This window comes from Actinoplanes aureus, assembly GCF_015704865.1.
In the GTDB taxonomy this organism is placed as follows: domain Bacteria; phylum Actinomycetota; class Actinomycetes; order Mycobacteriales; family Micromonosporaceae; genus Actinoplanes; species Actinoplanes aureus.
The window spans coordinates 111,994-338,798 of record NZ_JADQTO010000002.1 but is presented as its reverse complement, the minus strand read 5'-3'; the positions used below and the strand labels follow the sequence as shown (position 1 = coordinate 338,798).

223 protein-coding genes, 3 tRNA genes and 3 pseudogenes (2 of these 229 only partly in view) are annotated in these 226,805 nt (G+C 69.2%); 124 read left to right on the top strand and 105 right to left on the bottom strand.

Features of this window, described 5'->3' with window-relative positions; genetic code table 11:
• Nucleotides 1-689, top strand: the end of a protein-coding gene (locus tag I4J89_RS04560) for a pentapeptide repeat-containing protein (RefSeq protein WP_196412540.1). Its footprint begins 811 nt before the window's first position; 689 of the gene's 1,500 nt are visible here — the last part of the coding sequence; the start codon falls outside the window, past its left edge; the stop codon is at nt 687-689.
• Between the two features lie 123 nt (nt 690-812).
• Here the strand turns inward: I4J89_RS04560 and I4J89_RS04555 are convergent, their stop codons facing one another.
• The 18 genes from I4J89_RS04555 to I4J89_RS04470 are packed head-to-tail and all read right to left on the bottom strand — an operon-like array spanning nt 813 to nt 13,664.
• Entirely contained in the window at nt 813-1,049 is a 237-nt protein-coding gene (locus tag I4J89_RS04555) for a hypothetical protein (RefSeq protein WP_196412539.1), read from the bottom strand.
• Nucleotides 1,046-1,342 (bottom strand): hypothetical protein, encoded by a 297-nt coding sequence (locus I4J89_RS04550; RefSeq protein WP_196412538.1) that lies wholly within the window; start codon nt 1,340-1,342, stop codon nt 1,046-1,048. Before I4J89_RS04550 ends, I4J89_RS04555 begins: the two co-directional genes overlap by 4 nt.
• A 46-nt stretch (nt 1,343-1,388) precedes the next feature.
• Nucleotides 1,389-2,246, bottom strand: a complete 858-nt coding sequence (locus I4J89_RS04545; RefSeq protein ID WP_196412537.1) for a peptidoglycan recognition protein family protein — start codon at nt 2,244-2,246, stop codon at nt 1,389-1,391.
• A gap of 50 nt (nt 2,247-2,296) precedes the next feature.
• Nucleotides 2,297-3,079: a glycine-rich domain-containing protein gene (locus tag I4J89_RS04540; protein ID WP_196412536.1), complete on the bottom strand. Its 783-nt coding sequence runs from the start codon at nt 3,077-3,079 to the stop codon at nt 2,297-2,299.
• 9 nt (nt 3,080-3,088) lie between these two features.
• The gene (locus I4J89_RS04535; RefSeq protein WP_196412535.1) at nt 3,089-3,817 is read right to left on the bottom strand and encodes a hypothetical protein; all 729 of its coding nucleotides are present in this window, start codon (nt 3,815-3,817) and stop codon (nt 3,089-3,091) included.
• The gene (locus I4J89_RS04530) at nt 3,818-5,596 is read right to left on the bottom strand and encodes a DUF5047 domain-containing protein (protein WP_196412534.1); all 1,779 of its coding nucleotides are present in this window, start codon (nt 5,594-5,596) and stop codon (nt 3,818-3,820) included.
• Complete coding sequence (locus I4J89_RS04525) at nt 5,593-6,390, bottom strand: hypothetical protein (RefSeq protein WP_196412533.1); 798 nt, start codon at nt 6,388-6,390, stop codon at nt 5,593-5,595. Before I4J89_RS04525 ends, I4J89_RS04530 begins: the two co-directional genes overlap by 4 nt.
• Nucleotides 6,387-8,261, bottom strand: a complete 1,875-nt coding sequence (locus tag I4J89_RS04520) for a phage tail family protein (RefSeq protein WP_196412532.1) — start codon at nt 8,259-8,261, stop codon at nt 6,387-6,389. The genes I4J89_RS04525 and I4J89_RS04520 overlap by 4 nt, the downstream gene beginning before the upstream one ends.
• Nucleotides 8,242-8,457 (bottom strand): hypothetical protein, encoded by a 216-nt coding sequence (locus I4J89_RS04515; RefSeq protein WP_196412786.1) that lies wholly within the window; start codon nt 8,455-8,457, stop codon nt 8,242-8,244. Before I4J89_RS04515 ends, I4J89_RS04520 begins: the two co-directional genes overlap by 20 nt.
• The gene (locus I4J89_RS04510; RefSeq protein ID WP_196412531.1) at nt 8,445-8,984 is read right to left on the bottom strand and encodes a DUF7426 family protein; all 540 of its coding nucleotides are present in this window, start codon (nt 8,982-8,984) and stop codon (nt 8,445-8,447) included. Before I4J89_RS04510 ends, I4J89_RS04515 begins: the two co-directional genes overlap by 13 nt.
• Nucleotides 8,984-9,736, bottom strand: a complete 753-nt coding sequence (locus tag I4J89_RS04505; protein ID WP_196412530.1) for a phage tail tube protein — start codon at nt 9,734-9,736, stop codon at nt 8,984-8,986. Before I4J89_RS04505 ends, I4J89_RS04510 begins: the two co-directional genes overlap by 1 nt.
• A gap of 10 nt (nt 9,737-9,746) precedes the next feature.
• Complete coding sequence (locus I4J89_RS04500; protein ID WP_196412529.1) at nt 9,747-10,193, bottom strand: minor capsid protein; 447 nt, start codon at nt 10,191-10,193, stop codon at nt 9,747-9,749.
• Nucleotide 10,194: 1 nt separating this feature from the next.
• Complete coding sequence (locus I4J89_RS04495; protein WP_196412528.1) at nt 10,195-10,554, bottom strand: hypothetical protein; 360 nt, start codon at nt 10,552-10,554, stop codon at nt 10,195-10,197.
• Between the two features lie 2 nt (nt 10,555-10,556).
• Nucleotides 10,557-10,901 carry a hypothetical protein gene (locus I4J89_RS04490; protein ID WP_196412527.1) on the bottom strand — a complete coding sequence of 115 codons (345 nt, stop codon included), beginning with the start codon at nt 10,899-10,901 and terminating at the stop codon, nt 10,557-10,559.
• The gene (locus I4J89_RS04485) at nt 10,898-11,275 is read right to left on the bottom strand and encodes a hypothetical protein (protein ID WP_196412526.1); all 378 of its coding nucleotides are present in this window, start codon (nt 11,273-11,275) and stop codon (nt 10,898-10,900) included. Before I4J89_RS04485 ends, I4J89_RS04490 begins: the two co-directional genes overlap by 4 nt.
• A 47-nt stretch (nt 11,276-11,322) precedes the next feature.
• Nucleotides 11,323-11,922 carry a hypothetical protein gene (locus tag I4J89_RS04480; protein WP_196412525.1) on the bottom strand — a complete coding sequence of 200 codons (600 nt, stop codon included), beginning with the start codon at nt 11,920-11,922 and terminating at the stop codon, nt 11,323-11,325.
• A gap of 2 nt (nt 11,923-11,924) precedes the next feature.
• Nucleotides 11,925-12,935, bottom strand: coding sequence for a major capsid protein (locus I4J89_RS04475; RefSeq protein ID WP_196412524.1), 1,011 nt, complete (start codon nt 12,933-12,935; stop codon nt 11,925-11,927).
• A gap of 21 nt (nt 12,936-12,956) precedes the next feature.
• Nucleotides 12,957-13,664, bottom strand: a complete 708-nt coding sequence (locus I4J89_RS04470; protein ID WP_196412523.1) for a hypothetical protein — start codon at nt 13,662-13,664, stop codon at nt 12,957-12,959.
• 137 nt (nt 13,665-13,801) lie between these two features.
• On the opposite strand from I4J89_RS04470, the gene I4J89_RS04465 reads away from it, so the two are divergent.
• Complete coding sequence (locus I4J89_RS04465) at nt 13,802-14,227, top strand: hypothetical protein (protein ID WP_309238181.1); 426 nt, start codon at nt 13,802-13,804, stop codon at nt 14,225-14,227.
• Here I4J89_RS04465 and I4J89_RS50760 read toward each other — a convergent pair.
• From I4J89_RS50760 to I4J89_RS04455, 3 genes are read right to left on the bottom strand one after another with little or no spacing between them, the layout of a single operon-like run.
• Nucleotides 14,224-14,355: a hypothetical protein gene (locus I4J89_RS50760; RefSeq protein WP_255521551.1), complete on the bottom strand. Its 132-nt coding sequence runs from the start codon at nt 14,353-14,355 to the stop codon at nt 14,224-14,226. The genes I4J89_RS04465 and I4J89_RS50760 overlap by 4 nt on opposite strands.
• A gap of 53 nt (nt 14,356-14,408) precedes the next feature.
• Complete coding sequence (locus I4J89_RS51405) at nt 14,409-16,976, bottom strand: phage minor capsid protein (RefSeq protein WP_196412521.1); 2,568 nt, start codon at nt 16,974-16,976, stop codon at nt 14,409-14,411.
• A 3-nt stretch (nt 16,977-16,979) separates the two neighbouring features.
• On the bottom strand, nt 16,980-18,575 hold the full coding sequence (locus tag I4J89_RS04455; protein WP_196412520.1) for a phage portal protein: 1,596 nt from the start codon (nt 18,573-18,575) through the stop codon (nt 16,980-16,982).
• 53 nt (nt 18,576-18,628) lie between these two features.
• Here I4J89_RS04455 and I4J89_RS04450 point away from each other — a divergent pair, with 53 nt between their 5' ends.
• On the top strand, nt 18,629-19,267 hold the full coding sequence (locus I4J89_RS04450) for a hypothetical protein (protein WP_196412519.1): 639 nt from the start codon (nt 18,629-18,631) through the stop codon (nt 19,265-19,267).
• On the opposite strand, the gene I4J89_RS04445 is transcribed toward I4J89_RS04450, so the two are convergent.
• Nucleotides 19,264-20,535: a PBSX family phage terminase large subunit gene (locus I4J89_RS04445; RefSeq protein ID WP_196412518.1), complete on the bottom strand. Its 1,272-nt coding sequence runs from the start codon at nt 20,533-20,535 to the stop codon at nt 19,264-19,266. The genes I4J89_RS04450 and I4J89_RS04445 overlap by 4 nt on opposite strands.
• A 41-nt stretch (nt 20,536-20,576) precedes the next feature.
• Here I4J89_RS04445 and I4J89_RS04440 point away from each other — a divergent pair, with 41 nt between their 5' ends.
• The gene (locus I4J89_RS04440) at nt 20,577-21,026 is read left to right on the top strand and encodes a hypothetical protein (RefSeq protein ID WP_196412517.1); all 450 of its coding nucleotides are present in this window, start codon (nt 20,577-20,579) and stop codon (nt 21,024-21,026) included.
• Here the strand turns inward: I4J89_RS04440 and I4J89_RS04435 are convergent.
• Complete coding sequence (locus tag I4J89_RS04435; RefSeq protein ID WP_196412516.1) at nt 20,998-21,507, bottom strand: helix-turn-helix domain-containing protein; 510 nt, start codon at nt 21,505-21,507, stop codon at nt 20,998-21,000. The two genes, I4J89_RS04440 and I4J89_RS04435, sit on opposite strands and share 29 nt — an antisense overlap.
• Before the next feature lie 1,019 nt (nt 21,508-22,526).
• Here I4J89_RS04435 and I4J89_RS04430 point away from each other — a divergent pair.
• Together I4J89_RS04430 and I4J89_RS04425 are read left to right on the top strand one after the other, a co-directional pair.
• Nucleotides 22,527-22,763, top strand: coding sequence for a hypothetical protein (locus I4J89_RS04430; protein ID WP_196412515.1), 237 nt, complete (start codon nt 22,527-22,529; stop codon nt 22,761-22,763).
• An 865-nt stretch (nt 22,764-23,628) separates the two neighbouring features.
• The gene (locus I4J89_RS04425; RefSeq protein WP_196412514.1) at nt 23,629-23,865 is read left to right on the top strand and encodes a hypothetical protein; all 237 of its coding nucleotides are present in this window, start codon (nt 23,629-23,631) and stop codon (nt 23,863-23,865) included.
• A 177-nt stretch (nt 23,866-24,042) separates the two neighbouring features.
• Here I4J89_RS04425 and I4J89_RS04420 read toward each other — a convergent pair whose 3' ends face one another.
• The gene (locus tag I4J89_RS04420) at nt 24,043-24,273 is read right to left on the bottom strand and encodes a hypothetical protein (protein WP_196412513.1); all 231 of its coding nucleotides are present in this window, start codon (nt 24,271-24,273) and stop codon (nt 24,043-24,045) included.
• A 56-nt stretch (nt 24,274-24,329) separates the two neighbouring features.
• Between I4J89_RS04420 and I4J89_RS04415 the strand changes: the two are divergent.
• Together I4J89_RS04415 and I4J89_RS04410 are read left to right on the top strand one after the other, a co-directional pair.
• Nucleotides 24,330-24,625: pseudogene (locus I4J89_RS04415) on the top strand (type II toxin-antitoxin system VapB family antitoxin).
• Nucleotides 24,626-24,831: 206 nt separating this feature from the next.
• Nucleotides 24,832-25,068 carry a hypothetical protein gene (locus tag I4J89_RS04410; protein WP_196412512.1) on the top strand — a complete coding sequence of 79 codons (237 nt, stop codon included), beginning with the start codon at nt 24,832-24,834 and terminating at the stop codon, nt 25,066-25,068.
• 205 nt (nt 25,069-25,273) lie between these two features.
• Here I4J89_RS04410 and I4J89_RS04405 read toward each other — a convergent pair whose 3' ends face one another.
• From I4J89_RS04405 to I4J89_RS04340, 14 genes are all read right to left on the bottom strand, one after another.
• Complete coding sequence (locus I4J89_RS04405; protein WP_309238180.1) at nt 25,274-26,251, bottom strand: pentapeptide repeat-containing protein; 978 nt, start codon at nt 26,249-26,251, stop codon at nt 25,274-25,276.
• A 266-nt stretch (nt 26,252-26,517) separates the two neighbouring features.
• On the bottom strand, nt 26,518-26,769 hold the full coding sequence (locus I4J89_RS04400; protein ID WP_196412510.1) for a hypothetical protein: 252 nt from the start codon (nt 26,767-26,769) through the stop codon (nt 26,518-26,520).
• Nucleotides 26,766-27,416 carry a hypothetical protein gene (locus I4J89_RS04395; protein ID WP_196412509.1) on the bottom strand — a complete coding sequence of 217 codons (651 nt, stop codon included), beginning with the start codon at nt 27,414-27,416 and terminating at the stop codon, nt 26,766-26,768. Before I4J89_RS04395 ends, I4J89_RS04400 begins: the two co-directional genes overlap by 4 nt.
• A 139-nt stretch (nt 27,417-27,555) precedes the next feature.
• Complete coding sequence (locus tag I4J89_RS04390; protein WP_196412508.1) at nt 27,556-28,269, bottom strand: hypothetical protein; 714 nt, start codon at nt 28,267-28,269, stop codon at nt 27,556-27,558.
• Between the two features lie 181 nt (nt 28,270-28,450).
• On the bottom strand, nt 28,451-29,317 hold the full coding sequence (locus I4J89_RS04385; protein ID WP_196412507.1) for a hypothetical protein: 867 nt from the start codon (nt 29,315-29,317) through the stop codon (nt 28,451-28,453).
• Between the two features lie 69 nt (nt 29,318-29,386).
• Nucleotides 29,387-29,614: a hypothetical protein gene (locus tag I4J89_RS04380; protein ID WP_196412506.1), complete on the bottom strand. Its 228-nt coding sequence runs from the start codon at nt 29,612-29,614 to the stop codon at nt 29,387-29,389.
• Entirely contained in the window at nt 29,611-29,802 is a 192-nt protein-coding gene (locus I4J89_RS04375; RefSeq protein ID WP_196412505.1) for a hypothetical protein, read from the bottom strand. The genes I4J89_RS04380 and I4J89_RS04375 overlap by 4 nt, the downstream gene beginning before the upstream one ends.
• 5 nt (nt 29,803-29,807) lie before the next feature.
• On the bottom strand, nt 29,808-30,044 hold the full coding sequence (locus tag I4J89_RS04370) for a hypothetical protein (RefSeq protein ID WP_196412504.1): 237 nt from the start codon (nt 30,042-30,044) through the stop codon (nt 29,808-29,810).
• On the bottom strand, nt 30,041-31,054 hold the full coding sequence (locus I4J89_RS04365) for a Rad52/Rad22 family DNA repair protein (protein WP_196412503.1): 1,014 nt from the start codon (nt 31,052-31,054) through the stop codon (nt 30,041-30,043). The genes I4J89_RS04370 and I4J89_RS04365 overlap by 4 nt, the downstream gene beginning before the upstream one ends.
• Nucleotides 31,051-31,305 (bottom strand): hypothetical protein, encoded by a 255-nt coding sequence (locus I4J89_RS04360; protein ID WP_196412502.1) that lies wholly within the window; start codon nt 31,303-31,305, stop codon nt 31,051-31,053. Before I4J89_RS04360 ends, I4J89_RS04365 begins: the two co-directional genes overlap by 4 nt.
• Nucleotides 31,298-31,540 (bottom strand): hypothetical protein, encoded by a 243-nt coding sequence (locus I4J89_RS04355; RefSeq protein WP_196412501.1) that lies wholly within the window; start codon nt 31,538-31,540, stop codon nt 31,298-31,300. The genes I4J89_RS04360 and I4J89_RS04355 overlap by 8 nt, the downstream gene beginning before the upstream one ends.
• Complete coding sequence (locus I4J89_RS04350; protein WP_196412500.1) at nt 31,537-31,782, bottom strand: hypothetical protein; 246 nt, start codon at nt 31,780-31,782, stop codon at nt 31,537-31,539. The genes I4J89_RS04355 and I4J89_RS04350 overlap by 4 nt, the downstream gene beginning before the upstream one ends.
• A gap of 137 nt (nt 31,783-31,919) precedes the next feature.
• A complete protein-coding gene (locus I4J89_RS04345; RefSeq protein WP_196412499.1) occupies nt 31,920-32,111 on the bottom strand; it encodes an excisionase family DNA-binding protein in 192 nt (63 codons plus the stop codon).
• Complete coding sequence (locus I4J89_RS04340) at nt 32,111-32,347, bottom strand: helix-turn-helix domain-containing protein (RefSeq protein ID WP_196412498.1); 237 nt, start codon at nt 32,345-32,347, stop codon at nt 32,111-32,113. The genes I4J89_RS04345 and I4J89_RS04340 overlap by 1 nt, the downstream gene beginning before the upstream one ends.
• 217 nt (nt 32,348-32,564) lie before the next feature.
• Between I4J89_RS04340 and I4J89_RS04335 the strand changes: the two genes are divergently transcribed.
• Together I4J89_RS04335 and I4J89_RS04330 are read left to right on the top strand one after the other, a co-directional pair.
• Nucleotides 32,565-32,987: a helix-turn-helix domain-containing protein gene (locus I4J89_RS04335; RefSeq protein WP_196412497.1), complete on the top strand. Its 423-nt coding sequence runs from the start codon at nt 32,565-32,567 to the stop codon at nt 32,985-32,987.
• A 68-nt stretch (nt 32,988-33,055) separates the two neighbouring features.
• Nucleotides 33,056-34,225 (top strand): tyrosine-type recombinase/integrase, encoded by a 1,170-nt coding sequence (locus I4J89_RS04330; RefSeq protein WP_196412496.1) that lies wholly within the window; start codon nt 33,056-33,058, stop codon nt 34,223-34,225.
• A 1,345-nt stretch (nt 34,226-35,570) separates the two neighbouring features.
• Here the strand turns inward: I4J89_RS04330 and soxR are convergent.
• On the bottom strand, nt 35,571-36,014 hold the full coding sequence (gene soxR, locus I4J89_RS04325) for a redox-sensitive transcriptional activator SoxR (RefSeq protein WP_196412495.1): 444 nt from the start codon (nt 36,012-36,014) through the stop codon (nt 35,571-35,573).
• A 46-nt stretch (nt 36,015-36,060) separates the two neighbouring features.
• On the opposite strand from soxR, the gene I4J89_RS04320 reads away from it, so the two are divergent.
• Nucleotides 36,061-36,816: a thiamine pyrophosphate-binding protein gene (locus I4J89_RS04320; RefSeq protein WP_196412494.1), complete on the top strand. Its 756-nt coding sequence runs from the start codon at nt 36,061-36,063 to the stop codon at nt 36,814-36,816.
• An 8-nt stretch (nt 36,817-36,824) separates the two neighbouring features.
• Complete coding sequence (locus tag I4J89_RS04315) at nt 36,825-37,703, top strand: transketolase family protein (RefSeq protein WP_196412493.1); 879 nt, start codon at nt 36,825-36,827, stop codon at nt 37,701-37,703.
• Nucleotides 37,704-37,847: 144 nt separating this feature from the next.
• Here I4J89_RS04315 and I4J89_RS04310 read toward each other — a convergent pair whose 3' ends face one another.
• Nucleotides 37,848-38,336, bottom strand: a complete 489-nt coding sequence (locus I4J89_RS04310; RefSeq protein WP_196412492.1) for a hypothetical protein — start codon at nt 38,334-38,336, stop codon at nt 37,848-37,850.
• A gap of 87 nt (nt 38,337-38,423) precedes the next feature.
• Between I4J89_RS04310 and I4J89_RS04305 the strand changes: the two genes are divergently transcribed.
• Nucleotides 38,424-38,837 (top strand): PH domain-containing protein, encoded by a 414-nt coding sequence (locus I4J89_RS04305; protein WP_196412491.1) that lies wholly within the window; start codon nt 38,424-38,426, stop codon nt 38,835-38,837.
• Nucleotides 38,838-38,944: 107 nt separating this feature from the next.
• Here the strand turns inward: I4J89_RS04305 and I4J89_RS04300 are convergent, their stop codons facing one another.
• The gene (locus I4J89_RS04300; protein ID WP_196412490.1) at nt 38,945-39,850 is read right to left on the bottom strand and encodes a rhomboid family intramembrane serine protease; all 906 of its coding nucleotides are present in this window, start codon (nt 39,848-39,850) and stop codon (nt 38,945-38,947) included.
• A gap of 23 nt (nt 39,851-39,873) precedes the next feature.
• On the bottom strand, nt 39,874-40,398 hold the full coding sequence (locus I4J89_RS04295; RefSeq protein WP_196412489.1) for a peptidylprolyl isomerase: 525 nt from the start codon (nt 40,396-40,398) through the stop codon (nt 39,874-39,876).
• 170 nt (nt 40,399-40,568) lie between these two features.
• On the opposite strand from I4J89_RS04295, the gene I4J89_RS04290 reads away from it, so the two are divergent.
• Nucleotides 40,569-41,120, top strand: a complete 552-nt coding sequence (locus tag I4J89_RS04290) for a hypothetical protein (RefSeq protein ID WP_196412488.1) — start codon at nt 40,569-40,571, stop codon at nt 41,118-41,120.
• 13 nt (nt 41,121-41,133) lie between these two features.
• Here the strand turns inward: I4J89_RS04290 and eccB are convergent, their stop codons facing one another.
• From eccB to I4J89_RS04275, 3 genes are all read right to left on the bottom strand, one after another.
• A complete protein-coding gene (gene eccB, locus I4J89_RS04285; protein ID WP_196412487.1) occupies nt 41,134-42,441 on the bottom strand; it encodes a type VII secretion protein EccB in 1,308 nt (435 codons plus the stop codon).
• A gap of 9 nt (nt 42,442-42,450) precedes the next feature.
• The gene (locus I4J89_RS04280; RefSeq protein ID WP_196412486.1) at nt 42,451-43,557 is read right to left on the bottom strand and encodes a magnesium and cobalt transport protein CorA; all 1,107 of its coding nucleotides are present in this window, start codon (nt 43,555-43,557) and stop codon (nt 42,451-42,453) included.
• A gap of 88 nt (nt 43,558-43,645) precedes the next feature.
• Nucleotides 43,646-44,740: an aminotransferase-like domain-containing protein gene (locus tag I4J89_RS04275; RefSeq protein ID WP_196412485.1), complete on the bottom strand. Its 1,095-nt coding sequence runs from the start codon at nt 44,738-44,740 to the stop codon at nt 43,646-43,648.
• Between the two features lie 97 nt (nt 44,741-44,837).
• Between I4J89_RS04275 and I4J89_RS04270 the strand changes: the two genes are divergently transcribed.
• Genes I4J89_RS04270 through I4J89_RS04260 form a run of 3 tightly spaced genes read left to right on the top strand, consistent with a single transcriptional unit; the run spans nt 44,838 to nt 47,318 of the window.
• Complete coding sequence (locus tag I4J89_RS04270) at nt 44,838-45,569, top strand: phosphocholine cytidylyltransferase family protein (protein WP_196412484.1); 732 nt, start codon at nt 44,838-44,840, stop codon at nt 45,567-45,569.
• Nucleotides 45,557-46,618: an iron-containing alcohol dehydrogenase family protein gene (locus I4J89_RS04265; protein WP_196412483.1), complete on the top strand. Its 1,062-nt coding sequence runs from the start codon at nt 45,557-45,559 to the stop codon at nt 46,616-46,618. Before I4J89_RS04270 ends, I4J89_RS04265 begins: the two co-directional genes overlap by 13 nt.
• Nucleotides 46,599-47,318: a CDP-alcohol phosphatidyltransferase family protein gene (locus I4J89_RS04260; RefSeq protein WP_196412482.1), complete on the top strand. Its 720-nt coding sequence runs from the start codon at nt 46,599-46,601 to the stop codon at nt 47,316-47,318. Before I4J89_RS04265 ends, I4J89_RS04260 begins: the two co-directional genes overlap by 20 nt.
• Here the strand turns inward: I4J89_RS04260 and I4J89_RS04255 are convergent.
• Both I4J89_RS04255 and I4J89_RS04250 read right to left on the bottom strand, forming a co-directional pair.
• Nucleotides 47,308-48,837 (bottom strand): arylsulfotransferase family protein, encoded by a 1,530-nt coding sequence (locus tag I4J89_RS04255; protein WP_309238179.1) that lies wholly within the window; start codon nt 48,835-48,837, stop codon nt 47,308-47,310. The two genes, I4J89_RS04260 and I4J89_RS04255, sit on opposite strands and share 11 nt — an antisense overlap.
• A 30-nt stretch (nt 48,838-48,867) precedes the next feature.
• On the bottom strand, nt 48,868-50,052 hold the full coding sequence (locus tag I4J89_RS04250; RefSeq protein WP_196412481.1) for a glycosyltransferase family 4 protein: 1,185 nt from the start codon (nt 50,050-50,052) through the stop codon (nt 48,868-48,870).
• A 24-nt stretch (nt 50,053-50,076) separates the two neighbouring features.
• Here I4J89_RS04250 and I4J89_RS04245 point away from each other — a divergent pair, with 24 nt between their 5' ends.
• The 12 genes from I4J89_RS04245 to I4J89_RS04190 all read left to right on the top strand — a co-directional run bounded on the left by I4J89_RS04245 (nt 50,077) and on the right by I4J89_RS04190 (nt 63,337).
• Nucleotides 50,077-50,937, top strand: coding sequence for an Fpg/Nei family DNA glycosylase (locus I4J89_RS04245; RefSeq protein ID WP_196412480.1), 861 nt, complete (start codon nt 50,077-50,079; stop codon nt 50,935-50,937).
• 177 nt (nt 50,938-51,114) lie between these two features.
• Nucleotides 51,115-52,701, top strand: a complete 1,587-nt coding sequence (locus I4J89_RS04240) for a sugar transferase (protein WP_196412479.1) — start codon at nt 51,115-51,117, stop codon at nt 52,699-52,701.
• 24 nt (nt 52,702-52,725) lie between these two features.
• Entirely contained in the window at nt 52,726-53,907 is a 1,182-nt protein-coding gene (locus I4J89_RS04235) for a sensor histidine kinase (protein WP_196412784.1), read from the top strand.
• A complete protein-coding gene (locus I4J89_RS04230; RefSeq protein WP_196412478.1) occupies nt 53,904-54,641 on the top strand; it encodes a LytR/AlgR family response regulator transcription factor in 738 nt (245 codons plus the stop codon). Before I4J89_RS04235 ends, I4J89_RS04230 begins: the two co-directional genes overlap by 4 nt.
• A 136-nt stretch (nt 54,642-54,777) precedes the next feature.
• The gene (locus I4J89_RS04225; RefSeq protein WP_196412477.1) at nt 54,778-55,476 is read left to right on the top strand and encodes a response regulator; all 699 of its coding nucleotides are present in this window, start codon (nt 54,778-54,780) and stop codon (nt 55,474-55,476) included.
• Complete coding sequence (locus tag I4J89_RS04220) at nt 55,473-56,519, top strand: HAMP domain-containing sensor histidine kinase (RefSeq protein WP_196412476.1); 1,047 nt, start codon at nt 55,473-55,475, stop codon at nt 56,517-56,519. The genes I4J89_RS04225 and I4J89_RS04220 overlap by 4 nt, the downstream gene beginning before the upstream one ends.
• 14 nt (nt 56,520-56,533) lie before the next feature.
• A complete protein-coding gene (locus I4J89_RS04215; protein WP_196412475.1) occupies nt 56,534-58,123 on the top strand; it encodes a DUF4153 domain-containing protein in 1,590 nt (529 codons plus the stop codon).
• A gap of 31 nt (nt 58,124-58,154) precedes the next feature.
• Nucleotides 58,155-58,538 carry a DUF485 domain-containing protein gene (locus tag I4J89_RS04210; protein WP_196412474.1) on the top strand — a complete coding sequence of 128 codons (384 nt, stop codon included), beginning with the start codon at nt 58,155-58,157 and terminating at the stop codon, nt 58,536-58,538.
• Nucleotides 58,535-60,160, top strand: a complete 1,626-nt coding sequence (locus I4J89_RS04205) for a sodium/solute symporter (protein ID WP_196412473.1) — start codon at nt 58,535-58,537, stop codon at nt 60,158-60,160. Before I4J89_RS04210 ends, I4J89_RS04205 begins: the two co-directional genes overlap by 4 nt.
• Before the next feature lie 60 nt (nt 60,161-60,220).
• Nucleotides 60,221-60,865, top strand: coding sequence for an SCO2207 family protein (locus tag I4J89_RS04200; RefSeq protein ID WP_196412472.1), 645 nt, complete (start codon nt 60,221-60,223; stop codon nt 60,863-60,865).
• 82 nt (nt 60,866-60,947) lie between these two features.
• Complete coding sequence (locus I4J89_RS04195) at nt 60,948-61,733, top strand: ABC transporter ATP-binding protein (RefSeq protein WP_196412471.1); 786 nt, start codon at nt 60,948-60,950, stop codon at nt 61,731-61,733.
• Entirely contained in the window at nt 61,724-63,337 is a 1,614-nt protein-coding gene (locus tag I4J89_RS04190) for an ABC transporter permease (RefSeq protein WP_309238178.1), read from the top strand. Before I4J89_RS04195 ends, I4J89_RS04190 begins: the two co-directional genes overlap by 10 nt.
• Here I4J89_RS04190 and I4J89_RS04185 read toward each other — a convergent pair.
• Together I4J89_RS04185 and I4J89_RS04180 are read right to left on the bottom strand one after the other, a co-directional pair.
• Nucleotides 63,334-63,564 (bottom strand): hypothetical protein, encoded by a 231-nt coding sequence (locus I4J89_RS04185; RefSeq protein ID WP_196412470.1) that lies wholly within the window; start codon nt 63,562-63,564, stop codon nt 63,334-63,336. The two genes, I4J89_RS04190 and I4J89_RS04185, sit on opposite strands and share 4 nt — an antisense overlap.
• Nucleotides 63,565-63,641: 77 nt before the next feature.
• On the bottom strand, nt 63,642-63,878 hold the full coding sequence (locus tag I4J89_RS04180; RefSeq protein ID WP_196412469.1) for a hypothetical protein: 237 nt from the start codon (nt 63,876-63,878) through the stop codon (nt 63,642-63,644).
• A gap of 100 nt (nt 63,879-63,978) precedes the next feature.
• Between I4J89_RS04180 and I4J89_RS04175 the strand changes: the two genes are divergently transcribed.
• The 10 genes from I4J89_RS04175 (at nt 63,979) to I4J89_RS04130 (ending at nt 73,377) form a co-directional block, all read left to right on the top strand.
• Nucleotides 63,979-64,503 carry a flavin reductase family protein gene (locus I4J89_RS04175; RefSeq protein WP_196412468.1) on the top strand — a complete coding sequence of 175 codons (525 nt, stop codon included), beginning with the start codon at nt 63,979-63,981 and terminating at the stop codon, nt 64,501-64,503.
• Between the two features lie 115 nt (nt 64,504-64,618).
• Nucleotides 64,619-64,972, top strand: a complete 354-nt coding sequence (locus tag I4J89_RS04170; protein ID WP_196412467.1) for a DUF485 domain-containing protein — start codon at nt 64,619-64,621, stop codon at nt 64,970-64,972.
• Nucleotides 64,972-66,648, top strand: coding sequence for a monocarboxylic acid transporter (locus I4J89_RS04165; RefSeq protein ID WP_196412466.1), 1,677 nt, complete (start codon nt 64,972-64,974; stop codon nt 66,646-66,648). The genes I4J89_RS04170 and I4J89_RS04165 overlap by 1 nt, the downstream gene beginning before the upstream one ends.
• Nucleotides 66,649-66,773: 125 nt before the next feature.
• Nucleotides 66,774-67,952 carry an LCP family protein gene (locus I4J89_RS04160; RefSeq protein WP_196412465.1) on the top strand — a complete coding sequence of 393 codons (1,179 nt, stop codon included), beginning with the start codon at nt 66,774-66,776 and terminating at the stop codon, nt 67,950-67,952.
• Between the two features lie 113 nt (nt 67,953-68,065).
• Nucleotides 68,066-69,229 (top strand): LCP family protein, encoded by a 1,164-nt coding sequence (locus I4J89_RS04155; protein WP_196412464.1) that lies wholly within the window; start codon nt 68,066-68,068, stop codon nt 69,227-69,229.
• Nucleotides 69,230-69,249: 20 nt separating this feature from the next.
• Nucleotides 69,250-69,585, top strand: a complete 336-nt coding sequence (locus I4J89_RS04150; RefSeq protein WP_196412463.1) for a rhodanese-like domain-containing protein — start codon at nt 69,250-69,252, stop codon at nt 69,583-69,585.
• 28 nt (nt 69,586-69,613) lie between these two features.
• Nucleotides 69,614-70,408 carry a glycerophosphodiester phosphodiesterase gene (locus I4J89_RS04145; RefSeq protein ID WP_196412462.1) on the top strand — a complete coding sequence of 265 codons (795 nt, stop codon included), beginning with the start codon at nt 69,614-69,616 and terminating at the stop codon, nt 70,406-70,408.
• An 84-nt stretch (nt 70,409-70,492) separates the two neighbouring features.
• The gene (locus I4J89_RS04140; protein ID WP_196412461.1) at nt 70,493-71,695 is read left to right on the top strand and encodes a sensor histidine kinase; all 1,203 of its coding nucleotides are present in this window, start codon (nt 70,493-70,495) and stop codon (nt 71,693-71,695) included.
• Between the two features lie 69 nt (nt 71,696-71,764).
• Nucleotides 71,765-72,640, top strand: a complete 876-nt coding sequence (locus I4J89_RS04135; protein ID WP_196412460.1) for a DUF5926 family protein — start codon at nt 71,765-71,767, stop codon at nt 72,638-72,640.
• Nucleotides 72,637-73,377, top strand: a complete 741-nt coding sequence (locus tag I4J89_RS04130; protein ID WP_196412459.1) for a glycoside hydrolase family 16 protein — start codon at nt 72,637-72,639, stop codon at nt 73,375-73,377. Before I4J89_RS04135 ends, I4J89_RS04130 begins: the two co-directional genes overlap by 4 nt.
• Here the strand turns inward: I4J89_RS04130 and I4J89_RS04125 are convergent.
• Nucleotides 73,364-74,560 carry an arginine deiminase gene (locus I4J89_RS04125; RefSeq protein WP_196412458.1) on the bottom strand — a complete coding sequence of 399 codons (1,197 nt, stop codon included), beginning with the start codon at nt 74,558-74,560 and terminating at the stop codon, nt 73,364-73,366. The two genes, I4J89_RS04130 and I4J89_RS04125, sit on opposite strands and share 14 nt — an antisense overlap.
• Nucleotides 74,561-74,844: 284 nt before the next feature.
• Between I4J89_RS04125 and I4J89_RS04120 the strand changes: the two genes are divergently transcribed.
• The 5 genes from I4J89_RS04120 (at nt 74,845) to pheA (ending at nt 78,275) form a co-directional block, all read left to right on the top strand.
• On the top strand, nt 74,845-75,582 hold the full coding sequence (locus I4J89_RS04120; protein WP_196412457.1) for a hypothetical protein: 738 nt from the start codon (nt 74,845-74,847) through the stop codon (nt 75,580-75,582).
• A gap of 106 nt (nt 75,583-75,688) precedes the next feature.
• Nucleotides 75,689-76,150, top strand: coding sequence for a PAS domain-containing protein (locus I4J89_RS04115; protein ID WP_196412456.1), 462 nt, complete (start codon nt 75,689-75,691; stop codon nt 76,148-76,150).
• Between the two features lie 83 nt (nt 76,151-76,233).
• Nucleotides 76,234-76,620 carry an ACT domain-containing protein gene (locus tag I4J89_RS04110; RefSeq protein WP_196412455.1) on the top strand — a complete coding sequence of 129 codons (387 nt, stop codon included), beginning with the start codon at nt 76,234-76,236 and terminating at the stop codon, nt 76,618-76,620.
• Between the two features lie 23 nt (nt 76,621-76,643).
• Complete coding sequence (locus I4J89_RS04105; RefSeq protein WP_196412454.1) at nt 76,644-77,273, top strand: hypothetical protein; 630 nt, start codon at nt 76,644-76,646, stop codon at nt 77,271-77,273.
• Between the two features lie 54 nt (nt 77,274-77,327).
• The gene (gene pheA, locus I4J89_RS04100; protein WP_196412453.1) at nt 77,328-78,275 is read left to right on the top strand and encodes a prephenate dehydratase; all 948 of its coding nucleotides are present in this window, start codon (nt 77,328-77,330) and stop codon (nt 78,273-78,275) included.
• Between the two features lie 4 nt (nt 78,276-78,279).
• On the opposite strand, the gene I4J89_RS04095 is transcribed toward pheA, so the two are convergent.
• The 3 genes from I4J89_RS04095 to I4J89_RS04085 form a co-directional block, all read right to left on the bottom strand.
• Nucleotides 78,280-79,017, bottom strand: coding sequence for an AIM24 family protein (locus I4J89_RS04095; protein WP_196412452.1), 738 nt, complete (start codon nt 79,015-79,017; stop codon nt 78,280-78,282).
• Nucleotides 79,018-79,047: 30 nt separating this feature from the next.
• On the bottom strand, nt 79,048-79,410 hold the full coding sequence (locus I4J89_RS04090; protein ID WP_196412451.1) for a metallopeptidase family protein: 363 nt from the start codon (nt 79,408-79,410) through the stop codon (nt 79,048-79,050).
• A 66-nt stretch (nt 79,411-79,476) separates the two neighbouring features.
• Complete coding sequence (locus I4J89_RS04085) at nt 79,477-79,905, bottom strand: OsmC family protein (protein WP_196412450.1); 429 nt, start codon at nt 79,903-79,905, stop codon at nt 79,477-79,479.
• A 67-nt stretch (nt 79,906-79,972) separates the two neighbouring features.
• On the opposite strand from I4J89_RS04085, the gene I4J89_RS04080 reads away from it, so the two are divergent.
• The 4 genes from I4J89_RS04080 (at nt 79,973) to I4J89_RS04065 (ending at nt 83,758) form a co-directional block, all read left to right on the top strand.
• The gene (locus tag I4J89_RS04080; RefSeq protein ID WP_196412449.1) at nt 79,973-80,701 is read left to right on the top strand and encodes a hypothetical protein; all 729 of its coding nucleotides are present in this window, start codon (nt 79,973-79,975) and stop codon (nt 80,699-80,701) included.
• 54 nt (nt 80,702-80,755) lie between these two features.
• Nucleotides 80,756-82,018 (top strand): serine--tRNA ligase, encoded by a 1,263-nt coding sequence (gene serS, locus I4J89_RS04075; RefSeq protein WP_196412448.1) that lies wholly within the window; start codon nt 80,756-80,758, stop codon nt 82,016-82,018.
• Between the two features lie 103 nt (nt 82,019-82,121).
• Entirely contained in the window at nt 82,122-82,934 is an 813-nt protein-coding gene (locus I4J89_RS04070) for an HAD family hydrolase (protein ID WP_196412447.1), read from the top strand.
• Nucleotides 82,934-83,758, top strand: a complete 825-nt coding sequence (locus tag I4J89_RS04065; RefSeq protein WP_196412446.1) for an HAD family hydrolase — start codon at nt 82,934-82,936, stop codon at nt 83,756-83,758. Before I4J89_RS04070 ends, I4J89_RS04065 begins: the two co-directional genes overlap by 1 nt.
• 348 nt (nt 83,759-84,106) lie before the next feature.
• Here I4J89_RS04065 and I4J89_RS04060 read toward each other — a convergent pair whose 3' ends face one another.
• Nucleotides 84,107-84,670 carry a bacterial proteasome activator family protein gene (locus I4J89_RS04060; protein WP_196412445.1) on the bottom strand — a complete coding sequence of 188 codons (564 nt, stop codon included), beginning with the start codon at nt 84,668-84,670 and terminating at the stop codon, nt 84,107-84,109.
• Nucleotides 84,671-84,695: 25 nt separating this feature from the next.
• The gene (gene ddaH, locus I4J89_RS04055; protein WP_196412444.1) at nt 84,696-85,526 is read right to left on the bottom strand and encodes a dimethylargininase; all 831 of its coding nucleotides are present in this window, start codon (nt 85,524-85,526) and stop codon (nt 84,696-84,698) included.
• Nucleotides 85,527-85,594: 68 nt separating this feature from the next.
• Between ddaH and I4J89_RS04050 the strand changes: the two genes are divergently transcribed.
• A complete protein-coding gene (locus tag I4J89_RS04050; protein WP_196412443.1) occupies nt 85,595-86,047 on the top strand; it encodes an Lrp/AsnC family transcriptional regulator in 453 nt (150 codons plus the stop codon).
• On the opposite strand, the gene I4J89_RS04045 is transcribed toward I4J89_RS04050, so the two are convergent.
• The 3 genes from I4J89_RS04045 to mobA form a co-directional block, all read right to left on the bottom strand.
• Entirely contained in the window at nt 86,044-87,126 is a 1,083-nt protein-coding gene (locus I4J89_RS04045; RefSeq protein WP_196412442.1) for a T3SS (YopN, CesT) and YbjN peptide-binding chaperone 1, read from the bottom strand. The genes I4J89_RS04050 and I4J89_RS04045 overlap by 4 nt on opposite strands.
• Before the next feature lie 117 nt (nt 87,127-87,243).
• On the bottom strand, nt 87,244-87,504 hold the full coding sequence (locus I4J89_RS04040; protein ID WP_196412441.1) for a DUF6457 domain-containing protein: 261 nt from the start codon (nt 87,502-87,504) through the stop codon (nt 87,244-87,246).
• Nucleotides 87,501-88,052 carry a molybdenum cofactor guanylyltransferase gene (gene mobA / locus I4J89_RS04035; protein WP_230858400.1) on the bottom strand — a complete coding sequence of 184 codons (552 nt, stop codon included), beginning with the start codon at nt 88,050-88,052 and terminating at the stop codon, nt 87,501-87,503. Before mobA ends, I4J89_RS04040 begins: the two co-directional genes overlap by 4 nt.
• A gap of 120 nt (nt 88,053-88,172) precedes the next feature.
• Here mobA and fdhD point away from each other — a divergent pair, with 120 nt between their 5' ends.
• The gene (gene fdhD / locus I4J89_RS04030) at nt 88,173-89,000 is read left to right on the top strand and encodes a formate dehydrogenase accessory sulfurtransferase FdhD (RefSeq protein WP_196412440.1); all 828 of its coding nucleotides are present in this window, start codon (nt 88,173-88,175) and stop codon (nt 88,998-89,000) included.
• A gap of 71 nt (nt 89,001-89,071) precedes the next feature.
• Nucleotides 89,072-90,718 carry an alkaline phosphatase D family protein gene (locus I4J89_RS04025; protein ID WP_196412439.1) on the top strand — a complete coding sequence of 549 codons (1,647 nt, stop codon included), beginning with the start codon at nt 89,072-89,074 and terminating at the stop codon, nt 90,716-90,718.
• A gap of 16 nt (nt 90,719-90,734) precedes the next feature.
• Here the strand turns inward: I4J89_RS04025 and I4J89_RS04020 are convergent, their stop codons facing one another.
• Together I4J89_RS04020 and I4J89_RS04015 are read right to left on the bottom strand one after the other, a co-directional pair.
• Nucleotides 90,735-91,754, bottom strand: a complete 1,020-nt coding sequence (locus I4J89_RS04020) for a DUF4192 domain-containing protein (RefSeq protein WP_196412438.1) — start codon at nt 91,752-91,754, stop codon at nt 90,735-90,737.
• A 101-nt stretch (nt 91,755-91,855) separates the two neighbouring features.
• Nucleotides 91,856-92,359, bottom strand: coding sequence for a GNAT family N-acetyltransferase (locus I4J89_RS04015; RefSeq protein WP_196412437.1), 504 nt, complete (start codon nt 92,357-92,359; stop codon nt 91,856-91,858).
• Between the two features lie 56 nt (nt 92,360-92,415).
• Between I4J89_RS04015 and I4J89_RS04010 the strand changes: the two genes are divergently transcribed.
• The 4 genes from I4J89_RS04010 to I4J89_RS03995 all read left to right on the top strand — a co-directional run bounded on the left by I4J89_RS04010 (nt 92,416) and on the right by I4J89_RS03995 (nt 95,248).
• Complete coding sequence (locus I4J89_RS04010) at nt 92,416-93,294, top strand: fructosamine kinase family protein (protein ID WP_196412436.1); 879 nt, start codon at nt 92,416-92,418, stop codon at nt 93,292-93,294.
• 93 nt (nt 93,295-93,387) lie between these two features.
• Nucleotides 93,388-94,404: a GTP 3',8-cyclase MoaA gene (gene moaA, locus I4J89_RS04005; RefSeq protein ID WP_196412435.1), complete on the top strand. Its 1,017-nt coding sequence runs from the start codon at nt 93,388-93,390 to the stop codon at nt 94,402-94,404.
• Between the two features lie 4 nt (nt 94,405-94,408).
• Complete coding sequence (locus tag I4J89_RS04000) at nt 94,409-94,651, top strand: MoaD/ThiS family protein (protein ID WP_196412434.1); 243 nt, start codon at nt 94,409-94,411, stop codon at nt 94,649-94,651.
• A gap of 48 nt (nt 94,652-94,699) precedes the next feature.
• A complete protein-coding gene (locus I4J89_RS03995) occupies nt 94,700-95,248 on the top strand; it encodes a DUF6939 family protein (protein WP_196412433.1) in 549 nt (182 codons plus the stop codon).
• A 44-nt stretch (nt 95,249-95,292) separates the two neighbouring features.
• Here the strand turns inward: I4J89_RS03995 and I4J89_RS03990 are convergent, their stop codons facing one another.
• Nucleotides 95,293-95,961, bottom strand: coding sequence for a VOC family protein (locus tag I4J89_RS03990; RefSeq protein ID WP_196412432.1), 669 nt, complete (start codon nt 95,959-95,961; stop codon nt 95,293-95,295).
• Between the two features lie 1,272 nt (nt 95,962-97,233).
• Here I4J89_RS03990 and I4J89_RS03985 point away from each other — a divergent pair.
• Nucleotides 97,234-98,055, top strand: a pseudogene (locus I4J89_RS03985) (metallophosphoesterase); the annotation flags it as partial.
• 65 nt (nt 98,056-98,120) lie between these two features.
• The gene (locus tag I4J89_RS03980) at nt 98,121-101,240 is read left to right on the top strand and encodes a UvrD-helicase domain-containing protein (RefSeq protein WP_196412781.1); all 3,120 of its coding nucleotides are present in this window, start codon (nt 98,121-98,123) and stop codon (nt 101,238-101,240) included.
• An 89-nt stretch (nt 101,241-101,329) separates the two neighbouring features.
• Here I4J89_RS03980 and I4J89_RS03975 read toward each other — a convergent pair whose 3' ends face one another.
• Entirely contained in the window at nt 101,330-102,019 is a 690-nt protein-coding gene (locus I4J89_RS03975; protein WP_309238177.1) for a prepilin peptidase, read from the bottom strand.
• A gap of 147 nt (nt 102,020-102,166) precedes the next feature.
• On the opposite strand from I4J89_RS03975, the gene I4J89_RS03970 reads away from it, so the two are divergent.
• The 4 genes from I4J89_RS03970 (at nt 102,167) to I4J89_RS03955 (ending at nt 106,210) form a co-directional block, all read left to right on the top strand.
• Entirely contained in the window at nt 102,167-102,760 is a 594-nt protein-coding gene (locus tag I4J89_RS03970) for an LppU/SCO3897 family protein (RefSeq protein ID WP_196412431.1), read from the top strand.
• 91 nt (nt 102,761-102,851) lie between these two features.
• A complete protein-coding gene (locus I4J89_RS03965; protein ID WP_196412430.1) occupies nt 102,852-104,057 on the top strand; it encodes an ATP-binding protein in 1,206 nt (401 codons plus the stop codon).
• Nucleotides 104,058-104,085: 28 nt separating this feature from the next.
• The gene (locus I4J89_RS03960; protein WP_196412429.1) at nt 104,086-104,631 is read left to right on the top strand and encodes a DoxX family membrane protein; all 546 of its coding nucleotides are present in this window, start codon (nt 104,086-104,088) and stop codon (nt 104,629-104,631) included.
• Nucleotides 104,632-104,929: 298 nt separating this feature from the next.
• Nucleotides 104,930-106,210, top strand: a complete 1,281-nt coding sequence (locus I4J89_RS03955) for a glycosyltransferase 87 family protein (RefSeq protein ID WP_230858315.1) — start codon at nt 104,930-104,932, stop codon at nt 106,208-106,210.
• On the opposite strand, the gene I4J89_RS03950 is transcribed toward I4J89_RS03955, so the two are convergent.
• The 4 genes from I4J89_RS03950 to moaC are packed head-to-tail and all read right to left on the bottom strand — an operon-like array spanning nt 106,207 to nt 108,824.
• A complete protein-coding gene (locus I4J89_RS03950; RefSeq protein WP_309238176.1) occupies nt 106,207-106,638 on the bottom strand; it encodes a molybdenum cofactor biosynthesis protein MoaE in 432 nt (143 codons plus the stop codon). The two genes, I4J89_RS03955 and I4J89_RS03950, sit on opposite strands and share 4 nt — an antisense overlap.
• A complete protein-coding gene (locus I4J89_RS03945; RefSeq protein ID WP_373688101.1) occupies nt 106,635-107,867 on the bottom strand; it encodes a molybdopterin molybdotransferase MoeA in 1,233 nt (410 codons plus the stop codon). Before I4J89_RS03945 ends, I4J89_RS03950 begins: the two co-directional genes overlap by 4 nt.
• Before the next feature lies 1 nt (nt 107,868).
• The gene (locus I4J89_RS03940) at nt 107,869-108,336 is read right to left on the bottom strand and encodes a MogA/MoaB family molybdenum cofactor biosynthesis protein (protein ID WP_196412427.1); all 468 of its coding nucleotides are present in this window, start codon (nt 108,334-108,336) and stop codon (nt 107,869-107,871) included.
• Nucleotides 108,333-108,824, bottom strand: a complete 492-nt coding sequence (gene moaC, locus I4J89_RS03935) for a cyclic pyranopterin monophosphate synthase MoaC (protein ID WP_196412426.1) — start codon at nt 108,822-108,824, stop codon at nt 108,333-108,335. Before moaC ends, I4J89_RS03940 begins: the two co-directional genes overlap by 4 nt.
• A 451-nt stretch (nt 108,825-109,275) precedes the next feature.
• Between moaC and I4J89_RS03930 the strand changes: the two genes are divergently transcribed.
• From I4J89_RS03930 to I4J89_RS03915, 4 genes are all read left to right on the top strand, one after another.
• A complete protein-coding gene (locus tag I4J89_RS03930; RefSeq protein ID WP_196412425.1) occupies nt 109,276-111,798 on the top strand; it encodes a putative bifunctional diguanylate cyclase/phosphodiesterase in 2,523 nt (840 codons plus the stop codon).
• Entirely contained in the window at nt 111,795-113,036 is a 1,242-nt protein-coding gene (locus tag I4J89_RS03925; protein WP_196412424.1) for a glycosyltransferase 87 family protein, read from the top strand. Before I4J89_RS03930 ends, I4J89_RS03925 begins: the two co-directional genes overlap by 4 nt.
• Nucleotide 113,037: 1 nt before the next feature.
• Nucleotides 113,038-113,430: a TFIIB-type zinc ribbon-containing protein gene (locus tag I4J89_RS03920; RefSeq protein ID WP_196412423.1), complete on the top strand. Its 393-nt coding sequence runs from the start codon at nt 113,038-113,040 to the stop codon at nt 113,428-113,430.
• An 828-nt stretch (nt 113,431-114,258) separates the two neighbouring features.
• Nucleotides 114,259-114,600 carry a YbaB/EbfC family nucleoid-associated protein gene (locus I4J89_RS03915; protein WP_196412422.1) on the top strand — a complete coding sequence of 114 codons (342 nt, stop codon included), beginning with the start codon at nt 114,259-114,261 and terminating at the stop codon, nt 114,598-114,600.
• Nucleotides 114,601-115,008: 408 nt separating this feature from the next.
• On the opposite strand, the gene dnaB is transcribed toward I4J89_RS03915, so the two are convergent.
• A complete protein-coding gene (dnaB, locus tag I4J89_RS03910; RefSeq protein WP_196412421.1) occupies nt 115,009-116,433 on the bottom strand; it encodes a replicative DNA helicase in 1,425 nt (474 codons plus the stop codon).
• Nucleotides 116,434-116,820: 387 nt separating this feature from the next.
• Here dnaB and I4J89_RS03905 point away from each other — a divergent pair, with 387 nt between their 5' ends.
• Nucleotides 116,821-120,825 (top strand): hypothetical protein, encoded by a 4,005-nt coding sequence (locus I4J89_RS03905; protein ID WP_196412420.1) that lies wholly within the window; start codon nt 116,821-116,823, stop codon nt 120,823-120,825.
• A 98-nt stretch (nt 120,826-120,923) separates the two neighbouring features.
• On the opposite strand, the gene rplI is transcribed toward I4J89_RS03905, so the two are convergent.
• The 5 genes from rplI to I4J89_RS03880 form a co-directional block, all read right to left on the bottom strand.
• The gene (rplI, locus tag I4J89_RS03900; protein WP_196412419.1) at nt 120,924-121,373 is read right to left on the bottom strand and encodes a 50S ribosomal protein L9; all 450 of its coding nucleotides are present in this window, start codon (nt 121,371-121,373) and stop codon (nt 120,924-120,926) included.
• A gap of 14 nt (nt 121,374-121,387) precedes the next feature.
• Complete coding sequence (gene rpsR / locus I4J89_RS03895) at nt 121,388-121,627, bottom strand: 30S ribosomal protein S18 (RefSeq protein ID WP_007073789.1); 240 nt, start codon at nt 121,625-121,627, stop codon at nt 121,388-121,390.
• Nucleotides 121,628-121,663: 36 nt separating this feature from the next.
• On the bottom strand, nt 121,664-122,236 hold the full coding sequence (locus tag I4J89_RS03890) for a single-stranded DNA-binding protein (RefSeq protein ID WP_196412418.1): 573 nt from the start codon (nt 122,234-122,236) through the stop codon (nt 121,664-121,666).
• Nucleotides 122,237-122,300: 64 nt separating this feature from the next.
• Nucleotides 122,301-122,591: a 30S ribosomal protein S6 gene (rpsF, locus tag I4J89_RS03885; RefSeq protein WP_014448192.1), complete on the bottom strand. Its 291-nt coding sequence runs from the start codon at nt 122,589-122,591 to the stop codon at nt 122,301-122,303.
• Nucleotides 122,592-122,887: 296 nt separating this feature from the next.
• A complete protein-coding gene (locus I4J89_RS03880; RefSeq protein ID WP_196412417.1) occupies nt 122,888-123,910 on the bottom strand; it encodes a hypothetical protein in 1,023 nt (340 codons plus the stop codon).
• A gap of 127 nt (nt 123,911-124,037) precedes the next feature.
• On the opposite strand from I4J89_RS03880, the gene I4J89_RS03875 reads away from it, so the two are divergent.
• Both I4J89_RS03875 and I4J89_RS03870 read left to right on the top strand, forming a co-directional pair.
• On the top strand, nt 124,038-124,814 hold the full coding sequence (locus I4J89_RS03875) for a deoxyribonuclease IV (RefSeq protein ID WP_196412416.1): 777 nt from the start codon (nt 124,038-124,040) through the stop codon (nt 124,812-124,814).
• 22 nt (nt 124,815-124,836) lie between these two features.
• A complete protein-coding gene (locus tag I4J89_RS03870) occupies nt 124,837-127,443 on the top strand; it encodes a hypothetical protein (RefSeq protein ID WP_373688095.1) in 2,607 nt (868 codons plus the stop codon).
• Here the strand turns inward: I4J89_RS03870 and I4J89_RS03865 are convergent.
• The 3 genes from I4J89_RS03865 to I4J89_RS03855 form a co-directional block, all read right to left on the bottom strand.
• Nucleotides 127,433-128,950: a glycosyltransferase family 87 protein gene (locus I4J89_RS03865; protein WP_196412414.1), complete on the bottom strand. Its 1,518-nt coding sequence runs from the start codon at nt 128,948-128,950 to the stop codon at nt 127,433-127,435. The genes I4J89_RS03870 and I4J89_RS03865 overlap by 11 nt on opposite strands.
• Nucleotides 128,951-129,084: 134 nt before the next feature.
• Nucleotides 129,085-131,466 (bottom strand): transglycosylase domain-containing protein, encoded by a 2,382-nt coding sequence (locus I4J89_RS03860; protein WP_309238174.1) that lies wholly within the window; start codon nt 131,464-131,466, stop codon nt 129,085-129,087.
• Nucleotides 131,467-131,941: 475 nt separating this feature from the next.
• The gene (locus tag I4J89_RS03855) at nt 131,942-132,376 is read right to left on the bottom strand and encodes a DUF5318 domain-containing protein (RefSeq protein WP_196412412.1); all 435 of its coding nucleotides are present in this window, start codon (nt 132,374-132,376) and stop codon (nt 131,942-131,944) included.
• Nucleotides 132,377-132,537: 161 nt separating this feature from the next.
• On the opposite strand from I4J89_RS03855, the gene I4J89_RS03850 reads away from it, so the two are divergent.
• From I4J89_RS03850 to I4J89_RS03840, 3 genes are all read left to right on the top strand, one after another.
• Entirely contained in the window at nt 132,538-133,143 is a 606-nt protein-coding gene (locus I4J89_RS03850; protein WP_196412411.1) for a PadR family transcriptional regulator, read from the top strand.
• A 23-nt stretch (nt 133,144-133,166) separates the two neighbouring features.
• Complete coding sequence (locus I4J89_RS03845) at nt 133,167-134,246, top strand: inositol-3-phosphate synthase (protein ID WP_196412410.1); 1,080 nt, start codon at nt 133,167-133,169, stop codon at nt 134,244-134,246.
• A 117-nt stretch (nt 134,247-134,363) separates the two neighbouring features.
• On the top strand, nt 134,364-134,933 hold the full coding sequence (locus I4J89_RS03840) for a peptidoglycan-binding domain-containing protein (protein ID WP_196412409.1): 570 nt from the start codon (nt 134,364-134,366) through the stop codon (nt 134,931-134,933).
• Nucleotides 134,934-135,025: 92 nt separating this feature from the next.
• Here I4J89_RS03840 and I4J89_RS03835 read toward each other — a convergent pair whose 3' ends face one another.
• Entirely contained in the window at nt 135,026-135,481 is a 456-nt protein-coding gene (locus I4J89_RS03835; protein WP_196412408.1) for a methylated-DNA--[protein]-cysteine S-methyltransferase, read from the bottom strand.
• Between the two features lie 92 nt (nt 135,482-135,573).
• Here I4J89_RS03835 and I4J89_RS03830 point away from each other — a divergent pair, with 92 nt between their 5' ends.
• Complete coding sequence (locus I4J89_RS03830; RefSeq protein WP_196412407.1) at nt 135,574-136,092, top strand: SigE family RNA polymerase sigma factor; 519 nt, start codon at nt 135,574-135,576, stop codon at nt 136,090-136,092.
• Nucleotides 136,089-137,195: a hypothetical protein gene (locus tag I4J89_RS03825; protein ID WP_196412406.1), complete on the top strand. Its 1,107-nt coding sequence runs from the start codon at nt 136,089-136,091 to the stop codon at nt 137,193-137,195. Before I4J89_RS03830 ends, I4J89_RS03825 begins: the two co-directional genes overlap by 4 nt.
• On the opposite strand, the gene I4J89_RS03820 is transcribed toward I4J89_RS03825, so the two are convergent.
• On the bottom strand, nt 137,192-138,622 hold the full coding sequence (locus tag I4J89_RS03820; RefSeq protein WP_196412405.1) for a CCA tRNA nucleotidyltransferase: 1,431 nt from the start codon (nt 138,620-138,622) through the stop codon (nt 137,192-137,194). The two genes, I4J89_RS03825 and I4J89_RS03820, sit on opposite strands and share 4 nt — an antisense overlap.
• A gap of 57 nt (nt 138,623-138,679) precedes the next feature.
• On the opposite strand from I4J89_RS03820, the gene I4J89_RS03815 reads away from it, so the two are divergent.
• The 8 genes from I4J89_RS03815 (at nt 138,680) to I4J89_RS03780 (ending at nt 147,383) form a co-directional block, all read left to right on the top strand.
• A complete protein-coding gene (locus tag I4J89_RS03815; protein ID WP_196412404.1) occupies nt 138,680-139,558 on the top strand; it encodes a hypothetical protein in 879 nt (292 codons plus the stop codon).
• A 50-nt stretch (nt 139,559-139,608) separates the two neighbouring features.
• On the top strand, nt 139,609-141,363 hold the full coding sequence (gene murJ, locus I4J89_RS03810; protein WP_196412403.1) for a murein biosynthesis integral membrane protein MurJ: 1,755 nt from the start codon (nt 139,609-139,611) through the stop codon (nt 141,361-141,363).
• Between the two features lie 215 nt (nt 141,364-141,578).
• The gene (locus tag I4J89_RS03805) at nt 141,579-143,126 is read left to right on the top strand and encodes a protein kinase family protein (protein ID WP_196412402.1); all 1,548 of its coding nucleotides are present in this window, start codon (nt 141,579-141,581) and stop codon (nt 143,124-143,126) included.
• 51 nt (nt 143,127-143,177) lie between these two features.
• The gene (sigM, locus tag I4J89_RS03800; protein ID WP_309238173.1) at nt 143,178-143,876 is read left to right on the top strand and encodes an RNA polymerase sigma factor SigM; all 699 of its coding nucleotides are present in this window, start codon (nt 143,178-143,180) and stop codon (nt 143,874-143,876) included.
• Nucleotides 143,873-144,730 (top strand): RsmA family anti-sigma factor, encoded by an 858-nt coding sequence (locus I4J89_RS03795; RefSeq protein WP_196412401.1) that lies wholly within the window; start codon nt 143,873-143,875, stop codon nt 144,728-144,730. Before sigM ends, I4J89_RS03795 begins: the two co-directional genes overlap by 4 nt.
• Before the next feature lie 122 nt (nt 144,731-144,852).
• The gene (trxB, locus tag I4J89_RS03790; protein WP_196412400.1) at nt 144,853-145,812 is read left to right on the top strand and encodes a thioredoxin-disulfide reductase; all 960 of its coding nucleotides are present in this window, start codon (nt 144,853-144,855) and stop codon (nt 145,810-145,812) included.
• Between the two features lie 16 nt (nt 145,813-145,828).
• Nucleotides 145,829-146,146 carry a thioredoxin gene (gene trxA / locus I4J89_RS03785; RefSeq protein ID WP_196412399.1) on the top strand — a complete coding sequence of 106 codons (318 nt, stop codon included), beginning with the start codon at nt 145,829-145,831 and terminating at the stop codon, nt 146,144-146,146.
• A gap of 85 nt (nt 146,147-146,231) precedes the next feature.
• Nucleotides 146,232-147,383, top strand: coding sequence for an N-acetylmuramoyl-L-alanine amidase (locus tag I4J89_RS03780; protein WP_196412398.1), 1,152 nt, complete (start codon nt 146,232-146,234; stop codon nt 147,381-147,383).
• On the opposite strand, the gene I4J89_RS03775 is transcribed toward I4J89_RS03780, so the two are convergent.
• Nucleotides 147,380-148,054, bottom strand: coding sequence for a GNAT family N-acetyltransferase (locus I4J89_RS03775; RefSeq protein WP_196412397.1), 675 nt, complete (start codon nt 148,052-148,054; stop codon nt 147,380-147,382). The two genes, I4J89_RS03780 and I4J89_RS03775, sit on opposite strands and share 4 nt — an antisense overlap.
• Nucleotides 148,055-148,266: 212 nt before the next feature.
• On the opposite strand from I4J89_RS03775, the gene I4J89_RS03770 reads away from it, so the two are divergent.
• Both I4J89_RS03770 and I4J89_RS03765 read left to right on the top strand, forming a co-directional pair.
• Complete coding sequence (locus I4J89_RS03770; RefSeq protein WP_196412396.1) at nt 148,267-149,577, top strand: aminotransferase-like domain-containing protein; 1,311 nt, start codon at nt 148,267-148,269, stop codon at nt 149,575-149,577.
• Nucleotides 149,578-149,585: 8 nt separating this feature from the next.
• The gene (locus tag I4J89_RS03765; RefSeq protein WP_373688094.1) at nt 149,586-150,551 is read left to right on the top strand and encodes a D-alanine--D-alanine ligase family protein; all 966 of its coding nucleotides are present in this window, start codon (nt 149,586-149,588) and stop codon (nt 150,549-150,551) included.
• Between the two features lie 710 nt (nt 150,552-151,261).
• Here I4J89_RS03765 and I4J89_RS49285 read toward each other — a convergent pair.
• From I4J89_RS49285 to rpmH, 10 genes are all read right to left on the bottom strand, one after another.
• The gene (locus I4J89_RS49285; protein ID WP_373688100.1) at nt 151,262-152,227 is read right to left on the bottom strand and encodes a RodZ family helix-turn-helix domain-containing protein; all 966 of its coding nucleotides are present in this window, start codon (nt 152,225-152,227) and stop codon (nt 151,262-151,264) included.
• 1,517 nt (nt 152,228-153,744) lie between these two features.
• Nucleotides 153,745-153,996 (bottom strand): hypothetical protein, encoded by a 252-nt coding sequence (locus tag I4J89_RS03755; protein ID WP_196412394.1) that lies wholly within the window; start codon nt 153,994-153,996, stop codon nt 153,745-153,747.
• 4,578 nt (nt 153,997-158,574) lie between these two features.
• Nucleotides 158,575-159,624: a ParB/RepB/Spo0J family partition protein gene (locus tag I4J89_RS03750; protein WP_196412393.1), complete on the bottom strand. Its 1,050-nt coding sequence runs from the start codon at nt 159,622-159,624 to the stop codon at nt 158,575-158,577.
• Entirely contained in the window at nt 159,621-160,760 is a 1,140-nt protein-coding gene (locus I4J89_RS03745) for an AAA family ATPase (RefSeq protein WP_373688099.1), read from the bottom strand. Before I4J89_RS03745 ends, I4J89_RS03750 begins: the two co-directional genes overlap by 4 nt.
• Nucleotides 160,761-162,050: 1,290 nt before the next feature.
• Nucleotides 162,051-162,884 carry a 16S rRNA (guanine(527)-N(7))-methyltransferase RsmG gene (gene rsmG / locus I4J89_RS03740; RefSeq protein ID WP_196412392.1) on the bottom strand — a complete coding sequence of 278 codons (834 nt, stop codon included), beginning with the start codon at nt 162,882-162,884 and terminating at the stop codon, nt 162,051-162,053.
• Nucleotides 162,885-162,887: 3 nt separating this feature from the next.
• Nucleotides 162,888-163,478: a Jag family protein gene (locus I4J89_RS03735; RefSeq protein ID WP_196412391.1), complete on the bottom strand. Its 591-nt coding sequence runs from the start codon at nt 163,476-163,478 to the stop codon at nt 162,888-162,890.
• A 175-nt stretch (nt 163,479-163,653) separates the two neighbouring features.
• A complete protein-coding gene (yidC, locus tag I4J89_RS03730) occupies nt 163,654-164,676 on the bottom strand; it encodes a membrane protein insertase YidC (protein ID WP_196412390.1) in 1,023 nt (340 codons plus the stop codon).
• A 1-nt stretch (nt 164,677) separates the two neighbouring features.
• Complete coding sequence (gene yidD, locus I4J89_RS03725) at nt 164,678-164,935, bottom strand: membrane protein insertion efficiency factor YidD (RefSeq protein ID WP_196412389.1); 258 nt, start codon at nt 164,933-164,935, stop codon at nt 164,678-164,680.
• On the bottom strand, nt 164,932-165,288 hold the full coding sequence (rnpA, locus tag I4J89_RS03720; RefSeq protein ID WP_196412388.1) for a ribonuclease P protein component: 357 nt from the start codon (nt 165,286-165,288) through the stop codon (nt 164,932-164,934). The genes yidD and rnpA overlap by 4 nt, the downstream gene beginning before the upstream one ends.
• A gap of 36 nt (nt 165,289-165,324) precedes the next feature.
• A complete protein-coding gene (gene rpmH, locus I4J89_RS03715) occupies nt 165,325-165,462 on the bottom strand; it encodes a 50S ribosomal protein L34 (RefSeq protein ID WP_014695313.1) in 138 nt (45 codons plus the stop codon).
• 586 nt (nt 165,463-166,048) lie between these two features.
• On the opposite strand from rpmH, the gene dnaA reads away from it, so the two are divergent.
• The 6 genes from dnaA to I4J89_RS03685 all read left to right on the top strand — a co-directional run bounded on the left by dnaA (nt 166,049) and on the right by I4J89_RS03685 (nt 173,625).
• The gene (dnaA, locus tag I4J89_RS03710; RefSeq protein WP_196412387.1) at nt 166,049-167,905 is read left to right on the top strand and encodes a chromosomal replication initiator protein DnaA; all 1,857 of its coding nucleotides are present in this window, start codon (nt 166,049-166,051) and stop codon (nt 167,903-167,905) included.
• Between the two features lie 1,428 nt (nt 167,906-169,333).
• A complete protein-coding gene (dnaN, locus tag I4J89_RS03705; protein WP_196412386.1) occupies nt 169,334-170,467 on the top strand; it encodes a DNA polymerase III subunit beta in 1,134 nt (377 codons plus the stop codon).
• 39 nt (nt 170,468-170,506) lie between these two features.
• Nucleotides 170,507-171,379, top strand: coding sequence for a phosphogluconate dehydrogenase (NAD(+)-dependent, decarboxylating) (gene gnd, locus I4J89_RS03700; RefSeq protein ID WP_196412385.1), 873 nt, complete (start codon nt 170,507-170,509; stop codon nt 171,377-171,379).
• A gap of 1 nt (nt 171,380) precedes the next feature.
• Nucleotides 171,381-172,508 carry a DNA replication/repair protein RecF gene (gene recF / locus I4J89_RS03695; protein ID WP_196412384.1) on the top strand — a complete coding sequence of 376 codons (1,128 nt, stop codon included), beginning with the start codon at nt 171,381-171,383 and terminating at the stop codon, nt 172,506-172,508.
• 148 nt (nt 172,509-172,656) lie between these two features.
• Nucleotides 172,657-173,169 carry a DciA family protein gene (locus I4J89_RS03690; protein WP_196412383.1) on the top strand — a complete coding sequence of 171 codons (513 nt, stop codon included), beginning with the start codon at nt 172,657-172,659 and terminating at the stop codon, nt 173,167-173,169.
• 33 nt (nt 173,170-173,202) lie between these two features.
• Nucleotides 173,203-173,625 carry a hypothetical protein gene (locus I4J89_RS03685; RefSeq protein WP_196412382.1) on the top strand — a complete coding sequence of 141 codons (423 nt, stop codon included), beginning with the start codon at nt 173,203-173,205 and terminating at the stop codon, nt 173,623-173,625.
• A gap of 1 nt (nt 173,626) precedes the next feature.
• Here I4J89_RS03685 and I4J89_RS03680 read toward each other — a convergent pair whose 3' ends face one another.
• Nucleotides 173,627-174,193 carry a hypothetical protein gene (locus I4J89_RS03680; RefSeq protein ID WP_196412381.1) on the bottom strand — a complete coding sequence of 189 codons (567 nt, stop codon included), beginning with the start codon at nt 174,191-174,193 and terminating at the stop codon, nt 173,627-173,629.
• Nucleotides 174,194-174,780: 587 nt separating this feature from the next.
• Here I4J89_RS03680 and gyrB point away from each other — a divergent pair.
• The 6 genes from gyrB (at nt 174,781) to I4J89_RS03655 (ending at nt 180,765) form a co-directional block, all read left to right on the top strand.
• Nucleotides 174,781-176,733 carry a DNA topoisomerase (ATP-hydrolyzing) subunit B gene (gene gyrB, locus I4J89_RS03675; RefSeq protein WP_196412380.1) on the top strand — a complete coding sequence of 651 codons (1,953 nt, stop codon included), beginning with the start codon at nt 174,781-174,783 and terminating at the stop codon, nt 176,731-176,733.
• 108 nt (nt 176,734-176,841) lie between these two features.
• Nucleotides 176,842-179,352 (top strand): DNA gyrase subunit A, encoded by a 2,511-nt coding sequence (gene gyrA, locus I4J89_RS03670; RefSeq protein ID WP_196412379.1) that lies wholly within the window; start codon nt 176,842-176,844, stop codon nt 179,350-179,352.
• 3 nt (nt 179,353-179,355) lie between these two features.
• Nucleotides 179,356-180,240 carry a DUF3566 domain-containing protein gene (locus I4J89_RS03665; protein WP_196412378.1) on the top strand — a complete coding sequence of 295 codons (885 nt, stop codon included), beginning with the start codon at nt 179,356-179,358 and terminating at the stop codon, nt 180,238-180,240.
• Between the two features lie 77 nt (nt 180,241-180,317).
• A tRNA-Ile gene (locus I4J89_RS03660) sits at nt 180,318-180,391 on the top strand.
• A gap of 162 nt (nt 180,392-180,553) precedes the next feature.
• Nucleotides 180,554-180,682, top strand: coding sequence for a DLW-39 family protein (locus I4J89_RS49280; RefSeq protein WP_230858311.1), 129 nt, complete (start codon nt 180,554-180,556; stop codon nt 180,680-180,682).
• A 10-nt stretch (nt 180,683-180,692) separates the two neighbouring features.
• A tRNA-Ala gene (locus tag I4J89_RS03655) sits at nt 180,693-180,765 on the top strand.
• A 191-nt stretch (nt 180,766-180,956) separates the two neighbouring features.
• Here the strand turns inward: I4J89_RS03655 and I4J89_RS03650 are convergent.
• On the bottom strand, nt 180,957-181,418 hold the full coding sequence (locus I4J89_RS03650) for a pyridoxamine 5'-phosphate oxidase family protein (RefSeq protein ID WP_196412377.1): 462 nt from the start codon (nt 181,416-181,418) through the stop codon (nt 180,957-180,959).
• 114 nt (nt 181,419-181,532) lie between these two features.
• Here I4J89_RS03650 and I4J89_RS03645 point away from each other — a divergent pair, with 114 nt between their 5' ends.
• The 3 genes and pseudogenes from I4J89_RS03645 to I4J89_RS49275 all read left to right on the top strand — a co-directional run.
• Nucleotides 181,533-182,246: a hypothetical protein gene (locus I4J89_RS03645; RefSeq protein ID WP_196412376.1), complete on the top strand. Its 714-nt coding sequence runs from the start codon at nt 181,533-181,535 to the stop codon at nt 182,244-182,246.
• 84 nt (nt 182,247-182,330) lie between these two features.
• Nucleotides 182,331-183,005, top strand: coding sequence for a DUF6461 domain-containing protein (locus I4J89_RS03640; protein ID WP_196412375.1), 675 nt, complete (start codon nt 182,331-182,333; stop codon nt 183,003-183,005).
• 93 nt (nt 183,006-183,098) lie between these two features.
• Nucleotides 183,099-183,428: pseudogene (locus I4J89_RS49275) on the top strand (NUDIX domain-containing protein); the annotation flags it as partial.
• 74 nt (nt 183,429-183,502) lie between these two features.
• Here the strand turns inward: I4J89_RS49275 and I4J89_RS49270 are convergent.
• Nucleotides 183,503-183,970 (bottom strand): hypothetical protein, encoded by a 468-nt coding sequence (locus I4J89_RS49270; RefSeq protein WP_309238172.1) that lies wholly within the window; start codon nt 183,968-183,970, stop codon nt 183,503-183,505.
• 112 nt (nt 183,971-184,082) lie between these two features.
• On the opposite strand from I4J89_RS49270, the gene I4J89_RS03630 reads away from it, so the two are divergent.
• The gene (locus tag I4J89_RS03630; protein WP_196412775.1) at nt 184,083-184,634 is read left to right on the top strand and encodes a YbaK/EbsC family protein; all 552 of its coding nucleotides are present in this window, start codon (nt 184,083-184,085) and stop codon (nt 184,632-184,634) included.
• 53 nt (nt 184,635-184,687) lie between these two features.
• Here I4J89_RS03630 and I4J89_RS03625 read toward each other — a convergent pair whose 3' ends face one another.
• From I4J89_RS03625 to I4J89_RS03610, 4 genes are all read right to left on the bottom strand, one after another.
• Complete coding sequence (locus I4J89_RS03625) at nt 184,688-185,308, bottom strand: DsbA family oxidoreductase (RefSeq protein WP_196412373.1); 621 nt, start codon at nt 185,306-185,308, stop codon at nt 184,688-184,690.
• A 1-nt stretch (nt 185,309) separates the two neighbouring features.
• Complete coding sequence (locus I4J89_RS03620) at nt 185,310-185,741, bottom strand: SufE family protein (RefSeq protein WP_196412372.1); 432 nt, start codon at nt 185,739-185,741, stop codon at nt 185,310-185,312.
• 566 nt (nt 185,742-186,307) lie between these two features.
• Nucleotides 186,308-186,697: a CBS domain-containing protein gene (locus I4J89_RS03615; protein WP_196412371.1), complete on the bottom strand. Its 390-nt coding sequence runs from the start codon at nt 186,695-186,697 to the stop codon at nt 186,308-186,310.
• A gap of 32 nt (nt 186,698-186,729) precedes the next feature.
• On the bottom strand, nt 186,730-188,463 hold the full coding sequence (locus I4J89_RS03610) for a proline--tRNA ligase (RefSeq protein ID WP_196412370.1): 1,734 nt from the start codon (nt 188,461-188,463) through the stop codon (nt 186,730-186,732).
• A 134-nt stretch (nt 188,464-188,597) separates the two neighbouring features.
• Between I4J89_RS03610 and I4J89_RS03605 the strand changes: the two genes are divergently transcribed.
• The 11 genes from I4J89_RS03605 (at nt 188,598) to I4J89_RS03555 (ending at nt 203,391) form a co-directional block, all read left to right on the top strand.
• Entirely contained in the window at nt 188,598-189,368 is a 771-nt protein-coding gene (locus tag I4J89_RS03605) for an SGNH/GDSL hydrolase family protein (RefSeq protein WP_196412369.1), read from the top strand.
• Between the two features lie 20 nt (nt 189,369-189,388).
• Nucleotides 189,389-190,288: a sulfurtransferase gene (locus tag I4J89_RS03600; protein ID WP_196412368.1), complete on the top strand. Its 900-nt coding sequence runs from the start codon at nt 189,389-189,391 to the stop codon at nt 190,286-190,288.
• A 52-nt stretch (nt 190,289-190,340) separates the two neighbouring features.
• Entirely contained in the window at nt 190,341-192,077 is a 1,737-nt protein-coding gene (locus I4J89_RS03595; protein ID WP_196412367.1) for an HSP90 family protein, read from the top strand.
• Complete coding sequence (locus tag I4J89_RS03590) at nt 192,077-194,848, top strand: tetratricopeptide repeat protein (RefSeq protein WP_196412366.1); 2,772 nt, start codon at nt 192,077-192,079, stop codon at nt 194,846-194,848. The genes I4J89_RS03595 and I4J89_RS03590 overlap by 1 nt, the downstream gene beginning before the upstream one ends.
• 48 nt (nt 194,849-194,896) lie before the next feature.
• The gene (locus tag I4J89_RS03585) at nt 194,897-195,502 is read left to right on the top strand and encodes a TetR/AcrR family transcriptional regulator (RefSeq protein WP_196412365.1); all 606 of its coding nucleotides are present in this window, start codon (nt 194,897-194,899) and stop codon (nt 195,500-195,502) included.
• A 199-nt stretch (nt 195,503-195,701) separates the two neighbouring features.
• Nucleotides 195,702-197,030 (top strand): acetyl-CoA carboxylase biotin carboxylase subunit, encoded by a 1,329-nt coding sequence (locus I4J89_RS03580; protein ID WP_196412364.1) that lies wholly within the window; start codon nt 195,702-195,704, stop codon nt 197,028-197,030.
• A 6-nt stretch (nt 197,031-197,036) separates the two neighbouring features.
• Nucleotides 197,037-197,915, top strand: coding sequence for a hydroxymethylglutaryl-CoA lyase (locus I4J89_RS03575; RefSeq protein ID WP_196412363.1), 879 nt, complete (start codon nt 197,037-197,039; stop codon nt 197,913-197,915).
• Between the two features lie 175 nt (nt 197,916-198,090).
• Nucleotides 198,091-199,149 carry a hypothetical protein gene (locus I4J89_RS03570; protein WP_196412362.1) on the top strand — a complete coding sequence of 353 codons (1,059 nt, stop codon included), beginning with the start codon at nt 198,091-198,093 and terminating at the stop codon, nt 199,147-199,149.
• A 215-nt stretch (nt 199,150-199,364) separates the two neighbouring features.
• Nucleotides 199,365-200,453, top strand: coding sequence for a chaplin (locus I4J89_RS03565; protein ID WP_196412361.1), 1,089 nt, complete (start codon nt 199,365-199,367; stop codon nt 200,451-200,453).
• Between the two features lie 227 nt (nt 200,454-200,680).
• The gene (locus tag I4J89_RS03560) at nt 200,681-202,204 is read left to right on the top strand and encodes an acyl-CoA carboxylase subunit beta (protein ID WP_196412360.1); all 1,524 of its coding nucleotides are present in this window, start codon (nt 200,681-200,683) and stop codon (nt 202,202-202,204) included.
• Nucleotides 202,205-202,233: 29 nt separating this feature from the next.
• The gene (locus I4J89_RS03555) at nt 202,234-203,391 is read left to right on the top strand and encodes an acyl-CoA dehydrogenase family protein (protein WP_196412359.1); all 1,158 of its coding nucleotides are present in this window, start codon (nt 202,234-202,236) and stop codon (nt 203,389-203,391) included.
• A 1-nt stretch (nt 203,392) separates the two neighbouring features.
• Here the strand turns inward: I4J89_RS03555 and I4J89_RS03550 are convergent, their stop codons facing one another.
• On the bottom strand, nt 203,393-203,875 hold the full coding sequence (locus I4J89_RS03550) for a MarR family winged helix-turn-helix transcriptional regulator (protein WP_196412358.1): 483 nt from the start codon (nt 203,873-203,875) through the stop codon (nt 203,393-203,395).
• A 105-nt stretch (nt 203,876-203,980) separates the two neighbouring features.
• Between I4J89_RS03550 and I4J89_RS03545 the strand changes: the two genes are divergently transcribed.
• Both I4J89_RS03545 and I4J89_RS03540 read left to right on the top strand, forming a co-directional pair.
• Nucleotides 203,981-204,553, top strand: a complete 573-nt coding sequence (locus I4J89_RS03545) for a YceI family protein (protein ID WP_196412357.1) — start codon at nt 203,981-203,983, stop codon at nt 204,551-204,553.
• A gap of 167 nt (nt 204,554-204,720) precedes the next feature.
• Nucleotides 204,721-206,199: a glutamate-cysteine ligase family protein gene (locus tag I4J89_RS03540; RefSeq protein ID WP_196412356.1), complete on the top strand. Its 1,479-nt coding sequence runs from the start codon at nt 204,721-204,723 to the stop codon at nt 206,197-206,199.
• Here the strand turns inward: I4J89_RS03540 and I4J89_RS03535 are convergent, their stop codons facing one another.
• Nucleotides 206,200-207,480: a Hansenula MRAKII killer toxin-resistant protein 1 gene (locus tag I4J89_RS03535; RefSeq protein WP_196412355.1), complete on the bottom strand. Its 1,281-nt coding sequence runs from the start codon at nt 207,478-207,480 to the stop codon at nt 206,200-206,202.
• 152 nt (nt 207,481-207,632) lie between these two features.
• Here I4J89_RS03535 and I4J89_RS03530 point away from each other — a divergent pair, with 152 nt between their 5' ends.
• Nucleotides 207,633-208,304 carry a Stk1 family PASTA domain-containing Ser/Thr kinase gene (locus tag I4J89_RS03530; protein WP_196412354.1) on the top strand — a complete coding sequence of 224 codons (672 nt, stop codon included), beginning with the start codon at nt 207,633-207,635 and terminating at the stop codon, nt 208,302-208,304.
• A gap of 3 nt (nt 208,305-208,307) precedes the next feature.
• Here the strand turns inward: I4J89_RS03530 and I4J89_RS03525 are convergent, their stop codons facing one another.
• Nucleotides 208,308-208,610 carry a hypothetical protein gene (locus I4J89_RS03525; RefSeq protein WP_196412353.1) on the bottom strand — a complete coding sequence of 101 codons (303 nt, stop codon included), beginning with the start codon at nt 208,608-208,610 and terminating at the stop codon, nt 208,308-208,310.
• A 613-nt stretch (nt 208,611-209,223) separates the two neighbouring features.
• Between I4J89_RS03525 and I4J89_RS03520 the strand changes: the two genes are divergently transcribed.
• Together I4J89_RS03520 and I4J89_RS03515 are read left to right on the top strand one after the other, a co-directional pair.
• Complete coding sequence (locus tag I4J89_RS03520) at nt 209,224-209,448, top strand: DUF397 domain-containing protein (RefSeq protein WP_309238171.1); 225 nt, start codon at nt 209,224-209,226, stop codon at nt 209,446-209,448.
• 130 nt (nt 209,449-209,578) lie between these two features.
• Entirely contained in the window at nt 209,579-210,022 is a 444-nt protein-coding gene (locus I4J89_RS03515; RefSeq protein WP_196412351.1) for a hypothetical protein, read from the top strand.
• Between the two features lie 6 nt (nt 210,023-210,028).
• Here I4J89_RS03515 and I4J89_RS03510 read toward each other — a convergent pair whose 3' ends face one another.
• The 3 genes from I4J89_RS03510 to I4J89_RS03500 form a co-directional block, all read right to left on the bottom strand.
• Complete coding sequence (locus I4J89_RS03510; RefSeq protein WP_196412350.1) at nt 210,029-210,649, bottom strand: hypothetical protein; 621 nt, start codon at nt 210,647-210,649, stop codon at nt 210,029-210,031.
• A 102-nt stretch (nt 210,650-210,751) separates the two neighbouring features.
• Nucleotides 210,752-211,576 (bottom strand): WecB/TagA/CpsF family glycosyltransferase, encoded by an 825-nt coding sequence (locus tag I4J89_RS03505; RefSeq protein WP_196412349.1) that lies wholly within the window; start codon nt 211,574-211,576, stop codon nt 210,752-210,754.
• A gap of 302 nt (nt 211,577-211,878) precedes the next feature.
• A tRNA-Leu gene (locus I4J89_RS03500) sits at nt 211,879-211,961 on the bottom strand.
• A gap of 248 nt (nt 211,962-212,209) precedes the next feature.
• On the opposite strand from I4J89_RS03500, the gene I4J89_RS03495 reads away from it, so the two are divergent.
• From I4J89_RS03495 to pknB, 7 genes are read left to right on the top strand one after another with little or no spacing between them, the layout of a single operon-like run.
• Nucleotides 212,210-212,998 (top strand): FHA domain-containing protein, encoded by a 789-nt coding sequence (locus I4J89_RS03495; RefSeq protein WP_196412348.1) that lies wholly within the window; start codon nt 212,210-212,212, stop codon nt 212,996-212,998.
• 5 nt (nt 212,999-213,003) lie between these two features.
• Nucleotides 213,004-213,486, top strand: a complete 483-nt coding sequence (locus I4J89_RS03490; RefSeq protein WP_196412347.1) for an FHA domain-containing protein FhaB/FipA — start codon at nt 213,004-213,006, stop codon at nt 213,484-213,486.
• Entirely contained in the window at nt 213,483-214,856 is a 1,374-nt protein-coding gene (locus I4J89_RS03485) for a PP2C family protein-serine/threonine phosphatase (protein ID WP_196412346.1), read from the top strand. The genes I4J89_RS03490 and I4J89_RS03485 overlap by 4 nt, the downstream gene beginning before the upstream one ends.
• Before the next feature lie 28 nt (nt 214,857-214,884).
• On the top strand, nt 214,885-216,387 hold the full coding sequence (locus tag I4J89_RS03480; RefSeq protein ID WP_373688092.1) for an FtsW/RodA/SpoVE family cell cycle protein: 1,503 nt from the start codon (nt 214,885-214,887) through the stop codon (nt 216,385-216,387).
• Nucleotides 216,384-217,886, top strand: coding sequence for a peptidoglycan D,D-transpeptidase FtsI family protein (locus tag I4J89_RS03475; protein WP_196412345.1), 1,503 nt, complete (start codon nt 216,384-216,386; stop codon nt 217,884-217,886). Before I4J89_RS03480 ends, I4J89_RS03475 begins: the two co-directional genes overlap by 4 nt.
• A gap of 1 nt (nt 217,887) precedes the next feature.
• Nucleotides 217,888-219,225, top strand: coding sequence for a serine/threonine-protein kinase (locus I4J89_RS03470; RefSeq protein ID WP_196412344.1), 1,338 nt, complete (start codon nt 217,888-217,890; stop codon nt 219,223-219,225).
• Nucleotides 219,222-220,973 carry a Stk1 family PASTA domain-containing Ser/Thr kinase gene (gene pknB / locus I4J89_RS03465; RefSeq protein ID WP_196412343.1) on the top strand — a complete coding sequence of 584 codons (1,752 nt, stop codon included), beginning with the start codon at nt 219,222-219,224 and terminating at the stop codon, nt 220,971-220,973. The genes I4J89_RS03470 and pknB overlap by 4 nt, the downstream gene beginning before the upstream one ends.
• Nucleotides 220,974-221,038: 65 nt before the next feature.
• On the opposite strand, the gene I4J89_RS03460 is transcribed toward pknB, so the two are convergent.
• From I4J89_RS03460 to I4J89_RS03445, 4 genes are all read right to left on the bottom strand, one after another.
• On the bottom strand, nt 221,039-221,689 hold the full coding sequence (locus I4J89_RS03460; protein WP_196412342.1) for an aminodeoxychorismate/anthranilate synthase component II: 651 nt from the start codon (nt 221,687-221,689) through the stop codon (nt 221,039-221,041).
• Nucleotides 221,690-221,693: 4 nt separating this feature from the next.
• Nucleotides 221,694-221,975: a hypothetical protein gene (locus I4J89_RS03455; protein WP_196412341.1), complete on the bottom strand. Its 282-nt coding sequence runs from the start codon at nt 221,973-221,975 to the stop codon at nt 221,694-221,696.
• Nucleotide 221,976: 1 nt separating this feature from the next.
• Nucleotides 221,977-222,954: a class E sortase gene (locus tag I4J89_RS49265; protein WP_309238170.1), complete on the bottom strand. Its 978-nt coding sequence runs from the start codon at nt 222,952-222,954 to the stop codon at nt 221,977-221,979.
• A gap of 1,457 nt (nt 222,955-224,411) precedes the next feature.
• Nucleotides 224,412-225,221 carry a DUF881 domain-containing protein gene (locus I4J89_RS03445; protein WP_309238169.1) on the bottom strand — a complete coding sequence of 270 codons (810 nt, stop codon included), beginning with the start codon at nt 225,219-225,221 and terminating at the stop codon, nt 224,412-224,414.
• A gap of 173 nt (nt 225,222-225,394) precedes the next feature.
• On the opposite strand from I4J89_RS03445, the gene I4J89_RS03440 reads away from it, so the two are divergent.
• Both I4J89_RS03440 and I4J89_RS03435 read left to right on the top strand, forming a co-directional pair.
• Nucleotides 225,395-225,661: a cell division protein CrgA gene (locus tag I4J89_RS03440; protein WP_196412339.1), complete on the top strand. Its 267-nt coding sequence runs from the start codon at nt 225,395-225,397 to the stop codon at nt 225,659-225,661.
• Between the two features lie 177 nt (nt 225,662-225,838).
• A protein-coding gene (locus tag I4J89_RS03435) for a (Fe-S)-binding protein (RefSeq protein ID WP_196412338.1) crosses the window boundary here: on the top strand, nt 225,839-226,805 show its 5' end (the start). 1,169 nt of this gene lie beyond the right edge of the window; only the first 967 of its 2,136 coding nucleotides appear in the window; it begins with the start codon at nt 225,839-225,841; its stop codon lies off the right edge, out of view.

Below are 226,805 nucleotides of genomic sequence, written 5' to 3'. Positions count from 1 at the left end.
CGTCGTTCGGCGGGGTGACGTTCTCCGGGGACGCCTCGTTCGACGAGGTGACGTTCTCCGGGGACGCGAAGTTCGACGGGGCGACGTTGTTCTCCGGGAACGCGTCGTTCAACGGGGTGACGTTCTCCGGGGACGCGGGGTTCGACGGGGTGACGTTCTCCCGGAACGCGTGGTTCGGCAGGGTGAGGTTCTCCAGGGAAGCGCGGTTCGGCCGGGCGAGGTTCTCCGGGAATGCGTGGTTCGCCGCGGCGAGGTTCTCCGCGGACTTCTCGGACGCCTCGTTCGACCAGGCGACGTTCTCCGGGGACGCGGAGTTCGGCCGCGCGAAGTTCTCCGGGGACGCGAAGTTCGACCAGGCGACGTTCTCCGGGGGCGCCTCGTTCGACCAGGCGACGTTCTCCGGGGACGCGAGGTTCGCCGGGGTGACGTTCTCCGGGGACGCGGAGTTCGGCCAGGCGACGTTCTCCGGGGACGCGGAGTTCGGCGGGGCGACGTCTGACTTCCCTGATCACCTCGCCTTCTACGAGGCGCGAGTGGCCGATCGCCCAGGCAGGAGGGATGTTTGGCCGTCCGGTTGGCATCTTGTTCCGGACGGCGACCGGTCAAAGCTGATCTACGACGTGGCAGGCAGTCTGTGTGAACACCAGCAACCACCCCGAGAAATCATTTCATACCGACCACGCGATTGACCTAGGAGATCAAGCCTGGGCGTTGGAAACGCTGCGCCGAACCGGCCGCCGGAGAGACCATGGATGGGCGGGACGCCCGCGCCCGGGTGGAAGCACCCACCCATCAGCCGGGCGCCCTGCCCATCAGCCCGGCGAGCAGCCCAGTTCGCGGCGCAGTTCGCGCATCGCCTCTGCCACGCGCCGCCCCGTGACCGTCGTCGGCGTCGTCTCCGACCAGGCCTCATCCTGAGCGATCACGGCGCCGCACAGCTTCCGCTCTGACTCCGCCTGCGCACGCAACGAGATCACCACCGCGGTGATGCCCGTCGTCAGGCAGGACGCGAGCAGCGCGACCCACCAGTACCAACCTGGCCGGCTCACCGTTCAGCCTCCGAGTCGATCGGCGATGATGGCGGCTGCGACGATGAGTCCTCCGACGCTGCCGGCGACAGCGGCCCACCGGTACGCAGGGCCCACAGTTGGCTCGCCCCGGGAACTCCGATGAGCGCCGCCCCGATCAGCGCCAACGTCAAGTTGAAGTCCTGGGGCGGCACGGCGAGGGCCTGGTGCCAGATGAGGCCCCAACCGCCCAGGTAGAGCCCCCAGTCCTTGATGACCGTACCGGCGGCCGGCCGCCGCCGCTGGCGGCGCGTAGTGGTGCGCGGCGTGCTCATGCATGCTTCCGCCCCTCGTGGTCACAGTGGATCAATACCCGCTGGATCACGCGGCAAGCCGGTCCGCGAGTCGTTGTGCCACCTGTTCGGCGAGTTCGGCCGGGATGGACGCGGCGATCTCCTCTGCGGGCAGCCCGGCGAGAACGGCCGCGGCGATGGCCTGCTCGTCAACGTCGTGCCCGGCGGCCTTGATCGCGGCCGCGTAGATGCCGGAGAGGACGCCGAGTGTGCTCTTGCCTGCGGGGATGCCGCCGCCTACGTACTGCCATGGGATCGCTCGGAGCTGCGCGGCGATCGTGGGGTTCTTGAGGGCGCCGAGGAATCGCTCGTTGAAATCGGCCTGGCTGATCGCCATGTCGTCCTCCTGGTAGTTGCCCGCCAGCGCCTTGGTGACATCGGCGCGGAACTTGGTCATGGAAAAGGTCGGGTCGGTTTTGTGGCGGGGGGTGTGCTCGCGGTGCCCGACCACGCGGGAGGCTGGCCAGCCCAGCCGCTTGCAGATCGCCGCGACGCCGCGCACGTACGCGTCGTACTGCACGTCAGGCCATATTTCGTTGCGGTTGTCGTTGCACGCCTCGATACCGATGGCGTACGTGTTGCCGAGGCCGTCGTAGGGTCCGGCCGTGCCGGTGAGGGTGGTGTTGCAGCGGCCGGCGGAAAGGACGTGCCAGCGTCCGCGGCGGTCGATGCAGGCCTGCGCAATCGGTCCGCGCAGGTCCGAGCGTCCGTCTCGAACGACGCGCACCTGTGTGTCGTCGGATTGGGACCGGGGCGCTGCGGTGGCGTGCGCGACGAGATATCGCGGCTCCCACGATCCGGGTCGCTCGTGGGTTTTCCACCCTGAGTGCTCGACGACGGTGAGGCCGGCAGCGCGTAGGACGTCGGCAAGCCAGGTGATGCGCATGAAGCTCCTAACGAGGTTTGGTCTGGGACCGTCGCTGTGCGCGCCTCGCGTCAGGCGTACAGGTCGATGATCACGACGCCGGGTGCGCCCGCTCCGCCGGTCTTGCCAGAGGCGCTCGGGTCGTTGCTCGCCCCGCCGCCACCGCCGCCGTACCCGCGGCCGTTCTCGCCGGCGGTGTTGATCCGCGCGCCGCCGCCCTGGCCCAGCGTGGAGCCGCCGCCGACGCCGCCATTCGACTGCCCGGCCACGGTGCCGAGCCGCACGCCGTACCCGCCGCCCCCGCCGAGGATCTGAATGTCACCGGTGGCGGTCTGCGCGCCGCTGGCGCCGATGACGGCGAAAGCGGTGCCTCCCGCTCCGCCGTTCGCCCCGCCAGCACCGCCGGCGGCGACGACGGTCGTGCCGAAGCTGCTGGCGGTTCCGGCGCCTGCGGTGCCGCTGCCGCCGGTTCCGCCTGCCGTGCCGGCGGCGCCTACGGTCACGGTGACGCTGGCGGCCATGGACGCGACGGTGACGAGACTTTCGGCGTAGGCGCCGCCTTGCCCGCCGCCGCCTGCGGCTACCTGGCCGGCGGCGGTGGCCTGCGTGCCGCCGCCGCCTCCGCCGCCGCCCTGCACTCGGATCCGGGCCAACCGGGCGCTCGGATAGGTGGCCTTGGTGAACGTGCCGGAGGCGGTAAACAGCACCCGCTGAAGGAACAGGTAGCCACGGTCCTCGAGTCCACCGAGGGCGGTCTCGACGGCCTCGGCGAGGTCCTGGCCCAGGCTCGCGCCGTCGGGCGGGTCGCCGGGCTCCTGGTAGGGGAAGCCGTAGCGGGCCGTGGTGTCTGCCATGTCGGCCTCCTAAATGACCTGGACGGTGATCGTGCGGCCGGCGAACAGCGGGGTGCCGCTGTTGATGGCGGCGTACTTGGCGGTGAAGGTGGTGAGGCCGGGGGTGAGCCCTTCGAGCAGCACCGTCCGCGATCCGCCGACCTCCCCGCGCAGGTCGGTGTCGAAGACACCACCGCTCTGGCCGGTGGCGTAGCGGATCGAGCCCATCAATGCGCGGAAGCTGGACGGGGCTAGCGTGTTCGCGCCGCTGACCTGGAAGGACATGTAGGCGCCGGAGGTGTTGACGCCGAAGCCGCGCAGTACCTCGTACTGCATTTCGGCGGAGACCGTGACCAGGGCCCGGCCGGTCGCCCCGATCGCAATGGGCACCTCAGGGCCAGCGGTGGCGAGGTCGGTGAAGCTGGTTGACGACGTTCCTTGCTGCGAGGTGACGGTGTCGGACGCGGTGCGCAGCGATGACAGCGCGCTGGCCGCTTCCGGCGTGCCGGGGATCGTGAAGCGGCCGAGGATGCCCCAGGTAGCTCCGCTCACGAGGATGCTGACAACGTCCCCGGCGGCCAGGATCGAGGCCTCGCTGGTGTTGAGGATCGGCAGGTTCACCATGGGGGATCCGCCGACCAGCACGATGTTCTCCGCGGTGGCCGGATTCCAGCTGACGATGACGCCCTGCCTAAAGGTCACCCCACCACCGCGGTCGGGTGGTGGGGTGAGCAGCTGGACCAGTTCGTCGCGGGCCATTCAGAGCACTCCGATCGTGACCAGTGCCTGCTCCCGGGTGGTGGCCTGCATCGCGGCGTCCGCGGTGAGCGGGATGGTCAGGGTGTCGATGACGTGCAGATCGCCACGCGGCGGCGACGCGGGCACGTTGAAGACGCGCCAGTTGTCGACGCGGTATTGCGGGCCGGTGGTGTTGGTGTTGCCGGCCATGCGCCAGAAGTACAGCCCGAACCGGGTGCCGGTGAACTCGGTGGCCTGGTCATAGGCCAGCGTCCACTCACTGGGCTCGGGCGTGCCACGCCGCCAAGCCTTGATCTCGATCGTGGTGTCGCGGGCACGGGCGCGCAGTGTCCACCACTCGCCTGCGGTGTAGGTGTCGAAGTCGGCGAGCACGGCGGGCTCGCTGTAGCTGCTGCCGTGCACCGCGATGATGTGGGTGAGCGTGCCGCCTGGGTTGAATTCCAGCCGAGCGGTGTAGGTCGAGGTGCCGCCGGAGTAGCGAAGCAGCGTGCCGAACACCAGCGAAGCGCCCGTTGCAGCGTTGGGCACCTGGATATCGACGAGGATGTTGACATCTGACCTGCCGATCACGGGTGGGCAGAAGCCCGAACTCGCCGCGTTCGCCGCGTTCGTCTTGCTGAGCACGCCGGCGGCGACTTGCCAGTCTGATGCGGGGCCGCCGGCCGTCGTCCAGGCGTGCCCGCTCTCGGAGGTGCCGATCGCGTCCACCACGGTGCGGCTGAACGAGTCACCCATGATCAGCTCGCGTTCCGCGATCTGAACGGCGCCTTCGATGCCGAGCGCTATCGGGTCGTCCGGATCGAGCGCGGGGTTGACGATCGATCGGAAGTCGACGTTGTACGGCATGCCGAGGCTGCGGCGCAGGATCGTGCGGGCGGCGAGCTCGGCTTGGGCGTCGCTGGTCAACAACGGCGAAGAGAACTCGCGCGCCACCTTTCCGAACGGTCCGCCCCAGCGCGTCGGTGAGCTCGGGTTGGTGTCGACGGCCAGGCCTCGCGCGGGCGCCTGGGTGTCCAGGCCCTCCCCAGTCGCCAAGACCCCGTTGTAGGTGCCGATCCGGGACAGGCTGCGGTTGGCCTCAACCAGCACGCCGCCCTCACCCTGGGCCACGATCCAGACCGGCCGGCTCGGGTCCGGCAGATCCCGGATTACCAGGATTCCGCGGTGGTCGAAGAACCAGGTCTTGCCCAAACCGGTGATCAGGTCGTCGAGGAACTTGTGGCGGTCCTTCTCCTCGGCAACGGTGCGACCGATCGGGGTGGTGGCGACATCGGGGTCGTCCCACTCGATCACCGCCGCGGCGTAAGCGTCGGTGACGAGCTGGTCGACGACGTCGCCGTAGGTGACGGTCGCCGCGAACTGCACCGGGCTGGTGAGCTTGGAGTCGACGATGTTGGCCATGCGGTCCACGGCCGCGATGTCGATCGGCCCGTCCGGCGGGTCGTCCTGCTCCACCGTGTTGATCCGGTGATAGCCCAGGCTCACCCACTCCACCACGCCGCCACCGAAGGCAATCCCCCGCTCGACGAAGATCTCGTTGCCGTACGGGGTCAGCGGGTCGCCGGCGTAGTCCGGCCACAGGCCGGTGCCATCGATCTCCAAAGCGAGGGTCGACCGGATGGCCTGGCCAGAGTCCAGACGCACATCACCGTCGAGGATGCGCACTTCGACGCCGGTTGGGGTGACGCCGGTCTGTCCGGGCGTGACGACCCGAGCGCGGAACACGGCGGTGTGCGAGCCGGTGAGCGTGCGCAGAAAGCGAGCGGAGACGGGCCTCACGGGACGATCACCGTCTCCGGGTCGGCGACGTACTCCAGTACGTCCGCCCAGGTCGCGAAGAACGCGAGGACGTCCGCCCAGGTGCCGAACTCGGCCAGCAGGGACTGCCAGGTGACGGTCGCACCGACGACGTCCGGGCCCGGCGGTGCAACCTCGGTCATCGGCAGCGCCCACACCTGCCGCCGGTCACCCGGCAACGCCGACAGGCGCCGGCGGCCGGTCGTGCCCACGCTGACGTATCCGCCGGGCACATCGTCGTAGTCGTCCGGCACCTGCACGTACAGGACGTCCCCAACCGCCAGGAGCAGCTCCAGCGCCCGGGTCTGCGCCGGTGAGTCAGTGCGTACCCGCAACTCCCATTCGGCCGGCCCGCGCACCTCGGACACCACGATCGGCAGGCTGCGGCCTTTGATCTCGAACAGGCCGCCGCGGTTCTTGCGGCTCACCTGCGGCCGGTCCAGCACCGTCACCGGCCGGTTGAGGAACGGTCGGGCCACGGACTTGAGCCACACCCGTTCGATCACCGCAGTAATTACGGCCGTCTCGGTGGACAGCAGCACGCCTGCATCGCTGTAGCCGCGCACCCGGTAGGTGATGGCCACCCCGGGCGGAAACTCGTAGTCGTTGGAGGCCACCACGCCACCAGCCGGGGCCAGGTGGTCGCCGCCTCGGATGGTGGTCCAGCGGATCCCGTTGACCGAGCGATCCACGACCGCGTACGCCACGGTGCCGCCCACGGTGGCGGAAACCCGCACTCGGGCCAGGGTGCTGTCGTAGGTCAGGGTGACGCTCATCGCGCGGCCAGCGCAGTCCGCAGGCCAGCAGCACGCCCGATCCACCTGCCGTTCCGCTTGATCCGCACGTCCACGATCTCCGTCAGCTCCTTGTCGCCGATGTACACGTGGATCTCCGGAAGGTCATCGGAGGCGGTCTTGGCCTTGCCGCTGGCGGCCACTGCTTTCGCCGCGGCGGCCTGGACCATCCCGGCCAGCTTGGACAGCGGCGCTACCGCCTCGTCCTCGTCGCCCTCACCGATCACGGCGAGCCGGCCGCCGCGGGTGCGCGGCACGACACCGCCCTTCGCCAGCATCGGGATGTTGGGGGTGTTGAGGGTGACGCTGGGGATGTTCATGCCGAGCACCGAGCCGCCGCCGAGCGTCAGGCTGAAGTTGTTCCATTTGCTGATCAGCCAGTTGATCGCCGAACGGAAGGCGGACTTCAGCCCGTCGAACGCGCCGGACAGCGCGGAGCGAAGCCGCCCGGGCAGAGCCTGGAACCAGCCGAGGACCTGCTGGCCCTTGCTGACGATGCTGTTGAACGCACCTAAGATCCACTTTTGCCACAAGGTGTCGCGGAACCAGGTTCCGACCGAACTCGCGGCCGACTGGATCTTTCCCCAGAGCCCGATCCAGAAGGCCCGAAATCCGTCCGATTTGGCCCAGAGGACTGCGAAGATCGCGATTAGCCCGACGACGGCGAGAACGACCAGGCCGATGGGATTCGCGGTCATCGCGATGTTGAGCAGCCACTGCGCGGCGGCCCACGCCTTGGTGCCGGCCGCCATCACACTCTGCTTGATCTTGATCGCGAGCAGGATCGCATCGTGGGCTTTGAGCGCCACGTTGTAGCCGAGCCACGCCATCGCCAGCCCGGTGATCACCTCGGGCGGCATCGCGGCGACGATCCCAGCCAGCGCCCCTGCCAGGGCAAGCGACACCGGCGCCAGAGGCGAGAGGATCTGGTAGATCTGGCCGGAGGACGTCGCCAGGTTGCCCAGCGTCGTCGCCACCGTCGGGCCGTGCTCGGAGACGTAGCCCATGAACCGCTCGAAGCCGCCGCCCTCGGCCCATTCGGCTGCCTTGGCGGTCAGCTGCGAGAGCCAGGCGAGCATGCCCTGGCCGGCCGGGGCGGTGTTCTCGAACGCGGCGCCCAGCGTGACGCCCATGTTCCGGCCGATGGCGGCCAGGTGGTCAATCGCCGGACCGGCCTGCGTGACCAGGAACGCCACGAACCGGTCGATGCCACCGCCGGCCGCCGCCCGCTCCAGCCAGCCCACGAACCGCTGCGCCGCCGCGGCGCCCATGTCGAACAGCGGCTGCAACTTCGGGATGATCGCCTGGATGGCTCGGAACCCGGTGGTCATGATCCCGTAGGTGGCTGGCTGGTTGGCCTGCACGAAGGACGCCCACGTGTCCTTCATCGCCCCGTACTGCTCGACGACCTTGCGCTGTGCCGGCGGCAGCATCGCCAGCCGTGCATTCAGCTCTGCGGTCGCATCGGCCTGCCGCTTGAGCAGCGCCTCGCGCTCGTCACCGGACGCCAACTTGGCCTGCTGGCCGAGTAGCTCGATCTTCTCCCGGAGGGCGTCTGTCTGGTCGGCGGCCTCCTGGATCTCCGCGAAGCTCGACTTGTAGACGGCGCCGAACACTTGGGCAGCTGCGCCGGCCCCGCCGAGCGCCGCGCCAAGACCGACCACTCCGGCCACTGTTGCGGGCAGCGCGGGTGCGAGCGCTGCGGGTGCCAGCACCGCGGCGATCTGGCGGCCCGCCTTGCCGATCTTTTGACCGGTCGCTTCCATCTTGGTTCGGGCGCGGTCCAGGCCCCGCTCGAACTGGTCCGCCTTGAGGCCGAGGATGGCGGTCAGTTCACCCAGCTTCAGCGCCATCGCCGTCGTCCTCCTGGTCGAGCTTGAGTGCGCGGCGCAGCCTGCTCTCCACCGAGAGCAGGCCCACGATCCGCGTCTGGAGCCACCGCCACGACCGGCTCCGCATCACGGCCCGGTCTTCCACGTCGACGCCGTAGCGTTCATGCAGGTCGGCCTCGATGTGCACCCAGTGGGTGAGCAGGTCTAGCCAGCTGATTTGCGAGGCTTCTTCGGCCTGGCGGACGTCGGGCGGGATGTCGTACCACTCGTATTGGCCCGTGACCGGGTGCCGGTTGCCGCGGCCGTACTGGTCTCGCCAGTTCGGGATGCGGCTCGCCGAGCTGCCCGGTTCGGGCCCGCTGCTTCCGGGCGGCCGCCGGATTGGTAGAACCGGATCGCGGCTTCCGTGCCGGCGATGGTCTGGAAGTAGGCGGTCATCCCGCAGAACTCGATGTACGCGTCTTCCACGCCATCGGCGACCATCTGGTCGTAGACGTCGCCGAGCAGGTACTGAGCCACGGTGACGTCGCCGGGCAGCTGCGCCGTGTCGGCGAGCCGCTCGGCGGCGGCCCGCATCTCCTGCTCGCTGGAGGCGCCGTGCAGCTCGCCGGTCAGGACCGCCATCCGCCGGCACCACAGGCCCACCTCGGCCGAGGCGAGCGGCAGGGTGTACTCCCGGCCTCGGATCGGGACCGTCAGGCCGGGGTCGTAGAACTCTTCGAGGTCGCCGAGCTTGGTGGGCATCAGGACACCGCGAAGTCGTTCGCCGCGCCGGCCGTGGCCGACGTGCCGGCCGGGGTCGTCACGGTCACGTCCTTGGAGCCCGCGGTGAGCGTCGGCTTGGTGGCGACGATGTGCGAGTCCGAGACGATCAGGAAGTTGGTCGCCACGGTCCCGCCGAAGGACACCGCAGTGGCGCCGGTGAAGTGCGCGCCGAAGATTGAGACCAGGCCGCCGGCCGCGGTGCCGCCGGCCGCTGGGGACAGACTCTCCACGACCGGGGTCATGTCCGCAGCCGGGTTGGTGATGTCGGCCAGCGGGCCCTGGCCTTGCAGGACGATGTCGACGGTTTCGCGGCCGTTGCCGCCGGAGGTTTTCCACTCCTTGACGTAGACGCGGCCCTCGTAGGCGTCGCCGGACAGGCCCTTGCGGTCGTACCAGCGGATACCGAACTCGCTGGCCTGCGCGGACGCGGCCCGGGTCGCGGCGAACCTGGCGCGCAGGAACGCGTGAATGGGGTCGACGGCCGACCCGGCGAGGTTCGTCGAGTAGTCCAGCTTGACCTCGATACGCCACGAGTAGCCGGTCACCGCCTCGCGGGCGGCGCCCTCGTCCTCGTACGCCTCGTCGTCCTCGGTACGCCGCTCTTCGATCAGCTTGGCCTCTTCGATGCCGAACAGCTGGCCGTAGCTGACGGCGGGGTAGGTGGCGGTGTCGACGTCCAGGCGCATGCGGCGGGCGAGCTGGGTGACGCGGGTGGTGGGTGTCGTGGCCATGACGCCTCTCTCAATCGGTGCGGTTCGGGGTGGGCCTCATGGCCTCGACGTAGTAGTTGTGCGAGATCTCCCACCGGCCAGAGCTGTCGGTGCCGAGGGGTGCGTATGACTGCCGCCAGACCTGGACGATCGGGATGCCGCCCCAGCGCAGGCCTTCAGCGGAGTCCAGGAGGTCGAAGATCGCGTCGCCAATGTCGCTGGCTACCCGCGGATCCTTGGTGCCGCGTACGCGGATCTGGAGGCCTTCGGTCACGTCGGCCAGGCCAGGCGCCGAGGCGACCGGATACGAGGCGAGGGTGATCAGCTGGTCCGGGCTCGGCGGGATCGCCCGGATCACGATCGCCGTCTCCCCGGCGGTGTAGATGCCGGAGGTACGCCACACACCGACGCCGGCACTGTGCAGGTGTTCGGCGCAGCCGACCAACAGCCGGCTGGTCCAGCCGACTCCGATTGCCACGTCAGCCCTTCCCGAGCTGGTCGCGCATCGGCCCGGCGAGCAGCTGGAGCATGGTGGCGCGCTCCGAGCTCATCGGCTCTTCGAGGTATTTGGCCTGTTTGCCGTCGTCGTGGTGCCAGGTGAGCTCTTCGTGCTGGCGCACGGCGTAGAGGCGGTCGTACGAGACGGCGGCCTGCTGTCGGCTGTCGTCCGTGCTGACCTCGCCGGATCGGGCCAGGTCGCCCTCTTCGTGCGGGGCCAGCTGCGTACTCACCTGAAGCAGGTGCTCGGCGGCCAGCTCCAGGCCGTCCATGGAGGCGCCGCGCATCGCCGCCTTGATCTCGTCGCCGTTCCAGTCCAGCTCAAATGAGTTGTCGGCCACGGTTACTCCAGTGACAGCTCGACGTGTTCCGGCAAGGGGAGCCCGTGTGCGTCGAGCCGGGATGTGGCGAGCACCCGGGCGGTCCGGCCGCCGGGCAGGGTGATGCGGGAGCCGGGTGGCACGTTGGCGTCAGGGGGGCAGAACACGGTGGTCGAGGACACGGCTTCGGTGCCCTCGGCATCCTGGGTCTGTACGGCCACGACACGGTTGGTGTCGTCGACGACGCACGGGCCCACGTCGACGGGGCTGCCGTACACGTCGCCGTACGCGCCGGAGCCTTCGTAGGCTTCGACCCGGATGGTGCGTGGCTGCGGGATGCACTCGGCGACGAACTCGTCCCACGTCACTGCCGCTCCTGCGGTCCGTGACCGGTGAGCCCGGCGGCCTGGAGCACGGCGTACGCCTGGTAGACCAGGCCGCCGGTCCGGGATGCCGTGGCTGGCGCGGCAGGCCGCTGCACGCTCAGCTTGCCGAGTGTGAACGAGGCCGGCACGGTCGGGACGCCCAGGCCGGTCTTGTCGCCGGCGGCCAGGGTGCCGGCCACCTGCTCGACGGTCGCCTCCTTGAGGGCTGCGATGGTGGCCGCGTCGGTGGGGTCGTAGACGGCGCAGAGCAGCTCCCGGTCGACGTCCCGCGACGCCCGCTTGATCAGCTGCTCGGCGTTGGCCGGGACCGGGTCAACGACGCCGGTCAGGTCGTTGGGGGTGGCGTAGACGGCCACGGGGTGCCTCCTGGTGGTGTCCCGCCCGGCACAGGCCGGGCGGGCGCTCACTCGGTCTTGCCGTACTCGGTACGCAGGTCGTCACGCTTCATCGCGCGAACGCTCTCCGGGTCGAGCTCGGGATGGGTGGCGAGCACCCAGTCCGCCCACGCCTCCTGGCTAGCATTTCCTGCGGGCTGCTCTTGGGCGTTGCCGTCGGCCAGCTCGTCGACAACCGCGGCCGCAGGCAGCTGGTCGACCAGGGCAAGCCGAGCCGCCTCGGACTCGCGGTCCTGCTGCATCGCCGGATCGCCAACGAGTCCTGGCACAAGCGGCGTCGGGCCGAGCGCGGCGTGAATCTCCGGCGACACAACCTCGGCGCCGTGCGGGTTCGCCTGGCCCGCGTTCACCGGTGCCAGGAAGTCCTCCGGCTTCGGGTCCACCGCCGCATCACGCAGCGGCGTCCCGATCAGCCCGTTCCCCACCTCGCGCGGGTCCGCCGGGGCCGGCTCCTCGAGCGTCGTCGCCGTCTCGCCGCCCACCTCGTATCCCGCGCTGCGGCAGTACGCGAGGACCGCCGGGTTGTCGGTGTCGGCGACACCGTCCTTGAACTGGACGTCGCCGACGGTGCCGTTGTACTCCCGGTTCGGAGCGATGATCTTCACCATGATCAGGTGCTCTTGATGTTGCGGAAGACCGCGGCGGCCTTGGTCGACTGGAGAGCAACCGCTACCGGCCCCATCTCGACCTCGCCTGTCTTCACGGCGCCCGCCTGGTTGTACTGGGGCAGCCACTGTCGGACCAGCTCGGTGTCGCCGGCCATCGCCGCGCCGTGGAAGCCATCCAGCCCGAAGCGCACGGCGAACAGATCACCGAGGCTGGTGATGTTGCCGCCACCACCCGCGCCGTCCGCGTCCCGCGTGGCGAGCGCGATGACGTCGGTGTTGGAGCCCGCCTTGGTCTTCAGGTCGACCAGCGGGATACCCCGGTAGCGGGTGATCTGGCGGCCGAACGCGTCGGTGGTGGTGTCGATCTGCCCGGTCCACGACGCGATGATGTGGAACAGGTTCAGGGTCAGCCGGTTGCCGTAGATGACGTCCGGCTCCTCGTCCATCAGGCTGAGCCAGTTGTTGATGTGCTTCTGCGCGGCGAGCGCGGTGGCTTTGTCGTTAATCGCGGTCCAGTCGATGTACCCGGCGGCCACGCCGTTGTTCAGCGGCAGGTACTCGGTGGTGGACCCGGTGAGGATCTTGTTCAGGCCGTCGAAGCCGTTGGCGTTCACCGCGGTGTCGCCGTTGATCACGGCGTCGGCGAACCGCGCCCGGGTCGCCTTGATGAGCTGCCGCATGTTCAGCGTGACGGCGCCGGAGGCGGCCGGGCCGACCCGGGTCAGGACGCGGTCCACTTGGAAGCTGCCGCCGAGCGGCTTGAGCTCGACGGACTGCGGCGTGGTGGTGACCTCGGCCGGGGTGTACTCGGAGTTGATCGCGCGGAAGTCGGCGGAGCGCTGCGCGGTGAGTCGGCGGTAGCCGTACAGCAGCGTGCCGCCGCCGGTCGGGCTAACCGAGTCGTCGAAGGTCAGCCGGTCCAGGATGTCGCTGCTCTTGGTGAACTCGTCGATGACGGCGACGTCCAGGTCGGTCTGGGCGTTCTGCTTGGCCTCGGCCAGGGTAACGGGCATGGTCTACCTCGTTCGGATTCGTCAGTTGCCGCTGAGGGCCGCGGTGACTGCTCCCGCGAGCCCCTTGGGCTTGGTCTTGGTGCCTGCTCCGGCGCCGGAGTGGTCCGCGCCCTGCCGCACGGCGCCCTTGATGCCGGGGTCGGTCGCGGCGAGCTTCGGGTTGGCCTTGACCGCGTCCTTGATGGCAGCGGTGACCTTGTCCCGGAAGTCAGCGGCGTCGGGGTCCAGCTCAGCTACCGAGTTGAGGAACCCGCGGGAATCGAGGATGGCGTCGGGGTCGGCGCCGGCCTTGCCGGCGGACTTGTAGACGGCCAGCTCGATCGCGGTTTCGCGTGCCTTGGCGGTGGCCTTGTCCCGCTCGGCGGCAGCTGCCTTGAGCTGCTCGGCGGGGTCGGTCTTGCCGTCGGCGGTAAGCCCGGCGGCTTTGAGGACGGCGGCGAGCCGGTCGTCGGACGCCTTGCGCGCCTCCTTAGCCTTACGCTCGCTTTCGCGGGCGGCGGCCAGGGCGCGCGCGTGGCGTTCCTGGTCGAAGTCGCCTTCGATCTTCGGGCCGGGCTTGCCTTCGGTGGAGTCGTTGTCGCCGGCCTTGCCGGTGTCGCCTTCCCCGTTGTCGTGCCCGGGGCCGCGGCCCTCGCCGGTGTCTCCGGGATCTTCCCGGTGCCAGCCGCCACGCGGGACGCGCGGGATGGCGATTCCGGACAGGGCGTAGCGGCGCGCGGTGCGGTACATGCAGGTGCTCCGATGTGTCGTGGCGGCCCTTGGCCGCGGACCGTTCGTCCGTCCCTGGCCTTGCCGGGACGCCGTACCGTGCTCGCGTGGTCACTCCATACAGGACAGGGGGACGGATGCGAGCAGGTCAGGTTCTGGTGGGCGCCGCACTGGCGCTGGGTGTGCTGTCCGGGTGCGGCAGAGAAGCTGAGGAGCCGGCGGCCCCGGAGGTGGCGGCGCCGACGCCGGACGCAGCAGCGAACTCAAAGGCAGCGGCGGCGATCGCCGAGGCGGAGAAGGCAGCGGGGATCCCGCCGAAGCCGAGCGATGAGATCGCGGCGAAGTACCTCGCAGCGCTGAGGAAGATCAACCCTGAAATCGTCGGAGACACCGATCCGGAGCGGCTGATCGATCGGGGTCGCGATCAGTGCGTCACGATCAAGAGCTTCCCGGACGAGCCGGACAAGGTCCTGATGTTTACCAACACGCGGTTCAGCTCGCCGGATCACCCGAATGGCCTCGGGGACGCCACAGCCAAGAAGATCAACAAGGTGATCGTGAAGTACATCTGCCCGAAGGCCTAGCCGCGGCCCTCGGTCGGCTCTTCGTCGTCGAGGAGCGGGGTGAGCGGAAAGGTCATGTTGCCCATCGTGGGGCCGCTGACCACGACGATGCCCCGATCGGCATCGGCCCACCGTTCGGCGATCGGCACAGGATCGATAGGGCGCTTGTCATCCCACGCCGGCTCTTGGCCAGCTGGTTGCGTCATGACTCGATGACCTCCACGTCCAGTATCCGCCTTCCGCGGTCGTCAATGCCATGGTCAGCGACGATCCGACGTCGCTGACGCTTGCCGGCGAGCAGCTCGGCCTCTTCCTTGATGCCAGCCGGGCGGCGATCCGGCGGGGCCAGATCGGAGAGCCGGACAGCCCCGGAGCCCTTGCGCATGATGATGCGCAGGACCACCGAGCCGTTCCCGCCGACGGAGAAGCTGTTCTCGGCCACGCGGCGGTCTGCCGTGGTGGAGGCGAATGCCTTGTCGTCCCATTCGACACCGACTAGGTCGACGTCGTTCCAGTCGGTACCGAGGATCGTGTCGAAGCCGCTGATGCCCCGGAAGACCAGGACGTCGTCGCGCAGCGGCGAGGCGTCGATGGCCTCGCTGATCCGGTCGATCCGGGCTTGCATGGACGTGTTGAACTTGCCGTCCTTGCGCAGGTACTCGTTGATCTCCCGGTAGCTCGAACCACGGTAACGGCCGAGGGCAACCTGGGACTGCGAGGTCTTGTCCAGGGTCCAGCCGTCCGGGCGAGGCTCGAGCTTGCTGCTGTCGGTGAGCCGCCGGGCGGCTGCGTCGAGCGCGTCCTGGCCCTTCTTGGCCTTGCGTACGCCCTTGTCGAAGGTCTCCTGCCGCACTGCCTCTTTGCGGAGCTTCGGCAGGCCCTTAACCAGCTGGTCGCGCCGGGCAATGAGCCGGTCGCCAAGGTCCGGGAGCCCATGCTCCGCGGTGATCTCGCGGATCCGCTCCGGCGTGATCTTTTTGACTCGCTCTACGGAGCGGACCAGTATCCGGCGCCGGATGGCGCCGAAGACCTGCACCGACTGCGGGGCGGTCATGCGGTGCCGCAGCGAGTACCACTCGGTGACCTCGTCGCCGAACCGGTCGCCCTTCGGTGTGCCGCGGGCCCGGAACAACAGCGAGCCGCCCAGGTCGATTCGCCAGGGCTTGCCGTCGCCGCCGGTGACGATGTTGTCGAACGTCATGCCGACCGCGTCCCAGTTCGCCAGCCATGTGTCGACGGCGAAGCCCTCGCGGATCTGGTCGCGGTACTTCTCGTCGGTGAGCCGCGACGTCAGGTCGGCCTTTGCGTCGTCGACGATCCGGGAGGCGGTGTGGTGCTCGCCGTCCAGGCCGGGCGTGCCGCGGCCACGGATCACGCGCGGGGTGTCGATGCCAGCTTCGCGGTACAGCGCGGACGCCAGCGCCTCGTTCTTGGCGTGGTCCTCGCTCTTCTGCGCCTTGACGTACCAGCGGGTGCCGTCGTCGGCTTCGAACAGGCCACCCGGGTTGGAACCGGCCTGGGGGCCGACACGCTTGAGGCCGGAGAAGTCTCCGGCCTCAATGAGCTCTGCGGGTGTCGGCGGCGGTGGCGCGGGTGGCGGTGTGGGCTTCGGGTTCGGGCGGGTCGCGCCGGCGGGCGGGGCGGGCGGGATGTTCCCGGCGCCGATCTGCTCGCGGTGGGGCTGCCGCTTCAGCTTCGGGTTGGCCTGCAGGTGCTCGCGCATCGCGCGCTGCCACGCGCGGACCTTCGCGCGCGCGGCAGCGCGCGATGCGGGGCTGAGCGCCGCCTCCTCGCGCTCTTTCCAGCGCCGGATCTGCCGCTCGATTGCCCGCTGCCGCTGCCGGGCGACATCGCCTTCCGGGTCGGCGGTGGGCTGCTCGGGCAGCCTGGTCACGCCAGGCAGGTAGGTCCGGATCGAGTGCCGGCAGCCGGGGTGTTGCAGGCCGGCAGCGCGGGCCTCGTCGAGAGTGGCCGTGACGGTGACCGTCACGGGTGCGCTGTTGGGTCCCGAGTACGACAGGACCTTGCCGGTGGGTCCGGCGCTGATGCGCAGCACCTTGCCCTCGTAGGGCCGGCAGAGTTCACACTCCTGCGCCTCGTCGGAAACCATGACGTACGGCAGGCCTAGCCGCTGCTGCCGGTCGGTTTGGCCTTGGACGGCGGCGCGCTGGGTGACGGTCCGCACCGCCATCTCGACGTACGAGGAGAGCCGCCAGGTGCGGCCGCCTCGGTCGGTGAAGCTGGTCAGGCCGCGGTCGACGAGCCGGGCATAGGCCAGCTGGGCGGCGTCGCGGCGGGAGAGTCCGCCGACGGTGCTCGCCGCGGTGGCCTGCGCGATGACGGTGCGGTAGGCGTCCAGGACGTTGCGCAGGATGTTGCTGTGCTTGGCGCCGACGTCCTGCACCAGCGCGGCCGCCAGGGACTCGACCGTGCTGGTGCGGGTGATCGTGTCGAGGGCATCGGCGGCACCGAGCTTGGCGGCCTCAGCGGCTGGCAGGTCGGTGAGGACGCTGGCGTTGCCCTGCCGGTACGCCTCGGCCAGGGCCTCGCGGACGTAGTCCGGGGCCGCGTCGCCGAGCTGCCCGAGGACGTCTTCCGCCGCGGTGCGCAGCTGGCCGACCTTGGTCATCCGCTCGACGGCCCGGCCGGGTGCGTCGATGCCCTGGGCGAGCTGGCGCGTGATGAGTTGGAGCAGCGCGTGTTCGGCGGCCCGGTAGAGGCTGACGGTGGCCTGGGCGATCTCGACGATCTTGTCCGGGTCGACGGCCACCGGCTACTCCTCGGGGTTCTCCTCGCCGTCGTCGGCCGGTGGCTGGTTGCCAGCCAGGCGGCCGAGCGTGAGCTCCGGCTCGGTCGCAGTCGCGCCGGCGTTCTGGATCCGCTCGACCTCCTCGCGGACCTGGGGGTCGTCCCAGTCGGGGTGCAGCATCCGCACCTTGGTGTCGACGGAGACGGCCTGTGCGGCTTCGAGCAGCTGCAAGGTGCGAGCCAGCGTCTCCGGGGACTCGCTGACGCTGTCGCCGAACTCGACGTTCGGGCGATCCGGCTCGGGACCGGTGCGGAATCGTGCACGCTCAACGGCGAGCAGCAGCTCGATCAGCTCGGCAATCGCCGGCCGCCAGGTGCCGATCCGGTTTCCCCTGGTCGTGAACGATTGGCGCTCCCGGGCTTGGGCCTCGGTGGCGGTCATAGCGACGTCGCCGCCGTCCTCGCCGAGGGTTTGCGCGGAGAGGCCGGCGTGCCGCATCGCGACCTTCTCGATGGCGTCAGCGGTCGCCTGATGCTCCTGCCACCGAATCGCGAACTGGTTCGCGGTGATGGCCGGGCCGGATTGCTGGCCAGGCATCATCTCCAGCTGCGTGAAGATTTCCTGTTCCATGTCGAAGCTGGCGCCGCGGCCGGGACCGTGGGACTGGAGCATGTAGGCCGGGACGATGATCCGGCCACGGGCCAGGCGGATGTCGCGCATCCAGTCGGTCCAGGTCTCGTCGAGGGCGTCGAAGAACTGCTCGTTGCCGTCGAAGTCGCTGCGGCCGAAGTACTTCAGCGGGCCGCTGGTGCGCCAGCGGCGCTGCGGGCCGGCGTTCGGTACCCGGACGACGTCGAGCCGGTCGAGCTCGGTGGCCTGGGCGCTCTCCTCGTCCACGAGGTCGGCGAGGTGGGCAGCGTCTGCGTGCTCGGTGAGCGGCACGGGACGGCCCAGCGTGGTGCTGGTGCCCTCGTACACGGCGTAGACGATTCGGCCCGCACCACCGACGACCTCGTGGTGTTCGAGGAGCCGGACGTGAGTGTCGCCGTCGACCAGCAGTGTCGACCAGAACGTGACCTCCACCAGCCTGCCCCAGCGGATCAGCGGGATCGCGCCGTCGGCGTGCACCGTGGCGAAAAAGGCGCGGCCGGGCAGGACATCCTCGTCAACGACGGGCCGGAGGTAAACGTCGCCGAGCGCGGACGCGGCTTCAGCGGCGTGCAGCAGCAGCGTGGTGAGTCCGTCCTCCTCCAGCCGCTCGATGCGTTCCTGGATCGCCTTGTCCTCGTGGGTGATCTTCGGCAGCTCGGAGAACAGCAGGTTGGCTGAGGTGGCGGCGAGGTCGGCGGGGAGCGGCACGTGCAGCCGGCCATCGCGCTGACCAGCTGGCGGCGGAGCGCCCCAGAGAAAGCGGGAGACGGCACCGAGTAGGCCGCCGGCGTACTGCCCGGACCGTACCCGCTGCGACGGCGGAAGGACCTGCCCGCGGGGGCCGCGGCCGGAGTAGACCGCGCGCAGGCCGTCCGGGTCGCCGGCATACCAGGCGTCCCAGTCGCGGTAGGCGTCGTAGGCGGGGGTGAGGTGTGGGGGCGGCCAGGCGCCGCCGGTCGGAATCGGCACCAGGTCTCCCAACCGTAGCGTGAATGACCCTCCCGGGCCTACCGTGGAATGTCGTGATATCACTCGTGCAGTTAGCCGCAGATCAAGGCGCTACTAATGCTGATTGGATTGAGGCATGGGCAACCGTCGCAGCCGCCATAGGAACAATCGGAGCATTCATCTGGCAGGGGCGCGCACTCAGGAATGAGCGAGAGACTCGGCGTCAAGAGGTACAACGACTCGAACATGAGCAGCTCACGAGCCTGGAGTCACAGGCGCGCACAATCGTCGTGCACGAGGTGGACATTCAGGTAGATAAGACAAAATCGAGCAGCCCATTAGCCGACCCTAAATACCTGGTGACAAACTTTGTTTGCTCCGTCGAGAACTTCGGAACACTCCCGATCCTTGCTGTGTCCGCCCGACTTCTTCGGGAATCGACAGTTCCGGATGACGGCTTCGATGCCCCCGTGACTAAACGCTTTCCGGTCATCAAAGGCGGCGACAAGGAGCGGTTAAATTGGCTCCACATTGGCCTTTCCCTGACACGCTTTACTCCCGGCGCACAGTCCAAGCTGGAGGCGAAGTGCCAGGTCAAGCTGGAAGTCAGGTTTGTCGACGTACACGGCCACCACTGGCTTGCAGAGGTGAGGACCGCACCCGCAGGAACCGATGCGGAAGGAGAAACATGGTTCCAACTTTCCGCATGCTAACCGGCGAGGTCCAACGCGCCACGTACTAGTGGCCGCCACAGCACCTCCGGGGTCTTGATGGCGTACCGGCCGGCGTCCATCGAGTGGTCGCCGACCTTGACCGGCTTGTCCTCACCTAGGAGCGCGGCTTTCTCGTCCCAAACGTAGCCGGGGATCTCCTCGATCCAGCCGGCACAGGACTCGTGCACGAACAGCAGGCCCTCGCTCAGCAGTGAGGCGATAAGCCGGATGCCGTCGAGGACGGCGTTGTCGGCCGGCGCGGGGGTGATGCCGTCGCGGAACAGCTGCGTCGAGAAGCTCGCAGCGCTGGGGTCGACGCACACCCAGTCCGGGCGCACGCCCAGCTGATCGAGCCACGCACGGAGCCGGGCCGAGTATTCGGCGTCCGTGAGGCTGCGCTGCTGCTTCTTGGAGTCCCAGCGCCACTCCCGGGCCAGGTACATCCGGCCGTCAACGCCGATGCCCAGGAGCAGGCTGGCGAACGGGTTGGTGGTGCCGTAGTCCACGCCGAGCGAGATCCAGCGGACTATGCCCGGCAGCGTCTTGACCACGTGTTTCGCCGGATCCCACATGTCGTAGACCGTGCCCTCGGCCACGCACCACTCGCCGAGGATGTTCCGCCGGTAGTACAGGCCGGTGTACTGCCGCCGGTAGCGGGCCTTCACGGTCTCAGAGAGCACCGGGTTGTCGTCGAGCAGGAACTTCAGCACGTACCAGTCGCCGGCCAGTGGGCCGCCTGGGCGCGCCCGTTCGATGCCCTCGGTCATTAGCCAGTGGCGCGGGTTATCCGGGTTCGTGTTGCCGAAGATTTGGCTGCCGTCGACAGAGCAGCGGCCGAGAAGCTGCTCATGGAAGGAGCGAGGCATGAGGGACCACTCGTCGACGTACGCGCCGCGGCACGTCATGCCTCGCAGTCGATTCTCGGAGCGCTCGTCGTTGAAGGTGATGACTTCGACCTGTGTGCCGAGGATCGTGGCGGTCGGTGCGCCCCGGGTGTACGAGGTGGCCTTGGCCAGCGGCCCGAAGAGGGCGCCGTCGCGGAGCGGGTTGAAGATGTTCCTGACCGCGGTGTCGTACGTCTTGGCTGTGACTACTAGGTCGCCGGTGCGCGGGGTCTTCGGGTCGGCGATGTACATCAGCCAGCGCAGCAGGCCGGACGCGGTTTTGCCCGATCGGATGGCGCCCTCGGCGAGGTTGACGAAGACGTTGCTCTCACAGATGTACTCAATCTGCTTCTCCGACAGGGGCAGATGGCTGAGATTGATCATCTGCCTCCGCCAACGTTGCGCGCATTAAGGACCATCAGCGAGTGACCACATCCGGACAATCCCGCCCGTGGCGGTCTTTTCTCGCAGCCGTCGGCGTGAACGTTCTAGCCAACCTTGTTGCTGCGGCGATCATCTATCTCGGAGGCGTGCTGTTCGGCATCTTCCCCCGGGAGCCCAAGGCGATCGCGTCTGCTCTTGTGATCGTCCTGCTCGCAGCGGCCTGGGGAGCCATCCTGGCTACACGCTTTTTCGGGTTGGCAGACCTGCAGTTGACGACATCGGCCGGGACTGCGTTCCTGGGCGGATCGCTTGTAGTCGCGAACTTGGCTGGCGTCGAAATCGACCCCATCTGGAATAGCCCGCTGGGCCTGGTCCCTGCCGTCGTGCTGTTCCTGGGCGGCTTGTGGTTCACCCGGCCTGCTTGGCGGGACCGTAAGCGTCGACTTGCTGAGGCTCACAGGATCAAGGGTTTGCACTGGTACGAGCCTTAATCAGGGCCTCGCGGAGGTCGGTAAGCATCGAACGCTCATCCTCGTGGCCGGTGGCCTTGTCGTACTCGGCGAGCTTCAGCGCGGTGTCGGCGAGCGCCTTGATCGCGGTGGCAATGTCGCGCTTGTCGCGGAACGGCGGCTCGTTGACCGAGCGCTCGTTGTAGTCGTTCTCCTTGCCGCCGAAGTTGTAGACGACGGTCGGGGCGAACATCTGGCCCATGAGCTTGCCGGCGGCGTCCAGGGCGTTGAGCTGGAGCTCGGCGCGGCGTGCGGCGCCGTCAGCCTTCTTCGCTGCGGTGGCGGCCGCGGTGCGGGTGCGTTCGAAGGTCAGCGGCGGGTGGTGCTCGGCGCAGATCTTCGAGATGGTGCGCCCAGACCGGCCGAGCTCTGCGGCGATGGCGTTACGGGACTTGCCTTCGGCGTGGAGCTCGGCGACGCGGCGCCGTTCCTGGCTGGTGACGGGTGGGTGTCCTCGCGCCACGAGTCACCTCGGAAGTGGGGAGTAACTCTCGAAATTTGATAGCTTAATCATTGTGCTCAAGAACGGATGCCTAAGTTACAAGGCGCCGATTACTACACCGCGCTGCGATAAATGTCCGACACGGCGCAGTGGCCTTATCAACTAGGGCACCTAAAAGCTACACCGGCTCGCCGAAAATATGCTGCACCGAGTCGTCTATACGGTGGTCTATACAAGTGCCAGCCGGGGTGTGACCACCGTCACCCACTCGATGTTCCTGCCGCTCAAGGCCTCAGATCTTGAATCGTCTCGGCAGCTCACACACATTTCTGGACAATTTTGTGAGTGTGAAAAATGCCCGAAAGGACGGAATAGTTGTCCACACTGGACCTACTCGTCGCGTTCAGCAGCGGCGCCTTATCTGTAGCATCGGCCCGACGGCGAAATGACCGGCGATTAGCGCGCAGCCCGACGAGCGCAACGCCGCATCCGCCCGACAAGATTCACTAGCTTCCCGACCCGCAAAGGCAAGCATGGCAACTGGGAGCACCCAGAGATCACTTCGCGGCGAACCCACGGCGGCCTCCCGCCTGCGTCCCGCACGGCGAACGACTACTAGTCCCTTGCAGGGTGTACGCACGCCCACTAGGCGCTATAACAGGACGGAAGTCAGGAAGTGCAACTGGATTCGCCCGCGTTCCACCAACTCGTCGCTGGCCGCGATGACGTGGTTTCGGATGACATTGCCGAGACAGAACCATGACGTGCGTCACTCGAAAATGTCACTGATTGCTAGGAGGAGGTGCCCACCGTGTCACAAAGCATCTCAACTATAACGCTCGTTGTAGCCAGGAGTGGCCACCGGGCGAGATGCTGCTCAGCCTTGACGCAGGGGCTGGTTGGCACTGCATCCGATTCAGTCACCTTCAATGGAAGCAGCACGGCGGAACCCGGAAACGGGGGACGGCCCGCTGGCAGGCGGGCCGTCGTGCTGCTCCACCGAAATGACCAAGCCAGGTCCAGAACCTACGAGGAGCAACATGGCTACCGTAACGAGCCAACCCGGACAACACCACAACGATCCCGACCACGCGGCCGGGGTGGCACGAGTCGCCCTCAAGACGGCGGGCGGCTCTGCCATCGGCATCGGCGGCATCCTGACCGCCTCGGCCCTCGAGGCCATCCCCATGTCCTTGTCGGTCACCGCGCTCATCATCTTCGGCGTGATCATGATCGGCGCGCTCTGGGTGGCGGCGATCTACATCCGGCGCCGGTGACCCGGTGTGGGCCGGCTTCCCGGTCGGCCCACACCGCCGCCCGTGTGCGTACCGTCATGCCGGGGCGACGGATCTCGCAGCGACGGCGTTGCGGACGTGCCCTAGGCGTGGCCCTCGGCGACACGGCGCCGGTCGTCATCAGCGACGGGAAGGGCGTGCCGGGGCATGGTCTTCAATGGGCGGACGAGCGGGACAAGCGAACTGAAGCCTCACCAGGACCCATCCCAAACTAAATCCGTCTATAGGCAGGTCCAGCAACAAAATCCGTGCTATGCAGTGCAACCTGCCAAGTGGAAACCTTGCAGATTGCTGCCGCTCAAGTCGCTGACTCTCGAGTTGCCATCTAGCGATACATCGGCCACAAACTGGCGCCAATCAGAAGGCCCTTACGTCGGCTTGAAGGGCTTGAAGGCGTTCACCGAGATTGCGGTACCAGTCAGTGATCCCCTTACTCCAGGTTGAAGCCTTCACCAAGATTGCCGAAGTCGCACCCTAATGCCGCGACGTGCGTCAGGATCGATGTCTACCCCCCATCGCGCGCCTGTCAGCCAGTACGGGCGTCGGTTCGGTGGGGGCGACCGACGCACTAGCCATAAGGGAGGGTCCGATTTAGACGATTGAGCTTGCGCCGCCTTGCCTCTCACCCAGCCAGTCAGCAACTCCGCATGCGCGAGGGCTGAGTGTGGTTCCGATCGGGCTAAGCCCGAGTTGGGATTCAGCCAGGGAGCTGAGTGTGAGGTGCACGGCATCACAACATGTGACCATCTAGTCGCAGGACTAGTAGGCGGCTCGCCTGCCAGCGAGCCGCCCCGTCGCCAACCAAAGAGGACGCCTCGTAACAGCTCGACCATGATCGGACAACACGTTGAACGTACCGAAGAAATCAGCTCCTGACAGCCGGAGCCAAAAGCACCACGCCCGCGTCCTAACCGCAGCGTTTTTAGCCGCCGGCAGCTTCGTTACGGCGATCGCGACCATCCTCGCGATTGCCGGAGAATGGGGCACGCCAGACAGCACGGTCAAGTACGCCATCACCGTGGCAGGGATCGTTGCGGCGCTACCGCAGTTCGTTGCAGCCGTGCTCATCTGGCCGCGCGAGTAGTGGCCTGCTTGCGGAAGAGAATGGGCTCAGCTCTTGGAGCTGAGCGGAATGCACAACAGCCCGGGACCTTGGCGGGGTTCCGGGCTTTAGGCAGAATCCTGCCGCCGACAGTGTGAACAATGATCGACTCAGCGTCCAGCAACGCACTCACCTTGCGTCGATCATTGCCGAGCGAGATCAAGCGCCTCTCGCGGATCGACAACGCGGATGGAAGCGGCTTCGAGGATGCGCGCTCTCTTCGAGGGGCTTAAGCATGTCGTCTTCGTCGCTGGTGATGAAGTAGTCGTTGCCGCTCATCAGATGCCCAACGAGGTGCTGCACATCGGCGACCTTCCGCCGGAACTTGGCTTGCTTCTCCGGCTCGGTTGCCGGGTCGAACTGTCCAGGCTGCAGAGCCGGCGGCAGCATGAAGCTCTCCAGTCTCTGTTCGAGCCCCCATAGCGGCGCGCAAGCGGCTCCCCGCCCTGATGTTCGAAGCGGTCCGGGACGGAGCCCCGTACCCCGATCACCACACGACGCTGAAGGCGTGGGCCGAGATCCGCCGCGCCCGATCCGGCTCGCTGACCTGATCACCACGAAGCGGGAGTTGGCACTCGACAAGCTGCTCGCCGAGGACTCCACCTTCTACGGCGACCTCTTCCCCCACGTGGTGGAGTACCGGGGCGCTCTCTACCTAGAGGACGGCCTGTACCGGCTGCTCCGGGCGGCGCTGCAACAGCGCAACCAGATCCACGCCCGTGTATTGGTCGTGGAGGACTGACGGCTCACCCGTTAGCGTAAAAGTCAGGAGCGGGTCCCAGCGATCCGCCATCCAGGAACGGAGGCGATCTCTAGTCGCGCGTGCACCGCCCAGGCGTCAAGAGCGACCATCGGTCCCCAATGGGGACGGCCCGCCAGGCAGCGGGCCGTCGTGTCGCCAACCCGTTAGCGATGCCTTCTCACGAGCCTCACAACAGAGAGGACGACATGTCCAAACTACAGAAGCGATCCCCATCTGGCAGTAGCACCGACAACACCGACGCTGACGGCAAGGTTGCCATGGCCGGCTTCGCGGCGTTCACCACGTCGGCTGCCGGATTGATCGGGATCCTGACGGCCACAGAGAACCAGACCGCGGGCACGATCGTGGCGCTCGCTCTCTTCGGCGCTTTGGGGCTCGGCAGTTTGATTCTTGGTGCGATCTACTTGCGCCGTCGCCGTTGAGTTATTTGCCGGTGCGGGTCGGCTTCCCGGTCGGCCCGCACCAGCACCCCCCTCAACGCATCCACCCCCGGATGCACGACAGCCCGGGACCAGTGGTCTCCGGGCTGAAGGCAGAATCCTACCGCCGCCAGTGTGAACAATGATCGACTCAGCGTCAAGGGGCGCCGCTGATCTGCGGGCTGCCGGACTCTGCACTCGCGGCGTCCTACCGCTGGCAACCGGGGCCTTCACCGCCTTTGGGGTCCGAGTGCGCCGTACCCGGCGGCAACTTCGTCTGTTGATCCATTGCCGTGCACGCCAGGTCCGTACCGCTCAGAACCGCGTCGCCAAGGTCCGCGGCTCGCAGGTCCGCGCCGACCAGGTCCGCGGCGGTTAGGTCCGCGCCTCGCAGGTACGCGCCGCGCAGGTCCGCGTTGCTAAGGTCCGCGCCGCTCAAGTCCGCGCCTGGCAGGTACGCGCCGCTCAGGTTCGCGGGACTCAAGACCGCGTCGCTCAAGTCCGCGTCGCTCAAGTCCGTGGCTCGCAGGTCCGCGCCGATCAGATCCGCGGCGCTCAAGTCCGCGAATCGCAATTCCGCGCCGACCAGGTCCGCGCCTCGTAGGTCCGCGCCGACCAGATCCGCGCCTCGCACGTCCGCGCCGACCAGGTCCGCGTCGCTAAGGTCCGCGCCGCTCAGGTCCGCGCCGGACAGGTCCGCGTCGGACAGGTCCGCGTCGCTAAGGTCCGTACTGCGCAGGGCCGTACTGCGCAGGTCGATCTGGCGGAGACCGAGCAGAGTGCCGCTCAGGTTCAGATACCTGTGGCTCTGAGGGGCGAGACGACGGCCCAAGACGGAGATAGCGGCCCTGACATCCTCCGGAGATGTGGGCACGGTCTTTGGGATGGGGTCAGGACGAGGCGCGTGGGTGCGGATGAACGCGCACAATACCTCGATGACCGTGTCTCGGTCGTCGACGGATTCCCGCATAAGTGTTTCTAGCGCGTAGACGCCGCCGAGCCGGATGCTTAGCTTGTCGTCGCCCTCTTGCCCAAGCTGGTCGATCGCCTTGACGAACCGGTCAGCCCGCTGGCCCTTGAGCGCGAGATCCTGCTGCTGTCTGGTGCTGCCTTGTTGCAGACGGTATTGGTCGCGGTTGTAGTCGTTGGTTAGATACAGCCCGACTGCCACGAGCAGGACCGACACAAGGCCGCCGATCGCGGTGCCGCGTTGCCACCGGTCGGGAGTTGCTGCCGTCGTCGGAGGGCGTAGACGCCGGCTGCTCCGAACGTAGGCCGTTGGTCGCCCAAGTTTGGTGCCATCTGACGGGTTTCCGGCGGTCTTCCATCCGGCACGGGCGGCGCGGTAGCGATCCCGAAAGTTCGTCATGACTCATTGGACCGGACAGTGCCAAACGGGGTACATCCACCGAGACGGTACGTGGCGGTAGTTGAGGGCACGACGCCGTGATGTCATGGCAAGCCGTTCGTGGTCCGGCGTGCGCGCTGGCGGCCGCGGTGGGCGTGCCGTTTCGCGCGTTCGATCACCACCGCCTCGCCCAGCAGGTATCGCACCTGGCGGCGGCCTGCCCTGTCCACGGTGCGTACGGCTGTGAGATCGTCCCGTTCGGCCCATCGCCGAACGGTGGCCGCCGTGACGCCATGGCCAATCTGGTCGGCGATCTCGGCCGCTGTCCCCCACCATTCCCCCGCCACCTGGATCACGCGTCGACGCTCCTCAGCACCTCAGCCCTGGGCCACGCGTTGCCGCAGGTGAAGCACTCGATGACCCGTCGATCGAGCGGCGGTGATGTGCGCACGACGAGGCCGGTGGTGTCACATCCCGGGCAGGCGATGCGGGGCACCAGCTGGCGGTCGTGGCCGAGGCGGATGAGCCGGCGGATCCGGCCGTCGATCCGGTCGGCGAGGAGCCGGGTGGCGTCGGCGGCGGCCGGGCTCATGGCGGGGACCGCGGCCTCGATCCTTGCGACCGGGCTGAAGTCGCCCACCGAGGGCAGGTGCTTGGCGACACCGTCCAGCTGATCCAGGACCTCGCCGAGGAGGTCGGCGTACCGGTTGGACCTGGCTAAGCCGAGCGCCAGGATGGCGTCGCCGGTGGGATCGCCGTGGCCGCCGAGGGCTTGCCGGCGGCCCAACGCCGGGCTCTTGAGCGGATCGGCGGCTGCGGCCCGCTCCTCGGTGATCGCTCGGTGCTCTTCGTCGGAGCGGTCATGCAGCGCGTTTAGGGCGATTCGGAGGGACCAGAGAGCGGCGCCAGCACGAAGGTGTACAGGCTGGGCAAGTTGCGCCAGGGCCAATATGTCGTTTTGTTCTGTGAACGTGCACAGTCGATCTCGTTTCTCGACGTTCATGAGGCTTCCTTCACAGGCGCGCGGGCGCAAACCCGGCTTCGGCAGGGGCGAAGCAGTCGCTATGGCGGCGGCCGTACGGACCGCGGCCCCACGTCGATCGATGCCGACGGCAGAACCCACGCGGACCAGGTCGTGGCGGTCATTGCGCGCTGTCCGCACCGGCTGCGTAGGCGCGCCGGATCAGGCCGATCAGTACCTGCGCCGTGGTCGGCCCGGACCCGGCGATCCGCTCGAGGACCCGATCGTCGTGCGCGCCACGGCGGACGCCGGCCGCCTCGCATGCGGCCACCATGTGCGCCAGCGTCGTGTTCCGCAGCAGCCCCTCCGGATCGCCAGGGCGGATCAGCCCGGCGTCGTACAGCTCGCTGATCGCGACCGGCAGCGGCTCCAGGTGCACCTGCTGTTCGGTTTCGTACGGTCCCCAGGTGCCGGCCATCGGCAGCTCGGCGGTGGGCTCGTCCGGGACCAGCTGGCGCAGCGGGCCGAGCACCGCCCTGGCTGCTCGAGCATCCGCGTACGTCTGCGGGGTCTCCCGCGTGCGCGCGGGAGGAACCGAGAACGCGGCCGCCTCGCCGATGAGGGGTTGTGGGTTGTCGGGCAGGAGGCTGTCGATGTCGCGGGTGAGGGTGTGGCGGACGTCGGCCAGGGCCTTCTCGTAGGCGTCGACGGTGGTTTCGCCGGTGTGCCAGGAGTCGATGGTGGCGAGGAGCGTGCCGGTGACGAGGGCGAGTTGGTCGTGGGCGAGGCGGTGGGCGCCTGCTCGGGCTTCGGCGGCTTCGAGGGCGAAGAAGGTGGCGGCGGCGATGTAGGGGCGTCGGCCGGCGGCCGGGTTGTGGGGCTGGAGGTTCAGCACTGGGTCTCCTCGAGGTCGTGGCGGATCTGTCGGGCTCGGGCGGGGGTGATGTACGGGTAGAGCTCGCCGAGGCGGGTGTCGTCATCTGGTGACCGTGGTGGGCTGGCTCGGGCCCAGACGCGGGCGACGGCGGCCTCAGCGGCTGCCTGAGTACGTTTCTCGCCGGGGGTGCGGTGGCGGATCATGACGCTGACCGGATCGGGATCACCGGGGCGAGGGGCTTGGCGGCGACGTCACGGCGGCAGAGGGCGCAGGACGGGGTTCCGTCGGCGCGTCGGCGCGAGGAGAGGCCGTGTTCGCACAGAGCGGGGAGGGGAGAAATCGTGGGGTTCTCATCGGCCTCGTGTGCGCGCGGACCAGTTGCGGCCGTACGAAGGTCTTCATCGGTTGGTCGGTCGTAGTTGTGTCTAGGTCTGTGGTCGGTGGCGGGTGCCTCATGTACCTGCAGGTCAGTGCATGAGGCACCTGCAGGTGGGGTGATGTCGGTACATGAGGCACCTGCAGGTCGGTCGGTGTCGGCCGGTTCTGCAGGTTCATCAGGCACCTGCAGGTCCTTGTTATCGGCCTTGTCTGCGGGTGCTTCCTGCCCCTGCAGGTCGCCCGGGTCGGGACTCTGCGGTTGCCTCTTGTACCGGCCCCGCGTGGCCTCACGGACCCGCTCCACCTCCATCGCGTGCTTGGCCGGAGACCAGACGGTGAGGTCGTCGCGGTCGAGCAGGCTGACGGGGATCGCCAGCTGGTACTCGTCGGCGTGGCCGGGCCGGGCGCCTGCGCGGACGAGGCGGAGCAGGCCAACCTTGGTCAGGTACTGCACGGCTCGCTTGGCGCTGCTGTAGTCGATCTCGCAGTCGACGGCGATGCGCGGCAGGCCAGGGCGGACGCGGGATCCGTCGCTGTCGGCGTAGTCGGCGAGGCGGGCGGCGACCAGCTTGATCCGCGATCCGGCGATGTTGCGGCCGGCGACTTTGACCGTGCCGAACCGGATGCGAGCGAGGACGTCTGTCCACTCACGCACGGATGCGCGGTCCTCGTCGAATTGGTCGCTCAACGGTTCACTCCGTGCTCTTGGTGGTGCGGTCCGGCCCCGGGAAAGTGAGGCCGGACCGCAGGGATTTGCTCAGTCCTGGCGTTCGCCGAGGCGGCGCAGCTGCTCCTCCTGGCCCTCACGGGCGACGGCGTCGGCCTCCGCGACGGCGGCGGGATCGTGCAGGCGGTGCGCCTTGATCAGTCGGCAGCGGCACGTTCCCGGGCTGTCCGGGTCGGCGTCGTACTCGTGCGGCTTGGCCCGCTCGGTCGTGCGGGGACCGTGTTCGACGACGAGGCGACGTGCGGACGTGGCGGTCACTGGGGCCACCACCGGCGGGCAGCGATGTCCTGGCGACGTTCACGCTCCCGGTTCAGGCGGACCCAGGCCCGCCACTGCCCGTCCGAGATCCACCGGTGGGCCCAGATCGGCGGGGTGTGGCGGGGGTTCCAGGCGGTCCGTTCGGCGTACCGGCGCCAGACGAGGTTGCGGCGGTGGAGCTTGCGCATGCTGGTCACCGGGCCGTCTCCGCCAGGTCAAGGCCGAGCATCGCTATGGCCAGCTCGGCCGCCTGCTCCCGCGCGTCGTCGGCGTTGACGCCGCGGGCACGTAGCCGGTCGTACAGCCGATCGGCCAAGGCCTCCGCGTCAATGTCGGCGAGCTGGGTGCGCAGGTCCGCGGGGCCGTCCTTCCCGTCGACCATCAGACCGTCGACGCGCAGGACCGCGTTGACAAGTTTGTCGTGGCTCATCGGGCACCAGTCCCGGCCAGCTCGGCATCCTGCGGCGGCGTGTCCTGCTCGATCCACCGCTCCAGCCGGCCGATCACGGCCCGGACCTCGGCGTCGGTCAAGTCGTTGGTGCTGGCCACGTCTCGCTGGACGGCATCGACCACGTACGCCATCCGCGCGTCGCGTTCGGCCTTGTCGGCCAAGCCGACCTGGCCGAAGAGCGCCATCATGTGGCGGCGGGCCGCGTCGTTGCCCGGATTCTTCGGCAGTACCTCAGCCTTACGCCGCTTCCACGCCTCCTGGAGGTGGTTGCGCTGCTCCACCGTGATCGCCTGCGCATTGGTAGCCGCGCCGATGGCCTTCCATGCCGCTCCGAGCTGGTCCTTGTCGCTCGCGGCGGCGATCTGCTCGGCCAGCTGGTCCGCAGCGGATCCGGCCGCCTGGGTAGCCGACGTCTCTGGCTCACTGGCCGGAGCGTCGTGCTGCGGTTCCGGCTCTCCCTGGACGGGCGCCTCGTCGGCAGGCAGGTCGGCCGGGGCGGCGGCACCGGGCCCGCCGACCAGGGTCCGGTTGACGACCGCCTTGGTCTTGCCGCCGTTGTAAAGCGAGAGGCCGAACTGATCGCCGAGGTTGACCGCGCACCGCTTCAGGCCCTGCGACAGCGCGGTCTTGAGCGCCTGGTCGTGGGCGTCGCCGAGGCTTGGCTGGTTCTGGCTGTCGCCGGATGCGCCATCCTCGTAGACGGCTCCGACACTGCCGTCCGGGTTCTTGATCGTCAGGCGAATCTCAGCGGTGTAGACGACGCTCCAGCGAGACCGGCCGCCCGGGTTGGTCGGCGGGTGCTCGATCTGGGCGACGACCTCCTTCTTCTTGGTCTCGATGTCGAAGCCGCCGAAGCCGAAAATCCGGATGAGGGTGCGGCGGACGTCCCATGCCTCGAGGTGGGACTGCCCGCGCAGCTCGCGGACGCGGAACTGGGGCAACTCCTCGAGGAGCTTGGCGTGCTGCTCAGCGGTCAACTGGAGTCTCATCGCGGCTGTCCCTCCGAATCAAAGCGGGTCGTGGCGGCGGCGCGCATGGCGATCAGCAGCGGGTGGGTGGCGTCCGCCTGTGCCATGGCGGCCTGCGCAGCGGGGCCGGTGCGCATGACAATCGGGGGCCGCTCGCGGAGCAGGCTGGCCATCTCGGCTGCGGCCGCCTCCGGGCTGAGGCACTCACACTCGCCAGGGACGAGACCGCAGCAGGGCTGCACCGGGACGGTGTGAACGCGGAGGTCAGCCACGGGGCACCTCCACCGCGCGGTGCCGCCCCGGGTACGGCCGGGTCGTGTAAACCGCGGTGTCCTCGTCCGGGATGGCCCGATCGGGCTCGGTGTCGGCCGGGCGGGTGGTGATGGTCGGCTCGGTGAACCAGACCAGGACCACGGTGACGAGGGCGCCAGTCAGGAAGAGAAGGGCGATGGCGACCAGGACGCCAGCGGCCACGGCCTGGCCAGCGGAGGAGAAGGCGAACGTCATCGGGCGTCCTCCTGCCGCTCGTGCGCGGGGAGGGCCAGCTGCGCCTCGAGCGCGGCGACCTCCTGGGTGCGCGCCGGGTCGGTGAGGTGCAAGAGGTGCTCGGCGGCGGAGACGTGGCCGCTGAGCTGGTCGATGCGGGCCTTCGCGCGCCGGTAGCGGCGCCGGAAGTCGATTGCGAACGCGCCGGTGATGCCGAGCATCGCGCCGCCGATGATCATGGCGATGATCTCGTCGCGGGTCATGCCTGCTCACCGCCCCCGGCGGTGCTCAGCGCGTTGTTGAGCTGGGTCATGGGAGGATTCCCTTCGTCTGGCGGTCCCGGCGTGCTGGCGAGCTGTGCGGGGCCGCTGGGCGTATTTCTGAGGGCTGGAAGCCCTGGTTAGGCCGTCATGGCAGGCTCAAAGCCCTGCTCGTGGATCTGCCGGACGTTCTCGCGGGAGAAGCGGACGTATCGCTTGCCGAGCCGCGTGAACAGGATCTGGCGGGCGGTGACCGCCTCGTCGACGAAGCTCTTGGGCACTCGAAAGAGCTGGGCCAGTTCTTCCTTGGTGATCAGCTCGAGGTCTTCCATCAGGCCGCCTCGGTCGGGGTGAACAGGTCCTCGACCGAGACGTCGAGAGCGGTCGTGGCGGAGGCGATGAACCGCGTGCCCGGCTTGGTGATGCCGCGTCGGATGCGGCCCAAGGTGGTGTGACTGATGCCGAGGCCGGCGGCTCGCTGCTGGTCGGTCTTCCAGCCCTTGTTGGCCGTCAGCTCGTCGAAGCGTTCGAGCCTTAGGGCGAAGCCGTCATGTTCGTGTGATGGCACGTGCAAGACCGTACCCCTCATGTGCGCGCACGCACAAGGCGGAGATCACGAGGTTCCTGGAGAAGTTTTCCAGTGCTAGTGTGCGTGCATGCACACAGCATTTGCACTGACCAACGTCCGGGCGATAGGCCGTGCCCATGTCAGAGAAGGTCCTGATCCTGATGTGCGTGCGCGCACACGAGTGACAGCACGTGCACAGATACCTAATGTCGTGCACGTGCGCACGATTGAATGGCCGGAGCGGGAAGCCTTCCTGTCCCAGCTCGACCAGCTCAAGGAGCGCCACAGGATCCGCCACGACAGCGCGCTCGCCGAGCTGGCCGGCATCAGCCACACGTCGATCTCAAACTGGCGCAACGGCAAAGCCAGGCCCAGCACGACCGCCATCACTCGGATCGCCTCCGCCACCGAGGAATCGGCCCGCTCGCTGCTCACCGTCGCCGGCCTGATCGAGGGCCAGGACGACGATGCGGATCCGCTTGCAGACCTCGATCCGATCCTGCGTCGGCTGATCGTTCTCTATCGCAACGCAGACCACGATGAGCGGGCCGAGATCGTGTCGACGATCGAACCGTCGATCAATATGGTCGCGTCCCTTCAGGAACTTCGGCGCCAAGCTCTCGGGAAGCGCAGCTCCTAAGCGCGCAATGCGGGGCTAACTGCCCGCCCATCTCATTAGACTTTCGGTTCGCAGGATTGGTCTGTCCAATGTGGATTGAGAAACACGGCCCCACCTGGCGTATTCGTGACGAAGTCGCCGGACGGAAAACCACAATCAAGTCAGGGCTTCCCAACAAGACGGTCGCCGGCAAGGTGTTGGATGGACTTCGCGTTGATCGCGCGCGGGGAAATTTCATCAACCCGCAAGACGGAAAAATCACAATGCGGGAATTCATCGCCGAGTTCTGGCCGAACTACGAGATCGGGCTGAAGCCCTCGAGTAGGCGCACCGAGTGGTCTCGCGTGCGAACGCACATCCTGCGCTGGCTGGGCGATTACCGGCTGGACCAGGTCGATGCGACCGTCGTGAAGGACTGGGTACGGAAGCTGGTCAACGGGACACCCGACCCGGACGACGGCGGTCCGGCCCGGCGTCCGTTGGCGCCCAAGTCCGTACGCAATGCCCACGGCGTTCTGCACAAGATTCTGCAAGGCGCGGTGGAGGCGAAGAAGATTCCAGCCAATCCAGCGCACCGGACGCCCATGCCGCCGCGCGAGGAAATTGAGATGATGTTTCTTACGCCGCCGGAAATTGAGCGCCTGCTAGCGGCGTGTTCGGGGAAGTACGCCCATTGGCGGCCGCTTGTAATGCTGCTCGTTACTACTGGGCTGCGATTCTCGGAAGCCCTTGCTTTGCGCATCGGGAAGGTCGACCTTTTCGCAGGCAAGGTGACGGTCGTTCAGACGGCCTACGAGGCTGGCGGCGGCGAGTACATCTACACGACACCGAAGACGAAGTTCTCCCGGCGGACGGTGCGCATCACCCAGGAACTCGCGCTCGACCTGACGCCACTGGTCGCCGGAAAGCAGCGGGGTGACCTGCTGTTCACGATGCCGAACTCCGACCGGCCGGTGACGCGCAACTTCCGGCAGAGGATCTGGCGCAAGATCTGCGAGCTCGCCGGTCTGACCGGACTCAGGCTTCACGATCTTCGCCACACCGTGGCTTCCCTGCTGATTTCGGCCGGCACGCCGTTGACGGCCGTTCAGCGGATGCTCGGGCACAGCTCGATCAAGGTGACCTCGGACCTTTATGGGCACCTGATGCCGGAGGTGGGGGAGGCGATCGTGCAGACGATCAGCAGCGCCCTTATGGGGAGAGACGTCGTGGGGGGAGCGTGGGGGGTGCCAGCCCTGTCGAACGCAGTTGAATCCTGATCAACTTCGGTCCAATCCTGGCCATGGCCAGGGAGTGAATCCCCTGGTCAGGCCCATTGGTTGGGTTCGAATCACACGCCCTCCGCTCTCTCACGAGCAGCAGAAACCCCCGCTGAACTGCGCAAACGCAGCGCAACGGGGGTCCTGTGTGCTAAGCGCTCGGTCTCACCGCGACCCGCTCGATCTCGCTCGTCGCGACCATCGCGCGACCACGGGCATCGGCAGCGGCTGTGCTGTCGCTGCTGTCGTCGCTGCTCGGCCTCGCTTCGGGCCATCGACGGGCAGCCTCGCTCGGCAACCATGGTGCGCGCCCACGCGACGCCGAAGCCCAGGCCGAGGAAGAGCAGCACAGTAACCACACGCCGCCACGCGATTGGTACCGATGGAGACGCTGAGCCTCAGGCAGACCGCGAACATGACAAACACGAACGCTGTGACCGCGCGCCGAGCCGGACTTTCGATGCCCAGTAGGTCCAGTCACCAAGAGCGGCCAGCCCAAGGCGAGGGCTGAGAAGACGATGAAGAGGCGATTCGCCACCGGATGAAGGCGTTCACGGCTCGTCTCCCACGGCTTCACTGCGCGCTTCGTTGAGTCGCGTGGCACCGCCCTCGAACGTCGCGAGTCGTTCCAGTGACATGCGGTTGAACTCCGCTTGCGCCGCCTCTGCCTCTTCAGCGAGGCCCTGACCGCACCATGCGCTCCTAACTGGATTCCGGGAGACGCCTCGCCGCTCCGGAGAGTGCGAGCTCGACATCTTTCGCGGTCAAGGCCTGGTAGGTGACCGTTCCAGGAATGGCCGTTGCGGCGGTCGCGCGGTGAGCCGGCACGCGGCGGCCAGCCCCGCGCGGCCAGCGCGGCCAGCGCGGCCCAGCGCGGCCAGCGCGGCCCGGCTCGGCTCGGCTCGGTGCAGCCCAGCGCAGCCCCCGGGAGGCGGTGACAGCCATCAGGCAAAGCCGGGTCCGCCTTTTCGGCCTATTTGATCATTCGGCTGTGCGCGAGGGCTGCTTGGCGGCCGTTGAAGCAGCCTTCGCGCATAGCCGGCCCGCAGACCCGCGCCTTGTCGACCACCGAGCTAGCAGCAATGGCTGTCTCGGTGATCCACACCACACCCGCCCATGCCCGGACGGGCAGTCGGCAACCACCCGCTGGCCGCAACCGTCCCCACACACCGCAAGCAGCCACCCCGGCCGCTGGCCAGCAACCACCGGCCGACCGCAACCGGCGCCACACACCGCGAGCAGGCGCCCCGGCCGCTGGCTGGCCGCAAGCGGCCCTGCAAGCCGCAAGCGAATGGCGCCGACGCCGAACGCGTCACGCGGACTCATCGTTCGGGTCCACGCCCTCTTACTCTGCGGGCGGGTTCAGGATCATCTGAGGGCCTACGCCGCGGAGGGCTAGCTGGTCGGAGGGGTTTACCAGGTTGCAGCGTTGCAGCGAGAGGCAGCCGCAGCCGATGCAACCGGTTAGCTGATCGCGGAGCCGCTCCAGCACGGTGATTCGTTCCTGGAGTTTGTGGCGCCACCGCGCGGATAGACGGGACCAGTCTGCCTTTGTGGGTGTCCGGTTCTCCGGCAGGGAGGCCAGCGCGGTGCGGATCTCCTCCAGTGACACCCCTACCTGCTGAGCGATCTTGATGAAGGCCACCCGGCGCAGCTCGGCTCGCTCGTATCGCCGCTGGTTGCCGCTGGTACGGGTGGAGTGGATCAGGCCCTCCCGCTCGTAGAAGCGCAACGCCGAGGGTGCCACGCCGCTGCGGGCGGACAGATCGCCGATGGTCAGCGTCTCCATGCGGACTCCTTGAGCTGAAGTGAACTTTAAGTTGCAGCCTATGCACATGACTGTTGTGACCGCATCGAGACACCCGCTACATCCGCTGCTCAGCCGGATCACCGGCGACGAGAAACACGCGCTCAGCGCGCATTCCACACTGGACGTGCTCTGGGTCCTCTACGACCGTGTGCTGCGAATCACGCCGGAGACCGCGAACGAGCCGGACCGCGACCGGTTCCTGCTCTCCAAGGGTCACGGGCCCGCGGCCTACTACGCGGTGCTGGCCGCCAAGGGTTTCATCCCCGAGGACTGGCTGGACGACCTGGCCGGGTGGGACAGCCGGCTCGGGCACCACCCGGACCGGGTGCTCATCCCCGGCGTCGAAATCGGCACCGGCTCCCTCGGTCACGGCCTCGGCGTCGCGGTCGGCACCGCGCTCGGTCTGCGCGCGCAGGGCTTCCTGGACAGCCGGACGTTCGTGCTGCTCGGCGACGCGGAGCTGGACGAGGGTTCGAACCATGAGGCGATCGCGTACGCGGCCGCGATCCAGCTGCCGCTCACCGCCATCGTGATCGACAACCAGTCGTCGACCCACGGGTGGCCGGGCGGATGGGACGGGGCGCCTACCTGGCCCGGCATCGAGGGCGCCGGAGGCGGCGAGGGCGACCACCTACGCGCCGGGCTGTCCGTCGGGATACCCGCTCGCTTCCCGGGGTGGAGTGTCTCCGTGGTGAACGGGCGCGACCACGACGAGATCGAACGCGCCCTGCGAGTCACCGGCCGGCCGCACCTGGTCGTCGCCGCCGTAGAGACGAAATGAGGCCGGCCATGCGGGAAACCTTCATCGACACCACCACCGACCTGCTCTCCGACGACCCGCGCACCGCGCTGGTGCTCGCGGACATCTCCGCCTCGTCGTTCCGCACGGCTCAGCAGCGGCATCCGGACCGCGTCTTCAATGTCGGCATCCGCGAGCAACTCATGGCCGGGGTGGGCGGTGGGCTGGCGCTCACCGGGCTCCGGCCGATCCTGCATTCGTACGCCCCGTTCCTCGTCGACCGGGCCTACGAGCAGATCAAGCTCGACTTCGCACACCAGGACGTGGGCGCGGTGCTGGTCAGCATCGGAGCCTCGTACGACGCGGCGGAGGAGGGCTACACACACCAGTCGCCCGGCGACGTCGCGCTGCTGGACACGCTCGAAGGGTGGACGGTGCACGTGCCGGGTCACCGGGACGAGGTGCCGGGGCTGTTGCGTGCCGCCGCCCGGCACGACGATCGGGTCTACATCCGGCTTTCGGTGCAGGAGAACAAGGGCCCCTACCCGGACGGCGGGAGCCTGCGTGTGCTGAAGCGGGGCGGGCCGCTGGTGGTCGCGGTCGGTCCGATGCTCGATCCGGTGCTGGAGGCGACCCGGGACCTCGACGTGACGGTGGCCTACACGAACACGCCGCGGCCGTTCGACACCGACGGGTTGCGAGCGCTCGCCGGGGGTGAGGTGGTGCTCGTCGAGCCGTACCTGGCCGGTACGTCGGCGCGGCTGGTGGGCGAGGCGCTGAACGGAATGCCGCACCGGGCGCTGTACCTCGGCGTCGGACGAACCGAGATCCGCCGCTACGGCTCCTGGCGCGACCACGCCCGCGAGCACGGTCTCGACGCGGCCGGCCTACGCAGATCGATCAACGCCTTCCTCGGCGCGAACGACTGAGACACGAACGACTGAGACACGAACGACTGAGACACGAACGACTGAGGCACAAACGACTGAGGCACAAACGACTGAGGCACAAACAATTGAAGCGCGGGCAACAGAGGCACAGGCAACAGAGGCGCGGGCAAGTGAGCGGAGCTGTTACGCCAGAGCGACCGCAGGTGAGGAGCTTCGCGGCTTCCGCACCGGGACGGACACCCGCTCACCACGCCGGCCCTCGAAGACCTGCCGCAGCAACTCCTCGGCATGCCACACCGCGGCCTCGTCACCCAGCCGCATCCGGAATCGTTCGCGCACCCCGTCCATCGCGGTGGCGGACATCTCGACGGCCGGCTTGGCCAGATCGAGCCGCCAGGTCACGTTGCACAGGTGCCGCAGGTTGGCGTTGAGGTGCAGCCGCAAGCGGTGCAGCGGCCGGGTCTCCCGGAGAATCACCAGCCTGCGCTGGGTGAGCAGCAGGTGGTAGTCGCCGGACAGTGGTGCTCCGGGACGGACGCAGCGGGTCACGAGGACCGCGGGGTCGTCCTGGTCGACACAGTTCTGGAATATCGACAGGTGCCGGTTCGCCGTCGGGAGGGAGACCGACCCGGCTTCGGCGGCGATGTGGAACGTACTTGAGAACACGTCCATGTGATGTTTAACGGGAGATGAACGGCGAGGAGGCGGCCGGCCCCTCTGAATATCGAATTACAACAGCCCGGCTGCCATAGTGAACGCATGCAGTGGCGCGTCCGACCGGTCCTGCCGGTCTCCAAGCTGATGGGTGCGGTCGCCATCGTGGTTCTCGCCGCGGCGTTCGCCGAGGGCGACCCGGTGCGCTGGGTCCTGGCCGCGGTCGTCGCGGCCGGCCTCACCGGGTGGGCGTTGCGCGATCTGTTCCTGCCGGTCCGCCTGGCGGCGGACGCCGACGGCGTCACCGTGCTCACCGGCTTCGCCCGGCGCCGGCACCTGCCCTGGTCGCAGATCGAGCGGGTACGGGTGGAACGCACCGTCCGCCGCGGCCTGCGCAGCGAGCTGCTGGAGATCGACGCCGGCGAGACCATCTACCAGTACGGCGCCCACGACCTCGGTGCCCTGCCCGAGGACGTCGCCCTGAAGCTCAGCGACCTGCGCCGCACCGCGGCCCTCTGACGGCGCGCCCTTTCCCGGCGGTCGCGCTGGGGCCGGGAGCGGGCAGCCGGTCGCGCGGGACCGGCGGGACGGTGGGAATCCGGCGGGACGGCCGGCTACGCGTACCGCTAAGTGAGGATCGCCTGGGTGCGCAAGATGGCGGCGGCGATCAGCAGAAGCAGGATTGCGGTAAGGCCGAGCGCCTGCTTGAGCGAGCGGCGCGGCAGGCGTGGGTAGGCCACGGCCGCAGCCGCCGCGGCGCCGGCCACGAGGCCGCCGAGGTGGCCGGCGATCGAGATGTACGGGATGGTGAACGTGAAGATCAGGTTGGTGACCAGCAGCGGCACCATCGGGCCGGGGTCGCGCAGCAGCCGCCGGTTGATCACGATCACCGCGGCGATCAGGCCGAAGGTGGCGGTGGACGCGCCCGCCGAAGGCTGGTTCGGCGCCTGGAAGACGTAGGCCGCGACGTTGCCGCCGAAGCCGGCCAGCAGGTAGACGGCGGCGAAGCGCATCGGGCCGAGCTGAGCCTCCAGATAGCGGCCGAGCTGGGCGACGAGCATCATGTTGAGCAGCAGGTGGACCGCGCCGTAGTGCAGGAACATGGCGGTGGCCAGGCGGTACCACTCGCCTTCGGCGATGCCGTGCACCGCGCCGTCGTAGAACGCGAAGCCGAGCACCTCGCCGAAGTCGGTCAGCGGGGTGCCGGTGCCGAGCAGGCCGAAGAATCCGCCGCCGCCGGCGATCGCGCGCGGGCCGCCGACCACCGCGGAAGCGATCATGACCAGCGAGTTGATCGCGATGATGCCGGTGGTCACGTAGCCGAGCTGGCCGGCGCGACTACCGCCGAAGGCGGTGCGCGCCGGCCGCTGGCTGCGGCGTCCCTCTTTGACACAGTCCGGGCAGTGATGGCCGACCACCGCGTCGTTCATGCAGCTGGTGCAGATCGGACGCTCGCAGCGGCTGCACCGGAGCAGGGTCTCTCGTGACGGATGCCGATAGCACACCGGTGCCGTCGAGGGCGCCTCACTCATGGCACCAAAGGTACCGCTAGCGGTCAGGAACGCTCGATCGTCACCCGCTCGATCACGACGTCCTCACGGGGCCGGTCGCCCGGTCCGGTCGGCGTGTTCGCGATCGAGTCGACGACCTTGGCGGACTGCTCGTCGGCCACCTGGCCGAAGATCGTGTGCCGCCGGTTCAGGTGCGGGGTCGGGCCGACCGTGATGAAGAACTGCGAGCCGTTGGTGCCCGGACCGGCGTTCGCCATGGCGAGCAGGTACGGGCGGTCGAAGAAGAGCTCCGGGTGGAACTCGTCACCGAACTGGTAGCCCGGGCCGCCCCGGCCGGTGCCGGTCGGGTCACCCATCTGCACCATGAAACCGGGGATGACCCGGTGCGAGATGGTGCCGTCGTAGTACGGCCCCTTGCCCGGCTGACCGGTGCGCGGGTCCTTGTACTCCTTGGTGCCCTCGGCCAGTTCCACGAAGTTGCGGACGGTCGCTGGGGCGTGATCCGGGAAGAGCTGAAGCCGGATCGCGCCGTGGTTGGTGTGAAGGGTGGCGTAAATGTTCTCTGCCACGGGTACTCCCGTCTGCGTGATGGGACTGTTCTCGTGCCCTTCGGATCCTCCCCCATGTCGGGGATCCGGCGGCGCGGGGGTACCTGAAGAGGCAACATGGCCTGGGAGAAGACCACAGGAGGTGGGCACTGGTGTTCGCAACGATGCGTCGTCGGAGGCGTAGTACACGGATGCGCAACGAGCTCAACCAGAGCATGGATCACTTCAAGCGCGCGGCGTCCCTGGCGGCTCAGGAGACCAGCGCGACCGTCGGCCCGAAGTTCTACGCCGCCAAGGATCGCGTCCAGCCGGCCGCAACGAAGGCCAAGGACGCCGCCACGAACAGCTGGGACACCGCGCTCGCGGCGCTGACCCCGCTGGCGGGTGCGGCTTCGGAGACCGTCCGGCACACCGGAAAGGTCACCAAGAAGCAGGCGAAGAAGCAGGCCAAGGCCGTCGAGAAGGCGGAGCGTAAGGCCGAGAAGAAGGCTGCCAAGGCCACCGGCCGGCAGAAGAAGGGCCGCACCGGCCGGCTGGCCGGGTACGCACTGCTCGGCACCGCGGTCGGTATGGGTGCCGCCTACTACGCACGTCGCAAGCGGGACGCGCAGTGGGAGGAGTACGACACGACCAGCACGGTCCAGACGGGCGCCGACGACGCGGCGTTCGAACCGATCGAGCCGACGGTCTACACCACGTCCAACGGCACGGTGACCGACCAGACCAAGCCGGGCCCCCGCTAGGGACGGCCCACCGTCACGGCCGCCCGGCCCGGACCGGATCCAGGGCCGGGCCGGCCGGGAGGTACGCGACCAGCTGCGCCGGCACCTGCCGGGGCGACGAGTCCGGATATCCCAGCCGGGCCAGCAGGTCGCGACCGGCCAGCGGATAGCGGTGGCCGGTGTCGGTGACCAGATGCACCGTTCCGCTGCTCGCCGGCGCGTCCGGTGAGGCCGCCGCGACCACGACGGCACCACGGCCACGGGCCACGTGCACCCGGTCGACCCGGGTGGGTCCGGCCGGTACGGCGCCGGGCGGGAAGGACGCGTTCAGGCGTACGCCCGCCTCGCCGCCGGCACCCACGAGGGTGACGCACGCCCGCGCCGGTTCGTCCACGAGCCGGGGCACCCGGGCCGGTAGGCCCGCACCGCCGCTGATCTGCGTCGCCGAGGCGCGCAGCTCGCGGAACTCCGCACCGATGTCCGCCGGCGGTGCCAGCAACCGCGCCTGCGTCTCGGTCACCGGCGCGATGCCGTCCCGCAGCACCACCGCGAACTGGCTCCCGTCGGTCAGCACCTGCCCGGCCCGCCGCCCGCTGATCACCGAGGGGCGGCCGGCGTCGGAGATCACCGGCGCCGCCAGATCCGGGCCGGCCGGGATCGCGTCGGCCCACGCCGCCGCCACCGGCCACGGGCGCCGCCCGTACCAGCCGAGAGCTCGCTGGACCGCGTCCACCCGATCGGCGGCGAGCAGGAAACGCCGGTTCTGGTGCACCAGATGGGTACGCCCGGCCTCGTCCCGGACCAGCAGCCCCAGCTCCGCCGGCGCCGGGTCACCCGGCGGCGTGAACCCGACGAGCAGGGTGCTCCGCCCTCTTTCCGTGCAGACCGACCACCCCCCGGCCAGCAGGTCCTCAGCGGCCGGCAGCGTGTCCGGGGCTCCGGGGATGCCGAGCGGCTCACCCAGCGGCACCTCGGCCAGTTTCTCGGGCCGCACCGTCTTCAGCACCGGCCGCGCGCCACCGGCCAGCAGCAGGCCCGAGGTGTAGTTGAGGATCGGGTGCAGCCGGCCGTCGGCGGGCAGGTAGACGTACCGCGCGCCGGTGCCCTTCTCCAGCAGGACCGCGTCCGGGTCGGTGGCCTCGGTCATGGTGTGGCCGGTGAACAACCCGTACGCCGCGGTGCCGCCGAGCACCAGCGCGGCGACCAGCACCCCGATCAGCGCTGTGGTGCCGGCCCGGCGCATCGGCGAGCGTTGTGGGTCAGGATCGTGGGTGACCAGTGCGGCGACCACGCGCTGCGTCGAAAACTGGTACGAATGCAGCTCATCCTGACGCGACGGCATCACGCCACCTTAGAGCCATCCGTTTCGCCGTAGTGCCCGGTAGAGCAGCACGGTGATCAATGAGAGGACGGCGATCAGGGCCGGGTAGCCGTACTTCCAGTCGGTCTCCGGCATGTAGTCGAAGTTCATGCCGTAGACGCCGGCGAACGCGGTCCAGACCGTGGCGATGGCGGCCCACGACGCGATCTTGCGCATGTCGTTGTTCTGGTCCACGGTCACCTGGGCGAGACGTGCCTGCAGGATCGAGTTGAGCAGGTCGTCGTACGAGGAGACCTGCTCAACCGTGCGGGTGAGGTGGTCCTGCACGTCCCGGAAATAGCGGCGGATCTCCTTCGGCACCACGCCCTGGCTGCCGGTGATCGCCGCCAGCGGCCGCTGCAACGGCACCACCGCCCGGCGGAACTCCACGAGCTCCCGCTTCAGCTGGTAGACCTGCTGGATCGGCGCGCTCCGATCGCGGGAGAAGACGCCCTCCTCGATGGTGTCCAGGTCCGCCTCGACCTGGTCGGCCACATCGAGGTAGTGGTCGACCACCCGGTCGGTGACCGCGTACGCCACCGCCCACGGCCCCTGCTCCAGCAGGACCGCCCGCTGCGACTCCAGATCGGCGCGGACCGGTGCGAGCTCGGAGGCGTCGCCGTGCCGGACGGTGATGACGAACCGCTCGCCGATGAAGATCATCATCTGGCCGGTCTCCACCACCTGGGAGCTCTCGGTCAGCTCCTGGTGCGGCACGTACCGGGTCGTGCGCAGGACCAGGAAGTGCACCGCGCCGAACTGCTCCAGCTTGGGCCGCTGCTCCGCCTTTACCGCGTCCTCCACGGCCAGCTCGTGCAGCCCGTAGGTGCGCGCGATCGCCGCCATCTGCTCCGCCGACGGCTCGTGCAGCCCGAGCCACACGAAGGCTCCGTCCTGACCGCAGGCCTCCTCGAGAGCCCGGTCCGGGGTGAAGTCACCCGGCATCCGCTTGCCGTCGACGTAGACGCCGCAGTCGACCACCGACGTGGTGGTGTGGCCGCGCGAACCGTTCGCCTCGGCGGTCTCCCCGTTGGTGAGAAAGCCGCGCATTCGATCGGCCAAGGCTTTCCCGAGCGGACGGCTGCGGTTCTCGGTCATAAGTCCAACCTCCCCCGGGTACGGCAAACCAATCGAGGCTACCCGGAGGTTCCCGTGCCGACTCATCGCCGGCACGGGAAATGAACCGTCAGCCTCGTACCTCTTCGATGGCGTCGGCGATCCTCCGCACACCCTCGTCGATCTGCCCGACGGTGACCGCCGAGTACGCCAGGCGCAGCGAGTGCCGGCCACCCTCGAGCAGGAAGTCGCTGCCCTTGACCACCGCGACGCCCTTCTTCATGGCCGCCGGGAAGAGCTTGTCGACGTCGATGTCCTCGGGCAGGTCGACCCAGAGGAAGTAACCGCCGTCCGGCTCGGTGAAGGTGGCACCCGGGATGTGCTTGCGGATCGACTCGGCCAGCACCCGGGCCCGTTCGCCCAGCGCCGCGCTGACCGTTTGGACCGACTTCTCGATGTCACCGGAGACGCAGAACTGGTGCACGATCGCCTCGGAGACCATGCCCGGCGAGATGTAGAGGTTGGTGGCCTTCTTCGCGATCGCGTCGATAAGCGCGGCCGGGCCGACCAGGTAGCCGACGCGCACGCCGGGGCAGACCGTCTTGGTGAAGCTGGAGGCGTGCACCACCAGGTTGTCGGTGTCCTGGGAGAGCATCGAGGGCAACGGCTCGCCGCGGAAACGAATGTCCACGTACGGGTCGTCCTCGAAGATGATGAACTCGTACTGAGCGGCGAGGGCGAGCAGCGTCCGGCGCTTCTCCGCGGAGAGGGTGACACCGGCCGGGTTCTGGTAGTTCGGGATGATGTGCGCCAGCTTGGGCCGCACCCCGGACTCGAGCAGGGTGCGCAGCTCGTCGACGTCGATGCCGTCCGGCTGGACCGTCACCTGGTGCACCTTGGCGCCGAGGTTCTGCAGGTTGAGCAGGGTCCGGTCGTACGTCGGCTTCTCCACCACCACGTCGTCACCCGGCTTGACCAGGTGGCCGAAGAGGAACGCGTCCGCCTGGAGCGAACCGTTCGTCACGATGACCTGGTCCGGGGAGACGTTGTGCTTGTCGGCGATCCACTTGCGCAACGGGAGATAGCCGACAGAGGTGCCGTAGGCGGTCACGCCCGCCGGATCGGCGTCGAAGGCGCGGGCGGCGGCGGCCTTCAGGCCCTCCACGTCGACGATGTCCAGCGACGGAGCGCCACGGGCGAAGGAGATCAGCTGCTCAGCGGTCATGCCCAACAGCTTACGAGCAGGCTCTATACGATTTTCGCAGCGGTGCACCGCTATCCTCGCTTGGCACAGCCCCATTTTCGTTGGAAGGAACCACCCCATGATCGGTCTGGTACTCGCCGCCGGCGCCGGGCGCAGGTTGCGCCCGTACACGGACACACTGCCGAAGGCGCTGGTCCCCGTGGACGGGGAGACCACGATCATGGACATCTCGCTGCGCAACCTGGCGGCCGCCGGCCTGCGGAACGTGACGATCGTGGTCGGCTACCGCGCCGGCGCGGTCGAGGAGCGGGTCGCCGGCTTCGAGCAGAAGTACGGCGTCAAGATCTCCCTGGTGCACAACGACAAGGCCGAGGAGTGGAACAACGCGTACTCGCTCTGGCTGGCCCGGGACCACTTCGCGCAGGGCGCGCTGATGGTGAACGGTGACACCGTGCACCCGGTCAGCGTGGAGCACACGCTGCTGGCCAAGCGCGGCCCGAGCATCCTGCTCGCCGTCGACACGGTGAAGAAGCTGGCCGAAGAGGAGATGAAGACCGTCTTCAACACCGACGGCCAGCTCACCAAGATCACGAAGCTGATGGAGCCGGCCGAGGCGTACGGCGAGTACATCGGCGCCAACATCATCGAGGCGTCCGCCGCGTCCGCCCTGGCCGACGCGCTCAAGACGACCTGGGAGCGCAACCCCGACCTGTACTACGAGGACGGCTTCCAGGAGTACGCGAACCGCGGCGGAGAGGTCCGTGCCGCCGAGATCGGCGACCTGCCGTGGGTCGAGGTGGACAACCACGACGACCTCGCGAAGGCCCGGGACATCGCATGCCGCTACTAGCCCGTAGCGTCCAGACCCCGCTGCACATCGAGGTGCGGCGGGGCGCGGTCGCCGACCTCGGCAAGATCCTCGCCGACGGTCGGATCTCCTCCGGCGGCGACGTCGCCGTCGTGGTCGGCCCCGGCCTGGGCGAGCAGATCGTCGAGTTGTTGCGGCCGTCGCTCACGTCCGCCGAGATCTTCGTGACCGGCGGCGGCACCCTGGACGCCGCTCTGGAACTGGCCGGCAAGCTGCGCGCCCGGCACTTCGACGCGGTGGTCGGCATCGGCGGCGGCAAGACCGTCGACACCGCCAAGTACGCGGCCAGCCGCTGGGGCCTGCCGATGGTCTCGGTGGCCACCAGCCTGGCCAACGACGGCATCGCCTCACCGGTGGCCAGCCTGATCAACGACGGGATCAAGGGCTCGTACGGGGTGCACATTCCGTTCGGCGTCGTCGTCGACCTGGACTTCGTGGACAACGGCCCGGACCGGGTGAACCGCGCCGGCATCGGTGACGTGGTGAGCAACATCAGCGCGCTGGCCGACTGGGAGCTGGCTCGCGAGGTGCGCGGCGAGCAGGTGGACGGGCTCGCGGCCTCGCTGTCCCGGATGGGCGCCGAGGCGATCCTCTCCATGCCGGGGGACATGACCGACGACGCGTTCGTCACCACCCTCGCCGAATCGCTGATCTCCAGCGGGCTCGCCATGGCGGTCGCCGGCACCAGCATCCCGTGCAGCGGCGGATGCCACGAGATCATGCACGCCACCGACTCGCTGTACCCGGAGACCGCCTCGCACGGCGAACTGGCCGGGCTCGGTGCGCTGTTCTGCACGTTCCTGCGCGGCGACGAGCGGCGGTTCAAGCAGATGTCCGATTGTCTGGCACGGCACCAGCTGCCGCGTACGCCGTCCGACGTCGGCCTGGACGCCGACCAGTTCGTACGGATCGTCGAGTTCGCGCCGCGGACCCGGCCGGACCGCTACACCATCCTCGAGCACCTGGCCATGACGCCGGACGAGGTCCGGCGCAAGCTTGCCGAGTACGACGATGCAGTCGCAGCCCACTGAGCCCGCGCCCACGGCCGCCGACTACTACTCGGTGAACCGTGGCGGCGGCCTGTTCAGCGAGGGGATCAGCCAGCGGATCGGCGCCCGGATCGCGGTACGGGCGCACAAGCACCGGCTCACCCCGACCGTGCTCACCATCTTCAACCTCGGGCTCGGCTGCCTGACCTCGTTCGTGGTGATCGCCGCGGCCGGCCCGGTGGCCGAGGACCGGATCTGGGCCGCGCCGATCGGCCTGATCGCGCTGATCGGCTGGCAGCTGGCGTACGCGTTCGACTGCTCGGACGGCCAGCTCGCCCGGGTCACCGGCCAGTCCAGCGCGGCCGGCGGCCGTCTCGACGTGCTCTGTGACGTCGCGGTGCAGTCCGCCCTGGTGGCGGCCCTGGCCGCCACCGCCAAGGCGCAGGAGCCGGACACCCCGGCGTGGCTGCTCGCCGCCTTCGCCGCCACCTGGATGGTCAACCTGGTCACCTCGGTGATGCAGGGCGGCGAGCAGGCGTCCAGCATGGTCACCAGCCGGTCGCTGCCGATCCGGCTGGTGAAGCTGGTCCGCGACTACGGCGCGGTGGTCGCACTGGCCGGTGTGGTGCTGACCGTGGCGCCGCAGTGGACGGTCTGGTTCGTCGCGCTGTTCACCCTGATCAACGGCGGTTTCCTGGCCGCCAGCATCGCCTTCACGGGGCGGGCCGCGCTCAGGTCCTGATGGGGACGGCACTGGACGAGCCGAGCACCTGACCGGCCTCGTCCAGCGCCTCCACCACCACGTACTCCGGTGTCCCGGCAATGGTGAGCGTGGTCTCGAACCCGGAGCGATCCGCCACCACCGTGTTCGACAGCGCACCCGGCTGGGTGCCGGACCGGGCCCGCCATCGCCTGACCATGGTGTGCCCGTTCCAGCTCGCGGCGGCGATCACGTTGCCGGCCTCCACCCGCAGACCCAGCGCCGGCTGGTCGTGGGCGACACCGAGCCACTCACCCTTGTACGCGCGGTACGACTGGTTGTCCTCCGGCAGGCGCCCGGCGAACCGGACGGAGCCGTCCGGGCGGTGCTCGGTGAAGTGCGGCTGCTGACCCCAGCCGATGAAGGTCCCGCCGTCCGGCAGTTCGCGGAAGTTGCCCTGGGTCGGCGCCGAAAGCCGCTGCGGGTGCACGTGCTCGGCCTCGAACGTGACCGTCCGAGCCGTCTCGTCGACCCGGAAGATCAGTCCGCGCGAGTACTCGCGTTCGGTGGTGATCCCGGCGCCGTTGTCGAAGATGCTGTAGCTGCCGTCCCGCCGTCGCTGCAGGTCGTGCTGCCAGGAGAAGGTGGAGCGCTCATCGACCCGGAAGTCGGACTTCTTGCCGCCGATCCGCCAGAGGACCTCACCGGTCCGGCGGTGCACCTTGTAGAGCCCCCAGGTGTGCCGGGCGGAGAGCAGCAGGTGCCCGTCGTGGTCCAGGCTGACCGAGTTCGGGTGCAGGTAGTCGTAGGGCAGGTGCGCCGACTCGCCCTGGGGCAGCGGGGCGTACGACTCGTCCAGGCCCACGTGGTCGCGTGCCCGCCACTCGAACACCTTCCGGCCGGTCGCGACGTCGATCTCCTGGAGCACGCCATCGTGCAGCACCCCGTCAGCCGGGCCACCCTTGGCGGTCAGGTCGTACGGCACCGGGTCGTACACCCAGAACAGTGCCGTCCCGGCCGGCGTGAGCACCAGATCGTGCTGATCGGCCTGCTCGGTCCCGGCCGCACGGATCCGGGTGATCTCCCGGTACGTCTGGTCCACGACGACGAACTCGCCCTGTCCGACACCCTGCCCACCGGTTCCCCCGATGGTCCCCTCCCACCAGGTCAGCACCGGGTCCTTCCGGTACCGCTGCACCTTGAAGTCGATGGCGACGGTGGCCGGGTCGGGCACCTTCTTGAACCAGACCGGCGAGCCGTTCTGGTCCACGATCAGCGGCCCGCGCAGCGAGTTCCCGGCGAACGGGGTCAGGAAGACGTATCCGGGCGCCGCGCGGTCGACCGGCGTGGTGATCGTGACGTCGGGCAGACCGTCCAGGTCGGGGCGGGATCGGTACTTGGCGGGTGGTGCGGCAGGCGCCGCCGTCCCGGCCGGCTCGCCCTCCCGGCCGGACCGGCCGAGAAGGAACCCGGCGCCGCCCGCCACCACGGCCGCCGTCGCCGAACCGAGCAGAACCGTGCGGCGCGAGACCCCGGACTGCGAAGCTGATCGATCTGTCACACGCGCGAGTTTCCCCCTGCGGAGCCCGAATTACCTAGACGCGCGCTGTGAATCGGAAATCATCTCGGTATAGATCTCGATCAGCCGGCCGGTGAGCACGTCCGGATGAAAGTGCCGCAGGTAGCGCTCGCGTGCGGCGGCGGCCGCGACCGCCGCGCCGGCGCGGGCCACCGGAAGGGCCGCGGCGAGCGACTCGGGATCGGGCTGGGCCAGCCATCCGGCCGCCTCGGCCCCGCTGCCGACGAGGTACGGGATCCCGCCGACCGCGCTTCCGAGGACCGCCCGGCCGGCCGACATCGCCTCCAGGATCACCGTCGGCAGCACGTCCTCCCAGGTCGGCACCGCGACCACCACGGCCGAGGCCCGGCGAGCGGCGGCCATCCCGTCCCGGTCGAGCGGACCGAGGTACGTCACGTCCGACCGCTCGGCCGCCGCCTGCTCGGCCAGTGGCCGCAACTCGCCGTCGCCGGCGATCCGCAGCGTCCCGAGAGCGCCGTCCGGATGCCGGCGCCAGGCGTCCAGCAGGAGTCCGAGCCCCTTCTCCGGAGAGAGCCGGGCCCCGTAGAGGAACCCGTCGCCGAGCGGTTCCGGCGCACCCGGGTCGGGCAGACCGTTCGGCTTGATCACGATCCGGTCGGCCGCGATCCCGTAGTCGGTGAGATGCGCGGCGATCTTGTCGGTGAGTGCGATGTACCGATCCACCGAGCGCCAGGTTCCCCGGTGCACGGCCAGCGTGGTGGCCATGATCGCGCTCTGCGCCGCCGAGCCGCGGTAGCACTTGTGCTTGATCGCCGGCCAGCCGAGCAGCTTGCCCCGGCAGTCCCGGCAGTTGTGCCCGTCCCGGAAGTACAGCCCGGAGGAGCAGATCTGCCGGTAGTTGTGCACGGTCTGCACCACCGGCAATCCATGCGCGTGCGCGGTCCGAATAACCCAGGGAGAAAGCAGGGGGTACGGGTTATGCAGGTGCAACACGTCCGGCTTCTCCGCGGCCAGGAGATCGGCCAGCTCGCGCTGACTGGAAGCGCCATAGATCGGCGAGATCGGCAGCAGTGCTTTCTGCGCCGCGGGGAGGGAACCGATCGAGTCCGAGCTGCGCTGGAACGGCACCACATCGACGCCGGCCGCTCGGAGTTGTTCGATCTCGGTGTCGACGATGACGTTCTCCCCCGAGGGGATCGCCTCGCGGTACCGGTTGTGCGCAACCACCACCTTCATGCGGCGAAACGCTACCGTGAACGGGTGCCCGAACTCCCCGAGGTCGAGGCGCTCGCGGCTTACCTGCGTGAGCGTGCGGTCGGCCATGCCGTGGAACGCTTCGAAGTGTCCTCGTTCAGCGCGCTGAAGACCTATGATCCAGCGCCCTCCGCGTTGGCCGGCCTGCCGGTCACGAGTGCCGGCCGGCACGGCAAGTTCCTCGACGTCGGCATCGGCCCGGAGATCCACCTGATCGTGCACCTTGCCCGCGCCGGCTGGCTGCACTACCGGGACTCGTTCAAGTCGCCCGCCCCGCTGAAGCCGGGCAGCGGCCCGATCGCTCTGCGGGTCCGGCTCGACGACGGCTCCGGTTTCGACCTGACCGAGGCCGGCACCCAGAAGTCGCTCGCCGCTTACCTGGTGCGTGACCCGGCCGAGGTGCCCGGCGTGTCGCGGCTCGGCCCGGACGCGCTGCAGGTCACCCTCGACGAATTCGCCAGCCGCTTAAAAGGGCGAAACGGGCAGATCAAGGGCGTCCTCACCGACCAGGAAGTGCTCGCCGGGATCGGGAACGCGTACTCCGACGAGATCCTGCACGTGGCCAAGCTGTCGCCGTTCGCCCTGAGCGGCAAACTCACCGACGAGCAGATCGCCACGCTCTACGAGGCGATGCGCGCGGTGGAGACCGACGCAGTCGAGCGGTCGGTCGGGCAGAAGGCGGCCGAGCTCAAGGGTGAGAAGCGCGCCGGAATGCGGGTCCACGCCCGGACCGGCCTGCCCTGCCCGGTGTGCGGCGACACCGTGCGGGAGGTCTCGTTCGCCGACAAGAGCCTGCAGTACTGCGCCACCTGCCAGACCGGCGGGAAGCCTCTAGCAGACCGGCGACTGTCGAAGCTCGTACGGTGACTTTGCCACCAGGCGATCACGCAGCGTACAAGCTGAGATTGCTCCCGCAGCGTCACCTTCACTCCGGCCGATCCATCGGTATAGTGGCTCGGTCCCTGGCAACCGTTATGACGCGAACGGGTATCGGTGGCCTCACCGACGATCCGAAAGCCGTGGCGGTGCGTAATCTTTTTCCGGATGCGGGAGGACGTAGGCGAAGTGACCACTAGCCTGCATCGCCCAACTACCGACAGCAGCCGGAGCAAGCCCGTGGGGTACGACAGCTTCGAGTGGCAACAGCCCACTCCGAGCAACGGCGTACCCCGATCGGCGTGGACCCGGCAGCACCGCCGGGTGTCCCGCTGGCACCGGCCCTACACTCTCGGCCTGATCCTGCTCGACCTGCTGGCGGCGCTGGCGGCCAGTTGGATCGCCGCCACCTTCCTGGAGAAGTCGCGAGCCGGTTTCACCGCCCGGAGTTGGGGCCCGCTCGAGGGTTCTGAGCTGTTCTACTTCTTCGCGTACGTCGTGCTGCCGCTCGGCTGGCTGGTCCTGCTCTGGACCAACGGCACCTACGATCGCCGCTACCTGGGTCTGGGCAGCGAGGAGTTCAAGCGGATCGTCCGCGCCTCGGTCACCGTCGTGGCCTGCGTGTCGCTGCTGGCGTTCGCCACCAAGGCCGACCTGTCGCGTGGCACGGTCGCCACGGCGTCGCTGAGCGCTCTCGTCCTCATCCTGCTGTGCCACATGGCCGCCCGGCAGGCCCTGCACTTCGCCCGGCGCCGCACCGGGCACGGCGCGCACCGGATGGTCCTGGTCGGCACGCTGCCCGAGGCGCTCGAGGTCTACACCGCGGTCACCCGCAGCCCGGCCGCCGGCCTCATCCCGGTCGCCATCCACATCACCGACGGATACGCGGCCGCCCGCGGCATCGAGACCCCGGTCCCGGTCTACGCCGGACGCGACGTCCTGTCGCTGGTCCGCGAGGTCGGCGCCGACACGATCGCGGTCTGCGGCTCGGCCAGCACCGAGCCCGGCGAACTGCGCCGGCTGGCCTGGCAACTGGAGGGCACCGGTGTGGACCTGGTCGTCGCGCCGCAGCTCACCGACATCGCCGGTCCCCGCGTGCACATCCGCCCGATCGAGGGACTGCCGCTCCTGCACGTCGAGGAGCCGACCCTCTCGGGCCCGGGCTGGCTGGTCAAGAACCTGATGGACCGGGTCGCCGCCGGCCTCGGCCTGCTCCTGGTCAGCCCGATCCTCGCGATCATCGCGATCGGGATCCGGCTCTCCGACCCGGGCCCGATCTTCTTCCGGCAGACCCGGGTCGGCCACGACGGCCGCACGTTCCGGGTGTGGAAGTTCCGGACGATGTATGTGGACGCCGAGGAGCGCAAGGCCACGCTGGAGGAGCTCAACGAGTCCGATGGCATGCTCTTCAAGATGAAGCAGGACCCGCGGATCTTCAGCTTCGGCGCGAAGCTGCGGGCCACCTCCCTGGACGAGCTGCCCCAGCTGATCAACGTCCTCTTCGGCGAGATGTCCCTGGTCGGTCCCCGTCCGCTGCCCGCGGACGACGGTGACTACCTGGGCGATGTCCGCCGCCGTCTCCTGGTGCGGCCCGGGATAACAGGTCTGTGGCAGGTGAGCGGACGATCCGATCTGTCCTGGGACGAGGCGGTCCGGCTGGACCTGTACTACGTCGACAACTGGTCGCTCACCTACGACCTGAGCATCCTCTGGCGCACCATCTTCGTCGTCCTGAAGCGCAAGGGCGCGTACTAGACAACCCGCAGGTCACGGGCGAGTATCTCCACCGTGGGTAGCGCGCTGGCGGTGATCGCCGTTCTGGCCGCGCTGGCGGCTGCGGTCGTCGCGGTGCTCCGGTTACGCGCCCGCCGCGGGATCGCCACCGCGATGCAGCGGGCGACCTACGACGTACTGCACACCGCCGCCCTGGCGGCCGAACCGCTGCGGGGCGGGCTCACCTCCGCGTCGGCCGGGAAGGCGGCACGGCATCTGCGCACCCTGGTGGGCGCGGTGGGACTGGCGGTCATCGACGGGGAGCGGTGCCTCGCGTACGACGGTCGGGGCGCCCATCATCAGGACCAGCTGACCGAGGCTGCCCGGCGGGCCGTGAGTACGCGGCGTTCGGTCGTACTCAATGGGGCTGATCTTCCTTGCGACCGGATGGATTGCGTGGTCCGCGGCGCTGTGGTTGCGCCGCTGGACAGTGCGGCGCAGGCCGCGCTCGTGGCGCTGGCCGACAGCCAGCCGGCGCCCGGCCTGGTGCAGGCGACGCTGGAGGCGGCGCGCTGGGCCGGGTCGCAGCTGGCCCTGGCCGAGTTGGACTCGTCCCGCGAGCGTCTGGCCCGCGCCGAGGTGAAAGCCCTGCGTGCGCAGATCAGCCCGCACTTCATCTACAACGCGCTGACCGCGATCGCCTCGTTCGTGCGAACCGATCCGGAGCGGGCCCGCGAGCTGATCCTGGAGTTCGCCGAGTTCACCCGGTACTCGTTCCGGGCGCACGGCGAGTTCACCACGCTGGCCGAGGAGCTGCGCTCCATCGACCGGTACCTCACCATCGAACGGGCCCGATTCGGTGATCGGCTCCAGGTCCGCCTGCAGATCGCACCGGAGGTTCTGCCGGTCGGCCTGCCGTTCCTCTGCCTGCAACCGCTGGTGGAGAACGCGATCCGGCATGGCCTGTCCCGCAAGCCGGGCGTCGGTATGGTGAGCATCGAGGCCCGCGACGCGGGCGCCGAGTGCCACATCACGGTCGAGGACGACGGGGTCGGCATGGATCCGGCGGTCTTCGGACGGGACGGTTCGGAGGGCGAGGACGGGCAGCACGTCGGGCTGGTCAACGTCGACGAGCGGCTGCGCTCGGTGTTCGGCGATCACAACGGCTTGGTGGTGGAGACCGCCCTGGGCGCGGGTACGAAGGTGAGCATGCGGGTGCCGAAATTCCATCCACAGGTCCGGGCATGAGCCTGGTGGTCCTCGCCGTCGACGACGAGCCGCCGGCCCTCGACGAACTGGCCTATCTCCTCAACGCGGACGACCGGGTGGCGCACGTGCACCGGGCCGGCGACGCGACCGAGGCGCTGCGGGTGCTGCGCGACACCGAGGTGGACGCGGTCTTCCTGGACATCCGGATGCCCGGCCTGGACGGCATGGAACTGGCGCGCATCCTGCGCCGTTTCGCGCAGCCGCCGGCAATCGTCTTCGTGACGGCCTACGACGACGGCGCGGTCGACGCCTTCGATCTGGGGGTCACCGACTACGTGCGCAAGCCGGTCCGGGCCGAACGGCTGGGCGAGTCGCTGCGCCGGGTGGCGGGCCTGCGCTCCGCGCCGGCGCCGGCGGTGCCGCCGGACGAGCCGGCGATCCCGGTGGAGCTGGCAGGCACGACGCGCATGCTGCCGCGTTCCTCGGTGCGCTGGGTGGAGGCCCAGGGCGATTACGCCCGGCTGCACACCGGGGACAATTCCCATTTGGTACGCGTATCGCTCGCAACCTTGGCCGAGCGATGGGCAAACGCCGGTTTCGTCCGGATCCACCGCTCCTACCTGGTGCAGTTGCGCCTGGTCACCGAGCTGCGGCTGACCAACTCGGGTTACGTGGTCGCGGTGGACGGCGTCGAGTTGCCGGTGAGCCGCCGGCACACCCGGGAGCTGAAGGACCGCCTGATTCGGGCCGCCAAGCACGACTGGACCCGCTAATCCACACCGTCGTCCACAGGTACACAGACTTCTCCACAGAGTTATCCACAGGCCGTGCAACTTGCACGATCTTCTGCACAGTTCGTTCACAACTCCACCCCGGCCTCTGCGCAGCTGGTAAATAAGCTCATCGGCCATGGAGACAACCGAGCGCAGGGTCCTCGTCGTCGAGGACGAGCGGGCGATCGCCGACGCCGTGGCCGCCCGGCTGCGCGCCGAGGGTTTCCTGGTGCAGGTGGTCGGGGACGGCCCGAGCGCCGTCGAGACGGCACGCAACATCCACCCGGACGTGATCGTGCTGGACGTGATGCTGCCCGGCTTCGACGGTCTGGAGGTGTGCCGCCGCATCCAGGCGGAGCGACCGGTCCCGATCCTCATGCTCACCGCGCGCGGCGACGAGACCGATCTGCTGGTCGGGCTCGCGGTGGGCGCGGACGACTACATGGCGAAGCCGTTCTCCATGCGCGAGCTGGCCGCGCGGGTGCACGCGTTGCTGCGCCGGGCGGACAAGGCGGCCGCGGTCACGTCGACCCGGCGCGAGGACGCCACCATCCGGTTCGGCGACCTGGAGATCAACATGGCGGAGCGGCGGGTGCTGCGCGGCGGGGTGGAGGCGCATCTGACGCCGACCGAGTTCGACCTGCTGGTGCATCTGGCCAGGCGGCCGCGTACGGTGCTGCCCCGGGAGCGGCTGCTGGCCGAGGTCTGGGGCTGGGCCGACGCCTCTGGAACGCGTACGGTCGACAGCCACATCAAGGGTCTTCGACGCAAGCTCGGCGCTGATCTCATCCGGACCGTGCACGGCGTCGGGTACGCCCTGGAGGTCGACCGGTGAACGAGTTGCACAACCTCGCCGCCCGCCTCTTCGGCTGGCTGCCCCGGCCGCTCGACCCGGTTCGCTCGATCAAGGCGAAGCTCTCCCTGGCCCTCGGCTTCGCCGGCGGGGTGGGCTTGCTCGTCTTCCTGTGGCGCATCGACTTCTACCGGGTCGACCTGCTGTGGATCGCCATCGCGGCCGCCCTCGGCCTGGTCACGCTCCAGGTGATGGCGCACGGCGCGACCGTGCCGCTGCGGGAGATGACCGTCGCCGCCCGGGCGATGGCGCGCGGCGACTACACCCGCCGGGTGCGGACCCGATCCCAGGACGAGGTCGGTGAGCTGGCCGCCGCGTTCAACCAGATGGCCGCGGACCTGGCGGCCGCGGACCGGCAGCGGCGCGAGCTGATCGCCAACGTCTCGCACGAGTTGCGTACGCCGATCACCGCACTCCAGGCCATGCTGGAGAACATCGTCGACGGGGTGGCCACGGCCGAACCGGAGACCATGCGTACCGCTCTGGCCCAGACCGAGCGGCTCAGCCGCCTGGTCACCGACCTGCTCGATCTCTCCACATTGGACGCGGGTGTGGTGCCGCTGCGGCGGGACCTGATCGACGTCCCCGCCTTCCTCGACGAGGTGGTCCGGGAGTCCTCGGTGAACGCCGACGGCACCGGGCTCGACGTGAAGTTCGAGGTGTCCGCGCCCGGCATCGTGCTCTCCGGCGACCGCGAACGGCTGCACCAGGTCTTCGCGAACCTGCTGGACAACGCGGCCCGGCACAGCCCGCCGAGCGGCATCATCACGGTCCGGGCCGAACGCCGGGACGAGCACTGCCTGTTCTCCGTGATCGATCAGGGTTCCGGCATCCCGGCCGCTGACCGCGAGCGGGTCTTCGAACGGTTCACCCGGGGCGAGCGAGCCACCGGCGGCGGCACCGGGCTGGGCCTGGCGATCGCCCGCTGGGTGGTGCAACTGCACCGGGGAACCATCGCGGTGGTCGAGCCGGAGGACCACCAGGGCTGCCACATCCAAGTACGCCTCCCTCTGCAAGCCCTCTGACGGAAGGCTCAGACATGTCCACGGCACCGCTTACTCCCCCAATAGGACAAAAAGGAATTCCGGCACAGAAGTCAGATGCCGGTCCGCTGCACGGGCCGTGGCCGCCGCTCACCGAATGGGATCGCCGCTGGCCCGGGCCGGGTCGCCCGCCCTCCGCCGCCACGCTCTACGCACTCCTGGCCGCGGCCGTGGTCGCCGCCGTCACCGTGCCGCTGGACCGGGCCGGCGTCGGCTGGCTGGTCACGGTGAGCGCCGGCACCACCGCGCTCGTCGTCGCCCGCCTCATGCCGGAGACCGAGACTGTCGCGCCGCTCGTCCGGCGCCCGGAACCGGCCGACTCCCGGTTCCGCTTCGCCTGGGCGGCCGCCACCATCGCGCTGCTCGCAGTCGGCACCTTCCGGGCCGCGGGCTGGCTCTTCGTGCTCTGCCTGCTGACCGCCACACTGACCGGGGTACTGGCGGTCAGCACCGGACGCTCGTTGCGCGCCATCGTCGCCTCGTACGTCATCGTCCCGGTGGCCGCGCTGCGCGGCCAGTTCTGGCTCTACCGGGGGTTCGTCCGGCTCGGCACCCGCAAGTCGAACAGCGCCGGCATCCGGGTGGCGGCCACCGTGGCGGTCTCGATCGCGCTGCTCGTCGTCTTCGGCTCGCTCTTCGTCTCGGCGGACGCGGCGTTCGCCCGGGCCTTCGCCGCGCTGACACCCGAGATCCGCGTCGACAACGTCTTCCGCTGGGTGTTCCTCACCGCCCTGGCGTTCGTCCTGCTCGGCGCGGCCGCCTTCCTGCGCGCGGCGCCACCGGACGTCAGCCGCCTGGACGGCACCGAGGGCCGCAAGGTTCGCCGCCTGGAGTGGGCCGTGCCGCTCGGCCTGCTCACCCTGCTCTTCGCTGCGTTCGTGGCGGTCCAGCTCGCGGTGCTCTTCGGCGGCAGCCGGCACGTGGTGGAGACCGAGGGCCTCACCTACGCCGAGTACGCCCGCAGCGGCTTCTGGCAGCTCTGCGTCGTCACCGCCCTGACCCTGGTGGTGCTGGCCGGTGCGGCCCGCTGGGCGCCGCGTACCGAGGCCGCCGACCGTACCCTGCTTCGCTTCGTCCTCGGTGCCCTCGCCGTGCTCACGCTGGTGATCGTCGCGTCCGCGCTGCACCGGATGAACGTCTACACCGAGACGTACGGCCTGACCCGGCTGCGGCTGCTGGTCGCCTGCTGCGAGGTCTGGTTCGGGTTCGTGCTGGTCCTGGTGCTGGTGGCCGGCATCCGGGTGCGGGCGTCCTGGCTGCCCCGGGTCGCCATCGCCGCCGGTGTGCTGGCCCTGCTCGGCCTCGCCGGCGCCAACCCGGACGGGCTGATCGCCGAGAACCACGTGCAACGGTACGAGCGGACCCAGCGCATCGACATGTCCTACCTCAGCGACCTGTCCGCCGACGCCGCACCCGCGATCGCCGAGCTGGACGACGCGGACCGCCGGGACTGCCTGCTCTGGGCGATCGGCGGCCAGATGCCGGCCGACGAGGCGTGGTGGGAGTGGAACCTCGGCCGGCAGACCGCCCGTGATCTGGCGGTGACAGCGCCGTCGGACTGCACGAACGAGATCAACCGGGATTGACAATCCGTCCGGGGCGGAGAGACTGCGGAGCATGGTCGCCGAACCGCCGCCGAGCCCGCGTACCCGGGTGGTCCTTGCCGAGGCCGCCGCCCGGCGGGCCACCGACCGGGCCCGCGCCGACCTCGCCGAGCAGACCCCGGTCGGTGAGGCGCTGGTCAAGGGCCTGGTCCGGGCCCAGCTGGCGCTGGCGTTACGGCTGGCCTTGGTGGTGGCCGCCGGCCTCGGTACGCTGCCGCTGCTGTTCGCCGCCGCGCCGGCCGTCGGCTCGTTCCCGGTCTTCGGGGTGCACCTGCCCTGGCTGCTGCTCGGGCTCTTCTCCTTCCCGTTCCTGGTCGGGGTCGGCGCCGCGTACGTGCGCTGGGCAGAACGCAACGAGCAGGACTTCACCGCCCTGATCCGCAGGCCGGAGCAGTGAACCCCTACCTCGCTCCGGGCCTGGTCGTGGTCGTGCTGCTGACCGTGGCCATTGGCGCGTACGGCCTGCGCTTCGCCCGGACCACATCGGACTTCCTGGTCGCCTCCCGATCGGTGAGCCCGTCCTGGAACGCCGCGGCGATCAGCGGCGAATACCTCTCCGCCGCGTCCTTCCTCGGCGTCGCCGGCCTGATCCTCTGCTACGGCGTCGACATGCTCTGGTACCCGGTCGGGTTCGCCGCCGGCTATCTCGCGCTGCTGCTCTTCGTGGCCGCCCCGCTGCGGCGCTCGGGCGCGTTCACCCTGCCGGACTTCTGCCAGGTACGGCTCCGGTCGGCACCGCTGCGCCGGCTGGCCACCGCGTTCGTGCTCTTCATCGGGTGCCTCTACCTGCTGCCGCAGTTGCAGGGTGCCGGGTTGACGTTCAGTACGGTGACCGGCGGCTCGTACGTCTGGGGTGCACTGCTGGTCGGCGTCGTGGTCACCGCGAACGTGGCGTTCGGCGGGATGCGGGCGATCACCTTCGTGCAGGCTTTTCAGTACTGGCTCAAGTTGACCGCGCTGGCCGTACCGATGATCTTTTTGATCCTGCAGTGGCAGGCCGACGGCCGCCCGGCCGCCACCCCGCGGGCCGGCGCGGTCTTTCCGGCCGCGACCACCGTCGTGATCGAGCAGGACGCGGTCCTCGACGGCGGCCGTGCGGTCGAGGCCGGCGAGACGCTGCACTTCGCGGCGGGCGACCCGGTGCCGCAGGTGAGTACGGTCGACGCGCGGTTCGGGCCGGAGTGGCTGCTGCCCGGCGGCGAACTCGGGCTGTTCGCGACGTATTCGCTGATCCTGGCCACCTTCCTGGGCACCATGGGGCTACCGCACGTGCTCGTCCGGTTCTATACGAATCCGGACGGCGCCTCGGCCCGGCGCACCACACTCGTGGTGCTCGCCATGGTCGGCGTCTTCTACCTGCTGCCCACCCTGTACGGGGTGCTCGGCCGGATCTACACGCCGCAGTTGCTGATGACCGGGCGTACCGATGCGGTGGTGCTCCTGCTGCCCGAGGCCGCGCTGGGAGGCGGCCATCTGGGCCGGCTCCTCGGCGCGCTGGTCACCGCGGGCGCGCTCGCCGCGTTCCTGTCCACCTCGTCCGGCCTGCTCACCAGCGTCGCCGGGGTGATCTTCACGGACGTGCTGCGCTCCGGCCGCAGCGGCTCGATTCGCGACTTCCGGCTGGCCACCGTGCTGGCCGCCGTCGTGCCGACCGGACTCGCGCTCTATGTGTCCGACATGGACGTGTCCCAGGTGGTCGGCCTGGCCTTCGCGGTCGCCGCGTCGAGCTTCTGCCCGCTGCTCGTGCTCGGCATCTGGTGGCGCGGGCTGACCGACGCGGGCGCGATCGCCGGCTTGATCGCCGGCGGCGGAGCGGCCATCGCCTCGGTTCTCGTCACCGTCTTCGGACCACCGCTGACGGGTGCCGCGGCCGAGCTCGTCGAGCAGCCGGCGGCCTGGACCGTTCCACTCGCGTTCGTGGTGATGGTCGGCGGATCGCTGCTGACCGGTCGCCGGGTCCCGGCCGATGTGGGTGCCACCATGCTGCGCCTGCACGCACCCGAGTCGCTGCGGACCTGATTTAAGGATCTTTAAGGTTCGATCCTCGTCCGGCGCGCCGGCCCGGCCGTAATCCGGTGCATGAGACCACGCAGAGGATCACGCTTCGGCAGTAACCGCAACCGCAAGATCGTCATCGGGCTCGTGGTAGCCGCGCTGGCCGGCGGCGGGATCGCCGTGGGCACCGGGCTGAGCAGCGCGTCGACCACCTGCGACGGCTTGGACCAGGCGATTCAGCGGAACCTCGACTTCATGGCCGAGCAGCGTGCCAACCCGAACGCGCAGACCGAGGCCGTGCTCAAGAACCGCCAGGACGTCATCGACCTGATCAACGTGCAACGGCAGCAGGCCGGCTGCACCGGCGACGTCGCCGCGCCGCCCCCGCCTCCGCCCGCGCAATCGCCCGCGCCGGAGGAAGAGGAAGAAGAGGAAGCGGCGGCGCCCCCGGCGGAAGAGGCGGAAGAGGACGCGGCGGCCGGTGAGGTCGTCTGCAAGGGCTCAACCGTCACCCTCTCCGGCGAGGCCGGAGCACCCTTCGCCTCGAGCGGCGACTTCCCGATCGGTACGGTCCTGAAGGTCACGAACCTGGACAACGACAAGAGCATCACGGTGACCGTGCAGACCACCTCCGGAAGCTGCATCCTGCTCAACAACGCCGCGTTCGAGCAGGTCCGCGAGCCGGGCAAATTCCTGATCCGGCGCGCCGTGATCGAACGGGTGGGCTGATACCGACCGACCCGGACCGGCGGGACGTGACCGCCGGTCCGGGTGTTCCCCGATCACCTCGCGGACCGATACGTTCATGTACATGAGCATTCCGGCACAACGTCTGCCCGGTGAGGGTGGCACCGCGGCGATGTCGTTGCGCGGGCTCGTCAAGCGGTTCGACGCCCGCCTCGCGGTCTCCGACCTGAGCCTGGACGTGCCGGCCGGGTCGTTCTACGGCCTGCTGGGTCCGAACGGTGCCGGCAAGACCACGACGCTCTCCATGGCGGTGGGCCTGCTGCGGCCCGACGCGGGTCAGGCTCTGCTGCTGGGGTACGACGTCTGGCAGTCCCCCGCCGAGGCGAAATCACTGGTCGGCGTCCTGCCGGACGGCGTGCGGATGTTCGACCGGCTGAGCGGGCCGGAACTGCTCGCCTATCACGGGCTGCTCCGCGCGATGCCCGCCGAGGTCGTCGACCAGCGTTCCCGGGACCTGCTCGACGTGCTCGAGCTCGGCGTCGACAACCGGACGCTGGTGGTCGACTACTCGGCCGGGATGAAGAAGAAGATCGGCCTCGCCTGCGCGCTGCTGCACGCACCGCGCCTGCTGGTCCTGGACGAGCCGTTCGAAGCGGTGGACCCGGTGTCGGCCGCGCTGATCCGCGACATCCTCCAGCGGTACGTGTCCGGCGGCGGCACGGTGGTCTTCTCCAGCCACGTGCTGGAGGTCGTCGAGCGGCTCTGCTCACACGTGGCGATCATGTCGGACGGGGTGTTGCGGATGCACGGCCCGCTGGCCACCATTCGCGGCGACCGGTCGCTGCAGGACGTCTTCGTGCAGGTCGTCGGCGGCCGGGTGGCCACCGGTTCGGAGCTGGCGTGGCTGTGACCCCGGCACCGGTGTCGATCTGGCCGTTCGTCCGGCTCAAGCTACGAATCACTCGCAACGGGCTGCGCGGCCGTCCGGCCCGGATCGCCATGTTCGTGCTCGGCGCCGTCACCGCCGGCCTCCTCGCCATCTTCGGGTACGCGGCGTTCGCCACCCCGGGCCTGTTGGACAGCGCGCGCTCCGCCGAGGTGCTGTTCCCGTTCGCCGGCGCGGCGCTCGTCTTCGGCTGGTTCCTCATGCCGCTGCTCTTCTTCGGTATCGACGACTCCCTCGACCCGGCACAGTTCGCGCTGCTGCCGCTGGCCCGGCGCACCCTGCTCGGCGGTTTGGCGGTGGCGGCCCTGATCGGGCTGCCGGCGCTCGCCACGCTGGCCGCCACCGCCGGCATGGTGGACACGGCGGCCCGGCTCGGTGGGCCCGGCGCGGCCCTGGCGCAACTCTGCGGAATCGTCTGCGGGCTGCTTCTCTGCGTGGCCGTCAGCCGGGCGGTGACCAGCGCGTTCGCCACCGCACTGCGCTCGCGGCGGGCCCGCGATCTGGCCACCATCCTGCTCGCGGTGGTGGCGGCCTCGCTCGGGCCCGCGCAGTTGCTGCTGCTCGGGCTCCTGAACCAGGCGAACTGGTCGAGTGTCGAGCTGATCGCCGAGGTGGCCGGGTGGACACCGGTCGGCGCGCCGTACACGGTGGGCCTCGATGTGGTGGCGGGGCGGGCCTGGGCCGTACCGGTGAAGCTTTTGATCGTGCTGGTCAGCGTGGGCGGCCTGCTCTGGTGGTGGAGCCGGACGCTGGAGCGGGCGATGGCCGGCGCCGCCACCGCCGGCAGCCGGCGCGGCAGCACCGCGACGCGCTCGGACGGGCGCGGCCCGGTGGACCAGCTGCTGTTCCGCTGGTCGCCGCGGAGCCGGTTCGGTGCGCTGATGGCGCGCGAGACGCGCTACTGGTGGCGGGAGACGCGGCGGCGCGCCGCCTTGATCACGCTGGCGGTGGCCGGGGTCTTCCTGCCGCTCACCAGCGCGTTCGGCTCGGGCGGTGCGCGCGGCCTGGCCGTGGTGGTCGGCGCGATCGCGCCGATCGGTCTGGCCAACCAATTCGGGTACGAGGGAAGCGCGTACGCCACCAACCTGGCCACCGGGATCCCGGGGCGGCTCGAGGTGCACTCCCGGGCCGCCGCGCACGCTCTCTTCACGGTGCCGTTGCTGTTGCTGGTCGCGGTGGTGACCGGACTGTTGGCGGGCGGGCGGCCGGAGTCGATCCCGGCCCAGTTCGGCACCCTGCTCGCCACCTACGGAGTCGGGCTGGCGCTGGTGCTGCCGGTCTCGGTGCGAGCCGCGTACGCCCTGCCCGATCCCACCACGCCGTTCGCGCTCTCCTCCGGCGGCGGCCTCGGCAAGGCCCTGCCCAGCCTCGGCGCGATGGTCGGTGCCATCCTCGGCGCGCTCCCGGTGTTGCTCGCCGGAGGTCTGCTCGGCCCGGTCTGGCTCTGGATCGGTCTGCCGATCGGGCTGGCCTACGGCCTGGCGGCGTACGCACTGGGTGCGCGCCTCGCGGGCGGCCTCCTGGACCGGCGGATGCCCGAGGTGCTGGCCGCCGTCACCGCCCGCTAGCGGGGCAGTATCCGCAGGCCGTCGCGGCGGACGAAGATGACCCGGCGCTCGGTGGCGTCGCCGGACGGGCCGAGCACGTACCCGTCGATCCAGAGCCATCCGTCGTAGGTGATGCGCGGGTCGACCCGGATCACCCGGAACAGCAGAGCCCGGCTACCGGCGAACTGGACGCTTGCCGCACCACCTACATAAAGCACGTCGCCGGCCTGGGGCAACGCGTTCGTCATACACCCCGACGATACACAAAATCGGTAATCTGATGAAAGAAGTGGATCGTCCACTTTCGAGTGTAGATGTAGGCCTTTCAAGTGCGCGCTTTGACCGCCTGGAGTCCGTCCCGGCGCACGAAGATGCGGCGGCGCTGCATGGCGTTGCCGGCCGGGCCGAGCACATAACCGTCGAGCCACAACCATCCGTCGTAGGTCAGCCGCTTATCGATTCGGATGATCCGGAAGAGCAGCCCTCGATCACCGGAGAACTGGACGCTGGCCTCGGCGCCGACCTGGACGACGTCGCCCGCCCGCAACACGGCGTAAGGCATCCGCCGGCTCCTTCCGCGCGGCAAAGTTCCCTACAAAATAGTTTGTGATCAATTAAACCGGATAGCGGCATGCGCGATCTGTAATCGGGAGAATGATCGGGTGAATCCCAACGAGCCCGGTGGGCGCATCCACTCCACCGACCCGTTCGCCGTACCGGAGTCGTCGAAATCCCCGATCCGGCGATTGCGCGGGCGCTTCGCCGCACCGGTCACGATCTGGACCGCACCCGGCCCGGCCGGGCTCACCGTCTCCTCCACCGTGGTCGCCGACGGGGATCCGGGACGTGTCCTCGGCCTGATCGACGAGGAGAGCGACCTCTGGGACGCGGCTCTGAACGCCGGCGTCTTCGCGGTGGTGCCGCTGACCCCGGCCGACCGGCAACTGGCCGACCGCTTCGCCGGGCTGATGCCGGCGCCGGGCGGGCTCTTCGCCACCGGCGAATGGCGGCAGACGGCGTACGGTCCGGTGCCCGCGCAGGCCTCCACGTGGGCCGGCTGCCGGCTGGGCGGCAGCCGCCCCTGCGGCTGGGCGCTGCTGGTCGAGGGCATCGTCGAATCGATGGAGATCGGCACGTCCGCCACGCCGCTGGTGCACTACCGGGGTCGGTACACCGAGCTGGCATGACTGCCGCTCAGCGCAGTCAGACCACCACTCAGCGCAGACCGCGACCGGGGAACCGTGACCTGGCCCACTCCTTCGTACGGTGCCGGAAAGTCCTACCCACGAAGGTGGTGATCCCGTGCCGGCATCCGCCGAGAGATATCTCGAAGTGCAGAACTCCGATGAGTTCACCCGGTTGCGCCACAGACTGCGCAGCTTCATCTTTCCGACGACGGTTGCGTTCATCGTCTGGTACTCGCTCTACGTGCTGCTCTCCGCGTACGCGCGGGACTTCATGAGCATCAAGCTGATCGGCAACATCAACGTCGCGCTGATCTTCGGCCTGCTCCAGTTCGTCTCCACGTTCGTGATCGCCTGGTACTACTCGCGGTACGCCGCACAGAAGCTGGATCCGCTCGCCGACGACCTCTACAAGGAGTTGGAGAACGGCGAGAAGGTCGCCGGCACCACCGCCGACGGGAGCGCCCACTGATGGGGACGATCCTGGCCGCGGAGGCGACCAACGGCAGCACCTCGCGCACCCTGACCATCACGCTGTTCCTGGTCTTCGTGGCCATCACCCTGGCGATCACCGTCTGGGCCAGCCGGCAGACCAAGACCGCTACCGACTTCTACGCCGGTGGCCGGCAGTTCTCCGGCTTCCAGAACGGCATGGCGATCGGCGGCGACTACATGTCGGCGGCGTCCTTCCTCGGCATCGCCGGCCTGATCGCCCTGTACGGCTACGACGGCTTCCTCTACTCGATCGGCTTCCTGGTCGCATGGCTGGTGGCGCTCCTGCTGGTCGCCGAGTTCCTGCGTAACTCCGGCCGGTACACGATGGCCGACGTGCTGGCCTTCCGGATGCGCCAGCGCCCGGTTCGCACGGCCGCCTCGGTCTCCACCATCGTCGTGTCGATCTTCTACCTGATCGCGCAGATGGTCGGCGCGGGCGCGCTGGTGTCGCTGCTGCTCGGCATCAAGCCGGGCGCGACCTTCCTGGGCATGGACGCGGACACCGCAAAGGTCGCCACGATCATCCTGGTCGGCGCTCTGATGATCATCTACGTGACGGTCGGTGGCATGAAGGGCACCACCTACGTCCAGATCGTCAAGGCGTTCATGCTGATGGGCGGCGCCCTGATCATGGTCGTGATGGTGCTGGCGCACTACAAGTTCAACCTGTCCGCCCTGCTCGGCGACGCGGCTGATCAATCCGGGAAGGGCTCGGCGTTCCTCGAACCGGGTCTGCGATACGGCGTCGAGACAGCGGGCGATGCGGCCAAGACCTTCTACAGCAAGATGGACCTGCTCTCGCTCGGCCTCGCGCTGGTGCTCGGCACGGCCGGTCTGCCGCACATCTTGACCCGGTTCTACACCGTGCCGACCAGCCGGATCGCGCGTAAGAGCGTGCTCTGGGCGATCGGCATCATCGGTACGTTCTACCTGTTCACCCTGGCCCTCGGCTTCGGCGCGGCGGCCCTGGTGGGTGGCGCGAACATCACGGCTCAGGACAAGGCCGGCAACACCGCCGCACCGCAGCTGGCCCAGCAACTCGGCATCGACTACCTGGGCGGCGACACCGGTGGCTCGATCATGCTGGCGGTGATCGCGGCGGTCGCGTTCGCCACGATCCTCGCCGTGGTCGCCGGCCTCACGCTCGCCTCGTCGTCGAGCCTCGCGCACGACTTCTACGCCAGCGTGATCAAGCGGGGCACCGCCTCCGAGCGGGACGAGGTACGGGTCGCCCGGATCTCCGCCCTGCTCATCGGCGCCGTCGCGATCGCTCTGTCGATCTTCGCGCAGAGCCTGAACGTGGCGTTCCTGGTGGCCCTCGCGTTCGCGGTGGCCGCGTCGGCGAACCTGCCGGCGATCCTCTACAGCCTGTTCTGGCGCCGGTTCAACACCGCGGGAGCGCTCTGGTCCATCTACGGCGGTCTGGGCGCCGCGGTGATCCTGGTGTTCTTCTCGCCGGTGGTGTCCGGTTCGGCCACGGCCATGTTCCCGGACCAGGACTGGCAATGGTTCCCGCTGTCCAACCCGGGCATCATCTCGATCCCGCTGGGCTTCTTCTTCGGATGGCTCGGCACGGTGCTGTCCAAGGAGACCGACCCGGAGAAGTACGCGGAGCTGGAAGTCCGGTCCCTGACCGGGCACGGGGCACACTGACGTTTCCCCCGCCACGGGCCGGTGCAGTCGCCGCACCGGCCCGTGCTTCCGCAAAATCTCCTACCTTCGTGCCGATGGGTGTCGAGCACCGGGATCACTGGGAATCACTCCGTAATCTGGAGTACATGTCAGCCACCACCTCCTCCAGCGGCAACCCCTCCGGTCGGGCTTCCGTGCCCGCGTACGGCGGTCGGGCATCGGTTCAGCCCGACCGCGACTGGGCACCGCGACCGCGGGGCGGCAATGGACCCGGTGGGCCGGGTGGACCTGGCGGTCCGGGTGGCCCGGGCCGGCCGTACCGGGGGCGCCGGCCGCGCCCGCGCTGGAAGCGGATCGCGCTGGTGGGCGGCATCGTCGTGCTGGTCCTCGCGCTGATCGGCGGCATCGCCGGGTACGGCTACATCAACGGCCTGGACAAGGACCTGAAGCGCACCAACGCGTTCGGCGAGATCACCTCGGACCGGCCGGGCAAGGCGGTCGAGGGGGCGCTCAACATCCTGCTGGTCGGCAGCGACTCCCGCGACCCGGACAACAAGAACGACCAGGCGAGCAAGTGGCGCGCCGACTCGCTGATGATCATGCACGTGCCGGCCGACCACAAATCCGCGCAGATCGTCTCGATCCCGCGTGACCTGTGGGTCAACATCCCGAGCGGCAACAACGCACCCTGTGACTCCGGCAGCCGGGCGAAGATCAATGCCGCGTTCGCCTTCGGTGGCCTGCCCCGCGCGGTGCGGACCGTCGAGTGCATGACCGACGTGCACCTGGACCACGTGGTGGCGATCGACTTCGGCGGTTTCAAGGACGTCACCAACGCACTCGGGGGCGTCGACCTCAAGGTCGACCAGACGATCACGTCGATCCACAAGCCGTACCGGGTGTTCAAGAAGGGCATGATGCACATGGACGGCGCTCAGGCGCTGGACTGGGTGCGTCAGCGCAAGCAGTTCGCCCGCGGTGACTTCGCCCGCATGCAGCACCAGCAGCAGTTCCTGATGGCGCTGATGGACAAGGCGGCCAGCACCGGAACGCTCACCAACCCCGGCAAGCTGGACGCTTTCCTGGACGCGGTGGCGGCCGCTGTCACGGTCGACGAGAAGTTCTCGCTCAAGGACATGGTGCTCCAGTTCCGCAGCCTCCGCAGCTCCAACGTGACGTTCCTGACCAGCCCGAACAAGGGCAGCCAGACGATCGACGGGCAGTCCGTGGTGGTCTCCGACCGGGAGAAGGCGCTCGGGCTCTACAAGGCGATGTCCGCCGACAAGCTGGGCGAGTGGATCGCGGCGAACCCGACCAAGAAGTAGCAATCGGGCTGTCAACGAGCTGTGACTTGGATCTGAAGCGATCTAGACCTTCATCTCAACGGAAAGTGTCCGTAAAGTGATGCAGCCCCTCACCCCACCCCCTGGAGTGCTGCATGACCGTCACGGCCGATCGGCAGTCGCCGGCTAGGGATCGCTCCGCCGTCCCACCGGGCCCGCCGAAGGCCCGTCGGAAGCGCGGTACACCGCTCTGGGCGAAGATCACCACCTCGCTCGGAGCGGTGCTGCTGGTGGCGAGTGGGGGCGGGCTGGTCGGCGGTTCGGTGCTGATCAAGCAGACCACCGAGAACATCGCGATGGGTAACCTGACCGGCGACGCGAAGAAGACCTCCGGCGAGGGTGGCGACACCCTCGAGGGCCCGATCGACATGCTGCTGATGGGCGTGGACGCCCGGGCACGCTGGGCCGAGGACGATCTCCGCTCCGACTCGATCATCATCCTGCACATCCCGGCCAGCCACGACCAGGCGTACCTGATCTCCATCCCGCGGGACACCGAGGTTCAGGTGCCGGCCTTCGGCCCGAGCAAGTACGCCGGTGGCACCACCAAGGCCACCGAGGCCTTCTTCCACGGCGCGCAGAACGGTGGCGGCTGGACCGGAGGCGCGCAGCTGCTCGCCAAGACGCTGAAGAACATGACCGGCATCAGCTTCGACGGCGCCGCGATCATCAACTTCGGCGGCTTCAAGAGCGTGATCGACGAGCTCGGCGGCGTCTCCATGTGCGTGGACCAGCAGGTCACCTCGAAGCACATGGTGTGGGTCGACGGGAAGGCGATGTTCCTGGCCGACGCCCGCAAGACCGGCAAGCCGACGAAGCCGGTGGTGCACAAGGTGGGCTGCCGCAGCATGGAGGGCTGGGAGGCCCTCGACTTCGCCCGTCAGCGCTACGGCCTCAAGAACGGTGACTACGACCGCCAGCGGCACCAGCAGCAGCTGATCAAGGCGATGGCGAAGAAGGCGTCGAGCGGCGGCGTGCTCAGCAACCCGCTGAAGGCCGGATCTCTGGTCAAGTCGGCCGGCAAGGCTCTGGTGCTGGACACCGGCAGCGTGCCGATCACCGACTTCGTGCTCGGCCTCCGGGGCGTCGCGGCCAACGACATGGTGCTGCTGCGGACCAACAACGGCACCTTCGCCGGCAACGGCAACGGCCGGGAGACGTTCAACCCGACCACCCAGGCACTGTTTCAGGCGATCAAGGATGACCGGGTGGCGGAATTCGTGCTCGACCACCCGGACGTCGTCGCGAAAGAGAAGTAGTAGCGCCGTACCCTGTTTTCGTGTTCGGACCTCAGGTACCCAGCGTGACCCCTGACCAAGTTCCCGCCGACGCCTACCTGCTCGACGTGCGGGAGCCCGACGAGTGGGAGGCCGGCCACGCGCCCGGCGCCCATCACCTCCCGATGATGGAGGTTCCGGCCCGGATGGCCGAGGTGCCCGCGGAGGGCGAGGTGGTGGTGGTCTGCCGGGCCGGTGGCCGGTCCGGGCAGGTCGTCGCGTACCTGATGAACAACGGGTGGGACAACGTGCGCAACCTCGACGGCGGCATGCAGTCCTGGGCCTCCGCCGGACGCGACGTGGTCCGCGACGACGGGCAGCCGGCCCGCGTGCTGTGAGCAGTGCTGGCCCCGCGGCGGAAAACCCATGAAAAACCGTGATTACCGTCCCTTGGTGTTCGCCCACCGCGGCGGCGCCGACGCGCTTCCCGAGCACACCCTCGGGGCCTATCTGCGTGCGCTCGACGAGGGCGCGGACGGGTTGGAGTGCGACGTCCGGCTGACCCGGGACGGGCACCTGGTCTGCGTGCACGACCGGCGGCTCAACCGCACCAGCAACGGGCGCGGCCTGGTGAGCACGAAGACGCTTGCCGAGCTGGACACCCTCAACTTCGGCTCCTGGCACCCCGGCTACCCGGTCGACGAGGAGTTCCCCGACCTGGCCCGGCTGCTCACCCTGGAGCGGCTGCTGGACGCGGTGACGGCGAGCGGCCGCCCGGTCCGGCTGCTGATCGAGACCAAGCACCCGTCACGGTACGGCGCCGAGGTCGAGCGGCGTCTGGTCCGGATGTTGCAGCGGTTCGGTCTGGCGGATCCGAAGCCGGACGACCCCGTACAGGTAACGGTGATGTCCTTCGCGGCGCTGGCGCTGCGCCGTATCCGCGCTCAGGCGCCCACCGTGCCCACCGTCTACCTGATGGAGTTCGTGCCGCCCGGGGTGGGCCGGGGCCGGCTGCCGTTCGGCGCCCGGACCGCCGGGCCCGGCGTCGACCTGGTCCGCGCCCGGCCCGCGCTGCTTCCGGCGATCCGCGCAGCGGGCCACCGGACGTACGTGTGGACCGTCAACGAGCCGGCCGATCTGGAGCTGGTGCTCGCACAGCGGGTGGACGGAGTGATCACTGACCGTCCCCGGTTCGTGCTGGACTATCTCGATCGACTGTGACGTACGCCACGGTCGGGTGCCCTGATCCAGCTTCCGCTTAGGTTCATCTGCCCAAAACCGGGCGGGCGGGGCACACTCGCAGACATGCCGGACCGTCCCGACTACGCCACCCTGATCCGGGGTCAGATCGCGGCTCTCGACCGCGTGAACTCCGGTGACGCGGGCCTGTCCGTCCTGCAGCACCTGGTCCGGCTGGCCGAGGAGACCCTCGACGCGCGCGGCGCCGGATTCGCCGAGTACGCGGACGGCCACGGGCGGATCATCGCGGCCACCGGTGTCTGTGAGCCGGCGATCGGCCGCCGGGTGGATCGTCCGGACGACCGGCTGCTGGACCGGCGTACCCTGCTGCTTCCCCTGGACTCGGTGAACGACGAGTTCGCCCGCCAGATCGAGGGCGGCGAGCTCCGGCACATGCTGGGCGCCCGCTGCGAGGCCGGGGAGACCATGGTCGGCTCGCTGCACGTCTACTTCGGCGAGAACGCCGGGGAGCCCGGCCCCGAGCACCATGCCGTACTCGAATTGCTTGCCGGTCAGATCGGCTGGCTCTACGGGCTGCGTTCCGGCCTGCCGGTGCACGGCGCCCCCGCTCCCGAGCAGGCCCGCCGGCAGGAGGACCGCGACCTCTGGGTCGCGGTCACCAGCCACGAGCTGCGCACTCCGGTCACCGTCATCAAGGGGTACGCGGACACGCTCACCAACCACTGGGAGACCCTCGGTGAACCCGGCCGGCGCGAGGCGGTGCGGATCATCGGCACCCGCGCCGGTGAGCTCGCCCGGCTGGTGGACCGGCTGCTCTCGGCCGCCAGCGAGGACGGCTCGGTCGGCGCCTCCGCGTCCGGTCCGTTCGACCTGGCCGAGGCGCTGCGCGCGGCCGCCGAGGAGCTGCCGGCCGCCCTCCGCAAGCGCATCCACTTCGGCGAGCTGCCGGCCGGCCTGCCGAAGGCGTACGGGAACCGGGACTCGATCGCCACCATCCTCACTGAGCTCGTCACCAACGCGGAGAAGTACTCCGAGCCGGACAGCCTCGTCGAGGTCTGCGCGGGCACGGACGACGACACCCTCCGGTTCCGGGTCTCCGACCGGGGCGTCGGCATCGCCCCGGAGCACGTGGAGCGCGCCTTCGAGCGGTACTGGCAGGCCGGATCGCGGGACCGGCATCCGCACCCCGGCGCCGGACTCGGCCTCTACCTGGTCCGGCGCCTGGTGGAACGCCAGCACGGCTGGGTCTCGCTGCGACCGCGCGAGGGCGGCGGGACGGTCGCCGAGGTACGCCTGCCGCGCGCTTGACCTCTGACCGGCAACACGGGGTGGCCCGCGTCACTGCTTTCGTGATGTGACCGCTTAGGCTGGTCCACCGTGAGCAAGCGACGCAAGCCCCGCGAGACCGCACCGAAAACGAAGGTGCGCGACATCTTCGTCGCCCGCCCGTTCGAGGGCATGGCGGACGAACCGGAATGGGTCGCTCTGCGTGAGCTGGTCCCGGCCGCCTCCGCGCCCCTGACCCTCAAGCCGGAGATCATCGAGGAGTACGGCGATCGGCCGGTCACGCTCTCCACGGTGCTGCCGATGGCCTGGCCCGCGATGTCCCGCCGGGACGGGCAGATCTTCATCGGGTTGCAGCGGCACGTCCAGTCCGGCGATGTCTCCCGGGATCTGGCCGTGGCGATCCTGAACGCGCTGGGCACCAAGCCGGGCGACACGGTCTCCGTGCCCGCGCTGCCCGGCCAGGGCCCGCGCCTGCAGGACCTGCTGGTGGACGGCCCGCTCGACATCACCCTGTACGAGAGCTTCGAGTACTGGCTGGACGCCGACCAGATGCAGGACGCGAACGTCAAGGCGTCCCTGGAGCGCGCGAACGCCTCGATCTATCCGACCGTGCGGCTCGCGGTGGCCAAGGCGGCGTACTGGTGCCGGGTCGCCCCGGACAAGGGTCACGTCCGCTGGGTCCTCTCCGACCCCGAGGACCGGGCTCTGGACGCGCTCGCCCGGCTCTCCGCGGCCGGCGAGTTGCTGCTCGGCGAGGGGACCAGGTTCGCCGGCATGTTCCGGGCGCACGGGCTGCTCGTACCGGTCTGGGACGTGCCGGGCGAGCCGGAGGGCGCCGACTGGGAGGCACCGCTCGCCGACTTCGCCAAGCGGTACGCCGACACGCTCGCCATCGACGAGCCCCTCGACGCCGCCGGCCGTCGCGCCAAGCAGGGCCTGATCGGCCGGCAGCTGACCTTGCGGTGAGCCCGTTCCACGAGCGGTTCGCCGAACCGGAACTCGACCCGTCGGTGTGGGTGCCGTATTACCTGCCGCACTGGAGTTCCCGCGCGGCGTCCCGGGCGACCTACATCGTGGGGGACGGTGAGCTGCGGCTCAGCATCCCGGTGGAGCAGCCGCTCTGGGCCGAGGGGATCCACGAGACACCGTTGCGCGTCTCCGGCATCCAGTCGGCGAACTTCTCCGGGCCGGTCGGGAGCACGGTCGGCGGGCAGCCGTTCCGGCCCGGCCTGACGGTGCGCGAGGAGCAGCCCGAGCTCTGGGGCTACACGCCGCACTACGGGCGCCTCGAGATCCGGATGCGGGCGGTGCTCTCGCCGCGGTCGATGGCTGCCTTCTGGCTGTCCGGGATCGAGGACCGGCCGGAGCGGTCCGCGGAGATCTGCGTGATGGAGGTCTTCGGGACCGCGCCGCACGACTTCGGGATGGGCCTGCACGCGTTCCGGGACCCGGCGGTCACCGAGGAGTGGGGAACGGTGACGCTCCCCGCCGACGTCGCGGAGTTCCACACGTACGCGGTCGACTGGCAACCCGGTTCGCTGGAGTTCTCCGTCGACGGCTCGGTCGTGAAACGGGTCGGCCAGGCGCCGGACTACCCGGTCCAGCTGGAGATCGCGGTCTTCGACTTCGCCGACCGGGCCCATCTGGTCCCCGGCGAGATCCCGGTCCCGGAGCTGATCGTCACCGACGTCACCGGTCCCTGAGCGGATCGCGGGTGATCGGGCAGCTCATGCATCGTGGGCCGCCCCGCCCGCTGCCGAGTTCCGATCCACTGATCCGGACCACCTCGATCCCGGCGCGTTCCAGCTGAGCGTTGGTCTCGATGTTGCGCTCGTAGGCCACACACAGCCGCGGCGCGATGGCGAGGGTGTTGTTGCCGTCGTCCCACTGCTCCCGCTCGGCGGTCACCGGGTCCAGGCCGGTGTCGATGATCCGCAGATGGTCGATCTTCATCGCCTCGGCCGCCGCCTCCAGGAACGGCCGGGGCTGGCGGACCCGCAGCGGCGCCCCGGGCTCGGCCGTGACGGTCCAGGCGTCCAGGTTGTGCGCGACGTTGGGGTACATCACCACGGCGTCGACGTCCACCATGGTGCATACGGTGTCCAGGTGCATGGTGGCGCGTTCCTGAGCGATCGGGACGGCCAGCACGGTGTGCGCGAGGCCCGCGTCGATCACCCGGCGGGCCAGGCGCTCGGCACCGGCCGGGGTGGTCCGCTCACCGACCCCGATAGCGAGCACATCCGGCGCGAGCACGAGCACGTCGCCGCCCTCCACGTGTTCGAGCGAGGGGTCGAAGAGCAGGGCGGTGCCGGCGAACCGCGGGTGGTAGCGGTAGATGGCCTGCGTGAGGGTGGTCTCCCGGCGCCGCGCCCGCATGGCCAGGCTGGTCACCGCGACCCGGTCCCGCACCCAGACCGAGGAATCCCGGGTGAAGAGCAGGTTGGGCAGCGGGTCGATGACGAAATCGTTGCGATGCATCATCTCGTAGACCAGGCCGCCGGTGCTCGGCTTGATCTCCTCGTGGGCGAGGCCGGCGACCAGGACCTCGGCGAGCCGGCCGGGCTCCTGGTCGGCCAGGTAGTCGCGGACGCTGGCGCGCAGCGAGTCGCCGAGCCGGCGGGCGGCCAGCACCCCGGCGGTGAGTTCGGTACGCGCCTCGGGCACGCTCAGCGTCTCGGCGAGCAGCTCGCCGAGGTAGAGGACCTCCACGCCGTGCGAGCGGAGCGCCTCGGCGAAGGCGTCGTGCTCCTCCTGGGCGCGTCCAACCCATGGGATGGCATCGAAGAGAAGCGAGTCATTGTTTCGTGGGGTCAGCCGGGCCAGCTCGGGACCGGGTCGATGCAGCATGACGGTACGGAGGCGGCTGACTTCACTGTCGACGTACACGACGCCGACGTTAGCCCGTACCGGCTGCTATCGCGCGGTGACGGACTGACTAGATCTTGGGACGCACATGCATCTTGTGGACGACAGAGATAGCTTGGGAGGGTGCGACGAGACTGCGGCTATCACCCGTACGCGTGCACCATCCGAAAGAAGTGTTGTCCGTGAATACGGCATTCATCCGTACTCATTCGTCTTTCTTTCCTTCCCGTCGCCCTGTTCCGTAGGGGACCGAGCACGTACGGTAAGAAAAAGAGAGCCCAACTGACCTTTTGCCGGAGGTCGCAGTGACTGTCTTCCCCGCCCGCCCCGTATTGCCCGTTCCGTCCAAAGCCCTGACCCCGGTCGACCGGAGCCATCCGGGGCCCTCCGCCCTGGAGGCGCCGCGCCTGACACCTGTCGAGTGGGCGCGGCGTCGTCGCGCTGAGCGCGAGGCACGCCGTCTCGAGGCCGCCGGAGCACGCGCGCTGACGCGTCTCGACCGGCTCGGACCCAACTGGCACATCGTCGACTGGCCACGTACCGACCTCTCCCAGGCGTATTACGAGCCTGACCCCGCCGACGACCGCGCCGGGTTCCTGGCGATCGGTCCGGGCGGCGTCTACGCGGTGACCGTGGCCGACCACGGCCGCTCCCGCGTTTTGATCGCCGGGGACGTCGTGCAGATCAACGGCAAGCGCCCGCAGTACATCGCCGAGGCACGCCGTGACGCCCGCCGGGCGGCCAAGGCGCTGTCCGCCGCTGTCGGCCTCAACGTTCCGGTGACCGCCGTGCTGACCTTCGTCGGCTCCGGCGTCATCAGCGTCCACGGCCTGCCGAAGGACTGTCTCGTGGCCACCGACAAGGAGCTCGACCGGCTCCTCATCGCGGGTGGGGCGAAGATCTCCCCGTCTACGGCGAGCAAACTTACGGCCGTGGCGAACCACCCGAGTACCTGGGCAAACGCGCCGTACCGGCCGGCCGGTGACTACCGTTGGTACAGCAACGGACAGACGGCCGCTGACAAGCGGCCGACCCGCCGGTAACGTTCCTTCCGACGCCGACGACAGGCGGCGCCGCGGCCGGAGCACCGGGAGACCGGTGGGTCCGCGCGCCGCCGGTGGTCGTCGCGAAGGAAGCGAGGAGGAGCGGGTGGCGCATGTTGAGCTCTCCCTCTCGGGAGCGTTCGTCCCCCAAGCGCGGACACCAGCCGAGGCCGAGTTCGTCACCAGCGTGGAGCGCTGGGCGACGACGGTGGCGGTCGCCGACGAGCCGTGCCTGATCATCGATGGCACCGGCTCGATTCTTGCCGTCTCACCGTCGTGCAGTGAGTTGCTCGGGCTCGGCAAGCCCGTCGAGGCACTCGGTCAGCGGCTCACCTCGGCACTGCATCTGATCGACTTCACCGCCGGTGCGGGCCGGCTCGAGGAACCCGAGGCGGAGAAGATCCCGCCGCTGCTCGCCGTGCGCACCGAGCGCCTGGCGCGCGGGCTGATCCGGGTGGTGCCGGGCGCCGGTGAGGCCCCGCTCACCGTCGATGCGGTCTCCACACCGCTCCTGGCCGGCGATCGAGTGGGCGGATCGCTGACCTTCCTGTCCCCGGTACGGTACTGAAGTCCGTTTCGCCCCCTGAGTTGTGGTGTTCGACGCAGCGCGTGGGCATTGGGCGTTACAGATCCGCAACGTAGTCTGCCCTCATGCTCGATCTAGACCTGTTACCGGGTGAGTACGCGGTGTGCCGGCTCCCCGCCGGCTCGACCCTGCCCGCCGCCCTGACCACGGGTCCGGACGACAAGAGCGTCATCTCGGTGACCTGGGGCGTGGACGAGCTCTCGGTGATCTGCCCGAACGATCGGATCCCGCCCGGCGCCGAGGCCGACACGGCATGGCGATGTCTGCGCGTCGCCGGTCTCGACCTGACCATGACGGGCGTGCTGGCCTCGCTTGTCGGTCCGCTCGCCGAGGCCCGGGTCAACATCGTCACGTTCTCGACGTACGACACCGACTATCTGCTGGTGCCGACCGTACGCCTGACGGAGGCCGTCAATACGCTCACCGCGGCCGGTCACCGTATCGCGAGCTGACCCCGGGCTCCTACGATGAGCCCGTGTCCCCCCGCGCACGCCGTATTCCCCTCGCCGTCGGCGCCCTGCTGGTGAGCGCCGCCTGCGGTGCGCCACCCGGGAGCGCGCCGCCGGAGTTCCCCGCGCCGGCAGTGAGCGTCCCGCCGCCGGCCAGCGCGCCCGTACCCAGTGGTGTTCCGATCGCGCCGATGAACCCGCAGCCGAGCAGCCTGGGCTACCCGTATCCGACGTACCCGACACCCGGCTACACCTATCCGACGCCCGGTTACGCCACGCCGCCACCACAACCGGGGCGGATGACGACCACGGCCACCACGGCACCGTTGACGAAGTCGCCCACCCCGACGCCGACGCACGCCGCCAAGTGCCGCACCGAGCCGACCGGCCCGCAGATCCTGACGCTGATCAAGGACGACCCGGGTGTTCCGGACACGAGTCTGGCGGTGGCCGACGGTCCGTTCTGCTCCGGCACCTGGACCTTCACCACGGTGAAGATCGACGGCCAGGACGCGGACGAGGTTGAGCCGTTGATGGTCGTCAGCACCGGAAAGGGCGCCAAGCTCACCCTGGTGGCCGCGGGCACGCATGTCTGCAACGCCAAGGTGCAGGCTGAGGCGCCGGCCGGCATCCGAGTCCTCGCCTGCGGCTTCTGAGCATCGGTCCTCCTGGCACGCCGCCGCTGCGGGTGGGGGCCCTAGAATTCGGGGATGCCCGGAACGCCGCCCATGCGCTTCGCCTATCTCGGCCCCGAAGGCACCTTCACCGAAGCCGCCCTGCGCACCATCCCGGCGGCCGAGCACGGTGTCCGTAACCCCGCTCGCAGCGTCCCTGAGGCGCTGGAGGCCGTCCGATCCGGCGAGGCGGACGCCGCCCTCGTCCCGCTGGAGAACTCGGTCGGTGGGGCTGTCCCGGTCACGCTCGACGAGCTAATCACCGGGACCCCATTGATGATCACGCGGGAGGTGCTGCTGCCGGTCGAGTTCGTGCTCGCCGCGCGCACCCTCACCCCGCTCGCGGAGATCCACAGCATCGCCGCGCACCCGCAGGCCTCCGCCCAGTGCCGGCACTGGCTGCGGGCCAGCGCGCCGGACGCGGTCGTCGTCGACGTGTTGTCGAACGCCGCGGCGGCGATCAGCGCGGCGTCCGGCGAGCACGACGCGGCCCTGTGCGCACCGATCGGCGTGTCACAGCACGGGCTCACCGTGCTCGCCGAGAAGGTGGCCGACCGGGCCGAGGCGGTCACCCGCTTCGCGCTGCTCACCCGGCCCGGCGCACCGGCCGCGCCGACCGGCGACGACGTGACGTCACTGGCCGTCTCGATCCGGCACGACCAGGTCGGCGCGCTGCTCGCGGTGCTCACCGAGCTGGCCGTGCGGGGCATCAACCTGTCCCGCATCGAGTCCCGGCCGACCGGCGAGCAGCTCGGCACGTACGTCTTCTTCCTGGACTGCACCGGCCACGTCGCCGAGCCCCGCCTCGGCGAGGCCCTCCAGGGCCTGCGCCGGATCTGCGCGGAGGTCCGGTTCCTGGGCAGCTACCCCAAGCACCGCCTCCAGCCGGAGCCGCCCGTCTCGGCCCCGGCCGGCCTTTCCAACACCGACTTCGCCGACTCAGCCGCCTGGCTGACCCGGCTCCGCGCCGGCACCCTCACCTGACCACTCAGTCGTCGAAGAGGCCGCCGAGGACTCCGCCGCTCGAGCTCTTCTGGCCCCCACCGACACCGGCGATGCCGCCCGGCGGCAGCTCGGAGGGCTGCACGACGACGAAGCCCTGCCCGTTGAAGCTCATCGTGAACCGCTCCCCGGTGCTACGCCCGAGGAGCGTCCCGAAGCCGAGCTGATCGGCCCGGTGGTAACCGGTCTGGAGGTTCGCCGACCAGGCGATCGCCGCCTGCGGGTCGACGTAGGTCGGCTGATCGACGTTGAGCACCACGGGCGTCCCGTTGGTGGTGACCGCGATCCGGCCGCTCCCGGAGAACACGCAGTTGAAGAGGCCGGCACTGGACATCACACCGACGCCGGAGACCATCTTGATGTCGTACTGAAGGGTCGAGTCGAAGGCGAGCACGTTGGCGCCGTTGATCGAGAGGGCGTCGCCCTGGTCCAGGTCGATCAGGTGGACGTCGGCGCCGTTGTCGGCGAGGAAGACGTCGCCGTTGCCGCGTACCCGCATCAGCGGCACACCCTCGCCGGTCAGCTTCTGCTTGAGGAACTTGCCGAGGCCACCGGAGCCGAGCGCCTCGAACTTGACCTGTCCCTGATAGGCCACCATCGACCCGGTACGAGCGAGGAACTCACCGTTCAGCTCGGCCTTCAGCAACTTGGAGTTCTGCAGCCGGAGCCCAGGCTGGCTGGACTCCTTCTCGAGGTTCTCGGCAGAGAAGAGTTCACTACGCATGTACCCAGCGTAGGGGCCGGGCTCAAGGAATCAGCCCCATCCGAGCTCGTGCAGGCGGTGATCATCGATGCCGAAGTGGTGGGCGATCTCGTGCACCACGGTGACGGCGACCTCGTCCACGACGTCGTCCTCCGAGTCGCAGACCTTCAGGGTCGGCAGCCGGTAGATGGTGATCCGGTCGGGTAGCGCGCCGGCGTAGTCCCATCCGCGGTCGGTGAGGGCCGTGCCCTCGTAGAGCCCGAGCAGGTCGTCGCTGCCGTCCGGAGGCCGGTCCTCGACCAGGAAGACCACGTTGTTCATCAGGGAGAGCAGCTCGACGGGCACCTCGTCGAGGGCCTCACCGACCAGCTCTTCGAATCGTTCAGGACTCATGTCGACCGGCACGTCGCCCATTGTGCCGGTAACGGCGGAAAGGTGGGGATGCCGACGCGGCGGGACCGCGCCGGCAGACCCGTGGACTCAGGCCAGCTTCGCGTTGAGGCTGATCTCGGCGCCCGGCTTGAGCAGCTTGGAGATCGGGCAGTTCTCCTTGGCGGCCTCCGCCAGCTCCTGGAACTTCGCGTCGTCGATGCCCGGCACGTCGCCGACGGACTCCAGGTCGATCCGGGTGACACCGAAACCGGCGTCGCCTTTGTCCAGGTGCACCTTCGCGGTGGTCTCGACCGAGGTGGGCGTGAAGCCCGCGTCGGCCAGGCCCTTCGAGAAGGCCATCGAGAAGCAGCCGGCGTGCGCGGCCGCGATCAGCTCCTCGGGGTTCGTCCCCTCGCCCTCCTCGAAGCGCGACTTGAACGAGTAGTTCCCCTGGTAGCCACCCTTACCGGTCTTGACAGTGCCGGAACCCTCGGTGAGGTTCCCTTCCCAGCGAGCCGAAGCAGTACGAATAGGCATGACCAGAACGCTAGCCCATCTCGGGGCCGCTGGTTCACAGACATCGTGAGGGGCCATGATGGATCGCATGTCCGGTGAAACTGAGGTCGGCGAGCAGTCAGTGCTCGAGTTCGGCGAGTCCGGCTGGGAGGAGCCACGGCGCCGGCCCACCGCGGACTTCCTGCGGGGTCTGGCCGGCGACCGGCGACTGCCGGTGTTGACCGCCGGGCTCAGCGCCGTCGCGGTCTTCGCGTCGCTGATCTCCGAGTGGCAGATCACCGCCGTCGAGCAGATCGAGTACGAGGGGGACGAGGAGCTGAGTCAGCAGACCCAGCTGCTCCCGACCGACCTGTTCGATCTCGGTGGCATCGGCGGGGCGTACTTGGTCGGGCTCTTCCTGCTGACGACCTCGGTGGTGCTGGTGCTGTTCGGCCCGGCGGCCGGCCGCCGGTACGCGAGACTCGCCGGCTTCAGCGTCGGCGGCCTGCTGTTCGCCCTGCTGCTGGCCATGGTCCACCTGCTCGGCAGTGAGACCCGGCTGATCTCCCGCTACTTCTCGATGCAGATGCCACCGGAACAGAGCCAGGTGGAGTACGGGCGTGGCCTCTGGTGTGCCCTGGCCGGAGTGGCCGCCGCGCTGCTCGTGCTCTGGCTGACCAGCCGGGAGCCGGACAGCGACGACGGTCCACGGTGGGTCCGGCCGGTCGCCGAGGAGGAGGACGAGGACGAGCCGGACGCCCCGCTCGACCTGACCATCTCGGCGTCCACTCCGTTCGCCCCGTTCCCCGGTCAGCGCGACCAGCCACACCGATCGTGACTCGGGGGATATCCGGGTGATGATCGGACCGGGTCGCCGGTAGGCTCGACAACCGTGATTGACCTGCGTCTGCTTCGCGAAGATCCGGAACTGATCCGCGCCAGCCAGCGGCTGCGCGGCGAGTCCACCGATGCGGTGGACACGCTGCTGCGCGCCGACGAGGAGCGCCGGGCCGCTACGCAGCGGTTCGAGGCGGTCCGGGCGGAGCAGAAGTCGCTGGGTAAAGAGGTGGCGAAGGCGTCCGGCGACGAGCGGGCGGCGCTTCTGGCGCGGACCAAGGAGCTGGCCGTCGAGGTGAAAGCCGCCGAGGCCGCCACCACCGAGGCCGAGCAGGCGCTGCGCCGGGCGCACCTGGCCGTGTCCAACGTCGTCGAGCCGGGCGCTCCGGCCGGCGGTGAGGACGACTTCGTCGTTCTGCGTACGGTCGGGGACATCCCGAACATCGAGGCGCCGAAGGACCACCTGGAGCTGGGTGAGGGGCTGCGCGCGATCGACACCGAGCGCGGGGCGAAGGTGTCGGGGTCGCGGTTCTACTTCCTCACCGGCGTCGGCGCGCTGCTCCAGCTCGGCATGCTCCAGCTCGCCATCCAGCAGGCGGTGGAGCACGGGTTCACCCCGTCGATCACGCCGACCCTGGTCCGGCCGGAGTCGATGGAGGGCACCGGCTTCCTCGGCGCGCACGCCAGCGAGATCTACCGGCTCGAGGCCGACGACCTCTACCTGGTCGGCACGTCAGAGGTGGCGCTGGCGGCGTACCACTCGAACGAGATCATCGACCTGAGCAACGGGCCGTCGCGGTTCGCCGGCTGGTCGAGCTGCTACCGGCGGGAGGCCGGCTCGCACGGCAAGGACGTGCGCGGGATCCTGCGGGTGCACCAGTTCGACAAGGTGGAGATGTTCTCGTTCTGCCCGCCGGAGGAGGCGCAGGCCGAGCACCAGCGTCTGCTCGCCATGGAGGAGGAGATGCTCGCCAAGGTCGAGATCCCGTACCGGGTGATCGACGTGGCGGCCGGCGATCTCGGTTCGAGCGCGGCCCGCAAGTACGACTGCGAGGCCTGGGTGCCCTCGCAGGGGCGGTACCGCGAGGTCACCTCGACGTCGAACTGCACCACGTTCCAGGCCCGCCGGCTCAACATCCGCTACCGGGACGCGGACGGCAAGCCGCAGATCGCCGCCACGCTGAACGGGACGCTGGCCACCACCCGGTGGCTGATTCCGATCCTGGAGAACCACCAGCAGCCGGACGGTTCGGTGCGCGTGCCGAAGGCGCTGCAGCCGTTCCTCGGCGGCCGGGACGTGCTCGAGCCGGTCAGGTAAGCGCAATCGGTTGGCTACCAGTTGTCATAGCAGCTGGTAGCCAAACCGGTGTACCGTTCTCCTTCCGCCCTCCGCGGGGGCTTGCAGACCCTCGGAGGTACCGATGCTCAAGCCCGGGCTCCCCAAGCTGATCGCCACCGACCTGGACGGCACTCTGGTCCGTAGCGATGACACCGTGTCGGCTTACACCCACGAGGTTCTGGACCGGGTCCGCACCGCCGGCATCCGCATCGTCGCCGCCACCGGCCGGGGACCGCGTCTCACCTCGCTCACCCGCAACGACATCCGGGTCGCCGACTATCTGGTGCTGGCACAGGGCGGTTGGGTGCTGGACCAGGCGGAGGCCCGGTATCTGCGGCAGTCCCGGCTCGCCGGGCCGGTGCTGGGTGAGGTGCTCGGCGCGCTGGAGTCGGCGACCGGCCCGCTCTCGGTGATGTTCGAGGCGCTCGAGCACGACGACTCCCCGCTCTGGGGCGATTACGACCCGACCTGGCGTTATCCGGTCACGGTCGAGTCGCGTACCCGGCCCGAGTGCCTCACCGGCGATGTGATCAAGGCGTTCGCACGCTCCTTCGAGCTCGGCGTCGACGAGCTGCTCGCCGTGGCCCGGCGGATCGTGCCGCCGGACGTGGCGACGGTCACCCAGGCCGGTCTCGACTACCTGGAGATCTGCCCGCCGGACGTGGACAAGGGCACCGGTCTGGCCGTGGTCGCCGAGGCGGTCGGTGTGGATCCGGCCGACGTCCTGGTCTTCGGCGACATGCCCAACGACCTGCCGATGTTCGCCTGGGCCGGGTGGGGCCGGGTGGCTGTCGCCAACGCTCACCCGGAGCTGCTGGCGGTCGCGGACATGGTGACGCTCAGCAATGACGAGGACGGAGTGGCCGTCTTCCTGGACCGGCTATTGTCGAGGTGATGGCTACCCGCGGCGAACAACCGAAGCAGACCCAGGATTTCCGGCTCGTCGCCACGGACATCGACGGCACCCTGATCAACAGCGATCGCGTCCTGACCCAGCGCACCCTCGACGTGCTGGCCCGGGTTCCCGTTCCGGTGGTCCTCGTGACCGGTCGCCCGCTGCGCTGGCTGGACCAGCTCTACGACCAGCTGCCCGAGCCGCTGCCGGCGGTCTGCGCGAACGGCGCGGTGATCTACGACCCGCACACCGGCGAGGTGCTGCGCGCCGAGTCGCTCCCGGTGGATCTGCTGCTGGACGTGACGAAGCGCCTGCGCGACGCGGTACCCGACGTCTCGCTGGCGGTCGAGGTCGAGGACGGCCGCGCGTTCCGGCACGAGCCGACGTGGACGATCCGCTGGGAGCACGATCACCGGGTCGAGGTGATCGCCTCGCCCGAGGAGCTGACCTCGCTCCCAGCCGTGAAGCTGCTGGCCCGCTCCGCGACCGCCGATCCCGACGAGTTCCTGGAGCTGGTCAGCAGCACGCTGGGTGGCCTGGCCGAGGCGACCCGGTCCTCGTCGTCCGCCCTCGTGGAGATCTCCGCGGCGGGCGTCACCAAGGCCGCCGGGCTGGCCTGGCTCTGCGAACGCGAGGGCGTGACCGCGGACCAGGTCGTCGCCTTCGGCGACATGCCGAACGACATCCCGATGCTCACCTGGGCCGGCCGCGCGGTCGCGATGGGCAACGCCCACCCCGCACTACGCGCGGTCGCCGACGAGCTCACCCTCACCAACGACGAAGACGGCGTAGCCCGATACCTGGCGAACGCTTTCCACCTTTAAACCCATATCTGGTACGCGCCCAACCGTCCCCCAACCCCAATGGGGCCGTCCCGCCGAGCCGCGCGACCCTGGTGCCACGCCAGGCCGCCCGGCGACCGCCGGGCCGAGCACGGGGGCGTGGCCCGGACGCACGAACCTGCCTGCCACCTGCATGGGCCCGGCGGACGCCCGGGCTCGGCGGGGGCGTAGCCCCGAGATGCACCCGCCTGCCACCTGCATGGGCCCGGCGGTCGCCGGGCGGCATCGAGGGGTGCTCGGGTCGCGCGGTGGGGGTGGGACGGCTTAGTTGGGGTTGGGGAGGTGTGGGGCGTACCCCGGCGGGTTTGATGTTGCCCGCCGGGGATGTGCTCAGAGGTACTGGCCGGTGCGGCCTTGAGTTTCGCCGGGCTTGCCGGGGATGATCCCGCCGGGGCCCATGGGCAGCGCCGGGCGGCCGGGGACGCCGCCGCGCATCTGCTCGAGCTGGAGGCGGGCGGCCATCTGCTGGGCCACCAACGCTGCCTGGATGCCGTGGAACAGGCCTTCCAGCCAGCCGACCAGCTGCGCCTGGGCGATCCGCAGCTCGGCCTCGCTGGGTGGGGTGTCGCCCTCGAAGGGCAGCGACAGCCGTTCCAGCTCTTCGCGCAGCTCCGGTGCCAGGCCGTCCTCGAGCTCGGTTATCGACCGCTGGTGGATCTCCCGCAGCCGGCTGCGGCTGGCCTCGTCGAGCGGAGCGGCCCGCACCTCTTCCAGGAGCTGCTTGATCATGCTGCCGATGCGCATGACCTTCGCCGGCTGCTCGATGAGGTTGCCCGGCTCCTCCGGGGTGAGCGAGCCGTCCTCCTCGACCGTGCCCATCGGCCGGCCGTCCGGCCCCACGACGATGACGGAGCCGTCTTCCTTGTGCTCAGTGGTGCGGGTGTCGTCGGTCATGCGATCCATCTTTGCGCACGGTCGCTCACGACCGAAGTTCGGCCACAGCACATTTGACACTCCCGCCACCGCGCTTCAACTCGGAGAGATCGACGTGCACCGGCAGGTAGCCGGCGTCGCGGACCTTGTGGCCCATCGCCGTGGCCTCGGTGTTGAGAATCACATGGCGGCCGTCGCTGACCAGGTTCAGGCCGAAGGCCTCGGCGTCCGCGCGGTCGGCCAGCACCGCGTCCGGGAAGAGCTGGGCGAGGACACGCTGCGAGGCCGGCGAGAAAGCGCCGGGGTAGTAGGTGACGTGCCGGTCGTCGAGAGCGGCCAGCGCGGTGTCCAGGTGGTAGAACGCGGGGTCGACCAGCTTCAGGGAGATGACCGGGCGGCCCAGCACCTCCTGCGCCTCGGCGTGCGCGGCGGGCTCGGTGCGGAAGCCGTAGCCGGCCAGGACGATGCCGCCGTACGCCGCGGGCAGGTACGCGAAGTCGCCCTCACCCTCGTTGACGTGCTGCGGCGCGACGAACCGCCAGGCGTCGCCGGTCCGGTAGAACGCCTCGTGGGCCACCGCCTCGTCGGCCCGCTGCGGGTAGCGGAACCGGGCGCCGTAGACCGTGCCGTCCACGGAGAAGGCGCCGTTCGCCGAGTAGACCATGTCCGGCAGCTCCGGCCGCGGGTCCAGCACGTGCACGACGTGCCCCAGGCCGGTGAGGGTGTCCTTGAGCGATTGCCACTGGGTGAGCGCCAGACCGGCGTCAACCTTGGTGGTGATGTCCATCCACGGGTTGATCGTGTACTCGACCGTGAAATGCTCAGGGGGACACATGAGGTATGTCCGGTTTCGCGGCAAGCGCTCGATGTGGCTCATGAGGTTCAAGACTAGGTAGGGTGCGTTGCAGCAAACAGCTCATAATCTTGCTCCTCGGAGGCGATTCGTTGCAGATGGACGTCGTTGACCAGCGAATCATTGCGCTGCTCGTGGCCGACGCCCGCGCTTCGTATGCCGAGATCGGCGCCAAGGTCTCGCTGTCCGCGCCGGCCGTCAAACGCCGGGTCGACCGGCTGCGCTCAACCGGGGTGATCAAGGGATTCACGGCCGTGATCGAGCCGTCCGCGGTCGGGTGGACCACCGAGGCGTTCGTCGAGCTGTTCTGCACCGGGCGCACCACGCCCGCACAGATCACCGTGGCGACGCGCCGGCATCCGGAGGTGGTGGGTGCCTACACGGTCTCCGGGCAGGCGGATGCGCTGGTGCACCTGCGGGCCGCCGACATCGGGCATCTGGAGCAGGCGCTGGAGCGGCTGCGCGCCGAGCCGTTCGTGACGTCGACGCGCAGCATGGTGGTCCTGTCGCGGCTGGTGGAGACGCCGACCGCGGTGCCGATCTAGAGGTACATCCCCGGGCGGTGCTCGTCCGACGACCGCTCCTTGGACGGCACCGGCTTGTCGCCCTCGCCGAAGAAGCGCTTACCACCGAACTCGCCGTGCAGCCGGTCGTCCAGCTCGTCGGCGAGACCGGTCATCACCTGGACCGCCAGCATGAGGTGGATGGCCTGGAAGTTACGGCCGAACACCGGGATCGACGCCCAGACCGTGTCCTGGGCGCAGTACAGCCGGCCGATCGGCATCCGGTTGGTCAGCTCGGAGAGCTTCACGTAGAGCTGCTCGGTCGGCTCGACCTCGGTCAGGATCGGCGAGAAGACGTCCACCAGCGGCGGGTTGTCGCGGACCCGGACGAAGACCATCGCGGAGCCGGCCCGGATGCCGACGTCGCCGTCCGCGTCGACCTGCAACTGGTCGACCGTGGTCTTGGACATGGTGGCCACGACGGTACGCACCCGCTCCTCCAGAGGGACGACATCCTCGGACACGTTGGCGAGGGCCGCCTCGAGAGCGCCCTCCTCGTCCAGTCCCTCGAGGTCCAGGTCGTCGATGCTGGGCTCGTGCCGGGCGGTCCCCAGTGGGGAGGCGTCGATCGGCTCGTCCTCCTCGTCGTGCACCAGGTAGACGAGGAAGGCCGGGTGGGGTGCCCCGTACACGTCGCGCAGCGTGCGGGAGACCACGGTGGCGAGCTGAGTCGCCTTGTCCTGCGAGGAGCGCAGCCCGAAGGAGTCGCCCGATCCGGCCAGCACACCCGGGGGTGACCAGCCGAGCGCGACCATGTCGGCGACGGTCGCCCGATTCATCCGGAACTCCGCCGGCAGGGCCGCGTTGCCGACGGCGAGCGCCTCGACCACACCGTCCGCGAGGACGCGGAGGCTCACCGAATAGACGGCCGTGCCGGTACCGGAAGCGGTTGGGTCCAGGGTGAGGTCGACGTGCGCGCCGGGCGGCAGCGTCGGCAGCAAGCTCGCCAGGGAACTCGCGAACTCACGCCACGCCTCGGTCACCTTGGCCCTCAGGTCGGCTGTGGTGGGCTCGTCGAGCAACACGCCTTCAGACGTCTCGCCGGCGCCTTCTACCGTCATGATCGCACCTCCGTCCCCGTCACCCTATCGAGCGCCGATCCACCCTGGAGCCAGGGTCTCTCGTGGCTTGCCGGATCAGCTCTCGCGGCGTTCGGATCAGCTCTCGCGGCGTTCGGATCAGCTCTCGCGGCCTTCGGATCGGCTCTCGCGGCTTGGCCAGGACAGGGCTAGGGCACTGATCTTCGCGGAGGCCTCGGCTGGTGCGAGGCCGCGGCCCACGGCCAGTCCCATCAGGTACGCCGTGACCGGCGCCCCCGGCCGCAGGACGTTGTGCGCCACATCGCGGGCCACGTCGAGCAGCTCCTTTGCCGGCACCTCATCCGGCGAGACGCCCAGCTCGGCCCCGGCCGCGGCGATCCACGCGTCCAACTCGTTCATCTCGCCCATTCCTCGGCGGTGCGCAGGTCGTCGTCGGTGTCGCAGTCGAACCAGGGCGGCGGCCCGGGCCGACGCCACGAGACCTCGGCGATCCGGAGGTTCTCCAGCAGCGCTCGCACCGGTGCGCCGTGCAGGCCACCGCGCTCCTCGGCGAGACGGTTGATCGCCGCCCGCAACGCCGCAGTACGCCAAACCCCGCACAACACCTGAAGATGCCCCTCGGCGTCCCGGTAGACCGCGCCCTCCATCGGCGCCGACTCCATGGTCAGCCGCAGCACGTCGATCGCCTCACCGGTCAGCAGCGGCAGGTCCGCGGCGAGCAACGCGGTGAACGCGATGTTCTCCGGCACCAGCGCCAGACCCGCGGCAGCCGCGGCGACCGGCCCACCGCCCGGTGGCTCCTCACGCGTCACATGCACCTGAACCGGCAGGTCGGCGGGCACCCGGCCGACCACGACGCGCGGATCGGCGTCGTGCACGGCCGCGAGCACCCGGGTGAGCATCGACTGGCCCCCGACCGGCAGGGTCGGCTTGTCGGCCCCACCCATTCGCCGCGCCGCACCGCCAGCCAGCACCACCGCCGCAAATCCCCCCACGTGAGTACCGTATCCCGAGCGCGTGCCGGGCGTGACCGCGCGCTCAGTTCGACGCGGTCGTAAGCTCCGGCCATGGGGAGGAACACGGCGCGCCGCACTGTGGTGAGCATCGACGTCGGCGAGTCGCCCGGCGTCCGGCGCCACCCGGACGAGCTGGCCGCGGAGGAGCCGCTGGAGATCCGCGTCCGTAAGCAGCCGCTCGCGGTCACCATGCGTACTCCCGGCCACGACATCGACCTGGCCATGGGCTTTCTGCTCAGCGAGGGCGTGATCGGCAAGGCGGACGACGTCGTGACAGCGCAGCTCTGCGCCGGCACGGACACGCCGAACACCTACAACGTCGTCGATATCGTGCTCGACCCGCACGTACCGCCGCCGGTGACGGATCCGAGCCGCAACTTCTACACCACAAGTTCCTGTGGCGTCTGCGGGAAGGCCAGCATCGACGCGGTACGGACCCGATCGCTCTTCGACGTGACGACCGACCCGCTGGAGGTCCCGGCACGGCTCCTCGCCGACCTGCCCGGCAAGCTGCGTGCCGCGCAGCGGACGTTCGACCGCACCGGTGGGCTGCACGCCGCCGGTCTCTTCACCGCCGCCGGTGAGCTGCTCGTCCTGCGGGAGGACGTGGGCCGGCACAACGCGGTCGACAAGGTGCTGGGCTGGGCGCTTCGCGAGGGCCGGCTGCCCCTCGCCGGGCACGTCCTGCTGGTCTCCGGCCGGGCCAGTTTCGAGCTCACCCAGAAGGCGTGGATGGCCGGGATCCCGCTGCTCGCCGCCGTGTCGGCGCCGAGCACGCTCGCCGTGGAGCTGGCCGAGGAGGCCGGCATGACGCTGGTCGGCTTCCTGCGTGAGCCGCGGATGAACGTCTACTCCGGCGCTCAGCGCGTCACGCTCTGACCACATGAGATTCGGGTACTGGTAAGCCCTGATCACATTCACCTTCATCCATTCCCGCGAGGCTGCCATGCATGCCGATCTCGCGTCGAACCCTGCTGCTGAGCTCCGCCGCCGGAGCCGCCGGAGCGACCACGACATGGCCGTTGGCCGCGCAGGCCGCGCCCTATCGCGGACCGTTGCGAACCGATCCGTTCACCCTCGGTGTCGCGTCCGGCGACCCGGATGCGGACGGCTTCGTCCTCTGGACCCGACTGGCCACCACACCGCTCGCCGCGGACGGGCTGGGCGGCATGCCGTCCCGCAACGTGCCGGTGACCTGGGAACTCGCCGCTGACGAACGCTTCCGCAAGGTGGTCCGCCGGGGTGTGGTCGTCGCCCGTGCGGACCGCGCGCACAGCGTGCACGTGGAACTGGACGGCCTCCCGGCGGGCCGGGAGTACTTCTACCGCTTCCGCGCCGAGCGCTACACGTCCCCGGTGGGCCGGACCCGGACCGCGCCGCCGCGCTGGGCTCCGGGCGGCACCCTGGCCATGGCCTTCGTCTCCTGCTCGCAGTACGAGCACGGCTACTTCACCGCCTACCGCCGGCTGGCCGAGGACGAGCCGGACCTGATCCTGCACCTCGGCGACTACCAGTACGAGTACGCACCGGACACCTACAACATCCCGGGCGGCAACCCCCGGGACCACGAGGGCCCGGAGACCGTCACGCTGGCGAACTACCGGCAGCGGCACGCGCAGTACAAGAGCGACCCGGACCTCCAGGTGGCGCACGCCGTCGCGCCGTGGGCCGTGGTCTGGGACGACCACGAGGCCGAGAACAACTGGGCGGACGAGATCCCCGAGCAGCCCGACCCGAACTTCCTGGTCCGGCGGGCCGCCGCGTTCCAGGCGTACTACGAGAACATGCCGCTGCGCCGCACCTCGGTCCCGCGCGGTATCGACATGCAGCTCTACCGGCGCCTGCACTGGGGCCGGCTCGCCACCTTCCACATGCTCGACACCCGCCAGTACCGGGACGACCAGGGCTGCGGTGACGGGTACAAGGACTGCCCGGCCGCGTACGACCCGGCGCGCAGCATCACCGGCGCGGAGCAGGAGGCCTGGCTGCTCGACGGTTTCCGCCGGTCCACCGCGCGCTGGGACATCCTCGGCCAGCAGGTCTTCTTCGGGCAGCGGGACAACAACTCCGGCCCGCAGAAGGTGCTCAGCATGGACTCGTGGGACGGCTATCAGGCGTCCCGGGACCGGATCACCCGCGGCTGGGTGGAGGCCGGCGTCCGCAACCCCGTGGTGCTCACCGGCGACGTCCACGCGCACTGGGCCGACGAGCTCAAGCTCGATTACGACGACCCGGCGTCGAAGACCGTCGGCACCGAGCTGGTCTGCTCGTCGATCACCTCCGGTGGCAACGGCGCCGACGTGCCGAGCGGCAACCACAGCTGGGCGGCGTGGAACCCGCACCTGCGCTTCTACAACAACCAGCGCGGTTACGTCCGGACCCGGATCGCCGCCGACTCGCTCACCGCGGACTTCGTGGTCCTGCCGTACGTGACCACCCCGGGCGCCGCGGCGCACACCCGGGCAAGCTTCGTCATCGAGGACCGGGTGCCCGGGCTGAACCAGGTGGCGGACAACCCGACACCGTCGGCCACGCTGCGGTCCGGACCGCCCGACCTGGGCGAGGAGACCGTCCGGCAGGAGACCGAACGGCCCTGACGGGTTCATCGGCTCCTCACCCACTCCGGCGGCGGGACCCGGTTCGGCTTCCGCCGCCGGTCACCATGTGCGGTGACAACCCGAACCCGAGCAGGTTGTGCATGATCGTGGCGAGGTGATGTCCCGGCTCCTCGTGCAGTGCCCGGTCCACGGCCACCCGGGCCAGCGCGCCACGCCCCGAACGCCACGCCGTGAAGCTCAGCAGGCAGGCCGGCGCCGCCACGTACGCCGGCTCGACCCGGCGCAGCACGTCGGTCCAGAGCCGGATCCGCCACTCCTCCGGACTGACCCGGTCGAGCGCGAAGTCCTCGACCGCCTTGTCCACCAGCAGCGCCCCGAGCCAGGCGATCTCGTCGTCGGTGAGCGTGCGGCCCGCCCGGTACCGCCGTTCGGCGTCGCGGACCGCGGTGCGCCCGGCCCGCCGGATGGCCCGCCCGTACCGCCCGGCGTCCGGATCGCCGGCGAGCAGGTCGCTGAACCGCCGGCGGGCCCGCTCGGTGGCCGCCGTCATCGCGGTCCGGGCCGCCCCCTCGATCGAGGCGACCTGTGCGACCAGTTCCCGGCGGCTGGGCAGGGCGACGTGCCCGGACAACGTCGCCTCGGCCGCGATCACGCTGTCCCCCGGCAGGCACGCCGTGCCGTCGGGGCTGCAGCAGCGCGGGTCGTCACAGAAGTACGACCACCAGCGTCCGTCGGTTACCCGCATCGCGTCGTCGACCCGTACGCGAACGGTCTGCAACGCCTGGGCCAGGCGCAACACCGCCGGGGTGACCCGGCCCGGTGGTCCGAATCCGATGATCACCACCGAGGCGGCCTCCTGCCGGGCGACGGTCTCGGCGATGACCGTCGCGGCCTCGCGGGCGTCCTTCTCGTCGCAGTCCGGCGGCGGCAGGTCGTAACACGCGCCGAAGTCCACCCTCGTGCCGGTGAGGCCGACCATCGTGACGCTGTCCACCGGGTGATAGCCCAGCAGGTAGGGCACGGCGGCGATGAGGTCGGACGGGGTACGGATCACGAGGGCGCAGTCGGCTGTCATGGGAGGCAGCCTGGCCGCGGGGGCGAGTCGCCCGCGTGCCGAAGTTTCCGCCTGTGGACGACACGCCGGCCCGTCCACAGGCGGGCCGGGAGAAGTCGCAGCTACGAGCGGAACGGCAACTCGTGGAGTTGCAGTCCCTCCTGCTGCCAGGTGTGGGTGTGCCGGTCCAGATCCATGGTCAACTCGATGGAGGAGACCACGTCGTACCCGGCCGCGTGCAGACTCCGGATGGCCTCCACGTTGCGTGACTCCGGCGAGATGGTCAGCGAGGTCATGTTCCGCTTCTTCGCCTCGGCGGCCACGTGCTGGAGCAGCCTGCGGCCGACACCCTTGTGCCGGTGGCCGATCGTCACCACGACCGGATCGACCTCGCCGCCCCGACCGCGAATGATCAGCCCGACCATCCCGATGACCCCGTCGTCGGCGTGGTCGGCGACCCACAGGCCGGACAGGTCCAGCCTGGTCAGATACTCCTCGAAACCGGCTCCGCCGTCGTCGGTGTGTTCGCCGTACATCTCGTTGTGCTGTCTGGTGAGCTCGGTCCACAGACGTCGGCCCGCCGAGTGGTCACTCGGTCGATATGAGCGCACAACGACAGGGGTCATGTCGCCATCATGCCCGCGAATTGGGACGTCCGTCACCAGAAGCGGAAGATAACCCCGTGGACCTGCCGTACCTGCGCGCGCACCCGCAGCATCTCCCGACATTTCTCACACATCAGCGAATCCGGGAAACTCCGGTGGGCGGCGGCGTGTGCAACGCCAGCCGGCTGACCCTCGACGACGGATCGTCGCTCTTCGCCAAGACCTGGCCGTCCGGCCCGGCTCCGGACGGCATGTTCGCCGCCGAAGCGGCCGGACTCGCCTGGCTGCGGGAAGCGGGGGCGGTACCGATACCCGAGGTGCTGGTCGCTCTTCCCGAGCTCCTCGCCATGGAATGGGTCGAGCCGGGCGAACCGTCGCCCTCGGCCGCGGAACGCTTCGGCCGCGACCTCGCCCGGCTGCACCGCAGCGGCGCCGACGCCTTCGGCGCCGACTGGGCCGGCTACATCGGTCCGCTTCCGCTGGACAACACCCCCGCGAGCGAGGGATGGGGATCCTGGTTCGCGACGCGGCGCCTGCTGCCCTATCTGCGAACTTCGGCCGACCGGGGGGCGCTCTCCGCGGGCGACGTCGCGGTCGTGGAGCGGATCATCAACACCATTGACGCGTACGGCGAGCAGGAGGCGCCCGCTCGCATCCACGGTGACCTGTGGCCCGGGAACCTGCTGTGGGCAGCCGACGGGCGGGGCTGGCTGGTCGACCCGGCCGCACACGGGGGTCACCGGGAGACCGATCTGGCCACGCTCGCCCTGTTCGGCGGTGTCCCCCATCTGGATACGATCCGGGGCGCCTATCAGGAGGTGTGGCCCCTTGCGGACGGGTGGCGCGTACGCGTACCCCTGCATCAGTTGCATTTGTTGTTGGTGCATACCGCCGCCTTCGGCGGTGGCTATCGTGGCGCCGTGCGTGCCGCAGCCGATGCGGTGCTCCGCGGCTGAGGTCCACAGGGCGATATGCGTAGCGGCATTGAGTGGCCTTAGCGGCTAGATTCGATTCGTGAGCCATTCCAGGAGATCAGTCGCCCGCGCGTGGTGGCGGCGGTGACGGTGCTCGTCGACCGCTTCGGCCGCGTCGCCACCGATCTGCGCGTCTCGCTGACCGACCGGTGCAATCTGCGCTGCACCTACTGCATGCCCGCAGAGGGACTGGCCTGGATGCCGCAGCCCCAGCAGCTCACCGACGACGAGGTAAGCCGGCTGGTCCGGATCGCCGTGGAGCAGCTGGGGGTGACCGAGGTCCGGTTCACCGGCGGTGAGCCGCTGATCCGCCGTGGCCTCGTCCGCATCGTGGCGGAGGCCGCCCGGCTCGAGCCCCGGCCGAGGCTGTCGGTCACCACCAACGGCATCGGCCTGGACCGGATCGCTGTGTCGCTCCGCGAGGCGGGCCTCGATCGGGTGAACGTCTCGCTCGACACGCTGGACCCCGACAGGTTCCACACCCTGACCCGGCGCGACCGGCATGCCGACGTGCTGGCCGGTCTCCGGGCAGCCGTCGAGGCCGGCCTGACTCCGGTAAAGATCAATACTGTGCTGATGCGCGGGGTGAACGACGACGAGGCTCCGGCCCTGCTGCGGTTCGCGCTCGATCACGGCTATCAGCTGCGCTTCATCGAGCAGATGCCGCTGGACGCGCAGCACCAGTGGGACCGGCACGAGATGGTGACCGCGGAGGAGATCCTCGCCGCGCTGGAGCCGTTCGACCTGCGTCCTGACGATGTTTCACGTGGAACAGCGCCGGCCGAGACCTGGCTGGTCCCGGGGCACGTGGACGCCGCCGGCGAGCCGGCCCGGGTCGGCGTGATCGCGAGCGTGACCCGCCCGTTCTGCGGCGACTGCGACCGGACCCGGCTCACCGCCGACGGGCAGGTCCGCAACTGCCTCTTCGCCACCGAGGAGAGCGACCTGCGCAACCTCCTCCGGGGCGGCGCCTCCGACGACGAGGTCGCCGCGGCATGGCGGATCGCCATGTGGGGCAAACGCGCCGGTCACGGCATCGACGACCCGTCTTTCCTGCAGCCCGACCGGCCCATGTCCGCGATCGGAGGCTGATCCGGTGCTCACCGTGCGCTACTTCGCCGGCGCCCGCGCGGCCGCGAACGGCACGTCGTCCGAGACCGTGGCGGCCGAGACGCTCGAAGCCCTTACGCAGTCGCTCGTCGACCGGCATGGGGAGCGTCTCGGTCTGGTGTTGAAGGCGGCCAGCTTCCTGGTGGACGGCCTCACCTGCCATGACCGGCAGGCGGTCCTGCCACCGGACGCGACGATCGACATCCTTCCCCCGTTCGCCGGCGGCTGAGGCCGGTCTTCCGGCAGTTTGTCGTACCCCTCCGGCAGCATGCGGGACATGCGAGTTGAGGTCGCCAGCCGGCGGCGGAAGCCGGAGTCCGTCCGGGCCGCCTATCCCGAGGCCACGATCATCGACGTGACGTCCCGGGCGGCGGAGCCGTGGGTCCGGCTGAGCCCGTTCTACCCGCACGGCGGCATCCCGGTGCCGCTGACGCCGGGCGCCGTCAGCGCGTCGGTCGAGGGCATCTGGCAGGCCTTGAAGGTCTTCGAGGGCGCTGACGTGGACCCGTCGAAGATGACGGTGACCAGCATGAGCGGGCTGAAACGCACCGTCCGCCGCTACGGTCCGGTGCGTGGACACCGCGCTGGGCTGCACGGCGATTCCCTGCTCGACTATCAGGCGGCGCGGCGGCAGATCTATCTCCCGGCCTATCACTGGGTGCTGGAGCATCGGGTCCAGGATCTTGTGGGGCGGTTGCGGGAGGTCGGTGGGAGCGGCTTGGTGCTGCTCGACTACACCACCAACGGTGACCCGGCCGATGTCTCCAGCCCGCTGTCGCACGCGGCGTTGATCGCCCGCTATCTGACCGGCCGGTGGCCGGCGTGAGGTCCCGGCTGCGTCGTGTTGCTCGCTATTTGACCGGCATGAGGTCAGTCGCGGCCCTGCCAGGTCGTCACGCACACCTCGTTGCCCTCAGCGTCGGCGAGGACCCAGAAGGCCGGTGCGCGGTCCGCCGAAACGAGGCGGCCGCCGGCGGCCAGTGCGGCCGCGATGCGCCCCGGCGCCTCGTCATGCGGGACGGCGACGTCGAGATGCATGCGATTCCGCTGCGGGCGCGGCACGTCCATCTGCTGGAACCAGACCGGCGGAGCCTGCGCGAGTGGGTCAACGATCGGGTCCTCAGGGCCGGTCGCGCCCGGCTCGTCCAAGTAGCCGAGCACCGCCTTCCAGAACGGCCGGATCGACGCGATGTCCAGGGCGTCGATGGCGATCTCGAACTGCTGCACCGATTCCGGGGTGGGGCGCAGGTTGAGTTCGATCATCGCCTCGAAGAGCCGGCGAGCCAGGTCCGCGTCCAGCGCGGTCAGGGCGGCGATCGCCCGGGTCTGGAGGGTGAGCACCACCCGGTCGGCACGAATGTCCGAGCGCAGGTGGCCGTCCGCATCCGAACCGCAGACCTCGGCGGCCCGCATCGCTGCGACGGCGGCTTGATGCAGCGAGTGGACCGGCACCGACGTGCGAAGCGTGCCGAGCAGAAACCGCCAGCCGTGAGCGCCGGTCGCTTCGGATGCTTCCTGCCGGCTCAATTTCCGATCCACGCGGACAGATTGACAGATGGCCGTCCTACCGCCAGTCGGCGTTTGTCAGGCGCCCTCGGCCGAGTGGTGGCCGGCCGGCCCGTCCGGCCGCCTGTCCACGCGGTGCCCAGCAACCTCGGCCGGTGGCGGCCACGGCCAGTCCGTCCGCTCCTTCCCACGCGGCGGTCGATCACCCGACAGGGTGCTTTCGGTGGCCGGGCAGCCATGGCGGGGTGATGGGCGACGGCGCAGTACAGCGACACAGGGATGCTGAGACAGCGCTGAGAGGCGGGTTCGCTGCGGCGTCAGCGGCCCGCGGTGGGTCGGGGACACTGGATCCGGCTAGCTTTGGCACGCGTGGCCGAGCACGGCCATCTGGGGAGGGTTTCGTTGGGGTTCGTCGCGGTGGTCCTGTTGATCATCGGCCTGATCCACTTTTATCTGTGGAAGCGGCTGGTGCGTGACCCGCTGCGTCCGGGGTGGGGCCGTCGGTTCGGCACGGCAGTGGCCGTACTGCTCGCTCTGCTGGTGCCGCTGACGCTCATCGGGGTCCGGGCCGGGTACTTCGCTTGGCTGTCGTGGCCCGGCTATCTCTGGATCGCCGTCATGTTCTACCTCCTGGTGACGCTCGCCGCGCTGGAGCTTCCGCGGCTTGCGGCGACGCTCCTGTGGGTGCGCCGCGGACGTTCCGCCAAAGGGGCGCAGACCAGCGCAAGCGGCACCGGCGTTGCCGAGGCGCAGCCTGCCGGGCCACGGTCGACGACGGACGGAAGTGGCAGCGTCGCGTCGCGGCAACCGACGATCTCCGCCGCCAGCGGCAATGACAGCGATGCGTCGCGGCAACCGGCGAATTCCGGCGCGGCGCCCGCCGCCAGCGACACTGACGACGCGCTCCAACCAGCCGCGACCGCCGGCGCCGGCACCACGCCGGGCAGCAGCGACGACAGCGCCCTGCAACCAGCCACCACCCCCGGCGCCAGCACGACGCCGGGCAGCAGCGACAACAGCGCCCTGCAACCAGCCACCACCCCCGGCGCCGACACGACGCCGGGCAGCAGCGACAACGGAGGGCTGCGGTCGGCGGCGGCCTCTGGGGCCGGCTCGGCTGGGGTTGGCGAGGCGGGCGCGGCGCGATCGGGAGCTGCTGGTGGCGGCGGCGCGGTTGACGATCCGGCGGGCGTTGGTGGGCGGACTGGGAGCGCCTCTGCCGGCTCGCCGGGCGAACAGCAGCCCATCGGCAACGCTGATGGAACCGGCTCGTCCGTCGCCGCGAGCGAGCCCGCTAAGCCGGACGGCATCGACCGGCGGCTGCTGCTGGCACGTGGCGCTGCAATCTTCGCCGGTCTGACGGCCGCCAGCCTGACCGGGTACGGGGTGAAGACCGCAACCGGCGCCCCCCAGATCGATCGGGTGCGAATCCCGCTGGCCAAGCTGCCCCGCGCGATGGACGGCACCCGCCTGGCGGTCGTCTCCGACATCCACATCGGCCCGCTGACCGGTGCGGACCACGCGCAACGGATCGTCCAGGTGATCAACTCGGTGAACGCGGACCTGGTCTGCGTCGTGGGTGACCTGGTGGACGGCAGTGTCGCCGAGCTGGGCCGGTTCGCCGCACCGCTGGCGGGCATCGAGTCACGGCACGGCGCGTTCTTCGTGACCGGCAACCACGAGTACTACTCCGGTCACGAGCAGTGGATCGACGAGGTGGCGCGGCTGGGGCTACGGCCGCTGCGCAACGAGCGGCTGGAGATCGACGGTCTGGATCTGGCCGGGGTCAACGACCTGAACGGCGAGGAACACGGCGACGCCCCCGATTTCGCCCGCGCTCTGGGCGATCGGGACCCGAGCCGGCCGGTCGTCTTGATGGCGCACCAGCCGGTGGCGGCGAAGGAGGCCGCTCCCTACGGCGTCGACCTCCAGGTCTCCGGTCACACCCATGGCGGCCAGATGGTGCCGTTCAACTTCCTCGTCAAGTTGCAGCAACCGGTAGTCTCCGGCTTCGGGCGGGTGGACGGCGTGCCGGTGTATGTGACCAACGGCGCGGGGTTCTGGGGTCCACCGGTCCGGGTCGGCGCGCCCCCGCAGGTCACAGTCATCGAATTGCGTGTGGCGTAACCCATCAAGATCGGTAAGTGTGTTTGAGCGTGGCGATTCGTGGCGGCACCGACGGCCGTGACAGGATGCGTGGCGTGGACGTGACCGCGGATGCATATGTCGCGGACCTCCACATTCACTCCCGTTATTCGCGTGCTTGCAGCCGCGATCTGACGTTGCCCAACCTGGCCTGGTGGGCACGCCGTAAGGGAATCGCCCTGCTCGGCACCGGCGACTTCACCCATCCGGCGTGGTTCGAGCATCTGCGCGAAAGCCTGGAGCCGGCCGAGCCGGGCCTGTTCCGGCTCGCCGACGAGAAGCCGGTGACCAAGCGCCTGCCCGGAACCCTTCGCGGCACCGATCCGGCCCGGTTCATGCTCAGCGTGGAGATCTCGACGATCTACAAGCGGGACGATCGCACCCGCAAGGTGCACCACCTGCTGTACGCGCCGGACTTCGCATCGGTCACCCGGATCAACACAGCGCTGGCCCGGATCGGCAACCTGACCGCCGACGGCCGGCCGATCCTCGGCCTCGACTCCCGGGACCTGCTCGAGATCACTCTGGAGGCCGGCGGCTACCTGATCCCGGCACACATCTGGACGCCGTGGTTCTCCGCTCTCGGCTCCAAGTCCGGGTTCGATGCGATCGCCGACTGCTACGCCGACCTGGCCCATCACGTCACCGCCGTGGAGACCGGTCTCTCCTCCGACCCGGAGATGAACTGGCGCGTCTCCAGCCTCGACCGCTACCGCCTGGTGTCGAACTCCGACGCGCACTCGCCGGCCGCGCTGGCCCGTGAGGCGACCCTGTTCACCGGCACGCCGGACTACTTCGCGGTCAAGGACGGCATCGGCCTGGCCGGCACCCTGGAGTTCTTCCCCGAGGAGGGCAAGTACCACGCCGACGGCCACCGCGCCTGCGGTGTGAACTGGGAGCCGGAGCGCACCCGGGAGGCCGGCGGCCGCTGCCCCGAGTGCGGCCGGCCGCTCACCGTCGGTGTGCTCAGCCGGGTCGAGGACCTGGCCGACCGCCCGCTCGGCTTCCAGAAAGACACCCACGTCGAGCACCTGATTCAGCTGCACGAGATCCTCGGTGAGATCCACGGCGTCGGCCCGAAGTCGAAGACCGTGGAGGCCCAGCTCAACCACCTGGTCGCCACGCTCGGCGCGGAGCTGGACATCCTGCGCAAGGTGCCGGTCGAGGAGATCGGCAAGGCGGGCGGCGAGGAGCTGCGCGAGGCGATCGCCCGGCTGCGGCGCGGCGACGTGCGGCGGGTGCCGGGGTACGACGGCGAGTACGGCGTGATCACCCTGTTCGAGCCCGGCGAGCTGCGGAACCGGAACAGCGCCCCGCAGATGGAGACGCTTTTCGACTTCCCGGCGGAGCAGCCGCCGAAGGCCAAGGAGGAGAAGCAGAAGCCGAAGGCCAAGCCGGCGAAGGAGAAGCCGGCGCCGCCACCGCTTCCGCCGCCGCCGAGCCCGCACGAGCCGTTCGAGCCGATGCTGGCCGGGATGGAGGAGGTCGGCACCGGGCTGCTCGACCGGCTCGACGCGATGCAGCGGGTGGCCGCATCCGCGCCGGGTGGGCCGCTGCTCATCGTGGCCGGCCCGGGTACCGGTAAGACCCGGACGCTGACGCACCGGATCGCGTACCTCTGCGCCGAGCTGGGCGTCTTCCCGGAGCGGTGCCTGGCGATCACCTTCACCCGGCGGGCCGCCGCCGAGTTGAAGGAGCGGCTTGAAGCCCTGCTCGGCGACGTGGCCGAGGACATCACGGTCGGTACGTTCCACTCGCTCGGTCTGACCGTGCTGAAGGAGAACGCGAAGGCGGCCGGCCTCGGCTCCGGTTGGCGGATCGCCGACGAGCAGGAGCAGGCGCAGGCCCGGGAGCAGGCGGGCGAGGACGACGCCGCGTACCGCAAGCTGCTCCGCCAGCAGGATCTGGTGGATCTGGACGACCTGATCAGCGTGCCGGTGGCGCTACTGCGCGAGGACCAGGCGCTGGTCGAGAAGTACCGCAGGCGCTGGCAATGGATCTTCGTGGACGAGTACCAGGACGTCGACGAGTTGCAGTACGAGCTGCTGCGCCTGCTCAGCCCGGCGGACGGCAACCTGTGCGCGATCGGCGACCCGGACCAGGCGATCTATTCGTTCCGTGGCGCCGACGTGCGGTACTTCCTCCGCTTCAACCAGGACTTCGTGGACGCCCGGCTGGTCCGGCTGACCCGCAACTACCGGTCGTCGGCGCCGATCCTGGCCGCCGCCGTGCAGGCCATCGCCCCGTCGTCGCTGGTGAGCGGCCGGCGGCTGGACCCGGCCCGACTGGATCCGGAGGCACCGCTGGTGGGCCGCTACCCGGCTCGAAGCGTCTCCGACGAGGCCGACTTCGTGGTGCGCACCATCGACGAGCTCGTCGGCGGCCTGTCTCACCGGTCGCTCGACTCGGGACGCGTCGACTCCCGCGCCACCGCCGTCGCCAACCTGTCATTTTCGGACATCGCGGTGCTGTATCGCACCGATGCCCAGTCCGGTCCGATCGTCGACGCCCTGTCCCGCGCCGGCATCCCGGTGCAGAAGCGTTCGCACAACCGGCTGCGCGACCGGGCCGGCGTCCAGGTCATCGCGCGCGAGCTGCGCCACGCCGGCAACCCGGGCGGATCTCTGCCGGCACGGGTCAAGCTCGCCGCTCAGACCCTCGCCCAGCGGTACTCGGCGCCGACGCTGGACGGGGAGCAGATCGTCCCGGAGGACATCTGGACGGCGGCGGACCTGTTGATGCCGCTGGCCGATCGGGTCGGCGAGGACCTGCCGATGTTCCTCCAGCAGCTCGCGACCGGCGCCGAGGTGGACGCCCTGGACCCGCGTGCCGAGGCGGTCAACCTGCTGACCCTGCACGCCGCCAAGGGTCTGGAGTTCCCGGTGGTCTTCCTGGTCGGTTGCGAGGACGGGTTGCTGCCGTTGCGCTGGCCGGGTTCGACCCCGTCCGACGACGACATCGCCGAGGAGCGGCGGCTTTTCTTCGTCGGTCTGACCCGCGCCCAGGACCGGCTGTACGTGAGCTACTCGGCGAAGCGCTTCCGGCACGGGAGTGAGCGCGAGCAGGCGCCCACGCCGTTCCTCGACGTGATCGACTCCGGACTGTTCGAGCGACTGGGCGAGGCGGCGCCGGCCCGGCCGAAGGACCGCCAGCTCCGGCTGCTCTGAAGGATCAGCCCGGCGGTCGCGCTGCGGCCGTGAGCGGGCAGGCGGCCGCGTCGCTGGGCGGGACGGCGGTGATCGGCCGGGACGGCCGATCACGCGTACCCGATGAAGGTCATGCTGATCAACGCGCCCACCAGCAACGCCGGGCCGAACGGCAGGGCGCGCCCACCATGCGCCCGCCCTCTGGCCAGCAGCCAGCCGGCCACCACGCCGTTGATCAGGTGAGCCGCCGCGAAGCCGACCGCGACCGCCGGCCATCCGCCGAAGCCGAGCACCAGTCCCAGTACCGCGCCCAGCTTTACGTCGCCCAGCCCGAGCCCGCCGCCGGGCAGGAGCGCGACCAGCAGATATCCCGTGCCCACCAGGACGCCTGCGGCGACGGCCGTGCCGATCCGGGCCGGCTCGATCAGCGCGAGCGGCACCCCGGCGATCACCGCCAAGCCGCCGACCAGGGGGTCCGGTAGCCGAAGGCATCGCAGGTCGATCACCGCGAGCAGCACTCCGAGGACGGCCGCGAGCAGCAGCGCGGGCAGGCTCAGAACCGGACCGAGCAACCCGGCCAGCAGCGCGGCCACCGCGGCCGATGCCAGCACCGGCCCGATCCAGCCGCCGCAGCCGCAGGCGGCTCCGGCATGGACCCAGCCGCTCACCCCGCTCGGGAAGTCGCGGCCGCAATCCCGGCATACCGGTTCCGGGTACGCGAACCGATGCGCTATCCGCGGCAGGAACGCGGCCGCCGCTCCACCGAAGACACCCGCCATGATCACGATAGGTATCGACACGATCGTGGAACGTAACGCCTCACCGGGCATTGCCGGGATCGGGTTGCCGACAACGCGTACGATTCGTCCCCGCGATTCCGGCCCGGGCTGGTTCAGAACCGCACGCTACCGTGACAGGCAGCGAAACCGCTTCTGGAGGGACCCCCGATGTCGCAGAACGGGCCGTACTCCGGTCAGCCGTGGCCGGGTGGGAGCCCTGACGAGCCATACGCGGAGCCGTCCGACCCGTGGCGCGGCCAGGAGCAGCCGTGGAGTCCGAGTCCGCCACCACCCCAGATCCCGCAGCAGCCGCGCTACACGCCGACCCCCAAACCGGAGGTCCGGCGGGGTTTCGCGATGGGTGCCCTGATTGCTTTCCTGAGCGTCCTGGTCGGCGGCGGCCTGGCCACCACCGCCTGGTTTCTGCTGGGCCGCGAGGACGACGCCTCGACGGTGACCACGGCACCGTCCACCGTCCCGGCCAACGGCCCCCGGCCGCAGACCAGTGAGGACGCCCGGTTCGCGGTGAAGGGTCAGTGTGTCCGCAACGAGGGCACCAACGCCGAGCCGAAGCTGCGCATCGTGATCTGCGCGGCGAACACCTATCAGGTGTTGAAGCGGATCGACGGGCGCACGACCGGCGACAAGGACGCCATGGGCAAATGCGCGAAGGTGACGGGCTACACAAACTGGTACTACTACGACACTGAGTACGACGACGTCGATTTCGTCCTGTGCCTGAAAGAATATGGTCCCGTCTAGCAAGATCTAGCACAGGAGCTAGACAGCTTTAGAGGGTGAAATCGATCGGACTCTAGCGTCCACGCTAGACGGCCCGATACTGTGCTACGGCATGGATCCGGTGCGGAACCCGTACGCTCCCGGCGCTGGTCAGCGCCCACCCGAGCTGGCCGGGCGCGGTCGCGAACTGGACGCGTTCGACGTGGTCCTGGAACGTGTGGCCCGCGGCCGCCCGGAACGCAGCCTGGTGCTGACCGGCCTGCGCGGCGTCGGCAAGACGGTGCTGCTCAACACGCTTCGCTCGGCGGCGATCGGCCGCCTGTGGGGCACCGGCAAGATCGAGGCCCGGCCCGACCAGTCGCTGCGCCGGCCGGTCTCCGGTGCGCTGCACATGGCGATCCGCGAGCTGGCCCCGCACCACCGCGACCCGGACCGGGTCGACGAGGTGCTCGGTGTGCTCAAGGCGTTCGCGCTACGGGCCAACGACGGCAACGCCAAACTGCGGGACCGCTGGGCGCCCGGCATCGACGTGCCGCCGGCCCGGGGCCGCGCCGACTCCGGTGACATCGAGATCGACCTGGTCGAGCTCTTCACCGACGCCGCATCACTGGCCACCGACGTGGGCACCGGCATCGCCCTGTTCATCGACGAGATGCAGGACCTGAGCGCCACCGACGTGTCGGCGCTCTGTGCGGCCTGCCACGAGCTCTCCCAGCTCGGCGCGCCGCTGATCGTGGTGGGTGCCGGGCTGCCGCACCTGCCGGCGGTGCTGTCCGCGGCCAAGTCCTACTCCGAGCGGCTGTTCCGGTATCAGCGGATCGATCGCCTGGACCGGGACGCGGCCGACCTGGCGCTGGGCGTTCCGGCCGAGCGCGAGGGCGTGGACTACGACCAGGAGGCGCTCGACCTGCTCTACGAGAAGTCCGGCGGGTATCCGTACTTCGTTCAGGCGTACGGGAAAGCGACCTGGGACCACGCGCCACAGACGCCGATCACCGCGGACGACGTCCGCGTCGCCGCGCCCGAAGCCGAAGGCGAGCTGGCGGTCGGCTTCTTCGGCTCCCGGTTCGAGCGGGCCACCCCGGCCGAGCGGGAGTACATGCGGGCCATGGCGGCGCTCTCCAGCGACCCGGGCAACGACATGGACGCGGCGGTGCCGACCTCGGACATCGCGACCTCTCTGGGACGCAAGCCGGCCAGCCTCTCCCCGGCTCGGGACGCGCTGATCAAAAAGGGACTCATCTACTCGGGGGAACGGGGCACGGTCGCGTTCACCGTCCCGCACTTCGGCCGCTACCTCAGAACGCAGCCGGTGTAGTCATCCGGTTACGGGTATAACGAACTTCATGAAGCCCCTACGCACCGCAGCCCGAGCCATGCTCGCCTCGATCTTCGTGATCAGCGGGGTCCGCGTGCTGATCAGTCCCGGTGACGGCCGCATCCAAGCGGCTCGCCGGGTCACCGATCGGGTGGGTCCACTGCTGGAGAAGACCGATCCCCGCTTGCCCACCGATCCGGAAACCCTGGTCCGGGTGAAGGCCGCGGCCGATGTGGCGGCCGGGTTGGCCCTGGCCACCGGGCATTTCACCCGTCCCGCCGCGGCGGTGCTGGCGGCCGGACTGATCCCGACCACGGTCGCCGGCCATCCGTTCTGGTCGGTGCCGAAGGAGGAGCGGGCCGGCCAGCAGGTCCACTTCCTGAAGAACCTCGGCCTGCTCGGCGGTCTGCTGCTCGCCGCGGCGGACACCGAGGGCCGGCCGAGCCTGCGGTACCGCACGACCCACGCCGTGGACCGGAGCCAGCGGTCGGTGCGACGCGCTGTGCGTACCGCCAAGCGCGAAGCCAAGATCGCGGCGGTCTCGGCAGCCGCCGGCCGCAAGCTGCCGGGCTGAGCCCCTACCCGGCCGCCCATCGCACACCTGGTGTGCGCCGTAACCTGTCCGCTTTACCCGGATAACAACCTATAAGCAGGCTTTGCGTTAAAGCGGACGAGGGGCCGCGCGGTCGGTCTGCGCCTTCTAAGCTCGCTTCCGCCCGGCTTGCGACCTGCCGATGCTCCCGCCCGTTTCGTTCCATCGCACCGGGCGGGGCAGAGCGGCGGGCCGTGCCGTGCCCGGGGGACGAGACGGGGGTCGCGCCATGCCGGCAATCGACAGAGGTGTGCGTCGCGCTGCGCGCACGAGGTTCGCGATGGTCGCGCTCGGCGGTCTGGGCGCGCTCGCGATCATCACCCTTTCCCTTCATCGGTACGGCCTGAGCACGCTCTCCGTCGACCTGGCCGCGATCCGGGGCTGGACGGCCGGCGACGGCCTGTACGACTACCAAGCCCCCGGCGGCGAGACCAGAGCCGCCCTCTCCCCGGCTCTCGCGCTGCTGCTGGCCCCTCTCGCCGTCCTGCCGCTACCCGCCGCCGGCTCGTTGCTCGCGCTGGCGAGCGTCGCCGCCCTGGTGCTGGCGTCGGTGGTGCTGGCCGGCCCGATCGCACGCCGCTACGGCCACCGGCGTGCCATGGTCGTGCTCACCATCGCGGCTCTGGCCATGCTCACCAGCCCGGTACGCGCCACGCTCGGCCTCGGCCGCACCGACCTCCTGCTTTTCGGCCTGGTGGTGGCCGATCTGGTGGCACTGCGCCGAGCCGCCTGGACCCGCAGCCGGGCGACCTGGTGGCCGGCCCGGAGGGCATCGCGGACGCTACCGGACCGCTCCCTCCGCCACCGGCTGCGCCGCGTCTGGGCAACCGGCGCGTGGGCCGGAGCCGGCACCGGCCTGGCCACCGCGCTCGCGGCCGCTCCGGTCCTGTTCATCGGCTACCTGCTGCTCACCCGGCAGCGGCGGGCCGCCCTCACCGCGCTCGCCACGGCCGCCACGGTGACGCTCGGCATGCTGCTGTTAGCCCCCGACGAGACCCTGACCTGGTACGGCACGGCCCTGTGGGAGCTGGACCGGGCCGCCCCGATCAGCACACCCGACAACCAGTCACTGGCCGGCGTGCTGGCCCGGCTGTACGGGTTCTCCGCGCCGCCGGTGCTGGTCTGGTTCTCGTTCGGCGTGCTGGTGCTGGCGGTCGGCCTGATCCGGGCCCGCTCGGCCCACGCCGACGGTGACGAGATCGCCGCGTTCACCCTGGTCGCACTGACCTGCGCGGTGGCCGGTCCGGTCACCGGGCAGGCGGAGACGGTCTGGCTGATCCCGGCTGTGCTGATCCTGGCGGACACGGCGACGCGCCGCCGGTTGAGCGCGCGACTGCCCCGCTCGGCTCGTTTCGCCGGCGCCGGTTTCGCCGTGGCCGCCCTGCTCGGCTATGGCCTGCTGGTCGCCGGCCCGCTCTGGGCGTACGGCTGGAACGCCACCGCGCTGGCACTGATCGTGCTGGTCAACGCACTGCCCTGGCGGTACGGCAGCGCACCGGCGATCCCGGAACTCCGGCCCGCGAAGAAGCCGGCGGCCATCCCGGTGCCGAGAGGCGGTTAGGGGCAGTTCACCCACTCGTCGGTGCCGTCCAGGAAGACCTGCCGCTTCCAGATCGGCAGCCGGGCCTTGACCTCGTCGACCAGGCGGGCACAGGCCGTGAACGCCGCCGCCCGGTGTGCGGTGCTGACCGCGGCGACCAGCGCGACGTCACCGATCTCCAGCCGGCCGATCCGGTGTGACACGGCCACGGCGTAGACGTCCGGGTCGGCAGCGATCTCCTCGGCCACCTCACGCAGGATCGCGGCGGCACTCGGGTGGCCCTCGTACTCCAGCAGGGTCACCCCACGCCCGTGGTCGTGGTCGCGGACCACACCCTGGAAGGAGACGACGGCGCCGGCCCGCCGGTCGGCGACGGCGGCCTCGTGCGCGGCGAGGTCCAGCGTCTCGTCGACGACCTCTGCACGCGCCACACCAGCGGAAACTGTCACGATCGCTCCCCGGGCGTCAGCGGAAGGGGCAGGAAGGGAACCAGGTCGCCGGCCGTGGCCCGGGTACCGGGACGGACGACGACGAAGCCGTGCGCGTTGGCCAGGCCGCGCAGCATCGCCGACCCGACGTGCCCGACCGGGGTGGCGGCACGGCCGTCGGCGTCCAGGGCGGCCAGGGCCAGGTGGGTGAAGTCGCCGCGTCCGGGCACGTCGGTCGCCGCCTCGACCCGGGGCAACTCCGGCAGAGGGCGCCCGCGGAGCCCGGCCAGCAGCGGCGCGACGAGCGTGACCAGCGCGATCACCGCGGACTGCGGGTTGCCGGGGAGGCCGGCGAGGAAGCGCGGCCGCCCGTCCGGCCCGGGCACCCGGGCCAGCAGCATCGGGAAGCCCGGGCGCACCGCGACGGTGTTCACGATGTACTCGCCGCCCAGTTCGGCGAGCGCGGGATGCAGGTGATCGACCGGGCCGTGCATGGTGCCGCCGGTGGTGCAGACCAGGTCCGCGACCTCCAGTCCGGCGCGGATGGCGTCCAGGTGCGCGACCAGGGTGTCCTTGACCGGCCCGGTGACCCCGGTGACGGTCGCACCGTAGCGGCGCAGCCAGCCGGGCACCTGCGGGCCGAGGGAGTCCCGGACCCGGCCGGCACCGGGCGGGCCGGCGGTGAGCAGTTCGTCGCCGAAGACCAGGAGCGCCGCACGCGGTTCCGGTAACACCCGGAGGCTCTCGAATCCGCAGGTGGCCGCCACGCCGATGACCGCCGGGTCGACCGCCGTGCCGGTCGGCATCAGCTCCTCGCCGCGGTGGGCCTCCTCACCGGGCAGACGCCAGTCCGGAATCCGCCGCGGCTCGCCGGAGACCAGGCCGTCGTCGTCGGTGGTGGAGTCCTCGATCCGGACCAGCGCGGTGGCGCCGTCCGGAACCATGGCGCCGGTGGCGATCTCGACGCAGGTGCCGTCACCGGCGAGCGGCGGCGGCGAGCCACCGGCCAGCACCCGGCCGACCGGCCGCCACGGGGCGGATCCACGCACCGCCCAGCCGTCGATGCTCGAGGTGGGGAAGGCGGGCAGGTCGGTGAGGGCGCGCAGCGGCTCGGCCAGGGTCCGGCCGTCGGCCGCCGTCAGCGGAATCTCCTCGGCACCGGCCGCCGCGGCCCGGCCCGCCTGGTAGGCCAGGCGGCGGGCCTGCTCCCAGTCGACCGGAAGGTTCTGGTCAGCGCTCACAAGAGACAGACTAGTGATCCCCGCCCCGGATCTGGTCGACGGTGTGCGCCAACAACGGGCCCAGGACAGCGAGGCCGTCCTTGGCCCCACCCGTCGATCCGGGCAGGTTGACGATCAGGGTCCGCCCGGCCACCCCGGCCAGTCCACGGGACAGGGCCGCGGCCGGCACCCGGTCCCGGCTGTACGCGCGAATCGCCTCGGCGATGCCCGGGATCTCGAAGTCGAGCAGCCCGCGGGTCGCCTCCGGGGTGCGGTCGGTCGGGGTGACGCCGGTGCCGCCGCTGGTCAGCACCACGTCCACACCGTCGGCGACGGCCACCCGCAACGCCTGCGCCACCGGGTCGCCGTCCGGTACGACCACCGGCTCGTCCACCTCACAACCCAGCTCCCGCAGGCCGGTGACGAGGCGTGGGCCACTGGTGTCGGCGTACACACCGGCTGCCGCTCGGTTGGACGCGACGATCACCCGGGCTTTCATGGGCGGTCCTCCGGGCGTACCCAATCCCCGGTTTTCCCGCCCTGCTTGCGCAGCACCCGGACCGCTTCCAGGCTGGCGGCCGGATCAACCGCCTTGATCATGTCGATCATCGCGAGGCCGGCCGTGGCGACGGCGGTGAGCGCCTCCATCTCGACACCGGTCCGGTCCGCGGTCTTGGTGGTCGCGGTGATCTCCACGGTGGTGTCGGTGGGCTCCAGTTCCACGGTGACGCCGTGCAGCCCGATCGGGTGACACAGCGGAATCAGATCGGGCGTCTTCTTGGCTCCCATGATCCCGGCCAGCCGGGCCACCGCGAGCGCGTCACCCTTCGGCAGGCCGTCGCGGCGCAGCAGTTCGATGACCTCGGCGGTGGTACGGACACGGCCGGCGGCAACCGCGCGCCGGTCGCTCACCGCCTTGGCGGACACGTCGACCATGCGGGCCGCACCGGCCTCGTCGACGTGGGTCAGCTGGAATTCCTGGGGCATACCGGGAGCTTATAGAGCGGGAGCCGGCACCGCGTTCGCGTCTTCGCCGTATCGGCTTCACACTTTGTCCATAAGCAGCCGTCATGCTTCCGGCACTGCTCACGCACGTTGCGCGGTCAGCGAGAATAGGTGACCACCGACAGTTTCATTGCATTGAGTTTCTATTCAGAAACTGTGCGTGACGGAACATTCCCCGGTTATCGCATTTTGCGCATACCGACACGATCCACTTGAAACAGACACGTCTCAGGCCCTAACTTCTGTCCTGTCGCGACGGACATGCAAGGGCAGCGACGCCGGCGGACCCGCGAAGTCCCGGCGCTCGGCACGGACGAGGAGAACCATAATGCGGCAATCTGAGTGGGGCTGAATTGCTAGATGCGCGCAAAGTCGCGCATCCATTACCGTGAGTCCGAGCGACGACACCGTCGCACTCGGCGACCAGGATCCGATGACTGAGACCCGCACCAACGACGACGCGACCGATCAGCGGCTTCGGCTGCTCGTCGGTCTCGTCGTCGTTTTCGGGACCGGTGCCGCGGCAGCGATCACCGCGTATGCCATCGCGCATCCACAACCCATACCCAGCCTGGCAGTACTGGCCACGATGACCCTGCTGGTGGTCATCGCCAACCGGGTCCGGATTTACGTGCGCCTCCGATCCACTTTGGACATCTCGACCTGGGGCGAAATACCGGTCCTGGTCGGTCTGGTGCTGTTGCCGGCCCCATGGGTGGTCCTCTGCGCCGTGATCGGCGCGACGATCGTCAAGCTCCTGACGTGGCGCGGGCCGATGAAGACGGTGTTCGCGATCGCCAAGGAGTCACTGACGGCCAGCGCCGCGGCCTGGGTCTTCATCGCTCTCGGAGTCCAGCCGAGTTTGACCGATCCGCCACTGACGATCGTCGAGACCACGCTCGCGCTCTGCGCCGCCATCCTCGTGGACCAGTTGGCCTATCTGCCGGTGATGGCGACGAGCACCGGTTCGAGCATCAGAAAAGCCGCCCTCCACAACCTCGGCATCAAGCTCGTCGGCTATCTCTTCCGGCTCGGCACGGCGCTGCTGATGATCGGCGTCCTCGCCAGCGACCTCAGCCTGCTGGTCCTCCTCGTCGTCCCGCTCGTTGTGGCTTGTATGCACCTGTGGCAGTCCCGCAGCGTCCGTACCCGCGAGGAACGGGAGTCCTGGCAGCGCCTGGCCAAGGCCACCGATGAGCTGAACGCCGTCGACCTCACCCAGGTCCTGCACTCGGCGACCACTCGGGCCGCGCAGATCTTCTCGGCCGCCGAGGCCGCGATCGACCTCCCCGGCGCCGGCCGCACGGTCCGGGCCACCGAGAGTCAGATCCTCTCCGACGGCCCGCTCGGCAGGGATCCGGCGCCGCGGTACGAGACCACCGTCGACCTGGTCGCGCACGACGGCAGCGTGCGGGTCGGAGTGCTACGGCTCCGCTTCGGCGGTGTGGTCCGGCTCACCGAGGTCGAGCAGTACAAGCTGCGTACTTTCGCCTCCGCCATCTGCACCGCGATCCGCAACGCGGAGGCGTACGCCGAGCTGGCTCGAATCGCCGCGGAGAACGCCCACGCCGCCTCGCACGACCCGCTCACCGGCCTGGCCAACCGCCGCCGCCTCTACGACCGCGCCGACCAACTCCTGCAGGCCGCCGGCCACGACGGCATGTTCGCCCTGCTGCTGATCGACCTCAACCACTTCAAAGAGGTCAACGACACTCTCGGGCACGCCGCCGGCGACGACGTGCTGCGGCAGGTGGCGAACCGCCTGCGCGACTCGGCCGCGCCCGGTGACCTGGTCGCCCGGCTCGGCGGCGACGAGTTCGCCGTGCTGCTCACCGGCCTGCCCACCCCGGCCCTGGCGAACCACCGGGCCACCGGCATGCTGGCCGCCCTCGACCCGGGCATCGAGGTGGAAGGCATGAAGATCACCGTCGAGGCGGCCGGCGGCATCGCCCTGGCGGCCGGCACGGGCAGCGTCGAAGAGCTGATGCGCCGCGCCGACATCGCCATGTACCAGGCGAAACGCTCCTGCGAGCCGACCGTGGTCTACGCGCACGCCCGCGACACCGCCGACCTGGAACGGCTCATGCTCACCGGCGAACTGCGCCGGGCGGTCGCCGAGCACGAGTTCAACGTGGACTTCCAGCCGATCGTCGACCTGGGCACCGGCGAGGTCGTGGCCGCCGAGGCCCTCGCCCGATGGCACCACCCCGACCAGGGCAGTCTCACGCCGGTGCAGTTCCTGGAGACGGTGGAACGCTCCGGTCAGCTGCCCGCGTTCGCCGACGCGGTCCTCGAGCAGTCGCTGATCGCCATGCAGTCCTGGCGGGAAGCCGGGTTCGACCTGCCGGTCGCGGTCAACGTCTCCCCGCGCAGCCTGCTCGACCCGACGTTCCCCGAGGCGGTTCTCGCCCGGCTCGGCCGCCACGAGGTGCCACCGAACCGGCTCATCCTGGAACTCACCGAGACGCTCACGATCAGCCAGCTCGACGTCGTCGAACGTACTCTCGCCGAACTGCGCAACGCCGGGGTACGCCTGGCGATCGACGACTTCGGGACCGGTGTCTCGTCGCTCTCGGTGCTCTCCCGCATCCCGGTGCACCAGTTGAAGATCGACCGCGAGTTCGTCGCCGCCGTCGAGACCTCCACCGAGGCCGCCGCGGTGATCCGGACGACCGTCGACCTGGCCCGCAACCTGCACCTCACGGTCATCGCCGAGGGGGTGGAGAGCGAACCGCAGCGCCGCGCCCTGTGGGAGCTGGGCTGCCTCGCCGGCCAGGGGCAACTCTTCGCACGGCCGTACTCGGCGGCGCGCTTCCTCGGCGTGCTCCAGCGCGGCTCCGGAGGACAGCCCGGCGTGCTCGCGGCCGCACTGCACGACGCCGGGTCCGTCGTCCGGCTACCGGTCAGAAGGGCGTCCGGCGGCGGTCACACGCCTCTGCCACACTTGCCCGCGTGACCAAGACCGGCCTGCTCGTACGCGTCGACCGGGCCGCCGGCGGACTCGCCGCCGACCTCGGGCTCTACCTGATCTCAGCGGTGTTCGCCCTGATCACCGCGCTGAGCTCGACACTGCTGCCGCATCGGGCCTGGGGCGCCGTCGCCGCCTGGGGTTACCTGCTCGCCGCGCTGGTCGTGGCCGGCCAGCTGCTGCTGCGGCGGCAACAGGGCCGGGCCATGATCGCCTGGGTGACCTACGCGGCCGTGGCGCTGCTCCCGCTCGTGATCCAAGCGGTGCAGCGGGCCGGCGGACGCACCGATCGGGCCCAGGAGGAAGTGGTCGTCGTCGAGCACATGGGCGAGTCGTTGCTGCACAGCGGCAGTCCATACCTCGGCCGGGCGGAGATCGCCGCCATCCCGCTGGACGAGCGGCTGCTGGGCTACCGGCCGTACCAGCCCGGCATGGCGATCTTCGGTCTGCCGCGTGCCGCTGCTGGTGAGCACTGGTGGACCGACGCGCGGATCTGGTTCGCGATCGCCACGGTGGTCGCGCTGGGTGCGGCGGTCGCTCTGCTGCGCTCCAGCCCGCACCGGGTACGCGCCATCCAGGCCGCCACGGTGCTGCCGGTGACCGCGTTGACGCTGGCCACCGGGGGTGACGACATTCCCGTACTCGCGCTCTGCCTGCTCGCCCTTGCCCTCGCCGCCACCGGCCGCTATGGCTGGTCCGGCGCCGCCGTCGGCGCGGCCGCGGCCTGCAAACTCTTCGCCCTGCCCGTGCTCGCCGTCCTCGCGATCCTGGCGGTGGCCACCGGCAACTGGCGCCGCTTCCTGCCACCCGCACTCGGCCTGCCGCTCCTGGCGCTGCTGCCACCCCTGCTGGTCGACCCGGACGCGCTGATCGAGAACGTGCTCCGCTTCCCGCTAGGACACGGACTCGTCACCAGCCCCGCCCAGTCCCCGTTCCCCGGCTACCTCATCGCGCAGTCCGTCCCCGGCGGCCGCGTCCTGGCCGCGGCCCTGCTGCTCGCCGCCGCGGCCGTGATCGCCCTGCTGCTTCTGCGCCGCCCACCGCGCACCGCCGCCACCGCCGCCCTGTTCTGCGGATACGGCCTTCTCACCGCGATACTGCTGATGCCCACCACCCGGTTCGGCTACCTGCTCTACCCGGCGGCGTTCCTCCTCTGGGTTACCGCACTCAGCAACCACACAGCTACAACGGCCCCACAGCGTGACACAGCCTTGTACCGTCAATGAAATGCAGATGACCTGTCCCAAGTGTCACGGCGAGATGCGGGTCTACGAGCGCAGCGGCGTCACGATCGACCAGTGCACCGAGTGCCGCGGGATCTTCCTGGACCGCGGTGAGCTCGAGAAACTCTTCGCGGCCGAGCAGAATTGGAACGCGCGGCCGGCAGGCGCAGGGCAAGCCCCGCCGCCTCCCGCTCCGCATCAGCAGCCCCACGGAGGCGGTTACGTGCCGCCGCCCCCGCCGCCGCCCGCCTACGGCACCCCGCAGCCACATGCGTATCCCCCCGCGGCCGCCGCCCCCTACGGCGCCCGGCCCTACGGCCACCACGGCCACTACCGGCAGCAGCACCACGGCCACTACCGGCGCCGGGGCAGCTTCCTCCACAACCTGTTCGACTGAGCCTGCGGCTCGGCCCAGCTCGGCATCGCCCTGCGCGGTTGCGGCCGCGCAGGGCCGCATGTCTTTTTTCTGGTACGCGTGCGCGGGCTGGACGACGATCGACGCGTGCCTCGGCTACCGCGCGGCCATCTGCGGACTTGCGGCCCCAGCGCGACCGCCGGGCCCAGGCAGGTGGGGCGCCAGCGCGGCCGGCTGCTCCCGGTGGGCAGCGCGCCCACGGCAACGCACGGCCAGCCAAGAGCCCGGCGACGCGGCAGCGCGCCCGCGGCACATGCGGCCGGCCCACGCCCGACGACGCGGCAGCGCGCACGGCAAAGCACGGCATGCTTCCGCGACCCGCCTCCGGCCCAGCGCTCGTAGATCGCGCCGAGGAACGTCTGCGAAGTCCCGCAGTCGTCGCTGAGTCCGCATCCGATTCGTGTGCTCCCGGGTAGGTCCCTGCCCTCCCGGCCGTAGAAGTCCGATCTCACGATCGCCCACGAATTTCAGACGGCGACGGAACGGCACACGCGAATTGATTCCCGCACTCCCATCTACCGACGGTGATCGCCCTCCGAGGCAGAGGAACGTCGCAATATCTCTGCTGTGGACATTCCCAGCAGCAACGATCGCCTCGCTCAGGCCGCCAGGCTTCGACATCCCCTGAACCCCGACAGTGGCATTGATCACTCTCGGTGACAACAAATCGGAGTTGCTTCGTCACTTTAAAGAGAGGTATTTCGATAAGGCTCTCTTTTCGTGTGCGTTACGAAGTTGCGGGAATACGCAACGTCGCTGATCTTGGGTATTGTCACGTCGCCCCCTGTCGCGGCGAACGGAGGAAAACCCGTGACTGAAAGAACAGATCGAGCGGCGAACCAAGCCCTACGCAACGATCTGGAAGACGTCTACGGACGATACGAGGAGCTCCGCTCCGGAGTGGACGAGCTTCAGCGCAGCCTGGCAACCATGCAGGTGAGCGCCGAATCAGAGGACGGCGTAGTACGCGCCACCGTGGATGCGGACGGCAAATTGGTTGACTTGTCCTTGAACCAGCAGGCCTGCCGGGAATGGAACGTCGAAACGCTCGCCCGCACGATTGTGGAAACGATTCAACAAGCCTCGGCCGGCACGACCCGGCACATCGAACAGCTCGTGACGAATCACCGCCCGTCGGACGACGGCGCCTGACCACCACATCGCCGAGCCCAGCCCGGACGTCGACGGTCCGCGAACTCGCCGCCACACGGCTGCGCTCGCGGGAGGCATCCGGAGAGCCAGCCCGACACGACGCCTGCCACGCCGGGCGGGGGCCGCGGCCAAGCCGCGACCCGGCGTGAACGGCGAAACCGGCCTTTGGACGTGACCGCAGGTCGACGGACCTACTCGATGGCCATGTCGACAAACAGCCGCCGCTCCACCGACCTGCTAGATGGCCATGCCGACAAAGCGGAACAGGTACAGCCTCGCCGCTCCACCGACCTGCTAGATGGCCATGCCGACAAAGCGGAACAGGTACAGCCTCGCCGCTCCACCGACCTGCTAGATGGCCATGCCGACAAAGCGGAACAGGTACAGCCTCGCCGCTCCACCGGCCTGCTAGATGGCCATGTCGACGAAGCGGGAAAGGTGCAGCTGCGCCGCCACGGTCACCGTGTCGGTGGGACCGTTACGGTGCTTGGCGATGATGAAGTCGGCCTCACCGGCGCGCGGCGACTCCTTGTCGTAGTAGTCGTCGCGGTGAAGCAGGATCACGACGTCGGCGTCCTGCTCGATCGATCCACTCTCACGGAGGTCGGAGAGCTGGGGCCGCTTGTCCGTCCGCTGCTCGGGACCACGGTTCAGCTGACTCACCGCGATCACCGGACACTCGATCTCCTTGGCCAGCAGTTTCAGGCCACGGGACAGCTCGGAGACCTCCTGCTGCCGGCTCTCGGTCTTCTTCGGCGAGGACATCAGCTGGAGATAGTCGATCACCAGCAGCCGCAGGTTGTGGCGCTGCTTGAGCCGGCGGGCCTTGGCCCGGATCTCCATCAGGTTCATGTTGGGCGTGTCGTCGACGAAGATCGGCGCCTGGCTGATCTCGCCCATCCGGCGTGCCAGTTTCGTCCAGTCGTCGTCGGAGAGCTGGCCGGACCGGAGAGTGTGCAGCGGCACCCGCGCCTCGGCGGAGAGCAACCGCATCACCATCTCGATCTTGCTCATTTCGAGCGAGAAGATCGCGCTCGCGCAACCGCTCTGGATGGCCGCGTTGCGCGCGAAGTCCATGCTCACGGTCGACTTACCGAGACCGGGACGGCCGGCCACGATGATCAGCTGGCCGGCGTGCAGGCCGTTGAGCAGGCGGTCGAGGTCGACGAAGCCGGTCGGCACACCGGTCATCACACCGCCGGAGGCACCGACGGCCTCGATCTCGTCGAGAGTCGGTTGCAGCATGTCGCCGAGTGCGGCGAAGTCCTCGCTGACCCGCTTCTCGGTCACGTCATAGATGGCCTGCTGAGCTAGGTCGACGATGTCGTCGACGTCGCGGCCACCGTTGCCACCGGTGCCGTAGCCGAGCTGAACGATCTTCGTCCCGGCCTCGACCAGGCGCCGCAGGATGGCCCGTTCAGAGACGATCCGCGCGTAGTACGACGCGTTGGCCGCGGTGGGGACGCTCTCGATCAGCGTGTGCAGGTAGGGCACGCCGCCGATTCGCTGCAAGTCTCCAGAATCGGCGAGCGCGGCGGCGACGGTCAGGGCGTCAGCCGGCTCGCCCCGGCCGTAGAGGTCGAGGACGGTGTCGAAGATCGTGGCGTGGACGGGCCGGTAGAAGTCGGTCGTCTTGAGGATCTCGACCACATCGGCGATCGCGTCCTTGGAGAGCAGCATGCCGCCGAGCACACCCTGCTCAGCGGCGACGTCCTGCGGAGGCGCCTTGTCGAAGCCCGCACCGTTACGTGGTTGATCGCCGCCGCCGGAGAAGCCGCCACTGGGCTGCGACGGCGGCCGAGACTCCGGCCGCGCGTCATCGGTGATCGACACCCCGGACTCCCTCCGTCGGCCATAGCCGCCATCACGATCGAACAACTCGGGTACGACACTTTCGGCTGATCCGGGCCAGAGATCAGAGGAACTCTCGGATCAAAGTGCGCGGGCGAGGCTGGACCACTGTACGAATCCGGCCGCCACCTGCCCAACTACCTCGGTGGACGAGTCTCGGGACAACCTGTGGACATCTCCCCTCTGCCTGTGCACACCATGTGGACAACTTCTGGGGACAGTGCCCCCTCAACCACCCCCAGCAGGAGTTTTGTAATCCCCACCTGTGGGCTCAGAAAAGGTTCCGGATCAGGGGAAATAGTGTCGGGCGTGAGCAAGCCGTCGCGCTGAGGCGTTGCGGTTCCGTCTCTCGCACGTCACCCTTTTCACGTGGACCAACGGGAGTGGGACTATGGCGCCCGCATGTCGCGCGATCGGCGCGCTGCGGAGGCTTGGCCCACCCGGGAACCGGAGATCAGCGAGTCCGAGCCTCGATGGGCCTCGCTCGCCGACACCGGGAGCCTGGCGCCCAGTGAAGAGGCGCTGACCTGGCAGCGGCGCGCTGACGCATGGGCTCAGCAGGCCGAGGTCGAGCCGTACAGCAGCGGCAGCCAGGCCATTGAGCCGGCGAACCGGTGGTCCGACGTCGCCTCCACGGGCCGCCCCACGTTCCCCGCTGACGGCGTCGGCTGGCGCACCCAGACCGCCGAGTGGCGGGCGACCGGCGCCCGCTGGCGGCAGACCACCGAGTGGCGGTCCTCGACCGGCTCACACGTCTGGCGCTCGACCACCGAGGCCTGGCGGAGCGGCGAAGACTTCACTCCGGAGAGGGAACAGCCGGCGATCACCGGGACCGCCTGGCCGACGCCGGAGTCGGATGCCGGTCAGAGCAGCGAGTCGTCGACCCCCTCCTGGCAGCAGACGCCATCGTGGCAGCAGTCGTCCACCCAGACCCCGTCCTGGCAGCGAGCCGAGCCGGAGGACTGGCAGCGTCGAGAGCCGGAGGGCACACCGTCGTGGCGTGCCGAGGAACCGGGCCGGGCCACCCAGCCCGTCGAGCAGACCTGGTCCGAGCCCCCGGCGACCACCACCCCGTCCTGGCAGCAGCCGTCGTGGCAGCGCTCCGCCGACGCTCGGAGCCGTGGCCCCGAGCAGCCGCCCGGCGAGAACACCGTCGGCATGACCCGTTGGGAACGCACCGAGGCGCCGGGCTGGCAGACCTCGCCCGTCGAGGACGCCCGTCACCTGGTCCGCGAGGACGACCGGGCCGCCTGGCAACGCGACGCGGGCTATGCGGAGCAGCCGCAGCGACCGGGCCGGCGGCGGGCGCCGGAGGTCGATTCCACGTCCACCCCGTCCGGGGGCACGGGCTGGTCGACCACCTCCGACTCCGCGGACAACTGGGCCAGGCACACCGACACCGGCAGCATCCAGATCTATCCGGACGCGCCCGGCGGCGCTCAGCCCACCTGGGGCGCCCGCGCCGAGGCGCCGACCAGGTCCGGCGGGCGACGCAGCCGCCGGGACGACACGTCCCAGCAGGGTGAAACCCCAGCCTCGTACGAGCCGACCAGCGCCGCACCAGCCGGCTACCCGGGCAGTCCCGCGGATACCGGCGCGACGGACCGCTCCCGGGCACGCCGTGGGCGGCCGGCCCGCTACAACGCGAACACCACCGACTGGCGCGAGGACACCGCATCGTGGGAGGCGGAGCCCGACACCAGCAACTGGACCCGGGACCCCGACACCGGCCAATGGAGCCGCGCCGAGGACGACCCACGCGTCCTGGCCTGGCGTGCCGAGGCGGCCCGCCGCGAGGCCGGCAGGGCGAGCGACGAGGGCGATACCGCGGGTCCCCGCCGCGGCCGCCGGTCAGATCCGCCGAGCGGCGGCGTTCCTGGAGGTCCCCTTCCGAGTAGCGGCGTTCCCGGCGCCCCGACCTCCGGTGCGGCGTGGCCGGCCAGTGGGGTGCCGGCCGACGCCCGGATCGGCGTGCCGAGCACCCGTCCGCGTAGTGCCATGCCCGGTGCCATCCGCCCGAACAGCGCGATGCCCGGCAGCGCACCATGGAGCGGGGCGGCGACGCCGAGCACACCGGGGGCGTACGACCAGGAGAGCGGCCGCCGGCACCGGGACGACACCTACGGTGGTGGCCGCCGCCGCGCCCCGGAGACGCCGGGCCCGGAAGCCTGGCAGGCCACACCCGAGCCCCGGCCGAGCCGTCAGTCCCGCCGGCAGAACGCCGAGCCTGAGGAGTACCCGACGGGCGGCTGGCAGCAGGGCCCCATGCCGCCCCGCCAGGCGTATGGCAGTCAGCGCGAGTTGCCGGCCGGCGGCTCGCAGTGGCCGGACCCGGCACCCTCCCGGGAGCTGCCCGCCGGCAGCCCGTCGTGGGCCGACCGGGAACTCCGCCAGCCTTCCCGCGAACTCCCGCCCGGTGGGCCGTCGTGGACGGGCCAGGAACCCCGCCAGCCCGGCAGAGACGCCACTCCCGGTGGACCATCCTGGGCCGACCGCGAACCCCGCCAGTCCGGCAGAGACACCACACTCGGCGGGCCCACCTGGGCCGACCCGGAGCCCCGCCAGCCCAGCCGAGACACCACTTCCGGCGGACCGGCCTGGGCCGACCGCGAACCACGCCAGCCCGGCAGAGACACCACTTCCGGTGGACCGGCCTGGGCTGACCGCGAACCACGCCAGCCCGGCAGAGACACCACTTCCGGTGGACCGGCCTGGGCTGACCGCGAACCACGCCAGCCCGGCAGGGACGCCATGCCCAGCGGGCCCGGGTGGGCCGATCGGGAATCCCGCCAGCCCAACCGGGATGCCATGCCCGGCCGGCCCAGCTGGGATGACCGCGGACCGCGCCAGCCGAACCGAGCCGCCACCCCTGGCGGGCCGTGGGCCGACCGCGGCCAACCCAACCGGGACGCCACGCCCGGGGGACCGGCCTGGGCCGACCGCGAACCGCGCCAGCCCTACCGTGACCCGACGCCCTCCCGGGAACTCCCGCCCGATGGAGCATCGTGGGCCGGGCAAGAGCCGCGCCGGCCCGGCTACGGCAGCCCCCGCGCACTACCCGCCGGCGGCACGCAATGGCCCGACACCGGCCAGCAGTCCCCCGCCGGGCCGTCGTGGGCCGAGCAGGAACAGCGCCGGCCCTCCTACGGCGGTCCTCGCGAGTTGCCCGCCGGCGGCTCACAGCGGCCCGCCGCCGGCCGACCGGGCTCCGGCGCACCATCATGGGCCGAGCAGGAACAGCGCCGACCCGGCTACGGCAGCCCCCGCGCACTACCCGCCGGCGGCTCGCAATGGCCCGACACCGGCCAGCAGACCTCCGCCGGGCCGTCGTGGGCCGAGCAGGAGCAGCGACGGCCCTCCTACGGTGGCCCTCGCGAGTTGCCCGCCGGCGGTCCGGCCTGGTCGGAACCTTCGCCTGAGCCCGCTGCTCCGACCTGGCGTTCCCAGCCGGGCGGTGGGCAGACCTGGCAGGGGCCGGCGCCGCGCCAGGGTACGTACGGTGCTCCCGCCGCCTCTCAGTGGCCCGATCCGCTGAGCCAGCCACGCCGGGCGAGTGCTCCCGCCTACGGGGCCTCGGAGAGTCAGTCGCGCGCGGAACGCGGCTACGACGACCCGGACGATCCTCCTGCCGCAGGCGGCTACGGCCAGGCCCGAGTACCGGGCGACTGGCTCACCGCCGAGCGCGCCGCACGCCGCGGCGGCGCTCAGTATCGCGACGGTGCCGGGCAGGACGGTGAGACCGATTGGCGCCAGGAGCTTTCCCGGGAAAACGTTCTAACCGAGGGCGAATCCCGCCGTTACGACACGTCGGACTTTCCGCCCTTTCGGCCAAGTGGCTCAGCCACGGTCGCCGGAGCGTCGAATCTGGCCATGAGCGCCACCTCGGTGATCTCCCGGGTGCCGGAGGCCCCGGCTGACGACCTGGAGGAGGACACCTCCTGGCCACCGCGCCGCACCACCGGCGCGTTCCAGGGCAGCGGCTCCTACGAGCGGCGCCCGGTCGGCAGCGGCATGCTCGTCGGACAGGGCAACGATCTCCTCAACCCGGACGATGACGAGGAGGAGACGGAGACCAGCGGCGGTCCGCTTGCCGCGGTCGGTTACACGATCGTCTGGTACGGCGTACCCGTGATCCTCTTCGTCGCCGGCATGTTCCTGCTCAACAGCGGTCAGCGCAACCACGCGCTGGACACGCTCGCAGGCGCCGCACCCGAGTTCGGCGTCTCGCTGGCGTTGAGCGTGCTGGTGGCTCTCTGCCTCCGCTGGGCCACGACCGCCTGGAAATCGGCGAGCGTGGGCCTGGCGGCCGCGGTGGTGGGCGGTGGCCTGGCCACCGTGCTGAGTTCCGCCATCACCGGCAACAGCCTCAGCTAGATCTGGTGCGGCGCTCCCGCCGCGCAGGACGCGGCCACTGCGGGAGAATGCAAACGGCACGTCAGGCAGAACCTGACGTGCCGTTTCGGTGGAGCTTGTTACTTGGAGGCCACCACGTTCACCGGGAACGTCGCGGTCACCTCGGGGTGCAGCTTGACCTGGACGTTGTACGAGCCCGTGGTCTTGATGTGACCCGGCAGCTCGAGACGACGACGGTCCAGGGCCGGGCCGCCGGCGGCCTTGACCGCGTCGACGATCTCGGCCGGGGTGATCGAGCCGAAGAGGCGGCCGCCGTTGCCGGACCGCGCCGACAGCGTGACCTTGAGGCCGGCCAGCTGGCCCTTGACCTCGTTGGCCTGGCCCAGGTCACGGATCTCACGGGCCTCGCGGGCCCGCTTGATGACCACGACCTGCTTCTCCGCACCCTTGGTCCACTGAATCGCGAAACCCTGGGGCAGCAGGTAGTTACGGCCGTAGCCGTTCTTCACCTCGACGATGTCGCCGGGGGTGCCGAGGCCCGACACTTCCTGAGTAAGGATGATCTTCATCTCGGTGCCCCCTCTCAGCGCGCCGTGGCCGTGTACGGCAAGAGCGCCATCTCACGGGCGTTCTTGACCGCGCGGGCGATCTGCCGCTGCTGCTGGGAGGTCACACCGGTGACGCGGCGGGCACGGATCTTGCCGCGGTCGGAGATGAACTTCCGCAGGAGCGCGGTGTCCTTGTAGTCGATGTAGGTGATCCCGTCCTTGTCGAGCGGGTTCACCTTCTTCTTCGGCTTGCGAAGTGCCGCAGCCTTAGCCATTGCTCTAACTCCTGAACTCAAGAAAGCCCGTAGGGCTTAGAAGGGAGGCTCGTCGTCGAACGAGGAGTTGCCCCCACCGCCGCCACCGCCGGAACGGCCGCCGCTGGAAGCCGGGGCAGCCGAGGCCCAGGGGTCGTCGTCGAAGCCGCCGCCGCCGTTGCCGCCGCCGCCTCGATTACCGCCGCCACTGAACTGCCGGTTGCCACCACCGGAGGCGCCGAAGCCGCCCCCTCCGCCGCCGGAACGGCTCATCTTCTGCACCTTCGCCGTGGCGTAGCGCAGGGATGGGCCGATCTCGTCGACCTCGAGCTCGATGACGGTGCGCTTCTCTCCCTCTTTGGTCTCGTAAGACCGCTGGCGCAGCCGGCCCTGCACGATCACCCGAGCGCCACGCTGCAGCGACTCGGCGACGTGCTCGGCGGCGTCACGCCAGATGTTGCACGCGAGGAAGAGTGGCTCGCCGTCTTTCCACTCGCCCGATTGGCGATCCAAAGTCCGCGGCGTGGAAGCGATGCGGAAATTGGCGACCGCCGCACCCGACGGGGTGAAGCGCAGCACGGGGTCATCGGTCAGATTGCCGATGACCGTGATGGTGGTTTCTCCTGCCATGAACTTCTCCTCGCCGCTTCAGTCGTTGAGGCAAAGGGTCTCAGGACCCTCTGACAAAAACGCCTCAGCGGGTCTCGGGACGGATGACCTTGGTACGCAGGATGGACTCGTTGAGCCGGAGCTGACGGTCCAGCTCGGCCACGGCCTCGGGCGTCGCCTGCAGGTCAACGACCGCGTAGATGCCTTCAGCCTTCTTGTTGATCTCGAACGAGAGCCGGCGACGGCCCCAGACATCGAGCTTCTCCACCGATCCACCCGCGGTCCTGATCACGTTCAGGTACTGATCGAGCGACGGGGCCACGGTGCGCTCCTCGAGCGAAGGGTCGAGGATCACCATGAGTTCGTAATGACGCAAGACGTTCTCACCTCCTGTGGGCTATGCGGCCACGGTCTTTCCGTGGCAGGAGGTCTTGTGTCGAACGCAGAAGAAAGCCGTGGGTAGTAGGAGCGCCCACGGCGAACACACTGCGAACCGAGCCAGCATACCCAGGTCGGGCGCCGGGCCCAAAAACGACGACCCCGTCCGGGGACGAGGTCGTCGAAAGGGAGAGCCGCGGGGCGTCCGGCCCGGTTCGTTGGGTGGGACCTGGGGAGGAACGACCACACCGATGAGGTGGACGCGTCCGCCCCGCGGAGCTTTCACGGAAGAGCTTACGCGATGTTTGTGCGAGATGCACGTTGCGACACGATTGCCCGAATCGCGGCGGTTGAGACGCCGAGGACACAGATCAGGGCAGTGAGGCCGAGTAGTCCGATCGGCCGGCCCTCCCGGATCGGCCCCACCGCCGCGACCGGCTCGGCGACCGTCCCGCCGGTCGGCTCGGTGGCGCCCCTGACCGGAATCCCCTCGGCGGTCGGCACCGCGGCCTGGGCGTTCTGTGCGGCCGGCGTGGCAGCCGCCCCGGACATCTCGGGTGTCGCGGGCAGGATCGTCCTCCGGTCACCCGGCGGCATCCCGGCGAAAGCGGGTGCGCCGACTCCCGCCGTACCCCGCATAGTTTTGATCTTGAGTTGCGAGCTCGCGCCGCCCTGCGGCATGGCCTGCGTCGCACTGGTCGCAGTCCGGGCCTCGGCCGCCGCGCGCGAATCGGCGGTCCGGCGAGTGCCCGACGTGGCCGAGCCCGCGGTGCCGCGTGCCGGGCGCTGCGCCGGAGAAACCGAGTCCGGCAGCACCGAGCCGCCCCGGGAATCCGAGGATGACCCGGATCCGGCCGGTTTCGACATCATCGTGGCGGCACCTCCGCCGGCCGGGACCGGCACCGGGCCGGGCTGCGTGGCCGGGTCCGACGGCGCCGCCGTGACCAGCACCGGCACCGCCTCGTCGTCCATGGCACAGTCCGGCGTCAGCAGTACCGACGTCGTGCCGCGCCGGAACACGACCTCGGCCGAGCCGTTCTCCGGCACGGTGCCCTTCGGCGCGCCGCCCAGCCGGAGCCAGGCGTCGTGGCCGGTCCGGTTGAGCACCCGCACCACGGTTTCCGGCGGCACCGTCAGCGCCTCCACGTTCGGCCGGGACTCGCAGGAGAGACCGAGCACTCCGCCGCCGAAGCTGACCTGGCGGTCGCCCTGGTCGATCTGCTCAGCGCTCGCCGTCCCGTTCGTGAGCAGCGGCGCGCCGAAGATCAACCCGCTCAGCATCAGCGCCGCCACCCGGTATCGGAACTGCCGCGACATGCACCATCCCCTAGTCCACCGCCGGCAGCGCCGGCATCCGTCAAGCGTGATCAATGCAGTTAACGAGGAGCGGCGGAGCGCGGTGACGCGGGAGGAAAGCGTCGTACCCGCGTCGTAGGCTCGTCACATGCGCATCGGAGCCCACGTCGATTCCGCCGACCCGCTGGCCGAGGCCACTGCCCGCGGCGCGGAGGCGGTGCAGTTCTTCCTCACCGACCCACAGGGGTACAAGTCGCCCAAACCGCGCGAGGATGCGGAGCGGCTGCGGGCGTCCGAGGTGGACGTCTACATCCACGCGCCCTACATCATCAATGTCGCGACGCTCAACAACCGGATCCGCATCCCCAGCCGCAAGCTGCTGATGGCGCACGCCAAGGCGGCCGCCGAGCTCGGTGCGAAAGGCCTGATCGTGCACGGTGGGCACGTCGGCGCCGGCGCCGACCTCGACGCCGGCTTCGCAAACTGGAAAAAGGCATTTGAGTACGCGGAGAACGACGGTGGACTGCCGCTCCCGGTGCTGATCGAGAACACCGCCGGCGGTGACAACGCGTGTGCCCGGCGATTCGACGCCCTGGCCCGGTTGTGGGAGGCGGTCGGACCGTTCGGCGCGGGCTTCTGCCTGGACACCTGTCACGCCTATGCCGGCGGCGAGGACCTGGTCGGCATCGTCGACCGGGTGAAGTCGATCACCGGCCGGATCGACCTGGTCCATGCGAACGATTCGAAGGGCGGATTCGACTCCGGCCAGGACCGGCACGACAACCTCGGGAGTGGGAAGATCGACCCGGAGTTGGTGGTGGCGGCGATCCGCGCCTCCGGGGCGCCGGCCATTGTGGAGACGCCGGGCGGCGTGGAGGGTCAGGCTGCCGACATCGCCCTTCTGCGGGAGCGGGCGGGCGTCTGACGCGGAGCGGCACGGGAGGGTCATGACCGAGCAGCGGAAACCCATCTTGCCCGCGCCCGTCGCGGGTGGGAGCGGGTCGAGCTCACCCGTGCCCATGGCTACGGTTCCGGATCAGCAGAAGGCCGCTCCTGCCGTCGACTCGAGCAAGCCGGCTGCGGCTGGTCAAGCCGCCGGCACGGTGGATGAGGACAGGAAAGAGGCCGGTCGGGCCCGGCCACGGCGGCGGTTCGGCATCTTCGGTGCGAAGCGTGCGCGGGACAGAGATGCGGGCGCTGCCTCTGATGTGAGGGGTGAAGCGGGCGCGACGTCTGGGCCTAGGGGCTCGGCCGGCGCCGCAGAGGGCGGCTCCGGCACTGCGGTGGGTGGCTCGGACAAAGTAGGCAAAGGCGGCAATCTGGACACCGGCGCGACAGCGGCCGGTGATCCACAGACCACGGCTGTGGCCGGGAACGGCAGCGCGAGCAAGAGCTCAGCCGGCGCCATTCCCCGGCAGCGGAAGCAACTCCCCGCCACCCGCCCGCCCGGCGCCCCACCGGACCCGTGGACCGTGTTCGCCACCATCCCCGAGCAACCGCCCAGTCGCATCAGCCGCGCACTACGCACCGCCCGCCGGTCCCTGATCCACGAGTACGCACTGGTCATCTACGCCGGCTGCCTGCTCGCTGTCCTGATGACCTGGCCGACCCTGCGCTACCCGATGCACACCCTCCCGCAGGACCTCGCTGATCCGGCCCGGCAGGCTTGGCAGATCGCCTGGGCCGGGCACATCCTTAGCTCCGATCCGATCCGTCTGTGGCACTCCAACGCCTACTACCCGGAGCCACTAAGTTTCGGGTTCGGCGACAGCCTGCTCGGCTACGCGCCGTTCGCGATGCTCGGCGACGGACCGCTCGCCGCGGTACTGCGCTACAACATTCTTTTCGTGGTTGCGCACGCCCTGCTGGCGATCGGCACCTACGCCCTGGTGCGCCAGCTCGGTGCCCGGCCGATCGGCTCGGCGGCCGCGGCAATCGCTGTGGCGTGTGCGCCGTGGCGGCTGGCCCAGGAGGGGCATCTCGACGTCATCTCGGCGGGTGGCATCCCGCTGGCCCTGGCCATGCTGGCCCGGGGCCACGGCTACTCACTGCGGCACGGTTTCCGGCCCGCACGCCGGCACGTCGGCTGGGCCGCCGCGGGCTGGGCGGTCGCCGTCTGGCAGGTCAGTCTCGGGTTCTCGCTCGGTGTGCCGTTCGCGTACGTGCTGGGTCTGATCCTGGTCGTCCTGCTGGTGGCCTCGATCGTGCACGGCGCCGTGCACGACGGCCGGCTGGCGCTGCACCGCTTCCTGCGCGGCAAGCACGACTCGCTGCTCGGGTGGCGTCTTGTGGCCACGGACACGCTCGGCGCCACGATCTTCGCCGGTGTCGCGCTGCTGATCGCCGTGCCGTACGCGTTGGTGCCGGAGTCCGGGTCGCGCCTTGAGGAGATCCGATTCTTCTCACCGCCGCTGCGCGGCCTGCTGATCGGTCCCGCCGAGTCGCGTGTCTGGGGTGCCGCGCACGTGGTTCCGCGCTCCTCGCTCGGCTGGGCCGGCGAGATGTCGCTGCTGCCCGGCTTCGTGCTGTACGCACTGGCCCTGACCGGTCTGTTCTTCTCGATCTGGCGGCTGCGACACCGGCTTCTGCTGTTCCTGGGCCTGGCCGTGACCGTCGTCCTGACACTGGGCACCACCTTCTTCGGCGGCCGCTGGACCTACCTGCCGCTCTTCGGCCACTTCCCGGCCTCGTTCGATCTGCGCATCCCGGGCCGGTTGATGTTCTGGGTGACGCTGATCCTGGCTGTTCTGGCGGCCGGCGCGGTCGACGACTTCGTCCGCCGGGCCGAGCATCTGGCGGAGCTGCGGATGCCGCCCTGGCCGGGCCCGTGGATGCGGACCGCGATGCTGGCGCCGGTGATCCTGATCGGGCTGGAGGGGTGGAACGCGACCGCGCACCCGGTCGTGCCGGCGCAGCCCGCCGCGATGCGGACGGTCACCGGCCCGCTGCTGGTGCTGCCGACGGCGGAGATCTCCGATCAGATGGTGCAGCTCTGGTCCACTTCCCGGTTCGAGCCGATGGCGAACGGTGGTGGCACCTTCGCCGCCGCCCGGCAGAGCGAGTTGCGCACCCGGGTCGCCTCGTTCCCGGACATGCCGAGCGTCGAGTACCTGCGGTCGATCGGCATCAGCACGGTGCTGCTGCTCCGGGCCGAGGTGGTGGGCACGCCGTGGGAGCGTGCCGGCGACGTGCCGGTGGATGCTCTCGGCATCCAGCGTGAGGATCTGCCGGACGCGGTGGTGTTCCGGCTGAGCCGGTCGAGCACGGCCTCTCCGCAGCCGTCGGGCCCGCAACCAGCTCCCAGCACCGGCACGCAGCCAGGGATCGGGATCAGTCCACAGCCGGGCCTCGGGGTCAGTCCACAGCCAGGGGGTAGCCCGCAACCGACGCTGGGAAGCAGCATCAGCCCGACTCCGGGGCTCGGGACCGGCACGGGCCGGCTTCAGCCGGTAAACGCTCCGGCAAGCCCTGGGACCTTGAGCCCAGCGGATCCAGGCGCCGCCGGCACGACGCCCAGGATCTCCTTCGATTCCAGCGAGCCGGTCAGACCTTGAGCGCAGCGGATTCGGACGCCGCCGGCGCGGCGTCCAGGGCCTCCTTCGACCGTCCCAGGCCGAAGGTGCGGCGGAATCCGCTGATCCATCTGACGTCCGGGCCGTCGAGAGGTCCGGCGTCGGGGTCGGCCCCGTCGTAGGACTGCCGGACCACGTCCAACTCAGGCCGCCAGATCTCGCGCACCACCAGCCCGCACAGCACGGCGACGGTGACGAATCGAGCGGTCGAGGCCAGCACGAAGGTGCCCTCCGGGATGACCGTCTTACCGCCCGCGCCGATCAGCTCGGCGTAGAAGGCCGCGAGGTAGCCGACCTCGGCGATGCTCCACGCGATGATCGCGCCCCACTTCGGCCGGGCCAGGACGATCAGCGGCAGCAGCCAGAGCACGTACTGCTGCGACCACACCTTGCTGAAGAGCAGGAACGCGGCGACGACCAGGAAGGCCAGCTGGGCGAGGCGGGGGCGGCGCGGCGCGAGCAGGCCGAGGAGCAGGATGGCCAGGCAGGAGAGACCGAACAAGGCGTACGACACGTAGTTGAGCGTCGGGATGTTGTTGCTCAGCCACTGGAACGGTCCCTGGTCACCGTCGACGCCGGTGTTCCACTTTCCGTCGAAGTAGCGCCCGATGTACCAGAACGTGCCCCAGTCGATCGGTCGCTCCGAGTTGAGCCGGAAGAACCGCAGCCAGCTCTCGTGGTACCAGTAGAAGACCGGAAAGTTCACCACGGCCCAGGTGACGGCGGCGGCCACGAACGAACTCACCCACGGCCGCAGCTTTCCGGTCCGCAGGGCGAGAATCAGGATCGGGCCGAGGATGAAGATCGGCCAGAGTTTCGCCGCGGCGCCCAGGCCGAGGAAGACGCCGGCCCACACCGGCTTTCGCTTGACCCAGAGGTAGAGGCCGATCGCCGCCAGGCCGATCGCCAGCAGGTCCCAGTTGACCGTGGCGGAGAACAGCAGGATCGGTGAGACCGCGAAGATCGCCGCGTCCCAGGGCCGGCGGCGCCTCAGGGCGAGGAGGACCGCGACGGTGGCGACCGCGAAGAGCGAGAGCACCAGGGCGTTGGCGTTGTAGAACCAGGTGCCCTGGTTGATGTCCGGGTGGCTCTCCCCGTACGAGTGCACCGGCAGCCCGAGCGCGCCCATGAAGTAGCCGGTGACCACCGGATACTCGACCGGGTGGTCGACGTAGGGCACCTTGCCCTCGTTGATGCCTTCGGCGAAGTAGAGCGCCAGCACGTCGGTGTAGCAGTACCGGGTGTACTGGCTGTTCTTCTGCCAGTTCCCGTCCATGCAGGGCGACTTCTGCACCCAGGAGAACGCCAGGACCAGGCAGGTCAACGCCAGCACGATCCGCGGCGCGGTCCAGAACCGGCCGGGTCGCGTCTCCGGCGGCACGGCGTGCGAGCCGAGCGGCCCGCCGATGAACTGGGACAGTCCCCGCACGAAACCGTCCGAAGTCGCCTTCGAGACTTCGGGCCGGTCGGTGGACGGTTGCGTGCTCATGACTTGGCATCATGCCGCATCCGGCGGTCCAAGCGGGGACCGACCGCTGTGCCACACCGATCTTCACAGGACAGTGCATGAAAACGGCGCCCACCCCGGATGAGGTGAGCGCCGTCGTCACGGTTTACCGGGCGTCAATCTCCGTCGTCGTCTCCGCCGCCGTTGTTGCCGCCACCGTTGTTGTTGCCACCGCCGTTGTTGTTGCCACCGCCGTTGTTGTTGCCACCGCCGTTGTTGTCAACGCCACCGTTGCCCGTCTGCTCCTGGCAGACCGCCAGCTGCGGAGCGTTCTGGCACAGGGCGTCCAGCACAGGATCCTTCTTCGGCTCTTCGACCTGCTTGATGCCGTTGCCCATGGCCTCAGGGCTGCCGCCTGGGATCCGGTCCGGGAACCGCTCCACTTCCCAGTCGAGCTCCTCGGTCACGGTGTTGAGGAACTCTTTCCAGATGTCGGCCGGCGTGCCGGAGCCGAACATGTCCCCGCCGCCGTCCTTGAGCTGGACCTTGTTCTTCGCCCCACCGACCCAGACGGTCGCCGCGAGCTGCGGAATGCCGCCGACGTACCAGGTATCACCGTTGCCCTTGCCGAACTCCCAGGTACCACTCTTGGAGACGGCCGGGCGGCCGTTTTGCAGGGTGTTGCCCTGGTCGCCGGGGATCTTTCCCATCACACCGAGCAGGTCGGTGGTCTGGGCCCGCGGGTAGACCTCCTTGCCGGCGACCTTCGCGGTCTTCCAGGCGACGTACTTGCCGGTGTTCGGGTCGAGCCGCTTCACGGTCTTGATGAAGTGTGCGTTGTGCCGGACGCCGCCGTTGAGGATGGTGGCCACGCCCGCCGCGTGCTCGAGCGGCAGGACCCGGAACTGCCCGAAGGCGACCTCGTTCGAGAACTCGGACTTCCAGGTGGATTCCTTGGTCGAGGTAAGGTCGATCATCTTGCCGGACGGGTACTTCTTCGACCCGTTGGTCCACATGTGCTCGACACCCGCGACCTTGGCGGCCTCGATGACCTTCTCGTGTCCGATGGTGTCGGCGATCCAGTAGAACGGGAAGTTGTACGACTTGATCGTCGCCCGCTCGAGTTCACAACCCTCGATCTTGCCGCTACAAACTTCGCTGCTCTCCTGGCCCGCGTTGCTGATTTCGCCGCGGCCCTCCGGCTTCAGCTTGCCGTTCCAGATGGACTTGAAAGAGAGGTCCCGCTGGAGGCCGGCCATCAGGGTGTAGATCTTGAACGTCGAGCCCGGCGACTGACCGCCCCACTCCACGATGCCCTTGCCGTCACCCGACATGTAGCCGCCGTAGTCGGTGCCCTCGGGGTCGTCACCGCCGTAGTAGCCGAGCACCTCGCCGGTCTTCGGGTCGATACCGATCACCGCGGCCTGGTACGTCTTCGGCTTGTTCTTCATCGGCGAGGTCGCGCTCTTACGCGAGCCGGCCGCCTCGGCGGCCTTCTGCACCTTGGGGTTGATCGTGGTGACGATCTCGAGGCCACCCTTGCGGACGTCCGCCTCGGTGACACCCATCTGCTTCAGCTCGTAGGTGACGTGCCGCATGATCATGCCGACCGGCTTGCCGTCGGCGCAGGTCTTGCACTTCGTCGCCGACGGCTTGACCGGCGCGGGGTACGCACGCTTGTCGTACTGGTCCTGGGTGATCCAGCCCATCTCCAGCATGTTGCTGAGCGTGTACTCCCACCGCTGCTTGGCGTCCGTCGGGTTCACGGTGGGGTCGTAACCCTGGTGCCCGCTCGTCGCGTACGGCTGCTTGATGATCGAGGCGATCACCGCTGCCTCGTAGACGGTGAGCTCCTTGATCTTGCCGTTGCCGCCCTGGATCGCCGACTTGTTGAAGTAGCCGTTTGCGGCGGCCTCGACGCCGAGCCGGCCCTGGCCGAGATCGATGAAGTTCAGGTAGAGACCCATGATCTCGTCTTTGCTGTACTTCGACTCCAGCTTGCGGGCGATCACAGCCTCACGCAGCTTGCGGCTGTAGCTGATGTCCTTCAGCTCGGCGACGTGCCGGGCGTACTGCTGGGTGATCGTGGAGGCACCCTGCTTGTCGCCGCCGGTGAAGTTGTTCCACGCGGCGCGGGCGATGCCCTTCATGTCGATGCCGCTGTGCTTGTAGAAGTTCTTGTCCTCAGCCGCGGCAACGGCGTACTGGAGCGTCTTGCTGAGTTTCTGGTAGGGGATGTTGATACGCGGCTCCCCCTCCCGCGCCAGGATCTGGTTCGAGGCGTTCTTGATGACGTTCATCTGCTCTTCCGCCTGTGGCGTGGGCAGATCGACGTCATCGAAGAAGTAGGTGCCGCCGACGATCCCGACACCCAGCATGATCACCACGACCGCGGCCGCGGCGGTGAGGATGTTGGCGCGACGGTACTTCTTGTCAGCCTTGCTCCGGCCGCCCTTGCCGCCACCCAGGCCGCCGGGACCACCGGGGCCACCCGGACCGCCTGGACCGCCGGGCCCGCCACCTCCTGGCGGAACCGGCCGGACAGCGGCACGTGCCACTGAGGCCCGCCCGCCGGCCGGAGAAACCGAGGCTGAGGCTCCCACCGAGGCGCGCCCCGCCGATGCGGCCCCGACCGGGGCTGCTCCGACGGATGCCCGGCCGGCTGAAGCGCCGCCCACCGACGCACGCCCTGACCCGGCCACCGAGGCGGCACCGGCGGAACGCCGATAGGCGTCCGGGGCGGGCCGGCCCAGGTTTGGCTCGTCGTCAGGCGTGGAAGCAGCGGACGGCCCGGGCACTCGGACCCGGGCTCGTGCTGACTGCGAATCGCCGTACGCGTTCATTTCTTCACACCTACCGGTCGCGGGGGCGCGGCCGACCAGCCCGGATGGGCCATCCCGGCACTGCGCCACGAGCGGGCGTTTTCGGCTGCGTTCCATGCAGCCGTCTTGTCAAATGACCGAAATGACCAATATGGGCACTGGCTGCCCTCATCGGTCGCAATCTTGTACACGTTAGCGATCTCGAACCGGTTCATCGGCGCCCCTCCCCGCGGTGTGACACCAGACCCATCGCCTCGCTGATCGAGGGATCGTCGGCGGAGAGGCCGTCGCGGCCGAGTACGTAGCGTTCGATCAGGTGGTTCCACGCGCAGGAGCGGCAGACCTCCACCACGAAAACCTGAAACTCACGGAGCGTCATCGCCAGCACCGGTAGCTCGGCCAGTTTGCGGGCCTGCCCGGCGGACTGTTTCAGCTCCTCGCCGTACACGTAATGCACCAGCGTCAGGTTGTCCCGGCGGCAGATCGGACAACGCTCGTCGGTCGGCTCGCCGTGGTACGTCGCCGCGTTTCTCAAGTAAGGAGACGCGTCGCACACCTCAAGCGTGCCGATAGTGCCTTTCCGCACGTCACGCAACACTGCCCGCCTCTGTAGCGAGTAGTCGACGACCTGCCGCTGCGTGCGCATGGCGAGAAGCGTACGCGGTCACCGCGAACCCGGCGACAGTCATCACGGAGCGTGGCGTGGCGACTTCGGAGCATGTCCGAGTTGCGCGTTCGCGGGTGCCGATCTACGGTTGCGATGTATCGAGCCGATACATCGGGACAGCGTTCAGCAGAGGAGGGCCGGTGCTGGAACTGGCGATCCTCGGCCTCCTTCAGGAGGCTCCGATGCACGGGTACGAACTCCGTAAGGAGCTGGCCACCAAACTCGGCACCCTGCGCGCCGCGATCAGCTACGGGACTCTCTACCCGACGTTGAAGCGGCTGAAGCTGGCCGGTTGGATCAGCGAGGCCGAGACCAGCAACGACATCATTCCCCCGATGACCAGCAAACGGGGCCGGGTTGTCTACAAGATCACGGCGGAGGGCAAGGAGCGGTTCGCCGACCTCCTCACCCAGACCGGCCCGGAGACGTATGACGACGCCGGCTTCGGCGTGCACTTCACCTTCTTCTCCCGCACCGACCGGGCCACCCGCCTCCGCATTCTGGAGGGGCGGCGGCGCCGGGTCGAGGAACGCCGTGAGGGCCTGCGTGAGGTGCTGTCCCGGGCCGCCGATCGCCTCGACGCCTACACCCTTGAGCTCCAGCGACACGGTCTCGACGCCTGCGAGCGCGAGGTCCGCTGGCTCGAGGAGCTGATCACCAACGAACGCTCAGGTCGTACCCCCGCTTTCCGCAATCGCGCGGAAATCACCCCTGAACCACCGCGTCCGCAATCGGACCGGCCGTGATGAACAACAAGGAGGCAAACGCGATGGGCTCCGTCCGCGTCGCCATCGTCGGTGTGGGTAACTGCGCCTCGTCCCTCGTGCAGGGCGTGGAGTACTACAAGAACGCCGACCCCAACGACCGCGTCCCGGGTCTCATGCACGTGACCTTCGGCGACTACCACGTATCCGACGTGAAGTTCGTCGCGGCGTTCGATGTGGACGCCAAGAAGGTCGGCATGGACCTGAGCGAAGCGATCGTCGCCAGCGAGAACAACACCATCAAGCTGACCGACGTGCCGCCGAGCGGCGTCACGGTCCAGCGTGGACCGACCTTCGACGGTCTCGGTACCTATTACCGCGAGATCATCGAGGAGTCGTCGGCCGAGGCCGTCGACGTCGTGCAGGCTCTGCGGGACGCCGAGGTCGACGTGGTCGTCTCCTACCTCCCGGTGGGCTCCGAGCAGGCCGACAAGTTCTACGCCCAGGCCGCGATCGACGCCGGCTGCGCGTTCGTGAACGCTCTGCCGGTCTTCATCGCCTCCGACCCGGCCTGGGCGCAGAAGTTCACCGACGCCGGTCTGCCGATCGTCGGTGACGACATCAAGAGCCAGGTCGGCGCGACGATCGTGCACCGCGCGCTCGCCAAGCTCTTCGAGGACCGCGGCGTCGAGCTGCTGCGCACGTACCAGCTCAACTTCGGCGGCAACATGGACTTCATGAACATGCTGGAGCGCAACCGCCTGGTCTCCAAGAAGATCTCGAAGACCCAGTCGGTGACCTCCCAGATCCCGCACGAGATGGTCAAGAGCGACGTGCACATCGGCCCGTCGGACCACGTGCCGTGGCTGGACGACCGCAAGTGGGCGTACATCCGCCTGGAGGGCCGCTCCTTCGGTGACACCCCGCTGAACGCCGAGCTCAAGCTCGAGGTGTGGGACTCGCCGAACTCGGCCGGTGTGATCATCGACGCGGTCCGCGCTGCGAAGATCGCGAAGGACCGCGGTATCGGCGGCCCGATCCTCTCGGCGTCGTCCTACTTCATGAAGTCCCCGCCGGTGCAGTACAGCGACCACGACGCCCACGCGGCCGTCGAGGCGTTCATCAAGGGTGACATCGAGCGCTGACCTATTCCGTAACAACAAAACGGCCGGCCCCAGCTGGGGCCGGCCGTTTTGTTGTCCCCGCTTCGTCCCCGCATCTTGCCGCCGAAGCAATCGCCCGTTCATTGACCGTAGACGATCATGGCCGTAGCATCGTGCACTCCCGGGACGTGCACAATCTACGAAATTTCCTATCGGGGAGAGACTGACTTGAAATCGCTGGTTAAGAAGCTGTCCGTCGCCGCCGCGGCTATCGCCGCATTCACGGCTGTGGCGGTGGCACCGGCCAGTCCCGCCGCTGCGGCGGATCCCGTCTGCACCCAGTCCTGGCAGATGAAGAGCATCCCCACCGGAACCTACATCAACTTCGTTCCGCGGCCCGCCGGCACGCAGCCCAACAGCCGCTTCCTCGCCGATTGCGAGCTGCGTCGCGGCAACATCAACGCTGCGGTCACTGGACTGCAGCTCACGATCGTTCGCTGCTACGGCATCAGCATCTCTATCGACGGCAACTTCGGCCCGGGCACCCAGTCCGCGGTGCGGACCGTGCAGGACCGGATCGGCGTCGGTGTCGACGGAATCTTCGGCCCGCAGACCCTCATGGCCATGAAGTGGATCCAGGGTTCGGCCGCCAACACGAACTCCACCAGCTGCCTCGGATACCACGCCACGGGCCAGAGTTTCAGCACGCTGAAGCGTCTCGACGGCTGACGCCCGAGTAACCCGAATAAACAGGCCGGCCCACCTGATGGGCCGGCCTGTTTCGCAACCCCGCACCGGTACGCACGGAGCACTCACACAATTCAACCCCAGGCTCGGGTCAACGCCACTCGGGCCTCCAGCTCCAGCAGTTTCCGTTTGCGCTCCAGCCCACCCCCGAAGCCGACCATCTTGCCGCCCGCGCCGACCACCCGATGACACGGCACGATCACCGGGATCGGGTTGTGGTTGCACGCCGTGCCGACGGCCCGCGCCGCCCCGGGATCGCCCAGCGCGGTCGCGATCGCCCCATAGGTGATCATCTCCCCATAGGGAATCGCGGCGATCTCACCCCACACGGCCCGCTCGAACTCCGAGCCGCCACGCAACTCGAACGGCACGGTGAAGCCGGTCAGCTCCCCGGCGAAGTAGGCCCGCAACTGCTCCACCGCCGGATGGTCGGCGCTCGGCCCGGGTCCCATGCCGAAACGCACGCCCACCACGACGTCGCCCTCGACGGCGACGCCGAGTGGCCCGATCGGTGACTCGACCACGAACATTCCTCGATTCTGCGCCACGGGTACGACAACCTCGCGCACGCGGCCGTGCAAGGTTTCCGATCGTTCCGGCGTCTGACCCGTGGAGGTGACCGTTGAAAGAGTCACTCGAGGCGGAGTTCACCGCCTTCGTGGCGGATCGGGGGCAGACGTTGCTTCGGATCGCACACGCTCTCACCGGGGACCGCGGAGCGGCGGAGGACCTGGTGCAGGGCGCGCTGGCCAAGGCGTACGCCAGGTGGCCGCGCATTCACAGCGACGCGGAGGCGTACGTCCGGAAGATCATCTACAACGACCGGGTGTCGCTGTGGCGGCGGATCGGGCACCGCGAGGTGCCCGTCGCCGAGCCGCCGGACCGCCCCCACGCCCGGCGGCCGGACCAGGAGGTCGCCGATCGGATGGCGGTCCGTGCCGCGCTGTTGTCGCTGCCGGCCCGCCAGCGTGCGGTGCTGGTCCTGCGCTATCTCGAGGACCGGTCGGTCGAGGAGACCGCCGAGGTGCTCGGCTGCCGGCCCGGCACGGTGGCCAGTCAGGCGTCCCGGGCCCTGGCCAAGCTGCGGGACCTGGTCGGTGACGCCGACGAACGGACGTACTCGACGGGAGGTCTGCGATGACGCGACTGGAGAACACCGTGCGCGCCGCCGTCGACGATCTGGCCGCGACCGCACCGCGCGCCCACGATCTGGCCACCGCCGCCCGGTTTCAGGGCCGGCGGATCCGCCGCCGACGCCGCACGATCACCGGGCTCGCCGCCGTGGTGCTGCTGAGCGCCGTGCTCGTCCCGTACGCCGTCGTGGATGGACGGAGATCGGCACCCCCGCCGACGCCGGTCGCACCGCCGCCCAGTGAGCTGCCGCCGGCTCCGGTGGTCAGCAGGCAGTGGTGGAAGGAGCCGATCCGGCTGCCCGGTGGTTTCGTCGTCACCGCGGTGAGCCAGACGCTCGAGCGGCAGATCGACGGCAAGACGGGTACCTCGACGGTTGCGAACGGCAACCTGGTCCTGGACCGGGCGACCGGCAGCTACCGGATCCTCGCTCCGCGCTACCAGACCGTCATCGGCGCGCCCGCCGGCCGGTACGCCCTGGTCTACCGCGCCAATCGGATCGGCATCGCCGACACCACGACCGGCGAGGTCCGGCAGCTCGGCTACGGGCCGGCCACCCCGCTCGGCGCGCAATGGTCGCCGGACGGTACGAAACTGCTGGTCACCCAGGACCGCGGGATGCGGTTCGTCGACCCGGCCACCGGAACGCACCGGGACGTGGACACGCCGGGCGGACTGAAAGAGTGTGCCGACGAGTGTTTCTTCGGCTGGCTGGCCGGCGGCACCGAGATCAGCCTGCCGCAGCGCAGGGCCGGGAGCCGGGACGTCGCGGGAATCCAGGTCTATTCGCCGGAGACCGGGGCGGTACTGCGCACGGTTCCGTTCCCGAGTTCGCCGGTCAGCGGCCAGAACGCCGTCTCGCCGGACGGCCGGTACGTGCTGGTCGACCCGGATCCCCGGGATCGGACCAGACGCATGTTCGTCGAAGCCGGGACTGGCCGCATCGCCGGCACGTTCGTCGGCTCCGGTCAGATGCACTTCGTTGCCGCGGATCTGATCCTGGTGGTGAGCAGCGCGGAGGCGCGACTCTACGACCTGAGCGGACGGCTGTTGCAGACCACCCAGATGCCACCCGGGCTGGCCGGCCGCCGGATCAGCGTGGGGCGCCTCTAGGAGATGTGGCCCTGCTCGCGGGCCCACTTGAACAGCTCCGCCTCGGCCTCGTCGCGATCCAGCGGCCCCCGGTCGAGGCGGAGCTCCTTCAAAAAGCGCCACGCCTGCCCCACGATCGGACCCGGTGGCACCCCGAGCAACTCCATGATCGCGTTGCCGTCCAGGTCGGGGCGGACCTTGGCCAGGTCCTCCTCGGCCGCGATCCGGGCGATCCGCTCCTCCAGCGCGTCGTAGTCGGCGGCCAGCTGAGCCGCCTTGCGCCGGTTGCGGGTGGTGACGTCGGATCGGGTCAGCTTGTGCAGCCGGCCGAGGAGCGGCCCGGCGTCGGTGACGTAGCGGCGTACCGCCGAATCGGTCCACTCGCCGCGGCCGTACCCGTAGAAGCGCAGGTGAAGGGCGACCAGCCCGACCACGTCGGAGATCACGTCCTTGGGGTACTTGAGCGCCTTCATCCGCTGCTTGGTGAGCCGGGCGCCGACCACCTCGTGGTGGTGGAAGCTGACCCGCCCGTCGCGGCCGACCGCCTTGGTGGCCGGCTTGCCGATGTCGTGCATCAGCGCGGCCATCCGCAGAACGAAGTCGGGGCCCTCGTCGCCCTCGAGCCGCATCGCGTTCTGCACCACGATCAGCGTGTGCTCGTACACGTCCTTGTGCTGGGCGTGTTCGTCGATCTCCAGCTTGAGACCGGAGATCTCCGGGAGGAACCGGTCGGCGAGGCCGGTGTCGACCAGCAGGCGCAACCCGGCGATCGGGTCGGCGCTGTTCATCAGCTTGGTGAACTCGTCCCGGATGCGTTCCGTGGTGATCCGGTCGAGATCACCCGCCATGTCCGACATGGTGGAGACGATCGACGGCTCCACAGTGAACTGCAGCTTGGCGGCGAACCGAGCCGCCCGCAGCATCCGAAGTGGATCATCACCGAACGAGAGCTGCGGCGTGGCCGGCGTACGGATCACACGCTCCGCCAGATCCCGCAGACCGCCGAACGGGTCGGTGAACTCGTGCCCCGGAACCGAGACCGCCATCGCGTTGATCGTGAAGTCCCGCCGCGACAGGTCGTCGAGCAGCGAGGTCCCGTAGGACACCACCGGGTTGCGCGTCACCCCGTCGTAGGCCTCCGCCCGGAACGTGGTGATCTCGAGCCGCAGGCCGTTCTTCTGGATGCCGATCGTGCCGAACTCACGGCCGGTCTCCCAGATCGCGTCGGCCCAGCCGTTCACCACGGCGAGCGTCTGCTCCGGCCGGGCATCCGTGCAGAAGTCGAGGTCGTCGCCGAGGCTGCTGAGCAGCGCGTCGCGTACCGACCCGCCGACCAGGTGCAACTCGTGACCTGCGGCGGCGAACCGGCGACCGAGCTCGTCGGCGACGGGAGAGACGCGGAGCAGCTCGGCTACCGCTTTCTGCTGGGCGTGATTCAGAACAGACATGGGGTGACCAGCGTATCCGCTGTGGCAGTTACGGCCGTCGCCGGGCAGGATGACTAGGTGCCGGTATCCGAGTCGCTGCTACACCTGACCCAGGACCCACAGTTCTGGGCGGGCCAGCTCAGCGAGGCCGATGATCTCCCGCCGCAGCTCCGCGTGTCGTTCCCGGTGGTCGGCGGCTACGCGCTGGTGCTCGACATCGAGCTGCCGTCCGGCGAGCGGACGCTCGGTCTGCGCTGCCCCGCCTCCAGCGAGCCGGTCCAGCTCGGCTGGGCTCCGGCGGACGGGCCGTACCCCGCGGCGCTCCAATGGTGGGAGCTGGAATCCTGCGCACGGGTGATAGCCCTGGCCGATCCGACCCTCCCGCACCCGGGACTGGTGGTGGCTCTGCTGTCCCCGTTCGCGCCGGCCACCGCGGACGACGATGTGACCTGGATCGCGGCGGTGCGCGAGGCGGCGTACCGGTCGTTGCGCCGGGAGGTACCGGCGGCCGCGCCGGCCGGGCCGGAACAGACCCCGCTTCCGCTCTTCAGCGACGCGCAGTGGTGGCCGGCGCCGGCGGCGCCGTCGCCGCAGGTGCTCGACGAGGCCGCGATCGCGGCACTGAGCGCGCCGGGCCGGGCGACGCTCACGGTCCGCGCCGACAAGCGCTTCCCGCACGAGCAGTTGGCTGAGCTGGTCCGCCGGGCGGCGGCTGAGTTGCGGCACCTTCCCCAAGAGGATTGGTACGCGCAGACGCGCCCCCTGGCCAGAAGGATCGCCGACTCGGGCGACCTGCTTTTCGTACCGGCTCTGCTGGGCGCGCTCACCGAAGCGGGTTGCGACCATCCCACCGTGCTCGATGCGCTGAGTGAGCCGCTGATGCCGCTGGAGGCATGCTGGATGGTGGAGACGCTGGCCGGAGCCGAGCCCGGCACCCTCCTGCGTCACCACGTGTGACCTTTCCATTTAGGGTGGGGCGAACATCGGCACGCCTGGAGGAGGCTCGGGTGAACGGCGGCCTGTACCGCAGTACCCACGCGGCGCCGGACGGGCAGCCGCCGGCGGAGGACGGGGTCACCGTGGTCTCGGTCGACGCCCAGGGCCCCGGCGGCGACCAGGCACTGCCACCGGAGCGGATCCCGCCCGAGCAGAGCGGCGGGAGCACCACCGGCCAGAGCGCGATCATGGCGGTCGGCAGCCTGGTCAGCCGGGTCATCGGCTTCGTCCGGAACGCGCTGATCGGCATGGCCCTCGGCGCCGGCGTCGGTGACGCGTACACCAGTGCGCAGTTCCTGCCCGGCCAGATCTACGAGCTGCTGCTCGGCGGCATCCTCTCCAGCGTGCTGATCCCGCTGCTGGTGCGCCGTCGTAAGGCGGACGCGGACGGCGGCCAGGAATTCACCCAGAAGCTGCTCACCTTCGCGGCCACCACGCTCGGCATCGCGACCCTGCTGGTGGTGGCGGCGGCTCCGGTGATCACCGCGATCCAGGCCAGCGCCGAGAACACCGAGGCCTACCGGGACCTGGTCACCAGCTTCGCGTACCTGATCCTGCCGATCATCTTCTTCACCGGCGTCTCGGCGCTGATCGGCGCGGTGCTGAACGTGCGCGGGCACTTCGCCGCGCCGATGTGGGCGCCGATCCTCAACAACCTGGTGATCATCGCGACCTGCGGTGTCTTCCTGCTGGTCTTCGGCACCGACAAGAACCTGAGCCCGGAAACCGTCACCGCCGCCCAGATCCTCCTGATCGGCGGCGGAACCCTGCTCGGCATCATCGTGCAGTCGATCGGCCTGCTGCCGGCGCTGCGCAAGGTCGGCTTCCGGTGGAAGTGGCGCTGGGATCCGCGTTCGCTGGGCCTTCGTGAGATCGGCGGGCTGGCCGGCTGGATGCTGCTCTACGTGGCGGCGAACCAGGTCGCCGTCTTCGTCGTGGTCCGCCTGCTCAACGAGGTGGCCGGCAAGGGCAGTGCCAGCGTGCTGGCCTTCAACAACGTCTACCTGCTGACCATGATGGCGCACGGCATCATCGGCGTGTCGGTGATGACCGCACTGCTTCCGAAGATGAGCGCCGCCGCCTCCGAGGGCCGGTACGCCGAGGTCAGCGCCGATCTGAGCCGCGGCATCAAGCTCACCTGCGCGGCGCTGGCCCCGATCGCCGTGGTCTACGCGGTGCTCGGCACGCCGATCGCGGTCGTGCTGTTCCAGGGCGGCAACTACAGCAACGACGCGGCGCTGGACACCGGCACCGTGCTGAGCGTCGCGGCGTTCGCCGTGCTGCCCCTCTCGATCAGCTACCTCTGCACGTACGCCTTCTATTCGTTGCAGGGCAACCGGACGGTCGCGCTGATCAACCTGCCGGTGGTGGCGGTCCGGATCGGGGCGTACTTCCTGCTCGCCGCCGTACTGGACAAGTCGCTCTCGGCGGCCGGCATGACCGCCGCCAACGCCCTGTCGTACCTGGTCTCCGCGCTGATCTCGCTGGCCGTGCTGCGGCGGCGGATCGGCCGGCTGAACCTCGGCACGGTCGCCGTGTCGCTGATCAAGGTGGCCGTCGCCGCCGCGATCGCCGCCGCGCTCGGTTTCCTGGTCCTCAAGCTGCTCCCGGGCACCGGTCAGCCGGACGGCAAGGTCGAGGCGCTGGTGCAGCTGGTCGTCGGCGGCGCGGTGATCGTGATCGCCTATCTGGGCGCGGCACTGGCCCTACGGGTCCAGGAGATCAGCCAAGTGGTCGGGATGGTACGCCGCAAACTCGGGCGCTGACCGGCCGTAACTCACCCCAGATCGGGCAATTCTTGACTGAATCGGGAGAGATTGCCCCGGTTCGTACGCCGGGACACTGTTGCCGCGCCGGGGGGACGACCTGCCAGACCGTGGCTTGATGCGGGTATGGTCGGTGTCGGCATGTGCTCAGGAGCACCTCGTCCTGGGCTGAAGAGGAATGCAGCGCAGAGGTATGCACCACCGAGGGAGGACTGGTGACCCAGGTCGGCGAAGGCCACGAGACCGCGGCCGACGAGGCCGGACCGGTCTTGACCTTCGGTGCCCCCACCGTCGGTGAAATTCTGGCCGAGCGTTACCAACTGGAAGCGCACGTCAACAACGACAGCGCCGGCCGGCAGGTCTGGCGGGGCATCGACGTGGTGCTGCGCCGCCCGGTCGCCGTCGTTCTCCGGCACCCCGGCGGCAGCTCGGCGACCGAGATGTTGCAGGCCGCGGTCGCCGCGAGCCGCGTGATCCACCCCAACCTGGTCGGCGTCTACGACGCGATCGACGAACAGGACCGGGCCTACGTGGTCCGCGAGTGGGTGGACGGTGAGTCGCTGCGCGACATGGTCGGCGCCGAGGGCCCGCTGGACCCGGCCCGGGCGATCGCCATCGCGCACGCCGTGTCCGATGCCCTGACCTCGGTGCACGCCACCGGCATGATCCACGGCAACGTGCATCCCGGCAGCACGCTGATCGCCGACGACGGCCGGGTGGTCCTGGCCGACGCCCGGGCCGACGAGGCGGACAGCGTCGAGTCGGACATCCGCGCGGTCGGCGGCGTCCTCTACTTCGCGCTCACCGGCCACTGGCCGCACGCCGAGGTGGGCGCCTCCGCCCTGCCGGACGCGAACCGGGACAGCGCCGGCAACCCGGCGGCCCCGCGACAGGTCCGGGCCGGTGTCCCGGCGTACCTCGACGATCTCACCATGGACCTGCTGGACGGGCGGGTGGCCGCCCCGGCGGCCGACGCGCTCACCGCCGAGCTGGGCCGGCTCGACGCCGCGGCGGAGGACGAGGAGTTCGAGGACGTCGGTCCGCTGCGGTTCGTGCAGAACCCGTCGGCCGCCACCGACCAGATCCGCAGCACCCCCAAGATTCTCATCGGGGTCGGCGCGCTGGTCGTGATCGCGATCATCGGCCTGGTCTTCGGCATCCGGGCGATCAGCAACTCGACGCAACCGGACACGCAGGCCACCGCCCCGGTGAACGCCGGTGTCGGGCAGGGCGACTCGCAGGACGGGCAGGCTCCGGCGCCGTCCCCGACGAAGATCGCCCTCGAGGCGAGCATGGTCCGCATGGTCGACCCGCCGAAGGGCGAGCGCAAAGACAGCGACCAGGCGAAATTCACCGTCGACGGCAAGGCGGACACCGCCTGGGAGACCTCGCGGTACGAGAACCGGTCGAACTTCGGCAACCTGAAGCCCGGCATGGGCGTCCTGATCAACCTGGGCGCGCCGCGGAACCTCTCCGAGGTCCGGGTCGCCACGTCGACTCCCGGCGCGACGATCGACGTCCGCACCGGCACCAGCGATCCGGGCGACAGCTCCACCGGCGACAAGAAGATCGTCGACACGTACACCCGGCTGGGTGACGAGGAGCCGGAGAAGAAGGCCGGCACCAACTTCGTCTTCTCCGGTTTCAACCCGGACCAGAAGTACCAGTACGTGCTCGTCTTCGTGAGCGACCTGCCCGAGGCGGAGGACGGCCGCGGCGGTTACAAGATCAGCGTCAACGAGATCGAGCTGTACGGATACTGAGAGTCCGGCGAGGCCGCGCGGCGGATCGCCGTCGTGCACTACATTGCTGGCGTGACTTTCCGGGAGGTTTCAGCCGGCGTGGCTGGTGCGGGTGAGACCGCACCGACCGACGCCGAGCTGATCCGTGCCCACGTGGACGGCGACACCGGGGCCTTCGCCGAGCTGGTCCGCCGACATCGGGACCGGCTGTGGGCGGTCGCCTTGCGTACGGTCGGCGACCGCGAGGAGGCCGCCGACGCGGTCCAGGACGCCCTGCTGAACGCACACCGTAACGCCGCCCGGTTCCGCGGCGACTCGGCCGTCACCACCTGGCTGCACCGGATCGTGGTGAACGCCTGCCTGGACCGGATCCGGCGGCGACAGGCCCACCCCACCGTGCCGTTGCCGGACGGGAGCCACTCCGATGATCGGCCGACCGGCCCGGAGCCGGCCGCACCCCTGCCGGATCAGGACACCGTGCTGGTGGTGCGGGACGCGCTGGCCGCCCTGCCGACCGAGCAGCGAGCCGCGATCGTCCTGGTCGACGTGCAGGGATACCCGGTGGCCGAGGCGGCCGAGATGCTCGGCGTGGCGGAGGGCACGGTGAAGAGCCGCTGCGCCCGGGGCCGCGCCCGGATGGCGATCTCTCTCGGCTATCTGCGCGGCGGACCGGGGCAGGCCGGGAACCGTGGCGGCCGCGGGAGCGTCCCATCCGAGTCGGCAGCGGTCGTTCCGCTGCCCAACGGACATGATCGGAGGGATCAGCGGTGACGGGCGCCGAGTTCGAGGGGGTCGACCTCGATCTGCTCGCCGATTACGTCGGCGGCGCCCTGCTCGGCACCCCGGACGAGGAGCGGGTGGCCTCGCTGATCGCCGACGACCCGGCCTGGCACGCGGCGTTCGACGAGCTCGCACCCGCGATGGCGGCGGTCGGCACGACGCTGCTGGACCTGCCTCCGGAGCCGATGCCCGAGGGCCTCGCCGCCCGGCTGGACGCGATGTTCCGCCCGGTGCCCGCGGGGGCTCCCGGGGAGTCCGCTGAACCCGTACCCGCAAAGGTTTTGGATCTTGCCGAGCATCGCCGGCGGCGATGGGCAAGCTGGGCCAAGCCGGTCGCCGTGGCCGCCGGTGTTCTGGCCTTCGCCGGTTTCGGCCTGACCCGGTTCTCCAGCCAGTCAGCCGACGACGCGCAGTCGACCGCCGCCGGAAGCTCCGTCGCGGATGCCGAGGGCGCACCGATGGTGGATACTTCGCTGGCGCAGATACTGCACACCGACACGGATTACGGCCGGGCCTCACTGGGCATGCCCGGCGCGGCGGAAGCCGGAAGTCCGCACGTCTTCACCGACCCCGCCGCACCCGGCGAGGAGAACGCCGCCGGCAAGAGCGCTCTGTCCCCGCTGTTCGCCTCGAACGTGCTGCTGGACTGCCTCGACATGATCGCTCGGGAGAACGCCGGCGGCCCGTTGTCGGTGGCACTGGTCGACTACGCGCGCTTCGAGGGTGCCCCGGCACTGATCGTCCAGTTCACCGCCGCCAACGGCGGATGGACCTGGGCCGTCGGCCCGGACTGCGGCACGCGCGGGGCGGGCGCCGCAGCCCTGCACAAAGTGCCGGTACGCTGACCGAACCCCGGCGTGAGGTCCGACACGGGCCGGTCCGGGGAATGGTGAATACCTAGCTTGACGTTCTAGCGTGCAGTGTCGCCGACCTATCCGTGCGGCGAAGACAGACTGAGGAGTCGGCAGTGGACGAAGTCCGCAATCTGATCATCATCGGTTCCGGACCGTCCGGTTACACGGCGGCGTTGTACGCGGCCCGCGCGAACCTGAAGCCCCTGGTGATCGAGGGCGTCCAGTCCGGCGGTGCGCTGATGACCACCACCGAGGTGGAGAACTTCCCGGGTCACCGGGACGGGATCATGGGTCCCGAGCTGATGGACAACATGCGCGCCCAGGCGGAGCGGTTCGGCGCCGAGTTCCTGACCGACGACGTCACCCGGGTGGAGCTGACTGACAAGCCGACCGAGGCCGGCACCGAGGGCCTCAAGACGGTGTGGGTGGGTGAGCAGGAGTTCTTCGCCCGCGCCGTGATCCTGGCGACCGGTTCGGCGTGGCGCCCGATCGGTGTGCCCGGCGAGCAGGAGCTGCTCGGCCACGGTGTCTCCTCGTGTGCCACCTGTGACGGGTTCTTCTTCCGCAACCAGCACATCGTGGTGGTCGGCGGCGGCGACTCGGCGATGGAGGAGGCGACGTTCCTCACCCGCTTCGCCGAGACCGTGACGATCGTGCACCGGCGGGACTCGTTCCGGGCCAGCAAGGTCATGCAGAAGCGGGCCCTCGACAACCCGAAGATCAAGATCGAGTGGAACTCGGTGGTCGAGGAGATCCTCGGCGACGACGGCAAGGTCGTCGGTGTCCGCCTGCGCAACGTGCAGACCGACGAGACCAAGGTCCTCGACGTGACCGGCGTGTTCGTGGCGATCGGCCACGACCCGCGCAGCGAGCTCTTCAAGGGCCAGGTCGAGCTGGACGACGAGGGCTATGTGAAGGTGCAGCACCCCAGCACCCGGACCAACCTCTCCGGCGTGTTCGCCGCGGGTGACCTGGTCGACCACACGTACCGGCAGGCCATCACCGCGTCCGGCACCGGCTGTGCCGCCGCGCTGGACGCCGAGCGCTTCATCGCTTCATTCGTAGAGCTGTAAGACCGGGAGGGTCCTCGTGAAGGTCGTCACCGACAAGACGTTCGCCGTCGACGTGCTGGAATCCGACAAACCAGTGCTGGTCGATTTCTGGGCCGAGTGGTGTGTGCCGTGTAAGAAGGTCGACCCGCTGCTCGCCGAGATCGCCGACTCCGAGCTGGGTTCGCAGGTGGAGATCGTCAAAGTCAACATTGACGAGAACCCGCAGACTGCGCTCGCCTACCAAGTGATGTCGGTGCCCACCCTGGCCATCTTCAAGGGTGGCGAGCGGGTCAACTCGGTGGCCGGCGCCAAGCCGAAGAGCTTCCTGGTGAACTTCATCGAATCGGCTCTCTGACCTCCAGGTGTACGCCCCGCGCCCTTTTGGGGTGCGGGGCGTACGCTCGTCAAGGTCGTCCTTTCTCGCCCCTAGGGAGTCCTGAGTGCGGTCCATCCGACGCGGAGACACCGGTCCAGCCGTTTCCGAGATCCGGTCGATCCTGGTCGGCCTGGAGCTGCTGGGCGAGGCCGAGCCGGACGTCTTCGACGAGGCCGTGGAGACCGCGGTCCGCGCCTTCCAGCAGGACCGGGGGCTCGGGGTGGACGGCATGGTCGGCGACGAGACCTGGGGCGCTCTGGACGCGGCCCGCTGGCGGCTCGGCTCGCGGACCTTGTTCCACTCGGTGCCGGACGCGCTTGTCGGCGAGGACGTGCGGACGCTCCAGGAGCGTCTGCTGGAGATGGGTTACGACACCGGCCGCCCGGACGCCATCTACGGCGCCCGGACCGCTCGTGCGGTCGCGCAGTTCCAGCGCGAGGTCGGTCTGGCACCTGACGGCTCGTGCGGCCCACTGACCATGAAGGCACTGCGCCGGCTGGGCCGCAAGGTGGTCGGCGGCCGCCCGCAGTGGCTGCGCGAGGCCGAGGCGTTCCGCCAGTCCGGGCCGAACCTGGTCGGCAAGACCATCGTGATCGACCCGGGTCACGGCGGCGGTGACGACACCGGCGTCGTGGTGCCCGACGGCCCGCTGCGGTGGAACGAGGCGGACCTGGTCTTCGACCTGGCCGCCCGGCTGGAGGGCCGGCTCGCCGCGGCCGGGATGCGGGTCCACCTGACCCGGGGCCCGTCGCCGGCCGCACCGATGAGCGGCGGCGAGCGGGCCGCGCTGGCCAACAGTCTCGGTGCCGACCTGCTGATCTCACTGCACCTGGACGGGCACTCCTCGGCGTCGGCGGAGGGCGTGGCGACCTACCACTACGGCACCGGGAACGGGTTGAGTTCCACGGTCGGCGAACGGCTGGCCAACCTGGTGCAGCGCGAGATCGTCGTGCGGACCGGGATGCACGACTGCCGCATCCACGCGAAGACCTGGGACCTGCTGCGGCTCACCCGGATGCCGACGGTACGGGTGGACCTGGGTTACCTGACGTCGCCGGTCGACCGGGGACGGCTGATCGACCCGATGTTCCGCGAGCAGATCGTCGAGGCGATCCTGGCCGCGGTGCAGCGGATGTACTTCCCGGTCGAGCGGGACGTGCCGACCGGCTCGATCGACGTCCGGCAGCTGCGGATGGCGCTGGCCGACCGCGCCTAGTTCTCCACCGACCGGGTGGCGGTCACCGGGCGGACCGGACGCAGCAGGGTCTCCGGGCTCATCGAGCCGAGGAGCTTCTCCAGCGCGTACTCGACGTCGGACTTCCAGGACAGGGCGGTCCGCAACTCCAGCCGCAGCCGCGGGTAACGCGGGTGCGGGCGGATCGTCTTGAAGCCGACCGACAGGAAGAAGTCGACCGGGGCGACACAGGTGCCCGCCCGCTCGTCATCGTCGTCGCGCTCGCCGGCCTTGGCGTCACCGAACGCCTCGATCGCCTTGATGCCGCGCTTGGTGAGGTCCCGCGCCACGCCTTGGACCAGCATCCGGCCCAGGCCGCCACCGACGAAAGCCGGAACGACCTTGGCCGTGGTCAGCAGGGCGGCGTCCGCGCTCACCGGGGACGTCGGGAAGGCCATCGACCGGGGGACGTAGGCGGGTGGCGCATACATGACAAACCCGGCCGGCATCCCGTCCACGTAGGCCAGCTTGCCGCAGGAACCCCACTCGAGAAGGGTCTGCGAGACCCAGGCCTCTTTCTCCAGGCCGGGGTCGCCGGTGGCACAGGCGCGCTCGGCGGAGACCGGATCGAGCTCCCAGTAGACGCACTGACGGCAGGGCCGGGGCAAATCCTCGAGGGTGTCGAGGGTGAGATTGACCAGGCGTCGCGACATGCCGGACCCCTTGCTCAGGACACGAATCGAACACGTATCGAAGCACGGTCGCCTCCACGTGCTCCGCCGCGCCCCCGCCGAATCCTACGTCGGAATCGCCATGAACGGGAGCAGGTCGGGCAACAGCCGAATGGGACGACCGGACTCGGTCGTGCTTTTCCCGTCTAGGATCGATGGCGTCTCGACCGACGATTCAGCGAGGTGAGAGCCGCATGACCGGCACGACCCAGGACGACTACACCGATCGGTACGCGCGACGTGTTCGCGGGATGACCACTTCAGAGATCCGAGCCCTGTTCGCCGTGGCGAGCCGCCCCGAGGTGGTCTCCCTGGCCGGCGGCTCGCCGTACATCGCCGCGTTACCGCTGGACGCGGTGGGTGAGATGCTCAACCGTCTGGCCACCGACCAGGGCGCCGTAAGCCTGCAGTACGGCATCGGCCAGGGCACCATCGACCTGCGGGAGCGCATCTGCGAGGTGATGACCCTCTCCGGCATCAACAACGCCTCGCCGGACGACGTGGTCGTCACCGTGGGTGGACAGCAGGCCATCGACCTGCTCGCCCGGCTGTTCCTGGACCCGGGTGACGTGGTGCTCGCCGAGGGGCCGACCTACGTCGGCGCACTCGGCGTGTTCCAGGCCGCCCAGGCACAGGTGCGGCACGTGGCAATGGACGACGAGGGCCTGATCCCGGCAGCCCTCGAGGAAGCCATCGCGGCGTGCGCACGGGCCGGGCGCCAGGCCAAGTTCCTGTACACCATCCCCACCTTCCAGAACCCGGCCGGCGTCACCCTCTCCGAGGAGCGGCGCGAGCAGATCCTGGACATCTGCGAGCGGGCCGGGCTGCTGGTGATCGAGGACGATCCGTACGGGATGCTCTCCTTCTCCGGCGACGCCCCGCTGCCGCTGCGGGCCCGGCGGCGCGACGGTGTGTTCTACGTCAGCACGTTCTCCAAGACCTTCGCGCCGGGCCTGCGGGTCGGCTGGATCCTCGCGCCGCACGCCGTGCGGGAGAAGCTGGTCATGATGAGCGAGGCCAACGTGCTCTGCCCCAGCGCGTTTGCGCAGGGCGCGGTCACCCAGTACCTGACGACGATGCCGTGGCGCGAGCAGATCAAGGTCTACCGGGAGATCTACCGGGAACGCCGGGACACGCTGCTCTCCGCCCTGCACGACCTGATGCCGGCCGGCACCACCTGGACCCGCCCGGCCGGTGGCCTGTTCGTCTGGGCCACCCTGCCCGAAGGCCTCGACTCGAAGGCGATGATGCCGCGGGCGATCGCCGCACGCGTCGCCTACGTGCCCGGAACGGGCTTCTACGCGGACGGGACCGGCCGGAGCAACATCCGGCTCAACTTCTCGTTCTCGGCCCCGGAGCGGCTTCGTGAGGGCGTGCGGCGCCTCTCCGGTGTCATGGAGCAGGAGTTGGCGATGCGCGCGGTCTTCGGCGGCTCCGCCGCCATTCATGCCCACCGCCGTCGTGGTCCGGCCGCTGCCGACGCTCCCGGCCCCGACTTGGCATGATCACACCCATGGGTACGCGTGACGACATTCGAGTTCTGGTGCTCGCCGGTGGGCTGTCCTACGAGCGGGACGTGTCCTTGCGATCCGGCCGCCGGGCGCTGGACGCGTTGCGCTCGGCCGGCCTGACCACCGAGCAGCACGACGCGGACGTCTCCCTCCTGCCGGCGCTCCAGGCCGACCCGCCGGACGCCGTGGTGATCGCGCTGCACGGCGCCACCGGGGAGGACGGCTCACTCCGCGGTGTGCTCGACCTGTGCGGGATTCCGTACGTGGGGGCGGACGCGCGTACCGCCCGGCTGGCCTGGGACAAGCCGTCGGCCAAGTCGATGCTGCGCGAAGCCGGCATCCCTACGCCCGACTGGGTGGCACTGCCCCATGACCGGTTTTCCGAGCTGGGCGCGGTGGCGGTGCTGGACCGGATCGTAGACCGGCTCGGGCTGCCGCTCATGGTGAAGCCCGCACAGGGTGGGTCCGGATTGGGCGCCGCGGTGGTCCGGGACGCGGCGGATCTGCCGGCTGCGATGGTGGGCTGCTTCGCGTACGACTCGACCGCGCTGGTGGAGCAGTACGTCACGGGCACCAATGTGGCGGTCTCGATCATCGATCTGGGCACCGGTCCGCAGGCCCTGCCGATCGTCGAGATCGTTCCGCGCGACGGGGTGTACGACTATGCCGCCCGGTACACGGCTGGTCTTACGACGTGGCACGTGCCGGCTCGCCTTGATCCCGCGATCGCCGCTCGGGTTTCGGAGACGGCGTTGGCGGCCTACAAGGCTCTGGGTCTACGGGATCTGTCCCGCATTGACGTGATCGTCGGTGCGGGTGGGGAGCCGCAGGTGCTGGGGTGCAACGTGTCGCCCGGGTTGACTGAGACGTCGTTGCTGCCGCTGGCGGTTCAGGCGGCTGGGGTGGATCTGGGGGCGATGTTGAGCGCGTTGGTTGAGCGGGCGGTGGCCCGTAGTAAGGCTGGCTGACGGATTCACTGATACGCCATGTCCGCCCGCATCCCTTAGTCAGCACCACAGGAAGGCCCGGTGAGCGCCGGGCCTTCCTGTTTTTGCTGACGCCTGTTTGACCCCTCTGCTTTGAATCCTCCGCGCGGCCTTTGTCCGGGGTGCTTTGAGTGGTCCGGACACCGGTACTTTTTGACCTGCCTGTGACGGCACCTTGGGGCGGCATTTGCATGATCTTGCGTCGCGTTCCGGGCGGCTATTTCATGGCGCCGCAGACTCAATACGACCCGGCAGCAGACGACAGCGCAGTCCTCGGCTTTACCGGCATACACGTCTCTGAAACGCCCGTCTATGAGCCTCTCTGGCCCGGCACCCAAACCCTCTGGAGCCCGGGTCCCGAGCCTTTGAAGGCCTCGCCCGCGAGCCTCTGAGTGCCCGGCATATCAACCTCTGAAGCCCTCGGACACGCGAGCCTTTGAAGGCCTCGCCCACGAGCCTCTGAGTGCCCCTGGCATATCAACCCCGGAAGCCCCTCGGGCACGCGAGCCTTGAAGGGCCTGGCACGCGAGCCTTTGAAGACCCGGCACGCGGGCGCCTGAAGGCCCGGCACGCGAGCCTCTGGGGCTGTCCGGTGCCGATTTCCATTGGCCGCGAGTTGAATGCGGATGTGCGGCAAGCCATCCGCCGGCTTGAATCCGATTGTCAGGCGGTCTCTGGAAGCGTCCGCAGGTTCAGAGCGACCCGGGCAGTGTTGATTGGACGGGCGCCTGTCCGGAGTTCGCCGGGTTGCCTGGGTCCGGGGCGGGGGCTTCTGGGAACCGGCGTTCGGAGCGGTACTGCGATTCCGGATCAGCCGCTGGGGACACCTCGGTGCCCAAGTCCGACCTGTGGTCGCTTGCCGCGGATTTTGCGCCAGAAGGGCGTACCCCTCCTTGGTCCTCGGTTGTTGGTGCCTCGGGGGATGCGGCGGTGGGCGACGGCTGTTGCGCGATCGGCTGCTCGGCCGTGTCTGGGTTTTCGGGGTTTTCGGTCGGAGGCGCCTTGGCGGCTTCGACGTCGCCCAGGGTCGCGGGCCGGCGGCTGTCGTCCGGCTCGGTGTCCACAGTCGTCGCCGTCGGCACGCTGAACGTCGAGGGCGACTCCCACTGGATGTGGGCGGGCTCAGCGTTCGCCTTGCCGCCGAAGTCGGCGAGCCAGGCGGCGACGAGCGCCAGATTTTCCCGCCACTGCGCCTCTGGGATGACCGGGAGGATGTCGTCCCAGAGCGAGAGGAACGTGCCGCGCAGCTGAAGCCGGCCATAGGGCCGGGCAAGGAACCACATGTGCAGGTGGGCGGAGCCGTCACCCCATCGGTTGACGTGTACCCGAGCGACACCGTCCAGGGAGCGGATCGCACGCTCCAGCCGAACCGTCATGACACCGAGCTCGGCGGCCAGAAGGTTGGGCAGGTCCCCCAGGTCGAGGTGCGAACGGCACTCCAGAATCAAGACCATCGGCAGGCCGGTCGGGCGGTCCATCGCTCGCACCCGCCAGCGTTCGCTGACCCAGATGTACGCGTCATCAGGCGTTCCGCAGGCCACACAGTCGGTGGCATCCTCGCCGCTGCGGGGCGGCTCGACATCCACCGGAGCGGCGAGCTTCTTGACCCGCATGTCGCCCTCGAAGGGGAACGACGGCCAGCGGGTGAAGTCAGGCATGGGGGCGGTGTTCTCTGACACGACGTGACCTTAGCCCAGGTCAGGAGGGGCTGTCCTGGGTCAATTTCGCACGACTGAGGGACGGACTTTCAGCCTGGCTGAGCGCCGCCCGCATGTTGACGGTGATAAGCGTCCCAGTCTCCCGATATCCACCCCAAAGTTATCCACAGAAGTTATCCACAGGCTCGCCGGTTTCACGTGAAACTCGACGTAGAACGCTTGCACGCCCTGTGGATAGCGCGGTGGACGAGTGCAGGGGCATCGGTCGCGTTTCACGTGAAACGGTGGGTGGGTGGGGGTCTACATGCGGAACGCACAGGGTGTGGATAGTGGTGTCGGCGCATACCTGGGGTGAGGTCGTTGGCGCCGGTGTGGTTCGGGGGGCGGGCATCGTTCTTGCCGATGCTTCGATGCCTTGGGCGCGTAGCGGGGGTCGGGACGGGCACCCTCATGAATTGCCGTTGATCGACCGTCATGCGGGGTGAGCGGTGGTGGTCGTGCTATGCGAGGCTGCGGCATCTCGCCTTGGGAACTGTCGGCATCCGATCAGCGTGGGATGGCCGGCCGCCTTGTCCATCGAAGCAACTGAGCCAGCAATTTCTGCGTTACGCCAGAGCGGGATGGTTGGTCGTGCCGCCGTGTCCGTCGTGCCGCCGTATCCCTCGTACCGCCGTCCGGCGTGCTGGCGCTCCCGTGCCGCGCTGGGGCGCTGGGGCGCTGGGGCGCTGGGGCGCTGGGGCGCTGGGGCGCTGGGGCGCTGGGGCGCTGGGGCGCTGGGGCGCTGGGGCGCTGGGGCGCTGGGGCGCTGGGGCGCTGGGGCGATCGTCGCGTTGGGCTGTCGCGGTCCCGCCCGCATCTGCTGGCCGACACCGACCGCCACCGAGACGGTGAGCACGTTCCCGGCGACTGAACCGGTAGACACGGAGACTATGCCGTGGGACTGCGAGCCATGTGTCTGAGCTCGCGCGGCACCCGGGACTGACATCCAGGCGCATGGTTTCAAGCCGAACATGGCGCTCGCTACAGCAGCGGCGGGAACACCGCATGCCTGTCGAGGCGCGCCCCCCGGTTCGCGTTACGCCAAGCGAGCTCCACCGTCCCCCTTTGGGGTAAAGCTCAAGGCCTTCCCGGAGACGCCGCCCATAACGCACCTCTAGGCGGCTATCCATCCCGCTTGATGGCGTCAACGTTCTCGTTTCACGTGAAACGCAAGACAATCCCGTTACCCACAACAGCGAGCGACAAGGCGAGTCCGCCTTGGGTTGACTCCGCCGTTGCCGAGGCGAGCTCTAGCCAAAATGTCGACCTCCCCTGGAGGCGGTCACTCAGGTGGTCGTCCTCCACGGACGCGAGTGCTAGTCGGCGACCCCTCAGCCGATCTCCATTTCAATGGGGCGGCTCGGCCGCTTCAAGCCCATCTCCCCTTCCCCGCCTTTACTTCCGATCCCTACATCCCTGCCGTTGGACCCACTCCGCCGAACAAGCTTTTCTTCCAGCCAAGTGAAGGCAGCGTCGATCTAACGGTGAACCCTGACGGTCTGCTCTCCGCGCACCGCCAGCCGCGGTCGGTCCTCCGCCCGCGCTGGCTCCGCCCAGCCGCCCAGCCGCCCAGCCGCCCAGCCGCCCAGCCGCCCAGCCGCCCAGCCGCCCAGCCGCCCAGCCGCCCAGCCGCCCAGCCGCCCAGCCGCCCAGCCGCCCAGCCGCCCAGCCGCCCAGCCGCCCAGCCGCCCAGCCGCCCAGCCGCCCAGCCGCGGGATTGTGATGCCCAAGGCCGCCAGAGGATGGGCTGCGGCACCTCCACCAACCAACGCTCGTTTCACGTGAAACGAGTAGTGACACAAGTTACGCTTCCGCCAACTCTGCTGAGCAGGGATGGCGGCTTCGGAACCTGAGGCCCTTGCCTCGACCGAGAAATCGAAGACCTTCTTTACATGCGAGAGCCAGAGATGAGCGCAAGCGGGACACCGATATCGGCGGGGTCGGGCTTGTATCCGGGCATGAACGTCGGTGAGTCAGACGGCCGGGGTGTCGTCGGTTAGACGTACCACCAGCAATCCCTATCGCGCTCAAACTCGGCCCCCACCGCGCTACCGCCGCACGAAGCCCCCGTCTGTAACGGGACCACCGTGGCCAACCCCGGAACCCTCTCGGCCGGTTGTGCATCACGGCCCCTACGGCAACGGTGCGGCGGCGGCCAACGAGGCGTGATGTGTCGTCGGCTATCTGGCTGTCGACGTAGCGACCTGCGTCGCGGAGAGCGCGACTGAATACAGTCGCATCAGCACGGCCGACCGCGGATCGACATCCGTGCCCTCGCACCCGTCGAATCCTGTTGGCCTACGCCCGCCGCCTGCCGAGGACCCGTCGACGCTCATTCTCAGCACCAACGCATCACCCGGCTGGCGGCTGGCTCGCGTCGAACGTCGCGCTCCAGCCGCACCACCTGATCGGTGCCCGGGACGCCCAGAGCGAGCCAAGCCTCTCAGAGCCCTCCGGACGTCGGAAAGGCGCCAAGCAGCCTCACGTGATATCTATGCACTCGCCCGCTACAAGAGGTCGCCTGCTGAAGCTCAATGGGACCTTGGACAGACGATCGCAGAGCGGTGCAGACAACGCAGGCGGTTGCCACGGTCCCTAAACAACACGGCTGCGGAACGCCGTAACCAACGAACACTCCAGTCACGTAGCACCGCAGCCAACGCCCGCGTGATCGCGGAGCGCCGTACCAACGCACGCGTTCCTCTCACCCCAACTTCCAGGGCGGCACGTGTCGCGAAGGCCCCATTACTGGCCAGATCCTCAGCAGCACGGACTGAACCGCTCTGACTTCCCCGCCTACGTCGCCATGGCCACCGGATTGATTTCCTCGTCGTCCGACCTTTGTCGTTGCTCCGGGGACAACGGGCTTCCACCCTGTAATCGCATCACTGGCCGCGACCTAGAGGCGCTGCATCAACGCCTCCATTCGGAAGGCACTAGAACGGTTGACCGAAGCGACCAGCACGATCGGGACTTACCCGCTATTGAAGCTGTCCCGGCCAGCCATGCCGCCGCGCTGCGTCGGTGAGCCCGCTTCAAAACGCCAGCACTTCGGCCTGCCTCCGACGACCCCCCGACTGTTGATCCCCGTTCTTCTTCCGGGCCACAGCGAGCAGGCAAACGTCGAAGCTGCCGGGTCCCCCGAGCGCCGTCCTCGTTCACCGTGCGGCCGTCTCCGTAGCGCAGCCGCCACCGCGGACACCGCCTCCGCCTTACCGTGCCCCGCCGTCTCCGCATGCGCAGCCGCCCACCGCGGACACCGTCCCCGCCTCGTCCTACCCGCCGTCTCCACAAGGGCAGCCGCCACCGCGGACACCATCCCGTTCACTTTGCCGGCCGTCTCCGCTGGCGCCGCAGTCGCCGTCTGACGCCCGATCGCCGCCATGGCGCCGCATGCCGCCGCGAGCTGTAACCGGGCTGCGGCCGACCGGCACGAGCAACGTTGCTGAGTCACGATCGCTTGGTACAGCGGGTCTCACCTCGGATGCAGCGCTATCGGCATGTCATCCTCGACGCACCGCCAGAGCAACAAAATCACACAGCTGGGCTGTATGTGGGCAATCGCCGACTGCGGTGAGGCCGGCTCCCGATGTCCGGAATAACCCGGCCATAGGCTGGCTGCGCCGCCTGACGGTGACCCGCCCAGCTGACACAGACGATGCGGAGGCGCACGACCATCCGCAGCGCGGAAGGTCGCGAATCTGCAGGCGGAATCCGTCGGGCCGCAGCCACACCAGCCCACTCAGCCACTAGCTAGTTGACCGAATGTCCCTGTCCGCCACGCCATCAGGCCGGTGAACACTTTGCGCCTACAGACCAGCGCGCAATCTTTGACTCCCGCCACCCCAAGGCCGGTCCTAACCAGACGCACCCCTCGATCGGCTAGATCGTCCGCTTCGCCGAAGCTCCGTTCGACCTTCAATGTTTCACGTGAAACCAACCAGCCCTGCGGCAGCGTTCGGAACCCTCGGCCGAGCTTTACGGCAGCGAAGTCAGTGCGGTGCCAGCCGCGCCTCACGCCAGGCGGAAGTCCACACACTCAGCATTCTCGAGATGGCCGGCCTATCAAGAACCGCAGCGCCGCACAGTCGCTCGCACGGAGAACGCAACATGGGTCGTCAGGCGACGCTGGCTCCTAACTGAGGCATACGTCCACGGTGCAATCCGCAAGGCGTTCTGTACGCCGCCTACGGCCTCGGGACTACAACGGATAGGCCACGGTCACGACGGCCTCCTTTAGCAATGAACCATGGACGAAGCGGTCGACGCCGCAGCATGGCAAGGCTCTGGAGACGCCCCCGCTTCAGGGATCGCTACAAGCTCATCGCGATTCGATGTTTCACGTAAACCAGCGCCGAGGCCCGTCCGTTTCCCGGCACGTCGAGCATTCGAGCGGACCGGCAAGGTATTAGTCGTCGCGCGGTGGGCGGCTTTGAGTGTTGACTCGTCTGACGGCGGAGGACTGAAAGGCGCTGGAGCCCGGCAGCCGCGTCAGCTCATGCCCGGTGGTCGCTACTCGGCATCGACCATGCAGGCCATCGGAACGACACGTGCCAGACCCCACCGCCCACAGTCGTATGACAGGCCTGTTCGGTATTAGCTGTCAGCAAGGTCAGGCGAGGTGAGTATGGGCAGGCAAGATCAGTAAGGCCGGCGAGGGAGATAGCAGCGAATCCCAATCCACGCGGGTTTCTCGGACGTCACTTCATGGGCCAGGTAGACCCACAGAAGGTAGCGATAGGCCAGGATCGTGTTGCATGGATTCCGGGCAGGCGAGCACGTAGGTCACAGGATTCAGCCAACTGCTGGCGATAAGGCGCGAGCGACCCCCGGTCGTGGGCGGTGGACCCGACTCAAGGCTCTCCGCCCACCGCGCACCGCGCACCGCCCACCACGCACCACGCACCACGCACCACGCACCACGCACCACGCACCACGCACCGCGCACCACGCACCACGCACCGGCATCACTACGCGGATACCGGTCGAGGGCCAAAGCTAGGTGCGGCAGCGTCGCCGTCCTGAGTCCATGACTTCGAAACATCAACTAAAAGACGGCCCGGCTGTACAAGAGGCAGACCATCGGTATTGCCGCCCACCGGTCGCTCACCAAGAGCCTCGCTCGGCGGCCGGCCAACGCGGCCGGCTGACGGTGCCTTGAGCCGCTTACTGGAAGGCCGCAACGGTCGAAGGGCGCCCTGGTGTTCGACCTCCAAGATCGAACACATGGGCCTACCGAAACCTGCGACCGCCACGACAACGCATCTCCCGATGCGGGGCGGTCAGCTGCAGAATGCGCAGCGGCTAGTGCGGCCGCACCCCCATGACGGCCGTGCCAAAGTAGGCGGCTCGATCCGGAGAACGAAGGTGCGAGCGCCCATCCATATTCAGGTTGGTCGCCATGGCGGATCAAGGACGGAGAGCGACGGAGCTTCTGCCCGGCAAACATGCCACCGGCTCACACAGTAGAGCTGATGGCTGCGGCGTCCGAGCCCCGAGCCCCGAGCCCCGAGCCCCGAGCCCCGAGCCCCGAGCCCCGAGCCCCGAGCCCCGAGCCCCGAGCCCCGAGCCCCGAGCCCCGAGCAATTTTGAGAAGCCTCAACCGAACGGTCCCGATCGATCAGCCTGGTCCGCTCGAGGGCCCAAACCACTGCGCCGTCAGATGGCCCGCGTCCGTCGAAACGGACCATGCAAGGAACCTCACCGAAATCCGCGATGGCTCCTCGCCGGTCCAGGCGGTCATCGGCCAACCCCTTCCAGAACACCACCACCACGCAAACCAGAACCACTCGACGTCATCATGATCAACAGGCCGCTCGCCGCTCGGGTTGGGCCAGGCCCGGAGAACACCCCAATCCATGAGACACCAAGGGGTTCCAAGGAGTTCCACGGCAGACAGTCAGCCACGAGCATCCACGGCATCCGGCCGATCATGGCCGAACTCGGAACGGCGCCGAATCGCCTGAGCCTGACGAGCCGCACAAGGGCAACCGCTCTCTGAGCGCCGGGGCATGGACCTTCGCCCGTCGGGCCGGCGCCGTCTTCTTCACCGGCCCGTCCGCGATCGCCAAGGCAACGGAGCCGAGACATCCACTCACGACATGAAAAGGGGTTCACCGCAGTTCTGTCAGAACGATTCTCCTGGGATTTCGGCCTCGCCCATCGCCGACCAGATGCGCATTTAAAATGCGAGAACAGTTAACCTTTGTCCGTTTCGGCATCCACCAGGACGAACCCATGCCCTAACCGGCTCCACAGACGAAGAAAGGCGCGTGAAAACATCCACGCGCCTTCGCAAGCCCTAAACCTCACTCCCCGGCTTCGCCACCCCGAGAAGCGCCTTCCTCTTCCACACCGATCATCCCGACGATCCGCTCCAAATCATCCACGGTCGCGAATTCGATCGTGATCTTCCCCTTGTTCCGACCGATGTCGACCTTGACCCGAGTATCGAACCGATCCGACAACCGCTCCGCAAGATCGTTCAGCGCTGGGGCATGGACCTTCGCCCGCCGGGCCGGCGCTGTCTTCTTCACCGGTCCGTCCGCGATCGCCAGAGCAACGATCTCCTCGGTCGCGCGAACGGACAGCCCTTCCGCCACAATCCGCTTCGCCAGATCGTCCTGGGCCTGACTGTCATCAAGCCCAAGGAGCGCACGCGCGTGCCCAGCCGAGAGCACCCCGGCCGCAACCCGCCGCTGCACCGGCGCAGGCAAATTCATCAGCCGGATCGTGTTGGAGATCTGCGGCCGGCTCCGCCCGATCCGCCGGGCGAGTTCCTCGTGCGTAGCCCCGAACTCCTCCAGCAGCTGCTGATACGCAGCCGCCTCTTCAAGGGGGTTGAGGTTCGCGCGGTGAATGTTCTCGAGCAACGCATCGCGCAGCATCGCATCGTCCGGAGTATCCCGAACGATTGCGGGGATCGTCTCTTTGCCGACGGCCTGCGCGGCACGCCAACGGCGTTCACCCATGACCAGCTCGTACCGGCCGTCGCCCATGTCACGCACGACGATCGGCTGGAGGAAGCCCACCTCCTGGATGGAGGTCTTGAGCTCCTCCAGCGCTTCCTCATCAAAGACGTGCCGAGGCTGCTTGGCATTCGGCTCGATCGCTGCGACGGGCAACTCAGCAAATCGAGCACCCGGTACCGGCGCCAGCTCGTTTTCGGCCGGCGCCGCAGGTGCGGGAACCGGTGGGGCGGGAACGGCAACCGCAGTGGTCACTGGCGACGACGGCAGGGTCGAAACGGCCGCCGGCTCGGGAACCGACTCAACGGGTGCTGCTGGCTCAGCGGCGGGCGCCGTGGGGATCAATGCGCCCAAGCCGCGGCCCAAGCCACCCCGCGGACGGTTCTTCATGCCGTGCCTCCCGTGTTGACCCCACGCATCGCGATCTCCAGGGCTGCCTCGAAATAGCTGGTGGCACCCCGTGATCCCGGATCGTAGGTCATCACCGACTGGCCGTAGCTAGGAGCCTCCGAGACCCGCACGTTTCGGGGAATGACGGCGTTGAGAACCTTGGTTCCGAAGTGGTTCCGTACGTCCTGCTCCACCGCATCCGCAAGGCGCGTCCGGCGGTCGTACATGGTCAGGAGAATCGTCGAGACGTCCAGCGTCGGGTTCAGGTGCTGGCGTACCAGATTGATGTTGTTGATCAGCTGGTTGAGTCCCTCCAGCGCGTAGTACTCGCACTGAATGGGGATCAGCACCTCCTGCGCAGCGCAGAGCGCGTTGACCGTCAACAGGCCCAGCGACGGCGGGCAGTCGATGAAGACGTAGTCGAACTTCTCCGGGTGCCCCGCGATCGCCCGAGCCAACCGAGACTCGCGGGCGACGACGGAGACCAGCTCAATCTCCGCACCCGCCAGGTCGATCGTGGCCGGCACGCAGTAGAGGTTCGGGATGCCCTCCACCGGCTGAGCCACCTCGGCGAGCGGCACATTGTCGATAAGACAGTCGTAGACATCCGGCACGCCTGCGTGGTGTGGCACGTTGAGGCCGGTCGAGGCGTTGCCCTGCGGGTCCAGGTCGACCACCAGCACGCGGTTACCGTGGAGCGCCAGCGCGACCGCCAGGTTCACCGTGGTGGTCGTCTTGCCGACGCCACCCTTTTGGTTGGCGACGCAAATCACCCGCGGGTGGTCCGGGCGCGGCATGATGATCTCACCGCTCGGGTTCAGGATCTGCACAGCTCGCAACGCTTCCATGGCGAGGGGCGGATCGTCCTCATCCGGGCTCGGCGTTTCACGTGAAACATGCTCGTCGGGCTGAGTGGAAGGCATCCCAGACGCCGGCGCGGCCGAAATCGGACTCGTCGGCGACGAGGCGGAAGCCGTAGGGACGGGTGGCGCAGAGCTGGGAGCGGGCGCACGCAGATCATCGGCAGCCTGCTGCGGCTGTGGGGCTCCGTAGCCGAACCGCGGTGGCGACCCGTATCCGCCGGCCCGAGGCTGCGGAACGTTTTGCTCGCCAGCGTGCAGTCCGCCCACGCTCATTCCCGACGGCCTGTCGAGAGGCGACTCGGTTTCACGTGAAACACCGTACTCATGCACCGCTTTATCCCTGTTGGCTAGGAACGGGTCGGCCGGCAAGACGTGCGTTCCGGCGGAAGAGATCCGGTCCACACTATCGACGCCCAGCCAGCCTACGGGCGTCGGGCATGCGCCGCCATGGTCCTCTGTCCGATGAGTCGCGCGCAACGCCGCGTCGCCCCCACCAAACGTCCTCATGAACACCATGAAGCCCGGAACATGCCGCAACCAACCCCCAAACCCAGGATCAAAACCATTCTCCGTACGCCTACCGTCCGCACTCGGTCGCGCCGACTTCTCCTCGCCGTCAGCAGGGCTGGAGGCGGTTTCCACAAGCCCGCCAATTGCCCGCCGCCCGGTAGTCCCACCACGGAACGCCGATCGCCCACCGAACCCCGACAGGCGATCCTCCACGGCCACAGGCCACGACAACGTAGAAGGCTCCACCCCGTCACCACCGCGCCAGGCCACTACACCGGCCGGCCAAGGCAACGACTGCAGGCAGCGATACGCCAACTCCGGAACTCCATGAAGCCGAGGCGCGGACTCATCCGCGCCTCGCACCGACCGCAGGGGTCGACCAGGAGCCGGACTCAACGGCATGAGGACCGGCCCACAGCTCCGCTGCAACGCCTCACCCGCCGGCAACAAAGCCCACGACACCGCGTCAGACCTCAACATCGCCACACGGTCGACAAGCTCCACTGGGAGCATCGGACCACTAGTCGGACTCAGATCCGACACGAGCTCCGCCAGCAAGCCGATGCCCGGGAAGACGCCAGGCGGAGGCGTCGACAGAGAACTAGCAGCAGCCGCCATCCTGGGTGCAGAAGCCGTCAGCGAACCACTCGCCGACGACAGCCCAGGCGCAGACGCCAGCGGGACCACATCCGCAGAAGCCGGCGGGGGCGCCGGGTCGGGCAGAAGACCCGCAGACACAGCCTCCACATCCAACCCGAGCTCTACCAACCCAAACGGCGAGGACCGCGATGAGGTGCCGGGCGAGGATCCAGGCGGAGAGCCAGATCGAGAGCCAAGCGAGGCGCTGGGCAAGGCGCTGGGCAAGGCGCCGGGCGGCGAGCCAGGCAAGGCGCCGGGCGGCGAGCCAGGCAAGGCGCCGGGCGGCGAGCCAGGCAAGGAGCCGGGCGGCGAGCCAAGCGAGGAGCCAGACGGCGAGCCAGGCAAGGGCAATCCAGACGACGAGGCGGGATACGACTTCCGCCCGCCCCGCCTACGCCCGCCCCGCCTGCCCATCTATCCCCTCCGTGGTCTCCGTCTCCCATCAGCCCGACGAGCCTCACCCCGAGCCTCACCAGCTCGACGAGCCGCCCCACCACCCGACCGCCCACGCCCAGGAACGACCTCCCGCTCCTTGACGATCTCCACCACAGTCGCCGGCGGCTCGATCAACCCCACTCCGCAGAGGCGCACAACCGCCTCACCCCCGCCAAGCTCACTCACCGCCCGCCCATGAGCAGCGATCTCCTCCGCAGCCGAAGCCCCCTTGAGGGCAAGCAGCCGTCCCCCGGTACGCGCCAACGGCAGGCACCACCCAGCCAGCTTGTCGAGCGCCGCCACCGCCCGAGCCGTGACCACATCAGCCCCCGGCAGGGAGTCAACGACCTCTTCAGCCCGACCGCGTACGACCGTGACGTTCCCGTCCAGGCCGAGGACGCTGACCGCCTCCTCAAGGAACACGGTCCGCCGGGCCAGCGGCTCAACCAGCGTGACGACAAGATCCGGCCGAGCCACTGCCAGCACGATACCGGGCAAACCCGCGCCAGACCCCACGTCAACCACCGAAGCGCCGAAAGGGATTATCTCCGACATAACACCACAGTTGACCAAGTGTCGCTCCCAGAGCCGAGGGGTCTCCCGCGGCCCGATGAGCCCACGGACGACACCCTCGGTCCCGAGCAACTCCGCGTACCGGCCGGCCAGCGATAGGCGCTCCTTGAAGACCTCAGCGGCGGCAACAGCGATCTCGGCCGGCGGAGACGTGAGTTCAGAATCCAGCGGGAAAGACGACGGCCCGGGCGATTCGACGCCCGGGCCGAGGTCCCCCGCGCCGTAGCGTGGGTTCGTCATTGATCAGTCCGCCACACGCACCACGATGCGCCGGCTGGGCTCCACGCCCTCGGACTCGCTCTGCACGCCCGGGATCGCGTTCACCACGTCGTGCACGCACTTGCGCTCGAACGCCGACATCGGCTCCAGGCGCACCGGGTCGCCGTGCTCCTTGACCTTCTCCACCGCGTTACGGGCGACCGCGGCGAGCTCCTTGCGGCGCGACGCCCGGTAGCCGCCGATGTCGAGCAGCAGCCGGCTCGGCGAGCCGGTGGCCCGGAAGATGGCGAGACGGGTGAGCTCCTGAAGGGCCTCGAGCGTGGCGCCGCGCTGACCGACGAGCGGCTGCAGCCGGCCGCCGACCACCTCGACCATCGGCCGGCCGGCCGAGACCAGCTCGTCGATGTCGCCGTCGTAGTCGAGGATGTCCAGCAGACCCTCGACGTAGTCCGCCGCGATCTCGCTCTGGCGGAACAGGTCGCCGTCCGAGGCGACGCTCTCCGACTTCTTGGCCTCAGCCGAGGCCGAGTCGGTCGAGCCGGAGGCAGAGGCGGCAGCCGCCTCGTCGACCTCTGCTGACGACTCGGCGGAAGGGGGAGTGCTGGTGTCGGTCACGGTCTCATCTCCGTTGTCACTCGGGCCGGACCGAAGTCGGTCCGCTGTTTCCCGCGCCGCGAGGTGCGTACTCGATGGCGCGGGGAGGTCTGAAGCAAGAGGTGCGCTCGGGCCATCCGTCTGCCTTTAGTCCGATCATGGGCGGAGGGTGGGCGGTCGGATGGCCGAGCCGCGATCATCTCTTGGGTTTGTTCGCCGGTCGGGTGGCCTTCTTCGGATTCACCGGTTTGGCGCCGGGCTTGGGTGCGAGCGCCTTGGTGTCGACGACGGGGCTGACCGGCTCGGGAGCCGACTTCTTGCCGAACAGGCCGCCGGTCCGGGCGGGCTGAACGGGGTTGTTGATGCCACGCCCACCGGAGGTGGCCGGGCGCGCCGAGGACGACGTCTTGGCGCCGGCCATCTGCACGGGCGGGAACTTGCGCAGCACCCACTGCTGCTGGGCCAGCGTGAACAGGTTGTTGGTGACCCAGTAGATGACCACACCGATCGGGAAGAGCGCACCGGAGATCAGCAGCGAGAACGGGATGCCGTAGAGCATCAACCGCTGGATCATCTTCTGCTGCGGGTCCTCGGCCCAGCCGGTCTTGAGGATCATCTGGCGGCTGGTGAGGAACGTCGTCGCCATCATGATCAGGACCAGGATGCCGGCGAGGACCTTCACGGTGGTGCCGTTCGCACCCAGGGCGGCCAGCTCGGCGGTGGACGAACCGAACTTCGCACTGATGGGCGCGTTGAACAGGTGCGCGTCGGCCGCGCTGTTGAACTGCTCCAGCGACCAGCCGTACAGCTGCTTGTACTTGTCGCTGATCGACGGGTCCAGGTGCTGCAGCACGTGGAAGAGGCCGAAGAAGACCGGGATCTGCAGGAACATCGGAAGGCAACCCATCAGCGGGTTCGCCTTCTCCGTCCGGTACAGCTCCATCATTTCCTTCTGGAGCGTCTCCCGGTCACCCTTGTGCTTCTCCTGGAGCGCCTTGACCTTCGGCTGCAGCGCCTGCATGGCTCGCTGGCTCTTGATCTGCTTGACGAAGACCGGGAAGAGGATGACGCGCAGCGTCACCACCAGGAACAGGATGCCCAGGATCCAGGCCCAGTTCGTACCCAGCACGCGACCATCCGGTACGCCGATCGCGTCCCACAGGGCATGCCAGCGCAGGAGGATCCACGAAATGGCGTAGTAGATCCAGTCGAGACTCAATCTAAGCTCCAGTCACATCGGCAGGGCGGTGACGGATCGGGTCAGGCACCGGGTCGTACCCGCCAGGGTGGAAAGGGTGGCAACGAAGGAGCCGCCAGATCGCCAGGCCCGTACCCCGTATCGCACCGTGCCGCGCCAACGCCTCCTGGGCGTACGCACTGCACGAGGGGTAGAACCGACAGCGGGCCGGCAGCGCCGGACTCAAGTATCGACGGTACGCGACGACGGCCGCCGTCAGGATCCGGGCAGCGACGCTCATCGCGGCCGCCGGGGCCGACGTGCTGCCGCCAGTGCCCCCTCCAGGTCGGTGCCGAGTGTGGCGTACGACGCATCAGCGGCCGGCGGCAACGCCCGAACCACCAGCGACGTCCCGGCAGGAAGATCATCCAACAACGGCCGGACCAGATGGCGAAGGCGCCGCCGGACCTTGTTGCGAGTCACCGCGTTGCCGACCGCTTTGGACACGACGAAGCCGGCGCGCGCCGTGGAGGCGTGCGCCGGCTCGTCTATAAGCAGGTGAACGACCAGGGTTCCGCGACCGGCCCTACGGCCACCACGAATCGCTGCGGCGAAGTCCGCGCTACGCCGCAGTCGTTGCACCGCGGCCAGCACGACTACCTGGGCATTCCGGCCCGACTAACCGTCGGCTCAGGCCGACAGCTTGTCGCGGCCCTTGCCACGGCGGGCAGACAGGATGGCGCGACCGGCACGGGTGCGCATGCGCAGCCGGAAGCCGTGGGTCTTGGCGCGCCGGCGGTTGTTCGGCTGGTAGGTGCGCTTGCTCACGTCAAAACTCCGCTTCGTACTACGTCCAGGGGGGCATCCGCTGCAAGACGCCACTTTAGCAGAGCGCGGCGGAGCAACCGCCCAACCCTACGGAGAGCGCCTGAGGCGGTCAACCATATCCTTGGTCGGCACGCCGACAGGCGGACACCGGCGACCGCTACCTGGTCTTTCCATGCACAAAGTGAATCTTTTCCCGCTGACGGGCAATGGATGGTCGAGCAGGCGGTTGTAGTCCACCTGTCACCGCTGTTAGCGTGCGCGGTTGCTGGTCTCACCGGCCGTTCGCACACCGCGAAGCGGCGGCCAAAACCGGACAAGCAGGTGGATCGTTCGCCACGGTGAGCCTGTTTTCAGCCCGCGCCACTACAGGCTCCGGTAAATCTGCCGACCAATCCGGCCGGGAGCGGTCACCGGCAACACCACAGGTTGTGGATAACCTGTGGATAGCCGGTGGCGCCGTGCGTGTTCAGCACGTTAACTGTGCTGGGTTGGGGCCGTTCGGTGCCTGCATGGGCGCCGACAGGCACAGGCGGAAGGCCGGACACAAGGCCCACCGGGGGTCGGTGGCGATGGGGGTGGCGCGGCGGTGGCCGATCAGGTCGACCTGAGCGAGGTGTGGCGGGCAACTCTGGGCGAGTTGTCCGACGAGATCGCCTCGCCGCAGCAGCGCGCCTACCTTCAGCTGGTCCGGTTACGGGCAATCGTCGAGGACACCGCCCTGTTATCAGTTCCGGACGCATTCACCCGTGACGTCATCGAGTCCCGGATGCGCCCGGCGATCACCGAGGCACTCAGCCGGCGACTGAACCGCCCCATACAGGTGGCGGTCACGGTCCGTCCTCCGGAGGACGGCTCGGGTGTGCCCGGCACCGTCTACGGAAAGCCCACCGACTCCGGTGCGGCACCGATGGACTCGCAGCCCCGTCACTACGCCGAGCCGCCCCGCTATGCCGACCCCGGGCCCTACCAAACCGAGCTGCCCGGCTATCCGGGTCAGCAGCGGCCGGCCGCGCACATGCCGGAGCCGTACCCCACCGGCTCCGCACAGCACTCGGGTCCTCCTCCGTCGTATTCGCGGGGTGTGCCCACCTCCCGCGACGGCCAGGAAGCGCTCTTCGCCGACCCGATGCCGCAGCCGCAGCCGCAGCAGGTTCCGCCGCCCCCGCCGTTGAACCGCCCGGCGACCACCCGCGCGGGTGAGAAGGGTCCGGAGCCGCAGAACGACACGGTCGGCCATCGGATGGCAGCCGACCAGGCGCAGTTACGGGAGAACCAGCGTCATCCGGATGACCGCCAGGGCATGCTCTCGGACCGCCGTGACGAGCCGATGCCCACCCGTGGCGACAACGGCCCCGGGCGCCCGCCGATCGACCTGCGCGGCCCCGGCACCACACCGCGGCCCGGCGGCAACGACGGCAACCGGCTCAACCCGAAGTACATGTTCGAGACATTCGTCATCGGCTCGTCCAACCGCTTCGCGCACGCCGCCGCGGTGGCGGTCGCGGAGTCGCCGGCGAAGGCGTACAACCCACTCTTCATCTACGGCAGCTCCGGGCTGGGCAAGACCCACCTCCTGCACGCGATCGGCCACTACGCCACCACCCTGGGCCACGCGCGCTCGGTCCGCTACGTGTCGACCGAGGAGTTCACCAACGATTTCATCAACAGCCTGCGGGACGACAAGACCCAGGCGTTCCAGCGCCGCTACCGCGACGTCGACATCCTGCTGATCGACGACATCCAGTTCCTGGAGAACCGCGAGCGGACGCAGGAGGAGTTCTTCCACACCTTCAACACCCTGCACAACGCCAACAAGCAGATCGTGATCAGCTCGGACCGCTCCCCGCGCCAGCTGGCCACGCTGGAAGACCGGATGCGTACCCGCTTCGAGTGGGGCCTGCTCGCCGACATCCAGCCGCCGGACCTGGAGACGCGTATCGCGATCCTTCAGAAGAAGGCAGCGCAGGAGCGCATGTACGCCCCCGACGACGTCCTCGAATTCATCGCGAGCCGGGTCTCCAACTCGATCCGCGAACTCGAGGGCGCCCTCATCCGGGTGACCGCCTTCGCCAGCCTCACCCGTTCCCCGGTGCAGCTCTCGGTCGCCGAGGAAGTCCTCCGCGACTTCATGCCCGACGGCGCCGGCCCGGAGATCACCGCTGACCAGATCATGGTCTCCACCGCCGACTACTTCGGCGTCAGCCTGGAAGACCTCCGCGGCCACTCGCGCAGCCGGGTCCTGGTCAACGCCCGCCAGGTCGCCATGTACCTCTGCCGCGAACTCACCGACCTCTCGCTACCGCGCATCGGACAGGCCTTCGGCGGCCGCGACCACACCACGGTCATGCACGCGGACCGCAAGATCCGCCAACACATGGCCGAGCGCCGCTCGCTGTACAACCAGATCGCCGAACTCACCAACCGCATCAAGCAGAACACCTGAAGGGGTAAGCCCGGCGCCTCCCGGCGACAACCGCCATCCGGTAGCGCACGCAGGCACCCTCCCGGCCGTTCCGCCTGAACACCATGCGGGCTCGAGGTCAGCTTCCCGCTTCCGCATTTTCGGGGTACGCGCCCAGACCGTCCCCGAAAAACGGGCCGTCCCCGCTCTCCCGCGCGAGCCGGCAGCCCACTCGCGGCCGCACCGCGACCGCCGGGCCCATGCAGGCGGCAACGCCACCCACAGCCGCGGCGGGCGATCCATGCCCCCGCAAGTCGCGTTGAGCCGCCACGCCAGCCGCTGTTGTCCACAGGCAACCTCATGCCGATGATCCCGCCGTTGGTCTCGACGTGATCATCGAGAATCTGCTGGCCAGGGAGACACGGACGCCCGGTATCGAGCCGACGCAAGACGCCTGGGCAAGAGAGCCCCACCGATCCAAACGGAGATGAGGGCAGGCCCCGTCCACAGGGCCACTGTCCATCGCACCGCTCGGTCCGACGCACCGAGTCACTCGGAACCAAGCCGCTGTCCACATTCACAGCGGACGACACGGGCCGCCCGCTACCCACAGGCGCGACGGATCAGACGCGCAACGCCGTGAACAGGAACTTTGTCCGGCACACACGGGTTATCCACCGGCTTTGCACCGCCTTGTCCACAGGTTGTACCCAGATCCTGGCTGCTCAGCGCTCGAATTGCCAATCATCAATGTCTGCCCGCGAGGGTGGTCTGCATCGATTTGTCAACGTCGCGACGTGACAGTTTCGTGCCAACGTTGTCCACACCAATCCACAGGCATCCACAGCCTTTCTCCCCAGTCGGTGGACAACTGCTGACACCCAACCCCACAGATGTGGACTAACCCTGGGGAAATCGATGTGGACAGACACGGACGGTTACATCTCTGTCCACCGCTTGTGGGGGAGTGTGGATTACCTGTTGAAGGATCTGGGGACGACGAGCCGGTAGCGTCCCAACGTTTTACACAGGCCAGGGGACAAACCCCGTGGATATCCGGTGGATAGCCGGTGGACAACGGTGGACAACGTCCGTCACGTCGGCAACTGTGGACGCAGACCCGGGTTTATACCCCGGTTGCCCACATGTGAATCACCGGTGGATAACCCTCTCACCAGCGGAAACGCAAGTTCTCCACACTATGCACAGCACCGATGAAGACGACTAGATATCTCTTCTAAGAAAACAAAAACCAATCATCAGCGTTGTGGAAGGTGTGGATGGGCGGCCTGCGGCTCGAAGCGGGTCCGGGAACATCAGCACCAGAAGCAGGGCCGGAAGCCGGTAGGACCGGCCGGGCCTCTTCCGCCCGTCTCCACAGCACCGGGGTCGGGCGCGCACGAATACCGCCGGAGCCATAGAGTTCAGTGGGGTCCACGCCCCTGTAGAAGAAGCATCGCGGAGGACAGCATGAAGTTCCGGGTGGAGCGAGACGCACTCGCCGACGCCGTGGCCTGGACAGCCAAGAGCCTGCCCAGCCGGCCCTCGGTTCCGGTGCTCGCCGGCGTCCTGCTGCGAGTCACCGACGGCCGGTTGCAGGTCTCGGGTTTCGACTACGAGGTCTCCAGCCAGGTGACCGTCGAGGTGCAGGCCGACGCGGACGGCGCGGCGCTGGTCTCCGGCCGCCTGCTCGCCGAGATCACCAAGGCACTTCCCGGCAAGCCGGTCGACATCGCCGCGGTCGGTGCGCATCTCGAGCTGGTGTGCGGCAGCGCCCGGTTCACGCTGCCGACCATGCCGGTCGAGGACTACCCGACGCTCCCGGACATGCCGTCCAGTGCCGGCACGGTCGAGGCGGCGGTCTTCGCCGCCGCGGTGGCCCAGGTCGCGATCGCGGCCGGCCGCGACGAGACGCTGCCGATGATGACCGGTGTCCGTCTGGAGCTGAACGGTTCGACGATGGCCATGCTCGCCACCGACCGGTACAGGCTGGCGATGCGCGAGATCGAGTGGAACCCGGACGACCCGGATATCAGCCTGAACGCACTGGTGCCGGCGAAGACTCTGAACGACACCGCCAAGGCGCTGGGCCCGATCGGCGGCTCGGTCACCCTGGCCCTGGCGCAGGGCAGCGCCGGTGAAGGCATGATCGGTTTCGCCGGTGGGACCCGCCGGACCACCAGCCGTCTGCTGGACGGCGCCAACTACCCGCCGGTGCGTTCACTCTTCCCGGCCTCGCACAACGCCGAGGCCCGGGTGTCCGTCTCCGCGTTGGTCGAGGTGGTCCGCCGGGTCGCGCTGGTCGCCGAGCGCACCACTCCGGTGCTCCTGAGCTTCAGCGAGGACGGCCTGGTGGTGGAGGCCGGCACCACCGAGGAGGCGCGCGCCAGTGAGGCGATGGAGGCCGCTTTCACCGGTGAGCCGCTCACCATCGGCTTCAACCCGCAGTACCTGATCGACGGCCTGCAGAACCTGGGCGCACCGACCGCGGTGCTCTCGTTCGTCGACGCGTTCAAGCCCGCTGTGATCTCCCCCGCCGGCGAAAGTGGCGAAATCATCCCGGGTTACCGCTATCTGATCATGCCGATCCGGGTCACTCGCTGATACTGAGCTTGAACCAATCGCTCATCTAGGGAGATCACCATGCAACTCGGCCTGATCGGTCTCGGCCGAATGGGTGGCAACATGCGGGAACGCCTGCGTGCTGCTGGGCACGAAGTTGTCGGATTCGACCAGAACCTGGATGTAAGCGACGCTGCCAGCCTGGCCGAGTTGGCCGAAAAGCTGGCCGCGCCGCGGGTCGTCTGGACCATGGTGCCGTCCGGCAAGATCACCGAAGACACGATCGACCAGCTCGCCGAGGTGCTGTCCGCGGGCGACATCATCATCGACGGCGGGAACTCCAAGTTCACCGACGACGCCCCGCGTGCCGAACGTCTGGCGGTCAAGGGCATCAAGTACCTCGACGTCGGCGTCTCCGGCGGTGTCTGGGGCAAGCAGAACGGCTACGCGCTCATGGTCGGCGGCGACGCCCCGGACGTCGAGCACTGCAAGCCGATCTTCGAGGCACTCAAGCCGGCCGGCGAGTTCGGCTTCGCGCACGCCGGCACGCACGGCGCCGGCCACTACGCGAAGATGGTGCACAACGGCATCGAGTACGGGTTGATGCACGCCTACGCCGAGGGCTACGAGATCCTCAAGGCGTCCGAGTACATCAACGACGTGCCCGCTGTGATCAAGAGCTGGCGTGAGGGCAGCGTCGTCAAGTCCTGGCTTCTCGACCTGCTCGACCGGGCCCTCGACGAGGACCCGGAGCTGGAGGCGTTGAAGGGTTACGCGGACGACACCGGTGAGGGCCGCTGGACCGTCGACGAGGCTGTGCGTCTCGCCGTGCCGGCTCACGTCATCGCCGCCTCACTGTTCGCCCGCTTCCAGTCGCGCCAGGACGACTCGCCCGCCATGAAGGCCGTCGCCGCTCTGCGCCAGCAGTTCGGCGGCCACGCCGTCAAGCGCTGAGATGCACGTACGCCGGGTCGAGCTCACCGACTTCCGCTCCTACGAGCGAGTGGCCGTGGATCTCGACCCCGGCGTGTCCGTGCTGGTCGGCCAGAACGGCATGGGCAAGACCAACCTCATCGAGGCGATCGGGTACGTGGCCACTCTGGACAGTCATCGGGTGGCCACCGACGCCCCGCTGGTCCGGGCCGGCGCGAGCTCGGCGGTGATCCGGTGCGCGGTCGTCCACGATGGACGCCAGTTGCTGGTCGAGCTCGAGATCGTCCCGGGCAAGGCGAACCGGGCCCGGCTCAACCGGTCGCCGGTACGCCGGCCGCGCGAGGTGCTCGGCGCCCTGCGGATGGTGCTCTTCGCCCCCGAGGACCTGGAGCTGGTCCGCGGTGACCCGTCGGAACGCCGCCGCTACCTCGACGACCTGCTGGTCGCCCGCCAGCCGCGGTACGCCGGGGTGCGTGCCGACTACGACCGGGTGGTGAAGCAACGCAACGCCCTGCTGCGGACGGCGTACCTGACCCGCAAGGTCGGCGGCTCCCGCGGTCAGGACCTGTCGACCTTGATGGTGTGGGATCAGCATCTGGCCCATCACGGCGCGGAACTGCTGGCCGGCCGGCTGGAGCTGGCCTCCGCGCTCGGGCCGCACCTGACCAAGGCCTACGACGCGGTCGCGGCCGGACGGGGTGCGGCGGCCATCGCGTACTCCTCCCGGCTGGGCGAGTCGCTGCCCGCGGAACGACCGGCGCTGGAGGCGGCCCTGCTGGACTCGCTGCAGGAGCGCCGGACCGCGGAGATCGAGCGCGGCACCACCCTGGTCGGCCCGCACCGTGACGACCTGTCGCTCACGCTCGGCGATCTGCCCGCCAAGGGGTACGCGAGCCACGGCGAGTCCTGGTCGTTCGCGCTGGCTCTGCGGCTGGCCGCGTACGACCTGTTGCGTTCGGAGGGGATCGAACCGGTGCTGGTTCTCGACGACGTCTTCGCCGAGCTGGACTCCGGCCGCCGGGACCGGCTCGCCGCCCTGGTGTCCGATGCCGCCCAGCTGCTGGTGACCTGTGCGGTACCCGAGGATGTGCCGGCGGCACTGCGTGGCGCCCGGTTCGACGTCACTACCGGGTCGGTGACCCGTGTCTGATCCTGATGACGGCACCGCGCGGCGGCCTCAGCGGCCCGTGAGCGGATCAACGGGTCCGGCCGCACCCTCGGGGCAGGGTCGGGAGTCGGTACGCCCAGGAGCGGCGTCTGAGGGCGATGCCTCGTCCGGCGGAAGTAATCCACAGGCTGTGGAGGGGTCGGGCGATCTCGCCGGGCCGGACCTTGCCCGGGCCGTGCTCGACGCGGCCCTGGCGCGGCGGCGGGAAGCGGCCCGCAAACCCCGGCGGCGCACCGGTGGCGGCGGCGAGAAGCGCCTGCGCGGCTATTCCGGTCCCGGGCCGGATCCCCGGGATCCTCAGCTTTTCGGCGCGGTGCTGGACCGCCTGATGAAGGCACGCGGCTGGGAGAAGCCGAAGGCCGAGGCCACCGTCTTCGGCTCGTGGGAGAAGGTGGTCGGCCCGGACATCGCGGCACACAGCCGGCCGATCAAGCTGGACAGCGGCGTGCTGACCGTCGAGGCGGAGTCCACGGCCTGGGCCACCCAGCTCCGGCTGCTGGCCGCCACGCTGCTGAAGAAGATCGCTGCCGAGGTGGGGCACAACGTCGTCAAGCGGCTCAACATCCACGGGCCGGCGGCGCCCTCGTGGAGCCGGGGACCCCGCCGGGTGCAGGGCCGCGGGCCGCGCGACACCTACGGCTGAAACTTATTCGCCGTCTCAGGCGTCTTAAGGAGCATGAGCCTCCGCCGCTTGCTGATCCTGTTGCTCTTGGTGCTGGCACCGTTACCGATTGCGGCGGCGGAGCCGGCCTGGGCCTGTTCGTGTGTGGTCGCCGCCGGCCCGGAGCACGTGACGCTGCCCACATCGGAGGAGGCGGCGGCCTGTGGATATCGCTTCGACCAGGGCGGCCGGTGTGGTGGCGACGAGGTGGTGTCCGCCGGGATCGGCCACCGGGAGCGCGCCGAGCGCGTCTCCGCGTACCGATCGTTGGTCTTCTGGTCCGGATCCGGGCTCATCCTGCTGGCGGTGACCGGCGGCCTGGCTTGGGTGATGAGTCTTCCCGGCGGCCGCGTTGCGGCCGTGAGCGGGCAGGCGGTCGCGCGGGAACCAGGGGACGGCGTGGATTCGGCGGGACGGCCGTCAAGGCGTACCGAATAGGTCAGTAATCGGCGAAGATCGCGAAACCGCGTTCCGCGCAGCGGCGGTAGAAGCCGGCCAGGACGGCGAGCTCGGTACGAGCGAAGCTCCAGTGCGGCGCGTTGCCGGCGTCGTCGCGCAACGCGGCGAGCCGGTGGTCGAGCCAGCGCAGCTGCTGCTCGGCCAGGCGGCCGCCGGCGATCGCGGTCCGCATGACCTCCGCGACGGTGTCGAAGGTGACCAGGTCACCGAACTTCTCGTGGCCCTCGACGAAGCGTTCCAGGCCGCCGGCGATCCACGCGCAGCCGTCCGGGTCGATCACCGGATCCTCGTCCTCGGCGGCCGCGTCGGTCGCGTAGAGCACGCCCTCCAGGCCCAGCAGGAGGTCGACCAGTTCGGTGTAGGCGGTCGCGCGCACCGTCCCGGTCTTGGCGATGTGCAGGGCGAGCGCACCGGTGGGCGCGGCGATCTCGGGGCGGTCGGCGATCGTTCCGAAGTCGACGAACTCGGCGGGAGCCACCGGGTCGTAGTACTGATTGGTCCGCGGCCAGTGCACCGCGACGTTGTCCAGGCCCTTGTCGTGCGCCATCGGCGGACCCACCCCTCACTCGACCTGGCAGGGTTTTCCCGCGGCGGAAAACCGATGCAACCCCATTAATGACGTCTCCCGGCCATCACGGCCCGCGGGCGAGGTTACGACACCGGCGCGGGCGGTTGTCGAGCAGTGTCGCAGTGCGTGCCGGTCGCGCATCGCAGGCGCGCCCGACTGGCGAGACAGCCGAAGCGCTTGTCGTTGCGGTGGCGGGTAGTTCCGTGTAGGGGAACACGTGGGTAGCGCCCCAAATCCCGCTACGGGACTCTCAGGCACCCGGAAGGGGTGCCGCACCCTCGCCAACTCGCTCCGGCGGAGTAGAATCGACAGCGACCGGGAAAACTGTGCTTTGCGGTGGCGGGCGTGCCCCTTCGTGTACGCAGTGCAACATCGTCACGCTGTGCGGTTTTTCCAGCCGATCACGATCCGCGGGCTGTCCGCGGCGACCGGCGCGCACGGTTCCACCGGTGGTCCGCTTCTTCCCGCGGTGTCATCTCTGGCCTCGTGCGTGCCCGGCTGCTGCCGGTTTGCCCGCCAACCCCGTGCGGGGCCCTCCGCGGCCCGGTGCGAGAAAGTGGCCGAGGGTGGCAGAGAAACAGCAGGAATACGGTGCCGGATCGATCACCGTGCTCGAAGGCCTCGAGGCGGTCCGCAAGCGTCCAGGTATGTACATCGGTTCCACCGGAGAGCGGGGCCTGCACCACCTGGTCTGGGAGGTTGTGGACAACGCTGTCGACGAGGCGCTGGCCGGCTACTGCGACACCATCGACGTGATCCTCTTCGCCAACGGAGGGGTCTCGGTCACCGACAACGGGCGTGGTTTCCCGGTCGACCTCCACCCGAAGCTGAAGAAGCCGGGTGTCGAGGTCGCGCTGACCGTGCTGCACGCGGGCGGCAAGTTCGACGGGCAGGCCTACAAGGTCTCCGGCGGTCTGCACGGCGTCGGCGTCTCGGTGGTGAACGCGCTCTCCTCCCGGATGGCCGTGGAAATCCACAAGGACGGGTTCGTCTGGCGGCAGAAGTACAACGCCTCCAAGCCGGCCGAGCTGGTGAAGGGCGAGAGCACCGACAAGACCGGCTCGACCGTGCAGTTCTGGCCGGACCCCGACGTCTTCGAGACGATCGAGTTCGACTTTCAGACGATCTACCGCCGGCTTCAGGAGATGGCGTTCCTCAACCGGGGTCTGACCATCAACTTCACCGACGAGCGGCCGGTGTCGGCCGACGAGAACGGTGAGCCGCGCCAGATCTCGTTCATGTACGCGGGCGGCATCTCGGACTTCGTCCGGCACCTCAACGCCACCAAGAGTGCCATCCACAAGACGGTGGTCGAGTTCGGCGCCGAGGCTCCCGAGGAGGGCATGGCGGTCGAAATCGCCATGCAGTGGAACGAGTCGTACGGCGAGTCGGTCTACACCTTCGCGAACCGGATCAACACGCACGAGGGCGGTACCCACGAAGAGGGCTTCCGCGCCGCGCTGACCAGCATCGTGAACCGGTACGGCACCGAGAAGAAGTTCCTGAAGAGCGACGAGAAGCTCTCCGGCGAGGACATCCGCGAGGGCCTCGCCGCGATCATCTCGGTCACCCTGGCCAACCCGCAGTTCGAGGGCCAGACCAAGACGAAGCTCGGTAACACCGACATGAAGGGCTTCGTGCAGAAGGTCTGCAACGAGCAGCTGGCCGACTGGTTCGACCGCAACCCGGCCGACGCGAAGACCATCATCACCAAGGCCTCGCAGGCCGCGCGGGCCCGGATCGCCGCGCAGCAGGCGCGCAAGCTGGCCCGGCGGAAGTCGCTGCTGGAGTCCGGTTCGATGCCGGGCAAGCTGGCCGACTGCCAGTCCACCGACCCGCGTGAGACCGAGCTGTTCATCGTCGAGGGTGACTCGGCCGGTGGTTCGGCGAAGTCCGGCCGGGAGAGCCGGATCCAGGCGATCCTGCCGATCCGCGGCAAGATCCTCAACGTGGAGAAGGCCCGGATCGACCGGGTGCTGAAGAACAACGAGGTCCAGGCGCTGATCACGGCGATGGGCACCGGCATCCACGACGAGTTCGACATCTCGAAGCTGCGCTACCACAAGATCATCCTGATGGCCGACGCCGACGTGGACGGCCAGCACATCCAGACGCTGCTGCTCACCCTGCTGTTCCGCTTCATGCGGCCGCTGGTCGAGCAGGGGCACGTCTATCTGGCCTCGCCGCCGCTGTACAAGCTCAAGTGGAACAAGCGCGGTGACGACGCTCAGTACGCGTACTCGGACCGGGAGCGGGACGGCCTGATCGCGCTGCGCCAGCAGAAGAAGCCGAACGCGAAGCCGGACGACATCCAGCGGTTCAAGGGTCTCGGCGAGATGAACTTCCATGAGCTGTGGGACACCACGATGAACCCGGACACGCGCACGCTGCGTCAGGTGACGCTGGACGACGCCGCTGTGGCGGACGAGCTGTTCAGCGTGTTGATGGGCGAGGACGTCGAGGCTCGGCGGTCGTTCATCCAACGCAATGCGAAGGATGTTCGGTTCCTGGATATCTGATCCGGGCCGCCGTATCCACAGCGTGCTAGTCCTTTCCACAACGTTATCCACAGCGGTATGGGCCTTTTGGCGATACTTGTCTGGATTCACCTTGAGTAAGGGTTAATAGTGACTGACACTCCAGAACCCCCGGACGGCGCCGAGACACCCGACGCCGGCGGCGGTGTGACCCAGCGGGTCGAGCCGGTCGGCCTCGAGGTCGAGATGCAGCGTTCGTACCTCGACTACGCGATGAGCGTCATCGTGGGCCGGGCGCTGCCCGACGTCCGTGACGGCCTGAAGCCCGTCCACCGCAAGATCCTGTACGCGATGTACGACGCCGGGTTCCGGCCCGACCGCGGCTACGTCAAGTGCGCGCGCGTCGTCGGCGACGTGATGGGCAACTACCACCCGCACGGTGACTCGTCGATCTACGACGCACTGGTCCGGATGGGCCAGCCGTGGTCGCTGCGGTACCCGCTTATCGACGGCAACGGCAACTTCGGTTCGCCGGGTAACGACCCGCCGGCCGCCATGCGGTACACCGAGTCGAAGCTGTCCCCGCTCGCCATGGAGATGCTGCGGGACATCGACGAGGACACCGTCGACATGCAGGACAACTACGACGGGCGTACCAAGGAACCCACCATTCTTCCGGCGCGGTTCCCGAACCTGCTGGTCAACGGGTCCGAGGGCATCGCGGTCGGCATGGCGACCAAGATTCCGCCGCACAACCTGCGGGAGATCGCGGCCGCCGTCCAGTGGCAGCTCGACAACCCCGAGTCGGACGAGGCGACCGCGCTCGAGGCGATGCTCGAGATCGTGAAGGGGCCGGACTTCCCGACCAAGGGTCTGATCGTCGGTCAGTCGGCGATCATGGACGCCTACCGCACCGGCCGCGGATCCATCCGGATGCGTGCGGTGGTCGAGGTCGAGGAGGACACCCGGGGCCGTCCGTGCCTGGTGGTCACCGAACTGCCGTACCAGGTGAACCCGGACAATCTGGCTGAGCGGGTCGCCGAGCTGGTCAAGGAAGGCAAGCTCACCGGCATCGCGGACATCCGGGACGAGTCGTCCGGGCGTACCGGTATGCGGCTGATCCTGGTGCTCAAGCGCGACGCGGTCGCCAAGGTCGTGCTGAACAACCTCTACAAGCACACCCAGCTGCAGGAGACGTTCGGCGCGAACATGCTGGCGCTGGTCGACGGCGTGCCGCGCACGTTGAACCTGGCGCAGTTCATCCGCTACTACGTCGATCACCAGATCGAGGTCATCCGCCGGCGTACCGCGTACCGGCTGCGCAAGGCGGAGGAGCGCGCGCACATCCTGCGCGGTCTGGCCAAGGCGCTGGACATGCTCGACGAGGTCATCGCCCTGATCCGGCGTTCGCCCACAGTGGAGGACTCGCGCCAGGGCCTCATGCAGCTGCTCGACGTCGACGAGGTCCAGGCGACCGCGATCCTCGACATGCAGCTGCGCCGGCTGGCCGCCCTGGAGCGGCAGCGGATCCTCGACGAACTCGGAAAGATCGAGATCGAGATCGCCGACCTCAAGGACATCCTCGCGAAGCCGGAGCGGCAGCGGGCGATCGTCTCGGACGAACTTCGCGAGATCGTGCAGAAGTTCGGTGATGAGCGGCGTACGCAGATCATCCCGTTTGATGGTGAAGTGTCCATGGAGGACCTCATCACCCGGGAAGACGTTGTGGTGACGATCACACGTACCGGTTATGCGAAGCGCACCAAGGTCGATATGTACCGGTCGCAGAAGCGCGGCGGGAAGGGCGTCAGCGGCGCCACGCTGCGGCAGGACGACATCGTCTCGCACTTCTTCGTCATCTCGACCCACGACTGGATCCTGTTCTTCACGAACAAGGGGCGGGTCTACCGGGCCAAGGCGTACGAGCTGCCCGAGGCGAACCGGGTCGCCAAGGGCCAGCACGTCGCCAACCTGCTCGCCTTCCAGCCGGACGAGCACATCGCGCAGGTTATCCAGATCCCGAATTACCAGGTCGCGCCACACCTTGTGCTCGCCACCAAGAATGGCCTCGTGAAGAAGACGCGCCTGGAGGAATTTGACTCCAACCGCAGCGGTGGCATCATCGCCATCAACCTGCGGGAGGATGACGAGTTGGTGGGCGCGGTCCTGGTGGCACCCGAGGACGACCTGTTGCTGGTGTCCAAGAAAGCCCAGGCCATCCGGTTCAACGCCACGGACGACGCGCTGCGTCCGATGGGGCGTGCGACGTCCGGTGTGATCGGCATGCGGTTCGGCGAGAACGACGAGCTCCTCGCGATCGAAGTGGTGCGCGAGGGTCTCGATGTGTTGGTCGCCACCAACGGTGGGTATGCGAAGCGCACGCCGATCGAGGAGTATCCGGTACAGGGCCGGGGCGGCAAGGGCGTGCTGACCGCCAAGATCACGGAACGTCGTGGTGGACTTGTCGGGGCACTGGTGATCGACCCGGAGGATGAACTATTTGCCATCACCAGCAATGGTGGTGTCATCCGGACTCCCGTGAAGCCTGTACGGCGCACGCGGGATCGGAACACAATGGGGGTCAAGCTGATGGACCTCCCTGAAGGTGTAACCATCGTGGCGCTTGCTCGCAATGCCGACGAGCCTGACGAACAGGACTAGTTGATGCCGGAGACACAGGCGAAGTCGGGGGGCCCGGGGAGCTCAGCGACTCCGGACGATGCGGCGAAGAAAGACGGCGCCGCCTCGAACGGTCGTGAGACCCCAGGGCGCGCCGCTGTCCCCGCCGAAGCCCCGTCCCCGCCGAAGTTCACCAGGGCGCCCGGGATGGCTCCGCCGCCCGGTGAGCCGGCTGCCGGCACCGACGGCGCTGCTGAGGCGAAACGTCCGGGTGCCCCGGTGAAGGGATCGGCCGCCGTGCCGGTCGTCACCAAGGGCAAGGGCGCCGCGCCGGGAGCCTCGGCGGCGCGTACCGGGAGTGGGACGCCGGCCACCGGCCAGAGCGCACCGCCGCGACCCGCGCAGGGTGCGGCGCCCGCCACCGCCTCCGGAGCCGCCGCGAAGCAGCGGACCGGTTCGGCGGCTCCGGCGGGCTCGGCCACGGTCGGGACAGCCCGTGTCTCGGAGGCGGTTCGCTCCGCCCGCACCACGGTCACGTCCGCTGCGGCGCGTGGCCCCCGGCGGGCGCGGCTGAACCTCAAGCGGATCGACCCGTGGTCCGTGATGAAGTTCTCGTTCGCCGTCTCGATCGTGCTCTTCATCGTGGTGGTCGTCGCGACGTCGGTGCTCTATCTGGCGCTGGACACCATGGGTGTGTGGAACTCGGTCAACAGCAGCCTGAAGGACCTGGTGACCGCCAGCGGCGGTACGGAGGGCAGTTCAGGCGGCTCGTTCCGGATCACCGCCTGGGGCGTCATCGGCACATCGATGCTGATCGGGGCGGTCAACGTGGTGCTCTTCACCGCGCTGGCCACCCTCGGGGCGTTCATCTACAACGTTTGCGCCGACCTGGTCGGCGGAATTGAGCTCACCCTCGCCGAGCGCGATTAGGCGACGCCGCCGGGTTGCGAGCCACCCCCGCTTTGGAGGCTCGCAACCCGATGCGGTAACGTTCCTACCGCAGTTGAGGGGCTATAGCTCAGTCGGTTAGAGCGCAGAGCTGATAACTCTGAGGTCGCTGGTTCGATTCCAGCTAGCCCCACGAGCGATGGGGTCCTGTGTCCGCGGAAAGCGCGGACCTTGGATCGCTCGTTATGCCTGCTCCGGGGGCCGAGCCCCCGGAAACCCCGCGGTGCGATGGTTGCGCTGGACGCGCCCGCTCGCGCTCTTTGCACTGGTGCCAGTGAGGGAGGGAAGCTCTTAAATGCTGAAGAAACTCCTGATCGTTGCCGGTGTTGCCGGTGCGGCTTTTCTGGTCGTGAAGAAGGTCAAGGCCTCCAGCGATGAGCGTGCGCTTTGGCACGAGGCGACCACTGCTCCCGACCTTCGCTGAGTCGGTTCCGGGGGCCCTAGCTCAACTGGCAGAGCACCGCCTTTGCAAGGCGGGGGTTAGGGGTTCAAGTCCCCTGGGCTCCACTTCCTAAGCTTCTCACCAGCCGAAACGCGCGACCAAGATCATCTGGTCCGCGTCGGCCCGCCCGGCGGCCTCGTTCACGGTGCGGCTTCCATCTTTCGCGATTCCAGCTCCGTAGCCTGCGGGCCAGCGATGCCGTGTTCTCCGGGCGCCATTACTCCCTTGAGCGGGCGTCTGTGCGTACCAAATTGGGTTATAGAAGGATTTGGATGCGGCGTTCGGGGCCTTCTTCGGCGGGGAGGAACCAGGCCTCGGTGATTTCGGCGCGGTAGAGGCGGAGGGCGGCGTCGCCGGTGACCTGATCCAGGCGCCAGGCGGGGAAGCCCTCGGCGACCGACTGCGTGGAGAACGCCTCAAGCTGGGTGGCGAGGTCGTTGTCCGGGCAGAGTCCGGCGGTGGCGCGGGCGTAGAAGGCGGTGGCGCCGCCCATCGGGACGGTTGAGTCGAAGACGGTGACGGCGATCTGGTGGTTTTCGGCGATCAGTTCCGAGTGTCGTGCGGATGGGCGGGAGAGCCAGAGCAGGGTGCTGAGGCCCAGATTGACGAAGTAGACGGGGCTCACCCAGGGTTCGCCGGCGGGGGTGGCGGTGCCGAGTACCGCGTACCGGTTGGTGGCGAGGATGGCGCGGGCCTGAGCGGTCATCTCATCGGTCATGTGCTCTACGATGCCGCGTGCCGGCGAAAGCCGCTGGCCGGACGATGGTGTCGACGCCGGTGTCGCGTTAGCTTGTAGATCATTTTCTCGGGGTGACAGGACAGGCGCAGGTCGATGGTGAAGCGAACCGATCTCGTCGTTCCGGCGGACTTGATAGCCGGCCTGCAGATCCCACCGCTGGCTATCACCGATGGCGCGGCCGATCCGGAGTGGGTCGAGGTGCCACTGAGCCAGTGGCGGTTCGTCAAGCTGCGGCCGTTGCAGCGGCTTCCCCTGGACGCGCGCAGCGCAAGAAGCGTTCGGCGAGCGATTCGACTCGCGCCGTGGTCGCTGCCGGCCGCCCTTGTCTCACTGACGGCGTGGTGGGTCTACTTCCACACGGACGCGAGCCTGTCGCTGCCAGGATTTCTGATGGCGTTGGGAGCGGCGCTTTCCATTCACATTCTGGCACTGGTGCAAAGCCATGGGATGCCGAAGCGCCTGCCGTATCGCACCCGGTTCGGCGAGTTGCGCATACCCGATGTTCCGGTCGAGGTCGCTCAACAGTGGGTTGCCCGGAATCCGGGCGTGACGGCCACCGACGAGCCGGCACCGCGCCCGCATTCCCGGCGCTTCTACGTCAGGTGGTCCACAGGCCTTCTGACGGCGTCGATTCTGTTGGTCGTGGTACTGGCGAACAACGGTCGCGAGGACTCCATTCTGTTCTGGATGCTGGTGCCCACGCTGATCGTCGTCGGCATCACCGCGGCCCTGAAGATCCAGTCGCCCAGGAAGATTGACGGCGTGCGGACCTGGCCACCCGTGAACGTCGACCGGCGTACGCGATAGCGGTCGGGCTCACCCTGTCCGAGGGCTTCGTCTCTTCCCGGGCGGGCTGCGATCTCGGGCCCAATTCTTTGATCTACTGGCTCGGTGAAACGCCGCTCCGCCCTCCTTCTGATCGCGCTTGCCGGTATGGCCGGGTGCTCCACGTCGGGTGCGGCCGGGCCGTCCACGAGCCCGTCCAGGAGTGCCGCTCCGGACTACCGCTGGCCGGCGCTCGACCCGGCTATCGCGAGCGGCTTCTGCTTCACCCTGGTCCGCGGGCGGACCCCGGTTGAGGTGATCGAGCGGCTGGGCGGCACCGAGCTGGAGCGGGTGGAGTGGCTGCGGCTGGTCAGCGGCGGAGACGGTGAGCGGGCCGGTGCGGACCGGTTCTTCATCGGAGTGGCCCGGGTCGGCGACTGGTCCCTGATCGTCGAGGACAACGGCTCCCTCGGGGTCACTCAGAAGGTCGTGAGCCGGCTATCCACTGACGGGACGGTGCTGGTGTACCGCAGCGCCGGCACGGGCCGTGGCAGGCTGCTGGTGCTGCGGGACGAGGATCTCGTCCTGGACTACGACTTCCGCACACCGAACGAGGCCGGTGGGAGCCGATCCGCGGAGTTTCAGCCCGCGCTGCGGGCGGCTGGTCTGGTCGGGGATACGACAGTGACGGATCCCACGGCAGCGGCCCTGGGGTTCCTGGCCGGGCAAACAGGGGTACACCTGACCCGTGAATTGCTCGCCGAACGTACATATTTGCTGGTCACCGTTCCGAAGACGTAGATACGCATTTGCCCGTTCTGGCAGTGCCGAGGTTATCCACAGAGGAATGAACGGTGCCTGCGCGGCACAGTTCCGGCAGTTAGCCTGCGTGGCGTGAGCGAACGAAGACGGGCCGCTGCCGTGATCGTGCGAGACGGCCGTGTGCTGATGGTGCACGAGCGCAGCCGACGATCCGGTGGCGGTGAGTGGTGGACTCTGCCGGGTGGCGGGCTGCACCCCGGTGAGACGGCCGAGGAAGCGTTGCGGCGTGAGGTCTTCGAGGAGACCGGGCTGGTGGTCAGCGAGGCTCGCTACGTGCTCGAGATGCCGTATCCATCGGGCATGACGTCGGTCTTCGCGGTGACGGTTGCCGATGGCGAGCCACGGGCCGGCCAGGATGACGGATTCGGGCCTGAGCCGCTTGGGGTGGACTGGCTGCCGGTCCCTGAGCTACCGATCGAGACCAACGGAGTGCCGGTCCCACCGCTGATGGTGGTGCTACCGACCCTGGCCGACGGTCACGCCGACGGGGTCGAGTCGGTGACCGACGGAGTGGTCACCGACAAATTGGCGACCGACGGCTCGGCGGCGGGTGCCGGGAGCGGCAGCACCGGCGTGGCGACCGAGCGACGGCGCTCCACGACGAAATAGGCGCAGCAGGTGGCGTAACCGGCGGCCAGCAGGAGCCCGAGGATGCGTACCGGGAGCGACGCGAGCGGCACCAGGGCGGTGGCGCTCGCCGACCAGCACGCCAGCAGCACCGTGTTCACGGTGTCGTGCCGGCCCCAGCCACCGGGTGACCGTCGCCGGGCCTGGCGCTGGATCTCGACGACGAGAGCGTGCGACATGCCGACCGCGAGCAGGCCGAGAAGCAGGGTCGCGAATATCGAGCGGTGCCCGCCCGCGACGGCGACCAGCGCGGTGGCACCGGTCAGAAGCGCGAGACCACTGACGGTCCCGATACGTGCACTTCGACGGTCCTCCACAAACTCTGACGGTCGGCATGATCCGTCGAAATCTGAGGACTTGGCGAGCTGATGGTGGTATTGCTCCCCCGATGTGTCGTGATCCACCGGTTGGGCGAGGATGGCGGACATGATGGGAAGCCTGGAGACCGAATCCGCTCAGTCACGTCTCGATCTGCTCGCACCGCCGGTGGCCAAGGCGCTGGCGGTCTGGCCGGTCGACGCGCCGATCGACGCCGACCAGGTCCTGGTGGCGCCGATCGATCCGGAGCTGGCTGACACGGCTGCCTTCTGTGAGGCGTACGGGGTGGCGCTCACCGAGTCGGCGAACTGCGTGATCGTGGCCGGTCGCCGCGGTGACGTCACGAAGTACGCCGCCTGCGTGGTCCTGGCGACCACCCGCGCCGACGTGAACGGGCTGGTCCGTCGTCACCTGGACGCGCGCAAGGCGAGTTTCGCCCCGATGGACGAGGCCGTGTCGTTGACCGCGATGGAATACGGGGGCATCACGCCGATCGGGCTCCCGGCGTTGTGGCCCGTACTGGTCGACTCGCGCGTCGTCGCCGCTCCGCACGTGGTGATCGGGTCCGGCCTCCGGAACAGCAAGATCGTCATTGCCGGGCCCGCGCTCGGTGCGCTACCCGGCGCCGAAGTGATCGAAGGGCTTGCCCGCGAAGTAGCCTGACGACAAGCGTCGATGTTGTTCCACGTGAAACGTCATCGACCGGCTTCGACGGCTTACCGGCGAGCGATCTCCTCGAATGCGGCCAGCAGGGTGCTCGGCTCCTGAGCGCCCTGGATCGCGTACTTCCCGTCGACCACGAAGGTCGGAACGCTGGTGATGCCGAGCTCCCTAGCCTCGTTCAGGTCGGTCTGCACCGCGGTCGTGCCGGCCTCCGACTCCAGGTAGGCCCTGGCGTCGGCCTCGTCCAGTCCGATCGACGCGGCCACGCCGGCGAGGGCCGGGATCGAACCGATGTCGATCCCGTCGGTGAAGTGCGCTCGCTGTAGGGCGTCCAGCACGTCCGCCTGCCGTTCCAGCGTGGCGCCCCAGGCGATCAGCCGGTGCGCCGCGAACGTATTCGCCGCGATCGCACTGTCGAAGTCGAGGGTCAGCCCGTCGGTGGCGGCGATCGCGGTCACCTGGGCGAACATCTGCTCAGCCTGCGCCGGCCCGCCGAACTTCGCCGCCATCGCCTCCTTGAGCGGCAGCGGTTCGGGCACCGGGGCGGGATTCAGCTGGTACGCCCGGTAGGTCACGGTCGCGGTGCCGTCGAACTCCTCCAGAGCCTTCTCCAGCCGGCGCTTACCGATGTAGCACCACGGGCACACCACGTCCGACCACACCTGAATGTCCACGTCACTCCGCTTTCTGTTCCGCGACCTGACGCTTCAACCGGGCCAGGATCGCCGTACCGCCACGCACCCGCAGCGGGCTGATCGTCTTGGCCAGTCCCATCCGGGCATAGAGATCATCCGGCACGGCCAGGATCTCCTCCGCGGTGGCCTCCGCCAGCCCTTCAGCCAGGATGCCGGCGAAAGCACGGGTGGTCGGCGCCTCCGGCGGGCAGTCGAAGTGGGCGACCACGGTCCGGTCGGGCTGCACGACCGCCTTCAGGAAGAACGGCGTCTGGCACTCCGGAACCTGCTCCATGCCCTCGTGCCCGGCGAGCTCCGCCGGCAGCGGCGGCACGGCGTCGGCGAACTCCAGCAACATCTCGAGCACCACCTCCCGCGGTGCGGAAGCGAACTCGTCGACGATCTCGGCCAGCTTCGGCGGCATGTCACTCACAGATCCGACCCTACGCGGCCGCCTCCGCCATTGCCGATCACGTGCAGGCGGGGAGGGCGGCGTCGCGTTCAAGGCCGGCTGTGCGGGCGAGATGTGCGGGGCGCGGGGCCCGGTTGACGCGTTGGGTTGTTGTTGGTGGGTGGCCCGGGTGGCGGGCAGGGCGGTTGCATGGGCCTGGCGGAGGCGCTGCGGCTGTTGGCGGGTGGCCGGGCCGCGGGCGGCGGCATGGCCGATGGACGCGTTGGGCTGCTGGTGGGTGGCCCGGGTCGCGGGCGGGGCGGTTGCACGGCTCGGCGGAGGCGCTGCGGCTAATTGGTGGGTGGCCGGGTCGCGGGCCGGGCGTTGTATGGGGCCGGTGGACGCGTTGGGCTGTTGGTGGGTGGCCGGGCCGTGGGCCGCTGCATCGGTCCGGGGGACGCGTTGTAGCTGCTGGTGGGTGGCCAGGTCGCGGCTGGGGCGTTGCATGGGCCCGGCGGACGCGCTTCGGCCGCTGGGGGTGCCCGATCGCGGGCAGGGCGGTACCCCGTGGCTGCGTCTGGGGACGCGGTTGACGCGTACCGGAAAGGTTATGCGGCGGCGGAAGTGGGCAGCAGCGCGACGTCGCTGAGGCTGATGATGCCGACGACCTTGCGGTCTGCGTCGCAGACCAGCAGACGGCGGACGCCGCGGTCGCGCATCGCCTGGACCGCCTCCTCGACGGTCGCGCTCTGCTCGATCATGATCAGCTCGCGGCTGGCGATCGCGCCGAGCATGGTGGTGGCTGGGGCCAGGCCCTCGGCTACCGCGCGAACGACGATGTCGCGATCCGTCACGATGCCGGCCATGGTGGGGCCGCGCGTCACCACCACGTCGCCGATACCCTGGTCACGCATGGCCTGGGCGGCCTCATCCAGCGGGGTGTCCTCCGGCAGATAGACGACCTGCCGGGTCATCGCGTCAGCGACCAGCCTCACCATGCCCCTACTCCTCCAACGGCGTTGTGACACGGTTACCCGACCTCCGTCGTGATTACACCCGCGATGTCCACAAGGGGCAATTCCTGGCGCGTGCCGTCGCGGCGGTCGCGCAACTCGGCGTAGCCCTCGGCCAGGCGGCGGCCGACCACGACGCTGCGTGGGATGCCGATCAGCTCGGCATCGGTGAATTTGACGCCGGCCGACACGTTCGGCCGGTCGTCGACCAGCACGCGGACGCCGGCGCGCGCCAGGGTGGCGCCGAGCTGGAGGGCGGCTTCGACCTGGCCGTCGCGGCCCGCGGCGACGATGTGCACGTCCGCCGGGGCGACCGAGGCGGGCCAGATCAGGCCGCGCTCGTCGTGATGCTGCTCGGCGATCGCCGCCACGGCCCGGGAGACGCCGATCCCGTAGCAGCCCATGGTGGGCCGCACCGGTTTGCCGTCCGCACCCAGGACGTCCACCGCGAAGGCATCCGTGTAGCGCCGGCCGAGCTGGAAGATGTGCCCGATCTCGATGCCGCGGCGGATGGTGAGCGCGCCGGACCCGCAACTCGGGCAGGGATCGCCGGCGCGGACATCGGCGGCCTCGATGGTGTCGTCCGGAGTGAAGTCGCGGCCGGCGACCACGTTTGTGGCGTGGCGGCCCGGCTCGTTGGCGCCGGTGAGCCAGGCGGTGCCGGGGGCGACGCGCGGATCGGCCCGATAGCGGATCTTGATGCCTTGCGGCCCGATGTAGCCCTTCACCAGGTCAGGGCGGGACTCGAAGTCGTCGAAGAGGGTGGCGGTGGCCGGTGCCAGCACGGCGTTCAGCCGCTTGAGGTCCACCTCGCGGTCGCCGGGCACGCCGATTGCCAGCAACTCATCCTTGCCACCCGGGTGGTGCACGGTCACCACGACGTTTTTCAGCGTGTCCGCGGCGGTCCAGTCGGTGCGCCCGCCGAGCGCCCGGGCGTTGGCGAACTCCACAAGTGAGGCGATGGTCGGCGTGTCCGGAGTGTCGTGCACCTCCAGGTCCGGCGCGGCCGCCGGCAGGCCGGCCGGGGCGGGTGTGACGACCGCCTCGGTATTGGCCGCGTAGTCGCAGGCCGTGCAGCCGACGAAGGTGTCCTCGCCCACCTCGGCGGCGGCCAGGAACTCCTCGGAGGCGGAGCCGCCCATCGCGCCCGACACCGCGGAGACGATCGTGTGCGTCAGGCCCAGCCGCTCGAAGATCCGCTGGTAGGCGAGGCGCATCCGCCCATAGGCCTCGGTGAGGCCGGCCTCGGAGAGGTCGAAGGAGTAGGCGTCCTTCATCAGGAACTCGCGGCCCCGCAGCAGGCCGCCGCGCGGCCGGGCCTCGTCGCGGAACTTGGTCTGTACCTGGAACAGCAGCAGCGGGAAGTCGCGATAGGAGCTGGTCAGGTCCTGCACGAGCAGGGCGAACATCTCCTCGTGGGTGGGCGCGAGCAGATGGTCGGCACCGCGCCGGTCCTGGAGGGTGAAGATGTCGTCTCCATACTCCGTCCAGCGGCCGGTGGTCTCGTAGGGCTCGCGGGGCAGCAGCGCGGGGAAGGAGACCTCCTGCCCGCCGGCGGCTGCCATCTCCTCCCGGACCACGTCGGTGACCCGGTCCAGCACGAGCTTGCCGAGCGGAAGCCAGGTGTAGCCGCCCGGTGCGGCGCGACGGATGAACCCGGCGCGCAGGAGGAGCCGGTGACTCGGCACCTCCGCGTCCGCCGGCTCCTCACGCAAGGTCTTGAGCAGCAAGGTGGACATCCGAAGCAGCATGGCAACGAGCCTAGGGAGGGGGTACGACGAAACGCATCCGGTTATCTCCGTGTCGCCATCATCACGTTACGTTCGCTCCCCGTCCGGTGGAAAACTGACCAGGCAACCAAGCTGAACAGACGTTAGGGGGCGTCATGGCCTGGCGCAGCTTCGTGGCGATGGGTGACAGCTTCACCGAGGGCATGTGCGACGAATATCCGGACGGGAGCTTCCGGGGCTGGGCCGACCTGGTCGCCACCCGCCTCGCCGTCGAGTCCGGACCCGACTTCGGGTATGCGAATCTCGCGGTTCGCGGCCGGCTGCTGGACCAGGTGCTCACCGAGCAACTCGAGCCGACCCTGGCCATGCGGCCCGACCTGGTGAGTTTCGCGGCCGGCGGCAACGACATCCTGCGTCCCAGGGCGGACGTGGCCGGACTCCTCCGCCGTGCCGAGCGTGCCATCGAGCAGATCCGCGGGATGGGTGCGGACGTGGTCGTCTTCCGATTCGCCGACGTGGCGGCTCACATCCCGGGCGGGCAGCGGATGATCGCCCCGCGGGCCGGGCTGCTCAACGACGGGATCCGGGACATCGCCGCCCGGCAGGGAGCGCACCTGATCGATCTCTTCGCCGACCGGGCGTTCCGGCACCGCATCATGTGGAGCGACGATCGGCTGCACCTGTCCGAGTTGGGACATCGCCGGGTCGCCGGGCACGTGCTGAACGCGCTGGGCGTCGGTGTGGAGGAGGACTGGATGCTGGTCCCGCCGGCACCGCAGCCCACCCCGTGGCGCCTGGCCCGCAGCGCCGACCTGAAGTGGGCGCGTGAGCATCTGGCCCCGTGGGTGGGACGGCATCTCCGCGGCCAGTCGTCCGGTGATCTGATCAGGGCGAAGCGGCCGGTGCTGGCCCCGATCGGCGAGTAGAAAGAGCTAGCGTGACAGTCATGTCCGTTCCGAACGATCCGGCGCAGGCGCTTCAGGCGTACGCGCACCCCGACAAACTGGTCACCACCGAGTGGCTCGCCGCGAACCTCGAGACGCCCGGCCTGGTCGTCGTCGAATCGGATGAGGACGTGTTGCTCTACGACACCGGCCACATTCCGGGTGCGGTCAAGGTGGACTGGCACCTCGAGCTCAACGACCAGATCACCCGCGACTACCTGGACCCGGCCGCCTTCGCCGCGATGTGCGAGGCGAAGGGCATCGGTCGCGACGACACGATCGTGTTCTACGGCGACAACTTCAACTGGTGGGCGGCGTACGCGCTCTGGGTCTTCAGCCTCTTCGGGCACCGCGATGTCCGGCTGCTCGACGGTGGCCGGCAGAAGTGGGCGGCTGAGGGACGCGAGCTGACCCGGGACAAGACCGTCCGGCCGAAGGCGGAGTACCCGGTGCCGGTTCGCAACGACGCCGAGATCCGGGCCTTTCGTGACCAGGTGATGGGGCACATCGCCAGCGGGCGACCGCTGGTCGACGTCCGGTCGCCGCAGGAGTACACCGGTGAGCTGACGCACATGGAGGCGTACCCGCAGGAGGGCGCGCTGCGCGGCGGGCACATCCCGGGCGCGGTCAGCAAGCCGTGGAAGTCGGCGGCGAACGATGACGGCAGTTTCAAGCCGCATGACGAGCTGATCAAGATCTACCGGGACGAGCTGGGCCTGGAGCCGGCGGACGACGTCATCGCGTACTGCCGGATCGGCGAGCGGTCGTCGCACACCTGGTTCGTACTGCACCACCTGCTCGGCTACCCGCAGGTTCGCAACTATGACGGCTCCTGGACGGAGTGGGGCAACCTGGTGCGCGCCCCGATCGCTCGCGGTGCCGAACCGGGCGGCCTGAGCTGATTTAAGGAAACGGGCGAGAAACTGTCGGGGGTACCCGGTAGCTTTCTCGCCCGTGAGCAACACGTTCCAGGTCGATCTCCGGGGCATCGTCGACCTGCTCAGCCACCATCTCTACGCGAGCCCACGCGTCTACATCCGCGAGCTCCTGCAGAACAGCGTCGACGCGATCACCGCTGCCGGGACCGATCACGCCGGCCGGGTGGAGATCATCACCGGTGAGATGCTGCGGATCAGCGACAACGGCATCGGGCTCACCGAGGCGCAGGTGCACGAGCTGCTGGCCACCATCGGTCGCAGCTCGAAACGGGACGAGCTGGGCTTCGCCCGGCATGAGTTCCTCGGCCAGTTCGGCATCGGCCTGCTCTCCTGCTTCATGGTGGCCGACGAGATCCGGGTGCACACCCGCCACGAGGGCGCCCCGGCGGTGCTCTGGACCGGCTACTCCGACGGGCGCTACGAGGTGGCTCCCGGCGCCGAGCGCGAGCCCGGCACCACGGTCACCCTCCTGCCGCGCCGCGGCGCCGAGCATTTCCTGACCGGTACGACCGTGACCGAGCTCGCCACGCTGTACGGCTCGTTGCTGCCCGTCGAGGTGACGGTCGACGGCCGGCCGGTCACCGGCCGCGGCCTGCCGTGGGAGTTCCCGCCGCAGGCCCGCGCGACGTATGCGGAGAAGACCCTCGGCTTCCGCCCGTTCGACGTGATCGAGCTGAACGTGCCCGCCGCCGGACTCACCGGCGCCGCGTTCGTGCTGCCCACCCCGGTCAACCCGGCGAGCCGTGGCGGTCACCGCGTCTACCTGAAACGCATGCTGCTCGCCGAGAGCGTCGAGGGCCTGCTGCCGGAGTGGGCGTTCTTCGCCCGGTGCGTGGTGGACAGCTCCGAGCTGCGCCCCACCGCGAGCCGCGAGTCGCTCTACGACGACGGCCAGCTCGCCGAGACGCGGGACGCGATCGCCGACCAGATCCGCGGCTGGCTGGTGCGGCTGTCGGCGACCGATCCGCGCCGCCTCGGCGAGTTCCTGCGGATCCATCACCTCGGCGTCAAGGCGCTGGCCCTGCACGACGACGAGATGCTTCGCCTGGTCGAGCAGTGGTACCCGATGCGTACCAACATGGGCGAGATCACCCTCGCCGAGTTCCGCGAGCGGTTCGGCGTGCTGCGCTACGCCGCCACCGACGACGAGTTCCGGCAGCTCGCCGCCGTCGCCGCGGCCCAGGACGTGGGCCTCATCAACGGTGGCTACGTCTACGACGCCGACCTGATCGAGCGCCTCGCCGGGACCGATCCGGAGATCCGGGCGGAACGGCTCGACCCGACCGACCTGACCACTCGCTTCCTGCCGCTGGACGCGGAGACGGAGCTGTCGCTGCGCCCGTTCCTGTCGGTGGCCCAGCGCCGTCTCGACCGGCTGGGCTGCGAGGTCGTGGTGCGCGCCTTCGATCCGGTCACCGTGCCGGCGCTCTATCTGATCAGCCGGGCCGCGGCGTTCCGTGACGAGTTCACCGCCAGCCGCGATCAGGCCGACGACCTGTGGGGCGGGGTGCTCGACGCGCTGTCGCAGACCGTGCCGACCGATCGGCCCCAGCTCGTGCTCAACCACCGCAATCCACTGGTCCGCCGGGTGGCCGCGCTCGCTGACACGGAGTTGGCCGGGCTTGCCGTCGAGTCGCTCTACGGCCAGGCCCTGATGCTGGGTCACCACCCGATCCGGCCGTCCGACGCGGCGCTGCTCACCACGTCGCTCCTCGGTCTGCTGGACCGCGCGGTTCCGGGCGAGGCCTCCTGATGAGGAGCGCCGAGGAGCTCTGGGGCCTGCTGAACGAGGCGTACCACTTGCCGTACGGTGCGGCGCAGATCGCCCTGGTCGAGCAGGTGCTCCGGCACGTGGACGCGGTCGGCGAGCCCGAGCTGGCGTTCCAGACCCGGCTGTTCGCGACGAACGCCTACGTCTACGGCGGCGAGCCGGTGAAGGCCTTCGCCACCTTCTCCTGGTGTGTCGCGGACTTCGACCGGAAGCCGGCGTCCTACCACGAGCGGCGGTCGCACAGCCTGCTGTGGCTGTTCAAGACCATGGTCAACTCGATGACCGACTTTCCCGAGGTGCCGCTCGCGCGGGCATATGCGGTGCTCGACGACATGGAGCGGCGGTATCAGGAGCGGGGCCACGGCATGCAGGCCGTCTACAAGCACCGCTACCTGGTCGCCAAGCACGTCGGCCACCTCGACGAGGCCGACAGTTGGTACGAGAAATGGCTCGCCGCACCCCGCGACTCGCTCTCCGACTGTGCGGGCTGTGACCCCACCACGCTGATCCGGCACCTCAACGCCCGCGGGCGGCCCGCCGAGGCGGTCGAGCGGGGCGTGGCGACGCTTGCCGAGGAGCTGGACTGTGCCGAGCAGCCGCAGGGCGTCCTCAGCGAGCTGATGGAGGCGTATCTGAAGGTCGGCCGGCTGGAGGAGGCGGCTGACGCACACCGCCGGGCGTACCTGATCGAGCGGAACAATCTGGCTGACCTGTGGGGCATCGCCGGGCACATCCAGTTCTGCACGCGTACCGGGAACGAGCACCGGGGTCTGGAGATCCTCCAGCGGCACATCGACTGGCTCGACCGCGCGCCGTCGCCGGCCGCCGCCATGCAATTCGCGGCCTCCGGTGCTGCTCTGCTGCACCGGATCGCCGAGCGGGGACATGGGGACGCCCTGATCCGGCGTACCGGGCGGGACGACATCGCGGCCGTCGACCTGGCCGGCGAGCTCGTCAAGGTCGCCACCGAGCTGGCGGCTCGCTTCGACGCCCGTAACGGCACCGCCTATCAGAGCGAGCTGATCGCCGAGACGCTGGCCGCGGAGCCGTACGGGGTGGAGCTGCCGCTGTCCGCAACGGCCCGGCGGGTGCCAGCGCCTGCGGTGGTGCCGGTCGTCGAGCCGCCGGCACCGGTAACGGTTCCGGAGCTGTCCGCCGCCGAGTTGCTGGACCTGGGCGAACAGCACTGGGACGAGGACCGGGACGACGCCTTGGCAGCCGTCGTGGAGGCTCTCGGCGCGCGGTTCGGCGAGCCGGCGGAAGCGTCGCTCGCCGCCCGGCTGTGGCGGCTGCGGGGTCAGCGGCTGCGCAACGCCGACGACGCGGACGGCGCCGTCGACGCCTGGGAACGCGCGATCCGGCTCTACACCGACGCGGGCGACGCCGGGGCGGCGATCAAGCTGCGGGCGCGGATCGGCCTGGAGCGCGGGCTGGCCGGATCACCTGGGGAGGGTCTTGCCGCGGTCGAGGCGGACGTGGCGTACCACGACGAGCACGGCGATCCGGAGGACCGGGCGGCGGCCTGGCTGCGACTGTCCACGATCTACCTGATGCTGGACCGGATCGACGACGCCAACGAGGCGGGTGACCAGGCGGACCGGCACGCCGAGCAGCTGTCCGATCCGCGCCGCCGGGCGCACCACCTGATGGTGCGAGCGCGGAACCGGGCCGCGGCGGACCGGAACGAGGAAGCGCTGGAGGCGGCCCGGGCCGGCTGGGAGTTCTACCGGACCCACGGCCCGGCGCGGATGAGTGCCCAGGCCGCGGCGGTCGTTGGCCACCTGACCGAGGACGCGGCGGAGACGGTGGCCGCGTTCGACGAGACGCTGGCCGCCGGGCTGTCCGGGCCGGAGGTGAGTGCCCGGGTGCATCGGGGACGTGCGCTGATGCGGCTGGGGCGTCCCGCCGAGGCGGTCGACGATCTGGTCGAGGCGGTGGCGCTCTGTGCCGAACAGGGCATGCGGGAAGGTGGCGTCTTCGCTCGGCAGGACCTCGCGCAGGCGTACCGGCTGGCCGACCGGCGGGCGGAGGCCGTCGAGGTGGCGGAGGAGGCGCTGATCGGTTTCGAACGGCTGGGCTTCGAGGAGCCGGCGAACGACACCCGGTTCCTGCTCGCCAGCCTCTACCGTGATCTCGGTGACAGCAACCGGGCGCTCGGGATTTATCGCGATCTGATCGAGCGGCTCGCGGACAACCCGGCCGGCCGGGGGCAGATCGGTGAAGAGGCCGGTCAGGTTCTCTACGACCTGGACCGGGACAGTGAGGCGGCGCTGACCTTCCGGGCCGCCGCCGAGGCGTTGCGCGAGGCCGGTGATCTCGCCGGCGAGTTGCGGTTGCTGCGCCGCCGCCTGATGGCTCTCAACTATGCCGACGAGCTGCCCGAGGCGGAGGAGGTCATCCGTCTGGCCACCGAGCGCTACGCCGAACTCCCCGGTGAGCTGGCCCAACAGCCCGGCGTGCGCTGGGGCGAGTCAATCTTCGCCTTTGAGATCGGTAATCTTCTGATGCGCCGGGGCCGATATGCCGAGGCGGTGCCGCACCTGCGTGGCGCGCCGGAGCGGCTGCGGGACATCGGCGCCGGTCACGACGCCGACCGGGTCTCGGTCATGCTCGCGGAGGCCCTGCTGCGGTCGGGCTCAGCCAGTGCGGCCCGGGAGATCCTCGGCGCGCTGCTGGCCGGGGACGATCGGGCGGCTCCGGTCCTGGACATGGCGCGCGAGCTGTACGACGAGGCGCTGGAGGCCGGAGATTAGGCTGAACGACCGTTAAGCAAGGGCTTGACATCGAGTTACAGTTGCCGGGTGACGACGGTAGATCAGCGGCACCGGACGACCCCACCGGCGCCCCGGCGGCGGTCACGCCGCGAGGAAATCCTGGAGATCGCGGTGGGACTTTTCGCGTCCCGCGGCTACCACGGCGTGTCGATGGACGACATCGGCTCCGCTGCCGGCGTCACCGGCCCAGCCCTCTATCACCACTTCGCCGGTAAAGAGGCGATGCTGGTCGCCGCGCTGATCCCGGTCAGCGAGAGCCTGCTGGAGGGTGGTCAGGAGCGGGTTGCCCGGCACCCCGAGGACGCCGAGGCGGCCTTGGCGGACCTGATCGACTTTCATGTGGACTTCGCGCTCGCCAATCCCGCGGTGATCGCGCTGCACCTGCACGAGCTGGATCGGCTGCCGGAGGAGCCCCGCCGCCAGATCCGCCGCCTCCAGCGCCTCTACGTCGAGGAGTGGGTCGGCGTGCTCTCCCGGGTGCGCCCGGAGCTGGCTGCTCCGGAAGCGCGGGTGCTGGCGCATGCCGCTTTCGGTCTCATGAACTCGACCCCGTTCCTCGGCGGTGAGGTGGAGTGGCGCCGGCGGGCGGACCTGCTGCGTGACGCCACGGTGCACGCGCTGACCGGGCACTGAGCGGCCGAAAAGCAAGGCGGCCGGGAAGCAGGGCGGCCGGGAAGCAAGGCGGCCGAGAAGCAAAGCGGCCGAAGAGCGAGCAGGCAACAGCAAGGCGGGGCAAGAGCAAGACGGAACATGGCCGACCGGGTGGCCACAAGCGGCCCGGACCGGACAGGAGATCGCCCACGAGGCGGACAAACCGACAGAAAAGAGCATCATGATCGAGTCGTTGCTCATCGCGAACCGGGGCGAGATCGCCCGCCGGATCATCCGCACCGCGAAGCGGCTGGGGATCCGGACGATCGCGGTTCACTCCGAAGCCGACGCGGACCTGCCGTTCGTTGCCGAGGCGGATGAGGCGGTTTGCATCGGTCCCGCCAACCCGGCACAGAGCTACCGCAACACCGAGGCGATCTTGGCCGCCGCCAAGTCGACCGGTGCACAGGCGATCCACCCGGGGTACGGCTTTCTCAGCGAGAACGCGGACTTTGCTCGTACCGTCGAGGTCAACGGCCTGATTTGGGTCGGACCCGGCGCCGAGGCGATCACCGCGATGGGTGACAAGATCAATGCTCGTAATCTGATGGCCGCGGCCGGCGTGCCGGTCGCGCCGGGGACGAAGGACCCGGCGGCGACCGTCGAGGCCGCGCTGGAGGCGGCCGCGGAGATCGGCTTCCCGGTGATGGTGAAGGCCGCAGCGGGTGGCGGCGGCATGGGCATGGCGGTCGCGGCCGACGAGGCCGGCCTGCGTTCCGAGTACGAGAAGGTGCGCGCCTTCGCGGAGCGGATGTTCGGTGACGGCTCGGTGCTGATCGAGCGCTACTTCCCTCGGGTGCGTCACGTCGAGGTGCAGATCCTCGGTCACGCCGACGGCCGGGTGATCGCCCTCTCCGAGCGGGAGTGTTCGGTGCAGCGCCGCAATCAGAAGCTGGTGGAGGAAGCCCCGTCCCCGGCGGTCTCCCCGGAGTTGCGGGAACGGCTCCTGGCCGCCGCGGTCAAGGCCGGCGAAGCGGTCAACTATCGCAATGCGGGCACGGTCGAGTGCCTGCTCGACCCCGCTACCGGGGAGTTCTTCTTCCTGGAGATGAACACCCGCTTGCAGGTGGAACACCCGATCACCGAGATCATCCACGGCATCGACCTGGTCGAGGAGCAGCTCAAGATCGCATCGGGCGAAGAGACGAACATCCACATGGGACAGGCCGGTCACGCGATCGAGCTGCGGATCAACGCCGAGGACCCGAAGCGGTTCCTTCCCGGGCCGGGCAAGGTGGCGACCTGGGAGGAACCGGACGGCGAGGGCGTACGGGTGGATTCCGGGTACGCCGAGGGCACCACGGTCACCCCGTTCTACGACTCGCTGATGGCCAAGCTGATCGTCACCGGCGCTGATCGGGACGAGGCGATCGCCCGGGCGCGCACCGCTGTCGCCGATTTCCGGATCGCCGGTCCGAAGAACAACCTGCCGTTCTTCGCCGAGTTGCTGGAGAACGAGGAGTTCCTCTCCGGTGACTACGACACCGGCATCGTCTCCCGGATGAGGTGAAGCGGGATGACCACGGTTTCGATCCGCGAGGTCGCTCCGCGGGACGGGCTGCAGAACGAGGAGCCCGTTCCCACCGATGCGAAGGTGCGGTTGATCGACGCGCTGAGCCGGACCGGTGTGCGGCGTGTCGAGGCGGTCTCGTTCGTCCATCCCAAGGCCATCCCGCAGATGGCCGACGCGGACGAGGTCTGGGCCCGGATGTGGCGCAACCCCGATGTGCGCTATTCGGCGCTGATCCCGAACACACGCGGCGCGCAGCGGGCGATCGCCGCCGGTTTCCGGGAGATCGAGGTGGTGGTGTCGGCCAGCGACACCCACAACCGCCGCAACCTGAACCGGTCCACCGATGAGTCGCTGGACGACATCGCCCAGTTGATCCCGCTGGTGCACGAGGCCGGGGCGACGCTCGAGGTGATCGTCGCGACGAGCTTCGGCTGCCCGTACGAGGGTGACATCGATCCGGATCGGGTGGCCGGCATCGTGGCCCGGGTCCGCGCCGACGGCGCGGACCGCATCGCCTTCGGCGACACGACCGGCATGGCGACTCCGCGCCGCGTGCGCGACCTGCTTTCCGCGGTACGCCCGGACCTGCTCCATTTCCACGACACCAGGGGTACGGGTCTCGCGAACATCCTCACCGCCCTGGACCTGGGGGTGACCGAGTTCGACGCCAGCGCCGGTGGTCTCGGCGGCTGTCCGTACGCGCCCGGTGCCTCCGGGAACGTGGCCACCGAGGAGGTCGTGCACATGCTGCACGACATGGGCGTGGACACCGGAATCGACCTTGATCGTCTGATCGAGGCGGCTGAACTGGCCGAAGAGGTCGTCGGCCGGCAGTTGCCCTCAGGGGTTCTCCGGGCCGGTCCGCGGACCCGCTTGGTGTGATTCTCGCGGCATTTTCCTGCGATCATTTTTCCGATTTGTCCGCGTGACTTTCGGATCGCTCCCCTCGTTACCAATACCGAGTGGCCAATATCGCCTGTTACCGACTCTTCTCCTGGAAGAGGACGAAGCGGGCGGCATACGTCACCGGCTGAAGGTCGACGACGAGGGGTAGATCATGACGGACTGGGAGGTCGAGCGCGACGAGCGCGCGGCGTACCGGTCCGTGACTGCCCACGGCGCCTCCCCGCTCATGCCGTCCCACAGCCATGGGGCGGAGCGGCGGCCGGAGCGCCGCGCGAGCCGTACCGGTTCCCGGTGGGCCTTGCGTGCACTCGTCATCGGTGGCTTGGCCGGTGCGGCCTGGCTGCTCACCGGTGCCGCCGCACACGCCGCGGACCAGGGCTCCGGGCCGGTCGGCTCGGTGCTCGGGTCCACGCTGGACAGTGTCGCGTCGGTGTCCGGGAACGAACCCACGGTCGGCGAACTCCTGAAGGCGGCCGTTCAGCCGCTGGAGTCCGCACCCAAGTCCCACCGGCGTCCTGCCGTGACGTCGATCCTCGCGGCACCGGAACGGGTGCTGTCCGGGCCGGTGGAGACGCTCGCCGAGGTCGTGCACGACGGATCCGCGATCGGCGCGGAGACCGTCGACACGGTCCTGCGAACGGCGGCCGCTGCATCGCGTACCAGCGGTGAGATGGCGGACGACCGCGCGCGGACCGGGTCGGCGGACATCGCCGCGGATTCCGTGACCGAGCCCGCACAGGCGGAACCAGCGCCTGCGGAAACGCCGGTTGCCGTCCCTGACGGCGCCGAACGGCCACATCCTCCGGCCGTCGACGGCGCCCGGACGGTCATGCCGGCGGAAACGCTCGCCGATGCGAGCGACAGCACTCTCGCCTCCCGTGCCCGTGCCGGCATCACGCCGGTCCGGTACGCCGAGGCATCGTCCCGGTCCCACGTCTCTCGGAACGTCTCGGCCGCCCGGCCGGCCGTACCGGAGACGATCCGTGAGGACCGGCCCGTCAACGATGGGCCGGCTCCGATGCGGATCAATCTTGGGGCAGTCAGCGGCATCCCGGCCGGTGCGCCGGGAGCGTCTCCGGAGTCCGGCTCGGCAGCCGTTCTTCCGGCCCGGTTCGCGAACGGTGCGGTGCGGAACCACCTGCGCCCGCTCGCGACCGATGTCGAGGTCCGGCGGCACGACGCCGAGGCCCCAACCGTCTCACCTGACTAGTCGTCCGGGCCCCGCGAATCTGCAGAGATAGCGAAACAGCCCGAACATCACTTCACCGCTTACCGAAGCGCCGCCAAAAGGCGCGTGCTGACACGCGGGTCAGGGCCGGAGAAAACGCGCCAGGGCACCGCTGCGCCCAAAAACAGGTTCCGGAACATCCCAATTGAATATGCGGAAACCATTTGTTGACCATTTGCGAAAGGCATCTCTTTCTCATGAAGAAGACGTGGGTTCGTAAGACTCTCAGCGTCGGTGTCCTGGCCGCCGGTGCCCTGCTGCTCGCCCCGGCCGCGGCCGCGCAGGCCGACGTCGACCAGGTCACCTACGGCAACATCGGTGCCCTCAACGGCACCCAGATCGCCGTGCCGGTCAAGGTTCCGGTGAACGTGGTCGGGAACGCGGTCAGCGTGCTCGGTGTGGCCCACGCCCAGGGGACGGGCATCAACAAGCTCGAGAGCGCCCGGACCGAGAGCATCCTGGACGGCGGCGGCGACGGGGTCGGCAGCGTCGACCAGGTCAGCGCCGGCAACTTCGGTGCGCTGAACGGCACCCAGATCGCGGTTCCGATCACGGTTCCGATCAACGCCTGTGGCAACTCGCTCGCCGTGGTCGGCGTGACCTCGGCCAACGCATTCTGCGCCAACATCGTGGGCGGCGGCCACAGGGTCTGGAAGCTCGAGGGCAAGAAGCAGAAGCGCACCGAGAGCGGCCTTGACGGCGGCGGCGACGGGGTCGGCAGCGTCGACCAGGTGAGCGCCGGCAACTTCGGCCTCGCGAACGGCACCCAGATCGCGGCGCCGATCACCATCCCGATCAACGCCTGTGGCAACTCGCTCGCGGTTCTGGGTCTGGCCAGCGCGAACGGCACGTGCGTCAACTACCTCGGCAGTGGGCACGGCAACCGCAAGCACATCCACTGGGTCAAGCCGGTCAAGCCGATCTGGCCGGGCGACGTCATCGGCGACGGTGGCGGCCTCGGTGGCGACTGCGGCCCGGTGAAGGGCATCGTCAAGGGCCACGGGCACGGGCACGGCTACGGCTGCGACGACGACGGTGACGTGCGTGGCGACCAGGGCTACAACAACGACCAGGACGTCAAGGACGACGGCTACGGCAAGCCGGCCGGGGACGTGGCCGACGACGGTTACGGCGGCCAGAAGCCGGACCAGTACGGCGACCAGCACCACGGTGGCCGCAAGGGCGCCAAGTCGGAGAAGTCCCCGGTCGCCGAGCTGACCGACGGCCTCGGTGGCGTCGGCAGCGCGGGCATCGGCGGTCTGGACCTGCTGAACACGCTGCGCTGACGACTCGCGGCACCTGCTCGGGGCGCGCCGGCCCCGGGCGCGACTCGCGGCGGCGCCGCGCGGCGCCGATGACCGCCGGCGCGCCTCCACAGCGCCGGTAGTAGTGAAAACGGACGGGAGTCCCCTCGCGGGGGCTCCCGTCCGCCGTTGCCGCTGTGCCCGCCGGTGAGCTAACCTAACGCTCGTTCAACCTTTAACGAGCGTTAAGGCTGAGAGCGGAGGGCCCGATGGACGGCGAGACGCTGGCCGGGGTACGCAAGCGTGTGCTGGCCGGTGGCGCCGAGCGGTATCACGCCGCCAACGCCGCCAAAGGCAAGCTCTTCGCGCGGGAGCGGATCGCGCTCCTGGTCGACGAGGGTTCCTTCGTCGAGGACGGGCTCTACGCCAACAGTCTGGCGGATGGTCTGCCCGCGGATGGCGTGATCACCGGAGCTGCCCGGATCGACGGCCGGGACGTCTGCGTCATGGCCAACGATTCCACGGTCAAGGCCGGCTCCTGGGGTGCGCGTACGGTCGAGAAGATCATCCGGACCATCGAGCGGGCGTACCGGCAGGGTGTGCCGATGGTCTATCTCGTCGACTCGGCCGGTGCCCGCATCACCGACCAGGTCGATCTCTTCCCCGGCCCGCGCGGCGCCGGCAAGATCTTCCACACCCAGGTCAAGGCCTCCGGCTCGATTCCGCAGGTCTGTGCGCTGTTCGGGCCGTCGGCCGCGGGCGGGGCGTACATTCCGGCGTTCTGCGACGTGGTCGCGATGGTCGAGGGCAACGCCAGCATGTACCTCGGCTCCGACCGCATGGTCGAGATGGTCACCGGTGAGAAGACCACCCTTGAGGCGATGGGTGGCGCCCGGGTGCACTGCACCGATTCCGGTGTCGGGCACTTTCTCTGCAAGACCGAGCAGGACGCGCTGGACGTGGTGCGCAGGTACCTGTCGTACCTGCCGGCGAACTGGACTCAGAAGCCGCCGGCGGCGAGCGCCGCCGAGCCTGCCGGCATCGACCTGGGCGCGCTGGTGCCGGCCAGTGAGCGGCAGGCCTTCGACATGCGGAGGTACGTGAAAGGCCTGGTGGACGAGGGCTCCTACTTCGAGATCCAGGCGCTCTGGGCCCGTGAGCTGACGGTCGGCTTCGCCCGGATGAACGGCGAGGTGGTCGGCATCGTCGGCAACAACTCGATGTTCAAGGGCGGGGTTCTGTTCGTGGACTCCGCCGACAAGGCATCCCGGTTCGTCCAACTCTGTGATGCTTTCAATGTGCCGTTGCTCTTCCTGACCGACGTCCCCGGCTTCATGGTCGGCACGGCCGTCGAGAAGCAGGGCATCATCCGGCACGGCGCCAAGATGATCACCGCGATCTCCGAGGCCACCGTGCCGAAGATCTGCGTGGTGGTGCGCAAGGCGTACGGCGCAGGCCTGTACGCCATGGCCGGGCCCGGTTTCGAGCCGGATGCCACCATCGCCCTGCCCACCGCCAAGATCGCGGTGATGGGAGCGGAGGCGGCGGTCAACGCGGTTTACGCCAACAAGATCGCGGCGATCGAGGACCCCGATGAGCGGGCCGCCTTCGTCGCCGAACGCCGCGCCGAGTACGAGCGCGACATCGACATCATGCGTCTGGCCAGCGAACTCGTCGTGGACGCCGTCATTGAGCCGGGCGAACTGCGGGCCGAGCTGATCGGGCGCTTCGCCGCGGCGCGAAACAAGGAACGTGCGTTCTCCCGGCGCCGGCACGGCGTCACTCCGGTATAGGTCACTCCGGTAAAGAGAGAAGGACAGTCATGGTCGACTTCCGGCTCGGCGACGAGTACGAGGAGTTGCGCGCCAGCGTGCAGGCGTTCGCTCAGGAGCAGATCGCGCCGGTCATCGCCGAGCATTACGAGAACAAGACTTTCCCGTACGAGATCGTGCGGCAGATGGGCAAGATGGGTCTGTTCGGGCTGCCGTTCCCCGAGGAGTTCGGCGGGATGGGCGGCGACTACTTCGCGCTCTGCCTGGCCCTCGAGGAACTGGCCAGAGTGGACAGCTCGGTCGCGGTGACGCTGGAGGCGGCGGTCTCGCTCGGCGCCATGCCGATCTATCGGTACGGCACGCCGGAGCAGCGCAGCCAGTGGCTTCCCCGGCTGACCAGCGGCGAGGCACTCGCCGGTTTCGGTCTCACCGAACCCGGCACCGGATCGGACGCCGCGGGCACCACGACCCGCGCGGTGCTCGACGAGTCGACGAACGAGTGGGTCATCAACGGGACCAAGGCGTTCATCACCAACTCCGGCACCGACATCACCTGCCTGGTCACCGTGATGGCGGTGACGGGGACGAACCCGGACGGAAGCAAGGAACTCTCGACGATCATCGTGCCGTCCGGCACGCCCGGCTTCACCGTCGCGCCGCAGTATTCCAAGGTCGGCTGGTGCGCCTCGGACACCCACGAGTTGTCCTTCGACGAGGTCCGTGTGCCGGCCGCCAACCTGCTCGGTGAGCGGGGCCGGGGTCTCGCGCAGTTCCTGCGGATCCTCGACGAGGGGCGGATCGCGATCGCGGCCCTCTCGGTCGGTCTGGCCCAGGGCTGCGTGGACGAGTCGGTGGCGTACGCGAAGCAGCGCACCGCCTTCGGTCGGGAGATCGGCGGCTTCCAGGCCGTGCAGTTCCTGATCGCGGACATGGACCTCCGCGCACACACCGCTCGGCTCGGTTACTACGACGCGGCCGCCCGGATGCTGGCCGGTGAGGACTTCAAGCGGTACGCGGCGATCGCCAAGCTGCACGCCAGCAACGCCGCGATGGAGAACAGCCGGTACGCCACGCAGGTGCACGGCGGATACGGCTTCATGAACGAGTCCGCGGTCGGCCGGTTCTACCGGGACGCGAAGATCCTCGAGGTCGGCGAGGGCACCTCCGAGGTGCAGCGCATGCTGATCGCGCGAGGGCTCGGCCTCTGAGCTAGGCGGGCGGCGTCTCTTCGCTGCCCGCCACCGCGCACGGATTGACGGTGTCCCGGATCGTGCGCAGCGATCTCAGCAACTGCTCGAGCTGCTCCTCGGTGAGCAATCCCACATACCACTTCTGCACGAGCTCCAGATGGCCGGGCAGCACCTCGGCGAGCCGCTGCTGGCCGGCCTCGGTGATCACCGCGTAAGAGCTGCGCCGGTCCGTCGCGCATGCCTCGCGACGCACCATTCCGCTGCGCTCCATCCGGTCGACGACACGCGTCACGCCGCTGGTGGAAAGCGTGGTCTGACCGGCCAGATCGGTCATCCGCAGCTGACTGCGTGGTGACCGGGCCAGGCGCATGAGCACCTCGAACTCCACTGGGGAGAGACGGTGCTCGTCGAACTGTGCGGCGAGCCGGTTCATCAATCCCGTGTACGCCTCGGCGAGCAGGCCGATCGCGGTGAGGCGTGGGTCGTCCAGGTCCTTGTTCACGAGGTCAACACTAGCAGGCACTTGACAGGAGGAATATTGCGGAGCATATAGTTGCTCCGTCAGACAAGCATCCGTGTCGCACAGGCTTGAGAGAAGGAACCAGTCATGACCGTCAGCACCCGTGAGTTCGAAGGTCTGCAGATCCCCGCCGCCGGCACCTACGAGCTGGACGCGGCGCACAAGCGGGTCGGGTTCGTGGTGAAGCACCTCATGGTCAGCAAGGTCCGCGGACAGTTCGCCGAGGCGAGCGCCACCATCGTCGTGGGTGAGAACCCGCTCGACTCCTCGGTGACCGCGTCGATCAAGACCGCCAGCGTCGAGACCGGCCAGGTCGACCGGGACAACCACCTGCGCACCGGCGACTTCTTCGAGGCTGAGAAGTACCCGACGATGGAGTACCGCAGCACCGGCGTGAAGTCGCACGCGGGCGCCGAGTTCGTCCTCGAGGGCGAGCTCACCATCAAGGACGTGACCCGCCCGGTCGAGCTGATCGTCGAGTTCGAGGGTGCCACCACCAGCCCGTACGGGCAGCACCTGTTCGGCTTCAGCGCGCACACCGAGATCGACCGCGAGGACTGGGGCCTGACCTACAACATGGCCCTGGAGGCCGGTGGCGTCATGATCGGCAAGAAGGTCAAGATCGAGATCGAGGGTGAAGCCATCCTCCAGCAGGGCTGATCGCCTGCCCCACCTCCCTGGGCCGCGGCGCCGTCGGGTTGCCGGGGCGGCGCCTCGGCTCGTCTGGCGGTCCTCCCGCCGGGATGGCAGGGTGAACCGAGCGCAAGCGTTCGTTCACAGAGCGGTGATCGACGTCCGTTTCGTCCCCGGCCGTCTAGGAGGGGTACATGGGCAAAGATCTGATAAATGCGGTTTTCTCGTCGCATGACCGGGTCCGCTTCCGGCAGAAGGTGCGCGACTGCGTGGATGTGATCGGCCGGATGCTCGAGGCGGACGTGTTCGACCCCGGCAGCCGGACGACCGGGTTGGAGATCGAGATCAACCTGGTCGACGGGGAGGCCGAGCCCGCCATGCGCAACGGTGAGGTCCTGCACAGCCTGGGCGATCCACGTTTCCAGGCCGAGCTGGGCAAGTTCAACATCGAGTTCAACGTGCCACCGCGGCGGATCACCGGCGACGGGCTCAGCGCCTTCGAACAGGACATTCTGGACGGTATGCGGCAGGCGTCGGAGTGCGCCCGCAAGTGCGAGAGCCGTCTCGCGCTGATCGGCATGCTCCCCACCCTCGCCCCCGAGCACCTGGTGCTGGGAAATCTGTCGGCCGGCGAGCGCTTCCAGGCGCTGAACACCGAGATCATCGGTGCCCGCGGCGACGACTTCCGGATCGACATCCGCGGTCACGAACGGTTCCGCGGCAGCAGCGACTCGATCGCTTTGGAGGCGGCCTGCACCAGCGTCCAGTTCCACCTCCAGGTAGCACCCAAGGACTTCGCCGCGGTCTGGAACGCTTCCGAGGCGATCGCCGCCGCGCAGGTCGCGCTCGGCGCCAACTCGCCGTTCCTGCACGGCCGGCGCCTCTGGGCGGAAACCCGCATCGCCTTCTTCGAGCAGGCCACCGACCCGCGGCCAGACGAATTCAAGACCCAAGGGGTACGGCCTCGGGTGTGGTTCGGCGAGCAGTGGATCACCTCGGCCCTCGACCTGTACGAGGAGAACCTCCGCTTCTTCCCGCCGCTGCTCCCGGAGCTGAGCGAGGAGGACCCCATCGAGGTCTGGGCCTCCGGCGGCATCCCCCAGCTGTACGAGCTACGCCTGCACAACGGCACGGTCTACCGCTGGAACCGGCCGGTGTACGACGTGACCGACGGCCGTCCCCACCTGCGGGTGGAGAACCGGGTGCTGCCCTCCGGCCCGACCGTGGTGGACCTGATCGCCAACGCGGCCTTCTACTTCGGCGTCGTCGGCGAGCTCCCCGAGGAGGAGTGCCCGATCTGGTCGCGTCTCGAGTTCCCGGTCGCCGCGGCGAACTTCCGGGCCGGTGCGCGGGACGGGCTCGACGCCACGGTGCACTGGCCCGGCCTGGGCGAGGTGCCGGTGGCCGACTTGATCCTGGACACGCTGCTGCCCAAGGCGTACGCGGGGCTGGGCCGGCTCGGGGTGGGACCGGCGCAGCGGGACCGGCTGCTCGGAATCGTCGAGGGCCGGTGCCGGACCCGGCGTAACGGGGCCACCTGGCAGACCCAGGCGGTACGCGCCGCCGAGGAGAGCCGCGGACTGGACCGGGCCGCCGCCGTACGCGACATGACCCAGCGTTACCTGGAACTCCAACGGTCCAACGAGCCGGTGCACACCTGGCCGGAGGGATAGCTACGGGCGAGGGGGCTTCGCCTGATCGTCGTCCGGGTTGATCCGGGCGACGGTCGGTTCGGCCGGCGGAGGGGTGATCGTCGTCTTCGGGGCGGTGCCGCGCCTCGCCGGCGGAGCGGGCGGGTCAGCGATGTCGGGCTTGCCCAGGCCGAGGAGGGATTCTCCGTTCGACGGCTTCTCCGCCGGGGACTTACCTCGTGGGGCCGCACGACCGGTGGCTTTGCCGGAGACCGGCTCGGTGGGGCCGGGCGCAGCGGGTTTCACCGGTGCGGACTCACCGGTGGCTGGAGGGCTGGGCCGGCTGGCCGGTGCCGGTCCGGGCTTTCCACCGGCGGTGAGATCGACCGTGGGGATGCCGGTCGCCGAGGCAACCGGGCCCGGTGCCTCCGGTGCGTCCGGCTGTGCGGTCCGAGCCGACCGGGCCCTCCGGCTCTGCTCCAGCGTCACGGCCAGCGCCGACCCGCCCAGACCGGCGAGCACGGCGTAGGGAGCGATCAGATAGGCCGACTGCAACGGACCCATCGCCGCGGTCAGCTGCGGCGCCAGCAGCAGGAACGAGAACGCGACGAGCAGCGGTCCCACCGCACCGGAGATCGCGGTACCCAGACCCAGCTCACCGCGGCGCGCTATCGGCCAGGCCGCGACGAGTCCGATGACGAACGCCGCGACCAGGGTCAGCAGCGCGCTCGGCCAGTAGATCCCGCCGTAGCGCAGCAGGCTTGCCGACTCCGCGAACTGCCAGCTGGTCAGATAGGTGGCGAGGTCCCGGCCGGTGGCCAGCTCGACCACGACTCCGGTGATCGCCAGCGCCCAGAGCCAGACAGCGGTGCCGATCAGGTTCGCCGCGACCGGGACGGACGACACCGCCCAGAAGGCGATCACCAGGCCGGCGAGGAGGCCGGCCAGCGCGTACCCGCCGGCCACCAGCTGGGGGGAGAGGGTGTCCGCGCGTACCGCCGAGCGGGCTGGAAGCGCGACCAGCGCGACCGACACCAGGGCGCCCAACGCCGCCGACGCGGCCAGCAGGAAGCGCCAGAGCCCGCGCCACCGGCCGGTCGGGTCCGGGCGCAGGCGCCCGGCGATCACCGTGCCCAGCACGGTCGCGCTCGCGGTGATCCAGGTGGCCCATCCGAGGCTGCCCAGCCAGACGCTCTCGGCCTCGGCGGCGGTCACCGGCCAGGCGATGACGCCGAGGCCGTAGCCGAGACCCAGTTGTGCGGCGCCCGCGCCGGCCGCGATTCCGGCCGCAGCGGATGCCTGTGTTGTCCAGCCATCGGCCATGCGGGGCACTGTACTGGTAACCGCCGATATCTGGAATCGCCGTCCGGAGGTGGTCTGTACCGCTTGCTTGGACGGGAAACCCCAAGTCCGCGCAAGATTCGATACGTTGACGCTGCGACGAGCACGGATGTGGGAAGCGGAAGGAACCGGCGATGCCTGAGGAGCGCCCGCAAGATCGGGACGACAGTGCGCCGCGTCCGGATGCCACCCAGATCCAGCCGCCCGGTGGTACCCGATCGGACGACGTGTGGTCCGGCCGTGCCGCGGTCCGGCCGCCCCGGCGAGGCGATCCGGAGTACGACGAAGCGGACTGGGCAGACTTCGGGCCGACGGACGACCGGCCGGGCCGCTGGTGGACACCGATCGCGGTCGGCTTCGCCGCCCTGGTGCTGCTCGGCCTGCTCGGGGTCGGGATAGCCGTGATCGTGCGGAACTCCGGGGGCGAGAGCAGCACGCCCGACCCGGTTCCGACGACGCGTACCACGACCGGTCGGGGGACCGTTCCGGATGCGACGGCGCCGACACCGACCGTCACTGAGACGGTGAGCACGGTCCCGACGACCGAACCGGTGGACACGGAGGTCACCGTGCCGGCGTTGCGCGGAATGCCGCTGGCTGACGCGCGTGCGGCCCTGGAACGTTCCGGATTGACCTCCCGGGTGATCCGGCGCAGCAGCGATGCTGAACCGGGCACGGTGATCGACAGCGATCCGCCGGAGGGGCGGCTGGTGCCGTCCGATACCCGGATCACCCTGGTGGTCGCGGCCGAGGGCACGGCCGAGCCGAGCTCGTCGTCACCGACGACGGCTCCTAGCGGTACCTGACACTCAGCGGTTGGCGCGTACCGGCCGGACCGGCATCGCGCCCGTCCTGCCAGCCGGCTGACGGCCGTTGCGAGCCCGCGGGTCGGGCGCCTTGCCCACCGAGCGCAGGCCGTTGACCTGCACGAAGATGGAACGGCGTTCGACCGCGTCGCCGGCCGCGTTGAGTTCGTAACCGTCGAGCCAGACCCAGCCCTCGTACGTCGGCCAATCATGAACCCGGATGACCCGGAAGAGCATCGGTGATGTGAATTGGACGCTGGCCGCTCTCGTCACGTGGATGACATCACCGGACCGAGGAAGAACCACGTCATCTCCTGCCCTGAGACTCGTGTGGGGTGGACCTTGTGGGATGGACAAGTTGTGACACAGATGCACCAGTCTGCCCGGCTGATACACCTTTGCAAGTCTTCGAAGGTGCCAACCATCGAAGGCGATTGCGTAACGTCACCACCGCCGATCACACCACCCGCTGCAGGGCGAAGATCCAGACAAGACCTTCGGTGCTTCGGCGCCCCGTGTTCGGACGTCGTTTCGATGTGTTACGTCTGAGTTGATCGCATCTCTCAAGAACGTTGAGTGATGCAGGCCATACGGAAAGATTGCACCACCAGTCTTGTCGATGCAAGTTGCAGGTCAGCCTTCCGTGATCCTCCGTGATCATGGTTCAGAGGCGGGACTGGATTGGCATAGAAATTGGACATTCCATCGCAAAGTAGTCCAGCCATCCCGCGCAAAGTGGACATATGCCATTTCGGACTGCGCGTGCTGCTCTGAACAGGCCGAACGTCGGACGCACATCGGGTCCGCCCGATGGGTGACAAGCGATCGGAGAATCGCGCCATGGGTCCGCGTCCACATCGCGGTGACCTCGTTACGGATTCAGGACGATCCAATCGATCTCCTAGGTGGAGGAGTCGTAGTGGAAATCATGACGAAGGGGTTACGGCTCGATCTGAGCCGCGCTCAATGGCTCACGAGTACGCGAAGCGCCGCGAACGGTGACAACCGCGTCGAGGTCGCGTTCGTCGACGAGGCGATCGCGGTGCGCGACTCGGAGAATCCCGCCGGACCGGCGTTGATCTTCACGGCTGCCGAGTGGGACGCGTTCGTCGGTGGCGCCAAGGACGGCGAGTTCGATCTCTGAGCCGTCCCGGCTGTAGCTATTTGCCCGATTTCGCCGTCGCCGCGTGCGACTCGCCTCGTTGAAAGCTCTAAGCGCGGACCGGACCGCGCTCATGGCCGGGACGAATCACCGAACGAGGCAAGGCAGAGAGATGACTATTGGCTCCGAGAACCTCAGCAACGGGTCGTCGACGGCGCAGGACCGATTCAGCGGTGGCGTCAGCGCGTACCGGCAGAATCGGCGGGAGGCGGCACTGAGCGCGGAGAGCACCGACGGTGAGCTGGTGTCGCGAAGCAGCTCGGGCCTGCCGACCCGATCGCCCGGGCGGTCACACAGCATCGAGCCGACAAGCGCGCTGGACCGGGCGGCCAAGCTGCCCTCACTCGACCTGACCGAGCCGGTGTTCGGCGCGGGAAGCTGGTCGGACAACGTGCCGGCGAACCAGTCGATGGCGGATCACCCGCTGCTTCGCGGTCTTCTCCTGGAACTCCCGGCGCGTGGCACCCTGCCGTCGTCGGACTGGCTGGACCGCTGGTTCGAGGCCGCCCGGTCCATCTTGGAACTGCTCTACGTACAAGAGGCCAAGAAGCCGTAGCGCGGGTCAGCGCGCGTCGGCCGGAACCCGCTCCCGGCCGCGGCTGAGCGGGGCCATCACCAGTGGCGCCAGCCGGCTGTGCCGCAGCGCGGCGCGGATCCCGATCGCCAGCGCCGCGACGGCTACTGCGGTGAGCGCGATGCCGGCCAGGCTGGACGCGCCGCTGCCGGGCAACTCCACCAGGCCGGCCGCGATCGGTAGGCCGACAACCGCGGTCAGGCCGGTGACCTGCAACGGCGCGGCCACCAGCGGGTGTGCGGCCGCGGCCCGGAGCGCGGGTGGAACGGGGGCGAGCGGTGCGGTCGCGAACGCGCCCGCACCGCGCCGGACCCAGCTCAGCCGGCGCAGGCCGGCGGTGAGCACGATCAACGCGGGTACGGCGGGAAGCAGCGCTGCCGTCGGCGCCGAGGACACGCCCGGAACCACGTTGGTGATCAGCGGAATCGAGACGAACACCGCCGCTCCCACGCCGACCAGGACGCGGAGGAGCCCGGCCCGGCGACGCAGCGCCCGAGCCGTGCCGGCGGTGGGCAGCCCGTCCACCAGCAGTCCGGCGGTGAGCCAGACGGCGGCGAGGGTGCCGATCAGGATGACGTCCACAGCGGTGTCCACATCGACAGCGTTCACCGGATCCGCGTTGCGGGAAACCGGGATATGCACCCAACATCAACCCGTAAGGGTCCGCACGCGAGCGAGCCCGGCTACCCGGGGCGGGACAGACGCCGCGTGTCAGACCGGGAAGACGGACTCCCGCCCGGTGGCGGGAGCGGGCGGCGCGGCCTTCCACAGGCCGAGCTTCTGCGCGCCCAGCCGGGCCAGATAGGCCGGGTTCAGCAGCACGTACCGCTTCCACAGCCGCTTCGGCTCGAGGCCGAGACGCCAGAGCCACTCGAGCGCGTACTTCTGCATCCAGGCGGGCGGGTTCCTCAGTAGCCCGGCGTGGTAGTCGAAGGCGGCGCCGACGGCGAGCAGCGGCATGTCCAGCAGCGGGCGCATCGCGTACGTGAAGACCTCCTGCCGCGGGCAGCCGAGGCCGACCAGGACGACCCGCGCGCCGGAGGACTTGATCCGCTCGGCGATCTCCTCCGGCTCATCGGCTTGCGCGGTGCGGAACTTCGACGCCTCGACGCCGGCGATCTTCAGCGCCGGGAACATCTCCAGCAGCGCCGGCACCAGCCGGTCCAGAGTGGGCTGGGTGGACCCGTACAGGTAGACCGGCAGTCCCTCGGCCGCTGCCTGCTCGACCACCTTGAGGGTGAGCGTCGGGCCGTACACGCGGTCGGTGAGCCCGGCGCCGTGCAGCAGGTTCAGCGCCCAGCGCACCGGCTGCCCGTCCGGCGTCACCAGGTCGAACGAGTTCAGCCGCGCGTTGTGCGCCCGGTCCTGCACACCCGTCATCACGCCGTGCACCGCGAGCGCGGTGACCGCGAACGGCCGCTGCTCCCGGGCCGCCTCGATGATCTGTGCGGTCGCCGTGGCGTAGTCGGTCGCGTCGACGAGCACGCCGAGCACGTTGCGCTTACCCCGAGCGGTACCGGTGGGTGTGACGGACACCGACGACTCTCCAGCCCTGAAGACAACGATGAAGCGGCGAGCATAGCGCCACCCGGCGACACAACCCGACCGAGTGACAGGTGGATCTTCCACTCCTTCGCGCGTACAAGAAGGTGTTAGAACGCCCACACCCAAGAGTGAGTAACAGAGCGGCCCAACCGCGCCCACCGCCAGCGGTGAGTGACCGAGCCGCCCAACCGCGCCCACCGTAACGTGGGGGGCTCGGGGGGCTCGGCCCCCCGGTAGACATGACGAGGCGCCCCGGTTCGCGCTTTCCGCGAACACAGGGCGCCTGCGACTCGTGGGGATGGGGGGAGTTGAACCCCCACGTCCTTTCGGACACACGGACCTGAACCGTGCGCGTCTGCCATTCCGCCACATCCCCATGTGACTAGCCTCGAAGATCATATACATGATCTTTTCGGCTGGAAGAAGGCCGGTCGGGCCTGCTTCTAGTTACTGGCTGCGACAGACTACGCTGTCGCACGTTACTTATCGCGAGCAGTACCAAGCGAGTTGATATCACCCCGCGACGCAGGAAACATTAGCACGGCGTCGAGGGGCGTCATACGAGGGTCAGAAGTGCCGGCTGCTCTTGGGCTACGGATGCGCAAGCGGCCGCCGGATACCATCATGTCCTCGGAACCCGAGGAGGAGCCGGTGAGCGTGCTGCAACGCTTCGAGAAGCGATTGGAAGGCCTGGTCGAGGGGGCCTTCGCGAAGGTCTTCAAGGGTGTCGTGCACCCTGTGGAGATTCTGAATGCCATGCAGCGGGAGGCCGAGGCACACAAGGCCATCCTTGCCGGTGGCCGCACCCTCGTGCCGAACCGCTATGTGATTGACCTGTCGCCTTATGACCACAGCCGGCTCGCGCCGTACGCGGCCGCTCTGGCGCAGGAGCTGGCGCAGTCCCAGGCCGAGTTCATCGGCGAGCAGGCCTGGACGGTGTACGGCGACGTGATCGTCGAGATCGAGCGCGGCGACGGCCTGGACACCGGCATGTTCCGGGTCACCGCGGAGGTGTACACCGGTGGCGAGGTCGCTCCGGTGCAGCAGCCCGCCTACGACGCCGGTCCGCAGTACTCGCCCTACGACCAGCAGGGTGGCTACCCGCCGCCCGGCGGTCACGGCGGCGGTCCGCGCAGCGTCGGCCTGGTCTCCGGAGACGGGCGGACCTACCCGCTGCAGATGGGCTCGACCGTGATCGGCCGCGGCGACCAGGCGAACCTGCGTCTGCCGGACGTAGGCATCTCGCGGCGTCATGCCCGGCTGGACTACGACGGCAACCAGGTCGTGCTGACCGACCTCGGCTCGACCAACGGCACCATGGTCAACGGCCAGCGGGTGTCCGCCGTGGCGCTGAACCCCGGCGACATGATCCAGCTCGGCACGACCACGCTCACCTTCCGAGTGGACGGCTAGCGACCTTGCCCGAATTCGTACTTACCGTCGCCCGGTTCGGGTTCCTCATCCTGCTGTGGATATTCGTGTTCACGGTGGTCGGGGTCATCCGGCGGGATCTCTTCGCGGGTTCCCGGTCCAAGAGCATCGTCGCCAGCCCTCGGGGGGTGGGTGGTGCGGTGCTCCAGGGCCGGCCGGCGAAGGCGAAGCGCGGTAAGGCGGCACGGCAACTGGTCGTGACCGCCGGCCAGCTGGCCGGCACTCGGATCACGCTCGGCGAAGCCCCGATCACGATCGGGCGTGCTGAGGATTCGACGCTCGTCATCACCGATGACTTCGCGTCCGCCAGGCACGCCCGCCTGGTGCCGCGGGACGGGCAGTGGTTCGTGGAGGACCTCGGCTCGACCAACGGCACTTATCTTGATCGCGGTAAGGTCTCCGGACCCACTCCAGTCCCCCTTGGCGTTCCGATCCGGATCGGGCGCACTTCTCTTGAGTTACGGCCATGACCCTGACCCTGCGCTATGCCGCTCAGAGCGACCGCGGTCTGATCCGAGACCTGAACCAGGACTCCGTCTACGCCGGGCCGCGGCTGCTTGCTGTCGCGGACGGTATGGGCGGCATGGCCGCCGGTGACGTCGCCTCCAACATTGTCATCGCCGCCATGGCGCCGCTCGACGACGACGTCCCTGGTGACGCCCTGGTCGACGCCTTGCGGCACGCCGTCGGTACGGCGAACCAACAACTACGCGACACCGTCGACGCGAACCCGCAGCTCGAAGGAATGGGCACCACGCTGACCGCGGTGCTCTTCTCGGGCAGCAAGTTCGGCATGGTGCACATCGGCGACTCCCGGGCGTACCTGCTGCGCAAGGGTGAGTTCTCGCAGATCACCAAGGACGACACGTACGTTCAGATGCTGGTCGACGAGGGCCGGGTCAGTCCGGAGGAGGCGAGCAGTCACCCACAGCGCTCGCTGCTCACCCGGGCACTGGACGGCCGGGACATCGACCCGGAGTACTCCGTACGTCAGGTGCTCCAGGGCGACCGGTATCTGATCTGCAGCGACGGCCTCTCCGGCGTCGTCAGCGGTGAGACGATCGGCCAGACCATGCGGGAGATCACCGACCCGAAGGCGTGTGTCGAGCGGCTGGTGCAGCTCGCGCTCCGTGGCGGTGGACCGGACAACATCACCGTGGTGATCGCGGACGCGATCGACGACATCGTCGAGCAGTCGCCGATCGTCGGTGGCGCGGCCTCGATCGACCGGGGCAACACCACCGTTGCGGACAGCTCCACTCCTGCGGCGCGCGCGTCGGCGCTGAAGCCGCCGCCGCGCCCGGCCCAGCCGGAGCCGACGAACGGGTACGAGCCCGAGCCCACGGGACATCCGGTGCGGACCGCCCTGATGGTGCTTCTGCTGCTCGGCCTGCTCGGCGGTGGCCTCTGGGCCGGCTGGAAGTACACACAGGACCAGTACTACGTCGGCGCGACCGACGCCGGGCAGATCGCCATCTTCCGTGGCGTCCCGGGGCAGATCGCCGGCCTGGACCTGTCGACCGTGAGCGAGACGAGTTCGGCCCGGCTGGACGATCTGACCACGGCCGCTCAGGAACGGGTGAAGCAGGGCATCCACGCCGACAACCAGGCCGACGCGCAGAACATGCTCGCCGACCTGACCAGCGAGGACCAGTCCAACCCGAACCTGAAGCCGGTCTGCCCGCCGGCGGGCACGACGCCGTCGCCGGCCGCCTCGGCCCCGCCGGTCGGCCAGCCGAGCGGGAGCGTCACCGCCACCACGGCGGCCGCGCCCAGTACCCAACCGTCCGAGAGCGCTCCGACGACCGTGGACCCTGTCACGTGCCGGACTGTCAACTGAGCACGGCCAACACGTCTGGGGATTTTTCTTGACCGCGCCCGCCGTACCGGCTCCCACGCCCGCCTCCACGGGCGAGATGTCGCGTATCCCGACGGGGTGGAAGACACGCCGCAACGCCGAGCTCGGGCTGCTGGCGTTCGCCATGGTGATCGTGCTGGTCTTCGGCATCACCGTGGAGGCGAACCAGTTCGGCGCGCTCCGGCCCAACTTCTGGGTGCCGGCCGCGCTGCTGAGCATCCTCTTCTTCGGCCTGCACATGGTGGTCCGGTTCACCGCTCCATTCGCGGACCCGGTGCTGCTGCCGGCGGTGGCGCTGATCAACGGGATCGGGGTGGCGTTCCTGCGCCGGCTCGACATCGCCCGGGCGATCGCCCAGAAGGAGGCCGAGCCGGGCATCTTCGCCGGCACCGGTGGCCGGCAGCTGGCCTGGACGCTCATCGCGTTGATCCTGGCCGCGGTGTTGCTCCTGCTGCTGCGTGATCACAAGATCGTTTCCCGGTACGCGTACACCCTCGGCCTGGCCGGCATCGTGCTGATGATGATCCCGGCGGTGCTGCCGTCCAGCATTTCCGAGGTGAACGGCGCCAAGCTGTGGATCAAGTTCGGCTCGTTCTCGATCCAGCCCGGTGAGTTCGCGAAGCTGGCCCTGGTCTCGTTCTTCGCGTACTACCTGGTCCGCAAGCGTGAGGTGCTCTCGCTGGCGAGCCACCGGTTCCTCGGTATCGACTTCCCGCGTGGCCGGGACCTCGGGCCGGTGCTCACGGTGTGGCTGTTCAGCCTTCTGGTCTTGGTCTTCGAGAAGGACCTGGGCACCGCGCTGCTGTACTTCGGCCTCTTCGTCGTCACCCTCTACGTGGCCACCGAGCGGGCCAGCTGGCTGATCATCGGTCTGCTGCTCTTCTTCGGCGGCGTCTACGTGGCATACCTGCTGGGCGCCTCGGTGGGCGGGCCGTTCGCCAACTTCTACGACCGTGCCGAGGTCTGGCTCGACCCGTTCAACGACGAGAACTACCAGCGAGTCGGCGGTAGCGGTCAGTTGGTGCAGAGCCTGCTCGGTCTCGGCACGGGCGGTCTGTTCGGTACCGGCCCGGGTGCGGGCACACCGGGCGAGGTGCCTGAAGTACGTACCGACTTCATCTTCGCCGGGCTTGGTGAGGAGATCGGCCTCTTCGGGCTCTCCGCGCTGCTGGTGATCTACCTGTTGATCGTGCAGCGAGGCCTGCGGGCCGCGCTCGCGGTGCGGGACTCGTTCGGCAAGCTGGTCGCCGGCGGTCTGGCCTTCACCCTCGGGCTGCAGGTCTTCGTCATTCTCGGTGGTATCACCGGGCTCATCCCGTTGACCGGCCAGACCACTCCGTTCCTCTCCGCGGGTGGTTCCTCGCTGATGGCGAACTGGCTGCTCATCGCCATGCTGTTGCGGATCTCGGACGCCGCCCGGCGTCCGGCCACGGGAGGTGAGCCGCAGCGGCGCGGCCCGAAGAAGGCACCCACCCAGTTGCACGGCGCCATGACGGAGGTGATCAAGCCGTGAACGCACCCCTCCGCCGCGCTGGTGTGGTGATCTTCGTCCTGTTTGGTCTCGTCTTCGCCAACCTGAACTGGATCCAGGCCTACAAGGCCGACGAGTACCGCACCCACTACTACAACGACCGCGTGACGATCGCCGAGTACGAGAGTCCTCGCGGCGGTATCGAGGCCGACGGCAAGTCGCTCGCTCAGAACAAGGAGACCGACGACCAGCTCAAGTACCTGCGTGTCTACCCGGAGAAGGAGATCTACGCGCCGATCCTCGGGTACAAGCCGGTCAACCTGGGTGCGTCCGGTATCGAGGCGAGTGAGAACGAGTTCCTCTCCGGTGCCAGCGACAAGCTGTTCGCGGACCGGCTCAGCAACATGTTCACCGGGGACGAGCCCGGCGGCGGAAACGTGCTGCTCTCGCTGAGCACCAAGGCTCAGCAGGTGGCCTGGAAGCAGATGACCGAGAACGAGCGGGGTGCCAAGCGGGGCGCGGCCGTCGCGATCGATCCGCGTACCGGTGCGGTCCAAGCGATGGTCTCGATGCCGAGCTTCGACCCGAACCCGCTGGTCAGCCACGATGTCGGAACGGCCGCGAAGGCGTACGAGAAGCTCAACAAGGACAAGGAACAGCCGCTGCTGAACCGGTCGGTGGCGACGACCCTGCCGCCCGGCTCGGTCTTCAAGGTGATCGTCTCGGCGGCGGCCCTGCAGAACAACTTCACGACGGCCAGCGAAATCCAGGCCGGCAGCGAGTACCGCGAGGGCGGCGCGACCATCCGGAACTCGGCGGACGAGGTGTGCCCCTCCAGCCAGGTCACTCTCAAGGAGGCCCTGACCACCAGCTGCAACACCGCTTTCGCGCGGCTCGGTGTGCAGCTCGGTGCCGACAAGGTCAAGGAGACCGCGAAGGCCTTCGGTTTCGAGGACGAGACGCTCAAGGTCGCCAACCTGGAGAGCAACTCCGGACTCACGGTCGCGGCCAGCCGTACCGGTGAGATCGCGAACCCGGACGGCAGCACCGACAAGGCCGCGCTGGCGCAGTCGTCGCTCGGCCAGCGGGACGTCCGGATGACTCCGTTGCAGGGCGCGATGATCGCCGCCACGGTGGCCAACGGCGGCAAGCAGATGCGGCCCTACCTGGTGCAGAAGCTGCTCGGCCCGGACCGGCGGACGATCTACACGGTTGAGCCGGAGAAGCTGCGCGACCCGATCCCGTCGAACGTCGCGGCTGACCTGAAGGACATGATGGTCAGTGTCGTGGAGAACGGCACCGGCAAGAACGCGCGGATCGACGACTTCACCGTCGGCGGCAAGACCGGAACGGCCCAGAACGCGGAGGACGCGGACAACCATGGCTGGTTCATCGGTTTCGCGTTCAACTCCAAGGGCGAGGCGGTTTCGGCAGTCTGCGTCATGCTGGAGAACGTGCCCGGTAGCCGCAGCCCCAGCGCCGAGGCTGCCCGGATCGCCGGGCTCATCATGAAGGCCGCGGCGGGCCAGGGAGGGGACTGACATGATCCGCCCGGGGGTCACGCTCGGTGGGCGGTACCGCTTGGAGGAGCGGATCGCCGGCGGCGGCATGGGCGACGTCTGGCGCGGCACCGACGAGGTGCTGGGCCGTACCGTCGCGGTCAAGATCCTGCTGCCCGCGCTCCTCGACGAGCCGGGTTTCGCCGAACGGTTCCGCGGCGAGGCGCGGACCATGGCCACCATCAACCACCCGGGAGTCGTGGACGTCTACGACTACGGCAGCGACCAGCAACTGGCGTTCCTGGTCATGGAGTACGTCGAGGGCGACGCCCTCTCCCGCACGCTGAGCAGGGTGGGCCGGCTGACGCCGGCACGCACCATGGCGCTTGTCGCGCAGGCGGCCGACGCGCTGCAGGCCGCGCACGCGAACGGCATCGTGCACCGCGACGTCAAACCCGGAAACCTTCTGGTACGCCCGAACGGCACCCTGGTTCTGACGGACTTCGGCATCGCCCGCTCGGCACTGGTCGGTCAGCTCACCGTTGCCGGGGCAGTGCTCGGCACGGCGTCATACATCTCCCCGGAGCAGGCCTCCGGGGACGTCGCCACGCCGGCATCCGATGTGTACGCCCTGGGCGTCGTCGCGTACCAGTGCCTCTCCGGGCATCGGCCGTTCGACGGGGCGACCCCGATCGAGATCGCGATGAAGCACGTCCGGGAGAACCCGCGGCCGCTGCCCGGCGACATCCCACCCGCCGTCCGCGCCATTGTGGATCGCGCCATGTCCAAGGATCCGTCCGCCCGCTGGCCGAGTGCCTCGGCGATGGCGACCGTGGCCCGCCAGGCCGCGTCGTCCCTGACCACCGCGGTGCAACAGCCGGTCGCTCAGCCACACCAGCCGGCTCGTACGGCACGCCCGACCAGCCCCGCGCCGTCCCGTCCCCAGTCCGGTGCCGCCGCCCGCGCCTCGGTGCCGCGTCCGGTCTCCGGAGCCCGGGGTGCCGCCTCGGTGCCGTCCGCGCCACCGTCCCCGATGCCGCCGTCGTACCGGCCGCAGTCGGGGGCGCCGGTCAATGCCTACCCGCCGCAGGCCACGCCGGCCGCCAAGCCGGAGAGCACCTTCGGCCGGCAGGTCCTGGTCGTACTGGCCGTGGTGCTGGCTCTTCTCGTCCTGCTCTGCGCCGGGGTCATCTCGTTCCTGTTACGACATGGCAACGGCACTCCCGCCGCAAGCAACACGCTGGGCTATCACAGCAGCTCTGCGGCTATCCTCCGCTCGGACGTGGTCGCTGACCCAGTGTTGGTGGCGTCGTACCGTCTTATGAAAGCCGATGCCCAGCTCGGCTCGATCCGACCTAACGAAGGACGACAGACGTTATGACGGCGCAGGCCCGCCTGCTCGGTGGCAGGTACCAGGTCGGCGAGCTTCTCGGCTATGGCGGCATGGCGGAGGTGCACCGCGGACGCGATCTGCGCCTCGGCCGTGACGTGGCCATCAAGATGCTCCGCACCGACCTGGCCCGCGACGCCACGTTCCAGGAGCGGTTCCGCCGTGAGGCACAGAACTCCGCCGCGCTGAACCACCCGGCGATCGTCGCCGTCTACGACACCGGCGAAGAGGTGTCGGCCACCGGCGAGAAGCTCCCGTTCATCGTGATGGAGTTCGTCAACGGGCGGACGCTCAAGGAGGTCCTCGCCCAGGAGCAGCGCCTCCAGCCACGTCGCGCGCTGGAGATGATCGCCGACATCTGCGCCGCGCTGGAGTTCAGCCACCGGCACGGGATCATCCACCGGGACATCAAGCCCGGCAACGTGATGATCACGCAGAACGGCCAGGTCAAGGTGATGGACTTCGGCATCGCCCGGGCACTGGCCAGCGGTGCCACCACGATGACCCAGACCAGCGCGGTGATCGGTACGGCTCAGTACCTCTCCCCGGAGCAGGCGCGCGGCGAGTCCGTCGACGCGCGCTCCGATGTGTATGCGGCCGGCTGCGTCCTCTTCGAGCTGGTCATCGGGCACCCGCCGTTCGTCGGTGACAGCCCGGTCAGCGTGGCCTACCAGCACGTCCGGGAGGACCCGCGCACGCCGAGCTCGATCAGCCGGGACATCCCGCCGGAAGTCGACGCGATCGTGCTGAAGGCACTCGCGAAGAACCCGCTGAACCGTTACCAGAGCGCCCAGGAGATGCGTGCCGACGCACTGCGCGCGGTCTCCGGCCGTCCGGTGATGGCCACGCCGGTGATGAGCCAGGCCGAGACCGTGGCGATGACCGGCGCTGGCCAGTGGCAGCCGCAGGGCGCCACCACCGTGCAGCGGCCGGTCCCGGCCGCGGTGGCGCCGCGAAAGCCGGAGAACAAGTCGTCCTGGGTCTTGGCCGCGCTGGCCGGGCTCGCCTTCCTGGTGGTGGTGGTCCTGGGCGTCGCACTGGCGCTGAGCAACCGGGACAACGACAACACCCCCACTGATCCGCAGACGGTGGCGATGCCGACATTGGTCGGTCTCACCGCCGACGAGGCGAAGGCCGAGCTGGCCAAGGTGCAGCTGACAGGGCAGCCACAGGATCCGACGGTCGACAAGGACTGCGACGGGAAGATCATCGCCCAGGATCCGCAGCAAGGTGCCGCGGTGGAGCCGAACCAGACCGTCAGCTACACGGTCTGCAACGCTCCCGAGCCCGTCGAGGTCCCGGAGGGTCTCGACGGTGGCACGCAGGCCGCGGCCGAGGCCGCTCTGCGGGACCGTGGCCTCAAGCCGGTCATCCGCGAGGTGAACTCGGCCCAGCCGAAGGGCCAGGTCCTCAAGGTCGAGAAGGAAGGCCAGGAGGTCGACCCCGGCACCGAGATCACGGTGGAGGTCTCCCGGGGCAACCTGGTGGAGGTCCCCAACCTGGTCGGCAAGTCGGTGGAGGTCGCCTCCGCACTGCTCGAGGAGAAGGGCCTCACCCCGTCGACCGAGCTGGCGACGAACGGGGAGCAGGGCAGCCCCGGCCAGGTCGTCAAGCAGAGCGTGAAGGCGGGCAAGAAGGTCGAGAAGGGCGAGACGGTCGTCCTCACCATCGTCGGCGAGGAAACGGACCCGAGCACGCCGCCCTCCGGCGACCCGAGCGAGCCGCCGGGCGAAAATTAGCCCGCAAGTTATGGCAGGAGCTGCCGACCAGATCTACGGTCGGCAGCTCCTGCCATTTCTGCCGGTTAAGCGGTGACGAAAGCTGAACGCCGGCGCGCCTCCACCTCGGCTGCCAGGGCCGGGGCCTTCTCCAGCGCCGACGGCAGACCGCAGGAGGCGAGCCAGTTCGCCAGCATGGTGTGCCCGCCCTCGGTCAGCACCGACTCCGGGTGGAACTGCACACCCTCGATCGGCAGCTCCCGGTGCCGCATCGCCATCACCACACCCGACTCGGTACGCCCGGTCACTTCGATCTCGTCCGGCAGCGTCTCCGGCAGGACCGCGAGCGAGTGGTACCGCGTCGCGGTGAACGGCTCCGGCAGCCCGGCCAGCACACCCTCACCCTTGTGGTGCACCTCGGAGGTCTTGCCGTGCAGCAGCTCCGGTGCTCGGGTCACGGTCGCACCGAACGCGGCCCCGATCGCCTGGTGACCGAGGCAGACGCCGAACATCGGGACCTTTCCGGCGTACTCCTTGATCACTTCCATCATGATCCCGGCGCGCGTCGGCTCGCCCGGGCCGGGCGAAAGCAGGATCCCGGCGGCACCGAAGGTGCCGACGTCGGCGACCGAGATCTCGTCGTTGCGCCGCACCTCGCAGTCCGCGCCGAGCTGGCCGAGGTACTGGACCAGGTTGAAGACGAATGAGTCGTAATTGTCGATCACCAGAATGCGCACGCCATCACCTGCTGGGGCTCGGGTCGGGGTGGTTGGAGGTCACGCTGTAGGGAATCTCGTCCGGTGCCTCGGCGTCCGGGGCCGCGCTGCCACCGGGGATGACCGAATCTGAATCCACCTGTTCAGTGCCGGCCTCGACCTGCACGTCGTCGAACGGCAGGAGCGGTGTGGCCCAGGGGAAGACCACGTACCAGAGCAGCGCCCCGACCGCGGTGATCAGCACCAGGGACAGGGTCAGCTTGCTCCAGACGGCACCCGGGAGCTTGCGCCAGATCCACGCGTACATGTCAGGCCTTGATCTCCGCCGGCATGCCGGCATCCGGCAGCGTCTGGTCGCGCGGGACCGTGCCGGCCAGTTCGGCGTGCACGATCAGCCGCTCGTAGTTGTTGAACTTCGGGTTGCAGGTGGTCAGGGTGAGCAGCGCCTTCGACGGTTTCGCCTTGGGCCGGCCGGGCACCGGAGCGACGACCTCGACCTGGTGCGGCTTGACGACCTCCAGGTCGTAGACCCGGTAGACGTACCAGTTCTCCCTGGTCTCCACGCCGATCACGTCGCCGTCGACGAGCTCGTCGAGACGCCAGAAGATCTTCTTGATGCGGTGGCCGGCGATCGAGAAGTTGCCGACCTCGCCGGGCTGCGCGGTCTCCGGGTAGTGGCCCGGCGCGTACCGGATGTCGTCGGGCTGCACGCCGTCGACGACCACCCACTTCTTGTCGAACTTCGGGATGTAGAGGCGGCCGACCAGGCCGTCCTTCGGCGCCTTCGGAGCCTTCACGTTGCTGCTCGCGGGCGGCGCCACGGTCGGATCGGCCCAGGCCTGATCCAGTTCCTGGGCCAGGTCGTCCTGCTCGTTCTGCACCGCGGCCGAGTTGCCGAACACCTGGTATCCGGCGAAGAGCAGCACCACCAGACCGAAAGTGATCATTACTTCGCCGGAGGTGCGGATGCCGGTCCGGATCCGGGAGCCGAGTGTCGGGCGGGTCAGCTCCGAGTAGACGCTCTTGTATCCCTCCTCGGTCTGCTCCGGCCTCAGCTTGACCACCCGCTCGCCGCGCTTCGGCTTGACGGGTTCGGCGGCGTCGGCCACCGGGTCGGCGTCGTCCGGGCCGCCGGGGCGGATCGCGGGAGTCGCGGTGGCGGCCACGGAGGCGGCACCGAGCGCGACATCCGGCCCGGCCTCGGCACGCGCGGCCTGGGCCGCCGCGCCCGGCGCAATCGGGGTGCCGCCCGGTGCCGGCGTTCCGCTCGGCACGGTGGGCAGCACGCTGGTCGGAGCATCGATGGTACGGATGACAGCGGTTGCGCTGGGATCCCGCGTCGGTCCGGCGGTCGACGGGTTTCCGGGAACGTTCGGTACCGCTCGGGTTCCGTCCGGGCCGGCCGGGGGCCAGGAGGCCTCAGGTCGGCCGCCGGGTGTGCCGGTGCCTGGCTGGGGCCAGGAGGATTCGGGTCGGCCGCCGGGTGTGTCGGTGCTTGGCTGGGGCCAGGAGGACTCCGGCCGGCCGCCCCGTGCTTCGGCGGCTGGCTGGGGCCAGGAGGGTTCGGGTCGGCCGCTGGGTGTGTCGGTGCCTGGTTGGGGCCAGGAGGCCTCAAGTCGACCGCCGGGAGTGTCGGTGCCTGGTTGGGGCCAGGAGGGTTCGGGTCGGCCGCCGGGTGTGTCGGCGCCCGCATGCGGCCAAGTGCCGGCCGGCCGGCGTGGCGCATCGGTGCCCGCCGGGGACCACGGGGCGGTCCGCTGGCTGGCGGGAAGCCAAGACTGCGTGCCGGAGTCGGCCGCGCGCTCCCAGCCGCTGCCGCCTGAGGGGGGCGTCGCGCCGCTGCCCCAGCCGCTACCGCCCGCAGGCGTGCCGGAGCCGTTCTCCCGGCCGCTATGGCCTGGAAGGGTCCCTTGACCGCCACCCTGCCCGGCTGGACCCTCCCAGCCGGCCTGAGAGGCATTTACGGTGGTTTCCGGGGCGTGTGCCCAGCCTTTCTGAGCGGGATCCGGGCTGTTCGCCGGGACTGTCCCCCAGCCGGGCCGACCGACGCCGGGCCGACCAGGCGGACGGCCCGCAGCGCTCGCGCTGTCCGGCGCCGGCGTGTCCCCAGGCGCTCCCGTCCTGTCCCGGCCGGCATCGCGGCCTTGCGGCGCGGCCGTCGCGCCGGGGCCTTCACTCCAGGCGCGAGGCATGGCGGAAGCACTGGGCGATGATCCAAAGGGTTCCGGTGCGGCCGTCGGCGGCCAGGCGGTGGTTCCGTTCGGCGGAGGTTCCGCCGGACGGTTGCGCGCGGGCCACTCGGCGCCGGGGAAACCCGCACCCGGCTGCGAAGCGGCGCGCCCCGGATCACCAGGGAATCCGCGCGCGGGTTGCGGCGACCGCCACGCATCCGCGACCCCCGGATCGGACGGCTCGGAGTGGGCAGCCGCGCCCCGGGCGCCCGGCGCAGCGGCGCCGGAAGGCGTGTCCGTGCCCGCCGGGAAGGCGGGCGGGGCTGACCGCCGCCGGGCGGCCGCCGCGGTGCTCGCCTCGTCCGGTCCGATCGCCGCTTCCGGGGCCGGCGGACGCGGCGGGCCGGGGTCGACGTTGCCGCCCGGGCCGACCGGGGACGCCAGCGGCCCGCCGGGTACGCCGTCCGGCGAGGCGTCGGAGATCCGGGGAATGTACGCGGTCTGCGCGTCGCTGTCGGGAGCCCGATGGCGGCCCTTCCCAGGCGGGCGCGCCGGGTGCTCCGGAGGAACGCTCACTGGGCAGCCTGCGCCGATCGGAGGTCGGTCGATCCGTCGTACGCCCGCACTGTCACGTTCTTCTCCACCTTTTCCGTGTAACCGAGCCCGAAGTCGGCGACGGCCTCGCGGAACTGCCTGACTCCCTCTGACGACTCCAACGCGCGACGCATGGCTGTGGGTTCGCCGATCGCGGTGATCTTGAACGGTGGGGAGAAGACCTGGCCGTGAAGGAGCAGCGTGTTGCCGACACAGCGTACCGCGCTCGTCGATATCACGCGGACGTCCATAATCGTCATGGCCTCGGCTCCACCAGCCCAGAGTGCGTTGACGACGGACTGGACGTCGCCCTGATGGACGACAAGATCGTCGTTGTCCGGAGCGTTGTCGCCGAAGTCGGTGCCCCGGCGCGGTGAGTCGTTGAGGGTCACGGTGAGGCCGGGGCCGTGCAGTGCGGTGAAGCCGGCCGGCTCGCGCATCGCGTCCGCCGTCTCCCGGGCGCTCTTCACCGGCTGGTCCACGTCGGCCAGGCGGGCCGTCGCCTGGTCCACGTCGGTCAGCAGATCGGCGGCCCGCTCCTCACTCTCGGCGAGACGCTCCCGCTTCTCGGTGATCAACTGAGTGAGTTGGGGCCGTCGGTCGTCGCGCAAAGCCGTACCGTCGGCGGTTGTCGCGGAGGTGGTGAAGAGCAGACCCGCCGCCAGCGCGATCAGCGGAACCCCGGCTGACCAGATGGATCTGCGCCGGTTCCGCCGTGGCCGGAGGCCACGCGCGGCGCGGCGCAGCACGAGCCGCCAGGAGGCCCCGCCTCCCCCTAGATTTGCCACCGAGCCCCCTCCAGACCCGAAGCCGAGGTATTTTCCTGCCCCGGCGGGTGCCTGTGTCTGCCTCGCCTTGACTACGCTAGCTGTCGAACAGTATTCGCCACGGGCAGCATTCGGGGATCCCGGAGCCGCTCAGCGGTGGGTTGTTCACCACTTGTTGCCCTCAGGAGAGCACCGTGCCGAAGTCACAGGTTCGCAAGAAGAAGGTCTACACCCCGCCGTCGGACATCAGTCCAGCGGTGAGTGCGGCCGCGTCCAAGAAGCCGAGCCCGGTCTGGCTGCCGTTCACCGCGGTGAGCCTGATCGTCATCGGCATCGCCTGGCTGGTCGTCTACTACCTGTCATCACAGCAGTGGCCGGTGGAGAGCTGGGGTTATTGGAACCTCCTGGTCGGCTTCGGCTGCATGGTGGCCTCGCTGGGCCTTCTGTCCCGCTGGCGTTGACAATCCGTCATCCGCTTACTGCGGATACGTGAAAATCACCGAAAGTGAGCGCACCCCCGCCCGGCGTGGGGTGCGCTTTCGGCTGAGGGGCCGCACTCCTTGACCTGTGGCGCGCGCCCGTCTATTACTCGTGGGTAACATGGGTGGCGCATCGCCGACCGAGGAGGCACAACGCAGATGGACGTCGCGCAGATCGTCGCCACCGCATTAGCGGGGGCGGTCACCGTGGTGGCCGTCGTCCTGGCGGTACGGGCCGTGCTGACCATCACGGCCGTGATCCGTCAGGGACAGCCGGACCCGGCGCGCTTCGAGAATCCGAAAGCGCGGACCAAGACCATGCTGGTGGAGACCGTCGGTCACACCAGGATGTTCAAGTGGAGCGCGATCGGTGCGGCCCACTGGTTCGTGATGGTCTCCTTCCTCATCCTCTTCCTGCTGGTGGTCGAGGCGTATTTCGAGGTGGTGGACCCGGAGCTGGGTCTGCCGATCATCGGGCACTGGACGGTCTTCGGGCTGGTCACCGAGTGGATCGGCATCCTCGGCATGGCCGGCATCCTCTACCTGGTCTTCGTCCGGCAGCGGCAGAAGCCGGGCGCGGTGAAGCGGAGCAGGTTCCTCGGCTCGACCATGTGGCAGGCGTACTTCGTCGAGGCCGTCATCATCGGCGTGCTGATCTTCGGCTTCCTGATCCGCGGCTTCAAGGTCGCCACCGACCACTTCGAGTACCCGCTGTGGGCCACCCCGGTCAGCCACGCGGTCGGTGCGGTGCTGCCGGCCTGGGAGGACGGCGCCACCTGGGCAGCGCTCGTCAAGATCGCCATCTCGATGACCTGGTTGATCACCATCTCGCTGAACCCGACGATGGGTGTCGCCTGGCACCGGTTCCTGGCGTTCTTCAACATCTACTTCAAGCGCAGCCCGGAGAAGCCGGCCGGTTCCGGACTCGGCGCGCTGAAGCCGATGATGAGCGAGGGCAAGCCGCTCGACTTCGAGGAGGCCGACCCGGAGAAGGACCTGTTCGGCGTCAGCCAGGTCGAGCAGTTCACCTGGAAGGGTCTGCTCGACTTCTCCACCTGCACCGAGTGCGGCCGTTGCCAGTCGCAGTGCCCGGCGTGGAACACGGCCAAGCCGCTGTCCCCGAAGC

Coding starts and splice junctions, on each gene's coding strand:
- I4J89_RS03575 (WP_196412363.1), top strand. CDS start 197,037: ATGACCACGGTTTCGATCCGCGAGGTCGCTCCGCGGGACGGGCTGCAG.
- I4J89_RS04270 (WP_196412484.1), top strand. CDS start 44,838: ATGATCGGTCTGGTACTCGCCGCCGGCGCCGGGCGCAGGTTGCGCCCG.
- I4J89_RS03545 (WP_196412357.1), top strand. CDS start 203,981: ATGACCGTCAGCACCCGTGAGTTCGAAGGTCTGCAGATCCCCGCCGCC.
- I4J89_RS04160 (WP_196412465.1), top strand. CDS start 66,774: ATGTCAGCCACCACCTCCTCCAGCGGCAACCCCTCCGGTCGGGCTTCC.
- dnaN (WP_196412386.1), top strand. CDS start 169,334: ATGAAGTTCCGGGTGGAGCGAGACGCACTCGCCGACGCCGTGGCCTGG.
- I4J89_RS03650 (WP_196412377.1), bottom strand. CDS start 181,418: ATGACCGATGAGATGACCGCTCAGGCCCGCGCCATCCTCGCCACCAAC.
- I4J89_RS03540 (WP_196412356.1), top strand. CDS start 204,721: ATGGGCAAAGATCTGATAAATGCGGTTTTCTCGTCGCATGACCGGGTC.
- I4J89_RS04280 (WP_196412486.1), bottom strand. CDS start 43,557: ATGACCGAGAACCGCAGCCGTCCGCTCGGGAAAGCCTTGGCCGATCGA.
- I4J89_RS04020 (WP_196412438.1), bottom strand. CDS start 91,754: ATGACAGCCGACTGCGCCCTCGTGATCCGTACCCCGTCCGACCTCATC.
- I4J89_RS04225 (WP_196412477.1), top strand. CDS start 54,778: ATGGAGACAACCGAGCGCAGGGTCCTCGTCGTCGAGGACGAGCGGGCG.
- I4J89_RS04185 (WP_196412470.1), bottom strand. CDS start 63,564: ATGACGAACGCGTTGCCCCAGGCCGGCGACGTGCTTTATGTAGGTGGT.
- I4J89_RS04015 (WP_196412437.1), bottom strand. CDS start 92,359: ATGACCCCTGTCGTTGTGCGCTCATATCGACCGAGTGACCACTCGGCG.
- fdhD (WP_196412440.1), top strand. CDS start 88,173: ATGGGGAGGAACACGGCGCGCCGCACTGTGGTGAGCATCGACGTCGGC.
- I4J89_RS03770 (WP_196412396.1), top strand. CDS start 148,267: ATGACCGGCACGACCCAGGACGACTACACCGATCGGTACGCGCGACGT.
- I4J89_RS04085 (WP_196412450.1), bottom strand. CDS start 79,905: ATGCCTATTCGTACTGCTTCGGCTCGCTGGGAAGGGAACCTCACCGAG.
- I4J89_RS04300 (WP_196412490.1), bottom strand. CDS start 39,850: ATGAGTGAGGCGCCCTCGACGGCACCGGTGTGCTATCGGCATCCGTCA.
- I4J89_RS04545 (WP_196412537.1), bottom strand. CDS start 2,246: ATGCGCATCACCTGGCTTGCCGACGTCCTACGCGCTGCCGGCCTCACC.
- rpsR (WP_007073789.1), bottom strand. CDS start 121,627: ATGGCTAAGGCTGCGGCACTTCGCAAGCCGAAGAAGAAGGTGAACCCG.
- I4J89_RS03515 (WP_196412351.1), top strand. CDS start 209,579: ATGACTATTGGCTCCGAGAACCTCAGCAACGGGTCGTCGACGGCGCAG.
- I4J89_RS04305 (WP_196412491.1), top strand. CDS start 38,424: ATGCAGTGGCGCGTCCGACCGGTCCTGCCGGTCTCCAAGCTGATGGGT.
- I4J89_RS03565 (WP_196412361.1), top strand. CDS start 199,365: ATGAAGAAGACGTGGGTTCGTAAGACTCTCAGCGTCGGTGTCCTGGCC.
- I4J89_RS04290 (WP_196412488.1), top strand. CDS start 40,569: ATGCGCAACGAGCTCAACCAGAGCATGGATCACTTCAAGCGCGCGGCG.
- I4J89_RS04395 (WP_196412509.1), bottom strand. CDS start 27,416: ATGAACGTCGAGAAACGAGATCGACTGTGCACGTTCACAGAACAAAAC.
- I4J89_RS04275 (WP_196412485.1), bottom strand. CDS start 44,740: ATGACCGCTGAGCAGCTGATCTCCTTCGCCCGTGGCGCTCCGTCGCTG.
- I4J89_RS03880 (WP_196412417.1), bottom strand. CDS start 123,910: ATGTCGCGGCAGTTCCGATACCGGGTGGCGGCGCTGATGCTGAGCGGG.
- I4J89_RS04315 (WP_196412493.1), top strand. CDS start 36,825: ATGCGGGAAACCTTCATCGACACCACCACCGACCTGCTCTCCGACGAC.
- soxR (WP_196412495.1), bottom strand. CDS start 36,014: ATGGAGACGCTGACCATCGGCGATCTGTCCGCCCGCAGCGGCGTGGCA.
- I4J89_RS04420 (WP_196412513.1), bottom strand. CDS start 24,273: ATGCTGCCGCCGGCTCTGCAGCCTGGACAGTTCGACCCGGCAACCGAG.
- I4J89_RS04025 (WP_196412439.1), top strand. CDS start 89,072: ATGCCGATCTCGCGTCGAACCCTGCTGCTGAGCTCCGCCGCCGGAGCC.
- I4J89_RS04375 (WP_196412505.1), bottom strand. CDS start 29,802: ATGCGCAAGCTCCACCGCCGCAACCTCGTCTGGCGCCGGTACGCCGAA.
- I4J89_RS03645 (WP_196412376.1), top strand. CDS start 181,533: ATGGTGAAGCGAACCGATCTCGTCGTTCCGGCGGACTTGATAGCCGGC.
- yidD (WP_196412389.1), bottom strand. CDS start 164,935: ATGAGCGTCGCTGCCCGGATCCTGACGGCGGCCGTCGTCGCGTACCGT.
- I4J89_RS04195 (WP_196412471.1), top strand. CDS start 60,948: ATGAGCATTCCGGCACAACGTCTGCCCGGTGAGGGTGGCACCGCGGCG.
- I4J89_RS04475 (WP_196412524.1), bottom strand. CDS start 12,935: ATGCCCGTTACCCTGGCCGAGGCCAAGCAGAACGCCCAGACCGACCTG.
- I4J89_RS04445 (WP_196412518.1), bottom strand. CDS start 20,535: ATGATCAATCTCAGCCATCTGCCCCTGTCGGAGAAGCAGATTGAGTAC.
- I4J89_RS03890 (WP_196412418.1), bottom strand. CDS start 122,236: ATGGCAGGAGAAACCACCATCACGGTCATCGGCAATCTGACCGATGAC.
- rplI (WP_196412419.1), bottom strand. CDS start 121,373: ATGAAGATCATCCTTACTCAGGAAGTGTCGGGCCTCGGCACCCCCGGC.
- I4J89_RS04470 (WP_196412523.1), bottom strand. CDS start 13,664: ATGTACCGCACCGCGCGCCGCTACGCCCTGTCCGGAATCGCCATCCCG.
- I4J89_RS04480 (WP_196412525.1), bottom strand. CDS start 11,922: ATGGTGAAGATCATCGCTCCGAACCGGGAGTACAACGGCACCGTCGGC.
- I4J89_RS04155 (WP_196412464.1), top strand. CDS start 68,066: ATGACCGTCACGGCCGATCGGCAGTCGCCGGCTAGGGATCGCTCCGCC.
- I4J89_RS04165 (WP_196412466.1), top strand. CDS start 64,972: ATGGGGACGATCCTGGCCGCGGAGGCGACCAACGGCAGCACCTCGCGC.
- I4J89_RS04200 (WP_196412472.1), top strand. CDS start 60,221: ATGAGACCACGCAGAGGATCACGCTTCGGCAGTAACCGCAACCGCAAG.
- I4J89_RS03455 (WP_196412341.1), bottom strand. CDS start 221,975: ATGTACGCGTGGATCTGGCGCAAGCTCCCGGGTGCCGTCTGGAGCAAG.
- I4J89_RS03920 (WP_196412423.1), top strand. CDS start 113,038: ATGCAGATGACCTGTCCCAAGTGTCACGGCGAGATGCGGGTCTACGAG.
- I4J89_RS04145 (WP_196412462.1), top strand. CDS start 69,614: ATGAAAAACCGTGATTACCGTCCCTTGGTGTTCGCCCACCGCGGCGGC.
- I4J89_RS03855 (WP_196412412.1), bottom strand. CDS start 132,376: ATGCGCACGCAGCGGCAGGTCGTCGACTACTCGCTACAGAGGCGGGCA.
- I4J89_RS04330 (WP_196412496.1), top strand. CDS start 33,056: ATGTGGATTGAGAAACACGGCCCCACCTGGCGTATTCGTGACGAAGTC.
- I4J89_RS04410 (WP_196412512.1), top strand. CDS start 24,832: ATGTCCAAACTACAGAAGCGATCCCCATCTGGCAGTAGCACCGACAAC.
- I4J89_RS03555 (WP_196412359.1), top strand. CDS start 202,234: ATGGTCGACTTCCGGCTCGGCGACGAGTACGAGGAGTTGCGCGCCAGC.
- I4J89_RS03680 (WP_196412381.1), bottom strand. CDS start 174,193: ATGGCGCACGACAAGGGCCTGGACAACGTCGCGGTGCACTGGCCGCGG.
- moaC (WP_196412426.1), bottom strand. CDS start 108,824: ATGCCCCAGGAATTCCAGCTGACCCACGTCGACGAGGCCGGTGCGGCC.
- I4J89_RS04040 (WP_196412441.1), bottom strand. CDS start 87,504: ATGAACGAGTTGGACGCGTGGATCGCCGCGGCCGGGGCCGAGCTGGGC.
- I4J89_RS04240 (WP_196412479.1), top strand. CDS start 51,115: ATGCGGGAGGACGTAGGCGAAGTGACCACTAGCCTGCATCGCCCAACT.
- I4J89_RS03980 (WP_196412781.1), top strand. CDS start 98,121: ATGCGTGGCGTGGACGTGACCGCGGATGCATATGTCGCGGACCTCCAC.
- I4J89_RS04045 (WP_196412442.1), bottom strand. CDS start 87,126: ATGACGGTAGAAGGCGCCGGCGAGACGTCTGAAGGCGTGTTGCTCGAC.
- I4J89_RS04510 (WP_196412531.1), bottom strand. CDS start 8,984: ATGCCCACCAAGCTCGGCGACCTCGAAGAGTTCTACGACCCCGGCCTG.
- I4J89_RS04320 (WP_196412494.1), top strand. CDS start 36,061: ATGACTGTTGTGACCGCATCGAGACACCCGCTACATCCGCTGCTCAGC.
- I4J89_RS04525 (WP_196412533.1), bottom strand. CDS start 6,390: ATGAGCGTCACCCTGACCTACGACAGCACCCTGGCCCGAGTGCGGGTT.
- I4J89_RS03560 (WP_196412360.1), top strand. CDS start 200,681: ATGGACGGCGAGACGCTGGCCGGGGTACGCAAGCGTGTGCTGGCCGGT.
- I4J89_RS03960 (WP_196412429.1), top strand. CDS start 104,086: ATGAAGCCCCTACGCACCGCAGCCCGAGCCATGCTCGCCTCGATCTTC.
- I4J89_RS03615 (WP_196412371.1), bottom strand. CDS start 186,697: ATGGTGAGGCTGGTCGCTGACGCGATGACCCGGCAGGTCGTCTATCTG.
- I4J89_RS03820 (WP_196412405.1), bottom strand. CDS start 138,622: ATGTCTGTTCTGAATCACGCCCAGCAGAAAGCGGTAGCCGAGCTGCTC.
- I4J89_RS04350 (WP_196412500.1), bottom strand. CDS start 31,782: ATGACCCGCGACGAGATCATCGCCATGATCATCGGCGGCGCGATGCTC.
- I4J89_RS03665 (WP_196412378.1), top strand. CDS start 179,356: ATGCCGGAGACACAGGCGAAGTCGGGGGGCCCGGGGAGCTCAGCGACT.
- I4J89_RS03580 (WP_196412364.1), top strand. CDS start 195,702: ATGATCGAGTCGTTGCTCATCGCGAACCGGGGCGAGATCGCCCGCCGG.
- I4J89_RS03535 (WP_196412355.1), bottom strand. CDS start 207,480: ATGGCCGATGGCTGGACAACACAGGCATCCGCTGCGGCCGGAATCGCG.
- I4J89_RS04535 (WP_196412535.1), bottom strand. CDS start 3,817: ATGGCCCGCGACGAACTGGTCCAGCTGCTCACCCCACCACCCGACCGC.
- I4J89_RS03495 (WP_196412348.1), top strand. CDS start 212,210: ATGTCCTCGGAACCCGAGGAGGAGCCGGTGAGCGTGCTGCAACGCTTC.
- eccB (WP_196412487.1), bottom strand. CDS start 42,441: ATGCCGTCGCGTCAGGATGAGCTGCATTCGTACCAGTTTTCGACGCAG.
- pknB (WP_196412343.1), top strand. CDS start 219,222: ATGACGGCGCAGGCCCGCCTGCTCGGTGGCAGGTACCAGGTCGGCGAG.
- I4J89_RS03840 (WP_196412409.1), top strand. CDS start 134,364: ATGGCCGTAGCATCGTGCACTCCCGGGACGTGCACAATCTACGAAATT.
- pheA (WP_196412453.1), top strand. CDS start 77,328: ATGCCCGGAACGCCGCCCATGCGCTTCGCCTATCTCGGCCCCGAAGGC.
- I4J89_RS03630 (WP_196412775.1), top strand. CDS start 184,083: ATGGGAAGCCTGGAGACCGAATCCGCTCAGTCACGTCTCGATCTGCTC.
- I4J89_RS03765 (WP_373688094.1), top strand. CDS start 149,586: ATGGGTACGCGTGACGACATTCGAGTTCTGGTGCTCGCCGGTGGGCTG.
- I4J89_RS04070 (WP_196412447.1), top strand. CDS start 82,122: ATGCTCAAGCCCGGGCTCCCCAAGCTGATCGCCACCGACCTGGACGGC.
- I4J89_RS04060 (WP_196412445.1), bottom strand. CDS start 84,670: ATGACCGACGACACCCGCACCACTGAGCACAAGGAAGACGGCTCCGTC.
- I4J89_RS03685 (WP_196412382.1), top strand. CDS start 173,203: ATGAGCCTCCGCCGCTTGCTGATCCTGTTGCTCTTGGTGCTGGCACCG.
- I4J89_RS49280 (WP_230858311.1), top strand. CDS start 180,554: ATGCTGAAGAAACTCCTGATCGTTGCCGGTGTTGCCGGTGCGGCTTTT.
- I4J89_RS04265 (WP_196412483.1), top strand. CDS start 45,557: ATGCCGCTACTAGCCCGTAGCGTCCAGACCCCGCTGCACATCGAGGTG.
- I4J89_RS03995 (WP_196412433.1), top strand. CDS start 94,700: ATGCGAGTTGAGGTCGCCAGCCGGCGGCGGAAGCCGGAGTCCGTCCGG.
- I4J89_RS03870 (WP_373688095.1), top strand. CDS start 124,837: ATGACCGAGCAGCGGAAACCCATCTTGCCCGCGCCCGTCGCGGGTGGG.
- I4J89_RS04345 (WP_196412499.1), bottom strand. CDS start 32,111: ATGGAAGACCTCGAGCTGATCACCAAGGAAGAACTGGCCCAGCTCTTT.
- I4J89_RS04090 (WP_196412451.1), bottom strand. CDS start 79,410: ATGGGCGACGTGCCGGTCGACATGAGTCCTGAACGATTCGAAGAGCTG.
- I4J89_RS03530 (WP_196412354.1), top strand. CDS start 207,633: ATGCCTGAGGAGCGCCCGCAAGATCGGGACGACAGTGCGCCGCGTCCG.
- I4J89_RS04540 (WP_196412536.1), bottom strand. CDS start 3,079: ATGGCAGACACCACGGCCCGCTACGGCTTCCCCTACCAGGAGCCCGGC.
- rsmG (WP_196412392.1), bottom strand. CDS start 162,884: ATGACGAACCCACGCTACGGCGCGGGGGACCTCGGCCCGGGCGTCGAA.
- I4J89_RS03825 (WP_196412406.1), top strand. CDS start 136,089: ATGACGCGACTGGAGAACACCGTGCGCGCCGCCGTCGACGATCTGGCC.
- I4J89_RS04355 (WP_196412501.1), bottom strand. CDS start 31,540: ATGACGTTCGCCTTCTCCTCCGCTGGCCAGGCCGTGGCCGCTGGCGTC.
- gnd (WP_196412385.1), top strand. CDS start 170,507: ATGCAACTCGGCCTGATCGGTCTCGGCCGAATGGGTGGCAACATGCGG.
- I4J89_RS03605 (WP_196412369.1), top strand. CDS start 188,598: ATGGCCTGGCGCAGCTTCGTGGCGATGGGTGACAGCTTCACCGAGGGC.
- I4J89_RS04095 (WP_196412452.1), bottom strand. CDS start 79,017: ATGCGTAGTGAACTCTTCTCTGCCGAGAACCTCGAGAAGGAGTCCAGC.
- I4J89_RS04250 (WP_196412481.1), bottom strand. CDS start 50,052: ATGAAGGTGGTGGTTGCGCACAACCGGTACCGCGAGGCGATCCCCTCG.
- I4J89_RS03930 (WP_196412425.1), top strand. CDS start 109,276: ATGACTGAGACCCGCACCAACGACGACGCGACCGATCAGCGGCTTCGG.
- I4J89_RS03865 (WP_196412414.1), bottom strand. CDS start 128,950: ATGAGCACGCAACCGTCCACCGACCGGCCCGAAGTCTCGAAGGCGACT.
- ddaH (WP_196412444.1), bottom strand. CDS start 85,526: ATGAGCCACATCGAGCGCTTGCCGCGAAACCGGACATACCTCATGTGT.
- I4J89_RS04065 (WP_196412446.1), top strand. CDS start 82,934: ATGGCTACCCGCGGCGAACAACCGAAGCAGACCCAGGATTTCCGGCTC.
- I4J89_RS03940 (WP_196412427.1), bottom strand. CDS start 108,336: ATGAAAGCCCGGGTGATCGTCGCGTCCAACCGAGCGGCAGCCGGTGTG.
- I4J89_RS04260 (WP_196412482.1), top strand. CDS start 46,599: ATGCAGTCGCAGCCCACTGAGCCCGCGCCCACGGCCGCCGACTACTAC.
- I4J89_RS03750 (WP_196412393.1), bottom strand. CDS start 159,624: ATGAAGAACCGTCCGCGGGGTGGCTTGGGCCGCGGCTTGGGCGCATTG.
- I4J89_RS04520 (WP_196412532.1), bottom strand. CDS start 8,261: ATGGCGCTGAAGCTGGGTGAACTGACCGCCATCCTCGGCCTCAAGGCG.
- I4J89_RS04180 (WP_196412469.1), bottom strand. CDS start 63,878: ATGCCTTACGCCGTGTTGCGGGCGGGCGACGTCGTCCAGGTCGGCGCC.
- I4J89_RS03470 (WP_196412344.1), top strand. CDS start 217,888: ATGATCCGCCCGGGGGTCACGCTCGGTGGGCGGTACCGCTTGGAGGAG.
- I4J89_RS04140 (WP_196412461.1), top strand. CDS start 70,493: ATGCCGGACCGTCCCGACTACGCCACCCTGATCCGGGGTCAGATCGCG.
- mobA (WP_230858400.1), bottom strand. CDS start 88,052: ATGGGTGGGGCCGACAAGCCGACCCTGCCGGTCGGGGGCCAGTCGATG.
- I4J89_RS03835 (WP_196412408.1), bottom strand. CDS start 135,481: ATGTTCGTGGTCGAGTCACCGATCGGGCCACTCGGCGTCGCCGTCGAG.
- I4J89_RS04110 (WP_196412455.1), top strand. CDS start 76,234: ATGCTCGATCTAGACCTGTTACCGGGTGAGTACGCGGTGTGCCGGCTC.
- recF (WP_196412384.1), top strand. CDS start 171,381: ATGCACGTACGCCGGGTCGAGCTCACCGACTTCCGCTCCTACGAGCGA.
- I4J89_RS04505 (WP_196412530.1), bottom strand. CDS start 9,736: ATGGCCACGACACCCACCACCCGCGTCACCCAGCTCGCCCGCCGCATG.
- I4J89_RS03775 (WP_196412397.1), bottom strand. CDS start 148,054: ATGTCGCGACGCCTGGTCAATCTCACCCTCGACACCCTCGAGGATTTG.
- I4J89_RS04215 (WP_196412475.1), top strand. CDS start 56,534: ATGTCCACGGCACCGCTTACTCCCCCAATAGGACAAAAAGGAATTCCG.
- I4J89_RS04430 (WP_196412515.1), top strand. CDS start 22,527: ATGGCTACCGTAACGAGCCAACCCGGACAACACCACAACGATCCCGAC.
- I4J89_RS03955 (WP_230858315.1), top strand. CDS start 104,930: ATGGTCGCGCTCGGCGGTCTGGGCGCGCTCGCGATCATCACCCTTTCC.
- I4J89_RS03965 (WP_196412430.1), top strand. CDS start 102,852: ATGGATCCGGTGCGGAACCCGTACGCTCCCGGCGCTGGTCAGCGCCCA.
- I4J89_RS03485 (WP_196412346.1), top strand. CDS start 213,483: ATGACCCTGACCCTGCGCTATGCCGCTCAGAGCGACCGCGGTCTGATC.
- I4J89_RS49285 (WP_373688100.1), bottom strand. CDS start 152,227: ATGCCTGACTTCACCCGCTGGCCGTCGTTCCCCTTCGAGGGCGACATG.
- I4J89_RS03745 (WP_373688099.1), bottom strand. CDS start 160,760: ATGAGCGTGGGCGGACTGCACGCTGGCGAGCAAAACGTTCCGCAGCCT.
- I4J89_RS03570 (WP_196412362.1), top strand. CDS start 198,091: ATGACGGACTGGGAGGTCGAGCGCGACGAGCGCGCGGCGTACCGGTCC.
- I4J89_RS04310 (WP_196412492.1), bottom strand. CDS start 38,336: ATGGACGTGTTCTCAAGTACGTTCCACATCGCCGCCGAAGCCGGGTCG.
- I4J89_RS03970 (WP_196412431.1), top strand. CDS start 102,167: ATGTCGCAGAACGGGCCGTACTCCGGTCAGCCGTGGCCGGGTGGGAGC.
- I4J89_RS03590 (WP_196412366.1), top strand. CDS start 192,077: ATGAGGAGCGCCGAGGAGCTCTGGGGCCTGCTGAACGAGGCGTACCAC.
- I4J89_RS04230 (WP_196412478.1), top strand. CDS start 53,904: ATGAGCCTGGTGGTCCTCGCCGTCGACGACGAGCCGCCGGCCCTCGAC.
- I4J89_RS03610 (WP_196412370.1), bottom strand. CDS start 188,463: ATGCTGCTTCGGATGTCCACCTTGCTGCTCAAGACCTTGCGTGAGGAG.
- I4J89_RS04550 (WP_196412538.1), bottom strand. CDS start 1,342: ATGAGCACGCCGCGCACCACTACGCGCCGCCAGCGGCGGCGGCCGGCC.
- I4J89_RS04080 (WP_196412449.1), top strand. CDS start 79,973: ATGTCCGGTGAAACTGAGGTCGGCGAGCAGTCAGTGCTCGAGTTCGGC.
- I4J89_RS04210 (WP_196412474.1), top strand. CDS start 58,155: ATGGTCGCCGAACCGCCGCCGAGCCCGCGTACCCGGGTGGTCCTTGCC.
- I4J89_RS04365 (WP_196412503.1), bottom strand. CDS start 31,054: ATGAGACTCCAGTTGACCGCTGAGCAGCACGCCAAGCTCCTCGAGGAG.
- I4J89_RS03875 (WP_196412416.1), top strand. CDS start 124,038: ATGCGCATCGGAGCCCACGTCGATTCCGCCGACCCGCTGGCCGAGGCC.
- I4J89_RS03845 (WP_196412410.1), top strand. CDS start 133,167: ATGGGCTCCGTCCGCGTCGCCATCGTCGGTGTGGGTAACTGCGCCTCG.
- I4J89_RS04370 (WP_196412504.1), bottom strand. CDS start 30,044: ATGAGCCACGACAAACTTGTCAACGCGGTCCTGCGCGTCGACGGTCTG.
- I4J89_RS03600 (WP_196412368.1), top strand. CDS start 189,389: ATGTCCGTTCCGAACGATCCGGCGCAGGCGCTTCAGGCGTACGCGCAC.